The 228,327-nt window shown below is 62.5% G+C and carries 202 protein-coding genes, 1 tRNA gene and 1 riboswitch (1 of these 204 cut by a window edge); of the genes, 116 read left to right on the plus strand and 87 right to left on the minus strand.

Annotated elements, in window-relative coordinates; all coding sequences use genetic code 11:
- Together DOM58_RS09395 and DOM58_RS09400 are read right to left on the minus strand one after the other, a co-directional pair.
- Positions 1 to 1,594, minus strand: the 5' portion of a protein-coding gene (locus DOM58_RS09395) for a cbb3-type cytochrome c oxidase subunit I (protein WP_110692625.1). Its footprint begins 515 nt before the window's first position; the window shows 1,594 of its 2,109 coding nt (coding positions 1-1,594); the start codon lies at positions 1,592 to 1,594; its stop codon lies off the left edge, out of view.
- Entirely contained in the window at positions 1,591 to 2,610 is a 1,020-nt protein-coding gene (locus tag DOM58_RS09400) for a cytochrome ubiquinol oxidase subunit II family protein (protein ID WP_157957526.1), read from the minus strand. Before DOM58_RS09400 ends, DOM58_RS09395 begins: the two co-directional genes overlap by 4 nt.
- A gap of 595 nt (positions 2,611 to 3,205) precedes the next feature.
- Here DOM58_RS09400 and DOM58_RS09405 point away from each other — a divergent pair.
- Positions 3,206 to 4,669: a catalase gene (locus DOM58_RS09405; protein ID WP_075562859.1), complete on the plus strand. Its 1,464-nt coding sequence runs from the start codon at positions 3,206 to 3,208 to the stop codon at positions 4,667 to 4,669.
- Between the two features lie 182 nt (positions 4,670 to 4,851).
- Here DOM58_RS09405 and DOM58_RS09410 read toward each other — a convergent pair whose 3' ends face one another.
- From DOM58_RS09410 to DOM58_RS09420, 3 genes are all read right to left on the minus strand, one after another.
- The gene (locus DOM58_RS09410) at positions 4,852 to 5,895 is read right to left on the minus strand and encodes a nucleoid-associated protein (RefSeq protein WP_110692627.1); all 1,044 of its coding nucleotides are present in this window, start codon (positions 5,893 to 5,895) and stop codon (positions 4,852 to 4,854) included.
- Between the two features lie 105 nt (positions 5,896 to 6,000).
- Positions 6,001 to 6,762 carry an ABC transporter permease gene (locus DOM58_RS09415; protein ID WP_075562857.1) on the minus strand — a complete coding sequence of 254 codons (762 nt, stop codon included), beginning with the start codon at positions 6,760 to 6,762 and terminating at the stop codon, positions 6,001 to 6,003.
- On the minus strand, positions 6,759 to 7,796 hold the full coding sequence (locus tag DOM58_RS09420) for an ABC transporter ATP-binding protein (RefSeq protein ID WP_083627845.1): 1,038 nt from the start codon (positions 7,794 to 7,796) through the stop codon (positions 6,759 to 6,761). Before DOM58_RS09420 ends, DOM58_RS09415 begins: the two co-directional genes overlap by 4 nt.
- Before the next feature lie 290 nt (positions 7,797 to 8,086).
- On the opposite strand from DOM58_RS09420, the gene DOM58_RS09425 reads away from it, so the two are divergent.
- Complete coding sequence (locus tag DOM58_RS09425) at positions 8,087 to 8,677, plus strand: BPSL1445 family SYLF domain-containing lipoprotein (protein ID WP_110692628.1); 591 nt, start codon at positions 8,087 to 8,089, stop codon at positions 8,675 to 8,677.
- 95 nt (positions 8,678 to 8,772) lie between these two features.
- On the opposite strand, the gene DOM58_RS09430 is transcribed toward DOM58_RS09425, so the two are convergent.
- Complete coding sequence (locus tag DOM58_RS09430; protein ID WP_110692629.1) at positions 8,773 to 9,501, minus strand: YebC/PmpR family DNA-binding transcriptional regulator; 729 nt, start codon at positions 9,499 to 9,501, stop codon at positions 8,773 to 8,775.
- A 251-nt stretch (positions 9,502 to 9,752) separates the two neighbouring features.
- Between DOM58_RS09430 and dbpA the strand changes: the two genes are divergently transcribed.
- The 3 genes from dbpA to DOM58_RS09445 all read left to right on the plus strand — a co-directional run bounded on the left by dbpA (position 9,753) and on the right by DOM58_RS09445 (position 13,275).
- Positions 9,753 to 11,192: an ATP-dependent RNA helicase DbpA gene (gene dbpA, locus DOM58_RS09435; RefSeq protein WP_110692923.1), complete on the plus strand. Its 1,440-nt coding sequence runs from the start codon at positions 9,753 to 9,755 to the stop codon at positions 11,190 to 11,192.
- A 44-nt stretch (positions 11,193 to 11,236) separates the two neighbouring features.
- Complete coding sequence (locus tag DOM58_RS09440) at positions 11,237 to 12,094, plus strand: PA4780 family RIO1-like protein kinase (RefSeq protein WP_075562854.1); 858 nt, start codon at positions 11,237 to 11,239, stop codon at positions 12,092 to 12,094.
- A 173-nt stretch (positions 12,095 to 12,267) separates the two neighbouring features.
- Positions 12,268 to 13,275 carry a zinc-dependent alcohol dehydrogenase family protein gene (locus DOM58_RS09445; protein WP_110692630.1) on the plus strand — a complete coding sequence of 336 codons (1,008 nt, stop codon included), beginning with the start codon at positions 12,268 to 12,270 and terminating at the stop codon, positions 13,273 to 13,275.
- Between the two features lie 142 nt (positions 13,276 to 13,417).
- Here the strand turns inward: DOM58_RS09445 and DOM58_RS09450 are convergent, their stop codons facing one another.
- A complete protein-coding gene (locus tag DOM58_RS09450) occupies positions 13,418 to 14,179 on the minus strand; it encodes a transporter substrate-binding domain-containing protein (protein ID WP_110692924.1) in 762 nt (253 codons plus the stop codon).
- Between the two features lie 465 nt (positions 14,180 to 14,644).
- Here DOM58_RS09450 and DOM58_RS09460 point away from each other — a divergent pair, with 465 nt between their 5' ends.
- From DOM58_RS09460 to DOM58_RS09470, 3 genes are all read left to right on the plus strand, one after another.
- Positions 14,645 to 15,268 (plus strand): LemA family protein, encoded by a 624-nt coding sequence (locus DOM58_RS09460; RefSeq protein ID WP_075562891.1) that lies wholly within the window; start codon positions 14,645 to 14,647, stop codon positions 15,266 to 15,268.
- 8 nt (positions 15,269 to 15,276) lie between these two features.
- A complete protein-coding gene (locus DOM58_RS09465) occupies positions 15,277 to 16,083 on the plus strand; it encodes a TPM domain-containing protein (RefSeq protein WP_245392211.1) in 807 nt (268 codons plus the stop codon).
- A 105-nt stretch (positions 16,084 to 16,188) separates the two neighbouring features.
- Positions 16,189 to 16,824 carry a TPM domain-containing protein gene (locus DOM58_RS09470; protein ID WP_075562849.1) on the plus strand — a complete coding sequence of 212 codons (636 nt, stop codon included), beginning with the start codon at positions 16,189 to 16,191 and terminating at the stop codon, positions 16,822 to 16,824.
- Positions 16,825 to 16,932: 108 nt separating this feature from the next.
- On the opposite strand, the gene DOM58_RS09475 is transcribed toward DOM58_RS09470, so the two are convergent.
- Entirely contained in the window at positions 16,933 to 18,381 is a 1,449-nt protein-coding gene (locus DOM58_RS09475) for a DEAD/DEAH box helicase (RefSeq protein WP_110692632.1), read from the minus strand.
- Positions 18,382 to 18,761: 380 nt separating this feature from the next.
- On the opposite strand from DOM58_RS09475, the gene DOM58_RS09480 reads away from it, so the two are divergent.
- The 6 genes from DOM58_RS09480 to DOM58_RS09505 all read left to right on the plus strand — a co-directional run bounded on the left by DOM58_RS09480 (position 18,762) and on the right by DOM58_RS09505 (position 22,749).
- The gene (locus DOM58_RS09480; RefSeq protein ID WP_110692633.1) at positions 18,762 to 19,136 is read left to right on the plus strand and encodes a VOC family protein; all 375 of its coding nucleotides are present in this window, start codon (positions 18,762 to 18,764) and stop codon (positions 19,134 to 19,136) included.
- A gap of 78 nt (positions 19,137 to 19,214) precedes the next feature.
- Positions 19,215 to 20,381, plus strand: a complete 1,167-nt coding sequence (locus tag DOM58_RS09485) for a glycerophosphodiester phosphodiesterase (RefSeq protein WP_223162153.1) — start codon at positions 19,215 to 19,217, stop codon at positions 20,379 to 20,381.
- Between the two features lie 74 nt (positions 20,382 to 20,455).
- Entirely contained in the window at positions 20,456 to 20,746 is a 291-nt protein-coding gene (locus DOM58_RS09490; protein ID WP_075562845.1) for a cupin domain-containing protein, read from the plus strand.
- Between the two features lie 89 nt (positions 20,747 to 20,835).
- Positions 20,836 to 21,084, plus strand: a complete 249-nt coding sequence (locus DOM58_RS17820; RefSeq protein WP_110692635.1) for an SEC-C metal-binding domain-containing protein — start codon at positions 20,836 to 20,838, stop codon at positions 21,082 to 21,084.
- A 58-nt stretch (positions 21,085 to 21,142) separates the two neighbouring features.
- Complete coding sequence (locus tag DOM58_RS09500; protein ID WP_110692636.1) at positions 21,143 to 22,336, plus strand: M20 family metallopeptidase; 1,194 nt, start codon at positions 21,143 to 21,145, stop codon at positions 22,334 to 22,336.
- A gap of 8 nt (positions 22,337 to 22,344) precedes the next feature.
- Positions 22,345 to 22,749: a GFA family protein gene (locus DOM58_RS09505; protein ID WP_110692637.1), complete on the plus strand. Its 405-nt coding sequence runs from the start codon at positions 22,345 to 22,347 to the stop codon at positions 22,747 to 22,749.
- A gap of 20 nt (positions 22,750 to 22,769) precedes the next feature.
- Here the strand turns inward: DOM58_RS09505 and pip are convergent, their stop codons facing one another.
- Positions 22,770 to 23,726: a prolyl aminopeptidase gene (gene pip / locus DOM58_RS09510; protein WP_110692638.1), complete on the minus strand. Its 957-nt coding sequence runs from the start codon at positions 23,724 to 23,726 to the stop codon at positions 22,770 to 22,772.
- A 259-nt stretch (positions 23,727 to 23,985) separates the two neighbouring features.
- On the opposite strand from pip, the gene DOM58_RS09515 reads away from it, so the two are divergent.
- Complete coding sequence (locus DOM58_RS09515) at positions 23,986 to 24,363, plus strand: diacylglycerol kinase (protein WP_075562889.1); 378 nt, start codon at positions 23,986 to 23,988, stop codon at positions 24,361 to 24,363.
- Positions 24,364 to 24,402: 39 nt separating this feature from the next.
- On the opposite strand, the gene DOM58_RS09520 is transcribed toward DOM58_RS09515, so the two are convergent.
- The 4 genes from DOM58_RS09520 to nadC all read right to left on the minus strand — a co-directional run bounded on the left by DOM58_RS09520 (position 24,403) and on the right by nadC (position 28,207).
- A complete protein-coding gene (locus DOM58_RS09520) occupies positions 24,403 to 25,035 on the minus strand; it encodes a nucleotidyltransferase family protein (protein WP_110692639.1) in 633 nt (210 codons plus the stop codon).
- Positions 25,025 to 25,996 (minus strand): XdhC family protein, encoded by a 972-nt coding sequence (locus DOM58_RS09525; RefSeq protein ID WP_110692640.1) that lies wholly within the window; start codon positions 25,994 to 25,996, stop codon positions 25,025 to 25,027. Before DOM58_RS09525 ends, DOM58_RS09520 begins: the two co-directional genes overlap by 11 nt.
- A 149-nt stretch (positions 25,997 to 26,145) precedes the next feature.
- Entirely contained in the window at positions 26,146 to 27,300 is a 1,155-nt protein-coding gene (locus tag DOM58_RS09530) for an SIR2 family protein (protein WP_075562839.1), read from the minus strand.
- 4 nt (positions 27,301 to 27,304) lie between these two features.
- Positions 27,305 to 28,207: a carboxylating nicotinate-nucleotide diphosphorylase gene (nadC, locus tag DOM58_RS09535; protein ID WP_245392212.1), complete on the minus strand. Its 903-nt coding sequence runs from the start codon at positions 28,205 to 28,207 to the stop codon at positions 27,305 to 27,307.
- Positions 28,208 to 28,324: 117 nt separating this feature from the next.
- Between nadC and DOM58_RS09540 the strand changes: the two genes are divergently transcribed.
- Together DOM58_RS09540 and DOM58_RS09545 are read left to right on the plus strand one after the other, a co-directional pair.
- The gene (locus DOM58_RS09540) at positions 28,325 to 28,558 is read left to right on the plus strand and encodes a hypothetical protein (RefSeq protein ID WP_110692642.1); all 234 of its coding nucleotides are present in this window, start codon (positions 28,325 to 28,327) and stop codon (positions 28,556 to 28,558) included.
- 3 nt (positions 28,559 to 28,561) lie between these two features.
- Positions 28,562 to 30,076 carry a sodium:solute symporter family protein gene (locus DOM58_RS09545; protein ID WP_110692643.1) on the plus strand — a complete coding sequence of 505 codons (1,515 nt, stop codon included), beginning with the start codon at positions 28,562 to 28,564 and terminating at the stop codon, positions 30,074 to 30,076.
- Here the strand turns inward: DOM58_RS09545 and DOM58_RS09550 are convergent.
- Positions 30,003 to 31,181: an MFS transporter gene (locus tag DOM58_RS09550; RefSeq protein WP_245392213.1), complete on the minus strand. Its 1,179-nt coding sequence runs from the start codon at positions 31,179 to 31,181 to the stop codon at positions 30,003 to 30,005. The genes DOM58_RS09545 and DOM58_RS09550 overlap by 74 nt on opposite strands.
- A 313-nt stretch (positions 31,182 to 31,494) precedes the next feature.
- Between DOM58_RS09550 and DOM58_RS09555 the strand changes: the two genes are divergently transcribed.
- Positions 31,495 to 32,805, plus strand: coding sequence for a carbohydrate porin (locus DOM58_RS09555; RefSeq protein WP_110692644.1), 1,311 nt, complete (start codon positions 31,495 to 31,497; stop codon positions 32,803 to 32,805).
- A 113-nt stretch (positions 32,806 to 32,918) separates the two neighbouring features.
- Here DOM58_RS09555 and DOM58_RS09560 read toward each other — a convergent pair whose 3' ends face one another.
- The 3 genes from DOM58_RS09560 to DOM58_RS09570 all read right to left on the minus strand — a co-directional run bounded on the left by DOM58_RS09560 (position 32,919) and on the right by DOM58_RS09570 (position 36,064).
- Complete coding sequence (locus DOM58_RS09560) at positions 32,919 to 34,445, minus strand: tripartite tricarboxylate transporter permease (protein ID WP_110692645.1); 1,527 nt, start codon at positions 34,443 to 34,445, stop codon at positions 32,919 to 32,921.
- Positions 34,446 to 34,447: 2 nt separating this feature from the next.
- Positions 34,448 to 35,008 (minus strand): tripartite tricarboxylate transporter TctB family protein, encoded by a 561-nt coding sequence (locus DOM58_RS09565; protein ID WP_157957527.1) that lies wholly within the window; start codon positions 35,006 to 35,008, stop codon positions 34,448 to 34,450.
- Between the two features lie 75 nt (positions 35,009 to 35,083).
- Positions 35,084 to 36,064, minus strand: coding sequence for a Bug family tripartite tricarboxylate transporter substrate binding protein (locus tag DOM58_RS09570; protein WP_110692647.1), 981 nt, complete (start codon positions 36,062 to 36,064; stop codon positions 35,084 to 35,086).
- A gap of 271 nt (positions 36,065 to 36,335) precedes the next feature.
- Here DOM58_RS09570 and glnE point away from each other — a divergent pair, with 271 nt between their 5' ends.
- A complete protein-coding gene (gene glnE, locus DOM58_RS09575) occupies positions 36,336 to 39,299 on the plus strand; it encodes a bifunctional [glutamate--ammonia ligase]-adenylyl-L-tyrosine phosphorylase/[glutamate--ammonia-ligase] adenylyltransferase (RefSeq protein WP_110692648.1) in 2,964 nt (987 codons plus the stop codon).
- 68 nt (positions 39,300 to 39,367) lie between these two features.
- Entirely contained in the window at positions 39,368 to 39,985 is a 618-nt protein-coding gene (locus tag DOM58_RS09580; protein ID WP_110692649.1) for a YrbL family protein, read from the plus strand.
- A gap of 12 nt (positions 39,986 to 39,997) precedes the next feature.
- Here DOM58_RS09580 and trhO read toward each other — a convergent pair whose 3' ends face one another.
- The 6 genes from trhO to DOM58_RS09610 all read right to left on the minus strand — a co-directional run bounded on the left by trhO (position 39,998) and on the right by DOM58_RS09610 (position 44,367).
- A complete protein-coding gene (gene trhO / locus DOM58_RS09585) occupies positions 39,998 to 40,945 on the minus strand; it encodes an oxygen-dependent tRNA uridine(34) hydroxylase TrhO (RefSeq protein WP_110692650.1) in 948 nt (315 codons plus the stop codon).
- A gap of 159 nt (positions 40,946 to 41,104) precedes the next feature.
- On the minus strand, positions 41,105 to 42,031 hold the full coding sequence (locus DOM58_RS09590) for an ornithine cyclodeaminase family protein (RefSeq protein WP_110692651.1): 927 nt from the start codon (positions 42,029 to 42,031) through the stop codon (positions 41,105 to 41,107).
- A gap of 1 nt (position 42,032) precedes the next feature.
- Positions 42,033 to 42,512 (minus strand): OsmC family protein, encoded by a 480-nt coding sequence (locus DOM58_RS09595; RefSeq protein ID WP_110692652.1) that lies wholly within the window; start codon positions 42,510 to 42,512, stop codon positions 42,033 to 42,035.
- Positions 42,513 to 42,525: 13 nt separating this feature from the next.
- The gene (locus tag DOM58_RS09600; RefSeq protein WP_110692653.1) at positions 42,526 to 43,173 is read right to left on the minus strand and encodes an FMN-binding negative transcriptional regulator; all 648 of its coding nucleotides are present in this window, start codon (positions 43,171 to 43,173) and stop codon (positions 42,526 to 42,528) included.
- Between the two features lie 2 nt (positions 43,174 to 43,175).
- Positions 43,176 to 43,916 carry a GNAT family N-acetyltransferase gene (locus DOM58_RS09605; protein WP_110692654.1) on the minus strand — a complete coding sequence of 247 codons (741 nt, stop codon included), beginning with the start codon at positions 43,914 to 43,916 and terminating at the stop codon, positions 43,176 to 43,178.
- A 4-nt stretch (positions 43,917 to 43,920) separates the two neighbouring features.
- Positions 43,921 to 44,367: a GNAT family N-acetyltransferase gene (locus tag DOM58_RS09610; RefSeq protein ID WP_110692655.1), complete on the minus strand. Its 447-nt coding sequence runs from the start codon at positions 44,365 to 44,367 to the stop codon at positions 43,921 to 43,923.
- 154 nt (positions 44,368 to 44,521) lie between these two features.
- Here DOM58_RS09610 and pdxR point away from each other — a divergent pair, with 154 nt between their 5' ends.
- Positions 44,522 to 46,036 (plus strand): MocR-like pyridoxine biosynthesis transcription factor PdxR, encoded by a 1,515-nt coding sequence (gene pdxR / locus DOM58_RS09615; protein WP_110692656.1) that lies wholly within the window; start codon positions 44,522 to 44,524, stop codon positions 46,034 to 46,036.
- A 27-nt stretch (positions 46,037 to 46,063) separates the two neighbouring features.
- Here the strand turns inward: pdxR and DOM58_RS09620 are convergent, their stop codons facing one another.
- Positions 46,064 to 47,455, minus strand: coding sequence for a mechanosensitive ion channel family protein (locus DOM58_RS09620; RefSeq protein ID WP_110692657.1), 1,392 nt, complete (start codon positions 47,453 to 47,455; stop codon positions 46,064 to 46,066).
- Between the two features lie 165 nt (positions 47,456 to 47,620).
- Positions 47,621 to 48,139, minus strand: coding sequence for a YchJ family protein (locus DOM58_RS09625; RefSeq protein ID WP_110692658.1), 519 nt, complete (start codon positions 48,137 to 48,139; stop codon positions 47,621 to 47,623).
- Positions 48,140 to 48,292: 153 nt separating this feature from the next.
- On the opposite strand from DOM58_RS09625, the gene DOM58_RS09630 reads away from it, so the two are divergent.
- On the plus strand, positions 48,293 to 49,006 hold the full coding sequence (locus DOM58_RS09630) for a DUF3581 family protein (protein WP_110692659.1): 714 nt from the start codon (positions 48,293 to 48,295) through the stop codon (positions 49,004 to 49,006).
- A gap of 198 nt (positions 49,007 to 49,204) precedes the next feature.
- Positions 49,205 to 50,077, plus strand: a complete 873-nt coding sequence (locus DOM58_RS09635) for an ion transporter (protein ID WP_110692660.1) — start codon at positions 49,205 to 49,207, stop codon at positions 50,075 to 50,077.
- A gap of 370 nt (positions 50,078 to 50,447) precedes the next feature.
- Here the strand turns inward: DOM58_RS09635 and DOM58_RS09640 are convergent, their stop codons facing one another.
- The gene (locus DOM58_RS09640; protein ID WP_075562820.1) at positions 50,448 to 50,894 is read right to left on the minus strand and encodes a PAS domain-containing protein; all 447 of its coding nucleotides are present in this window, start codon (positions 50,892 to 50,894) and stop codon (positions 50,448 to 50,450) included.
- An 84-nt stretch (positions 50,895 to 50,978) separates the two neighbouring features.
- Positions 50,979 to 52,307: an MFS transporter gene (locus DOM58_RS09645; RefSeq protein ID WP_110692661.1), complete on the minus strand. Its 1,329-nt coding sequence runs from the start codon at positions 52,305 to 52,307 to the stop codon at positions 50,979 to 50,981.
- 231 nt (positions 52,308 to 52,538) lie between these two features.
- On the opposite strand from DOM58_RS09645, the gene DOM58_RS09650 reads away from it, so the two are divergent.
- Positions 52,539 to 52,817 (plus strand): Rdx family protein, encoded by a 279-nt coding sequence (locus DOM58_RS09650; RefSeq protein WP_110692662.1) that lies wholly within the window; start codon positions 52,539 to 52,541, stop codon positions 52,815 to 52,817.
- Between the two features lie 13 nt (positions 52,818 to 52,830).
- On the opposite strand, the gene DOM58_RS09655 is transcribed toward DOM58_RS09650, so the two are convergent.
- Positions 52,831 to 53,802, minus strand: coding sequence for a zinc transporter ZntB (locus DOM58_RS09655; protein ID WP_110692663.1), 972 nt, complete (start codon positions 53,800 to 53,802; stop codon positions 52,831 to 52,833).
- Between the two features lie 133 nt (positions 53,803 to 53,935).
- The gene (locus DOM58_RS09660) at positions 53,936 to 54,691 is read right to left on the minus strand and encodes an arylesterase (protein ID WP_110692664.1); all 756 of its coding nucleotides are present in this window, start codon (positions 54,689 to 54,691) and stop codon (positions 53,936 to 53,938) included.
- Between DOM58_RS09660 and DOM58_RS09665 the strand changes: the two genes are divergently transcribed.
- The 16 genes from DOM58_RS09665 to DOM58_RS09740 all read left to right on the plus strand — a co-directional run bounded on the left by DOM58_RS09665 (position 54,690) and on the right by DOM58_RS09740 (position 73,377).
- Entirely contained in the window at positions 54,690 to 55,412 is a 723-nt protein-coding gene (locus DOM58_RS09665; protein ID WP_110692665.1) for an ABC transporter ATP-binding protein, read from the plus strand. The genes DOM58_RS09660 and DOM58_RS09665 overlap by 2 nt on opposite strands.
- On the plus strand, positions 55,409 to 57,946 hold the full coding sequence (locus tag DOM58_RS09670; RefSeq protein WP_110692666.1) for an ABC transporter permease: 2,538 nt from the start codon (positions 55,409 to 55,411) through the stop codon (positions 57,944 to 57,946). The genes DOM58_RS09665 and DOM58_RS09670 overlap by 4 nt, the downstream gene beginning before the upstream one ends.
- Positions 57,947 to 58,365: 419 nt before the next feature.
- Positions 58,366 to 59,628 carry a serine hydroxymethyltransferase gene (glyA, locus tag DOM58_RS09675; RefSeq protein WP_110692667.1) on the plus strand — a complete coding sequence of 421 codons (1,263 nt, stop codon included), beginning with the start codon at positions 58,366 to 58,368 and terminating at the stop codon, positions 59,626 to 59,628.
- A 227-nt stretch (positions 59,629 to 59,855) separates the two neighbouring features.
- A complete protein-coding gene (locus DOM58_RS09680; RefSeq protein WP_245392215.1) occupies positions 59,856 to 60,653 on the plus strand; it encodes a FadR/GntR family transcriptional regulator in 798 nt (265 codons plus the stop codon).
- A gap of 3 nt (positions 60,654 to 60,656) precedes the next feature.
- Positions 60,657 to 61,805, plus strand: coding sequence for a galactonate dehydratase (gene dgoD, locus DOM58_RS09685; protein WP_110692669.1), 1,149 nt, complete (start codon positions 60,657 to 60,659; stop codon positions 61,803 to 61,805).
- Positions 61,806 to 61,815: 10 nt separating this feature from the next.
- Positions 61,816 to 62,502 carry a 2-dehydro-3-deoxy-6-phosphogalactonate aldolase gene (locus DOM58_RS09690; protein WP_110692670.1) on the plus strand — a complete coding sequence of 229 codons (687 nt, stop codon included), beginning with the start codon at positions 61,816 to 61,818 and terminating at the stop codon, positions 62,500 to 62,502.
- On the plus strand, positions 62,499 to 63,491 hold the full coding sequence (locus DOM58_RS09695) for a 2-dehydro-3-deoxygalactonokinase (RefSeq protein ID WP_110692671.1): 993 nt from the start codon (positions 62,499 to 62,501) through the stop codon (positions 63,489 to 63,491). The genes DOM58_RS09690 and DOM58_RS09695 overlap by 4 nt, the downstream gene beginning before the upstream one ends.
- Positions 63,492 to 63,856: 365 nt before the next feature.
- On the plus strand, positions 63,857 to 64,723 hold the full coding sequence (locus DOM58_RS09700) for an HAD-IIB family hydrolase (protein ID WP_110692672.1): 867 nt from the start codon (positions 63,857 to 63,859) through the stop codon (positions 64,721 to 64,723).
- A 192-nt stretch (positions 64,724 to 64,915) separates the two neighbouring features.
- Positions 64,916 to 66,136, plus strand: coding sequence for a glycosyltransferase family protein (locus tag DOM58_RS09705; RefSeq protein WP_075562809.1), 1,221 nt, complete (start codon positions 64,916 to 64,918; stop codon positions 66,134 to 66,136).
- A gap of 180 nt (positions 66,137 to 66,316) precedes the next feature.
- Positions 66,317 to 67,231, plus strand: a complete 915-nt coding sequence (locus tag DOM58_RS09710) for an MBL fold metallo-hydrolase (protein ID WP_110692673.1) — start codon at positions 66,317 to 66,319, stop codon at positions 67,229 to 67,231.
- A 58-nt stretch (positions 67,232 to 67,289) separates the two neighbouring features.
- Positions 67,290 to 68,576, plus strand: a complete 1,287-nt coding sequence (locus tag DOM58_RS09715) for an NAD(P)/FAD-dependent oxidoreductase (RefSeq protein ID WP_245392216.1) — start codon at positions 67,290 to 67,292, stop codon at positions 68,574 to 68,576.
- Between the two features lie 16 nt (positions 68,577 to 68,592).
- Positions 68,593 to 70,386, plus strand: coding sequence for a SulP family inorganic anion transporter (locus DOM58_RS09720; RefSeq protein ID WP_110692674.1), 1,794 nt, complete (start codon positions 68,593 to 68,595; stop codon positions 70,384 to 70,386).
- Between the two features lie 49 nt (positions 70,387 to 70,435).
- Positions 70,436 to 70,894 carry a YeeE/YedE family protein gene (locus DOM58_RS09725; protein WP_110692675.1) on the plus strand — a complete coding sequence of 153 codons (459 nt, stop codon included), beginning with the start codon at positions 70,436 to 70,438 and terminating at the stop codon, positions 70,892 to 70,894.
- Entirely contained in the window at positions 70,891 to 71,304 is a 414-nt protein-coding gene (locus tag DOM58_RS09730; protein WP_110692676.1) for a DUF6691 family protein, read from the plus strand. The genes DOM58_RS09725 and DOM58_RS09730 overlap by 4 nt, the downstream gene beginning before the upstream one ends.
- 76 nt (positions 71,305 to 71,380) lie before the next feature.
- Positions 71,381 to 72,076: a response regulator gene (locus DOM58_RS09735; RefSeq protein ID WP_110692677.1), complete on the plus strand. Its 696-nt coding sequence runs from the start codon at positions 71,381 to 71,383 to the stop codon at positions 72,074 to 72,076.
- Positions 72,073 to 73,377 carry an ATP-binding protein gene (locus tag DOM58_RS09740; RefSeq protein ID WP_110692678.1) on the plus strand — a complete coding sequence of 435 codons (1,305 nt, stop codon included), beginning with the start codon at positions 72,073 to 72,075 and terminating at the stop codon, positions 73,375 to 73,377. Before DOM58_RS09735 ends, DOM58_RS09740 begins: the two co-directional genes overlap by 4 nt.
- A 66-nt stretch (positions 73,378 to 73,443) precedes the next feature.
- Here the strand turns inward: DOM58_RS09740 and dsbG are convergent, their stop codons facing one another.
- From dsbG to dsbD, 3 genes are read right to left on the minus strand one after another with little or no spacing between them, the layout of a single operon-like run.
- Positions 73,444 to 74,226, minus strand: coding sequence for a thiol:disulfide interchange protein DsbG (dsbG, locus tag DOM58_RS09745; RefSeq protein WP_245392217.1), 783 nt, complete (start codon positions 74,224 to 74,226; stop codon positions 73,444 to 73,446).
- A gap of 25 nt (positions 74,227 to 74,251) precedes the next feature.
- Positions 74,252 to 75,085, minus strand: coding sequence for a prolipoprotein diacylglyceryl transferase family protein (locus DOM58_RS09750; protein ID WP_110692680.1), 834 nt, complete (start codon positions 75,083 to 75,085; stop codon positions 74,252 to 74,254).
- A 2-nt stretch (positions 75,086 to 75,087) separates the two neighbouring features.
- Complete coding sequence (dsbD, locus tag DOM58_RS09755) at positions 75,088 to 76,974, minus strand: protein-disulfide reductase DsbD (RefSeq protein ID WP_245392218.1); 1,887 nt, start codon at positions 76,972 to 76,974, stop codon at positions 75,088 to 75,090.
- Positions 76,975 to 77,170: 196 nt separating this feature from the next.
- Here dsbD and DOM58_RS09760 point away from each other — a divergent pair, with 196 nt between their 5' ends.
- On the plus strand, positions 77,171 to 77,707 hold the full coding sequence (locus DOM58_RS09760) for a DsrE family protein (protein WP_110692682.1): 537 nt from the start codon (positions 77,171 to 77,173) through the stop codon (positions 77,705 to 77,707).
- A gap of 181 nt (positions 77,708 to 77,888) precedes the next feature.
- Here DOM58_RS09760 and crcB read toward each other — a convergent pair whose 3' ends face one another.
- Positions 77,889 to 78,266: a fluoride efflux transporter CrcB gene (gene crcB / locus DOM58_RS09765; protein ID WP_075562798.1), complete on the minus strand. Its 378-nt coding sequence runs from the start codon at positions 78,264 to 78,266 to the stop codon at positions 77,889 to 77,891.
- Between the two features lie 96 nt (positions 78,267 to 78,362).
- Positions 78,363 to 78,447, minus strand: a riboswitch (Fluoride riboswitch).
- 73 nt (positions 78,448 to 78,520) lie between these two features.
- A complete protein-coding gene (locus tag DOM58_RS09770) occupies positions 78,521 to 80,323 on the minus strand; it encodes a sugar phosphorylase (protein ID WP_110692683.1) in 1,803 nt (600 codons plus the stop codon).
- A 283-nt stretch (positions 80,324 to 80,606) separates the two neighbouring features.
- Between DOM58_RS09770 and nrdR the strand changes: the two genes are divergently transcribed.
- From nrdR to DOM58_RS09820, 10 genes are all read left to right on the plus strand, one after another.
- On the plus strand, positions 80,607 to 81,095 hold the full coding sequence (gene nrdR / locus DOM58_RS09775; RefSeq protein WP_075562796.1) for a transcriptional regulator NrdR: 489 nt from the start codon (positions 80,607 to 80,609) through the stop codon (positions 81,093 to 81,095).
- Between the two features lie 63 nt (positions 81,096 to 81,158).
- Positions 81,159 to 82,325: a bifunctional diaminohydroxyphosphoribosylaminopyrimidine deaminase/5-amino-6-(5-phosphoribosylamino)uracil reductase RibD gene (gene ribD, locus DOM58_RS09780; RefSeq protein WP_425353392.1), complete on the plus strand. Its 1,167-nt coding sequence runs from the start codon at positions 81,159 to 81,161 to the stop codon at positions 82,323 to 82,325.
- 201 nt (positions 82,326 to 82,526) lie between these two features.
- On the plus strand, positions 82,527 to 83,660 hold the full coding sequence (ribBA, locus tag DOM58_RS09785; RefSeq protein WP_110692685.1) for a bifunctional 3,4-dihydroxy-2-butanone-4-phosphate synthase/GTP cyclohydrolase II: 1,134 nt from the start codon (positions 82,527 to 82,529) through the stop codon (positions 83,658 to 83,660).
- Positions 83,661 to 83,839: 179 nt separating this feature from the next.
- Entirely contained in the window at positions 83,840 to 84,322 is a 483-nt protein-coding gene (ribH, locus tag DOM58_RS09790; protein ID WP_075562793.1) for a 6,7-dimethyl-8-ribityllumazine synthase, read from the plus strand.
- Complete coding sequence (gene nusB, locus DOM58_RS09795) at positions 84,319 to 84,819, plus strand: transcription antitermination factor NusB (protein ID WP_075562792.1); 501 nt, start codon at positions 84,319 to 84,321, stop codon at positions 84,817 to 84,819. Before ribH ends, nusB begins: the two co-directional genes overlap by 4 nt.
- 1 nt (position 84,820) lies before the next feature.
- The gene (gene thiL, locus DOM58_RS09800; RefSeq protein ID WP_110692686.1) at positions 84,821 to 85,792 is read left to right on the plus strand and encodes a thiamine-phosphate kinase; all 972 of its coding nucleotides are present in this window, start codon (positions 84,821 to 84,823) and stop codon (positions 85,790 to 85,792) included.
- Complete coding sequence (locus tag DOM58_RS09805) at positions 85,789 to 86,262, plus strand: phosphatidylglycerophosphatase A family protein (protein ID WP_075562790.1); 474 nt, start codon at positions 85,789 to 85,791, stop codon at positions 86,260 to 86,262. The genes thiL and DOM58_RS09805 overlap by 4 nt, the downstream gene beginning before the upstream one ends.
- Positions 86,263 to 86,532: 270 nt before the next feature.
- Positions 86,533 to 87,864, plus strand: coding sequence for a DUF945 family protein (locus DOM58_RS09810; protein WP_110692687.1), 1,332 nt, complete (start codon positions 86,533 to 86,535; stop codon positions 87,862 to 87,864).
- Positions 87,865 to 88,028: 164 nt separating this feature from the next.
- A complete protein-coding gene (lon, locus tag DOM58_RS09815) occupies positions 88,029 to 90,458 on the plus strand; it encodes an endopeptidase La (RefSeq protein WP_110692929.1) in 2,430 nt (809 codons plus the stop codon).
- A 112-nt stretch (positions 90,459 to 90,570) separates the two neighbouring features.
- Positions 90,571 to 91,188, plus strand: coding sequence for a LysE family translocator (locus DOM58_RS09820; RefSeq protein ID WP_110692930.1), 618 nt, complete (start codon positions 90,571 to 90,573; stop codon positions 91,186 to 91,188).
- Between the two features lie 60 nt (positions 91,189 to 91,248).
- Here the strand turns inward: DOM58_RS09820 and DOM58_RS09825 are convergent, their stop codons facing one another.
- The 3 genes from DOM58_RS09825 to DOM58_RS09835 all read right to left on the minus strand — a co-directional run bounded on the left by DOM58_RS09825 (position 91,249) and on the right by DOM58_RS09835 (position 93,800).
- Positions 91,249 to 91,866: an epoxyqueuosine reductase QueH gene (locus DOM58_RS09825; RefSeq protein ID WP_245392219.1), complete on the minus strand. Its 618-nt coding sequence runs from the start codon at positions 91,864 to 91,866 to the stop codon at positions 91,249 to 91,251.
- An 88-nt stretch (positions 91,867 to 91,954) separates the two neighbouring features.
- Positions 91,955 to 92,872, minus strand: a complete 918-nt coding sequence (locus tag DOM58_RS09830) for a DMT family transporter (RefSeq protein WP_110692688.1) — start codon at positions 92,870 to 92,872, stop codon at positions 91,955 to 91,957.
- Positions 92,873 to 93,032: 160 nt separating this feature from the next.
- The gene (locus DOM58_RS09835; protein WP_110692689.1) at positions 93,033 to 93,800 is read right to left on the minus strand and encodes an SDR family NAD(P)-dependent oxidoreductase; all 768 of its coding nucleotides are present in this window, start codon (positions 93,798 to 93,800) and stop codon (positions 93,033 to 93,035) included.
- 452 nt (positions 93,801 to 94,252) lie between these two features.
- Here DOM58_RS09835 and DOM58_RS09840 point away from each other — a divergent pair, with 452 nt between their 5' ends.
- Entirely contained in the window at positions 94,253 to 95,512 is a 1,260-nt protein-coding gene (locus DOM58_RS09840; RefSeq protein WP_110692690.1) for an acyltransferase family protein, read from the plus strand.
- A 213-nt stretch (positions 95,513 to 95,725) separates the two neighbouring features.
- A complete protein-coding gene (locus DOM58_RS09845) occupies positions 95,726 to 96,775 on the plus strand; it encodes an oxidoreductase (RefSeq protein ID WP_110692691.1) in 1,050 nt (349 codons plus the stop codon).
- Positions 96,776 to 96,870: 95 nt separating this feature from the next.
- Here DOM58_RS09845 and DOM58_RS09850 read toward each other — a convergent pair whose 3' ends face one another.
- On the minus strand, positions 96,871 to 98,448 hold the full coding sequence (locus tag DOM58_RS09850) for a UxaA family hydrolase (protein ID WP_110692692.1): 1,578 nt from the start codon (positions 98,446 to 98,448) through the stop codon (positions 96,871 to 96,873).
- 271 nt (positions 98,449 to 98,719) lie between these two features.
- Here DOM58_RS09850 and DOM58_RS09855 point away from each other — a divergent pair, with 271 nt between their 5' ends.
- Together DOM58_RS09855 and DOM58_RS09860 are read left to right on the plus strand one after the other, a co-directional pair.
- On the plus strand, positions 98,720 to 99,616 hold the full coding sequence (locus tag DOM58_RS09855; protein WP_223162155.1) for a LysR family transcriptional regulator: 897 nt from the start codon (positions 98,720 to 98,722) through the stop codon (positions 99,614 to 99,616).
- Between the two features lie 174 nt (positions 99,617 to 99,790).
- Entirely contained in the window at positions 99,791 to 100,156 is a 366-nt protein-coding gene (locus DOM58_RS09860) for a hypothetical protein (protein ID WP_110692694.1), read from the plus strand.
- 213 nt (positions 100,157 to 100,369) lie between these two features.
- Here the strand turns inward: DOM58_RS09860 and nudE are convergent, their stop codons facing one another.
- Positions 100,370 to 100,963 (minus strand): ADP compounds hydrolase NudE, encoded by a 594-nt coding sequence (gene nudE, locus DOM58_RS09865; protein ID WP_075562781.1) that lies wholly within the window; start codon positions 100,961 to 100,963, stop codon positions 100,370 to 100,372.
- A 143-nt stretch (positions 100,964 to 101,106) separates the two neighbouring features.
- On the opposite strand from nudE, the gene DOM58_RS09870 reads away from it, so the two are divergent.
- The 8 genes from DOM58_RS09870 (at position 101,107) to rsd (ending at position 110,718) form a co-directional block, all read left to right on the plus strand.
- Complete coding sequence (locus DOM58_RS09870) at positions 101,107 to 101,766, plus strand: HAD-IA family hydrolase (protein ID WP_075562780.1); 660 nt, start codon at positions 101,107 to 101,109, stop codon at positions 101,764 to 101,766.
- A gap of 73 nt (positions 101,767 to 101,839) precedes the next feature.
- On the plus strand, positions 101,840 to 102,232 hold the full coding sequence (locus tag DOM58_RS09875; protein WP_075562779.1) for an RNA-binding S4 domain-containing protein: 393 nt from the start codon (positions 101,840 to 101,842) through the stop codon (positions 102,230 to 102,232).
- Between the two features lie 120 nt (positions 102,233 to 102,352).
- Positions 102,353 to 103,225 carry an Hsp33 family molecular chaperone HslO gene (gene hslO, locus DOM58_RS09880; RefSeq protein ID WP_110692695.1) on the plus strand — a complete coding sequence of 291 codons (873 nt, stop codon included), beginning with the start codon at positions 102,353 to 102,355 and terminating at the stop codon, positions 103,223 to 103,225.
- Positions 103,226 to 103,453: 228 nt separating this feature from the next.
- Complete coding sequence (locus tag DOM58_RS09885) at positions 103,454 to 105,037, plus strand: phosphoenolpyruvate carboxykinase (RefSeq protein WP_110692696.1); 1,584 nt, start codon at positions 103,454 to 103,456, stop codon at positions 105,035 to 105,037.
- A gap of 222 nt (positions 105,038 to 105,259) precedes the next feature.
- Positions 105,260 to 107,656 carry a Tex family protein gene (locus tag DOM58_RS09890; protein ID WP_110692697.1) on the plus strand — a complete coding sequence of 799 codons (2,397 nt, stop codon included), beginning with the start codon at positions 105,260 to 105,262 and terminating at the stop codon, positions 107,654 to 107,656.
- A gap of 209 nt (positions 107,657 to 107,865) precedes the next feature.
- Positions 107,866 to 109,443: a glutamate--cysteine ligase gene (gene gshA, locus DOM58_RS09895; RefSeq protein WP_223162167.1), complete on the plus strand. Its 1,578-nt coding sequence runs from the start codon at positions 107,866 to 107,868 to the stop codon at positions 109,441 to 109,443.
- 138 nt (positions 109,444 to 109,581) lie between these two features.
- Positions 109,582 to 110,136 carry a disulfide bond formation protein B gene (locus tag DOM58_RS09900; RefSeq protein ID WP_110692698.1) on the plus strand — a complete coding sequence of 185 codons (555 nt, stop codon included), beginning with the start codon at positions 109,582 to 109,584 and terminating at the stop codon, positions 110,134 to 110,136.
- Positions 110,137 to 110,202: 66 nt separating this feature from the next.
- On the plus strand, positions 110,203 to 110,718 hold the full coding sequence (gene rsd, locus DOM58_RS09905) for a sigma D regulator (protein ID WP_110692699.1): 516 nt from the start codon (positions 110,203 to 110,205) through the stop codon (positions 110,716 to 110,718).
- Between the two features lie 174 nt (positions 110,719 to 110,892).
- Here rsd and DOM58_RS09910 read toward each other — a convergent pair whose 3' ends face one another.
- Positions 110,893 to 111,549, minus strand: a complete 657-nt coding sequence (locus DOM58_RS09910) for a histidinol-phosphatase (protein WP_110692700.1) — start codon at positions 111,547 to 111,549, stop codon at positions 110,893 to 110,895.
- Positions 111,550 to 111,766: 217 nt separating this feature from the next.
- Here DOM58_RS09910 and DOM58_RS09915 point away from each other — a divergent pair, with 217 nt between their 5' ends.
- Together DOM58_RS09915 and ptsP are read left to right on the plus strand one after the other, a co-directional pair.
- Entirely contained in the window at positions 111,767 to 112,267 is a 501-nt protein-coding gene (locus DOM58_RS09915; protein WP_075562878.1) for an RNA pyrophosphohydrolase, read from the plus strand.
- A gap of 256 nt (positions 112,268 to 112,523) precedes the next feature.
- Positions 112,524 to 114,785, plus strand: coding sequence for a phosphoenolpyruvate--protein phosphotransferase (gene ptsP / locus DOM58_RS09920; protein ID WP_110692701.1), 2,262 nt, complete (start codon positions 112,524 to 112,526; stop codon positions 114,783 to 114,785).
- Here ptsP and DOM58_RS09925 read toward each other — a convergent pair.
- Positions 114,776 to 115,570 (minus strand): NRDE family protein, encoded by a 795-nt coding sequence (locus tag DOM58_RS09925; RefSeq protein ID WP_110692702.1) that lies wholly within the window; start codon positions 115,568 to 115,570, stop codon positions 114,776 to 114,778. The genes ptsP and DOM58_RS09925 overlap by 10 nt on opposite strands.
- Positions 115,571 to 115,838: 268 nt before the next feature.
- Between DOM58_RS09925 and DOM58_RS09930 the strand changes: the two genes are divergently transcribed.
- From DOM58_RS09930 to DOM58_RS09975, 10 genes are all read left to right on the plus strand, one after another.
- Entirely contained in the window at positions 115,839 to 116,630 is a 792-nt protein-coding gene (locus DOM58_RS09930; protein ID WP_110692703.1) for a sulfite exporter TauE/SafE family protein, read from the plus strand.
- A 38-nt stretch (positions 116,631 to 116,668) separates the two neighbouring features.
- Complete coding sequence (gene lgt / locus DOM58_RS09935) at positions 116,669 to 117,475, plus strand: prolipoprotein diacylglyceryl transferase (RefSeq protein WP_110692704.1); 807 nt, start codon at positions 116,669 to 116,671, stop codon at positions 117,473 to 117,475.
- Positions 117,476 to 117,593: 118 nt separating this feature from the next.
- Complete coding sequence (locus tag DOM58_RS09940) at positions 117,594 to 118,388, plus strand: thymidylate synthase (RefSeq protein ID WP_110692705.1); 795 nt, start codon at positions 117,594 to 117,596, stop codon at positions 118,386 to 118,388.
- Positions 118,385 to 118,942 (plus strand): dihydrofolate reductase, encoded by a 558-nt coding sequence (locus DOM58_RS09945; RefSeq protein WP_110692706.1) that lies wholly within the window; start codon positions 118,385 to 118,387, stop codon positions 118,940 to 118,942. Before DOM58_RS09940 ends, DOM58_RS09945 begins: the two co-directional genes overlap by 4 nt.
- A gap of 103 nt (positions 118,943 to 119,045) precedes the next feature.
- A complete protein-coding gene (locus DOM58_RS09950; RefSeq protein WP_245392220.1) occupies positions 119,046 to 120,014 on the plus strand; it encodes a ProQ/FINO family protein in 969 nt (322 codons plus the stop codon).
- A gap of 441 nt (positions 120,015 to 120,455) precedes the next feature.
- On the plus strand, positions 120,456 to 121,529 hold the full coding sequence (locus DOM58_RS09955; protein ID WP_110692707.1) for a porin: 1,074 nt from the start codon (positions 120,456 to 120,458) through the stop codon (positions 121,527 to 121,529).
- 437 nt (positions 121,530 to 121,966) lie between these two features.
- Positions 121,967 to 123,079 (plus strand): extracellular solute-binding protein, encoded by a 1,113-nt coding sequence (locus tag DOM58_RS09960; protein WP_110692708.1) that lies wholly within the window; start codon positions 121,967 to 121,969, stop codon positions 123,077 to 123,079.
- A gap of 97 nt (positions 123,080 to 123,176) precedes the next feature.
- Entirely contained in the window at positions 123,177 to 124,313 is a 1,137-nt protein-coding gene (locus tag DOM58_RS09965) for an ABC transporter ATP-binding protein (protein WP_110692709.1), read from the plus strand.
- A complete protein-coding gene (locus DOM58_RS09970; RefSeq protein WP_110692710.1) occupies positions 124,294 to 125,181 on the plus strand; it encodes an ABC transporter permease in 888 nt (295 codons plus the stop codon). Before DOM58_RS09965 ends, DOM58_RS09970 begins: the two co-directional genes overlap by 20 nt.
- Positions 125,182 to 125,207: 26 nt before the next feature.
- Positions 125,208 to 126,008, plus strand: coding sequence for an ABC transporter permease (locus DOM58_RS09975; RefSeq protein WP_110692711.1), 801 nt, complete (start codon positions 125,208 to 125,210; stop codon positions 126,006 to 126,008).
- Between the two features lie 39 nt (positions 126,009 to 126,047).
- Here the strand turns inward: DOM58_RS09975 and plsB are convergent, their stop codons facing one another.
- Complete coding sequence (plsB, locus tag DOM58_RS09980) at positions 126,048 to 128,468, minus strand: glycerol-3-phosphate 1-O-acyltransferase PlsB (protein WP_110692712.1); 2,421 nt, start codon at positions 128,466 to 128,468, stop codon at positions 126,048 to 126,050.
- 199 nt (positions 128,469 to 128,667) lie between these two features.
- Here plsB and DOM58_RS09985 point away from each other — a divergent pair, with 199 nt between their 5' ends.
- Positions 128,668 to 129,795: a phospholipase D-like domain-containing protein gene (locus DOM58_RS09985; RefSeq protein WP_110692713.1), complete on the plus strand. Its 1,128-nt coding sequence runs from the start codon at positions 128,668 to 128,670 to the stop codon at positions 129,793 to 129,795.
- A 127-nt stretch (positions 129,796 to 129,922) separates the two neighbouring features.
- Here DOM58_RS09985 and DOM58_RS09990 read toward each other — a convergent pair whose 3' ends face one another.
- On the minus strand, positions 129,923 to 130,648 hold the full coding sequence (locus tag DOM58_RS09990; protein ID WP_110692714.1) for a YecA/YgfB family protein: 726 nt from the start codon (positions 130,646 to 130,648) through the stop codon (positions 129,923 to 129,925).
- A gap of 58 nt (positions 130,649 to 130,706) precedes the next feature.
- Between DOM58_RS09990 and DOM58_RS09995 the strand changes: the two genes are divergently transcribed.
- The 3 genes from DOM58_RS09995 to DOM58_RS10005 all read left to right on the plus strand — a co-directional run bounded on the left by DOM58_RS09995 (position 130,707) and on the right by DOM58_RS10005 (position 134,582).
- Positions 130,707 to 131,309 carry a SprT family zinc-dependent metalloprotease gene (locus DOM58_RS09995; protein WP_245392221.1) on the plus strand — a complete coding sequence of 201 codons (603 nt, stop codon included), beginning with the start codon at positions 130,707 to 130,709 and terminating at the stop codon, positions 131,307 to 131,309.
- Between the two features lie 245 nt (positions 131,310 to 131,554).
- The gene (gene acs, locus DOM58_RS10000; RefSeq protein ID WP_110692715.1) at positions 131,555 to 133,507 is read left to right on the plus strand and encodes an acetate--CoA ligase; all 1,953 of its coding nucleotides are present in this window, start codon (positions 131,555 to 131,557) and stop codon (positions 133,505 to 133,507) included.
- 409 nt (positions 133,508 to 133,916) lie between these two features.
- The gene (locus DOM58_RS10005; protein ID WP_075562756.1) at positions 133,917 to 134,582 is read left to right on the plus strand and encodes a response regulator; all 666 of its coding nucleotides are present in this window, start codon (positions 133,917 to 133,919) and stop codon (positions 134,580 to 134,582) included.
- A 161-nt stretch (positions 134,583 to 134,743) separates the two neighbouring features.
- Here the strand turns inward: DOM58_RS10005 and DOM58_RS10010 are convergent, their stop codons facing one another.
- Positions 134,744 to 135,397, minus strand: a complete 654-nt coding sequence (locus tag DOM58_RS10010; protein WP_110692716.1) for a hypothetical protein — start codon at positions 135,395 to 135,397, stop codon at positions 134,744 to 134,746.
- A 91-nt stretch (positions 135,398 to 135,488) separates the two neighbouring features.
- Positions 135,489 to 135,992: a GlcG/HbpS family heme-binding protein gene (locus DOM58_RS10015; RefSeq protein ID WP_245392222.1), complete on the minus strand. Its 504-nt coding sequence runs from the start codon at positions 135,990 to 135,992 to the stop codon at positions 135,489 to 135,491.
- Between the two features lie 64 nt (positions 135,993 to 136,056).
- Here DOM58_RS10015 and DOM58_RS10020 point away from each other — a divergent pair, with 64 nt between their 5' ends.
- The 6 genes from DOM58_RS10020 (at position 136,057) to DOM58_RS10045 (ending at position 142,316) form a co-directional block, all read left to right on the plus strand.
- The gene (locus tag DOM58_RS10020; protein ID WP_110692718.1) at positions 136,057 to 136,731 is read left to right on the plus strand and encodes a GntR family transcriptional regulator; all 675 of its coding nucleotides are present in this window, start codon (positions 136,057 to 136,059) and stop codon (positions 136,729 to 136,731) included.
- A gap of 548 nt (positions 136,732 to 137,279) precedes the next feature.
- Positions 137,280 to 138,260 carry a TRAP transporter substrate-binding protein gene (locus tag DOM58_RS10025; protein WP_110692719.1) on the plus strand — a complete coding sequence of 327 codons (981 nt, stop codon included), beginning with the start codon at positions 137,280 to 137,282 and terminating at the stop codon, positions 138,258 to 138,260.
- A 62-nt stretch (positions 138,261 to 138,322) separates the two neighbouring features.
- Complete coding sequence (locus DOM58_RS10030) at positions 138,323 to 138,910, plus strand: TRAP transporter small permease (RefSeq protein WP_188113803.1); 588 nt, start codon at positions 138,323 to 138,325, stop codon at positions 138,908 to 138,910.
- Positions 138,907 to 140,193 (plus strand): TRAP transporter large permease, encoded by a 1,287-nt coding sequence (locus tag DOM58_RS10035; protein ID WP_075562750.1) that lies wholly within the window; start codon positions 138,907 to 138,909, stop codon positions 140,191 to 140,193. Before DOM58_RS10030 ends, DOM58_RS10035 begins: the two co-directional genes overlap by 4 nt.
- 70 nt (positions 140,194 to 140,263) lie before the next feature.
- On the plus strand, positions 140,264 to 141,052 hold the full coding sequence (locus tag DOM58_RS10040; RefSeq protein WP_110692720.1) for an enoyl-CoA hydratase/isomerase family protein: 789 nt from the start codon (positions 140,264 to 140,266) through the stop codon (positions 141,050 to 141,052).
- Between the two features lie 76 nt (positions 141,053 to 141,128).
- A complete protein-coding gene (locus DOM58_RS10045) occupies positions 141,129 to 142,316 on the plus strand; it encodes a CaiB/BaiF CoA transferase family protein (protein WP_075562748.1) in 1,188 nt (395 codons plus the stop codon).
- Position 142,317: 1 nt separating this feature from the next.
- On the opposite strand, the gene DOM58_RS10050 is transcribed toward DOM58_RS10045, so the two are convergent.
- Positions 142,318 to 143,262 carry a LysR substrate-binding domain-containing protein gene (locus tag DOM58_RS10050; RefSeq protein WP_075562747.1) on the minus strand — a complete coding sequence of 315 codons (945 nt, stop codon included), beginning with the start codon at positions 143,260 to 143,262 and terminating at the stop codon, positions 142,318 to 142,320.
- A 141-nt stretch (positions 143,263 to 143,403) separates the two neighbouring features.
- Between DOM58_RS10050 and DOM58_RS10055 the strand changes: the two genes are divergently transcribed.
- Both DOM58_RS10055 and DOM58_RS10060 read left to right on the plus strand, forming a co-directional pair.
- Positions 143,404 to 144,792, plus strand: coding sequence for an L-serine ammonia-lyase (locus tag DOM58_RS10055; RefSeq protein WP_110692721.1), 1,389 nt, complete (start codon positions 143,404 to 143,406; stop codon positions 144,790 to 144,792).
- Between the two features lie 109 nt (positions 144,793 to 144,901).
- Complete coding sequence (locus DOM58_RS10060) at positions 144,902 to 145,636, plus strand: Crp/Fnr family transcriptional regulator (RefSeq protein ID WP_110692722.1); 735 nt, start codon at positions 144,902 to 144,904, stop codon at positions 145,634 to 145,636.
- Positions 145,637 to 145,655: 19 nt separating this feature from the next.
- Here the strand turns inward: DOM58_RS10060 and DOM58_RS10065 are convergent, their stop codons facing one another.
- A complete protein-coding gene (locus DOM58_RS10065; RefSeq protein ID WP_075562744.1) occupies positions 145,656 to 146,564 on the minus strand; it encodes a LysR family transcriptional regulator in 909 nt (302 codons plus the stop codon).
- 182 nt (positions 146,565 to 146,746) lie between these two features.
- Here DOM58_RS10065 and DOM58_RS10070 point away from each other — a divergent pair, with 182 nt between their 5' ends.
- From DOM58_RS10070 to DOM58_RS10080, 3 genes are all read left to right on the plus strand, one after another.
- Entirely contained in the window at positions 146,747 to 147,856 is a 1,110-nt protein-coding gene (locus DOM58_RS10070; protein WP_110692723.1) for an S-(hydroxymethyl)glutathione dehydrogenase/class III alcohol dehydrogenase, read from the plus strand.
- Positions 147,857 to 148,037: 181 nt separating this feature from the next.
- Positions 148,038 to 148,895, plus strand: a complete 858-nt coding sequence (gene fghA / locus DOM58_RS10075; protein WP_110692724.1) for an S-formylglutathione hydrolase — start codon at positions 148,038 to 148,040, stop codon at positions 148,893 to 148,895.
- A gap of 339 nt (positions 148,896 to 149,234) precedes the next feature.
- The gene (locus DOM58_RS10080; protein WP_110692725.1) at positions 149,235 to 150,176 is read left to right on the plus strand and encodes an ABC transporter substrate-binding protein; all 942 of its coding nucleotides are present in this window, start codon (positions 149,235 to 149,237) and stop codon (positions 150,174 to 150,176) included.
- 49 nt (positions 150,177 to 150,225) lie between these two features.
- Here DOM58_RS10080 and DOM58_RS10085 read toward each other — a convergent pair whose 3' ends face one another.
- Positions 150,226 to 151,050 (minus strand): alpha/beta hydrolase fold domain-containing protein, encoded by an 825-nt coding sequence (locus DOM58_RS10085; protein ID WP_110692726.1) that lies wholly within the window; start codon positions 151,048 to 151,050, stop codon positions 150,226 to 150,228.
- Between the two features lie 223 nt (positions 151,051 to 151,273).
- On the opposite strand from DOM58_RS10085, the gene mtgA reads away from it, so the two are divergent.
- Positions 151,274 to 151,981, plus strand: a complete 708-nt coding sequence (gene mtgA, locus DOM58_RS10090; protein ID WP_110692727.1) for a monofunctional biosynthetic peptidoglycan transglycosylase — start codon at positions 151,274 to 151,276, stop codon at positions 151,979 to 151,981.
- A 14-nt stretch (positions 151,982 to 151,995) separates the two neighbouring features.
- On the opposite strand, the gene DOM58_RS10095 is transcribed toward mtgA, so the two are convergent.
- A complete protein-coding gene (locus DOM58_RS10095; RefSeq protein ID WP_110692728.1) occupies positions 151,996 to 152,697 on the minus strand; it encodes a GntR family transcriptional regulator in 702 nt (233 codons plus the stop codon).
- A 272-nt stretch (positions 152,698 to 152,969) separates the two neighbouring features.
- Between DOM58_RS10095 and DOM58_RS10100 the strand changes: the two genes are divergently transcribed.
- The 4 genes from DOM58_RS10100 to DOM58_RS10115 all read left to right on the plus strand — a co-directional run bounded on the left by DOM58_RS10100 (position 152,970) and on the right by DOM58_RS10115 (position 160,105).
- Positions 152,970 to 154,241, plus strand: coding sequence for a pyridoxal-phosphate-dependent aminotransferase family protein (locus tag DOM58_RS10100; RefSeq protein ID WP_110692729.1), 1,272 nt, complete (start codon positions 152,970 to 152,972; stop codon positions 154,239 to 154,241).
- 63 nt (positions 154,242 to 154,304) lie between these two features.
- Positions 154,305 to 157,295 carry an FAD-binding and (Fe-S)-binding domain-containing protein gene (locus tag DOM58_RS10105; protein ID WP_245392223.1) on the plus strand — a complete coding sequence of 997 codons (2,991 nt, stop codon included), beginning with the start codon at positions 154,305 to 154,307 and terminating at the stop codon, positions 157,293 to 157,295.
- Positions 157,296 to 157,571: 276 nt separating this feature from the next.
- Complete coding sequence (locus DOM58_RS10110; RefSeq protein WP_110692731.1) at positions 157,572 to 159,131, plus strand: sodium:solute symporter family transporter; 1,560 nt, start codon at positions 157,572 to 157,574, stop codon at positions 159,129 to 159,131.
- A 44-nt stretch (positions 159,132 to 159,175) separates the two neighbouring features.
- Positions 159,176 to 160,105: a Gfo/Idh/MocA family protein gene (locus tag DOM58_RS10115; protein ID WP_110692732.1), complete on the plus strand. Its 930-nt coding sequence runs from the start codon at positions 159,176 to 159,178 to the stop codon at positions 160,103 to 160,105.
- 191 nt (positions 160,106 to 160,296) lie between these two features.
- Here the strand turns inward: DOM58_RS10115 and DOM58_RS10125 are convergent, their stop codons facing one another.
- From DOM58_RS10125 to DOM58_RS10140, 4 genes are all read right to left on the minus strand, one after another.
- On the minus strand, positions 160,297 to 161,598 hold the full coding sequence (locus DOM58_RS10125; RefSeq protein ID WP_110692733.1) for a TRAP transporter large permease: 1,302 nt from the start codon (positions 161,596 to 161,598) through the stop codon (positions 160,297 to 160,299).
- Positions 161,599 to 161,788: 190 nt separating this feature from the next.
- Positions 161,789 to 162,352, minus strand: coding sequence for a TRAP transporter small permease (locus DOM58_RS10130; RefSeq protein ID WP_110692734.1), 564 nt, complete (start codon positions 162,350 to 162,352; stop codon positions 161,789 to 161,791).
- 74 nt (positions 162,353 to 162,426) lie between these two features.
- A complete protein-coding gene (locus DOM58_RS10135) occupies positions 162,427 to 163,425 on the minus strand; it encodes a TRAP transporter substrate-binding protein (protein WP_110692735.1) in 999 nt (332 codons plus the stop codon).
- Positions 163,426 to 163,512: 87 nt separating this feature from the next.
- Positions 163,513 to 164,469: a LysR family transcriptional regulator gene (locus DOM58_RS10140; protein WP_110692736.1), complete on the minus strand. Its 957-nt coding sequence runs from the start codon at positions 164,467 to 164,469 to the stop codon at positions 163,513 to 163,515.
- Positions 164,470 to 164,771: 302 nt separating this feature from the next.
- Here DOM58_RS10140 and DOM58_RS10145 point away from each other — a divergent pair, with 302 nt between their 5' ends.
- From DOM58_RS10145 to DOM58_RS10155, 3 genes are read left to right on the plus strand one after another with little or no spacing between them, the layout of a single operon-like run.
- A complete protein-coding gene (locus DOM58_RS10145) occupies positions 164,772 to 165,524 on the plus strand; it encodes a 5-oxoprolinase subunit PxpA (protein WP_110692935.1) in 753 nt (250 codons plus the stop codon).
- Positions 165,521 to 166,234 carry a 5-oxoprolinase subunit PxpB gene (pxpB, locus tag DOM58_RS10150; RefSeq protein ID WP_110692737.1) on the plus strand — a complete coding sequence of 238 codons (714 nt, stop codon included), beginning with the start codon at positions 165,521 to 165,523 and terminating at the stop codon, positions 166,232 to 166,234. Before DOM58_RS10145 ends, pxpB begins: the two co-directional genes overlap by 4 nt.
- A complete protein-coding gene (locus DOM58_RS10155; protein WP_110692738.1) occupies positions 166,234 to 167,214 on the plus strand; it encodes a 5-oxoprolinase subunit C family protein in 981 nt (326 codons plus the stop codon). Before pxpB ends, DOM58_RS10155 begins: the two co-directional genes overlap by 1 nt.
- A gap of 84 nt (positions 167,215 to 167,298) precedes the next feature.
- Here DOM58_RS10155 and DOM58_RS10160 read toward each other — a convergent pair whose 3' ends face one another.
- Positions 167,299 to 167,772, minus strand: coding sequence for a DUF4174 domain-containing protein (locus tag DOM58_RS10160; RefSeq protein ID WP_245392224.1), 474 nt, complete (start codon positions 167,770 to 167,772; stop codon positions 167,299 to 167,301).
- A gap of 190 nt (positions 167,773 to 167,962) precedes the next feature.
- Between DOM58_RS10160 and DOM58_RS10165 the strand changes: the two genes are divergently transcribed.
- The 3 genes from DOM58_RS10165 (at position 167,963) to DOM58_RS10175 (ending at position 170,820) form a co-directional block, all read left to right on the plus strand.
- The gene (locus DOM58_RS10165) at positions 167,963 to 168,880 is read left to right on the plus strand and encodes a MurR/RpiR family transcriptional regulator (protein ID WP_110692739.1); all 918 of its coding nucleotides are present in this window, start codon (positions 167,963 to 167,965) and stop codon (positions 168,878 to 168,880) included.
- A gap of 58 nt (positions 168,881 to 168,938) precedes the next feature.
- Positions 168,939 to 170,234, plus strand: coding sequence for a pyridoxal phosphate-dependent aminotransferase (locus DOM58_RS10170; protein WP_110692740.1), 1,296 nt, complete (start codon positions 168,939 to 168,941; stop codon positions 170,232 to 170,234).
- A gap of 184 nt (positions 170,235 to 170,418) precedes the next feature.
- Positions 170,419 to 170,820 carry a DUF4168 domain-containing protein gene (locus DOM58_RS10175; RefSeq protein WP_425353393.1) on the plus strand — a complete coding sequence of 134 codons (402 nt, stop codon included), beginning with the start codon at positions 170,419 to 170,421 and terminating at the stop codon, positions 170,818 to 170,820.
- A 124-nt stretch (positions 170,821 to 170,944) separates the two neighbouring features.
- On the opposite strand, the gene DOM58_RS10180 is transcribed toward DOM58_RS10175, so the two are convergent.
- The 3 genes from DOM58_RS10180 to DOM58_RS10190 all read right to left on the minus strand — a co-directional run bounded on the left by DOM58_RS10180 (position 170,945) and on the right by DOM58_RS10190 (position 173,640).
- Positions 170,945 to 171,487: a PRC-barrel domain containing protein gene (locus DOM58_RS10180; RefSeq protein ID WP_110692741.1), complete on the minus strand. Its 543-nt coding sequence runs from the start codon at positions 171,485 to 171,487 to the stop codon at positions 170,945 to 170,947.
- A gap of 120 nt (positions 171,488 to 171,607) precedes the next feature.
- The gene (locus tag DOM58_RS10185) at positions 171,608 to 172,483 is read right to left on the minus strand and encodes an AEC family transporter (RefSeq protein WP_075562725.1); all 876 of its coding nucleotides are present in this window, start codon (positions 172,481 to 172,483) and stop codon (positions 171,608 to 171,610) included.
- 137 nt (positions 172,484 to 172,620) lie between these two features.
- Entirely contained in the window at positions 172,621 to 173,640 is a 1,020-nt protein-coding gene (locus tag DOM58_RS10190; RefSeq protein ID WP_075562724.1) for a zinc-dependent alcohol dehydrogenase family protein, read from the minus strand.
- A 182-nt stretch (positions 173,641 to 173,822) separates the two neighbouring features.
- Here DOM58_RS10190 and DOM58_RS10195 point away from each other — a divergent pair, with 182 nt between their 5' ends.
- Both DOM58_RS10195 and DOM58_RS10200 read left to right on the plus strand, forming a co-directional pair.
- Positions 173,823 to 174,734, plus strand: a complete 912-nt coding sequence (locus DOM58_RS10195) for a LysR family transcriptional regulator (RefSeq protein WP_110692742.1) — start codon at positions 173,823 to 173,825, stop codon at positions 174,732 to 174,734.
- Positions 174,735 to 174,983: 249 nt separating this feature from the next.
- Positions 174,984 to 176,645 (plus strand): multidrug ABC transporter permease/ATP-binding protein, encoded by a 1,662-nt coding sequence (locus DOM58_RS10200; protein WP_110692743.1) that lies wholly within the window; start codon positions 174,984 to 174,986, stop codon positions 176,643 to 176,645.
- Positions 176,646 to 176,664: 19 nt separating this feature from the next.
- Here the strand turns inward: DOM58_RS10200 and DOM58_RS10205 are convergent, their stop codons facing one another.
- The 5 genes from DOM58_RS10205 to DOM58_RS10225 all read right to left on the minus strand — a co-directional run bounded on the left by DOM58_RS10205 (position 176,665) and on the right by DOM58_RS10225 (position 183,814).
- Positions 176,665 to 177,594 carry a TIGR03915 family putative DNA repair protein gene (locus DOM58_RS10205; RefSeq protein ID WP_223162156.1) on the minus strand — a complete coding sequence of 310 codons (930 nt, stop codon included), beginning with the start codon at positions 177,592 to 177,594 and terminating at the stop codon, positions 176,665 to 176,667.
- A 45-nt stretch (positions 177,595 to 177,639) separates the two neighbouring features.
- Positions 177,640 to 178,899: a putative DNA modification/repair radical SAM protein gene (locus DOM58_RS10210; protein ID WP_110692745.1), complete on the minus strand. Its 1,260-nt coding sequence runs from the start codon at positions 178,897 to 178,899 to the stop codon at positions 177,640 to 177,642.
- A gap of 123 nt (positions 178,900 to 179,022) precedes the next feature.
- Positions 179,023 to 181,125 carry a RecQ family ATP-dependent DNA helicase gene (locus DOM58_RS10215; protein ID WP_245392225.1) on the minus strand — a complete coding sequence of 701 codons (2,103 nt, stop codon included), beginning with the start codon at positions 181,123 to 181,125 and terminating at the stop codon, positions 179,023 to 179,025.
- Complete coding sequence (locus tag DOM58_RS10220) at positions 181,122 to 182,888, minus strand: MFS transporter (RefSeq protein WP_110692746.1); 1,767 nt, start codon at positions 182,886 to 182,888, stop codon at positions 181,122 to 181,124. Before DOM58_RS10220 ends, DOM58_RS10215 begins: the two co-directional genes overlap by 4 nt.
- Positions 182,889 to 183,046: 158 nt before the next feature.
- Positions 183,047 to 183,814, minus strand: coding sequence for an ATP-binding cassette domain-containing protein (locus DOM58_RS10225; protein ID WP_075562717.1), 768 nt, complete (start codon positions 183,812 to 183,814; stop codon positions 183,047 to 183,049).
- A gap of 169 nt (positions 183,815 to 183,983) precedes the next feature.
- Here DOM58_RS10225 and DOM58_RS10230 point away from each other — a divergent pair, with 169 nt between their 5' ends.
- Both DOM58_RS10230 and DOM58_RS10235 read left to right on the plus strand, forming a co-directional pair.
- Positions 183,984 to 185,243 (plus strand): hypothetical protein, encoded by a 1,260-nt coding sequence (locus DOM58_RS10230; protein ID WP_188113804.1) that lies wholly within the window; start codon positions 183,984 to 183,986, stop codon positions 185,241 to 185,243.
- Positions 185,240 to 185,701, plus strand: a complete 462-nt coding sequence (locus DOM58_RS10235) for a GNAT family N-acetyltransferase (protein ID WP_110692747.1) — start codon at positions 185,240 to 185,242, stop codon at positions 185,699 to 185,701. The genes DOM58_RS10230 and DOM58_RS10235 overlap by 4 nt, the downstream gene beginning before the upstream one ends.
- Here the strand turns inward: DOM58_RS10235 and DOM58_RS10240 are convergent.
- The 8 genes from DOM58_RS10240 to DOM58_RS10280 all read right to left on the minus strand — a co-directional run bounded on the left by DOM58_RS10240 (position 185,698) and on the right by DOM58_RS10280 (position 196,880).
- Positions 185,698 to 186,216, minus strand: a complete 519-nt coding sequence (locus DOM58_RS10240) for an RNA polymerase sigma factor (protein WP_075562872.1) — start codon at positions 186,214 to 186,216, stop codon at positions 185,698 to 185,700. The two genes, DOM58_RS10235 and DOM58_RS10240, sit on opposite strands and share 4 nt — an antisense overlap.
- A 144-nt stretch (positions 186,217 to 186,360) precedes the next feature.
- Complete coding sequence (locus tag DOM58_RS10245; RefSeq protein ID WP_110692938.1) at positions 186,361 to 188,913, minus strand: GNAT family N-acetyltransferase; 2,553 nt, start codon at positions 188,911 to 188,913, stop codon at positions 186,361 to 186,363.
- Between the two features lie 65 nt (positions 188,914 to 188,978).
- A complete protein-coding gene (locus DOM58_RS10250) occupies positions 188,979 to 190,301 on the minus strand; it encodes a lysine N(6)-hydroxylase/L-ornithine N(5)-oxygenase family protein (RefSeq protein ID WP_110692748.1) in 1,323 nt (440 codons plus the stop codon).
- A complete protein-coding gene (locus tag DOM58_RS10255; protein WP_280951130.1) occupies positions 190,295 to 191,863 on the minus strand; it encodes a pyridoxal phosphate-dependent decarboxylase family protein in 1,569 nt (522 codons plus the stop codon). The genes DOM58_RS10250 and DOM58_RS10255 overlap by 7 nt, the downstream gene beginning before the upstream one ends.
- Before the next feature lie 239 nt (positions 191,864 to 192,102).
- On the minus strand, positions 192,103 to 194,247 hold the full coding sequence (locus tag DOM58_RS10260) for a TonB-dependent siderophore receptor (RefSeq protein ID WP_110692749.1): 2,145 nt from the start codon (positions 194,245 to 194,247) through the stop codon (positions 192,103 to 192,105).
- Positions 194,248 to 194,548: 301 nt separating this feature from the next.
- Positions 194,549 to 195,445 carry a lipid A hydroxylase LpxO gene (lpxO, locus tag DOM58_RS10270; protein WP_110692750.1) on the minus strand — a complete coding sequence of 299 codons (897 nt, stop codon included), beginning with the start codon at positions 195,443 to 195,445 and terminating at the stop codon, positions 194,549 to 194,551.
- A gap of 79 nt (positions 195,446 to 195,524) precedes the next feature.
- Positions 195,525 to 196,268, minus strand: a complete 744-nt coding sequence (locus DOM58_RS10275) for a 4'-phosphopantetheinyl transferase family protein (protein WP_110692751.1) — start codon at positions 196,266 to 196,268, stop codon at positions 195,525 to 195,527.
- A gap of 3 nt (positions 196,269 to 196,271) precedes the next feature.
- Positions 196,272 to 196,880, minus strand: a complete 609-nt coding sequence (locus DOM58_RS10280) for a hypothetical protein (protein ID WP_245392226.1) — start codon at positions 196,878 to 196,880, stop codon at positions 196,272 to 196,274.
- 84 nt (positions 196,881 to 196,964) lie between these two features.
- On the opposite strand from DOM58_RS10280, the gene DOM58_RS10285 reads away from it, so the two are divergent.
- Positions 196,965 to 197,041: transfer RNA gene (locus DOM58_RS10285), tRNA-Ile, on the plus strand.
- A 49-nt stretch (positions 197,042 to 197,090) separates the two neighbouring features.
- Here the strand turns inward: DOM58_RS10285 and DOM58_RS17725 are convergent.
- Positions 197,091 to 197,303, minus strand: a complete 213-nt coding sequence (locus tag DOM58_RS17725; protein WP_245392244.1) for a tyrosine-type recombinase/integrase — start codon at positions 197,301 to 197,303, stop codon at positions 197,091 to 197,093.
- Here DOM58_RS17725 and DOM58_RS17730 point away from each other — a divergent pair.
- From DOM58_RS17730 to DOM58_RS10305, 3 genes are all read left to right on the plus strand, one after another.
- The gene (locus DOM58_RS17730; protein ID WP_245392248.1) at positions 197,202 to 197,666 is read left to right on the plus strand and encodes a hypothetical protein; all 465 of its coding nucleotides are present in this window, start codon (positions 197,202 to 197,204) and stop codon (positions 197,664 to 197,666) included. The genes DOM58_RS17725 and DOM58_RS17730 overlap by 102 nt on opposite strands.
- Positions 197,667 to 198,926: 1,260 nt before the next feature.
- Positions 198,927 to 199,223 carry a helix-turn-helix domain-containing protein gene (locus tag DOM58_RS10300; protein ID WP_110692752.1) on the plus strand — a complete coding sequence of 99 codons (297 nt, stop codon included), beginning with the start codon at positions 198,927 to 198,929 and terminating at the stop codon, positions 199,221 to 199,223.
- A gap of 107 nt (positions 199,224 to 199,330) precedes the next feature.
- Positions 199,331 to 200,893 (plus strand): hypothetical protein, encoded by a 1,563-nt coding sequence (locus tag DOM58_RS10305; RefSeq protein ID WP_157957529.1) that lies wholly within the window; start codon positions 199,331 to 199,333, stop codon positions 200,891 to 200,893.
- Between the two features lie 713 nt (positions 200,894 to 201,606).
- Here the strand turns inward: DOM58_RS10305 and DOM58_RS17615 are convergent.
- Complete coding sequence (locus DOM58_RS17615; RefSeq protein ID WP_223162157.1) at positions 201,607 to 201,768, minus strand: TetR/AcrR family transcriptional regulator; 162 nt, start codon at positions 201,766 to 201,768, stop codon at positions 201,607 to 201,609.
- Positions 201,769 to 201,972: 204 nt separating this feature from the next.
- Complete coding sequence (locus DOM58_RS10315) at positions 201,973 to 203,019, minus strand: AraC family transcriptional regulator (RefSeq protein ID WP_245392227.1); 1,047 nt, start codon at positions 203,017 to 203,019, stop codon at positions 201,973 to 201,975.
- A gap of 21 nt (positions 203,020 to 203,040) precedes the next feature.
- Here DOM58_RS10315 and DOM58_RS10320 point away from each other — a divergent pair, with 21 nt between their 5' ends.
- Positions 203,041 to 203,889, plus strand: a complete 849-nt coding sequence (locus tag DOM58_RS10320; RefSeq protein ID WP_075562701.1) for an oxidoreductase — start codon at positions 203,041 to 203,043, stop codon at positions 203,887 to 203,889.
- 90 nt (positions 203,890 to 203,979) lie between these two features.
- Here the strand turns inward: DOM58_RS10320 and DOM58_RS10325 are convergent, their stop codons facing one another.
- Genes DOM58_RS10325 through DOM58_RS10335 form a run of 3 tightly spaced genes read right to left on the minus strand, consistent with a single transcriptional unit; the run spans position 203,980 to position 209,851 of the window.
- Positions 203,980 to 205,491, minus strand: coding sequence for an MFS transporter (locus DOM58_RS10325; protein WP_110692755.1), 1,512 nt, complete (start codon positions 205,489 to 205,491; stop codon positions 203,980 to 203,982).
- Positions 205,492 to 205,524: 33 nt separating this feature from the next.
- Positions 205,525 to 208,656 carry a multidrug efflux RND transporter permease subunit gene (locus DOM58_RS10330; protein ID WP_110692756.1) on the minus strand — a complete coding sequence of 1,044 codons (3,132 nt, stop codon included), beginning with the start codon at positions 208,654 to 208,656 and terminating at the stop codon, positions 205,525 to 205,527.
- 16 nt (positions 208,657 to 208,672) lie between these two features.
- Positions 208,673 to 209,851 carry an efflux RND transporter periplasmic adaptor subunit gene (locus DOM58_RS10335; protein ID WP_110692757.1) on the minus strand — a complete coding sequence of 393 codons (1,179 nt, stop codon included), beginning with the start codon at positions 209,849 to 209,851 and terminating at the stop codon, positions 208,673 to 208,675.
- 157 nt (positions 209,852 to 210,008) lie between these two features.
- On the opposite strand from DOM58_RS10335, the gene DOM58_RS10340 reads away from it, so the two are divergent.
- Together DOM58_RS10340 and DOM58_RS10345 are read left to right on the plus strand one after the other, a co-directional pair.
- Positions 210,009 to 210,743 carry a response regulator gene (locus DOM58_RS10340; protein ID WP_110692758.1) on the plus strand — a complete coding sequence of 245 codons (735 nt, stop codon included), beginning with the start codon at positions 210,009 to 210,011 and terminating at the stop codon, positions 210,741 to 210,743.
- Positions 210,740 to 211,798: an ATP-binding protein gene (locus tag DOM58_RS10345; protein WP_110692759.1), complete on the plus strand. Its 1,059-nt coding sequence runs from the start codon at positions 210,740 to 210,742 to the stop codon at positions 211,796 to 211,798. Before DOM58_RS10340 ends, DOM58_RS10345 begins: the two co-directional genes overlap by 4 nt.
- 64 nt (positions 211,799 to 211,862) lie before the next feature.
- Here DOM58_RS10345 and DOM58_RS10350 read toward each other — a convergent pair whose 3' ends face one another.
- From DOM58_RS10350 to DOM58_RS10395, 9 genes are all read right to left on the minus strand, one after another.
- Positions 211,863 to 212,450 (minus strand): anti-sigma factor family protein, encoded by a 588-nt coding sequence (locus DOM58_RS10350; protein ID WP_110692760.1) that lies wholly within the window; start codon positions 212,448 to 212,450, stop codon positions 211,863 to 211,865.
- 415 nt (positions 212,451 to 212,865) lie between these two features.
- Positions 212,866 to 213,417 carry a hypothetical protein gene (locus tag DOM58_RS10360; protein WP_110692761.1) on the minus strand — a complete coding sequence of 184 codons (552 nt, stop codon included), beginning with the start codon at positions 213,415 to 213,417 and terminating at the stop codon, positions 212,866 to 212,868.
- 133 nt (positions 213,418 to 213,550) lie between these two features.
- Positions 213,551 to 214,258 carry a phosphatase PAP2 family protein gene (locus DOM58_RS10365; RefSeq protein WP_245392228.1) on the minus strand — a complete coding sequence of 236 codons (708 nt, stop codon included), beginning with the start codon at positions 214,256 to 214,258 and terminating at the stop codon, positions 213,551 to 213,553.
- 230 nt (positions 214,259 to 214,488) lie between these two features.
- The gene (locus tag DOM58_RS10370) at positions 214,489 to 217,335 is read right to left on the minus strand and encodes a valine--tRNA ligase (RefSeq protein WP_110692762.1); all 2,847 of its coding nucleotides are present in this window, start codon (positions 217,333 to 217,335) and stop codon (positions 214,489 to 214,491) included.
- Positions 217,336 to 217,681: 346 nt separating this feature from the next.
- Positions 217,682 to 218,107 carry a DNA polymerase III subunit chi gene (locus DOM58_RS10375; protein ID WP_075562688.1) on the minus strand — a complete coding sequence of 142 codons (426 nt, stop codon included), beginning with the start codon at positions 218,105 to 218,107 and terminating at the stop codon, positions 217,682 to 217,684.
- Between the two features lie 342 nt (positions 218,108 to 218,449).
- Positions 218,450 to 219,190 carry an SDR family oxidoreductase gene (locus tag DOM58_RS10380; protein ID WP_110692763.1) on the minus strand — a complete coding sequence of 247 codons (741 nt, stop codon included), beginning with the start codon at positions 219,188 to 219,190 and terminating at the stop codon, positions 218,450 to 218,452.
- A gap of 53 nt (positions 219,191 to 219,243) precedes the next feature.
- Positions 219,244 to 219,642 carry a VOC family protein gene (locus DOM58_RS10385; RefSeq protein WP_075562686.1) on the minus strand — a complete coding sequence of 133 codons (399 nt, stop codon included), beginning with the start codon at positions 219,640 to 219,642 and terminating at the stop codon, positions 219,244 to 219,246.
- Positions 219,643 to 219,743: 101 nt separating this feature from the next.
- Positions 219,744 to 220,844 carry a branched-chain amino acid aminotransferase gene (locus DOM58_RS10390; RefSeq protein ID WP_075562685.1) on the minus strand — a complete coding sequence of 367 codons (1,101 nt, stop codon included), beginning with the start codon at positions 220,842 to 220,844 and terminating at the stop codon, positions 219,744 to 219,746.
- A 275-nt stretch (positions 220,845 to 221,119) separates the two neighbouring features.
- Entirely contained in the window at positions 221,120 to 222,634 is a 1,515-nt protein-coding gene (locus DOM58_RS10395; protein ID WP_110692765.1) for a leucyl aminopeptidase, read from the minus strand.
- A gap of 334 nt (positions 222,635 to 222,968) precedes the next feature.
- Between DOM58_RS10395 and lptF the strand changes: the two genes are divergently transcribed.
- The 4 genes from lptF (at position 222,969) to bfr (ending at position 226,477) form a co-directional block, all read left to right on the plus strand.
- The gene (gene lptF / locus DOM58_RS10400; RefSeq protein ID WP_110692766.1) at positions 222,969 to 224,048 is read left to right on the plus strand and encodes an LPS export ABC transporter permease LptF; all 1,080 of its coding nucleotides are present in this window, start codon (positions 222,969 to 222,971) and stop codon (positions 224,046 to 224,048) included.
- Positions 224,048 to 225,112 (plus strand): LPS export ABC transporter permease LptG, encoded by a 1,065-nt coding sequence (gene lptG, locus DOM58_RS10405; RefSeq protein ID WP_110692767.1) that lies wholly within the window; start codon positions 224,048 to 224,050, stop codon positions 225,110 to 225,112. The genes lptF and lptG overlap by 1 nt, the downstream gene beginning before the upstream one ends.
- A gap of 367 nt (positions 225,113 to 225,479) precedes the next feature.
- Positions 225,480 to 225,683, plus strand: a complete 204-nt coding sequence (locus tag DOM58_RS10410) for a (2Fe-2S)-binding protein (RefSeq protein WP_110692768.1) — start codon at positions 225,480 to 225,482, stop codon at positions 225,681 to 225,683.
- A 311-nt stretch (positions 225,684 to 225,994) separates the two neighbouring features.
- Positions 225,995 to 226,477: a bacterioferritin gene (gene bfr, locus DOM58_RS10415; RefSeq protein WP_075562680.1), complete on the plus strand. Its 483-nt coding sequence runs from the start codon at positions 225,995 to 225,997 to the stop codon at positions 226,475 to 226,477.
- Between the two features lie 151 nt (positions 226,478 to 226,628).
- On the opposite strand, the gene DOM58_RS10420 is transcribed toward bfr, so the two are convergent.
- Together DOM58_RS10420 and purE are read right to left on the minus strand one after the other, a co-directional pair.
- On the minus strand, positions 226,629 to 227,720 hold the full coding sequence (locus DOM58_RS10420) for a 5-(carboxyamino)imidazole ribonucleotide synthase (protein WP_110692769.1): 1,092 nt from the start codon (positions 227,718 to 227,720) through the stop codon (positions 226,629 to 226,631).
- Positions 227,721 to 227,722: 2 nt separating this feature from the next.
- Positions 227,723 to 228,223, minus strand: a complete 501-nt coding sequence (purE, locus tag DOM58_RS10425) for a 5-(carboxyamino)imidazole ribonucleotide mutase (protein WP_075562678.1) — start codon at positions 228,221 to 228,223, stop codon at positions 227,723 to 227,725.
- Positions 228,224 to 228,327 lie beyond the last annotated feature (104 nt).

The following is a 228,327-nucleotide window of genomic DNA, read 5'->3' on the forward strand; positions in this document are numbered from 1 at the left end:
TCAGCAACAGCAGCATGGCCAGCAGAATGATCAGCGCGCCGACAGCGGCGGCCAATGTCCACGGCAGGTAAGCCGGTTCGAAAAAGGCCGCCGATCGCCGAGGCATGCCCAGTACGCCGAGGGCGTAAAGCGGGAAGAACGCCAGCATGAACCCGACGATCCAACACAGCGCCGCGCGCCGACCCCAGCGCTCCTCCAGGCGGAAGCCGAAGGCCTTGGGAAACCAGAAGTTGGTGCCGCCCAGCATCCCGAACAGCAGTCCGGGAATGAGCATGTTGTGGAAGTGTGCGACCAGAAACAGCGAGTTGTGGATCTGATAGTCCACGCTCGGCACCGCCAGGATGATCCCGGTCAGCCCGCCGATCGCAAACAGAATGATGAAGCCGACCGCGTAGATCATCGGTACCGCAAAGCGGATACGGCCGCGGAACATCGTCAGCATCCAGTCGTACACTTTGACCCCGGTGGGAATGCCGATCAGCATCGTGGCGATACCGAAGATCGCGTTGATATGCGCGCTCTGACCCATGGTGAAAAAGTGGTGGAGCCAGACCGTGAACGAAAGAACGGCGATGGCCATCGTGGCGATCACCAAGGCGCCGTAGCCGTAGAGTTTCTTGCCGGAAAAGGTCGAGAAGATTTCCGAGAAGATGCCGAATGCCGGCAGGATCAGGATATAGACTTCCGGATGGCCGAACGCCCAGAACAGATTGACGTAATTCATCATGTTGCCGCCGAGATCGGCGGTGAAGAAGTGAAAGTCGAGATAGCGGTCCAGCGCCAGCAGCGCCGTCGCCACGGTCAGCGGCGGCATGCCGAAGATCATCAGGATCGCCGTGCACAGCGCCGTCCAGGTAAACAGCGGCAGGCGGAACCAGCTCATGCCCGGTGCGCGTTTCTTGTAGATGGTCACGGCGAAATTGATGCCGGTGAGCGTCGACGACAGCGTCGACAGGGTCACCGCCCAGATCCAGTAGTCGACGCCGGCGCCGGGGTTGGCCGCGCTTTCGGTAAACGAGGGATAGCCGCTCCAGCCGCCGGTGGAAAACGGCGCCAGAATCAATGACACCATGACGAGTGCCGCACCGGCTGCGGTCAGGCCCAGGCTGACCGAGTTCATCACCGGAAACGACAGATCCCGGGTGCCGATCTGCAGCGGCATCACGTAGTTGATGATGCCGGTCAGAAACGGCATCGCCATGAAGAACACCATGATGGTGCCGTGGGTCGTGAAGAGCTGCCCGAAGTGCTCGGCGGTGAGGAATCCGCCTCCCAGCCCTACGGCCTGCTGCAGGCGCATGAACACCGCCTCGATCACCGCGCGCGCCAGCATCACCAGCGCGATGACGATGAACATGATGCCGATCTTCTTGTGATCGGGGCTGGTCAACCACTCGGACCACAGCCAGCGCCAGCGGCGGGTCCAGGTCAGCACGCCGATGGCGATCAGGCCGCCGAGAATCACCATGGCGCCGGCGCCGCTGGCGATGATCGCGTTGACGATGTTCTTGGTCGTCGGATCGACGATGGCGTCCCAGAACGGCAACGCGCTCCAGTCCAGTCGACCCAATAGCCACTCGGCCCAATGATTCATGGTCGAGCCTCCTGCGAAGACGAGGCATCGTTCGCCTTCCCGGTCGACGCGACCGGAATCGATGCCCAGTCGGGCGATACATGGCCGACAATATCGTTGAACAGGTCGTCGGGCAGGTGGCCGAAACGAAGTCGTCCGGCGTCGTCGCCCCGGCCTTTACCGTCACCATCGTTGTTGCTGCCGACATCGGCGCGGGCGAGAGACTGCGCCAGCGTCTTGCCAGTGTTCTGCGCCATCAGTCGATCGAACATCCGGGCATCCAGCGTCATGCCGCCTTCACCCGTGTGAGCGACGAAGTTGTGGAATGTCTGCTCATCGACGACGCGAGTCACGAAGCGTTGATGCGAGAATCCCTTGCCGTTGTACTGCATGTTCTTGCCCGGGAACTCGCCGGTATGGTCCGCTTCCAGATGCAGCTGGGTCACCATGCGGTTCATGACATCGATCTGACTGCCGAGCGCCGGAATGAAGAATCCTTGCATGACGCTGGCGGAGGTCAGCTCCAGTGCCAGAGGGCGGTGAGCGGGAACGACCAGCTCGTTGACGGTCGCGATGCCCTGATCGGGGTAGATGAACAGCCATTTCCAGTCGAAGCCGACCACCTGCACCCGCAAGGGTTCGGTCTTCTGATCGCCTTGAATGGGGCGGTACGGATCCAGTGCCAGGGTGCTACGCCAGGCGACCGTGGCGAGCACCACGACGACGAGGAAAGGAATACCCCAGATGGCGATATCGGCGAGCTTGGAAAAGCCCCAGCGAGGGCGATAAGCCGACTGGGCGCCGTAGCGATAGCGGATCACGATCCAAGGGGTCAGGATCAGCACCGGCAAAACCACGATCGATGTCAGCGCGATGATCAAGCCGAACTGGTGGCGTTGGGCGGTGGCAACGGGCCCTTGAGGATCGAGAAACGAGATGGGGGTTTGACTGCATCCGGTAAGCAGGATCGATAGCAGTCCGGCCAAGAATGCGCGATAGCGACAGGCCGTTTGAGCGGTGACAGGGGGATGGGACACGATAACCTCGGTGAAACGTCCTTGTTACGAAACTTACCGGCCAATGACCGATACCGTTAGCTCATTAACTATAGAAATGTTTGGCGATGACGCCACTGGCAGCGGTGCTATCGAGCGGTGCGAATCAGTGTGATGACCATGAAATTTGCCCATGGGCGGTATTGTTCGCGACTATCAGACCCGGGTCGCTGATAAGGCAGGGTCTATCACGCAGCCCTTGCGGCATCTGGCGCTGCCCGTTTTGGCTGTCGGGATGAAGCGTGGGCGTGTCCTACATTCGGCGTGACGTTGCCCTAAAGTCGGTTTTCCACGGTTGGACAGTGTCCAGGGTTCACTCTATAAGTTGTGGTGCGCCCGTATGGGGTAGCCGTCCTGCTCGGCTGGGTCTATGCACCTGAGCCGAGGACGGCTTAGACGGGCAGAATTCAGGCGATCGTGTCGCAGACCTGACATCCGAGTCTCCATGGCCATGTGGCAGTAGACTCGTTGCGACCATCCCTATTAGTAGGTAGTAGGACATCTAGTAGGGCATCGCCAAGAGGTTTCAGTGCAAGGCGATCATCGTCTTGCGGCGTTGAATTAGGGAGAGATCATCGTGACCAGCGACAACCGCAAACCGACGACGACGGATGCCGGCATTCCGGTAGCGAGCGAAGAAAATTCGCTTTCCGTAGGCCCTGACGGCCCGATCGTGCTTCACGATCACTACCTGATGGAGCAGATGGCGGCGTTCAACCGTGAGATGATTCCGGATCGTCAGCCGCACGCCAAGGGCGGCGGTGCCTTCGGCCACTTCGAGGTGACCCACGACGTCAGCCGATATACCAAGGCGAAATTTCTCCAGCCGGGCAAGACGACCGAAATGGTTGCGCGCTTCTCGACCGTCGCCGGCGAAGGCGGCAGCCCGGACACCTGGCGCGATCCGCGTGGTTTCGCGCTCAAGTTCTATACCGAGGAAGGCAACTTCGACATGGTGGGTAACAATACCCCCGTGTTCTTCGTCCGCGATCCGATGAAGTTCCAGCACTTCATCCACTCCCAGAAGCGCCGTGCCGACAACGGTCTGCGCGATCACGACATGCAGTGGGATTTCTGGACCATGGCGCCGGAATCGGCCCACCAGGTGACCTGGCTGATGGGCGACCGCGGCGTGCCGGCAAGCTGGCGGCACATGAATGGATACTCCAGCCACACTTACATGTGGGTGAACGAGCAGAGTGAGCGTTTCTGGGTCAAGTATCACTTCAAGACCGACCAGGGCATCAAGTGCATGACCCAGGAGCAGGCCGACGAGATGGCCGGTAGCGATGCCGACTATCACCGCCGCGACCTGTTCAATGCGATCAAGCGCGGTGACTACCCGACCTGGACACTGCAGGTTCAGATCATGCCGTTCGAGGATGCCAAGACCTACCGCATCAATCCGTTCGATCTGACCAAGGTCTGGCCGCACGACGACTATCCGTTGATGGAAGTCGGCAAGATGAAGCTGGATCGCAACCCGGAAGACTTCCACACCCAGATCGAACAGGCTGCCTTCGAACCCAATAACATGGTTCCCGGAACTGGACTGTCGCCGGACAAGATGCTGCTGGCACGTTCCATCTCCTATGCCGATGCGCACCGCGCGCGGCTCGGGGTGAACTACAAGCACATTCCGGTCAACACGCCCAAGGCGCCGGTCAACAGCTACAGCAAGGGCGGCGCGATGCGCATGCATAACGCCAGCGATCCGGTCTACGCACCGAACAGCAAGGGGGGCTCCAAGGCCGATCCCGAGCGTTATCCGGAAGATGCGGTGTGGCAGGCCGACGGCGAGTTCGTCCGCGCTGCCTACACGTTGCGACCGGCGGACGACGACTACAGCCAGGCCAATGACCTCGTCAACAAGGTGATGGATGACGCGGCCCGCGACCGGCTGGTCAACAACGTGGTTGGTCACGTCTCTGGTGGCGTCGAGGAGCCGGTGCTTTCTCGCGTGTTCGAGTACTGGCGCAACATTGATGCGACCATCGGCCGGCGCATCGAGGAAGGCGTCAAGGCCAATCGCGGCCAGTAAGTCGTTCAGCGCCTGAATGGCGGTAAAAAGACGGCCCACTCCTCGCAAGAGGAGTGGGCCGTTGTCGTTGTGAACGCCGTTATGAGCGTCGTTCTGAGCCCGTTGAGTATCGTTTTGAGCTTCGCGATGAGCGCAGTCGCGCGTGTCGCTACCGGCCTCGATTCCGAGACAGCGTCAGCGTCTCAGCCCTTGCGCTCCTTGATTTGATCCTTCAACTGCCCGGGCACCTGCTTGATGATCAGGCGGTCGCGCTCGTCGTCGTATTCGATGCTGTTGCCGAGCAGGTGGGAGTCGAAGCTGATCGACACGCCGCTGGCGCGCCCGGCAAAGCGCTTGAACTGCTGCAGGGTACGCTTGTCCGGCGGAATCTCGGCGGCGAGGCCATAGTCCTGATTGCGGATATAGTCGTAGAACGCCTTGGGATGCTGCTCATCGACCAGCTCCGAGAGCTCGTCCAGCGTGATCGGTTCGCCGCGCTTGGCCTGCGCGTTGGCATAGTCGATCAATGTCCCGGTCTTCTCGCGGCTGGCTTCCTCGGGGAGGTCCTCGCTCTCGACATAATCGCTGAACGCCTTGAGTAGCGTGCGGGTTTCCGCGCCCGCGTTGATGCCCTCCTGACAGCCCAGCCACAGCCTGAAATCTTCCACCAGTTTTTTGTTGCCGCGGTCCTGAACGTAGGCGATGTACTGGCGAGAGCCGCCGTTCTGCCACTGGGTCAGGTCGATACGCGCGGCCAGCATCAACTGGCCCAGGTTGAGCTGCTGCACGGGCACGAGGTTGAGCTCGGCATCGAAGCCATAGCCGTCACGCTGATGCAGCAGGGCCAGCGTCAGGTACTCCGCTTCGCCCTGGCGATAGTGAATAAACCACCAGTGGCCGCCGACCGACAGATGCTGGTCGATCAGCGGCAACAGACTCTGGGTGGCTTCGCGGGTGAAATCGGTGAAGTTCGACTCTCCACTCCGATAGCGTTCCAGCTCGAAGGCGAATCGAGACGACGACGCGGGGCCGGCGTCATTATTCTCCGCGTTATCGGTGTCCTCCTCCCCGCCACTTCCACCGAAGTGGCCCCAGGCCTTGGGTTTGCCGTGAAAGCTCGAGTTGAAACTCGCCAGCAGCGACTCCGCCGTCGCGGTATCGACCATGGATTCGCCGCTGGCCATGGTGGCCGGCTGGTCATCAGCGTGCTTGTCGACGCGGTGCGCGCAGGTTTGCAGTATCGGCATGACGTGACTCGTGAAGCGTGAAAGGGCGGGTAGCCATTCGGCGACCCGCGAAGAACGGGGAGGGCGGCTTTGGTTTCCGCCTTCCGGTCCGGACCTGGCTATACGTCAGGGGCGTAGCCGATAACCGGTGCGGAAGATCCAACTGATGACGCCCAGGCTCACTGCCAGGAAGACGCCGATCATGACCAGACTGGCAACGACGCTGACATCGCTGATGCCATAAAAGCTCCAGCGGAAACCGCTGACCAGATAGACCACCGGGTTGGCCAGCGTCACCCCCTGCCAGAACGACGGCAGCATATCGATGGAATAGAAGCTGCCGCCGAGGAAGGTCAGGGGCGTGATGATCAGCAACGGCACCAGCTGCAGCTTCTCGAAGCTGTCCGCCCAGATTCCGATGATGAATCCGAGCAGGCTGAAGGTGAGCGCGGTCAGCAACAGAAACAGCATCATCATGAACGGATGCTGGATATGCAGATCGACGAAGAAGTTGGCCGTGCCCAGAATCACCAGCCCCAGAATGGCGGACTTCGATGCCGCCGCGCCGACATAGCCGAGCACGATCTCGAAGTACGAGATCGGTGCCGACAGCAGTTCGTAGATGGTGCCGGTGAACTTGGGGAAGAAGATCCCGAACGAGGCATTCGAGACGCTCTGTGTCAGCAGCATCAGCATGATCAGGCCGGGCACGATGAACGCCCCGTAGCTGACGCCTTCGACTTCCTGAATGCGCGAGCCGATAGCGGCGCCGAAAACGACGAAGTAGAGCGACGTCGAGATCACCGGCGAAATCAGGCTCTGCAGCAGCGTGCGTCCGGCGCGAGCCATTTCGAAGACATAGATGGAGCGAACGGCTTGCAGGTTCATGGGCGCTCTCTGACCAGGTTGACGAAGATATCTTCCAGCGAACTCTGCTTGGTGTGCAGATCCTTGAAGCGAATGCCGGCGGCCTCGATCTCGTTGATCAGCGCGCTGATGCTGACGTGCTCGCTGTCCCCGGCCTCGCTGGCGTCGTAGGTATAGACCAGCACGCTGCCTTCCTCGGCCAGCGTCAGCGGGTGGTGGGCCAGCGCGGGGGGCACGCTTGCCAACGGCGTCAGCAGATGCAGCGTCAACTGCTTGCTGCCGAGCTGTCGCATCAGTGCCGCCTTCTCCCGTACCAGCACGATCTCGCCGCCGTTGATGACCCCGATGCGATCGGCCATCTCCTCGGCTTCCTCGATGTAGTGCGTGGTCAGAATGATGGTCACGCCACTGTTACGAAGCTCTCTCACGACTTCCCACATGTCGCGACGCAGTTCGACGTCTACCCCGGCGGTGGGCTCGTCGAGAAACAGGATCTCGGGTTCATGGCCCAGCGCCTTGGCGATCAGCACGCGTCGTTTCATGCCGCCGGAGAGCGTAATCAGCTTGTTGTTGCGCTTGTCCCACAGCGACAGCGACTTCAGCACGCGCTCGAGATGGGCATCGTTGGGGGCCTTGCCGAACAGCCCGCGGCTGAAGCGCACCGTGTTCCAGACGGTCTCGAAGGCGTCACTGGTCAGCTCCTGAGGGACCAGGCCGATCTTGGCGCGCGCGGCGCGGTAGTCGGTGACGCTGTCGTGACCGTCGACCACAACGCTCCCGGAGCTGGCGTTGACCAGTCCGCAGATGATGCTGATCAAGGTGGTCTTGCCGGCCCCGTTGGGGCCGAGCAGGGCGAATATCTCGCCGCGCTGGATCTCCAGGTCGATCTGCTTCAGCGCTTCGAAACCGGAGTCGTAACGTTTGGAGAGACCGGTAATGGCAATCACCGGCGCAGGTTGAGCGCCAGGATTTTCGGACTGCGCGTCGACCGGCGTGTCGACGGTGGCATCGCTGGATGCCGCGCGCTCGGGCGCTAGGGGCGTCTCGTGACTCATGAAGGCGATACATCGTGACGTGAAGGGCCACTATTGTAGGCGAAAAACACCGGCAGGCGAAAAACATAAGCAGGTTAAGAACATCGGCAGGCAAAAATTGAGCTGGCTGTAGCCGGGAGTAGTCGTCATCGCATTGATCGCTCAAACCGGACCGAGAACAGCGACTGACGATCGCCGTGAAACGGGCGCAATGGCGCAGAGTTGTCTATAACGAATAGGCAACATCAAAAATCAGACAGGCAGGATCGGTGTTGAAACGACGCCGAGTTTTTCAAGCAAGGAGGCCATTCATGGCACGCTTTTCATCGATCAACCGTACCGCCGTCATGCTACTCGTCGCGGTTCTGGGCAGTACAGCATTGACCGCCTGTACCACCACCTCGTCTTCGGATCGCGAAAGCCGTCTCTCTCAGCGTGCACAGCTGGATCAGGACGTCCAGCAGACGCTGGATCGGCTCTATCGCTCGGTGCCCGACGCTCGATCGCTGGCGCAGCAGGCCGAGGGCGTACTGGTGTTTCCCGGGGTACTGGGCGCCAGCTTTATCGTCGGCGCCAGTCATGGTGACGGCTCGCTGCTGATGGACGGCGCCAAGGCCGGCTACTACACCACCACCAGTGGTTCGATCGGTTTCCAGGCGGGGGCGCAGTCGCAGGCCATCGTCTACCTGCTGATGACCGAGAAAGCGCTCAATCGCGTGCGTAGCGACAATGGATGGTCGGTGGGGGCCAGCGCCGGAGTGGCAGTCGCCGATATCGGTGCCAACGGCCAGATCACCAACGCTACGGCCGACAAGGAGGTCATCGCGTTCGTGATGAACAATCAGGGCATCCAGGGCGGTGTCTCGTTGAACGGCGCCAAGATATCCAAGGTCAGCCCTTGATCCTGTCTTTTCCGGATTGATCCCCCCAGACGCAGGAAACCCACCGCAAGGTGGGTTTCCTATTGATGCCAGCAATCCGTGACGGATCAATCGTGTCAGGCGCTCTCGGGCAGCTCGGCATTGTGATAGACGTTCTGTACGTCGTCGAGGTCGTTCAACATGTCGATGAACTTCTCAAACATCGCCACGTCGTCGCCCTCAAGCGGCGTATGGGTCTGGGGCAGGAACTGAATTTCGTCGGCTTCGAATTCGAGCTCGCCGAAGGTGTCGAGCAGCGCCTGCTTGGCCTTGGCATAGTCGGTATGCGGCGCGAACACGGTGATGCGACCGTCTTCGCTTTCGATGTCGGTGACATCGACATCGGCTTCCATCAGCACTTCCAGCACGGCTTCCTCATCCTCGCCGGCAAAGGCGAAGATCGCGCAGTGGTCGAACATATGGCTGACCGACCCCTGGGTGCCGATCTTGCTCTTGGTCTTGGTGAAGCAGCCGCGCACGTCACCGAAGGTGCGGTTCGGGTTGTCGGTCAGACACTCGACGATCACCATGCAGTTGCCCGGGCCGAAACCTTCGTAGCGTGCCGCCGAGAAATCCTCGCCGCCGCTGCCCTTGGCCTTGTCGAGCGCCTTGTCGATCACGTGCGACGGCACCTGATCCTTCTTGGCCTTGTCGATCAGCCCGCGAAGCGTCAGGTTGCCGGAAGGATCGGTACCACCGGACTTGGCGCAGACGTAGATTTCACGGCCGTACTTGCTGTAGACCTTGGTCTTGGCATCGGCCGTCTTGGCCATGGATTCCTTGCGGTTCTGGAAGGCCCTTCCCATTGTCACACCCTATCGGTTGTCAACGACGAGCGGGATTTTACGCAACATTGCGCGGATGTTGCAGGTTTATTTGGCCTTTCTCGCACCAATTGCCTAGCTCGCACGACGAGACGGCGTCAATCTTCGCGCGCTCTGGTATTCTGCCGCGCCTGAGCATGACATGGTGAGACCGAGTCGTCCGCCGGTTGACTGCATCGACCTTTTCATCTCGACCAGGAGCGCGTGCCGTGCCCGACACTCATCACTCGAAGATTCCGCATTCGGAGCTCCCGAACTCGGAGGCCGATCCCTCCGCGACGGGTCAGCCCGAGGCGTTCTCCTCGTTACCGTTACCCACGGCGCTTGTGGATAATCTCGAATCGCTGGGCTATCTGGCGATGACGCCGATTCAGGCCGCCAGCCTGCCGCCGATCCTGAGCGGTCAGGACGTGATCGGGCAGGGCAAGACGGGGTCCGGCAAGACGGCGGCGTTCGGTCTGGGCCTGCTGTCGGCGCTCGATGTCTCGCGCTTCCAGGTCCAGGCCCTGGTGCTGTGCCCCACCCGCGAGCTGGCGGACCAGGTCGCCGAAGAGCTGCGTCGGCTGGCGCGAATGCTGGCCAACGTCAAGATCCTCGCGCTGTGCGGGGGAACGCCGCTGGGTCCGCAGCTGAGTTCGCTGTCCCACGGCGCGCATGTGATCGTCGGCACGCCGGGCCGCATCGAGGAGCATCTACGCAAGGGCTCGCTGGATCTTTCGTCGCTTTCGGTGCTGGTGCTGGATGAAGCCGATCGCATGCTCGACATGGGCTTCCAGGCGGCGCTGGACACGATCGTCGCGGCGACCCCGAAAGCACGCCAGACGCTACTGTTCAGCGCCACCTACGGCGACAGCGTTCGCCCGGTCGCCGAGCGTATGCTGCGTGAGCCGGTAATGGTGGAAGTGGATTCGTCCCATGATGACGAGAGCATTCGCCAGCATTTTCACCGGGTTGCCGACGAGCCGGCCCGCCTGGCCGCGCTCAGCCAGCTGCTGCTGCACTACCGGCCGGAATCCAGCGTGGTGTTCTGCAACACGCGCCGTGAAACCCAGGAGGTCGCGGACCAACTGCTGGCGGCCGGATTCAGCGCCGAGGCGTTGCATGGCGATCTGGAACAGCGCGATCGCGATCAGACCCTGATCCGTTTCGCCAACAAGAGTCTGTCGGTGCTCGTTGCGACCGATGTCGCGGCGCGTGGGCTGGATATCGACGCGCTGGATGCGGTATTCAACTACCAGATCGCCCGCGAGCTCGAAGTGCATGTCCATCGCATCGGCCGGACGGGGCGCGCAGGCGCAAGTGGCGTCGCCTGTACCATATTGACCGAGAAGGAAGCCTATCGCCTCGAGCGACTCGAAGCGTTTCTGGGCGAGACGCTGACCATCGAGCCGCTGCCCGGCCGCGGCTCGGCATCCCAGGCGCCGTTTCAGCCGCGCATGGCGACGCTACAGATCGATGCCGGCAAGAAGCAGAAAATTCGCCCGGGCGACGTGCTGGGCGCGCTCACCAACGGTGACGACGCGATCGGCGGCGATCAGGTCGGCAAGATCAAGGTGCTCGATCGCAGCGCCTACGTTGCGGTCGAACGCTCGATCGCCAAACAGGCGCTGGCGACGTTGAGCGCCGGCAAATTGAAAGGGCGCAGCTGTCGGGTGCGCCGAATCGGACGCTGAAGATAGCGGGGACATGTGAGGATACATGTGAGGATAGCGAAAGCATGAAGGTACCCAAGCGATTGCAGCCGTTGGTCGAAGACGGGCTGGTGGACGAAGTCGTCAGCCAGTTGATGAGTGGCAAGGAGGCGCAGGTTTTCGTGGTTCGTTGCGGCGACGAACTGCGCTGCGCCAAGGTGTTCAAGGAGGCCAAGCAGCGCAGCTTCAAGCAGGCGGTCGCCTACCAGGAAGGGCGCAAGGTGCGTAACACGCGTCGCGCCCGGGCGATGTCGAAGAAGACCCGCTACGGCCAGCGTGAGCAGGAGTCGGCGTGGCTGAATGCCGAAGTCGATGCGCTCTATCGGCTGGCCGAGGCGGGCGTGCGGGTGCCCACTCCGCATGGCTTCGTCGATGGCGTACTGCTGATGGAGATGATCGTCGATGCCGACGGCGACGTGGCCCCACGCCTCGATGACGTCGAGTTGACGCCGGAACTGGCGCTCGAGTATCACCAGCGCCTGATTGGTGAAGTGGTGCAGATGCTGTGCGCCGGTCTGATTCATGGAGATCTGTCCGAGTTCAATATTCTTGTGGGCGCCGAGGGGCCGGTGATCATCGATCTGCCTCAGGCGGTCGACGCGGCCGGCAACAACAATGCGCCTTGGATGCTGGTGCGCGACGTCGACAACCTGCGCGGCTATTTCGGCCGCTTCGCCCCGGCCCTGTTGAAGACGGACTATGGCAAGGAGATCTGGGCGCTTTACGAGGCCGGGGAACTCCACCCCGAGACGCCATTGACCGGGCGTTTCGAACCGGACGCGTCGCTCGTCGACGTCAGCGATGTCATGCAGGTCATCGATGCCGCTCGCGAGGAAGCCGCGGAGCGCCAGGCACGGGAACAGGATGACGACGAGGACGATTGACAGGAGCGCAGGGAAAGCGACCGACGAATGGCACCGGCAGGAGGCCGCTGCCTGTCAGCCGGGCAAAAAATATAGGTTCGACCGGCTGGCTTGATCACCACCGGAGGAGACCGTCTACACTTCGGGCACCCGTTAAACGATTCCATGGGATCGTTTCGTTCAAGGAGTGCACCATGCAAGTCGTCAATCTGAAGTCTCCCGGCGGTCTGGACCAGCTCAATCTTCACGAGGTCGAAGGCCCCGGCGAACCCGGCCCCGGAGAAATCCGGGTTCGCGTTCATGCCAACTCGCTCAACTTTCATGACTATGTCGTCGCCAGCGGGAAGTCGCCGACGGAGGAAGGGCGGATTCCCATGGCCGATGGCGCCGGCGTCGTCGAGGCGGTGGGCAAAGGCGTTACCGAATTCGCGGTCGGCGATTCCGTGGTTTCCACGTTTTTCCCGCACTGGCTCGACGGGCCGGCGCGCGTCTCCGACTTCAAGACGGTGCCGGGTGACGGTGTCGACGGTTACGCCCGCGAACAAGTCGTTCGTCCTGCGCAATGGTTCACCCATGCGCCCAAGGGCTATACCCATGCCGAAGCCGCGACGCTAACCACGGCAGGCCTTACGGCGTGGCGCGCGCTGGTCGTCGACGGTGGTCTCAAGCCGGGCGATACCGTGCTGACGCTGGGCACCGGTGGGGTATCGATCTTCGCGCTGCAGCTGGCCAAGGCCATGGGCGCCACCGTCATCTCGACCTCGTCGTCCGCGGACAAAATCACGCGGCTCAAGGCGCTGGGTGCCGATCACACGATCAACTACCGCGAAGAGTCGGAGTGGGGCAAGAGAGTGCAGGAGTTGACCCACGGCCACGGCGCCGATCACGTTATCGAAGTCGGCGGCCCGGGCACCTTGCCGCAGTCCATCGATGCCGTTGCCATTGGCGGGCATATTTCGCTGATCGGCGTGCTGACCGGACGCGGCGGCGATATTCCGACCTCCAAACTGATGGCGAAGCAGGCCCGGCTGCAGGGTTTGATCGTGGGTAGCCGCCGGCACCAGATCGAGATGATCCGCGCGCTCGAAACGACCGGGATCAAGCCGGTCATCGACTGCTCGTTCGCCCTGGACCAGATCGGCGACGCCTTCCGCCATCAGGAATCCGGCAAGCACTTCGGCAAGATCTGCCTGGAGTTTTAAGCCTCCCGTATTGCAGCTAGTGAAACACCCAGGCGAGTAGCGCCAAACCCGAAGCGCCGCTGGAAGACTCCAGCGGCGCTTTTCATTGAGCGGCGCTTTTCATCGAGCGTCTAATGGAACGACGGCATTTCCCGTAATGTCGCTACTTGCGGGAGGCGGGACGCAGATCGTAGTCGAAATACTGGTGCATCAGGGTTTCGAAGGTGCCGTCCGCATAGACGCTATCCAGCGCCTGATTGAAGGTCTCGGCCAGATCCTTGTCGCGCGGGCGCACCGCGATCGCGTTGCCCTTGCCGAAGATCGACTCCGGGCTATCGATACGCGGCCCGACTTGCACGAAATCGCTGTCGGCGCTGCCGATTTCCAGCGCGTCCAGTGCCACCGGATAGTTGAGGAACGCCATATCCAGGCGCTGCGATTCCAGATCCAGCGCGACATCCGCCGCCGTGGCGTAACGCTGAACGTCGAGCTTGTCGCCATACTGCTGGGTGATGTAGCTATCCTGCGTCGTCCCTCGCTGCACGCCCACCGATAACCCCTTCAACGATGCCGGATCATCGAGAGAGATATCGCTGCCGCGTCGTGCCACCCAGACCTTGGGCGACATCGCATAGGATCGCGTAAACAGCACCTGGCGCTCCCGTGCCGGGGTGATCCGCATCGACGACATGATGGCGTCGTACTTGCGTGAGAGCAGGCCGGGGATGATCCCGTCCCAGCCCTGTACCACCCATTCGCAGTCGAGCTTGGCGCGCTCGCACAGCGTGTTGCCCAGGTCGATCTCGAAACCTTCCAGCTCGCCATCGGCATTGCGATATTCGAACGGCGGATAGGGCACGTCGACGGCGATACGAACGTGCTGTGGCGCGGCAGCCTGAGTGGTGGAAGCCAGACCGAGTCCCATCGCCAGGGCGACGAGGGGAAGGGTGAATTGCTGGTTGAGGCGTAGTGTCACGCGGAAGATCCTTATTGGAATGGCCCTTTGTCTGGAGACCTTTTGTTGGGAAGGCTTTATCGATAGCCCTTGAGACGACCCTTTGTGCTCATCGATGGTGATGTCACAAATGAAGATCGTTTCCATATGTTGGCGCAGCCGTCGGCGGATGACCAGTGCGACGAGAGCCGGCGGGCAGGCGACACCCACCGTCGGCGCCGGCCACTCCGCGTTGCTCCGGAAGCGCACTCGGCGCCGGGGATTCACCTCCCTATGGTGCCGGGGATTCACCTCCCTATGGTGCCGGGGATTCACCTTCCCATGGCGCCGGCCAACCTGTAACTTGGCGTCATCGTCGTCTTGCCATCCTCGAACCCGCGTGACGCGTTCGAGCTATCGAGACGACACGCCATGATTTCTCATCAGGAACCCTTCATGCAGACACCCGTGACCGCTCTCTCCATCGCCACCCGTCAACCTTGGCGATGGATGTTGCTGCTGGTACTGATGCTGTCGCTGTCAGGCTGCGGCATCAACAACATCCCGACGCTGGACGAGAAGGTGAAGTCGTCCTGGTCTCAGGTCGAGAACCAGTATCAGCGCCGCGCGGATCTCGTTCCCAATCTGGTCCAGACGGTAAAAGGATTCGCCAGCCAGGAGCGGGAAACGCTGACGGCCGTTACCGAGGCGCGGTCCAAGGCGACCTCGATCCAGGTCGATGCCGACAGTCTGAACGATCCTCAGAAGCTGAAGCAGTTCCAGCAGGCCCAGAGCCAGCTGACCGGCGCGCTGAGTCGGCTGATGGCGGTTTCCGAGCGCTATCCCGATCTGAAGTCGAACCAGAACTTCCTGGCGCTGCAGTCGCAGCTGGAAGGGACCGAGAATCGCATCGCGGTGGCGCGTCGCGATTTCATTCAGGCGGTCGAGGCCTACAACACCGAGATCCGGACGTTCCCCGGCAAGATCTGGCATAGCGTGTTCTACAGCGACATGCCGGTTCGCGAGAACTTCGAAGCCACGGCGGAAGATGCGGATCAGGCACCCAAGGTGGAGTTCTGATGCCGGTCATGATGCAACAACTGTTTCGACGAACGGTCCCGCGGGCCATCTCGCTGACATTGGGCCTGTGGTTGCTGGCGTTTACCGCGATCGCCCAGGCGGCGCCGGATTTCCCCGAACTGACCGGCCGTGTCGTCGATAACGCCGATCTGCTCGACGATTCGACGCAGTCCCAGTTGACCGACATGCTGGCGGCTCACGAAGACGCTACCGACGAGCAGGTGGTCGTCGTGACGGTGCCGAATCTGCAGGGCGAAGCCATCGAGGATTACGGCTATCAGCTCGGCCGCGAGTGGGGCATCGGCCAGAAGGGCGAGGATAACGGTGCCCTGCTGATCGTGGCGGTGGACGAACGCGCGGTGCGGATCGAGGTCGGTTATGGCCTCGAGGGCCGACTGACCGACGCCCAGTCTTCGAGAATCATCAATCAGATCATCACTCCGGCGTTTCGCGACGGCGACTTCGCCGGCGGGATTACTCGCGGGGCCGAGGCGATGGTCAAGGTGCTGGGGGGCGATCCCTTGGCGGAAGCGCCGCCACAGCAACAGCCCGATCGGCAAGAATCGCGGCATATCGGCGGCGCGGGATTCTGGTTCTTCGCGCTGTTCATGATCGTGATGCTGATCGTCCGCAGCGGCGGGGGCGGCGGCGGTCGTGGTGGTAAACGACGTCGGCGCGGTGGCTTCATGGGTGGCGTGCTGATGGGCGGCGCTCTCGGCGGGTCCGGTGGCTTCGGCGGCGGGGGTTTCGGCGGTGGCGGCTTCGGCGGCGGTGGCGGCGGTTTTGGCGGCGGCGGTGCCTCCGGTGGCTGGTAGGGAAACGCTGAATAAATCGACGAGCAGGATGAAGCGCAACGCGGCGGCGATTCGCCTGCGTAGCCATTCGGGCAGTGTTCCCGTAGACGACAGGATAATGACAGCATGGCCTTATTGAGTGAAAGCGAACAACGGCAGGTCGGCGATGCGATCACCCGGATCGAGCGCGACACCGACGCCGAAGTCGTCACCGTCCTGGCGCGCCAAGCCGACGATTACACCTATATCCCGCTGCTGTGGGCGGGGCTGACGGCGCTCATCGTTCCCGGCGCCCTGGCCGTGATCGCCAGCTGGCTGAGCGGGCTGGACAGCATCAGCGCCTGGTATCTGCTGCTGGTGCAGTGGCTGGTCTTCATCGTCCTGGCGGTGGTTTTCCGGCTGCCCACGGTCCTCACGCGCCTGATCCCGCGTCATGTGCGGTTCTGGCGCGCTTCCAATCTGGCCCGGCGGCAGTTCCTGGACCAGAACCTGCACCACACCGATGCTGGTACCGGCATGCTGATCTTCGTCTCGGAGGCCGAGCGTTACGTCGAGATTCTCGTCGACCGGGGAATTTCGGATCGACTGGACGATGACACCTGGCAGTCGATCGTGGTCAGCTTCACGGCCAAGGTGAAAGCCGGAGAAACCTTGCAGGGTTTCCTCGACTGCATCGATAGTTGCGGCGAGCTGTTGAAGACCCATGTTCCGGCGACCCACGAGCGCAACGAGTTGCCGAACCGGCTCGTCGTGCTCGATTAGGCTTCACGTGCCGGCACTTGGCCGGCATCCGGATACGACAACGCCACCGNNGTGGCGTTGTCGTTGATACGAGCTGAAGCCGTTGATACGAGCGGCAACGTCTAACTTTCAGACGTTGCCGTTGGGCGTGCCGCCGCCGCTGCGACGCTGGCCACCACCCGAGCGCTGGCGACGTTGCGCCGGGGCCTCGCTGTTGCGATTGGCGCCGTCCCGGTTGCCGTTGGCATCGCCGCGCTGGCCTGAGGAGGAACCGCGCCCGCCGCCATTGCCGCGTCCGCCCGTATTACCGCGGCCACCGGCGTTGCTGGTGCGTCCGCCACCGTTGCTGCGTCGCTGACCGTTGCCGCCATCGCCGCGACGCTGGCCACCGCGAGGTTGGCGGTCATCGTTCTCGTCGACCTTGGGGCCGCCGCCGGGCGTCGGTTCGAAACCTTCCACCGTCTGGCTGTTCAAACGCTGACTGATCAGCCGCTCGATGCCGGCCAGCTCCTTCTTCTCATCCAGGCTGACCAGCGATACGGCCTGACCGCTGGCGCCGGCGCGGCCGGTACGACCGATACGGTGAACGTAGTCTTCCGCCACGTTGGGCAGCTCGAAGTTGACGACCTGCGGCAGCTGGTCGATATCCAGCCCGCGGGCGGCAATATCGGTAGCGATCAGCGCACGAATACCGCCGCTCTTGAAGGAGGCCAGCGCCTGGGTCCGCGCGTTCTGGCTCTTGTTGCCGTGAATCGCCGCAGCCTCGATACCCTGACCCTCGAGATACTTGGTCAGGCGATTGGCGCCGTGCTTGGTGCGGGTGAAGACCAGCACCTGCTGCCACTGATGGGTCTGGATCAGGTGCGACAGCAAGGCCGGCTTGCGGCTCTTGTCCACCGGATGAACCCACTGGGTCACCGTGGCGGCAGCGGCGTTGCGCGGCGTGACCGACAGCTCGACCGGATCGTTGACCATGCCCTTGGCAAGGTTGCGGATCTCGTTGGAGAACGTCGCCGAGAACAGCAGGTTCTGACGCTGCTTGGGCAGCACCGCCAGAATCTTGCGGATATCGTGGATGAAGCCCATGTCGAGCATGCGATCCGCTTCATCGAGCACCAGCACTTCGAGCTTGTCGAAGCGAACCATTTTCTGCTGATAGAGATCGAGCAGGCGGCCAGGCGTGGCAACGAGAATGTCGACGCCCTGGCGCAGGGTAGCGATCTGCGGGTTGATCTTGACCCCGCCAAAGACCACGGCGCTTTTCAGTGACAGATGTTTGCCATAGGTCGCCACGCTCTCGCCGACCTGAGCAGCGAGCTCTCGGGTCGGGGTCAGAATCAGGGCACGGACCGGAATCTGTGAACCGCCCTGGGGGCGTTCACCTTGAGACAGACGGTGCAGGATCGGCAGGGTGAAACCTGCCGTCTTGCCGGTACCCGTCTGTGCGGCCGCCATGACATCTCTTCCCTCGAGGACGGCGGGAATCGCCTGTGACTGAATCGGGGAAGGGGTGTCGTAGCCTTGTTCGGCAACGACTTTCAGCAACGGGGCACTAAGGCCCAGTGAGGCAAAACTCATTCGGAATTCTCTAGGTCGCGGCGATTGGCGAAGCGAAGCGGCTACGCTCTACCGGGGAATGCCAGTGCTGGCTGATGCGCCTGGAGGCGACAAAAAGGAGGGTCGTCGACTTTTTCAGCTTCGCGTGACGACGGTCAGACAGATAACGGCAATGGGCACGCAGCTTAACGCATGTGCGGGCCCGCCGCCATCCGATACTGCGACTATCGTAGAATGGCGTTCGCCATCGGTTTCATGGCGACTCAGATTATTGCAGCGCCTGCCCGCTAGCCTCCAGCCGAAGTAAGGACTGACTGGGGTGGTGGGATGTCGCCCCGTTCAGCGCGGGCTATGCTGGATAGCGCGCCATCTGGATTTTCAGCACGAACAGGAGAGCGACCATGCACAGGAGTCGTCTGGCGGCACTGGTCATCGATAGCCAGCGCGAAGAGAAATCGTCGGCCATCGATTTCTGGGCCGGGGCACTGGGTTGGCCCGGCCACGAGACCGACGAGAAATACGGCAAGCTGGCCACGCCGTCCGATCAACCTGATGTACTGATCCAGCAGGTCGATCATCCCAGCCGCGTTCACCTGGATATCGAAACCGACGATATCGATGCCGAAGTGGCCAGACTGGAGAAGCTGGGGGCGACGGTCGTAGAGCGTCTGGAGCGCTGGACTGTCATGGAAGCCCCCACCGGCCATCGGTTCTGCGTCGTCCATCCGCAGCGGTCGGATTTCGACGTGGCCGACAGCGTCAACGTCTGGCCCTGACTTGGTCGCCAGCGGGTTATGGGGTAGCGTCGACGTTGGATTCGGTCGATAAACCCGATAATGAACAAGGAGATAATGATGACCACCTCGACGCGTCGCTGGCTTCTGGCCTGCGGTGTCAGCCTGTTGCTGCCGGTCAGCGTGACTCAGGCCGCCGATTCAGCGCCGGCCAGTAGCGGCGAACCCCAGGGCTCGACGCTGTGCACCAAGATTCCGATTCCCTGTGACGCGGTCATCGCCCATCGGGGGGCTTCCTACCAGGCGCCGGAATCGACCCGGCCCGCCTATCTTCTGGCGCGGGACCTGGGGGTCGATTATCTCGAGCTGGATCTGCAGCGAACGAAAGATGGCGTGCTGGTGGCCGTCCATGACAATACCCTGGGGCGCAATACCAACGTCGCCGAGGTGTTCCCTGACCGGGCCGATGCGCCGGTGTCGAGTTTCACGCTCGACGAACTCAAGCAGCTCGATGCCGGCAGCTGGTTCAACGCGAGCTATCCTGACCGTGCTCGCGACAGTTATTCGGGTCTCGAAATATTGACGCTGGATGAGGTGATCGACATCGCCGAAGGCGGCGACAACCATCCCGGACTCTATATCGAGACCAAGGTGCCCGAGCAGTTTCCGGGCATCGAGGAGGACCTGCGCAAGAAGCTTCAGTCGCGGGGCTGGTTGGGAGATGAAGCGAAATCCCGTCCGGCGGCGAAGAAGGGAGCCGTCAACGTGGGTGACACGCCGGGTCGTGTGGTAATGCAGACCTTTTCCAAGGCAAGCCTGAAAGCGTTGGAAACGTCCATGCCGGATGTGCCTCGCGTGTTGCTGCTGTGGCTAGGCAAGGGCGGTATCGAGGCCGCACCAGGCAAGCCGCAGGGTGACGACGAGAGCACGGCCGATTACTACGCCCGTCAGCAGGTCGCTTCACCTGAGGCGTATCGATCCTGGCTCGACTTCGCCAAGGATCATGGCGCGATCGGACTCGGTCCGTCGGCCGTGCAGTCGGAGCACGACGGCAATTTCAGCAGCCAGTTCAGCTATATGGACCTGGCCGAACCCTGGATGATCGGCATGGCCCACGATGATGGCATGCTGGTACACCTCTACACGGTCGACGAACCGGCGGACTTCGAACGCTATCAGCAGCGCGGCGTCGATGGTTTCTTCACCAACCGGGCCGAACGGCTGCTGGAATTTTACGGTCACCCGACTCAGGACCAGGACGCCATTCTGAAGCGTCACGGCTACTGAGCCAGTTTTGGCAGCGTGTGTCGGCGTAGCATCGGCGCCGGACATCTCTATTTATCGATTGAAGGATTGGAATCATGAGCTCCTCGCGCCCACAGGCCCAGCCCAGCGTCCAGGTGGACAATGACCGGGTCCGGGTCACCGAATGGCGATTTTCTCCCGGCGCCGAAACCGGCTGGCACGCGCATGACTGCGACTATGTGGTGGTGCCGCAGACCACCGGCAAGCTCGAACTCGAGACGCTGGACGGCCATACGTTCTCGACCTTGGAAGCCGGCGTTTCCTACTATCGAGACAAGGGCGCCGAGCACAACGTGGTCAACGCCAACGATTTCGAATTCGTCTTCGTCGAGATCGAGATCAAGTAGCTCGCTCATGTCGCCAGACAATGGCGCTGCCTCGATCCGTGGAGGATAATTGCGGGTCGGTTATCCTCCATTCATTACGGTATCGCGTTATGACTCAGCCCCACGTCCACGGCCCGGACTGCCAGCACGATCACGATCACGATCACAGCCACGATCATAGCCACGACCACAGCCACGTTCATGATCAGGATGGCTCTGGTCACGTTCATGGCCCGCACTGCCAGCATCATCACCACGAAGCGCAAGCGCCGGTGCGCAATGCGATGAAGGACATCGGCCGCAATGACCCTTGCCCCTGCGGCAGCGGCAAGAAGTTCAAGAAGTGCCATGCCGGCTAGCAAGAATTACCCCATAGGTTCTCCATCGATATAAATCCAAAACGATCCGGGAGATAGCATGAGTACAGTGACGTGCTCGAACGAGCGATATGACATCACCTGCGACTGGCTGGCCGGGCAGCAGTCGCAGATGGTTGAGTCCCTGAAGACGCTGGTGAACATCGACTCCAACAGTTACGACAAGGCCGGCACCGATGCGGTGGCGGATGTCATCGTCGAGTGGCTGGAGGCTGACGGGATTGCCGTGACGCGGACGCCGCGGCCGGACGCCGGCGATATTCTCGAGGCGTGGCTGGAGGGGGATGGCAGCGATGCGAGCGCCGGTCATGTGCTGATGATGGGGCATCGCGATACGGTGTTTCCGACCGGCACGGTCGCCGAGCGTGGCTACACCCGGCAGGGCGATACCGCGTTCGGCCCCGGCGTTGCCGACATGAAATCGGGGCTGGTGCTCAATATCTTCGTGCTGCGGGCGCTCAAGCGCCTGTCGCCGTTGCCCTTCCCGGTGCGTGCACTATTCACCGCAGACGAGGAAATCGGCTCCCGCGACGGTACCGCCTTCATTCGCGAAGCGGCCAGTGGTGCACGGGCCGTGCTCAACGCCGAACCGGGCCGTATCAGCGGCAACGTGGTCACCGGCCGCAAGGGCGGAGCAGCCTTTCTGATCGAAGTGACCGGCAAGGCGGCGCACTCCGGTGTCAGTCATGCGGATGGCGCCAGCGCCATCGAAGCGCTGGCGCGCAAGATCGTCAAGCTGCATGCGCTGACCGATTACGAGAGCGGTGTGACCACCAACGTCGGCCTGATCGAAGGCGGTGTATCGCGCAATACCGTCGCGCCTGCGGCAACGGCACAGCTGGATACGCGCTTCGTCACCAACGAGCAACGCGCCAATCTGCTGGCGGCGATCGAGACGATCATCGCCGAGGAGGAGGTGCCGGGGACTCAGGCGACGATTCGCCAGACCTCCGGCTTCCTGCCGATGGAGCCCGCCATGAGCGAGGCCCTGTTTGCGCGTTATCGGGTCCAGGCCGAGAAGCTGGGCTTCAGCGTCGGCGGCGAATTCACCGGCGGCTGTTCGGATGCCGGTACCACGGCAAGCCTGGGCATCCCCACGCTCTGCGGCACCGGCCCGGTCGGCGCCAAGATGCACACCGACGACGAATATTGTCGGCTCGAAACGTTCGTGCCGCGGGCCCAGGCGGTGGCGGCGACGATTCTGGATCTAGCGGCAGAAGCCTCTCCGAAATGACTAGGGCCATGAAGCCTTCAGCCAGTCGGCAGGCGAGCTGTGCCTGCGGTCAGTTGACGCTCGAGGCCAGCGGCGAACCGATTCGGATCTCGGTTTGCCACTGTCAGGCGTGTCAACGTCGCAGCGGGGCGCCGTTCGCGGCTCAGGCGCGCTATTGCCGGGCCAGGGTGTGGCTCGACGGAGAGTACAAGACGTTCGTCCGCGTCGCCGATAGCGGCAATGAGGTGACGGCGCATTTCTGCCCGCACTGTGGTTCGACGCTCTGCTATTGGCTAGCCGTCGATCCAGACGTCCTGGCCGTCGCCATCGGGGCGTTCGGAGACTCCGACTTTCCGCCGCCGAACTTTTCGATGCACGACGATCAGCGCTACGCCTGGATCGATCTGCCCGCCTCGACCCAGCGTCAGAACTAGCCCACCGATGTGGCCCAAGCTCAGTGACGATCAGCGAAGCGATCGGTCGCTCGCACCAGCGCCGCCAGAGTCTCGGGTTCGCTGAAGGCGTGGCCGGCGGCCTCGATGATCTCGAGCGTCGCGTCGGGCCACGCCTTTGCCAGATCCCAGGCGTTTTGAAGCGGGCAGACCATGTCGTAGCGGCCGTGGATGATGACGCCGGGGATGCCCGCGAGGCGATCGGCCTGTGCCAATAGCTGATCGTCGAATTCGAAGAAGCCCTGGTTGATGAAGTAGTGGTTCTCGATCCGCGCGAAGGCCAGCGCAAAGTGATCGGCCGCGTGGGATTCGGTAGCATCTACGGGAATCAGTTTCGAGGTCTCGCCTTCCCACACGCTCCAGCGCCGGGCCGCCTCGAGCTGGCGTTCGATGTCATCGCCCATGAGTCGTTCGTGGAAGGCGGGAATGATATCGCCACGCTGGTCTTCGGGCAGGATTTCCACCAGACGCGCCCACTTCTCGGGGAACACGTTGCGTGCGCCGTTCTTGTAGAACCAGTCGAGCTCCTGCTGGCGCATGGTGAAGATCCCGCGCAACACCAGTTCGCTGACCCGCGACGGATACTGTTCGGCATAGGCCAGCGCCAGCGTCGAGCCCCATGACCCGCCAAACACCTGCCACTGTTCGGCGCCGATCATCTGGCGCAGGCGCTCGATGTCCTCGATCAGGTGCCAGGTGGTGTTGTTGTCAAGGCCGGCGTGCGGCGTCGAACGCCCGCAGCCGCGCTGGTCGAACAGCACGATGTCGTAGCGTTCGGGATCGAAAAGCTGGCGGTGGATCGGCTTGCAGCCGCCGCCGGGGCCGCCATGCAGGAAGACCACCGGCTTGCCATTCGGGTTGCCACAGCGCTCCCAGTAGACCTGATGGCCGTCGCCGGTCTCCAGATGACCGGTGGCATGAGGTTCGAGGGGCGGATAAAGAGGATTGGATTCGGACATGATTGACCTTGTTGGAAACGTGAGGCTATCACTGCGTTGAAGACGACCCAGCATAAAGGCCGCGTGAAACAGGGGCCAGGAACGACGACCGATGGCCTGGGTCTGAAATCTGCAGAAGCTATCGCGACTTCGATGATGTCATCATGTGCCTCTGCTACCATCGTCGCCATTCAATTGGCTTCGGCGCGCCGAGATCGGTGCCGAGCTATCGTTTCGTTGCCGAGGGGGCGATCGCCAGCGCGGTCGAATCAGAGAGTCCATGAAATCACGTTCCGGCGATACCGGTTTTCGCCACCTGTTTCACTCCACGGGCTACTCGTTGAAGGGGCTGGTTGCCGCCTTCCGCAACGAGGCTGCCTTTCGCCAGGAGGTGGCGCTCTGCGTCATCCTGGTGCCGTTGGCCTACTGGATCGGCAAGAATCCCGTCGAATGGCTGGTGCTGGTCGGCAGTTGCGTCTTCGTGCTGATCGTCGAACTGCTCAACAGTGCCGTGGAGACGGTCGTCGACCGAATCGGTCCCGAACACCACGAGCTTTCCGGTCGCGCCAAGGATATTGGCTCGGCTGCGGTCATGCTGGCGTTGGGGATGGCGGCGGTGACTTGGGGCCTGCTGGCGTACCAGAAGTTTTTCGGTTGATGTCGCCCAGCCCGTTATCCGCTGGCGAGTGAACAACGTCTAGCCTTCGGTGATCTCCGAGCCCTCCAGATCCTGCGGGGTGTCGACATCCCGCCAGATGCCGGGGTCATCGACATCGACGAGGTGAACAGCTTCGCGATTCGCCCTCACGATGGCTCTCGCGCCGTCGCCTTCCTTCAGCTTTGCCAGCGCCGGCCAGAAGTCTCGCCCGAACAGCACCGGGTGGCCGCGCTTCCCCTTGTGACAGGGCACGACGATACGCTCGGCACGGGCGTGTCGATTGAGTTGTGCACAGGTGGTGGCTTTCAACCACGGCATGTCTGCCAGTACCACGGCGACAGCGACTGCGGGCTCGTCTTGCGCGATCAAATGGCGGAATGCGTCCCCGAGACTGCCGCCCAGTCCGGCGCCCGCGTGTTCTGCCTCCCACCGTCGAAGCTCGCTCTGCTCGGAGAAAGCGTTCAACGCCAACTCGATATCGTCGTCCCGACGCGTGATCAGTCGACACCGTAAATAGACCTGCAAAACCGTTGCCAGCGTCGTTTCCAGCAGGGTCCGCCCGTCAGGCAGCTCGACCCGACGCTTGTCGCTACCGAAGCGGCGGGAGACGCCGGCCGCCATGACCAGGGCAACGACATCGGGCTCTTGATGATGTGGAGACCTAGAGCTCATCCCGCCCCTTGCCGCGCCGCACGCGAAGTACGTCGGCGACCACGGCCAGCGCGATCTCCGCGGGCGTCTTGCTGTCAAGATGGAGCCCGATCGGCATGTGGATTCGCGAAATGCCCTCATCGTCCAGGCCGCCGGAGCGCTTCAGCCGCTCGGCGCGCTTCTCGGACGTGCGTTTCGAACCCATCACGCCGATATAGAACGCCGGCGTGCGTACCGCCTCGATCATTGCCAGGTCGTCGATGCGTGGATCGTGGGTCAGGGCGACGATAGCGGTAGCGGCGTGGGTGGCGCCGGAACCGATGAACAGTGACGGCAACACCGACTGCACCTCGACGCCCTCGACCTGGAAATCGCGGCGGGCGTCTTCTCTGGGGTCGCAGACGATCACCTCGAAGCCCAGCGTGCGCGCGAATTCGGCGCAGAAACGCGACACCGGTGAAATGCCGGCGATGATCAGACGTAGCGCCGGACCGACGCGAAGCTGGATGATTTGGCCGTCGCGCTCGACGCGCGGACCATTCTCGCCTGCCTCGACGAAGCGCTTGCGGCCGCTCTCCAGATCGATCCGCCGTACCAGCGAGCGCTGGCCCAGCAAGGTGGCGTGAAGCACTTCCAGGTGCGTCAGCGTCTCGGCATCCGGCGTCAGTCGCTCCACCAGCACGTCGAGAATTCCGCCGCAGGGCAGCGACACCTGCGGCGATTCGTCGGCGCCCTCGCCGTAACGCACGACCGATAGCGCAGCGTCGAAATGGCCTTCGGCGATCCTGCCGAGAAAATCCTCTTCGATGCAGCCGCCGGAAAGCGAGCCGACATGGCTGCCATCCGCTTTCGCGACCAGCATCGAGCCCGGCTCGCGCGGCGACGAGCCGAACGTCGCCAGCACGCTGCAGAGCCAGATCGGTTCGCCGGCATTGGCCCATTCGAGGGCGGCATCGATGACTTGAAGGTCGAGATGTTGCATGGGCGTCATCTGTTGGGGTCAGTGAAATATCCTGACGCGGTAGTGAATCGATGCTGTGTAGAGTAATCGATACCGACGACAGGAAGAGAGAGGTTCGCGACTACCATGACCGTTTCGTAGGATCGGGCAAGCATTCCGCAGATTCTGGTTCATGCGGCCATGACTTTTTCACAGAAGTCCTCGAAGCGGCCGCTGTAATAGTGCTCGCGGGGCCAGCCGGTGCGCGGCAGATAGAAGAACATCTCCTCGAGCCGTGACTTGATGGTCGAATGATTCTTGGTGTCGATGACGAACACGTGCTTGCCCTTGGCATCGTTGGGACTCTCCGCCAGCTGGCGCAGGATGAACCGTACCAGCGAGTCCTCCTGAGGCATGCTGTAGCCGACGATTACCAGCACGTCGGTTTCTCGCAGCAGGCGCACGGCCTTGGGAAAGACCTGGTGGAAATAGGATTCGTCGTAGTCCTGAACCTGAGATGGCAGGATCAGCAGCGGCGGCTCCTGCCGGATCTCGGTATCACTGCGGCGGCGATACTCGAAGTCGAAACCCTGAGCCGTTGGCAGGATCTCGAACCCGCCGTTGATCTTGATCACGTTGCGATCGACGGTGCGCGGCAGGTGCTCCCAGATCGAGCCGCCGCAGATCCGCTGTGGCGTGATGCCGCGATACAGGCGCCCGAACACCGGTGCCTGCTGGCGGTAGACGTGCTCGAGGATGGTTTCGATGGTGAAGTCGTAATTGGTGGTCAGGAAATGGTAGAGCGGCCAGTTCTCGTCGAGGCCGGCGCGTTCCGCGCGATCTTCCAGCGAGGCGAAGAACTGCGTGATCGCGCGCTGGCCGTCGCTGTCGTAGGGCGAGGTGAAGCGTAACGTGGTGTCGTCGACGTTGTGAATGTCGCAGGCGGCGCTGAAGCGACGCATCACCAGCGTCCGCAACTCGTGAATGCTCAGGCGCAGGTTCTGATCGTCGAAGTAGCGATTGCGGATATCGGGGTAGCGCACCTGCATGTCGAGCACGTAACGCAGGTTCTTGAAGCGCTCGAAGTCCAGGTGGCGATAATGCTCCCAGCCAATCACGTGCATCACATGCTGAAGGTTGGGAAAGTCGCGAATGTCGTCGAGATCGATGGCGAATAGTTCGCCATCGGTGGGCGAGCGCGGATCCCACGCCTTGGAGAAGCCCGCGCCGCACCAGAAAGTGACGACGGGCGGCTTGCGCAGCCCGAAATCCTGCGCCAGCAGGCCCGACATGAGCGTATCGAACGCCTCGACGGTGGCGGCGTTGCTGATCTCGGTGGATGACATCGAATTACGCCTCCCGGGTCGGTGGCACATCCACGGCGTCATCCAGGCCAATATCGACCGCGGGTGCCGATTGGGTGATCCGCCCGACCGAGATGAAGTCGACGCCGGTTTCGGCGATGGCGCGTATCGTCTCCAGACGCACGCCGCCGGACGCTTCCAGCGGCACGCGGCCGCCCACCAGCTCGACGGCGCTGCGCATCGTCTCCACCGACATGTTGTCGAGCATGATCATGTCTGCGCCGGCGGCGAGCGCTTCCTCCACCTGATCCAGCCGGTCGCACTCCACTTCGATACGCGTCAGCACCGGCACTCGTGATCGAGCCCGTGCCACGGCCTCTGCGATACCGCCGCAGACCGCGATGTGGTTGTCTTTCAGCATCACGCCACTGTCGAGACCGAGCCGATGGTTGCGACCGCCGCCGCAGGCCACGGCGTGTTTTTCCAGCGCGCGCAGGCCGGGCGTCGTCTTGCGGGTATCGACCAGCTGGGCGCCGGTGCCGGCGATCCGTTCGACGTATTGCGCCGTGAGGGTCGCGATGCCCGACAGATGCTGGATCAGATTCAACGCGGTGCGCTCTACCGTCAGCAGGCTACGAGCCGGACCTTGCAGCCGCATCAGCGTGATGCCTTCGGAGACCGTCTGGCCGTCCACGGCCAACCGCTCGATCTCGATACGCGCGTCGTAGAGCGAGAACACGCGGGCAGCGACCGCAAGCCCGGCGATCGTCATTGGCTCTCTTGCGCGCATCTCGAACTGGCCGGTCGACGCTTCGTCGATCATCAGGGTCGCGGTCAGATCCACGTGACCGATATCTTCGGCCAGGAACTCGCGCAGGCGTGCGTCGAGTGCCATGGGGTCCATCTGCCACACGGTCGAAACGTCAGAGACTAGGGAGGTTGCGGTCATCGAAAATTCCGTGGCGGTTTCATCGTCTTCGAGACTATCGCGTTATCATGGGCGCTGCAGTGATGCGCTTACTGTAAATGACAAAATGTCCAAAAAGCACAAGGTGAGGAATTGCCAATGAGCGCTCGGCGTTGGATATGGGGCGTCTGGATACTGGTCCTTTCGTGTTACGTCGTGCCGTATGGTCTGCTTGGTCAGGTCCAGGCCTGGTACGGCAGCTTCCTGTTCTGGTGCGTGGTCGGCGTGCTGGTCATTGTCGCCAATATCATGATTACTCGATCTTTCCAGACCCTCGATTCTTCAGACGCCCCTTCTCGAAACCATGAATCGCCTGACGACAGGGAGACCTAGACGATGACCATCGGACTGATCTGGAGCGCGGTCATCATCTACCTGATCGTGGGCCTGGGCGTTGCCTTCCTCTCCCGCGGCAAGACCACCAACGGGGCCGGTGTCGACATGTCCGGGTATTTTCTCGGCAACCGCCAGATGAACGGCTTCGTCTCGGCGCTGAGTTACAGCGCGACGACCTACAGTGCCTTCATGATGGTGGGGTTGGCGGGGCTGACCTACGCCGGCGGCGTCGGCGCGTTCGGGTTCGAGATCGTCTATTTCGCCGGCGTGTCGCTGGTGGCGATCTTCGGGCCCAAGTTCTGGGCGGTGGGTAAGCGCTTCGGTTACGTGACCCCCAGCGAGATGCTCGGCCATCGATACGGCGATCGAAAAGTCGCCGTGGCGACCGCCATCGCCAGCTGCCTGTTTCTGATCCCCTATGCGGCGGTGCAGCTGGCCGGCGTGGGTTATCTGCTGGCGGGGATGAGCGGCGGCGCGATCTCGTTCACCACTGGCGTGGTCGTGGCGACGGTGCTGGCGATCCTGTTTTCCTATATCGCCGGGATTCGTTCGGTGATGTGGACTGACTCGCTGCAGGCGCTGTTCATGATCGTCGCGTCGACACTGGTGGCACTGCTGGTGGTGCACTCGCTTGGCGGCTTTGCCGAGCTGTTCGACACGCTCGCCACGGAGCATCCCGCTTCTCTTACGGTCCCTGGGCCGGGGCTTTTCAGTTTCACGACTTTCCTGGGGCTGACGATTCCATGGTTCTTCTTCAGTCTCTCCAACCCCCAGGTCAGCCAGCGGCTGTTCATGCCGGCGTCGCTGAAGTCGATGCGCCAGATGCTGATCGGCTTTCTGATCTTCGGTTTCCTCTACACCGTTGTCTCGGTGCTGTGGGGCTTCTCGGCGCTGGTGGCGTTCCCCGATCTGGCCCAGTCGGATCTGGCGACGCCGACACTGCTGGCCTCCGAACACGTGCCGCCGGTGCTGGGCGTGATCGTGATGGTGGGGATTCTGGCGGCGGCGGTGTCGACCATCGATTCGATCATGCTGACGCTGTCGTCGATGCTGTCGCGGGACGTGTACGCCAACATCGCCACCGGTGCCAGCGAGGCGACACAGCTCAAGGTAGGCAAATGGGTGCTGCCGGTCATCGCGATTCTCGCCTTCCTGTTCGCGGAGCTGCAGCTCAGTCTGATCGCGGTGCTGTCAGTGGCGGCTTCCACCGGTCTGGTCGTCGTCGTTCCGGCAATCATCGGCGCCTTCTACTGGAAACGCGGCACGGCAGCCGGTGCGCTGGTCAGCATCGTCATCGGCGGTCTGGTCGTCATCGCGCTCTACCTGAGCGGCGCCAAACCGCTGGGGCTGCCGGCAGGTATCTGGGCGCTGCCGGTTGCCGTGGCGCTGTTCGTGATCGTGAGTCTACTGACCCGGCCGAACCCTGAACTGGCCAGGAAATTCATGAAGACCGCCGGGACAGCGCCAGCAACACAAGCCACATCACGGCGATCAGAGGAATCAGCGTCACGTTGAGCGTCTGCCAGCCGAGCCAGGCGTTCAGCGGTCCGGCGAGTAGCGCCGAAAGAGTCGTCAGCGAAAACACCGCGCAGTCATTGAGGGCCTGCACTCGTGGGCCTTCGCCGGCCCGATAGGTGGTGGTCAGCCACGCGCTGGCGGGCAGAAAGGTGAAGTTCCAACCCAGTCCCAGCAGAAAGAGGCCGATAGCGAACGTCCAGAAGGAGGCGGGCAGCAGGGCGTAGAGCAGGCTGGCCAGTAGACTCAACGACCCCACGACAATCATCCGCTGATGGCCGAAGCGCCGCGTCAGGTCGCCGGTGATGAACGAGGGGGCGAACATCGCCAGGATATGCCACTGGATCACGTTGGTGACGTCGCCAAAGCCGTGCCCGGCGTGTGTCATCGCCAGCGGCGTTGCGGTCATCGCCAGGTTCATGGTGGCGTAGCTCAAGGTGGCGATCGCGATAGCCGCCAGCAGCCGGGGTTCGCGCAGCAGGATGCCGCGTCGGCGGGCCGGCTCGTGACTGGCGGCGCTCTGGGGCAACGGAAGTTCCAGCCGCGACAGCAACAGCAGCGCCAGTGTGTAAAGCCCGGCGAGACCCACGAAGCAGCCCAGAAACGGTGTCTCGAAAGTGTGCTGCGACGAACGGGCCAGCCAGGGGCCGAGAAAGGCGGCAATGACGCCGCCGGCCATCACCAGGCTCAGCGCTCGGTCACGTTGGGCGGGACTGGCCGCGTCGATGGCCGCGAAGCGATAGAGCATGCCGGCACCGATGCTCATGCCGATGGCGAATGTTCCCAGATTGAACAGTGCAAAGGCGGAAGTCTGCAGCGCCAGCAGGCAGATCGCGATGCCGGTTAGCCCGAACCCGTTGCCGATCACGAAAGTGCGTTTTCGCCCCAGCCTCGCGGTCAGCCAACCGGAAGGCAGGGTCGCCGCTGTCAGCCCCAGCAGCTGGGCGGCCACGGGCAGCGTGCTCCAGTCGGCATTCGCGGATAGTTGATTACCCACCAGCGGCGAGACCGCAATCAGCAGGATATTGCCACTGACCAGCAGCGCCTGACATAGCGCCAGGCCCCAGACGGTGAGTGGCAGGCGCGGAGTCACGACAGTCGTCATGAGACCTCTCTCGGCTCGAGGTTGAAGAGGGCATGGCCGCGATGGGCGCGTAGGCGATAGGCACCAGGTGTTCGACCGCAGCGGCATCGAGGTGTGACGTGGGAATTCGAGCAGTTTGCGGTCAGCGCGCCGTGCCGGCAATCGCAAGCGTTCAACGACATTCCTCACGCTGGCGATATTCCGATGTTTTGCTCTTATCCTTTAGTCGAGCATGGCGCTCTGAGCCGGCTCGAACGCTGTTCGCTCTCCCTGATAAGGACTACCATTTTCTGCGTATTGGTAACGTGCTAACTATATTTCGGGAGGCCAGGTCATGGCAGAGGTCACATCACGGGTTATCGGAATCGGCCGCATATCGGCGATTCTATTGGGTGGTTTCGGGGTGATGGGGACGGCGCAGGCTTATTCGGCATTCTCTCCGGATTCCCCCACTATGTTCGGAGACTGGGGCGGCGAGCGTACCGCGCTGGAGGACGCCGGGGTGTCCTTCAATTTCGGCTATGTGGGGGAAGCGGCGACGATTCTCGATGGGGGCTATCGCGACAGCCACGTGAGCAAATACGCGGACCAGTTCGCGGTGGGTGCCAACTTCGATCTCGATCGACTGCTGAGCATTCCCGATGCGGAATTCCAGGTCACCGTCACCAACCGTAATGGCCATAGCGTCAACGACAGGTTGAGCGATCCGGGTGCGACCGTTGGCGGCTCGTCGGTGCAGGAAGTTCAGGGTCGCGGGCCCGTCACCCGCCTGACTCAGTTCTGGTACCGCCAGCGCTTCTTCGACGATGCGCTGGCGATCAAGCTGGGTCGGATTCCGTTCGGCGATGACTTCGCCACCATCGATAGCAACTTCCAGAACCTGGCCTTCGGCGGGGCGCAGCCGGGCAATTGGGGCAACAATATCTACAACTGGCCGATCGCCCAGTGGGCGGCAGTGATCCGCGCCAATATCACTCCCGATTGGTACGCCCAGGTCGGCGCTTTCAACATCAATGACAGCAATCTGGAGAACGATAACGGCTTCGATCTGCGCACCAGCGGTACCGAGGGCACCCTGTTCCCGATGGAACTGGGTTATACGCCGAAACTGAACGGCCTGGCGGGCGCCTACAAGCTCGGGTTCTACACCCAGAATGTCGATAACCGGGCCTATGGCGATGGCCCCGCGGATCGCACCAGCGATACCAATACCGGGCTTTATTACGTGGTCCAGCAGCAGGTGACGACCCGCGATGGCAACCCTGATCGGGGGCTGACGCTGTTCAGCATGGGTAACACCAATCACGGCGATACCGCGGGTATCGATCGCTACGTCTCGGTCGGGGCGACCTACGACGGGCCGTTCGATGCACGCCCGCAGGATGATGCCGGCATCGGTCTGGCGTATCTCCACGTCAACGATGACGTCAACGACTACGTCAATTATCACAACGCCACACCGGCCGGTTCGCTGTCGCCGCTGCCGCGCCAGGGCCACGAATACGACGCCGAGGTCTACTACAGCTTCAACCTGACTGGTTACCTGACGCTGCGGCCCAATCTGCAGTACGTGGTCAACCCGTCGGCGGTGGACTCGGTCGACAACGCCTGGGTGGCCGGTACCACCATTAAGGCGAGCTTCTGAGCAAGTTTCTAAGCAAGGCGAGCTTCTAGCCTCATCCGCGATCTTTAGAAGGAGAAACGGCTGCCCTTGGGCAGCCGTTCGCGTGGTGACGCTTCGAAGAAGACTCAGGCTCCCTACGCCGGTCGTGTTCCCAGCCCGTTATCCCTGGGCTTGCGGATCACCATGAAGTAGAAGAACACCGCGGTGAGGGCGATGAAGAACAGGCTATCCGGGCTGGTGAAGAAGATCATCGGATTGCCGTCATTGATCGAAAGCGCCCGACGGCAGTACTCCTCGAGGCTCGGGCCGAGCACGAAGCCGAGCAGCAGGCAGACGGTGGGGTATTTCTGCTTGCGCAGGAAGTAGGCCAGCACGCCGAACACCAGCGCCAGTGCCATCTGGAAGGTCGAGTAGGTAGCCACGTAGCTGCCCACCAGCGCCACGATGGCGATACTGGAATAAAGCACGTCGCGGCGGATCGAGACGATCTTGAGAAAGTAGGGGCCGAGCAGATAGAGCGTCAGCGGAATCAGGATCAGGGCGCTAACGAACAGCGAGGCGAACATCGGCGCGATCAGATCGAGCTGCTGGGTCATGAACTGCGGGCCGGGCTGGAGACCGTTGATGACCAGCACGCCGAGTACGATCGCCGTGGTCGGATCGCCGGGGATGCCGAACGTCAGCATCGGGACGAAAGCGCCGCCGCACATCGAGTTGTTGGCGCACTCAGCGGCCGCGATGCCTTCGGGATTGCCCTTGCCGTAGCGCTCGGGATGTTTGGAAGAGCGCATCGACTCCGCATAGGACACGAAAGCGGCCATCGAGCCGCCGGCGCCGGGCAGAATGCCGACCGCGTAGCCGATGGCGGCGCTCTTCAGATAGCGCAGCGCGCCGATCTCGCGAACTTCCGACAGCGGCGGGATGAAATCGCGACGACGCACCTTGGCCGCCTTGATCATGCCAGGGTCGACGGTTCGGCTGTTGCGGCTGTCGGCCTGCACCAACAGCTCGCTGATGGCGAAGGTGCCGATGATCAGCGGCATCATGTCGATGCCCTGGACCAGCGCGCTGGTGCCGAAGGTGAAGCGAGCCAACGGCTGCACCACGTCGATGCCGATGGTGGCGATCATGACGCCGAACAGGGTCGCGATCATGCCCTTGGTGATCGACCCTCGCTGGGAAATGATGATCACGATCAGCGCGAAGGCGATCAGCGAGAACTTGCCCGGCGTGCGGATCAGCAGGGCGACGTCGGCCGCCAGCGGTGCCATCACCATCAGCAGTAGTGCACCCAGCGAGCCGCCGATCATCGAACCCAGTGCGGCGTGACCTAGCGCCTTGGCGCCCTCGCCACGTTGCTGCATCGGGTAGCCTTCCAGCGCGGTCATCATCGATGACGGCGCGCCGGGGATATTGATGGTGGTGGCGGTGATGCTGCCGCTGCACATCCCGGCCATGAAGATGCTGGCGCAAGCGACCAGCGCCGTGGTCACGTCGAGACTGTAGGTCAGCGGCAACAGCAGGGCGATGGCCAGTACCGAGGTGAGACCCGGAACCGCGCCGAAAAAAGTACCGACCAGAAAACCGCCGATCATGTAGAGCAGGGTTTCGGGATTGGCGAGGGCGGCGAAGCCACCCAGCAGCCCGGAGATCGCGTCCATGATCATTGACTCCAGAGAGTGGGCAGGCGGACCTGGAAGACGACCTCGAACAGCAGGTAGCCCGCCAGGGTGATGGCGACGGCGGCGATCAGCTTGGTCGGCCATTTATCGCGGAAGCCGCCGCCGAACAGACAGCAAAGCAGCAATACGTAGACGAACGTCGCGACGAAATAGCCGATCAGATCGAATGCCAGCAGATAGCCTGCCGTCAGCACGATGACGCCGATCGCTCCGAGCGTTAGCCCGAGGTACTGCCTACTGGCGGATTCGCCATCGGTGCTGTCGGCATCGGTGGTGGGCTCTGTCGCCGGCGCTTTGGCCTTGCCGCGTAGGGCATGAACCATGGCGCAGATCAGCGCGACCAGCATCAGGATGGCGGTCGCGATGGGAAAGAACGAGGCGGTCATGTTGCCCGCCTTCATCGGCGGACCGAGCTGGATCGCTGAGATCAGATAGACCAGGGTGATGAGTGCAAGCACCGCCGGCACGAAGAATTCACCGCCCAGGGTAGGGCGTCGGGACGACGGGTGAGACGAGGGTTTGAATGACCGTTCAGAAGACATGGAGACCTCTGGATTGACGACACTGCGCCATGCGTAAAGCATGGCGCAGAGTGAGTGGAATCGAATGAGGGTGGCTTATTTCTCCAGCACGCCCTGGTCGACCAGATCGTCCATGGTGCTGAACAGCTGCTGCTGGGTGTCATTTGCCCACTGGGTCACGTCGTCGGCTCCCAGCCAAGCGGGCGTCACGCCGATCTTTTTCAGCCATTGCTGGAATTCGTCGCTCTCGTAAGCCTTGTGATAGGTCGTTTCCAGCTTTTCGATCACGTCGTCCGGCGTACGCGCCGGAGCCACCATGATGATGAAACTGCCCATCTGCAGATCCAGGCCGGTATCGGTTTCGGTGACCGGCGGAACGTTGGGGAAGCCCTCGTTCTGGGTATCCGAGAACTCGACCAGACCGCGGGCCTGACCGGATTCGATCAACGGTGCCAGATCGCCCAGGCTGGTGACGACGGCATCGACTTCGCCGTTGAGCAGGGCTTCCTTCTGGGAGGCGGCGCTATTGTCGTAGGAGACGATCTTGAACTTGGCGCCGGTCTGCTGCTGGAGCTGCAGCAGTGTCAGGTGGGTTCTGGCGCCCATGTTCTGGATGCCGACACGAACGCTGTTGGGCTTCTCCTTGGCAGTGGCGATCAGGTCGTCCAGCGTCTTGTAGGGAGAGTTTTCCGGCACGGTGATGGCGTCGGCTTCGCTGGTGATGCGGGCAATCATGCGCATCTTGTCCATGTTGAAGCCGGGCAGCATGTTCTTCCACGGGATCGTAATGATGCTGTCGTAGGTGATCGCGGCGACGGTCTGGCCGTCCGGGCGCGCTTTCATCAGCTGTAGAAGACCCGTTGCCGTCATTCCGCCCTCGACGTTCTCGACGTACATCGAGACGGGAAGCGATTCTTCGGCAATGTTGGAAATCTTGCGGACGATGGCATCGGTGCCGCCGCCGGCCGCCGCTGGTACGATGACGCGGACATCCCGGCTGGGGTAGTCGGCGTTGGCGGCTCCGGCCGCCAGCGAGGCGAGGCAGGCGATTCCCAGTAGTGTCTTCTTGAATTTCATGACGTATCCCTTGCTTGGTGGTGCGCTTCGGAGATGGATCCACAGGAGCCGTGCTCTTGGCGAGCGAACGACTCTGGTCCTGACGAATGGGCTGGGACCTTTTTAGCGGTTTTATTCGTACGATGTAATACAACCTTGGTGTGACGCCGTCGCCAGAGTGCTCGTCGCCAGGGTTTTCGTCGCTTGGATGTTCGTCGCTTGGGTCTGGGGCAATGCTTTCGCTATGCTGGCCGGGCCAGCCCAAAGCCGAGAACCCGCCTGGAGCCTCCCGATGCCGTTACCCGAGTCCTGGTTTGCCGAGATCGATATTCCTGCTGCGCTGGAAAGTACCTGGCGTGAGGCCCGGGTTCGGCTCGACGAAGGACTCGAATCCTCCGCCGGTGATGGGTCGATCCTCGATTCCTGGCTGTCGCTGGAGCCGACACGGCGCGAGGAGCTGGCCCGAGTGGTGGTGCTGTCGGACTTAGCGCTGGATGCCCTGGCTACCCGGCCCGCGCTGCTGCCCGTCTTGCTCGACAGCGGTGAGCTGGAAACGGCGCCGGGTCGGGCGCAGATCGAGGAGACGCTGCGCGAGAGACTGGCCGAGGCCGACAGCGAGGAGACGCTCCACCGGGCGTTGCGTCGCTTTCGCCAGGCGCGGATGCTCGGGATCGTGTGGCGAGATCTCAACGGGGCGGATATGTGGGAGACCGCGGGCAAGGTTTCCGAGCTCGCCGAAGTCTGTCTCGATGGCGCGCTGGGATGGCTCGAGACCCATCTGGCACTGCGCTGGGGCATGCCGGCCCCGCGCGCAGACGGAACGGCCCAGCGTCTGATCGTGCTGGGGATGGGCAAGCTCGGCGCCGGCGAGCTCAATCTCTCGTCGGATATCGACCTGATCTTCGCCTTTGCGGAGAAGGGCACCACCCAGGGCGGCGAGCGTGAATACGAGCATCAGCAGTACTTCACCAAGCTGGGGCAGAAACTGATCGCCGCGCTGGATGCGATCACGGCCGACGGTTTCGTGTTCCGGGTCGACATGCGTCTGCGCCCCATGGGTGACGGCGGGCCGCTGGTGGGCAACTTCAATGCCCTGACCGGGTATTACCAGGATCAGGGGCGTGAATGGGAACGCTTCGCCATGCTCAAGGCGCGTCCCGTGGCCGGCGATCTGAACGCCGGGCGGCAACTGCTGGCTCTGCTCAGCCCCTTCATCTATCGCAAGTATCTGGATTTCGGCGCGATCGAATCGCTGCGCGAAATGAAGGCGATGATTCACCGCGAGGTCAAACGGCTCGGCCGGGACGATAATATCAAGCTGGGCCGCGGCGGGATTCGCGAGGTCGAGTTCGTGGTCCAGGCCTTTCAATTGATTCGCGGCGGTCGGGATACCGAACTCCAGATTCCCTCGCTGCGCGATGCCATGGGACAGCTGGTGAGTCTCGAACTGCTGCCCCAGCCGGTGGTCGACGAGCTGCGTGGCGATTACGAGTTTCTGCGCAATCTCGAGCATGCGCTGCAGGCCCAGCAGGACCGTCAGACCCAGCAGCTGCCGAGTGATTCCGAGAATCAGGCGAGGTTGGCGATGGCGATGCGGATGCCGGACTGGACGTCTCTGAGAGAAGCGCTGCACCAGTGTCGGGAGCGGATTCGAGGCCATTTCGATGCGGTTGTCGCCGACCCGGATGACGAATCGCAAACAGCCGACGACGAGTCGAGCGAGGGCGATGCGGTCTGGCATCAGCTTTGGCACGGGGAGATGGACGACGCCGAAGCCGAGCGCGTGATGGCGGCGGCGGGTTACGATCTGCCCGAGGCGCTGCGTCGGCTCAAGGCCTTTCGCGACTCTCGCGGCGTGCAGGCGATGCAGCGCATCGGCTACGAGCGCCTCGAAGCGGTCATGCCGATGTTGCTGCAGGCCGCCGCCGATAGCGAGACCCCGACGACGGCGCTGGAACGGGTATTGCCGCTGATCGAGGCGGTCCTGCGCCGCACCGCCTATCTCTCGCTACTACGCGAAAACCCGCAGGTACTGCCTTCGCTGATCCGGCTTTGCGCGGCGAGCCCGTGGATCGCCGAACAGCTGGCGCGTCATCCGATTCTTCTCGATGAGCTGCTGACGCCCGCAACGCTCTATTCCCCGGCCGACAAGCAGCGGCTGGCGGACGAGCTGCGCCAGACCCTGGCACGAATCCCCGAAGACGACGAGGAGGGCTGGCTGGAAGCGATGCGGGTGTTCAAGCAGACCCAGGTACTTCGTGTCGCCGCTTCCGATATTGCCGGCGGTCGCGTGCTGATGAAGGTCAGCGATTATCTGACCGCGATCGCAGAGGTGGTGCTGGACAGTGTGCTGCAGATGGCCTGGCGCTCGCTGACGGCAAGGTTCGGTCAACCGAAACCGCGAGACGGTAGCGATGAGGCCGCCTTCCTGGTCGTCGGTTACGGCAAGCTGGGCGGCATCGAGCTGGGCTACGGCTCCGATCTCGATCTCGTATTCCTCTACGATGCGGCGCCCCGCGGCGTCACCGACGGTGCCAAGTCGATCGATAACCTGATGTTCTTCACCCGGCTGGGACAGCGCATCATTCATCTGCTCAGCGTCACCACGCCCAGTGGAACGCTGTATGAGGTCGACATGCGACTGCGACCCTCGGGTAACGCCGGGTTGCTGGTCTCCTCGTTACAGGCCTTTGCCGAGTACCAGCGCAAAGACGCCTGGATCTGGGAACATCAGGCGCTGGTTCGCGCCCGGGCCGTGGCGGGAGACAGGGCGCTGGGAGAGCGCTTCGAGGCCGTTCGTCGGGAGGTGCTGGGGCGGGAGCGCGAGTGTGACGAACTGCGTCGTGAAGTCGTCAGGATGCGGCTGAAAATGCGCGAACATCTCGGTAGCGGTGGCGATGCGCGCGAGGCAGGGCAGTTCCATCTCAAGCAGGATGCCGGCGGCCTGGTCGATATCGAATTCATGAATCAGTACGCGGTGCTGGCGCTGTCGGCACGGACGCCCGAACTGCTCAAGGTCACCGACAACATGCGGCTGATGGATGCGCTGGCCGAGAGCGGAACGCTTTCCGAGCAGGACGCCCGCGACCTGCAGGCCGCCTATCTGGCTTACCGCGATGCCAGCCACCGCGCTTCGCTGGCCAAGCGTGGCAGCCTGGTATCGTCGGAAGGGTTTGCCGGTCATCGCGAGCATATCCTGGCGCTATGGCAGCGCTGGATGGACCCGGAAGCGGAATCCGAGACAAACGATCAATGAAAACAGCGTTTGCTTACGCTAATATTAACGGGTCATGACGTCTTAATGACGGTTGGGAGTGGCCCGCAATGTATCGACTCGCCTGTAACGACGAAATCGCCCACGGCAACGACCGGGCGATCTACCGGCATCCGGATCATCCCGAGCGCTGTATCAAGGTGGCGCGCTTTCCCGAGCGTGGCAGCCATCAGAACGAGCGCGAAAAGGGCTACTTCGACATTTTGAAGCAGCGTGGCGTGGACGATTGGCGTTACGTCCCGGAATATTTCGGAACGCTGGAAACGGATATGGGCGAGGGTCTGGTCTTCGACCTGATCACCGACGCCGATGGCGAAATCTCTGCCACGATTCGACAGTATCGTCAGCGCGAGGACATGGCCTGGCTCGAGTCCCAGGCGTTCCGGGATGAGCTTCAGCGGCTCTATCGTTACCTGCGTGACAACTGGATCGTGCCCTCCGATATCAATGACCGCAATATCGTATGTCAGCGCCGGGCAGACGGTACCCGGCGGCTGTGGCTGATCGACGGCGTATCCAATCCCGATTTCATGCCCCTGGCCAATGTGTGGCCGTGGTTCGCGCGCCAGAAGATCGATCGACGCATGAAGCGGTTCTTCGCCAAGCTGGCCCGCATCGGCCTTCTGCCCGAGTCCGATAGGGAGGAACTGGCCCGCAGCGCGCAGTGATCTTCGGCGGAATCATTTCTCCGTGGTCTCGCGCGGATTGCGACCGAGCGGATGCGGCTGATTGCGCGCCCTGGCCAGCTCGATCTGTTTTTGGCGCTCGCGGGCACCGGCACGCGTCTTCTCCGGCAGCGAATCCCAGCAGTGGGGGCAACTGATTCCCGGCGAGTATCGCTCTGAGGCCTGGTCTTCGGTGGAGATCGGCATTCGGCAAGCGTGGCACTGCTCGAATTCACCCTCGCTCAGGTCATGGCGAACGGTGACCCGGTTATCGAACACGAAGCAGTCGCCACGCCAGCGCGTCTCGGCTTCCGGCACCTTTTCCAGATAGCTCAGGATGCCGCCCTTGAGGTGAAAGACTTCCTCGAAACCCTCGTTGAGCATGAAGCTCGAGGCTTTCTCGCAACGAATCCCCCCGGTGCAGAACATCGCCACTTTCTTGTGACGACTGGGATCGTAGTGCGCTCTGACGTATTCCGGAAACTCGCGGAACGATTTGGTTCTGGGATCGACGGCGCCCTCGAAGCTACCGATTGCCACCTCGTAGTCGTTACGCGTGTCGATCACCAGCACTTCGGGGTCATCGATCAAATCGTTCCACTGTTCCGGTTCGACGTAGGTGCCGACTCGCCGATTGGGGTCGATGCCGTCGACGCCGAGCGTGACGATCTCGCGCTTGAGTTTGACCTTGGTGCGATAGAACGGATGCGCTTCGCAGCAGGACTCCTTGTGCTCGAGCGCCGCCAAGCGCGGGTCACGCTTGAGCCAGTCGAGCAGCGCATCGATATCCGCCCGCGTGCCGGAAACCGTACCGTTGATACCTTCAAAGGCGAGCAGCAGCGTGCCCTTGACGTCGAGACGTTTCATCTCGTTCAGCAGCGGCTCGCGCAGGGCTTCGAAATCGTCCAGCGTGACGAATTGATACAACGCCGCGACGACGATCGGTTGATCGTGTGATGACATGCAGGACTCCTGGTAGTCGCCCTCGCAAAGGGCGGACCGGGTTGATAAAAAGGGCGCGGTCACGGGCGCCTTGGTAACTGAACGGCTGCATTTTACGCCCCTGACTGAGGGCATTCCAGTGGCGCCCGTCTTCAGGAGCGTAAGGTAACGCCGCAGCCGTTAGCGCATCGTCTCGGCGATATAACGCGCGATCATCAGGTCGAGATGCGCGCCGCCGCCATTCTTGAATACCGTGATGTCGCTCGCCTCCTGGCGGCCGGCCTGGCCGCCGAGCAGATCGTAGAAATCGCCGAGAACGTCTCGTTCGGAGATGGCGCCACTGGCCAGAGGAATCTTCAGTTCCCCGATATGGCCCATCGTCGTCGCGCGGCTATCCACAAACAGTCGACCCTTTTGCAGCAGGGCATCGTCCGCCTCGCGCATGTCGGCCTTGAACGCCCCGATCAGATCGACATGGGTTCCGGGTCGTATCCACTCGCCCAGAATCAGGGGGGCACGCGCCATGGTCGCGCTGGAGATGATATCTGCCGATCGGGCGGCGGTGTCCAGATCGGTCACCGCAGTGACGTGCAGGTCACGATGAATGCAGGTTTCGGCGAGTGCCACGGCTTTGTCATGAGTGCGATTCCACACGCTGATGCGCTCGAGCTCGGGAAACAGCGCGGTGTAGGCGTCGATCAGGCTCGCCGCGACCCTACCCGCGCCGCAAATCAGCAGATGACGGCTGTCCGGTCGGGCAAGCGAAAGCGCCCCAAGCACGGAATCGCTGGCCGTCTTGATCTCGGTGACCAGCCGGCTTTCGATGATCGCCTTCAACTGGCCGTCATCGGGCGCGAAATAGAGCATGGCGCCTTGCACGGTATCCAGACCGCGAGCGGCATTGCCGTCGAAGACGGTGACTGCCTTGACGCCGTAGCCAAAACCGGGGATGAAACACGAACGGTTGAGCAGCGTCTTGTCGCCGGGGCCGAGAAAAGCGTCGGCGATCTCTGGCCGGGCGGCGTGATGGCCCTGTTGGAGGGCATCGACAGCCTCGGCCCAACTAAGGTGCTCGCGGGCTTCAAGGTAAGTGATGATTCGGGTCATTTCAGATATCCCAAGGCTCGACGATCTCGGTGATGACCTCGGTCTTCACCGAGTTGGCGATGAAGCAGTCGCGATGGGCCTGGTGATGCATCGTCTCGAGCTGCTTGCGGGCCGGAAGGCGCTCACCGGAAAACGTTACGGCCGGGCGCAACGTCACTCGCGTAATGGAGAGTTTGCCTTCCGCATTTTTCTCCATCACGCCCACGGCTCGATCTTTGTAACGGTCCACGGCAAAGCGTCGCTTGGCGGCAATGCCCAGAAACACCAACATGTGACAGCTGGCCAGCGAGGCGACGAAAGCCTCCTCCGGATCGACGTGGGACTCGATGGAGTAGGGCAGCGGCACCACATGGGGCGATGACGATGCCGGTAGGCTGACACCGCCGTCAAAGCGCCACTCATGGCCACGGCTGTAGCGGCTGTCGGTGAACGTTTCGTCGGGTTGTCGCTGCCAGTGGATACTGGCGCGGTATTCGGACATGGCCGTTTCTCCTCTAGTCGATGCCGCTCAAACAGCGCGAGTCTGCGTCATCGTAGCCGTATTCGTCGCGCAATCCTCGCCGGATCGCTTCGCGCTCCTCCAGCGGTTTGTGCTGGCTCGCCTTGCGCTTGCCTTCCAGTCGCTCGATCGTGAGTTCCGCGCCGAGGATGGCTCGGTGCATCTTGTCGATAAAATCCGCTGGTGCGTCATCGACCGCCCAGGGCGATTCGCGATCACGCTCGAAACGCGTGGTCAGTTCCGTGACCAGCGCTTTCAGCCACTCGGCATCGTCGACCAGTCGAAGCTGACAGTGGGCATGCACGACCTGGTAGTTCCACGTCGGCACGACCCTACCGTGCTCGCGTTTGGCCGGATACCAGCTCGGCGTGATGTACGCCTGCGGTCCGTGGAAGATGGCCAAGGCCGAACGCGTGTGCGAGGCGTTCTTCAATTCGTGGGCGAGCGGATTGCCCCGGGCGATATGTCCCAGCAGTTTGGCTGGCGTCGACTCGTCGCTGGCCGGCTCGAACAACAGAGGAAGATGGTCGGCGGTCAGTTTGCCGTCATGACTCTGGGTCACCAGCGTCGCGAACGGCGCCTCGTCGATGGCCACCCGCAATGCTTCACCATCGTCGAGGCGGAACTGACTTGGCTGGTGCATGCTCAGCGCTCCGCCCGTGTCAGTTCGGCGGTCATGTTCGAAAGCGACCGGCGCTGGCGGCCGTCGATATCGAAATTCTCCGCTGACAGCCACTGTTCGTGACAGCGCCGAATTGCCGGCCACTCTTCGTCGATGATCGAGAACCAGGCCGTATCGCGATTGCGACCGTTGACCACGCGATGCTGGCGAAATAGGCCCTCGAAGCGGAAACCCAGGCGTTCGGCGGCGCGCCGCGAGGGTGCGTTCAAGGCGTCGCATTTCCACTCCACGCGGCGGTAGCCGAGCTCGAAGGCGTAACGGATCATCAGCATCAACGCTTCGCTGGAGATCGGCGTGCGCGCCATACGCGGCGAGAAACTGAGATGGCCGATCTCGACGCTACCGTCGGTCGGCACGATGCGCAGATAGGTCGCCATGCCGACGGCCCGATCATCCGCCGGATCGATAATGGCGTAGCAGCGTGGGTCATTGCCTGCGGTCATCGTCTCCAGCCAGCGTCGACAGCCGGCTTCGTCGTCGAACCTGCGGCCGCCGAGATAGGTCCAGCGCGCCTTGGCCTCGTGATCGTTGGCGATAGCAGGATCCGGCATTTGCCACGCCTGCCACAGCGCTGGCGCATGAAGTGCGGGATCCAACGGTTCCAGGCGGCAGAAGCGGCCTTGCAGCGCGACGGCATTTGGCAGCGAAGGGGGCCGCCAGTTTTCGATATCCGCGCCGACGGGTTGGCCATAGTCGTTGGTCATGACATCAAACGCTCAATAGATAGGTATGGAACGACTCGTCGCGCTGCCAGCCGAGCGCCTGATATCGAGACTGGGCGGCGACGTTGTCGGTCTGTGTGCGCAGCATCAGCTGCGCCACGCCATGTTCCGCCGCTAGATTTCTGGCGGCCTGCAGCAGCGCGCTGCCGGTGCCGGCTCGACGGGCCTCGGGGACGACGAAGAGATCGTTGAGTATCCAGCGTGAACCGAGTGAGGTGGTCGACGGCACGGGGAACAGCTGAACGAAACCGACGGCCGAGCCGCCGTCATCCAGCGCGATCAGTAGCTGCGCGTCTTGCCGTTCGAAGCGCTGGAGCAGAAAGCGCCTTGCGCCTTCCGGGTCGCTGGGTTGTCGGTAGAACTGAAGATAGCCGTCGACCAGCGGCGCGAGGTCGTCGATATCTTCGGGCTTGGCGACACGAATGGTGTGCATATCGGGCTCTTTTGGCAGTGACGTGACGTAAAATCAGTCTGGCACCATACTGGTTCCTCGGTAAGGTCCAGTTGGCGCGGTAATATGGGAACCAGTAGTGAAGTAGCCCGCGGAGAGGAAACCCGTGGCCAGTCACCCAGTGATCAGTCAATCAATGAAGATAGAGCCAGCAACACCATCTCATGCCCATCGACTCTGGATCATCGACGCGCTGTCGATGCAACTCGCCTCGCCGTCGACGCGGACCTTGAGCCAGCGGCTCTATCAATCGCTGCGAGAGTGGATTCAGCAAGGTCAGCTCGGCGCCGGCAGCGCACTGCCTTCTTCGCGCCAGTTGGCCCGCGAGCTCGGACTCGGGCGTAACACCGTGCTGGCCGCCGTCGACCGGCTCACGGCCGAGGGCTTCGTGGAAACCCGCCAGGGCGCGGGGGTCTTCGTCGCCGCGTGGCAATCGGAAAGCGGCGCTGAGGCAATACCGGCGTCCAGTGCTGTCGCCGTCACTCAAGAACTCTCCGATCGGGGTCAGCGCATTCTCGATTTCAGCGGCGTGTTGAGCAATCGCCATACCGCCTTCGCACCGGGTGTGCCGGCGCTGGACCAGTTTCCGCGCGAGCGCTGGCAGCGCTTGCTGCGTCGGCACTACCAGCGAGCACCGATCGAATGGCACGACTACCAGCACCAGGGCGGCGTCCCGGCGTTACGCGAAGCGCTGTGTGACTATCTGCGGCTGTCGCGCTCGGTTCGTTGCCGGCCCCAACAGATTCTGATCACCCAGGGCGCCCAGCAGGGCTTCGAACTGATCGCCCGACTGCTTGCCGATGCCGGCGACACGGTGTGGGTGGAAGAGCCCGGCTACGGCGGTGCGCAGTCCTGCTTCGTGGCGGCCGGTCTGAATCCCATACCGCTGGCGGTGGACGAGGACGGCGCGAACGTGAATCGCGTACCGGACGGGACGCCAGCGCCGCGGTTGATCTACGTCACGCCTTCGCATCAATACCCCAGCGGGGTAACGCTGACCTTGCCGCGGCGGATGGCGTTGCTCGAAGCCGCTTTCCGCCACGGGGCCTGGATTATCGAGGATGACTACGACAGCGAGTTTCGCTACGCCAGTGCGCCGATCGCGTCGCTGCAGGGTCTCGTCGACAACGCGCCGGTGATCTACGTCGGCACGTTCAGCAAGGTGCTGTATCCGGGGTTGCGGCTCGGCTATCTGGTACTGCCCGACGCGCTGGTCGAGCCGTTCACGCGCGCCAATGCGCGACTTCACCGGGAAGGTCAGTACGTGGCGCAGGCGGCACTGGCGGCCTTCATCGCCGAGGGGCACTTCGTGCGTCACGTTTCGCGAATGCGTGAACTCTACCGCTGGCGGCAGGCGAAGTTACGCGAGGCGCTGGCTCCGGCCGTCGCACGCGGGCTCGTGCTGTCGGCAGGGCAGGCGGGGATGCATCTGGTCGCCGAGCTGGAGAGTGTCGAGCTCGAAACCGCACTGGTCGCACGGGGACGGGAAGCCGGGATTCTGCTCTCGCCGCTCTCGCGTTATTACCTGAAACCACCCGCGAAAGCAGGTCTGGTACTGGGTTATGCCGGCGCCACGGATGCCGAGATCGCTACGGCCGGGCACTGGCTATGCAGCGCCTGGCGCGAACTGGGCGCCCCGGACAGAGATTGATCCGGGGCTTGTCGGCGGGAACCGGCGTCAGGCGTCGCCTTCTCCGCCCCCATCGGTATCGCTGGGGCCAGGGGCGGTTCGGCGGTTGCCTTCCTGAGATTGTCGAGCCGTGCGTGACGACGCGCCCTGGCGATTGCGCCGCCGTTCGCTCTCGTTTTCGGCGTCCTGACGCTCGACGTTTTCACGTTCGACGTCGTCACGCCTGGCGCTGTCGTTGCGGGAGTCGTCTTGCCCGGCGCGGTCTTTTTCACTCTCCTCTTTTTCAGCGCTCTCCTTTTCAACACGCTCTTTCTCTAAACTCCCTTGTTCAACGCCTTCGGGTAAATAGATGCGGGAGGCCGGGATAGCCAGTTCCGCGCCCCGTTCATCGATGATGTCGCGGATCTTCAAGAGGATTCCCTGCTTGATCTCGTGAAAGCGTTGCCAATCCGTCTCGTGGGTGAAGGCGTAGACAATGATATCCAGCGAGTACTGGCCGAAGGTAGCGAAGTTGACCGTGATCAGCTCGTCCTGATCGATTTCCTCGTGCTTCAGCAGCATGTTGCGGATATCCCGGGCGACGTTCTCGACGGCGCCGATATCCTGGTAGCGGAGGCTGATGGTTTCCCATAGGCGACGGCTGACCATTCGCGTTGGCGTTTCCACCGAAATCTGACTGAACCAGGCGTTGGGCACGTAGAGCGGTGGCCCGGCGAAGGTCCGGACGGTGGTGAGGCGCCAGCCGATATCTTCGACGATGCCCTCAATCTGGCGTTCGGGGGAGCGGATCCAGTCGCCGACCACGAACGGCTTGTCCAGATGAACCACCATGCCGCCGAAGAAATTGGCGATGACGTCCCGCGCGGCAAAGCCGATCACCAGGCCGCCGAAGCCGCCCATGGCCAGAATGCTCGACATCGATACGCCCAGAATCTGCAGCCCGATCAATAGCAGCGTGACGATCATCACGGCGCCGACGATCTTGGTCAGGGCCGACGCTGAGGTGGGGTCGACCGGCTTGGCGTGACAGTTGCCCGGCGGAAACACCAGCCGCTGTTCGAGACGCCGGAAAAGTCGGATGCCGCCCCAGGCAACCAGCAATAGCGTGATCAGAGCGCCAAGCCTGGAGAGTACGGTGTTGACGCGCTCGATCCCGAAATGGTCACCAACCACACCTAGACTGACCATCAGTGCGGTGACCCAGACCCACCAACGCAGCGGAAGGCGCAATCCGTGCAGGATGGGGTCATCCCAGCGACGCGGCGAATCTCGCAGACGGCGCTCCATCCGGTTGAGCACGAAATGCAGTGCGATATCGATGATGACCGCCGCCAGCATTATCAGGGTCGGGAATACGATCCAGCCGGGGATATGGAGCCACTGACCCAGTTCGGTCTGAAGGCTGGAAAGAAGGTTCGTGGCGCTATCGGAAATGTTCATGCACCTGCTTTTGATGTCGGGGGATTGGCGCGCGGCGGCGCGGCAGTAGGGCTGAATGACTCACCGTATCGAGTGGCTGGCGAGGCTTCGGTTCGGGAAAAGCGTAGCGGGCCATCAACATGTGTTCCATAGCGATGCGCGTTTCGTCGCGTTGGCGAAACGGGATCAACGCAGGCAGCAGCGTTTGGCCTTTTTGCCGCTGCCACAAGGGCAGGGCGCATTGCGTGAAACGGGGGCGCCGTCGGCCGGCGGATCAATGATGCCGTCGAGGTAACGCCAGAGCCCCCGGTGCCGACGGAAACGCGAGCGCTCGTGAAGCACCTGAGGCGCGGCGAGCGCCGCTGCCGTGACCGGACGGAAGCGCGCCTTGAACTCGACCATGCCCTGGGCGCCATGCGCCTGAGCCTCGATGATCTCGAGCCCCAGCCAATGGCTGTCTCGTACATCGAGCTGCGCCTCCGTCAACGCCGGGTCGCGAGTGCGAGGATCCCAGGTGGCGAGGAGATAGGCGCCCAGGCCGCCGAGCGCAAAAGCGCTGTAGCGGGAGCGCATCAGGGCCTCCGGCGTCGGCGCGGCGGCTTCTCCGAGATGATAGATCGCGCAACAGTGAGCGTAGCCGAGCGCGCTGCCGCAGGGGCATGAGCGGGAACTATCGCTTTCCGGGGCTGTGGTTGGAACCTTCATTTAAGTAAACTACGCTATCGTTTGTCGCTAAATGTTAATGGTACGCTGTGCTTTGCTCGGACATGTGGTAAAAGAGCGGCGCCTAGAATATCAATGAATACCGACGCCAAGCCATTTCATCGCCAAGTCATTCGACATGTGGGTCGACCACCTATGTTTCTCGACGAGTTTCACTCTACCGCCGCCGACGGTTTCTGTATCACGGCAGCGCAGGCCAGTCAGTTCGCGCGCCGGATCGCGGGAGATTACAACCCGATCCATGATCCCTGCGCGCGCCGGTTCTGCGTACCCGGGGATCTACTGTTCGCCCTGGTGCTGTCTCGCTACGGTCTGTCCCAGCACATGACGTTCCATTTCTGCGGGATGGTGGGTGATAGCGTGTCATTGCAGTTCGTCGAGGACGATGCCGGTACCGTCAGCGTCGTCGATCAGGTCGGCAAGCAGTACCTGAGCGTCAAGCGCAGCGGCTGGACGATCCGCGATCCGGCGACCGTCGAGACGTTCACACGGCGTTACGTGGCGTTCTCCGGGCGCAATTTTCCGCACTACCTGCAGCCACTTCTGGAAGAGAAGGGCGTCATGTTCAACCCTCGGCGGCCGCTGGTGATCTACGACAGCATGGGCTTTTCGTTGAAGGACCATGACCCCTGTGATCTTGACCTGGATTTCGCCGGGGCCAATCTGGACGTCAAGGGCAAGCGTGGCGAGGCCCATCTCGAATTTCGCATGAGCTGCAATGGGCGCGATGTGGGGATCGGCTCCAAGAAGCTGGTCATCAGCGGCCTGCAGGAGTACGACGCGGAGAAGATGGATACGTTCGTGACCAACTTCGCCCAGATGAAGGCCGCCAACCCCTGCTCGGCATGAGCCGCGGCTGGGCTATGCTTCCCGCTCGTCATCGTGACTCGCGAAGCGGGGTGTGAAGGCTCAGCTCAGCGATCTCGCCTGACGATCCAGTGCCGGAATAACGAGCTCGCGATTCGCGCCCGGGCGTTCCTTCCGCTGATAATGCCATTCTCGTCCGATGGCCATCAGGCCTTGTCGTTTACGTGAATGGGGCAGGCCATGAAGCAACACGTTACCCCTTTTCAGTTCTTCAATCTGGCACTTTCCTTCTACGTGCTGGGTGCGATGCTGGCCGAGATATTTCTCGATCTGCCGGCGGATATGCTCCAGCTGTTCGATTATCTGGACTATGTCGTCTGTTTTTTCTTCTTTATCGACTTCTGCCAGCGGTTCTATCGCGCACCCAGCAAATGGCGCTACATGCGCTGGGGGTGGTTGGATCTACTGGCGTGTATCCCCGCCGGATGGTTTCAGGCAGCGCGTCTGGCGCGCATGGTTCAGATCATTCGTGTGCTGCGAGCCCTGCGTTCCCTGGAACTGATCTGGCAACTGCTGTTTCGCAATCGAGCCGAGGGCGTTCTGGCATCGGTGGCAACGGCGACCGTTTTGCTGGTGGTGTTGGCGGCGATGACGGTGCTGATGGTGGAAACCCCCAATCCGGCAAGTCCCATCAATACCGCCGAAGAAGCGCTTTGGTGGGCGGTGGTGACGGTCACCACCGTCGGTTATGGAGACTACTATCCGATTACGACGATGGGCCGGATCGTCGCCGTACTGCTGATGGTCTGCGGGGTGGGGCTGTTCGGTAGCTTCGCAGCGTACGTCAGTTCGTTGTTCGTCGAAGATCAGGGCGAATCGGAGTCGCGGCAGCACAAGGCGAACCGGCGCATGATGCGACACATGATCGAGCAGGTGAGCGAGCTACAGGTCGAGATCGAGTCGCTGCGCCGGGAGCTGCAGGATCATCGGCGGGAATTGGCCGATCGCCATCCACGTGCCGAGCCCGAAGAGGATGAAGGGACCACGGCTGGAAGCCGGAGCGCCGAGGATGAGAAACCCGATCGGCGAGGAGGGGAACCAGAACAGCGATAGAGTTCCGCGATGCGATGGAGCCCGGCGGTGGATGATAGAGTTAGGCGGTGGATGATAGGGCCAGGCGGTGGATGATAGAGCCGCGCGATGGAGATGATCGTTAAATTGCATTGCCGGAAAAACATGAGGGTGCTAATCTGTATTCATCGAATGGATAGCTTCTGTAGCAGTCGTTCGAGTCGCGTCTTAGATGTATCTCCTAGTAACACCCCGCCTCGCCCGCGCATCCCCCCTCTTGCGCGGGCTTTTTTTGCTCCTCTCCCCGAATGAAGACGTCTGCCTGGCCCGGTTCATGCTGCCGTAGCCCGATCGATTCCGTCAGAATCTGTCGCCGCTGCATCACGGCGACGGGGTACGAGGGTGGGAATCCTTAAGCGGTGTCGCGCTCTGTCTTCAGGAGTTCGAGCTCCTGCAAGGCATCGATAAGACCCGAGACGTCTTTCTGCACCCCGACAAAATAGGTGAGCTCGTCTTCATCGTCGTAAACCGGGGTGATCGACAACTCGTTCCAGAACGCACTGCCATCCTTGCGGTAATTGCGCAGGACCTCACGGCACGGTTTACCCTCCCGCAGCGCAGCGCGAACCCGGTCAATACCCGGTTGGTCACGATCGCCGTTCTGGAGGAAGCGGCAATCGCGGTAGAGAATCTCGTCGACGCTGTAACCTGTCAGCCTTTCGAAGCCTTCATTGGCGTAGATCAGAATGTTTTCGTCGCCTTCCTGCTCGGCCACCACGATGCCGTCATCCGAGGCATTGACGATGCGCTCCAATAGCGCCGGGTTGATCAGGGGTGCGTGTTTATGAGTACTGGCCATCCTTGCCTCCAGGCTGGGCATTCGACGGATTATAGAGACGCTACGTCGGATAATGATGCCACGACGACGCGGTATTACAACGCATTAGCCGGCGCTTGTCTCTTCTACCTCCGCCAGGGCGTGAGAGCTCAGTGCGGCGGTGATCGCAAGCGCGGCGAGCAGCAACAATAGGCCGGCGCTGCCCAGCCACTGAGCGAGCGCGCCCAGCATCAGCCCGACCGCCAGCATCAGCACGCCGGTGAACGTATTGGAGAACGCCACGTAGAGCGCCCGCGTATCGCTGTCGGCCAGATCGATGACGTAGGTCTTGCGGCCCAGCCGAATTCCCGCGTGGGCGATCATCATCAGCCCGTAGACCAGGGCGTAGGGCCATACGCTGGCTCGCATCGTTTCCGGAAGCCATGCACAGGCGGCCCCGGCCAGGCAGCAAACCGCCGCGCCGATGGCGCTGTTACGCATGACTCGCCGGCTGGAGCGGTCGGCCAGGCGGCCCCAGATCGGCCCGGCGATCATGCTGGCGACACCGGAAGTAACGATCAGAATGCCGAGGCTTGCCAGATCGGTGCCGCTGTTCTGTTGGCCCAGCAACGCCAGATACGGCAAGGCGAGCGCACTCGACAGCAACAGGGCGCGGGAGAGATTGAAATGCAGGAAGCGGCGGTCACGCTGCATCAGCGAGAACCCCTGCCTGACGCTCTGCCAGGCGTTGGCGCCGCCTGCGGTAGCCCCGGGTGCCTCACGGATCGCGGCGGCGCACAGCGCGTTCAGTATCCAGCCAAGGGCGGCGGCGAACAGCAACACGGCCAATGCGGAGTGTCCGGGCTGATCGCCAAGCAGTATCAGGGTGGCGCCGACCAGCAGCGTCAGGGCGCCAGCAGCGCTGGCGCTCCAGCCCATCAGGGTACCGCGACGCTGTTTGGCGATGGTCTTGCCGAGGACGTCCTTGGTCGCGACCGACGATAGCCCCCGACCCAGCGCCAGTCCGGTCAGCGCGATCAGTACCAGCGCGCCACCCCAGCTACCGTGACCGAACAGCGCCAGCAGCCCGAGAATCGCGGCGCCGAGGGCTTGAGCGACACCGCCTGCGACCCATACCCACTTGCGGATGGGACGGAGTCGGATGTAGCCGGCGATCAGTAGCTGTGGCAGCAGGGCGCCGGCTTCGCGAATCGGCACCAGCAGCCCGACCATCCATACCGGAGCGCCGATGGCGCCCATCAGCCACGGCAGGATCAAACGTGCGTTGGAGAGCTCATCCGCGAGCTTGTTGCCGAGAGCGGCTAGCAGATGCCGAAAGAAATTGCCGGGCTGTTGCTGACAGGCATCATCGGAGATATCGCGACACAGTCGGCTGTCTTCGTCGCCGGTGACGCGTTCGAAGAGGCGAGTGAGGCTGGTGTCTGTGGCTGGCATGAAAAACGGTCCCTGTTTCCCTGACGATTCCCGCTCGGTTCCGAGCCGTTGGCTGTGGCCCTGATTTTTGGTGCTACCGGGCCGGGTGATATCGAATCCAATCGCTTACGCCGCGCGATCGGCTCGAGTCGGCGGCCTGAGTTGACGCCTCGTGGTAGCGGCTTGAATTAGCGGCTTGAGTTAACCCTTGGCGCCGTCGCATCATGCGTTCAAACGTTCGAGGAGAGACCCATGGCCCGCATCCGGATTCACTATTGTACCCAATGCCAGTGGTTGCTGCGTGCGAGCTGGTACGCGCAGGAGCTGCTGCAGACTTTCGGTGAAGACCTCGAGCAGGTGGCGCTGGCCCCCAGCCACGGCGGGCATTTCGAAGTGCTCTACGACGACGAGACGCTCTGGGAGCGCAAGCGTGATGGCGGCTTCCCCGATATCAAGGAGCTGAAACGCCGGGTGCGTGATCGTCTCGATCCCGAGCGCGATCTGGGGCACACCGATCGCGCCTCGTCATGATCGAGCGACGGCTTTACCACCAGTGCTTGCGCTTGAGCAGCCACATGACCCAGCCGCCGACCAGCGCGGTGATGGTCACGAAGATCACGAAGCCGTAGGGGCTATCGGCACCGGGAATGCCGCCGACGTTGATGCCCAGTAGCCCGGTCAGGAAACTCAGCGGCAGGAACACGGTGGTGACGATCGCCAGCATATACATGCGCTGGTTGAGCCGCTCGTTGTGTTCGCTGAAGAGCTGTTCCTGCAGAATCAGGGCCCGCTCCTGCATGGCATGGAAATCTTCCACGTAACGGGACAGCTGGTTGGCGCTCTCGCGAACCGACACCTTGGTATCTTCGTCCAGCCATTCGGAGCCCTGGGCAATCTGATCCAGACAGTCGCGTTGCGGGCCCATGAAACGTCTCAGCGTGATCAGCGAACGTCGCAGTCGCGAAAGATCGTCTGGGTCGACCTCCCGATCGCTCAGTTGATCCTCTTCGAGCTCGCCCAGACGGTCGTCGAGTTGATGAGCGACGTCACCGACCTTGTCCACCAGGGTTTCGGTCAGCCATGCCAGCAGGTCCGGGATCGAGAGCGCACCGTCGCCGTTGTCGATGCGTTCACGCACGTCGCTGACCGATTTCAACGGCCGACGGCGCAGGGTGATCATCCGGTGAGGTGCGCACCAGATACGTAGCGAGATGAGATCTTCCGGTGCGGCACCGGGATTGAGGTTGATACCGCGCAGGGTGGTGACGGCGCCGTTGCGGAACTTGGCCACGCGGGGGCGGGTATCCTCCTCGAGCAGCGCCTCGATCGGTGCTTCGTCGAGGCCGGCGATCTCCTCGAGGTAGGTGTGGACGTCCTCGTGACGAAAATCCAGATGCATCCACAGCGGGCGCGTAGGATCGGCCCACGCCTCCCGCAGCTGGCGCACGCTGAGAAGTCTGCCGCCGCCCTGTCCATCCAGTTCATACGCGGCGACCAGTGCCGTTTCGCTCTCCATCGTCAGCCTCCCTGCCGAACCGTCTTTCGACGCGATATGTCGCGAGTCTTTTCAAGGTGTTGACGATAGCACGTCAGTCGCGAGCCGCCAGCGACCGACACCGGAACCGGCCGCTTCGCAGGCCATGAATCACTTATTCGTCGGCATTGGCGGCTGCGTCGTTGGTGGCGCTGTCGTTAGCGTTGCTGTCGTTAGCGGTACTTTCGTTAGGGGCGTTGTCGTTGGCCGGCGACGTCAGCAGCGGTTTCAGCTTGGGCCAGACGTTGTCGAGAATGATCGGTTGGGCTTCGGCGGTGGGGTGAATGCCATCGCTTTGAAGCATGGTCTCCAGATCGACCCCCTCCAACAGAAAGGGCAGCAATGGCACTTCGTACTCGTCGGCCAGCTGGGTAAAGACACCGCGGAACGCATCGCTATAGGCGGGGCCGTAGTTGGGCGGGACCTCGATGCCCAGCAGCAGGACCTTGGCGTCTTGCTGTTGGCTGCGTTCGATCATTTTCGCCAGGTTGACCTGCATCTGCTGCGGGGAGAGTCCGCGTAAACCATCGTTGCCGCCGAGCTCCAGCAGAACGATGTCGGGATGATATTGTCGGAGCATATCGAGTAGCCGAGCCGAACCACCGGAAGTCGTTTCTCCGCTGATGCTGGCGTTGACGACGTCGTGCTCGTCCCCCAGTCGCTGTTTCAACAGATTGACCCAACCTTGTTGCGGGTCGATGCCGTAGGCTGCGCTCAGGCTGTCGCCCATGACCAGGATGGTATCGGCGCGGGCGGTGCCCGGGGTCAGCGAGAGCAGCGAAAGACCCAGCAATAGCGCGCCACCTGCACAGCGTCTCGCCATTCCGGCGACAGGCCATTTGATACCCAGTACAGGGAAACCACGCAACATGACTTACTCCTCTGACGAGCGGAAAACGCGGATTCTATACGCCAACGAACTCGGCAAACGGGTGATGAGCGGTGAACGAGAGCTGGTCATTCTCGAATCGTTGGCGTTGAACGTCGATCGCGGTGAGAGTGTCGCCATCGTGGGAAGTTCCGGTGCGGGCAAGTCCACGTTGCTGGGCCTGCTGGCGGGGCTGGATTCGCCCAGCTCGGGTGAACTCGAGATGTTCGGCCACTCGCTGAGCACCCTTGACGAGGATGGCCGCGCTGCGCTGCGTGCAGGCCGCGTCGGCTTCGTTTTTCAGAACTTCCAGCTATTACCCACTCTGACGGCAATCGAAAACGTTATGTTGCCGTTGGAACTGTCTCCTCGGCAAGACGTGGCGGTCAAAAGTCGCCAATGTCTGGAACGTGTCGGCCTGGGCGCCCGGCTGGACCACCTGCCGAAGCAGCTCTCCGGCGGTGAGCAGCAACGGGTGGCGGTGGCGCGAGCCTTCGTGACCGAGCCCGATCTGGTCTTCGCCGACGAGCCTACCGGCAATCTCGACGAGACCACCGGCAAGCGCATCATCGATCTGCTGTTCGATCTCAATCGCGAGTCCGGTACGACGCTGATTCTGGTGACGCACGACATGGCCCTTGCCAGACGTTGCGATCGCTGTCTGCAGCTCGAAGGCGGCAGGCTGCAGGCGGTCGAGCGTCAGCCGCATGGGGTCGAAGCATGAATCTGATCGCACTGTCGCTGAAGGGGCTCCGGCGCGATCTGCGGGCGTCCGACGTACGCGCGCTGTTCGTGGCGTTGGCGCTGGCGGTGGCGGCGACCACCATGATCGGCTTCTTTCTCGACCGGCTCGACCGGGGGCTGACGCGGCAGGCGGGTCAGCTGCTGGGCGGCGATCTGGTGCTCGAACAGGGCCAGCCCTTTGACGACGGTTTGCGCCAGGAGCTGCGTCAGGCCGGCCTGACGTTGAGCGATCAGGTCGATCTGGTGTCGATGGTCAGTCAGGCAGATGCCTTCCAGCCGGCGGGGCTGAAAGTCGTCGATGACCACTATCCGCTCTACGGTCAGGTTCGCGTGGATCGTGGTGACGGCATCGAGAAACTCGCTCATGGTCCGCCACCGGGCAGTGCCTGGATCGCGCCGCGACTGGCCCAGTTGCTGGATGCCAAGGTCGGGGACAGCGTCCAGGTCGGCTCTCTGGCGCTGACCATCACCGGACTGATCGATCGCGAGCCCGACCAGCAGGCCGGTTTCGCCGGTCTGACGCCGCGCATCATGCTCAATATCCAGGATCTCGATGCCACGGGTCTGATCAGGCCGGGGTCGCGCATCGAGTACGAACTGCTGGCCGCCGGCCCGCCGGCCGCCGTCGACAGTCTCGGCAGTCGTCTCGATACGCTGCGCGAGGCCGGCGTCGAGATTCGCGATGTGCGCGTGGACCGTCCCAGTCTCGGCCGCTCGCTGGACCGGGCCCAGAAATACCTGAGCCTGGCCGGGCTGGCAGCGGTGCTGCTGGCGGGTGTTGCCGTCGCCATGGCGACGCGCCGTTACGTCGATCGCCATCTGGATACGGCCGCGCTGCTGCGCTGTTTCGGCGCGTCGCAACGGCAGCTGGGTCAGCTGTTCGCCTGGCAGCTGGCTTGGCTGGGGCTGGCGGCGTCAGTGGTCGGCGCGCTGCTGGGACTCGCCGGTCAGGCGGTACTGCTGTCGTTGCTGACCCGCTTTCTGCCGCTGGAGTTGCCTGCCCCCGGCGGTATGCCGTGGCTGATGGGCGTGCTGACGGCACTGGCGGTGCTGGTGGGTTTTGCCGGCCCCACGCTGCTGAGGCTCAAGCGCGTCAGTGCGCTCAAGGTGCTGCGCCGCGAGCTCGACCCGATCCCGCCGTCCGGATGGCTGGTGGTGACGTTCGCCAGCCTCGTCTTCGGCGCGCTGCTGTGGCTCTATTCCGGCGATCCGATATTGGCAGCAGGCATTCTGCTGGGCGGCCTGGTGGCGCTGGTCGTGCTATGGGGTATCGGCCAGATGCTGATGAACCTGCTGCTGGCGGTGCTGGCTCGGCTGCCGCAAAGGAGCCAGAACGGCCGTGCCTGGCAACTGGGTGGCCGCCAGCTGGCGCGACGGCGTCAGGCAAGCCTCGGCCAGCTGCTGGCGTTCTCGGTCACCTTTGCCGCCATGGCGATCATCGCTCTGGTCCGGGGCGATCTGCTGACCACATGGCAGGCACAGCTGCCCACGGATACGCCCAATTACTTCGCGATCAACATCCAGCCGCAGGAGCGCGACGGCGTCGAGTCGTTGATCGACAGCGCCGCCGACAGCGGCAGCGGTCTCTATCCCATGGTTCGGGGCCGACTGACGGCCATCGATGGCAAGCCCCCGAAGCAGCAGGTGCCGGAAGATCACCAGACAGACGGCGCGCTGCGGCGTGACCTCAATCTCACCTGGCGCGCGGCGCTGCCCGAGGGCAACCGAATCACCGCCGGCGAGTGGTTCGGCGCCGATACCGATACTGACACCGGGTCCGAGGCGGCGAGCGACGGATCAGTGCCGATATCGGTCGAGGAGGAGCTGGCAGGGCGCCTCGGGCTTTCGCTGGGCGACGAGCTGACGTTCACCATCGGCAGCGACAGCGTCACCGGCCGAATCACCAGTTTGCGTCATCTCGACTGGGAGAGCTTTCAGCCCAACTTCTTCATCATCTTTCCGCCAGGCGCCTTGGACGACTTCGGCCACAGCTATATCACCTCGTTCCATCTCGCCGAGGGCGACAACGACATGCTGGCCGAGATGGTGCGGCAGTATCCCGGCGTGTCGGTGCTCAACGTCGAGGCGTTGCTGGAGCAGGTGCGCGGGATTCTCGGCCAGGTCACGCGAGCCATCGAATTCGTGCTCGGCTTCGTGCTGCTGGCGGGGGTCAGCGTGCTCTACGCCGCGCTCACCGCCAGCCGGCCGGCGCGGGCTCACGAGGGGGCGTTACTGCGGGTGTTCGGCGCCGGCAATCGCATCCTGGCGCGGATGCAGTGGGCCGAATTCGCGCTGCTCGGTTTCGCCAGCGGGCTGCTGGGCGCGGCACTGGCCGAGGCGGCCGCGCTGGGTATCTACGGCTGGCTGGGGCTTGCGCCTCGCATGCACTGGCTGATGTGGATCGTGATGCCGGTTCTGGGCGCGGCGGTCGTCGGTGGCATCGGGTTCGTGCTGTCGCGGGGCGCCCGACGACAGGCGCCGATGGAGAGTCTGCGATTGTTGGGAGAGACCTGAAGAAGCGTTGAATAATTGTCTGCGCGAACTCGGCGTCCCCGGAGAATCACTGTGTTGTGCGGTGCCGGGGCGCCGGTCCGATCGGAATCCTCACCTATACCCCATAGGCTCCGGTTCCTGTGCTCCGTACGCCGTGTGCTTCATCCGCTCGCCGATTTATTCAGCACTTCTTTGATGATCGCGAACGAGAGCGAGAATCCCGTTCGTGTCGGCGGCGGGATAGCCAATGCCGCCCCGGAGTACGCTTTACCGACGCTAAAGCCGACGTGAGAAATTATGCGCCAGCGCATGACGGACTTTCATAGGAAAGGCCGTCAGCGCTGGGGTATCATTGCCGCCCATCATTTGAGATCGAGCCACCGGATGCCGGACTTTCGCCGGTGGCAGTCGAACCATCCCCGAGCCGAGGATACCCGTCGATGTTCACCCGAGAGATGCAGGTTGCCGGATTCGATGACGCCCTCTGGGACGCGATGCAGCAGGAAGTCGCGCGCCAGGAAGCCCACATCGAGCTGATCGCCTCCGAGAACTATGCCAGCCCGCGCGTGATGCAGGCCCAGGGCACGCAGCTGACCAACAAGTACGCGGAAGGCTACCCCGGCAAGCGCTACTACGGTGGCTGTGAGCACGTCGACGTGGTCGAGCAGCTGGCGATCGATTATGCCAAGGAACTGTTCGGCGCTACCTACGCCAACGTCCAGCCGCACTCCGGCTCCCAGGCCAACGGCGCGGTATTCCAGGCGCTGGTCAAGCCGGGCGACACCGTGCTGGGCATGAGCCTGGATGCCGGCGGGCACCTGACCCACGGCGCCAAGCCGAGCTTCTCGGGCAAGCACTACAACGCGGTTCAGTACGGCATCGATGACAGCGGCCGGATCGATTACGCGGAAGTCGCCAAGCTGGCGCGCGAGCACCAGCCGAAGATGATCATCGCCGGTTTCTCCGCCTACTCCCAGATCATCGACTGGGCCGAATTCCGCAAGATCGCCGACGAAGTGGGCGCCTATCTGCTGGTCGACATGGCGCATGTCGCCGGCCTGGTCGCGGCTGGCGTCTATCCCAGCCCGATGGCGCACGCGCACGTGGTCACCACGACCACCCACAAGACCCTGCGCGGCCCGCGAGGCGGCCTGATCCTGTCCGCCGAGAACGATGCCGACATCGAGAAGAAGCTGCAGTCGGCGGTCTTCCCGGGCGGTCAGGGCGGTCCGCTGATGCACGTCATCGCGGCCAAGGCGATCTGCTTCAAGGAGGCGATGGACCCCGAGTTCAAGACCTACCAGCAGCAGGTGGTCAAGAATGCCCAGGCAATGGCCGGCGTGTTCATCGAACGCGGCTACGAGGTCGTATCCGGCGGTACCGAAGATCATCTGTTCCTGCTGTCGCTGGTCAAGCAGGGCCTGACCGGCAAGGACGCCGACGCCGCGCTGGGTCGTGCTCACATCACCGTCAACAAGAACGCCGTGCCCGGCGACCCGCAGAGCCCGTTCGTGACCTCCGGCCTGCGGATCGGCACGCCGGCGGTGACCACGCGCGGTTTCGGTGAGACCGAATGCCGCGATCTGGCCGGCTGGATCTGCGACATTCTCGATGCCATGCAGGCAGGAGACTCCAGTCAGGTGGAAGGCGAGGTCAAGGCCAACGTCGAGACCGTCTGCACGCGGCTGCCGGTCTATCGCTGATTTATCGGACTTGCCGTTCGTCCTGAAAGCCGCCATTTTCTGAATAGGGAAAGTGGCGCTACCACGGCGCCCCTCCTGGCACTTGGCAGGAGGGGCGCAGTCGTTTCCGGCGTGTGAAAAGTCGGCTCTTTGACCATGGTCTAAAGGCAGCCGCCCGTAACTTGCTAGAAGCTATGTCGGACATAAGCGTCAGTGAGTTGAACATCGCGATGCCCAGAGAATCGTCAGTGACCGATGCCGCCGGCGTCCCCCGCGGGGATATCGCCGAGACGCTTGCCGAAGCCGTGTTCAGCGGCCGCTACGCCATCGGCGATACCATTCCGCGGGAAGTCGACCTGTGCGAACGCTTCGGCGTCAGTCGCAGCACGGTCCGCAGTGCGCTGCAGAAGCTGGTCAACGCCGGCTTGCTGGTCCGGGTCTCAGGACAGGGCACGCGAGTCTGCGAGCTTTCCGCCTGGCATCTGCTCGATCCGCAGGTCAGCGCGTGGATGGCGCACTACGCCCAGCCAAACCCGCATCTGCAGCGTGAGGTTTTCGCCTTTCGCGTGGGGGTTGAACCTTTCGTGGCGAGTCTGGCCGCGACTCATGCCACCGCTTCGGACCTGCTCGCCATCGAGAACGCCTTCGAAGGCATGTTGCGCACGCTCGAATGCGAAGATCTTCACTGGCAGGGCCAGAGCTACAACGCCTACGACGTGGCGTTTCACGAGGCCATTTTCGCCGCCTCCCACAATCTGATCTGGGCGCAGATCAGCCACGTGCTCAAACCGGCCATCGCCCTGATCGTCGAGCGCTCCAACCAGAGTGCTACGCTGCATAGCGCCAAGGATCTCGATGACAGCATGGCGCGGCACCGCCGGGTCATGGAGGCGATCCGCCTGCGCCAGCCGCAGGAGGCCGCCGAGGCGGCGCTGTCGGTGCTCAAGCGTACCGGGCGGGACCTCGGGATGGAGGACCTGGTCAAAAATCCGCCCGCGATCGTCATGCCGCTACCGATGACCGAACTTAATGAAGAGAACAGGTGAACCATGAAAATTACCCGCTTGAAGACCTGGCAGGTCCCGCCGCGCTGGCTGTTTCTGAAAATCGAGACCGACGAGGGCTGCTATGGCTGGGGCGAACCGGTGGTCGAAGGCCGCGCGGCTACGGTCGAGGCCGCGGTACATGAGCTTGCCGACTACCTGATCGGCCAGGACCCACACCGTATCGAGCATCTGTGGAACATCATGTACCGCGCCGGTTTCTATCGCGGCGGTCCGATCCTGATGAGTGCCATTGCCGGCATCGATCAGGCGCTGTGGGATCTCAAGGGGCGCGATCTGGGGGTGCCGGTGCATCAACTGCTGGGCGGTGCCTGTCGCGACAAGATGCGCATGTACGCCTGGACTGGCGGCGACAAGCCCAGCGACGTCGGCGCCGGGGCCAAGGCGCTGGTCGAGCGAGGCTTCACCGCTTTCAAGATGAACGGCACCGCCGAGATGGCGATCGTCGACTCTCACGCCAAGGTCGACGAAGCGGTGGCGCGTGTCGCCGAGGCCCGCGATGCGGTGGGTCCGGATGTCGGCATCGGCATCGATTTCCACGGTCGCGTGCATCGACCGATGGCCAAGGCGTTGCTGCGGGAACTCGAGCCGTATCACCCGATGTTCGTCGAAGAGCCGGTGCTGCCGGAGCATCTGCCGAGCCTCAAGCACATCGCCGGCGGCCTGGGTTATCCCATCGCCACCGGCGAGCGACTGCACACGCGTTATCAGTTCCGCGATCTGCTGGTCGAAGGGATGGTCGATATCGTCCAACCCGATCTGTCCCACTGCGGCGGTATCAGCGAGGGCATGAAGATCGCCACCTTGGCGTCGTGCTTCGACGTGGCGCTGGCACCGCACTGCCCGCTGGGGCCGTTGACGCTGGCCGCGTCGCTGCACGTCGATGCGGTTAATCACAACGCCTTCATCCAGGAGCAGAGCATGGGGATCCACTACAATCGGGACAATGACGTGCTCGATTATCTGGTGGACAAGAACGCGCTGGCGATCGAGGACGGTTTCTGTGCGATTCCCCAGGGGCCAGGGCTGGGCGTGGAGATCGACGAAGCGTTCGTCGAGGAGCGCTCCAAGGTCGGGCATCGCTGGCGCAATCCCGTCTGGACACATGAGGATGGTTCAGTAGCCGAGTGGTGAGGAGAGAAACATGAACGAGACACGCAAATTCGCACTCGAGGCAGCGCTGCGCGAGCGGCCGCTGGTGGCCATTCTGCGCGGTATCACCCCGCAAGAGATCGATGCGGTATTCGACGCGCTGGTGGCGGCGGGTTTCAAGCTGATCGAGATTCCGCTCAACTCACCAAGGGCCTGGGACAGCATCGCGGCCATCGCCAAGCGCTGCCCGGATGACGTGGTGATCGGCGCCGGCACGGTACTCGATCCGGCGCACGCCGAGCGCCTGGCGGGCCTCGATGCGCCGCTGTTGATCACGCCCAATACCGACCCGGAAGTGATTCGCGCCGGCGTCGAGCACGGTCTGGCGCCGATGATCGGCTGCATGACCCCGAGCGAGGCGCTGGCGGCGGCCAGAGCCGGCGCGACGGCGCTCAAGCTGTTCCCAGCGGCTCGCTTGGGCACCGGCTATTTTAAAGATATCAGCGCGATTCTGCCCAAGGGCTTGCCGGTGTTGGCGGTCGGCGGTATCGATCAGAGCAACATGAGCGAGTGGCATGCCCATGGCGTGGCTGGCTTCGGGTTCGGCAGCAATCTCTACAAGCCCGGCCGGAAAGCCGAAGAGGTCGGCGAGATCGCGGCGCAACTGGTCGCCGAGTGGCGGCGGCTGACCGAAGTCGCCCATCAGGCGGAGCAGCTCGAACGCGAGGCCGATGCATGAGCGGGGAGCAGCAAAACGGCGCCGCCGAACGCCTGATCGTCATCGACTGGGGCACCAGCAACTTCCGGGCGTTTCTTGTCGACACGATCAGCGGCGAGGTGCTCGACAGCCGCCGTTCGGCCTCCGGCCTGCGCGCGTTGAGCCACAGCGAATTCCCCCATTACTGTGCCTCGCAGACCGATGACTGGCGGAATGGCGATAGTGCAGCTTCGGGTGCTGACGGCGCGGCTTCGGGCGTTGACGGCGCGGCTTCGGGCGCTAAAAAAGTCCCGGTTTATCTCGCCGGCATGGTGGGCTCGGCGCGGGGCTGGTTCGAGGCGCCGCAGCTCGAGTTGCCGGTAACCGCTGCCGATCTCGCGGACAATGTCGTCGCGGCACCCGGGCTCGACAACGTCTGGATCGTACCGGGGGTCAAGCAGGTGACGCCCGAACACGTCGACGTGATGCGCGGCGAAGAGGTTCAGGCGTTCGGTGCGTTGGCGCTGGCTGGCGTCGACAGCGGCGATTGCTGCCTGCCGGGCACCCACAGCAAGTGGGCACGTCTCGATGCTGGCCGCATGGTCGAATTCACCACCGTCATGACCGGCGAGCTCTATCACGCCGTGCGCTTTCATACCCTGCCGGGGGAGCCGGCCCGCGACGAGGCTCCGTTCGACGAGGCAGCATTCCGGCTGGGCGTTTCCCGTGCCGGCTGCCCGGGCGGTGTGATGCATGCGCTGTTCGAGGCCCGCAGCCGGCATCTTTACGCGGGGCTCGAAGCGGGGCAGGTGGGCAGCTTCCTCTCCGGCGTACTGATCGGCGAAGAGGTGCATGCCATGCGCCAGGCACGTCCCGGACTCGAGGTCGTACGTCTGATCGGCGCGGAGTCGTTGCGCGAAAGCTATACCATCGCGCTGGAAGCCGCCGGACTCCGCGTCGAGGCCATCGACAGTGATCGGGCGACGCTGGCCGGCGTCGGCGCCATTGCGGCGAAACACGCCCGGCGCTGACCCTCGGCGTCACCGCTCGTGTCGACAATGCATCTAAAGCAATGCACCTCAAACAATGCATCTAAAACAATGCACCTTAAACAATGCATCCAAGACAATGCCCCTATGACGATGCACCTCAATAGTGCACCGCAGGGTATGCAGCATCCACGTCGAGGGTTTGATCAGCGAATGTTTGATCGGCGAAGGTTCGATCAGCACAGGTCCGATTAGCGCTGTTGACGGCCCGTGGTCAGGACAAATGGCCCGGGCCGTCGTGTTTGGCATGATCCGTGCTACCTTCATCCATGGAACTGTCCTATAGAACTGCCGACACGCAGCCGCCCGCGTACGACATGACGAGGTGAAGCGATGCAGGTGAACCCATGACGCAGCCGGCCTTGAACAAACCGTCCCTGATGGTATTTACCGATCTCGATGGGTCGCTGCTGGATCACGATACCTACGACTGGCAGCCGGCGTCGGCCTGGCTTTCGCGCCTCGAGCGGCAGTCGATTCCGGTCATTCCCACCACCAGCAAGACTCGTAGCGAACTGCTGGCGTTGCGCCAGGAACTGGGGCTCGAGGAAACGCCGTTCATCGCCGAGAACGGCGCCGTCATTGGCCTACCGCCCTCATGGCAGCATGCGCGCCTGGACCGCGATCCCGCCTCGCCGGACGGTCTGGTGGTCAAGACCCCTAGCATGGATGTGGACTTCATCCGGCGGCGCCTGGACGTGGTGCGTGAACGTCACGGTCTGCGCTTTCGACGCATGGGCGAGATGGACGTTGCCGAGGTTCGCGAGTTGACCGGACTCAGCGAGTCCGGCGCCGCACAGGCCATGGATCGGGAGGGCAGCGAGCCGCTGATGTGGGAAGACGACGACATCAAACTGCAGACATTACATGAGACGCTCCAGGTCGATGGCCTGCGGCTGACTCGCGGCGGTCGTTTCTGGCACGTGATGGGCGCCGTCGACAAGGGCCAGGCATCGGACTGGCTGGTGGCTCGGTTCGAGGCGCTGCGTGGCTATCGTCCGCAGACGATCGGCCTGGGTGACGGGCCCAATGATCTGACGCTGCTGGCGGCCACCGATATGGCCGTCGTCATCGCCGCCAAGCATGGTCAACCAATGCCGCTGGAAAACCCGCGGGTCTACCGAACCGAAGCGCAGGGACCCGCCGGTTGGTCGGAAGGGGTATCGCACTGGCTGGTCAGCGAACTGGGGTGGGACACGAACGAATCGTCCTGAAGAGGATGACGCGGAAGGGATGAGGCCGAACGGACGGGATTGAGTGGTTGAGGTTGGATGACTGAGGTTGAACGACTGAGGTTGAACGGCTGGGTTTGGATGGCTGGATTTGGATGACCGATATTGGATAGACAGTCCCGATAACCGGCGTCAGGGAACGACGCCAGGAAGACAATATGACGAGGGCGCTTCATGAGTGATTTTTATCAGAACGGTATCGTTACCAATTTTCACAACCTCACGCGTCGCTCGGTGGAAGCACTGGAAAACGACCTCAAGCAGTTCTCCCGCAGCCGCCCGATGGGATTGATCCTGCCGTCGCTGTATTCCGAGCTGGAAGGGCCGGCGCTTTCGCATATCGTCGACGAGCTGTGCAAGGTGCCCTATCTCAGCGAGATCGTCATCGGCCTGGATCGCGCCGATCGCGAGCAGTTTTTGAAAGCGCGCGAATTCTTCTCCCGTCTGCCGCAGCATCACCGCATTCTCTGGAACGACGGGCCCCGGCTCCAGGCCCTGCAGCAGGAACTGGCGAAGGAAAATCTGGCGCCGCTGGAGCCCGGCAAGGGCTGCAACGTCTGGTACTGCTCCGGTTACGTGCGCGCGTCCGGCAAGGCCGAGGCGATAGCGCTGCATGACTGCGATATCGTCACCTACGACCGCGGCCTGCTGGCTCGGCTGATCTACCCGGTCGCCAATCCGCGGTTCCACTACGAGTTCTGCAAGGGCTACTACTCGCGTATCGCCTCCGGCAAGCTCAATGGGCGTGTGGCGCGGTTGATGGTCACGCCGCTGATTCGTGCCTTCAAGATGATCTACGGCCCGCTGCCCTATCTCGACTATCTCGACAGTTTCCGCTATCCGCTCTCCGGCGAGTTCTCGATGCGCGCCGACGTGCTCGACGGCATCCGTATTCCCAGCGACTGGGGGCTCGAGATCGGCGTGCTTTCCGAGGTGCACCGCAACTTTTCGACCAAACGCCTGTGTCAGGTCGATATCGCCGATGCCTACGATCACAAGCACCAGCCGGTCTCGGAGGAAGATCCGTCGGGCGGTCTGAACCGCATGAGCATGGACATCGCCAAGGCGATGTATCGCAAGCTGGCGACGCTCGGCGTCGAGATGAGCGTCGAGAGCTTCCGTACCGTCAAGGCGACTTACTACCGCGTGGCGCTGGATCTGATCGAAGCCTACGACCATGATGCCGCGATGAACGGGCTCAAGCTCGACCGTCACAGCGAGGAAGCGGCGGTGGAACTGTTCGCCGACAACATCATGCAGGCCGGTGCGGCGTTCTTCGAATCGCCGCGCGACAAGCCGTTCATCCCCAGCTGGAATCGGGTTCAGGCGGCGATTCCGGATCTCCAGGATCGGCTCTACGAAGCCGTGGAGCTGGATAACAGCGGCGATGTCTGACGCCGTCGCTCAACATGTCGGAAACCGCGCTTCGGCGCGGTTTTTTTTATGGGGTTTGGAAAGATCGATATGCCTATTGAATCTATGAAAAGCAGATCACGAAACTTTATATAAAAAATAGTTCTAACGTTAGAACTAATTTGGCGCTACTCTAGGGGCATGCATTCCTAAGGAGCCGTCATGAACACCTTTGCTCTCTCTCGAGGCGACAGAAATAAAGGCCGACCCGATGTCGCCGGTTTCTTCGACCCTCGCACGTTCAGTATCCAGTACATCGTCAGCGATCCCGCCACGCGTCGCTGCGCGATCATCGATCCAGTGCTCGATTACGATGAGAAGGCCGGGGCGACGGCCACCCTGCAGGCCGACGAGCTGCTGGCCTACGTCGAGCGTGAAGAGCTCGTGGTCGAGTGGATTCTCGATACCCATCCGCACGCGGATCACTTTTCCGCCGCGCGCTATCTGCATGACAGGACCGGCGCGCCCACCGCCATCGGCCGGCCGGTGACGCAGGTGCAGGCATTGTGGAAGGAGATCTACCACTGGCCGGACCTGAAGGACGACGGCAGCCAGTGGGATCATCTGTTCGGTGATGGGGATACCTTCACGCTGGGCGAGATCGAGTGCCGCGTGATGCACTCGCCGGGCCATACGCTGGCCTCGGTCACCTACGTCATCGGCGATGCCGCCTTCGTTCACGACACCCTGTTTCAGCCCGACTTCGGTACCGCTCGTGCCGACTTTCCCGGCGGCAGTGCGCACCAGCTGTGGCATTCGATCCAGTCGATCCTCGCGCTGCCCGACCAGACGCGCCTGTTCACCGGTCACGACTACATGCCCGACGGCCGCGAGCCGCAGTGGGAAAGCACCGTGCGCGAGCAGCGCGAGACCAACAAGCATCGCCTGGGCGACAGCAGCGAGGCCGAGTTTGTTGCGCTGCGTGAGAAGCGCGATAGCGAACTGCCGATGCCGAAGCTGATCCTGCACGCGCTGCAGGTCAACATTCTCGGCGGCCGCCTCCCCGAACCGGAGAGCAACGGCAAGCGCTATCTGAAATTGCCGCTCGACGCCCTGGAAGGTGCCGCGTGGGAGTGAGAAGGCGTCGTCGCCAAACCTTATCGCGCCGCGCCGAATCGACCAACGGGAGCCAGTCATGAACGAATCGACAGTCATGAACGAATCGACAGACACGAATCAGTCGACAGCCGCGAACGAAAAGTACCATCACATCGTCATCATCGGCGGTGGGGCGGGGGGCATCGCGGTCGCCGCGAGTCTTCACAAACGTCGTGCGGATCTCGATATCGCCATCGTCGAGCCCGCACAGGATCACTTCTACCAGCCCGGCTGGACGCTGGTCGGCGGTGGCGTATTCACTGCTGAACAGACCCGGCGTTCGATGCACTCGGTGATGCCGAGCTTCGTCACCTGGTATCAGGCCGCGGCGGAACAGCTGCTGCCGGAATCCCGCCAGGTCGTGCTGGGCAACGGGACGACGCTTGGCTACCGGGCTCTGGTGGTTGCGCCAGGTCTCGAGATCGACTGGCAGGCGATCGATGGTCTCGAGGAGACGCTGGGCAAGAATGGCGTGACGTCGAACTACCGTTTCGATCTGGCGCCCTACACCTGGTCGCTGGTTCAGGCAATGCGAGGCGGCAAGGCGCTGTTTACCCAGCCGCCAATGCCGATCAAGTGCGCCGGGGCGCCACAGAAGGCGATGTATCTCTCCTGTCACGAGTGGGAGAAGCAGGGCGTCCTGAACGGCATCGATGTCCATTTCCACAATGCCGGCGGTGTGATGTTCGGTGTCTCGGACTTCGTGCCGGCACTGGACGAATACGTTCAGCGTTACGGCATCCACAAGCAGTTCCAACAGAACCTCATCGCTGTGGACGGCCCGGCCCAGAAGGCGCGTTTTCGCGTCACGAGCGAGGATAGCAGCGAAGAGATCGAGACCGATTTCGACATGCTTCACGTCGTGCCGCCTCAGCGCGCCCCACGGCTGGTGCGCGAATCGTCACTGGCCAACGAGGGTGGCTGGCTCGATCTCGATGCCGACACTCTCCAGCACAACCACTTCAGTGATGTCTTCGGTCTCGGCGACGCCAGCGGTACCGGCAACGCCAAGACGGCCGCCGCCGTGCGCAAGCAGGCACCGGTAGTGGCGAACAACCTGCTGGCTGTGCTCGATGGCAAGCCGATGCCCTCCGGCTATGCGGGATATGGCGCCTGTCCGTTGACGGTCGAACGAGGCCGCGTGGTGCTGGCGGAGTTCGGTTACGGCGGCAAGTTGCAGCCGACGTTCCCTTCCTGGATTAATCAGGCCACACGGCCGACCCGGCTCGGCTGGAACATCAAGGCGCAGCAGCTCCCCTTCATTTACTGGAATCTGATGCTCAAGGGGCACGAATGGCTGGCCAAGCCGCAGGCGCGCACTTGATCGAGGCCGGCAGATCATGAATCAGCCGCAAAAAGCCGGATTGGCACGCTGGCTCCCGATCCTGGATTGGGGGCGGCGTTACAACGGCGGGTTGCTGGGCGAGGATCTGCTGGCGGCCATCATCGTGGCGCTGATGCTGATCCCGCAGGCGCTGGCCTACGCCATGCTGGCGGGACTCCCGCCGGTGGTGGGGTTGTACGCGAGCCTGGTGCCGCTGGTCGTCTACACCCTGCTGGGGAGTAGCGCGACGCTCTCCGTCGGCCCGATGGCGGTGGTGTCTCTGATGACGGCATCGGCGCTTTCACAGGTTGCCGAGTCGGGATCGCCGAACTACATCGCCGCAGCCCTGGTGCTGGCACTGCTCTCCGGGGCCATTCTGCTGATCATGGGGCTATGTCGGCTGGGCTTCCTGGTCAACTTTCTGAGCCACCCGGTGATGACCGGCTTCGTCAGCGCCTCGGGCGTGCTGATCGCGGCAAGCCAGCTCAAACAGCTGCTCGGTATCGATCTCTCCGGTTCCACGCTGCCGGCACTGTTATCCCGGCTACCCTCGGCGCTGGACAGCGTCAGCCTGCCGACCGTGATCATTGGGATTGGGTCGCTGCTGCTACTGGGGCTGATACGGGGGTGGGGCAAGTCCGCGCTGGAACGCTGTCACGTACCGGCCCGTGTGGCTGCCGTGCTGGTCAAGCTGGCGCCCATCGTCACCATCGTGTTGGCGGCGCTGGTCGCCGGCGCGGCGGGATGGCTGGGCCGCGACGTGGCCGTCATCGGCGAGATCCCCGCCGGGCTGCCACCGCTGACCCTGCCCGATTGGGAGCCGGAGCTGTGGCGATCGCTGATCGGTTCGGCGGTGCTGATCAGCATCGTCGGCTACGTGGAGTCGGTCTCGGTGGCCCAGGCGCTGGCGGTGCGCCGCGGTGAGCGCGTCGATCCGGACCAGGAACTGATCGGGCTCGGCGGGGCCAATCTGGCGGCGGCGTTCACCGGCGGCATGCCGATCACCGGCGGCTTCTCCCGCTCCGTGGTCAATTTCGACGCCGGCGCTCGCACCCCGGCGTCCAGCGCGTTCACCGCCGTGGGTATCGCGTTGGCCATGCTGTTTCTGTCGCCCTGGCTGCGGGAACTACCGATGGCGACGCTGGCGGCGACCATCGTCATCGCCACCGTCTCGCTGATCGATCTGGCGGCGTTCAGGCGCGTCTGGCGCTATGCCCGCGGCGAAGGCATCGCCATGTCGGCGACCGCACTGGCAACGCTGATGCTGGGCGTCGACGTGGGCATTCTGGTCGGTGTCGCCATGTCGCTGGCGCTGCACCTCTATGGCACCAGCCGGCCTCATAGTGCGGAAGTCGGCCGCATTCCCGGCACCGAGCATTTTCGCAACGTCCGCCGCCACGCCGTGGAAACCGACGCCGGGGTCGCCATTCTGCGCGTCGACGAGAGCCTCTACTTCGCCAACGTCCGCCACCTGGAAGACCTGGTCACGGCAGTGGTTTCTCGCGATCCGTCGCCGCGGGATCTGGTATTGGCCTGTCAGGCGATCAACGTCATCGATGCCACGGCGCTGGAGAGTCTCGAGGCGCTCAATCGGCGTCTTCGAGACCGGCAGATCGGGCTGCATCTCGCCGAAGTGAAAGGCCCGGTGATGGATCGGCTGAGTCGCACTGAACTGCTCGAAACGCTCAATGGCCGCGTTTTCCTGAGCACCTTCGATGCCTGGTGCGAGCTGCACGGCCGTGGCTCTGCGCCGCTGAGCCATCCCTGTATCGAATCACCAATACCCGGTCATTCGGTGACTGCCGGCTGATGACGATAGTGGTAGAGATAGTGGTGGAGATAGTGGCAAAAGGAGCGAGATGGAAACGTTGAGTGCGTTGCAGGGGTTGCTGGGCGGGGTTCTGATCGGACTTTCCGCCACTCTGCTCATGGGGTTGCTGGGACGGATCGCCGGTATCAGCGGGATCCTCTCCGGGGTGGTTTTCGAGCGCGGCGTGGATAGGCCCTGGCGCTTCGCGTTTCTGCTAGGCCTCGTCTCCGGACCGGCCTTACTGATCCTGGCTGGTCTGGACTGGGGCAATGTGGCAAGCGATAGCGAGGCGATGATCGGTGCTCCGAGGAGGGGGCTGACGACGATGTTGATCGCCGGCCTGCTGGTCGGATTGGGCACCGGTCTGGGTAGCGGCTGCACCAGCGGGCACGGGGTCTGCGGCTTGGCGCGTCTGTCGCGCCGGTCGATGGCCGCAACGCTCGTCTTCGTGCTGGTTGCCATGCTGACCGTGTTCGTGTCGCGTCACTGGCTGGGAGGCGCATCATGAAAGCACTGGCAGGCTATCTGGCAGGGCTCACGTTCGGGCTCGGCCTGGCGATCAGCGGCATGACCGATCCGGCGCGGGTCATCGGTTTTCTCGATGTCGCCGGCGCCTGGGATCCGACCCTGATCTTCGTGCTGGGCGGAGCGGTCATCACCACGTTCATCGGTTATCGCCTCGTCTGGCGACGCCAGATGCCGCTGTTCGAATCCCGGTTCCAGCTGCCCACCCGCCGTAACCTCGATACCCGACTGCTGGGTGGTGCCGCACTTTTCGGTATCGGGTGGGGGCTTTCAGGGTATTGCCCGGGACCGGCGGTCGCCTCGCTGGCGGGGCTGAGCTGGCCGCTGGCGGCATTCATCATGACCCTGCTGCTGGGTTGGTGGCTGGCCCGTCGGCTCTCTCCCGCTCACTGATCGGCGAGCTCATTCCGACATCATCGCCGTCCGCCAGACTGTGGCATGAATGGATCGGATCGCAAACGGGGAAAACATGCGCGTACTACTCATCGAGGACGATGCACCGGTGGCGGCAGGCATCGAAGCGGGACTGGCGCTGAGCGACTTCGTCGTCGATATCGTGACCACGGTGGACGGTGCACGCGGGGCGTTGTCCGCGATCGACTACGATGCCGCGGTGCTCGATCGCCGTTTGCCCGACGGCGAGGGTCTGACGCTGTTGCAACAGTGGCGTCGTGCGGGTATTGCCATGCCAGTACTGATGCTGACGGCGAGAGACGCCGTTGCCAGTCGTGTCGAAGGGCTTCAGGGCGGAGCCGACGATTATCTGGTCAAACCGTTCGATCTGGATGAGTTGACGGCAAGGCTGCAGGCGCTGTTGCGCCGCAGCGCCGGGCAGGTCGACCGCTCCCTTCGCTACGGGCGCCTGGCGCTGGACCCCGTCGCTCGCAGCGTAACGTTGGATGGCGCACCGGTGGTGTTGGTGCGTCGCGAGCTGATGCTGCTGGAGGCGCTGATGCGCGCGCGTGGGCGGATCCTGAGCGCCGACCAGTTGAAGGATCGCCTTTACGGCATCGATGACGAGATCGAGAGCAACGCCCTCAACGTGCATATCTACCAGTTGCGTCGCAAGCTGGGACGCGAAGTGATCGAGACGGTCCGGGGCGTCGGCTACCGTCTCGGCGCGCTTCCCGCCGACGAGCGACTTCATGGCGATACGCCCTCATGAGCCTGCGGCTGCGTCTCGTCGCCACGCTCGGGATCACGCTGATGCTGCTGTGGGGGCTGACGGCGGCGTGGTCGATGCGCGATCTCTCGACCCAGCTCGAGCGTTCGCTGGATCAGCGTCTGGCTCAGTCGGCGCGAATGGTGGCCGGCCTGCTCGATCGCGTGCCGGCGGCGGCCTGGGATGGAGAAGTGGGCGAGACGTCGACCATCCCTGCGCTCGAGGGCGTCGCCTGCCGCGTGTCGTCGCTGCGCGGGCAGGTGGTGGCGGGTACGCACCCTGAAATGAACGATGTTCTCGCAGTCGATGACGAAGGCTACAGCTACCGCGATCACAACGGCCAGCGCTGGCGCGTCTATACCCTGGTCGACGACGACAAGCGCATCACCGTGGCGGATCGCCTGCGGGAGCGGGAGTCGTTGCTGGCCCAAGTACGCCGTGCGGCGTTCTATCCCTTTCTACTCGCTTCGATCGGCAGCCTGATCGCGCTTTGGTGGGGCGTGACCCGGGGTCTGTCGCCACTTTCGAGGCTGCAGCGGCGCCTGATGTCACGCGATCACGACGATCTCTCGGCACTGCCGATCCGCGGTTTGCCGGGGGAAATTCGTCCGCTGATCGATGGATTCAACACCCTGCTTGCGCGCACCCGGCGCATGCTGGAGTTGGAGCAGCGCTTTACCGACGATGCCGCGCATGAGCTGCGCACGCCGCTGACCGCGATTCGGACCCATCTTCAGATCGCGCGACGCGTCGACGGCGATCCCCACCAACAGGCGATGCAGCAGGCGGAGGCGGGCGTGGCGCGGCTGACGAAGACGCTCGACCAGTTGCTGTTGTTGGCACGCATGGAAAGCGAGGAGGTCGCGCAGGGGAGTGTCGACCCCACGCGGCTGGGAGAGGCCCTGGAGGCCGCGATGGTGGAGACCGGCAGTCGTGAACGGTGCCACTGGCGCGCATCAGTCGACCGACTTCATGTCGCGCTATCCGGGGAGTTGCTGGTGATTGCGCTGCGCAATCTGCTCGAGAATGCCATGCGGCACGGTTTGCCTGACACCCCGATCGAGATTGAAGCGCAGCGGATGAACGGCTTGGCCGTGATCGACATCGTCAGCCAGGGCGAGACCATCCCGCCCGAGCAGATCGCCCGCCTGACGGAGCGTTTTCATCGCGGCAATCATCCGCAGGGCAGCGGCCTGGGGTTATCCATCGTCGAGTCGATCGCCACCCGGGCCGGCGGCAGCCTGCGGCTCGCCTCCGGCGACGGTATCGGGCTGCGAGTCACCCTCTCGCTGCCCCTGGCCTGATTCGCCCGGGCGGATGAGTAAGGACGGGTGAGCAGGAGGTGGATAAGCAGGGGGGGACAGGAAAGCTCAGGGCGAGTCGCTACCCATGATGGTGTTCAGCTTGTTTGGCGAGGGAGCGCCCATGACCTTGTGCACCTCGCCATCGTCGTCCTGATAGAAAATCACCGGTGTGGCATAGAGCTGGGCGTCGCGCATCACTTGCGTATTGTCGGCGACCCTCTGCTCGCTCTGATCGGTTCCCTCGCTGTCCGGCATGGCGCCGGTGCGATAGTGTTCGGCGATCGCGGCGCTGGGATCGTCTGCAGCTAGAATCGCGGCGGCTTTCTCGGGGCTGTCCGCTTTCAGAATCCCCACCATCAGGTGACGAATTTGGACATCACCGTTTTCGACCCAAGGCTGAGCGTCCTGCCAGAACTTGCGGCAGTAGGGGCAATTGGGATCGCTGAAGGTGTAGACCACTCGCGATGCATCGGTATCGCCCTCGCGAACCCAATGGTGGTCCGCCATTGCCTTCCATAGCTCGGCATTCTTGGGCCCATCGACGAGCTGTTCCAGCGGCTCGGCGGAGACGTCCCGGCCCTGGGCGTCGATCAGCGTGCCGACGACGGCATGCTCGCCATCCGGCGTCAGATAGGCGGCCACACTCTGTCCTCGAATGCTGGCGCCGTAGCCCCTGAGTCCGCCGGGAGCATCGAATTCACCGTGAATGGTGAGGCCCTGCTGCTCGAGTGTCTGAATCGGCGCCGGCCAGTCGTCGGCGGCGGCGGGCAGGCTTGCCGCCAGGGCAATACCGGCGGCCAAGGGCAGCGCGAGCCGTAGTGGCATTATTCGGGGGGCGTGATTTTGCATCGGTGTCGTCTCCGGTTGTTAATGTCTAGCGGGAAGGTCGAGTGAAGCGCTCGAGACTGCGATCGAGCGTGGCACGGGAAAGCTCACCGAAGTGGGTATCGACGAGCTGACCGTCGGCGTCGTAGTAGAGGGTGGTCGGCATGGCCATCGCCCCCACTTCCCGACCGAAGGTCATGTCCGGATCGCGATAGAGATGATCGAGCGAGAGGGACTCCCGTTGCAGAAACGTCTCGATGGCGTCGACGCTCTCGCCCTGATTGACGAACACGAACGACACGTCGTCCCGTGCCTGCTGGGCCTGTTCCAGTATCGGCATCTCGCGACGACAGGGCGGACACCAGCTTGCCCAGAGATTGACCACCATGGGCCGATCGGCTTCCTGCAGCACGGTGAGCAGGGCCACCGACGAGCCATCGAGATCTGCCAGCGGGATCGAAGGCAGGCTCGCCCCGCGGGGCGCCATCAGCGTCAGGGCGCCAGCAGTCATCGACCACGCCAAAGCACCCGAGAGAACCGCTGCACCCAACGGGCGGCGCATGGCCGGCTGCCGCCAGAAACGCCAGGCCAGATAGGCGAAAGCGATCGCCAGCCCGGCCAGCGGCTCGAACCCGCGATCCCGGATGTCTAGCCAGGACCAGAACGTGTCGTAGCTCTGCCAGTAGCGGGCCACGAACACGATGCGTGCGCCGATGACGCCGATCAGCAACGCATTGAACAGAACATCGCCGACGCTGACCTGTCGACGACGGCCTATCCAGGCACCCACGATCAGGGCGACGACCATGGCCAGGGCCAGCAGAAGCTGACCCAGACTCACGCCCAGCGGTCCCAGGGCGATACTGCGATCGAGCGGATTCATGGTCAGCCCTCCGTGGACTCGTTGGCGCGCTGTCTGGCCTGCGTATAGCGGTCGAGAAAGGCTTCGGCATCCAGTTCACCGATGATGCGGGCGCTGCGCTGCTCCCGACCGTCAGGGCCGAACCACATCAGGGTCGGCGGACCGACGATGCCGAAGTGCTGCATGATCGCCTGACCCTCGTTGTCGTAATCCGTGACGTCGATACTCAGTCGCTGCACGTCCTGGAGCGCCTCCTTGACGGTCGGGTCGCTGAACACTTCCTGTTCGATGACTTCGCAGGAGACACACCAGTCGGCGGTGAATTCGACCAGTGTCATCTGGCCGCTGTTGGCGGTTGCCTGGACGCGGCGTTCGAGCGTGGCCAGATCCTTCACGTCTTCGAACGCGATAGGCCCGGACTCGCTGGCGTCTTTGGAGGCCGTTGCCACACCGCTCGGGACGTAGACCGACAGTGGCCGCCACGGATCCTTGGCGCCACCGGCGGCACCGATCAGGATCAACGCGCTCCACAGACCGATGATGGCGGCACTGGCGATGGCGAACTGGGGCAGAATGCCACCCGTGCCGTTGCCCCGCGCCATGGCGACGAGAGAGATCGCTACCCCCAGGCCCAGTGCGCCCCACAGGCCAAGAACGAGGGCATCCGAGAGGATTCGGGCGACGAACCAGATCGCCATGCCCAGCAGCACGAAGCCGAATAGCGCCTTGACGCGGGTCATCCACGCGCCAGGCCTGGGCAGCAACTGGTTGCCGAGCGTGCCGATCAGCACCAGCGGGGCGCCCATGCCGAGACCCAGCGCGAGCAGTGCCGCACCGCCCAACCACGGATTGCCGGTTTCAGCGATGAAGAGTAGAGCGCCGGCGAGTGGGGCGGTCATGCAGGGGCCGACCAGCAGGGCGGAGAGCACCCCCATGACGGCGACGCCCTTGAATCGGCCGCCGCGCTGTCTCGACAGTCCCGAATCCAGGCGTTGACGCAGCGCTCGCGGCAGTTCGAGCTCGAAGGCACCGAACATGGCGAGCGCCAGTACCACGAACAGCACCGAGAAAATGCCGATGAACCAGACATTCTGGAACAGCATCTGCAGATTGGCGCCGGCCGTGGCCGCGGCCACGCCCAGTATCGCGTAGGTCGCGGCCATGGGGAGAACGTAGGCGAGCGAGAGCACGAAGCCGGCGGCACGCGGATTCTCCCCGCTGCGACGTTGGCCGACGATCAGGCTGGAAAGAATGGGGATCATCGGCAGCACGCAAGGCGTGAACGTCAACAGCAGCCCCATGCCGAAGAACGCTGCCAGCGTCCACAGCCAGTCGCCACCGGCGAGCTGCGCCGCCAGCTGCTGATCTTCCGCCATCGCCGCGTCTGTCCGGGGCTTAGGCTGAGTGGTGGAGCCTGGCGCGATAGATGGTGATGTCGCGGATGACGCATTAGGCGCATCGGCCGAGGCATCCGTTCCCAGCGCGTTCGCGTCGGTGGTGCTGCTCCCCGAGGCATCTGCGATGGACTCCAGATCGAAGGTTCGCTGCTGGGGGGGATAGCAGAGGCCGGCATCGGCGCAACCCTGCCAACGCAGGGTAAGGGTATCGGCTTCCCCGGGCTGCGCGGTCATGCTCAACGCATGACGGTAGATTTCGGAGCGACCGAAGTACTCGTCCTCGATGGTCTTCCCCTCGGGGATATCGAGCGACAGTTCGCGCTCATCGGCTTGAGCAGAGAAGCTGTGGCGATAGAGGTAGTAACCGGGCTCGATCTGCCAGTCGATTTCCACCTCGTCGCCGTCTTGTATCAGCGTCGGTTCGAAGGCCTGATCCGGCGGCAGGAAGTCGCTCTGTTGCCCGAACGGATCCTGCGCCATGGACAGCGTGGCGACACCGAGCAATGCCAGCATCATGATCCACCGGAATCGCCTTGACCGCATTGACTTCCCCCTCGCTCCTGCCCGCATCGGTTGCGCTCCTGATTCGATGGCGACAGATTGGCCCATGGGGATGAGCTGAAAATGAACCCTTGCTATCGCTGCCGGTAGCGTATATTCATTTATTGAATATCGTTATTCTTTTTATGAGATCTAAGCGGAGGTCAAAATGGACAATTACCCCTCATCGCAGTGGTTCGACTCTTTGGGGCTGATTCGAGGCAAACCCGGTAATGCCGAACTGGCGATCCCCGGTTCACCGCTGCCCGTGGGGCAGGCGGTCGATCAGTGGCTTCCCGCGCCCGGCGAGACCTGTCATGGGCTCTTTCAGATTTCCAGTGCGGCCGATGCGACGGATCGAGTGCATGGCGGTGTCATGCGGCTGGTACGAACGCTCAATCTGATGGCTCAGGCCGAGGTGGCATGCCGGGCCGTGGTCGTCGTTGCCGGGCCGGCGACGCCATGCGTGTTGAAATCTGCAGCCTATCGCGAGCGGATTGCCGAGCCGTCGCTCGAGGAAAACCCCAACGCGCCCTGGTGGAGCGCTCTGCGCCAGCAAGGTGTACCGGTGCTGGTCTGCCTGCAGGCGCTGGCCGCTCAAGGGCTATCGCTCGAGGAGGTCGAAGCCGGTATCGAGCCCGTTCAGTCAGGCTTGAGCGCAGCGTTGGCACTAGGACGGCATGGGTTCGTCACGCTGTCTCTCTGATTCCGGCCCGGCGAAGATATCTCACTGGCGCTGGATCCTGCTGCCAGCGAAATGGTCGAGGGCGACCTCTACGCTACTACCGCTACTGCCGGAGCGGACGAGCGTGCCTGAGCCGCTGGTCTGATGCCGTCGATCTGGCGCCGCCGGTCTGATTCCTCAGGTCTGACGCTGCCGGTCCATGTCAGTGCCTCAGCCAGCCGTAGCAGGCGATGCCGAGCATGGTCATCGCGAACGAGCCGATGACGTGTACCAGGGTGCCGGTCAGCGCCCAGGCCCAACGACCGTTCTGGATGGCGCCGACCATTTCGGCCGAAAAGGTGGAGAAGGTCGTCAAAGCGCCCAACAGGCCGGTGATCGCGAATAGCTTCCACTCCACGCTGAGCGAGGAATCCTGAAAGAAGCTGAGCGCGACGCCGATCAGCCAGGCGCCAGCCAGATTGGCGATCAGCGTGCCGGGGGGGATGTGCAGGAAGTAGCCGTTGTACTGGGCACCAAGCCACCAGCGAAGATTGGCACCGATCGCGGCGCCGGCGCTGATGGCCAGAATGGGGATCCACATGCTGTTGAATTCCTCGTCAGAAGCTCGTTGGCAGAGCGGTGTCCCGGGGCGAGGAGTGCTATCGATGTTCACGCCTGCACAGGACACACCTCGGGTGTGTTGGCAGGCATCATCAGCGCGAGGCGGTTTGCCGGGGCTCTGGGCGCGCCGCGGCGGGAGGAATGCCATCTCCCGCTGCTACTTTAGTCAGACCTCGGTCTCCCGGCAAGAGTGATCGTCCCGCGGTGGCTTTCCGGAGGAGCGGCCAGTGCTGCTCAGGGTTGCACCAGCCACAGGCTTCGATAGGGCCGCAGGATGTCGCGTTCGTCGGGATGCGGACTCCAGTTTTTGCCGTCCTTGAGTACGTCGTACCACTCGCCGTCGTTCAATTCATCGATCGCCAGCGGCTGGCGCGTATCGCTGATGTTGTAGATCGCCAGCAGGCGACGGCCATTGGCGAGCGGCCCGCGCTCGATGGCGAAGATGCCCGGAGGCGTGTCGAGCACGCGCTGTGCCGCCTCGGGATGAAAACACGGCTCGTTGGCACGGATGTTGAGGCGTCTTTTCAATGAGGTGAACGCCTCACGGGTCGGCGTGCTGCGGCTGTCGATGAGTTCGTCCAGCTCTTCCTTGGGCCAGCGACGTCGGTTGATCGAGCGCAACTTGCCGCTGCGCTCGACGCCGCCATGGTCGTTGAGCGTCGCGGTCAATGTGTGGAAGTAGACCCCCGGGATACCCTGCAGCGCCAGCATCAGGTTCTGACTGCACAGGAAGCGTTCCACTTGCCAGGCGTCCGCGCCCCGGCGCGTGCCCTTGAGAGCGTCGTAGTAGGTGATGTTGATCTCGTAGGGAGAATCGCTGCCATCGGCGTTGGTCTTCATGCTGACGTAGCCGCCGAAGCGGTGCATCAGCTCGAGCATGACCTCGACCTCGTGGGGCGGCAGCAGTCCTTCGAGTGCTCTGACCCCGATTCCGTCATGGCTGGCGGTGAAGTTGAAATAGGTGCAGCCCGGCGGCAGCGCCGGCAGGCTTCGCGCCCACTCGCTCAGGGTGGTGGCATCGCCGCTGGTCAGCGTGTGCACCAGCAGCGGCGGCAGCGTGAACTGATAGATCATGTGCGCTTCGTCGGGCATCGACTGGGGCGGCAGAGCCTCGCTGCCAGTCTCGCCTGGAGCCAGCCGTTCCAGCCCAAAGTAACTCATGTTCTCGTGATGCGGCACGTTGGTTTCGGTGATCAACAGCGTACCCGGCGCCATGAAATCCAGAATGGCCCGCAGCAGACGCACGATGGCATGGGTCTGGGGCAGGTGAACGCAGGAGGTGCCGACCTCCTTCCACAGATAGGTGATCGCATCGAGTCGAATGAGGCGCGCACCCTGCTGGACGTAGTAGAGCAGGATGCCGATGAATTCGAGCAGGACGTCCGGGTTGGCGAAATTGAGGTCGATCTGGTCCTCGGAGAAGGTCGCCCATAGATGCCGAGTGCCTCGGCGCGTCGAGACCGGCACCAGCAGCGGCGAGTTGCGCGGCCGCGTGACCATGGAGAGATCCGTGTCCGGATCCATCTCGATGAAATAGTCGCGGCCCGGTTGCGTTCCGGAGAGGTAGTCGATGAACCAGAGTGAATCGCGGGAGACGTGGTTGATGACCAGATCGACCATCAGATCGACTCGGGAGGCGAGTCGACGCACGTCCTGCCAGTCACCGAGTTTGGGGTTCACCTCGCGGTAATGAATCACCGAGAAGCCGTCGTCGCTGCTCCAGGGAAAGAACGGCAGGATATGCAGGCCGCTGAACGTGCCGTTGAGCCGCGTGGCGAGGAAGTCGTCCAGCACCTCGAGCGGAGGACGCTCGCCATCGATGATGGTGTCGCCGTAAGTGATCAGAATCTGGTCGCGTTCGCTCCACATCGGACGGGGCGCCGTGTCCAATGCACTTCGCTGGTGCATCAGCAAGGTCATCAGTCGTCGCATGACCTCGTCACGGCGAGGGCCGTAGACCTCTTCCAGACGCGCGGCGGCGCACTCGATGAAGGCTTCTTCGGAAAGCGCATGATAGTTCGCGGCACGGCTGGGCATGGGAGCGATTCCTGATCATCGGATGGCGTACGCGGCGCACGGGTCGGAACGCCGATGTGGCGGTTGGTTACGGTATCCTTGCAGAAGACGGGCCAACATGAAAATTGACGGGGACTTTCAGTGTATTTCCGCTAGATTGGTCAAACCGTTACACTCTCTATCATTCATTCGACACCGTTCTCGCGTTTGCTTGACAGGTTATCTCGTTTACTCGGCAAGTATCATCTCGTTCAACAACAGTGGCGGTTCCCGAGTCGCCCAAGCCCACAGGTAGATTCCGACGATGCATTGCCCGTTCTGTGGTACGCACGATACCAAGGTGACCGACTCCCGCCTGGTGGCCGAGGGCGATCAGGTGCGTCGCCGCCGTCAGTGCGCCGCATGCGGGGAGCGCTTCACGACCTACGAGACCGCCGAGCTGGTGATGCCCCGCGTGGTCAAGTCCGACGGCTCCCGCGAAAGCTTCGACGAGCAGAAGATGCGTGCCGGCATGGCGCTCTCCCTCGAAAAGCGCCCGGTCAGCGTGGAGTCCTTCGAAGCCGCCGTCGAGCGTATCCGTCAGCGGCTGCGGGCTCGCGGTGATCGCGAAGTCGAGGCCCGCGAGGTCGGGGAGGAAGTGATGGAGACGCTCAAGCGTCTCGACCACGTCGCCTACATTCGTTTTGCCTCTGTCTACCGCCGCTTCCAGGATCTCGACGAGTTCCGGGCCGAGATCGATCGGCTGTCCCAGGAACCGAACCATTCCTCGAGTGACGACGACAACCCGCGCTGAATCGGCACTGTTTCCATTCGGCAGCTCGACCCTCCAAGCTGCCGTCTTCTCGAGCGAGCCGCCATGTCTGACCCTTTGTCCATGTCTCCGTCCAGATCTTCCGTTGCAGCCACCGGCACTCCTCATGCCAGCATGAGTCGGGCCATTCAGCTTGCCTGGCGGGGGCAATACACCTGTGACCCCAATCCGCGCGTCGGCTGCGTGCTGGTCAAGGATGGCCAGGTCGTCGGCGAGGGTTTCCATGCGCGTGCCGGCGAAGCGCATGCCGAGATCAACGCGCTGCGAATGGCCGGTGAGGCCGCGCGCGGGGCGACGGCGTTCGTCACACTCGAGCCCTGCTCGCATACCGGGCGCACCGGCCCCTGCAGCCAGGCATTGATCGAGGCCGGCGTCGCGAGGGTGGTGGCGGCGATGGAGGATCCCAATCCGCAGGTTTCGGGACGTGGTTTCGCGATGCTGCGCGAGGCAGGTATCGACGTCGAAGTGGGGCTGCTGGAGGAGGACGCGCACCAGCTCAATCCCGGATTCATCCGCCGCATGCGCGACGGCATGCCGCGTGTCACCTTGAAGATGGCGATGAGTCTCGATGGCCGTACGGCGATGGCCGACGGAGAATCCCAGTGGATCACCGGGCCCGTCGCGCGGCAGCAGGTTCAGCGACTGCGCGCCGCCTCGAGCGCCATACTGGCGGGCGTGGAATCGATCATTTTCGACGATTCCCGGTTGACGGTGCGCGCCGAGCAGTTGGGGCTGGAAAATGGCGCCGAGATCGCCCAGCGCCAGCCGCTACGAGTGATCCTCGATAGTAGTCTGCGTCTGCCGTTGGCCGCGGCTTGTCTAAGCGAACCCGGGCGTACGCTGGTCTTCACGCTGCAGGATGAAACCGATCCGCGCTGGAGCAAGCTGGCGGCCGCCGGTGCTGAACTGGTCTCGATGCCCGCCAACGCCGAAGGGCGTGTCGAGTTCGACGCCGTGCTGCGCTATCTGGCGACTCGGGAGGCTTGCAACGAGGTCCTCGTCGAGACCGGCGCCACGCTGGCCGGTGCGCTGCTGGAGGCGGACTGCGTCGACCGGCTGGAGCTGTTCATGGCGGCGACGCTGCTGGGCAGCGAAGCTCGGCCGCTGTTCGCGTTGCCGGGGCTGGCCAAGATGAGCCAGCAGCGGCGATTGAAAATCGAGGATATCCGCGCGCTGGGAGACGACTGGCGCATATCCGCGCGTCCGGTCTGATCTGATGTTCCGGGACCTGATCTCCGGGTCCTGATATTCGATGGCCCGATACCCGCGAGGCGCTGGCCATGCCTGCCGGCAATTCCGGGGCTACGGGCGTCGCCATCACCCGACAGTGGCGTCCGTGTCTCGCGACAGGTAGGCTGTGCCGCATCGAGCCTTCGTGCTTTCGAGATCGTGAATTCCGTGGACGAATCAGCAATGACGACAGCGCAACCGAGCCAGCTGGCCCGCATCGAGGTCCTGATCGAAGAGATTCGGCAGGGCAGGATGGTCATCCTGATGGATGACGAGGATCGCGAAAACGAAGGCGATATCATCATGGCGGCCGAGTGCGTCGAGGCCGAGCATATCAATTTCATGGCGCGGCACGCCCGCGGGCTGATCTGCCAGCCAATGTCGAAGGCGCGCTGCCAGCAGTTGAAGCTGCCGTTGATGGTCAGTGACAACGGTTCCGGCTACGGCACCAAGTTCACCGTTTCCATCGAGGCTGCCAACGGCGTCTCCACGGGTATCTCCGCTGCCGATCGCGCGCTCACCGTGCGTGCGGCGGCGGCGCGTGGCGCCAGGCCGGAAGATATCGTTCAGCCGGGTCATATCTTCCCGCTGATGGCGGAGCCGGGTGGCGTGCTGCGTCGGGCCGGCCATACCGAAGCAGCCTGCGATCTGGCGACCATGGCCGGGTTCGAGGCGACCGGCGTGATCTGCGAGATCATGAACGACGACGGCAGCATGGCGCGGCGTCCGGAACTCGAGCACTTCGCCGCCGAGCACGACATCAAGATCGGCACCATTGCCGATCTGATCCACTATCGCATGCTCAACGAGCGCACCGTCGACGCGGTGGAGCAGACCCCTGTGACGACCGCCTTCGGCGAGATGATGCTGCACGTGTTCCACGACACCATTCAGGACAAGCATCACCTGGCGCTAGTGAAGGGCAAACCCGAGCGCGACTCGGCGACGACGGTGCGCGTGCATGGCGGGGATACGCTTCGTGACCTGCTGGCGCTATGCCGGGGGGACAGCCACTGGACGGCTCATACCGCGTTGGCCGAGATCGCTCGGGCGGAAGCCGGCGTGTTCGTGCTGCTCGACGATGCCCGTCCCGAGGGCGACTTCAAACAGCAGCTCGATGTGCTGTTGGGGCGGCGCGCTTCACCGCGTTCCAGCGCCTCCGACGGCTCGGGGAATTTCCTGTCGATCGGCACCGGCGCGCAAATCCTGCGTCAGCTCGGCGTCGGCAAGATGCGGCTTTTGAGTTCGCCGTGGCGCTTCTCCGCGCTGTCCGGTTTCGATCTGGAAGTGGTCGAGCTGGTCAGCGGCGACGCCTGAGCGAAGCAAGAGTCGAGATCTCGCAATCCTGGTGAGGATAGCCAGGCCGCGCGGCCATGGTAAGATGGCCGGCTTCGCGCGCCGAGCGCCAGCGTCTGGCGCCGGCCAATCAGACTGTTTTATCGTGTGTCAGGTTCGAATGCGTGATGAACCTGGCGCAGTGTATCCGGAAACCGACAATGCAACCGATCGCTCAACTGGAAGGTCAGTTCACCGATGTCGATGGCCGCTACGCCATCGTCGTGGGACGCTTCAATCACCACGTCGTCGATAGCCTCGTCGAAGGTGCCGTCGACAGCCTGACGCGCCATGGCGTCAGTGAAGAGAACATCGAGCTGATTCATGTTCCGGGCGCCTGGGAACTGCCGCTGGCGGTCAAGCGCGTGCTGCAGGTTTCTCGACCCGACGCCGTGGTGGCGCTGGGGGCGGTGATTCGTGGCGGCACACCGCACTTCGAATATGTGGCGGGCAACTGCAATGCTTCGCTCAGCAGCTTGCAACTCGAGTTCGGAACCCCGATCGCCAACGGCGTGTTGACGGTCAATTCGATCGATCAGGCGATCGAGCGCGCTGGCACCAAGGCCGGCAACAAGGGCACCGAAGCGGCGATGGCGGCAATGGAAATGGTATCTCTGTTCAAGCGACTGGGAGGCGAGGCATGAGTACACCGTCACGGCAGCCGTCACCGGCTCAGGAATCGCGCCGCGCCGCCCGCGAACTGGCCGTTCAGGGTCTTTATCAGTGGCAGATGACCGGCAAGTCGATCACCGCCGTCGAGGCCGAATTTCGCGCTCAGGTCGGCGATGACGATCTCGAGGATCACGAAAACTGGCACAAGGTGATGCAGATCGCCGACCAGGCGCTGTTCCATGACCTGCTGCACAATACCGCCAACCAGAAAGCCGAGCTGGACGCGGCCATCGCGCCGCTGCTCGACCGCCGGCTGGAAGACCTCGACCGGATCGAACTCGCCATTCTGCGCCTCGGCGCCTACGAGCTGAAGCATCGTCCCGAAGTTCCCTACCGCGCGGTGATCAACGAAGGGGTCGAGCTGGCCAAGATCTTTGGCGCGACCGATGGTCACAAATACGTCAACGGCACTCTCGACAAGCTCGCCTCGCGACTTCGGGGCGCCGAGGTCGCTGCTCGCCGTCGTTGATATGAATCGCGCTTCGTCGAGCGAATTCGAGCTGATCGCACGCTACCTGTCGCGCCCCGCGGCGCCGGAGCGTAGCGACGTCGTCGTCGGAAACGGCGACGACTGCGCCGTGCTGACGCCGTCTCCCGGGCATCAGCTGGCGATCAGCGTCGATACGTCCGTGGTCGATGTCCACTTTCCCCAAGACGCCCCGCCGGCGGCCATCGGTCATCGGGCCCTGGCCGTTGCCTTGAGCGATCTTGCGGCGATGGGCGCGAAGGCGCGTTGGTGCTGCATGGCGCTGACGCTGCCCGCGGCCGATGCCGAATGGCTGGCGGCGTTCGCCGAGGGCTTTCGTGAACTGGCCGACCGCAGCGGTTGCGAACTGATCGGCGGCGACGTCACGCGAGGTCCGCTGACGATCGGCGTGACAGTGCATGGCGAGCTTCCGTCCGGCACGGCATTGCGGCGTAGCGGCGCGCGGGAGGGCGATCTGATCGCGGTGACCGGCTATCCCGGTCGTGCCGCCGCCGGGCTCGAGCGTTGGCAGCGCGGCGAGCAGGAGTCCGATCACCCGTTGCTCGAGGCCTATCTACGCCCAGAGCCACGCCTGGCGGCCGGTGAAGCGTTGCGGGGGCTGGCCAGCAGCGCGATCGACGTTTCCGATGGCCTGCTGGCGGATCTGGGGCACGTGCTGGCGGCGTCCGGTGTCGGCGCTCGGCTCGACGTCGAGGCCTTGCCGCTGGCGACGCCGCTGCGGGCGATTCTTGAGCTGGACGATGTCCGCGAGCGGGTCCTCAATGGCGGCGACGACTACGAACTGCTGGTAACGCTTTCGGCCGCCGATCTGGCCGAGGCCCAGCGCCGGCTCGCGCCTTTGCATCTGCCGTTGACGCCCATCGGCCGAGTCGTTGCCGGTGAAGGCATCGAGGGAGTTGCGCCGCATTATCTGGCGCACCGCGGCTGGGACCACTTCCCGGAGGTCGTCTCATGAATCGGGCTCCTTCGAGCGTCTGGCGCCGTCCGACACATTTCCTGGCCTTTGGGCTGGGCAGCGGCGCGGTGCCGTTCGCGCCCGGAACCTTCGGCACCCTGGCCGCGATTCCGTTCTACTGGCTGCTCTCGGGTCTGCCGTTGACGATCTATCTGGGCTTGATGGGCATCGCGACGCTGGTCGGCATCTGGCTTTGCGAGACCACCTCTCGCGACCTCGGCGTTCACGATCATTCCGGCATCGTCTGGGACGAGTTCGTCGGTTACTGGCTGACCATGGCGGCGGTGCCGTTCTCCTGGGAGGCCGCGTTGTGGGGTTTCGTGGTGTTCCGCGTGTTCGACATTCTCAAGCCCTGGCCGATCCGCTGGGTCGATCGTCGCGTTGCGGGAGGGATCGGCATCATGTTCGATGACATCCTGGCCGGCGTCTACGCCTGGAGCACGATGCATCTGTGGTTCTGGCTGCACTGAGTCAGGAGTCAGGAGCCAGGAGCCACGAGCGAAACAAGACGACGCCCCATGCAGGCCGAGTCAGTGTGGATCTAAGGAAACGCTGAATAAATTGCTGAAGGCGATGAAGGGCAAGGCGCACGGTCCGCAGAGAACGAGACATGACATGGGGTTAGGCGAGTTCCGATCGGACCGGCGCACCGGTACCGTGCAACGCAGCCATTCGCGCGTGCAGGCATTTATGCAGTGGTTCCCTAACAGCGTTTCTATCGTCAACGTCCGGAGCAGTGCATGCGTAAATGGATGATCGCAGGAGCGGTCGTGATCGTGTTGGCCGGCGGCGGCTACCTGGGGGCGCAGGCCTATTCCAGCCAGCGTTTCGATAGCGAGATCGACAAGCTGGTCGCGAGACTCGACGCCCGGCCCGGTTGGCAGGTGTCGCGCGACGATATCGACAGCGGCTGGTTTCACTCCAGCGGTCGGATCGAGGCACGCTATATGGCGTCGACCGATGCCGATCCGGTCCTGGTCGAAGTGCCGTACGAGGCTGGCCATGGCCTGCTGGAAACGACTCTTGATGGCGAAGCTCAGGTGAGGGGCAGCGACGGCGAGACGCTATTCGGTGACGTGCTCAAGAGCGAGGGGCCGTTGACCTGGCACGGACGCTTTCTGACCCGCGACCAGAAACTGGAGGCGCACTTCACGTTACCCGGCTTCTCGCAGACCGTCAGCGTACCGGCAAGTGAAGTGCCTGGTGAAGTGCCTGGAGAGGGCGGCGCCGGGGAGACCACCGCGCCCCGCGACATGCAGCTCGAGTTCGACGGGTTCGAGATGGACATCGAGCAGGCGGGCGACAAGGTTACCCTGAACGGCCAGGCACCGAGTCTGCGACTGGCCGACGATCGGAGCGATATTCTGATCGAGAACACCACGCTATCCGGCACGTTCGCAGGCGACGAGCAGGCGTTCCAGCAGTCGGTGACGCTTGCCATCGCCGCCGCCACGGTCACGCCCGCCGGCGGTCCGAGCGTGGTCAGCAAGGATCTCGGCTATACGCTGGATGCCAAGCTCGACCCGCAGCAGTTGACGCTGCATGTGCAGGCGGATGTCGGCGATACCCGGATGCGGGACCAGTCGATGTTCAACGGTGGCCTCGAGCTGACCCTGGATCATGTCGATGGCGATGGTTACCGCGGGCTGGCAGCGGCACTCGACGACAACCTGCCCCGGATTCAGGCGGCCATCGACGCCGACGACGATCAGGCGCTCGAGTCCGCAATGGCGCCGCTGCGACCGTCGATGAAAAAGTTGCTGGCAGGATCGCCCCGTCTTTCGCTGGATCGCCTTACCGCCAACAGCCCGATGCTGGGGATGAAGATGCGTGGCCAGGGCGAGCTGGGTATCGATGGCAACGGCATCGAAAGCTGGAATTTCGATACGATGGGCGACGAGGCAATGGGACGCGAACTGACCCGGCGGCTCGATGGGCAACTGACGCTCGATGGCGCACCGGCAATACTGCTGATGTACCTCGGTCTGCCGATGAGCAGCGATCCGTTGCAGATAAAACTCGCAGACGGCGTACTCGAAATCAACGGCCAGCAGATGCCGCTGTTGCCGTAGCTCGTTTCGCTGAATCGACGGAAATGGAGTTTCAGACAGGCCGGGCCCTCGAGTCCGGCCTGTCTATTTATGCCCTAATCCCGTGCCTTTACCTTGAACTCCTGCCTCGCTGCCCGCATCCCTTGATCATTCGGCCAGAACTGGCCACGAACTCAGGGTGAATGATGAGCGAACATAATCGGGATTCCGCGGACACTTTCGATACCAGCCAGGAGTCGATCGATGCCGATGGGGAGGCGCAGCACTCGCCTCGCGGTGCTATCGTACCGTCCGGCGACTCCCTGCCGGAGCGGATCTATCTCCTCCCCATTCACAATCGTCCGTTCTTTCCCGCCCAGGTGCAGCCGCTGATCATTCAGCGCCAGCGCTGGGAAGAGACCATGAAGCGAGTCGGCAACACGCCCCATCACATGGTGGGGGTGGCGTTCGTGGGCGACGTGGGCATGGACGAGCTGGGGCCGGGAAGCTTTCCCGAGATCGGCACGGCGGTGAAGGTCCACCGCAACCAGAACGAAGAACACCAGATCCAGTTCATTGCCCAGGGTGTGCGGCGCTTTCGCATTCATCGCTGGCTCTCCAAGACGCCGCCGTATCTGGTCGAGGTTTCCTATCCCCGGGAGCCGGTCGATGCCGAAGCCGAGGAAGCCCGCGCCTACGCGATGTCGCTGATCAACGGCATCAAGGAGCTGCTGCCGATCAATCCGCTCTACGGGGAAGAGCTGAAGAGCTATCTCAACCGCTTCAGCCCCCACGAGCCCGGGCCTTTGACCGATTTTGCCGCCGCCATCACCTCGGCCAAAGGGCGCGAGCTGCAGAGCGTGCTCGAGACGCTGCCGATCATGGATCGGATGCAGAAGGTACTGCCGCTGCTGCGCAAGGAGATCGAGGTCGCCCAGCTGCAGAATCAGATCAGCGAGCAGGTCAACTCGCAGATGCAGGAGCGCCAGCGCGAATTCTTCCTGCGCGAGCAGCTCAAGGTGATCCAGAAAGAGCTGGGCATCTCCAAGGACGATCGCGAGAGCGACGTCGACACCTTCCGCGACCGACTCGAGGCGCTGCAGGTGCCCGAGCGGGTGCAGACGCGCATCGACGACGAGCTCAACAAGCTGTCGGTACTGGAGACCGGCTCGCCGGAGTACGGCACCACCCGCAACTATCTCGACTGGCTGACCTCGCTGCCGTGGGGCATCACCTCGCAGGATCAGCTCGATCTCAAGCGCGCGCGTGGCGTGCTCGATCGCGATCATGACGGGCTCAGCGACGTCAAGGAACGGATCATCGAGTTCCTGGCCGAAGGCTCGTTCAAGGGTGACGTCGGCGGCTCGATCGTGCTGCTCGTCGGCCCGCCCGGCGTCGGCAAGACATCCGTCGGTCGCTCGATCGCCGATGCCTTGGGTCGCAAGTTCTACCGTTTCTCGGTGGGGGGCATGCGCGACGAGGCCGAGATCAAGGGCCACCGGCGCACGTACATCGGCGCGATGCCGGGCAAGCTGGTGCAGGCACTCAAGGAGGTCGAGGTCGAGAACCCGGTGATCATGCTCGACGAAATCGACAAGATGGGGCAGTCGTTTCAGGGCGACCCGGCTTCGGCGCTGCTCGAGGTGCTCGACCCGGAGCAGAACGTCGATTTCCTCGATCACTATCTCGACGTGCGCCTGGATCTCTCCAAGGTGCTGTTCGTGTGCACCGCCAACCAGCTCGATACCATTCCGGCGGCGCTGCTCGATCGAATGGAGCAGATCCGGCTATCCGGCTATATCGCCGAAGAGAAAGTGGCGATCGCCAAGCATCATCTGTGGCCGAAGCTGCTGAAGCGGGACCGGATTCCGAAAAAGCGCATCAACCTGACCGATACCGCGCTCAGGCAGGTGATCGAAGGCTACGCGCGTGAAGCGGGCGTACGTCAGTTGGAGAAGCAGCTGCACCGGATCGTGCGCAAGGCGGCGGTCAAGATGCTCGAGCAGGACCAGGAGACGGTCAAGGTCTCGGTCAATAACCTGGAAGAGTTCCTCGGCGCGCCGCTGTTCCGCAAGGAGAAGGTACTCAAGGGCGTGGGCGTGGTGACTGGCCTGGCCTGGACCTCGATGGGCGGGGCAACGCTGCCCATCGAGGCCACCAAGGTGCACGCCCTGACGCGTGGCTTCAAGCTGACCGGCAAGCTGGGCGAGGTGATGCAGGAGTCGGCCAACATCGCCTACAGCTACACGCTGGGACACCTGGGCGAATACGGCGCCGATGCCGGCTTCTTCAACGAGGCCTTCATCCACCTGCACGTGCCCGAGGGCGCGACGCCCAAGGATGGTCCATCCGCCGGTGTGACCATGACCACGGCGCTGATGTCGCTGGCCCGCAATCAGAGCATCGACCGGCCGCTGGCGATGACCGGCGAGCTGACGCTGACCGGGCAGGTGCTGCCGGTCGGAGGTATCCGCGAGAAGGTCATCGCTGCGCGTCGTAGCGACATCTTCGAGTTGATTCTGCCGGAGGCCAACAAGCGCGACTACGATGAGTTGCCGGATTATCTCAAGGCGGGAATGACCGTGCATTTCGCCAAGGTCTACCCGGACGTGGCCAAGATCGTGTTCGGCCGCTGAAGCGTCGACAACCGGCGGTATCTAGTAGGGGCTTTAAAGGGGCAGCGCACTTGCGCTGCCCCTTTTTCGAAGTAGACAATCAGCGCTCATCGATATCGGATTGCTGAACGCCATGACCATCGAGAGCGCCACCACCTACCTGCTGGCCATCTTCCTGTTTGCCATCACCCCCGGGCCGGGCGTGTTCGCCTTGATCGCCACGGGTGTGAATGCCGGCTTTCGCCGGTGCCTGCCGATGGCGGTGGGGATGACGATCAGCGACGTGCTCTATCTGCTGCTCGCGACGTTCGGCCTGGCGACAATCGCCGAACACTGGGGCGAGTTCTTTGGCGTGATCCGAATCCTGGGCGCGCTGTATCTGTTCTATCTCGGCTGGAAGCTATGGAGAGCGCCGGTGCAGAACGCCGAGGTGTTATCGCCCGGTAAATCTGGCGGCAATCTGGCCGGCGTGGCGCAGGGAGTCCTGATCTCCGCTTCCAACCCCAAGGTGATTCTGTTCTATATCGCCTTTCTTCCCACGTTCGTCGATCTGGAGCGGCTCGGCGGCTCCTCTCTGGCGCTGTTGGTCGTGCTGACGGTCGCGGGTCTGATGGCGGGGCTCTGTCTGGTCGCTGCCGGTGCCGCCAGGGCTAGGAGAGCCCTGCGTTCGCCACGGGCGCAGCGCCGATTGAACCGGGGCGCCGGTTCGCTGATGATCGGCGCTGGTGCGCTATTGATAGCGAAAAGCTGATGGGGAGGGCGAGCGGCCCTCGTCACTCGTCTTCGCCGTAGTACTGCACGCCGAGCTGGATCAGGTCGCGGCCCTGCGCCTTGCGGTGGAGGTGGAGTCGCGTAGCGAATAGACGCAGCCGCAATACTCCTGCTGATAAAAGCGCTCGCGCTTGCTGATCTCGATCATGCGTTTCGATCCGCCTTTCTTGCGCCAGTTGTAATCCCAGTACTCGATTCCTTCGTAAGGCGCCGCGGCGCGGTGACCACAGTCGTTGATCTGGTTCATGTCCTTCCAGCGCGAGATGCCCAGCGAGCTGGAAATCAACGTGTAGCCGTTCTCCTTGGCGTAAAGCGCCGTACGTTCGAAACGCATGTCGAAGCACATGGTGCAACGAATGCCGCGTTCCGGCTCGAACTCCATCCCCTTGGCGCGGGCGAACCAGTTGTCGGTATCGTAATCGGCGTCGATGAATTCAATGCCGTGCTGCTCGGCGAAGCGAATGTTCTCTTCCTTGCGCAGCAGATACTCCTTCTTGGGATGGATATTCGGGTTGTAGAAGAAAATCGCGTAGTCGATACCCGACGCGTGCAGCGCTTCCATGACCTCTCCGGAGCAGGGAGCGCAGCAGGAGTGAAGTAGCAGCTTGGCGTGCCCTTCGGGCAGGCGGAGCGCTTGGCGCTCGTCGGCAGTGGACATGATGGGATCGGCCTGATGGTTAAGCAATTTCTCAATCATCGCTCATGTTGGGTCGGGAGCCTTGTGTCGTCAACGTCGAGTGTCTGCTTCAGCGGCGTTGAGGTGGGCTACTGACCAGGGCGACGCCCGCGGCGGCGATGGCCATGCCCAGCCAGGCGATCGGCGGCATCGGTTCGTCGATCAGCCACCACGAGAACAGGGCAGCGCAGGGCGGCACCAGATAGAACAGCGCCGAGACCCGCGAGGCTTCGCCACGCCGGATCATCGCCAGCAGCAGCGAGATGGCGATCAGCGAGTTCCCGATGACCAGATAGGCCAGGGATCCGACGAGTGCGCCATCCCACTCGAGCGTGAAGTGACCGAACAATACGATTAGTGGCAGGGTCGTGATCAGCCCGGTGAAGTATTGGATGAGATTGGCACTGACCGGGTGCAGCGGCTGGCCGTAGCGCTTTTCGTAGAGCGTCGCGCCGCTCATCCCCATCAGGGCCGCGATCGCCAGCAACAGCCCGCCGGTGGTGATGCCTTCCACCGTCGAGCGCCCCAGAATGACCACCACGGCGCCGATCAGGCCCAGTGCGAAACCGATCCAGCGTCGCGTGCCGATGGTTTCCCCGACCATCGCCGGGGCGGCGAGGGCGACCAGTACCGGCTGCAGTGACACGATCAGCGCTACGACGCCGGCGGAGCTGCCCAGTGCGAAAGCGCTGTAGCAGCAGCCGAAGTAGACGGTCTGGATCAGAAATCCGACCACTGCCTGATGGCCCCAGGCGCTGAGTCGGGTCGGCATGGGTGGACGCAGCCACAGCCAGACGGGCAACATGATCAGCAGCACGAGAACGAATCGCAGCCCCAGAAACAGCAGCGGATCGACGTGCTGCGTGCCGATCTTGGCGACCGGAAATCCCAGAGACCACAACAACAGGAACAGCCCGGGGGCCGCGGTGAGCCATAGCGGTTGCCGTTCGCGAGCGGACGATGCCGCTGCAGGGGAAGATTCAGTCATGTCGATCCGTGATTACGATTGCGTTGTCGTTGTTGATATCCGCTTTGCGCGACGCCGCGCGACGCATGAGGCTCTGCGTGACGGAGCATCATGCGGCGCGTGCCGACGGATTTCCAGCACTGTCTAGGCGGGTCTATTCGGCATCCCTGGTATTCGTCCGTCAGTCCCGGTTGACGGCGAGACCGCCCCACGACTGGCACACCGGCATCAGCTCGAGACGGTTGATGTTGAGATGCGGCGGTAAGGTCGCGGCGAGAAAAACCTGCTCGGCTACGTCTTCCGGCTGGATCGGCTCGACGCCGCCGTAGAGCTTGTCATGGGCGCTCTGATCGCCCTTCATCCGCACCAGGGTGAATTCGGTTTCCGATATGCCCGGCGCGATGTCGGTGACGCGAACCCCGGTTCCCTTGAGATCGCAGCGCAGGTTGTAGGAGAACTGATTGACGAACGCCTTGGATGCGCCATAGACGTGGCTACCCGGATAGGGCCACAGCGCGGCCGTAGAACTGATATTGATGATCGCCGCACCGCGGCCGACATCGATCAATGTCGGCAGCAGCGTGCGCGTGACGTTGACCAGTCCGGTGATATTGGTGTCGATGACGGTCTGCCAGTCGTCCAGGTTGGCCTCCTGGGCAGGTCCGGCACCCAGCGCCAGCCCCGCATTGTTGACCAGAACCTTGACCGCCTTGAACGCCGCCGGCAGTTCCTCCACCACCTTGGCAACGCCGTCACGCTCGCGGACATCCAGCGTTGCGATATGCACCGGGACCTGATCCTGCAGCTGCTGCTTGACCGCTTCCAACCGGTCCTGGCGGCGACCGGTCAGCACCAGGGCCCAGCCGGCCTCGGCAAACCGGTGGGCGCAGGCGCGGCCAAAGCCTGACGTGGCGCCGGTGATGAAAGCGATGGGGGGATGCTGACTCATGGTGACTCCTGGCGATGGATAGCATGCGAGTAAAGGGCATTCGGGCAGCCAGCATATTCGATTGGCTGCCATGACGAACCGCTTGGTCCCAGATTAGCGCATCCCGGCGCATCCCGGCGCGTCCCGGTGCATGGCACGCGACGATGATATTGTGTCGGTCGTCGGCGACAGTCGTCGAGATTTATGTAAATCTCGGTGATTCCCGGTGTCGAAAGAGGATTTTCGTTGCCGTTCGATTACACTTTGCTTGCAGTGGTGGCATCATTCGCGCGGCTAAAAATAGGGTCCTGCATCGGTATTTCAACTCTCTTCAGTATGCCTTCGAGTCGGTCTCGGCGCTTCGATGGCAGTCGTCCTGGCCGCGCCATTCATATCGACAGGGCTGATTTTCTCGCCTTGTCTTGCAGATCGGGTTGCTGCCGTTCGCGGTGACGCCGAAAGGAGGTCGCATCATGGCCACGAGCAAGCGGCAGCGTTATTACGGTCTCGAGTGGCTGCGGTTTTTAATGGCGCTGTGGATGGTGGCCTACCATTTCGGCGGCATCTACGACGGCATGCCCGATATGCTGAGAAGTTTCATCGGCATGGGTTTCTTCGCGACCAGCACGTTCTTCATGCTGTCGGGCTTTCTGCTCGCTCATGTGGCGCTGGACGACGCCGGCGAGATGAAGATGCGTGGCCCGGCCTTTGTCGCCAAACGGCTTTGCAATCTTTATCCGATCCATGTCATCACCATGCTGTTGGCGATCGGTCTGCTGCTGCTTCAATATCCCATCCGCCCCGAAGGGGTCTATGTCTACTTCAATACGCACCCCTACTATCCGCTGAGTGACGAAGCGCAGGCGGCGTTTTCGGAGCGCCTCTCCTGGCCCGGGGCGCTCAAGCACATCGCCTTGCAGTTGACGCTACTGCAGGCCTGGGAGCCGCGCTTTTTGTGGCTCAACGGCGCCTCCTGGTCGATCTCGGCGTTACTCTTCTTCTATGCCTGTTTCCCCTGGCTGGCCCCCCGGCTCATGCGTGTTCAGCGTTGGGGGCTGGTACTGGTCGCCATCTGGGGACTCTATGCGCTGGGACCGCTGTTGGCGACCCTGGCGGGGGCGTTCGACTACGTCACGGTCGGCGTTCTTCATCGTAATCCCCTGTTCCGGCTGCCCGAATTCCTGGCGGGGATCGTCCTCTATCGTGCCTGGCAGTCTGACCGCGTGAGCGATCTGATCCGCCGTTTCCGCTATCCGGTGCTGGCGCTGGGTCTGTGCGGGGTACCGATCGGGGTGTGGCTGCTCAAGCTGGATGGATTGCACCTCTACTATCTGACCCACAACGGCTTCCTGTTGCCATTCCAGGCGCTGGTGTTGCTGAGTGCGAGTGCGTTCGCGACACCGAACAGCGCAACGGTAAGAGCCTGGGCGCAGCGGCTGGGTGAGTCGGCGCTGTGCATCTTTGCGTTGCACACGCCGCTGATCGGGCCAACGGCCAGAGCCACGCGCTGGCTGCTCCAGCGGTGGCACGAGGGCTGGGTCGTGGATAGCGGCAACGCGGCGCTGAAATTCGCGATCCCGCTCTGGACCATGGTTTTTCATCTGGCGCTGATCGTCGTGCTGGCGCTATTGATGCAGCGCTTCGTGGTGGCGCCCATGCGCCATTGGCTGGAGGCGAGGCTGCCGGTTGCGTGGCAGCAGAGGCGGCAGAGACTGGCTGTCGCCAAGGCTTGAGATGGCAAGCGGAGCCGGTGGTGAAAGACGGTGCCGGTATCGCCGCGTAGATCACCGAGCCTGCAGTGGGTATCGGCCCCACCGTTTTGGGGAGATCATTGCTCGAAAAGTTGCGATACCCTAAGCGATTACGTGCTTCGCCGGGTTTGACTCAAAAGCTGGCTGTAGAACCGCCCGCGAAGCGATCGCGAATTCATCTTAAGGGACCTCTGCATGAAGGGAACCATCGGTGTGGGGCTGGTTGGCTACGGTATGGCCGGCAAACGCTTCCACGCGCCCTTGATCTCCGCCCAGGACGGGCTTGCTCTGGTCGCCGTGGCGAGCCGAGACGCCGACAAGGTCCACGCCGACTGGCCGAGCGTGCCGGTGGAGCCGACACCCCAGGCGCTGTTCGCTCGCGACGATATCGATCTGGTCGTCATTCCCACGCCGAATGCCACGCACTACCCGCTGGTCAGCGAGGCGCTGGCGGCGGGCAAGCATGTCGTTGTCGACAAGCCGTTTACGGTGACGGCGGACGAGGCGCGCAAGCTGTGCGCTCAGGCCGAAAAGGCCGAGCGTCTATTGTCTGTCTTTCACAATCGGCGCTGGGATGCCGATTTCCTGACGGTGCGCGATCTCATCGACAGTCATTCGCTGGGTAAGATCGTGCATTTCGAATCGCATTTCGATCGCTTCCGGCCGGATGTCGTCCAGCGCTGGCGCGAGGACCCCGCGCCCGGCGCCGGTGCCTGGTTCGATCTCGGCTCCCATTTGCTCGACCAGAGCCTGGTGCTGTTCGGCACGCCGGAGTCGATCTCGCTCGATCTGGCCTGCCAGCGCGAAGGTGCCAAGGTCGACGACTATTTTCATGCGGTGCTGCGCTACGGCGAATCTCGAGTGGTCCTGCATGGCGGCACGCTGGTGCCGGCCCCCGGGGCCCGCTTTACCGTTCACGGAACCCGGGCGAGCTACATTAAGCACGGCCTCGACCCGCAGGAAGACATGCTCAAGCGTGGCGACCGGCTGCCCTCGCCACAATGGGGTGAGGACTGGCGCCACGGCATGATGACGATCGGCCAGGTGCGCGAGGGCGGTCAGCCAGAGCTGCATGAGATTGCGACCCTGGCGGGTGACTATCTGGCTTACTACGCCGGTGTCCGCGACGCCATCCAGGGCGTCGCTCCGCTCCCGGTGACGGCGCAAGAGGCGCTCGAAGTCATGCGCATGCTGGAAGCCGGTGTTCAAAGCGCAGAAACCGGGCAGGTCGTCAGGCTGTCCTGACCCGAGCAGCGATCTCCGCGTTGAACGTGAACGCCTCGAGCCAGNNCTGGCTCGAGGCGTTTTGCGTCAGGCACTGAATGTTGGCGCGTCGACGTTCAGGTGATGACACCGATCTGCCAGGGCACGAACTCCTGCTGGCCGTAGCCGTGACGTTCGCTGCGGCTGCGTTCGCCGGAAGCCAGGGTCAGAAAGCGCTGGAAGATCTGTTCGCCGAGCTGCTCGAACTCGATGTCGCCGTCGAGCAGGGCGCCGCAGTTGATATCCATGTCGTCCGACTGGTGATGCCATAGGGCGCTGTTGGTCGAGAGCTTCATCGAAGGGACCGGGGCACAGCCAAACGCGCTGCCACGGCCGGTCGTGAAGGCGATCAGATTGCAGCCGCTGGCGACCTGACCGGTGACGGAGACGGGATCGAATCCGGGGGAGTCCATGAACGCCAGACCTCGTTCGCGCATCGGCTCGGCATATTCGAGAACTTCGACCAGCGGCGTGGTGCCCGCTTTGGCGACGGCTCCCAGCGATTTCTCGAGAATCGTGGTCAATCCGCCGGCCTTGTTGCCGGCCGAGGGGTTGTTGTCGAGCGAGGCCCCGCGAACCCGGCAGAACTCCTCCCACCAGTGAATGCGTGCGATCAGCTTGTGAGCAACCGCAGGGCTGACTGCTCGTCGTGTCAGCAGGTGTTCGGCGCCATAGACTTCCGGTGTTTCGGCGAGCACGGCACTACCGCCGTGGGCGATCAGTCGATCGACGGCGGCGCCCAGAGCCGGGTTGGCGGTGATGCCGGAGTAACCATCGGATCCGCCGCACTGCAGAGCGACGCGAAGATGTTCCACCGAACACGGCGTGCGTTCGATCTCGTTGGCCTCTCTCAGCAGCTGCTTGATGTGATGGATGCCCTCGGCGATGGCCTTGGTAGTGCCGCCGATCTGCTGGATGGTGAAGGGGTGCAGCTTGGGTCCCGGTTTTAGACCCTGGGATTCGATCAGCGCATCGATCTGATTGGTCTCGCAGCCCAGTCCGATCACCAGGACGGCGGCGAAATTGGCGTGGCGCGCGTAGCCGGCGAGCGTACGGCGCAGCATCTCCAGCGCTTCGCCATCCGCGGCCACCGCACAGCCGACGCCATGAGTCAGGGCAACCACGCCATCCACGTTAGGGTAGGGCGCCAACGCCTCGGGATGGACGTCGCGGCGGAAATGGTCGGCGATGGCATGAGCCACCGTGGCGGAGCAGTTGACCGAAGTGAGAATGCCGATGTAATTGCGGGTCGCGACGCGCCCGTCCGCTCGCGGAATACCCATGAAAGTGGCGGCGGGGGCGACTGGCTCGACCGGATTGATTTCGGTGCCGATGGCATAGTCCTTCGAATAGCCCTGCTCGTGGCCGGTGCCTTCCAGATCGCCGATGCCGAGATTGTGGACGTGAACATGATCGCCGGCGGCGATGGGTCGAGTAGCACGACCGATGATCTGGCCGTAGCGGCGAATCATGTCCCCCGTTTGAAGCGAGCGCAGCGCGATCTTGTGGGCGGCCGGCACGGCGCTCGTCAGAATGACGCCCGGCATCACCTCGGTGTCTTTGGGTAACGGCACACGGGCGATGACGACATCGTCGCGCTCATGCAATCGGATGACCGAGGCGGGCGCCTCGGTGGTATGTTCGATCAGTGCCATGGCTTGGCTCCTCGGCTACGGCTGCCACTTTGGTCTATGCGACTTTTGGTTTAAATTCTTTTTTAATCAGATATTTATCATGATTTTTGCGGCTGGCGACACGGTATCCTTTCGACGTGCTTTCCACTACTGAGAGTTGCTGATCGAGTGATAACGTGCATGCATTCCTCTAAAGTCTTGATCCATCGAAAGTCTTGATTCATCGAAAGCCTTGACCACTCGGCCCCGCCATAAAGGGATTTCATCGATGCCCCCGACGTTGGAAACGTTGATGTCGCGCCTCCGTCTGCGCCAGCTGCGGCTGTTGATGGCGCTCGACGAATGTGGATCCATCCACAAGGCGGCCGAGCAGGTAGGCATTTCCCAACCTGGTGCGACGCGAGCGCTCAACGAGATCGAATCGACTCTGGGCGGGGCGCTGTTCGCACGGAGTGCACGCGGACTGGAGACCAACGATCTGGGACGCTGCGTGGTGCGCTATGCCAGGCTGATCCAGACCGATGTGGCGCATCTGCGCGAGGAGATGATCGGCATTCAGCAGGGTTACGGAGGGCATCTGGCGGTCGGCGGCACCATGGGCGCCATCGCGACGATCGTCGAAGCCATCGTCAAGGTGCGTGCCGAACAGCCTTCGCTATCGCTGCAGGTCATCGAGGACACCAGCATAGGGCTGCTGCGTCTGCTCGATCAGGGCCGTATCGATGTCGCGCTATGCCGTTCCAACTTCGGTCGCCGCCCCGGTGACTACCATAGTCATGGCAATTTCCCCGAACCGCTGTGGGTCGTGGCCAATCCGCATCATGCGCTAGCCGCGATCGAAGAGCCGGATTTCACCACGCTGGCCCGGCAGGCCTGGATCGTCTACCCCGTGAGCATGCCGCGGATGCTGGAGCAGGAGTTCGTCGCTGCCGGCCTGTCGCAGTCGGTGCATTCGATCGAAATTTCATCGACCTACGCCATCCTGGCAATGCTGGAACGTGACTCCGGCGTACTGGCACTGCTGCCTGAGGGAATCGCTCGAGAACAGGTGGGGCGAGGGCGGGTGGCACGAGTGAATTACCGGTTTCGCACGCCCAATCCTGCCTTCGAATTGCTGTGGCGGCGGGACAGGGAGTTGTCGCCGGCGGCGCGTCGCTTCATCGAATGTTATGACGCCGAGAAGCGATAAAACGAAATTTGCCAAGTCGCGGTTTTATGACTAAGTTTTGTATAACTTGTTTCGGCAAGGCAGTACCAGCAGCACTAGCAGTCGTCAGTAGTGCAAGCGTGTGGATCAGCGGGTTACTACCCACATCCAGTCGCTGGACGGGCACTACTTCAGGATGAATTACGGAGGATTCTCATGAAAAAGCTCAACGCAGCCATTTTTGCCGCACTGATCGCACTGCCGACCGCGGGTGCATTTGCCCAGGATCAGGCGCCCGACGTCAGCCCCGAGACCGGGTCTGCCAACACACAGTCCGGTGGCTCTGCGCCGACCAAGGCTGAAGGTGCCACGGCAGCCGGTGAAAGCACGGGCTCATTGCCGTCCGAGAATAGCCTGCCGGATACTGACAATGCGCAGACCGGTTCTGCCAATACCCAGCCGGGCAGCCTCAAGGCCGACGGCCCGACGGCTCAGGACAAGTCCGCCGCCAAGGGCAAGATGCAGGACGATATGGAAAACAACCACGGCGTCGATTCCGCGCAGGACGTCGATCCCAACTGATCGTCTAGCGCTGATGATCAAGCGCTGTTGACTAGGTAATGCTCGCAGCAGTTCCCTAGTTTACTGTTCACGAACGCCCCGCTAAGCGGGGCGTTCGTCGTTATAGGGACTGTAACCAGAAGGGCTGTGACAAGAAGGGCAGTGACAGGAAGGGCAGTGACAGGAAGGGCGGTGACAGGAAGGGCGGTGACAAGATGAGTGGAGACGAGCGCCTTACCACCAGCTCTCGGATTCTCGCTCCCCACGCAGTTTCTCGCGAGCAATGAACAGGGCGGCAATGGCGCGGCCTTCGTGAAAGTCGTCGCGAGCCAGCAGCCCGGTGATATCGTCGATGGCGTGGGTTTCGACGATCAACGGCTCGGGTTCGTCCCCTTCGAGACGCTTTTCGTAGAGGTCGCTGGCCAACATCACCTGGATGCGGTGATTCATGTAGTTGGGAGCCAGCGACAGCTCGACCAGCGGCTCGATGCGATGGGCGCCGAAGCCGCACTCCTCCATCAGTTCGCGATTGGCTGCCGTGACGATGTCTTCGCCCGGATCGACCAGTCCCTTGGGAAGCGTCAACGTATATTCATCGAAACCGGCAGCATACTCGCGGATCAGCAGGACATGATCCGGATCCGGCATCGCCACCAGCATCACCGCTCCCCGCCCTTTGCCTTTCAAGCGTTCGAAAGTGCGCTCCGCGCCATTGGCAAAGCGCAGATCGAGCGACTCGATGGCGAAGAGTTCGCTCTGGGCGACGTTGCGCCGCTCGAGAATCGACGGCTTGATCGAGGGGGGCGAGGAAGAGTCTGTCGGCGCCATGCGGCCTCCGTGCATCGGGCGGGTTGCTTTAGGTACAATAATCGACGCTTGCTCGTGTGGGAAATACCCATTCAACGCCCGGAAGGCGAGGGTGGCGTCCCTGCGGGACGTTTTATCCCGCCCGATTGCCGAGATGTCGCCTGATGATCGACTGGAACACTATCGACACCGTTTTCCTGGATATGGACGGTACGCTGCTCGATCTCCACTTCGACAGCCACTTCTGGCTTGAGCACCTGCCGCGTCGCTACGTGGAACTGCACCGCCTCGACGACTCGCATCGTACCGCGCTGGAGGCACGCATCCTCGATGCCCGCGGGACGCTGGATTGGTACAGTCTGGCGCACTGGAGCCGAGAGCTTTCGGTGGATATCGTGGCGCTCAAGCGCGAAGTCGCGCACCTGATCGGGTGGCGCGCCGACGCGCTGGCATTCATGGAATGGCTCGCGGCGGCGCCGGTCGAAGTCGTGCTCGCGACCAACGCCGACCGCGAGAGCCTCGGGCTCAAGCTCCCGCTGACCGGCCTGGACCGCTATGTCGATCGCATCGTGTCGTCGGCGGACGTCGGGGCGCCCAAGGAGCAGCCTGCCTTTTGGGAGGCGATGCAGACGCTGCACCCGTTCGACCCGGCCCGTAGTCTGTTCATCGATGACAATACCGATGTGCTGGAGTGCGCTCGACACTACGGCATGGGCCATTTGCTGGGCATTCTCAAGCCGGATAGCCAGAAGGCCGACAGACCGCATCCGACGTTTACCGTTGTCGATCGTTTCGCCTCACTGTTGCCCGGCGCATCGAGTTGAAGCGCGGGTTGAAGCAGCGGCCAGCGGCCCCCATCTAGAGCGGTCGAGGTGACAGAACCATGATGATAAGCCCATGAGTGAAACGGTACGTATCGATAAATGGCTATGGGCGGCGCGATTCTTCAAGACGCGTCAACTGGCCAAGAAAGCCATCGAAGGCGGCAAGGTTCGTTACAACGGCAGCCGCGTCAAGACCAGCCGCAACGTCGAGATCGGCGCCCTGATCGAAGTGCCCCAGGGTTGGGACAATGCGACCGTCGAGGTCGTCGCGCTATCGGGACAACGACGCGGTGCGCCGGAAGCTCAGCAGCTCTATGCCGAGACGCCGGAGAGTATCGATCGCCGCGAACGTGAAGCCCACCAGCGCAAGCTGGCCAATCAGATGATGCAGCCACCGATCAAACGCCCGGACAAGCGCCAGCGTCGCGACATTCATCGCTTTCAGCGCCAGCCTACCGACGACTGACCGTCGGGTTCGCGAATTGCGTCAGCGCCGCCGGCCTACCTGCCATCGCTGGTTCCGTATTGATGAGACGCGTCGTTGACGCAATATCGTCCGGACCCAGCGTCTGAAGAGATATGAGTCATGAACGACGAAATCCAACGCTTTCTATTCGATGACACCAATGTGCGCGGCGAGATCGTGCAACTGGAGACGGCCTACCGCGAAGTTCTCGAGCGTCAGGCGTACCCCGAGCCCATTCGCCAGCAGCTGGGCGAGCTGTTGAGCGCGGTCGCGCTGCTGACCGAAACCGTCAAGCTCGACGGCACCGTGAGCGTGGAAGTCCGGGGCAAGCAGGGCGTCGACGTGTTGATGGCCGAGTCCAGCCCGGGCGGGCAGCTGCGGGCCATTGCGCGTTACGACGATGAGCAGGTCTTCGCCGACAATGCCACGCTGCGCCAACTGGTCGGCGACGGTCAGATCGTGATCACGCTCGACCCCGCCGAGGGCAATCGCTACCAGGGGATCGTGGCGCTGGAACACGACCAGCTCGCGGCGTGTCTGGAAGCGTACTTTGCCCAGTCCGAGCAGTTAGCCACGCGGCTGTGGCTGAGCGCCGACGGTCAACGCAGTGCCGGGCTGCTGTTGCAGCAGCTGCCGGACGATCACTCGAACAAGGACCCGGATGCCTGGGATCGGGTCGTGCACCTGGCGGCGACGATCACCGACGAGGAAATGCTGACGCTGCCGGCGCAGGACGTGCTGCATCGGCTGTTTCACGAAGAGACCACGCGTGTCTTTACGCCCAAGGGGCTGGCATTCGGTTGCACCTGCTCCCGCGAGCGGATCGCCAACGCCCTGCACACCTTCGGCGCCGATGAGCTGCGCGAGATACTCGATGAACAGAAGGCCATCGATACCCAGTGCCATTTTTGTCATACCCAGTACCATTTTAGTGCGGCCGAAATCGAAGCGATCATCGACTCGCCTCAGGCGCCATCGCCGACCGTACACTAGGGCGTGCGCCGCGCTCGGCTTCTTTGCCGGGCAGCGCTTTGATCAAAGCCGAATTGACATCGGGCGGCCAGCGTTTGCGCGCTGGTCGCTTTTTGCCATAATGGCGATCCTTTTTCGCCCGCCAGGTGTCGAAGTCACCGGTTCCACCAGAGCGGTGGCATCGGGGTGGCGGGTCTATAACGCTGTGAAACGACACGGAACAGAGGCCCTCGAGCCCAGGACTGGACAATGACCACCTCTCAAGCCACCGCCCCGGCTGCTGGCGATTCCCGCCCCGCGAAAGCGCACACCAATTTGACCACGGCCGAGCTGGTCGAATATGCCCTCGCGCGAGGTGAAGGCGTGCTGTCTGCCAACGGTGCACTGGTGGTCGAGACGGGGGAGCGTACCGGGCGCTCTACGCTGGATCGCTTCATCGTCGAGGAGCCCTCGACGTCGGATCTGATCGACTGGGGGCAGGTCAACCGACCGATCGAACCCAGCGTGTTCGATGCGCTTTGGGAGCGAGTGGAAGATTATCTGGTCGGTGGTGACACTTTCGTCTCCGAGCTGCATGTCGGCGCAGATCCGGAGTACTACCTGCCAATTCGCGTGGTCACGGAACAGGCCTGGCATAGCCTCTACGGGCGTAATCTTTTCGTGCGTCCCGATAACTGGAATCCGAAGGACAAGAGCGAATGGACGGTGCTGAGCGCACCCAAGTTCGTCTGCGATCCGCAGCGTGACGGCACCCGCTCGGAGAGCACCGTGATGATCAATTTCGCCCGTCGCCGGGTGCTGCTGGCCGGCATGCGCTACGCGGGTGAGATGAAGAAGGCGATGTTCTCGGTACAGAACTTCCTGTTGCCGGAGAAGGACGTGCTGCCGATGCACTGCAGCGCCAACGTCGGCGAAGACGGCGAGACCACGCTATTCTTCGGGCTTTCCGGTACCGGCAAGACGACCCTGTCGGCAGATCCGGACCGTTACCTCATCGGCGACGACGAGCACGGTTGGGGCGAGGGTACGGTCTTCAACTTCGAAGGCGGGTGCTACGCCAAGACCATTGATCTGTCGCGCAAGAACGAGCCGATCATCTGGGACGCGATTCGTTTCGGAACCGTGCTGGAAAACGTGGTGCTGGATAAAGCTCGGGTTCCCGATTTCACCGACGATAGCCTGACCCAGAACGGTCGCGCCGGCTATCCACTGGAGTTCGTCGAGAAGCGCATCGAGGATAACCGTAGCGGCGAGCCGAGCGCGATCATCTTCCTCACCTGTGACATGAGCGGCGTACTGCCGCCGGTATCGCTGCTTTCCAAGGAAGCGGCGGCCTACCATTTTCTGTCCGGCTATACGGCCAAGGTCGGCTCCACCGAAATGGGGTCTACCAGCGGCCTGGAAGCGACGTTCTCGACTTGCTTCGGCGCGCCGTTCTTCCCTCGCCCGGCGCACGAGTATGCCGAGCTGTTGATCAAGCGTATCGAGGCGTTCGAATCCCGGGTCTATCTGGTCAACACCGGCTGGAGCGGTGGTGCCTACGGCAAGGGCGGCAGCCGTTTCAGCATCCCCACGACCCGTGCCATCGTCCGTGCCATCCAGGAGGGCGATCTGAAGAACGTCGAAACGCGTCATATCGAGGGGCTCAACCTCGACGTTCCGGTTGCGGTGGGCGGGGTCGACGCCAAGCTGCTCGACCCGCGCGAGGCGTGGGGCGATCGGGACGCCTACCGTGAGCAGATGAACGCGTTGATTACCAAGTTCACCGGCAACTTCGCCAAGTTCGACGATATTGACGCGGAGATCCTGGCGGCCGGCCCGCAGGTGCTCTAGCGCCTGAAGAAGCGCGCTGGCGAGTACTGCCTCACCCTGGCCCTCGCTGAAAAGAGCCGTGCGGCGCTTTATCGACAATCCCGGCGCTGAACGTCGCCCGCGCATGACGGGGATGGCTATGGCCATCCCCGTTTGCTTTCCGACACTTCACCGTCTTCGATGTGTGAGCCGCTCTCGGCTGTGTGCTAACGTGGCGCGATCCTACCCATCGCGATGGTTTTCATGTCCAACACCCAAACCGCAATCATTGCGCTGATCGCCGACGAGCTCGGCGTCCGCGCCAATCAGATCGCTGCCGCTGTCGAGCTGCTGGATGGCGGCGCCACCGTTCCCTTCGTCGCCCGCTACCGCAAGGAAGTCACCGGCGGCCTGGACGATACCCAGTTGCGCACGCTGGAAGAGCGCCTCGGCTATCTGCGCGAGATGGAAGAGCGCCGTGAAGCGATCGTGCAAGCGATCGAAGAGCAGGGCCAGATGACGCCTGCGCTGCGCGCCGATCTCGACAAGGCAACGACCAAGCAGCGGCTGGAAGATCTCTACCTGCCCTATCGCAAGAAGCGTCGCACCAAGGCGCAGATCGCTCGGGAAGCGGGGCTCGAGCCGTTGGCGGATCGCGTGCTGGCCGACCCGAGCCTAGACCCTGAGCGCGAGGCGGCTGCATTCATCGACAGTGCCACCGGCGAGAGTCGTGGCGTCGAGGATGCCAAGGCTGCGCTGGACGGTGCCAAGCAGATCCTGATGGAACGCTTCAGCGAAGAAGCCGAGCTGGTCGGCCGTCTGCGTGAACGACTGTGGGAAGACGGCCAGCTTCGCGCCCGTGTGGTCAAGGGCAAGGAGGCCGAAGGTGCCAAGTTCTCCGATTACTTCGAGCATGACGAGGGCCTGGCCAAGACCCCGTCTCACCGGGCGCTGGCGATGTTTCGTGGACGCAAGGAGGGCGTGCTGTCGCTGGCGCTGGCCATGGCCGGGGAAGACGACGCCCCGATTCATCCGGCCGAGGTGGCGATCGCGCGCCACGTGGGCATCGATCTCGGCGCCGAACAGCCGGCCTCTCGCTGGCTGAAAGAGGTGGTTCGCTGGAGCTGGCGGGTGAAGCTCTACACCCATCTGGAGACCGAGCTGATGGGGCGGCTCCGTGAGCGTGCCGAGCAGGAGGCGATCGACGTCTTTGCTGCCAATCTCAAGGACCTGTTGCTGGCGGCGCCGGCCGGGCCGCAAGCGACACTGGGGCTCGATCCCGGCTTGCGCACCGGCTGCAAGGTCGCCGTGGTCGATGCGACCGGGCGTTTTCTCGAGCACGCGACGATTTACCCGCACGCGCCACAGAAGCGCTGGGACGAGGCGCTGGCCACGCTGGTCAAGCTGGTCGAGCGGCACGAGGTGACGCTGGTGGCGATCGGCAACGGCACGGCCAGCCGTGAAACCGACAGGCTCGCCGCCGAGTTGGTCAAGCGGGTGGCGCCACGTCAGCTCGCCAAGGTGATGGTCAGCGAGGCCGGCGCCTCGGTCTACTCCGCATCCGCGCTGGCAGCCAGGGAATTTCCCGATCTCGACGTCTCGATTCGCGGGGCAGTATCGATCGCCCGGCGCCTGCAGGACCCGCAGGCCGAACTGGTCAAGATCGACCCCAAGTCGATCGGCGTGGGTCAGTACCAGCACGATGTCTCCCAGGTGAATCTATCCCGCAGTCTCGAAGCCGTGGTCGAGGATTGCGTCAACGCCGTGGGCGTGGATCTCAACACGGCCTCCAGCGCGTTGCTGGCTCGGGTCTCCGGCCTGAGCACGATGCTGGCCGACAATATCGTCGCGCGGCGGGATCGCGAAGGACCCTTTCGGACTCGCAAGGAGCTGCTCGATGTCGACCGGCTGGGGCCCAAGACCTTCGAGCAGTGCGCCGGCTTCCTGCGCATCATGAACGGCGCAAATCCGCTCGATGCCAGCGCCGTGCACCCGGAGGCCTATCCGCTGGTGGCGCGCATCGCCGAGCGCAACGGCCGCGAACTGCGCGGGCTGATCGGGGACAGCCGCTATCTCAAGTCGCTCAAGCCGTCGGACTATGTCGATGACGCGCCAGAGGGTGACAAGGCGTTCGGGTTGCCGACGGTGATCGATATTCTGGCCGAGCTCGACAAGCCGGGACGTGATCCGCGCCCCGAATTTAAGGCGGCGACGTTCCGCGAGGGCGTCGAGAAAATCGGCGACCTGGAACCCGGCATGCTGCTGGAGGGCGCAGTCACCAACGTGACCCATTTCGGCGCCTTCGTCGATATTGGCGTGCATCAGGATGGACTCGTGCATATTTCCGCGCTGGCCGACAAGTTCGTCGATGACCCTCGCCAGGTGGTCAAGGCGGGCGACATCGTCAAGGTCAAGGTGATGGAAATCGATGTGCCGCGTCAGCGCATCGGCTTGACGATGCGACTCGGCGACACGCCCGACGAGAAGAAGGGCGCTGATGACAGAAAGGGCGCTGGCGAGCGTCGCACCGACGGGGGAAAATCCCGTCACGGCAACGCGAATCGCGGGCATCAGCCCTCGCGCCAGGGCGGTGACCGTCAGGCCGCGCCGCCCTCGGGAGCGATGGCCGAGGCGTTACGCAAGGCGCAGCGGCGAACCTGAAAACGAGCGGGAGTTGAGGCTCGTCGAAATCGTTAGCCTTGAAAGCGTCGGCATCGACTCCATAATGGAGGTTGGCCCGAGGCGGGGCCGGCGGAAAATGACTTCTGCTGGCGCCGTCGACGCACGGACAAAACGGGAGAGCGTAACTCTCCCCATGAGATAAGGTGTTGAGCGTGTCTGATCAACTCGCCAAGAATGTCGGCCATCTGATGGCGCCGGCCCAGAAGGGATTGCTTGGCCGTCTGCGGCGAGGCATCGAGAAGGAGGGGCTGCGTGTCGACCCGAAGGGCGCCATCGTGCAGACCGCCCATCCGCACGCCCTGGGCTCCAAGCTGACCCATCCGCATATCACGACCGATTACTCCGAAGCGTTGCTCGAGTACATCACGCCGGTCTACTGTCGTCCCGGCGATGCGCTCTCGTTTCTCGGAGACCTGGTTCGTTTCACCTATCGCCAGCTCGACGGAAAGGACGAGTGGCTGTGGCCGGCCAGCATGCCGGCGCGCCTCGACGGCAACGACAGCATCCCCCTTGCCGACTACGGCACCTCCAACGTCGGCACCATGAAGCACGTCTACCGCAAGGGACTCGATGCGCGTTACGGCCGGATCATGCAGTCGATTGCGGGGATTCACTACAACGTGTCGCTGCCGGATGATATCTGGCCGCTGCTGCAGGAGCTGGAGGGACGCCAGGACGAATCGCTGCAGGGCTATCGCTCGACACGCTACTTCGACCTGATCCGCAATTTCCGCCGCAACAGTTGGTTGCTGCTTTATCTGTTCGGGGCGTCGCCGGCGCTGGATCGCAGTTTTCTGGGCAAGGACGGTGGCGACAATCGCTGCGACAAGCTCCAGTCTCTGGGCAAGGAAACGCTTTACGCGCCCTACGCGACCAGTCTGCGCATGTCCGATCTGGGCTATCAGAACAAGGTGCAGGAGCAGTTGAAGATATGCTTCAACTCGCTCTCCAACTACGTGGGCACCCTGCGCCATGCGATTTCCGCCGAGTGGCCCGATTATCGTCGCATCGGCGTCGAGGTCGACGGCGACTGGCGTCAGCTGAGTGCCAATATTCTGCAGATCGAGAACGAATACTACAGCGACATCCGGCCCAAGCGTGTGGCGCGTTCCGGCGAGACGCCGACGCAGGCCCTCGAGGCGCGCGGCGTCGAATATATCGAGGTGCGCTGTCTCGATCTGAACCCGTTTTTGCCGCTGGGCATCGATGAGCCGCAGATGCGTTTCATGGATACCTTCCTGCTGTGGTGCCTGCTCTCCGAGAGCCCGTGGATTCCGGATGAAGAGTGCGATCGCCTCGACGACAATCGTCGGCTGGTGGTCGAGCGGGGGCGCGATCCGGAACTCGAGCTCCAGATCGGTGAACGTCGTGTGCCACTGCGCACCCGCGGGCACGAGATCATCGACGGCCTGCGCCAGGTCGCCGAGCTGCTCGATGCGATCGAAGGCGATGACCTCCATGTCGCCGCCATCACCGCGATCGCCCCGCGTCTGGATGATCCCGAGCTGACACCATCTGCCCAGATGCTGCGGGCGCTGGAAGCGCATGGCGGTGAATGGGCCGATCTGATGACCGATCTGGCCAAGTCGCAGGGCGAGGAGTGGCGCTCGACGCCGATGGACGAGGCGCGCGCCTCGCTGTTTGCGCAGCTGGTCGAGACGTCGCATCAACAGCAGCATGATATCGAGGCCGAGGATCACCTCTCGTTCGCGCAGTTCATCGCCGACTATTTCCAGCGGGCGAGGGAACCTCGTTCCGCAGCGTGAGTCTGTGAACCCGTAAGTCAGTGAACTCATCGCGCTCGACGGCAGTCGTCAAGCCCGGCGTCGAGCTCGGTATTCGAGGCCGGCTGCTGCGGAGTGAGCCGTCAACGTCGAGCCATTCGGCATGGATTGGGGTAGGACATGAAAATCGAGCATTGGGTGGCGCAGGCTAGCACTCGCCGATGGTGCGTGCTGGGCCTGTTGATGTGCTGTTTCATGATGGCCGTCGCGCTCTTCCTGCAATACGGCATCGGCCTCGAGCCGTGCCCGCTATGCATCTTTCAGCGCGTCGCCGTGATATCGGCGGGCATCGTCTTCCTGATCGGCGCGATCCACAATTCCGGGCGCGGTGGCGGCCTGGTCTACGCCGTGCTCTCGATGATCGCGGTTCTCGGCGGCATCGTCGTCGCTGGCCGGCATGTGTGGTTGCAGACCCTACCTCCGGATAGTGTGCCTAGCTGCGGGCCTGGCCTAGACTACATGATGGACATGCTGCCGCTGTGGGACGTGATGGCCCGCGTACTGCACGGTTCCGGCGAGTGCGCGGCCGTGGAGGGCGTGTTCTGGGGTGTTACGCTGCCGCAGTGGACGCTGCTGGGCTTCGTCGTCATGGCCATCATTCCGGTGATGATGATCGTGTCCCGAGTGCGCTACAGTGGCAAAACGGTTCGCGAACCGATGGGGCAGGCGTCCTGAAACAGGGTCGGCGTTGTGCCGGACGGCCGGCGACGAGTTTCACGCGGGAGCAGGGAGAGGCTGATCATGCTGGAAGATTGCAAGACCGCGCAGGAGCGCTGGGGAGGCGTCCACGCGCTGATCGATCGCTGGCTGGAACAGCGCTACGACATGCTGGTGACGCTGGTCGACCTTCGCGAGTTCTGCGATGCCGATGTCACGGCGGTGTCCAAACCCCGGATCGACGCGTTCAGTGAAGCGCTGATGGACTACATCAGCGCCGGACACTTCGAGATCTATCCCCAGCTTCGCGAAGAAGCCAAGGCGTTCGAGGACCGCGAGGCGCTGACGGTGGCCGACAAGCTGCTGGCGCGAGTCGACGCCTCGACGCAGCTGGTGCTGGATTTCGATGCCGAATATGCCACGCCATCACGCTGCCAGCGCTACACCGATCGTCTTCCCGGCTGGCTCGAAAAGCTGGGTGCGACGATGACGGAACGATTCCTTCTCGAGGATCAGCTGATCAGTCGTCTGCATGCGGTACACGCGCCGACCGTGTCGGCACGCCAGGCGGCGGACGACCAGTCCGTCCGGACCGACTGAGCGGAACATCTGAGCGGACCGACTGAGCGGATCTTTCTGCTCGCCGTTATCGACCCGCTTTCGTTCTGCTGCTTTCTTTTCCCGCTCTCGAATCGCTATGAAGCCCCGGCCATTGCCGGGGCTTCATGCGTTCTGGCCTGCCGCTGGAGCGCCCGGCGTGGATGATACCGATGTCTAGCGCAGGGACAGCACCTGCCAGCCATGCTCCTGGGCCAGCGCTCTGAGTTGGTCATCGGGGTCGACCGCCACCGGCGTGGCGACTTCCTCGAGCAGATAACGGTCATTGATCGAGTCACTGTAGAACCAGGCGTCGTCCAGGTTCAGCGTGGGTCGGGACTCGAGCCACTCCCGAACGCGGGTGACCTTGCCTTCACGGTAGCTGGGAATGCCCTCGACTCGACCGGTATAGCGGCCGCCTTCACGTTCCACCTCGATCGCGATGAGATCGTCGACCCCCAGGCGCCGGGCGATCGGGCCGGTGACGAAGCGGTTGGTGGCGGTGACGATCAACAGGAAATCGCCACGTTGGCGATGCCATTCCAGCAGCGCTTCGCCTTTTGCCAGGATGTGGGGTTCGATCTTGCTGGCCATGAATTGTCGGTGCCAGGCGTCGAGCTGTTCTTCGCTGTGCTCGCTCAGCGGTTTCAGCGCCATCGACAGGTACGCCATGATGTCCAGCTGGCCGTCCTGATAGTCGCGAAGATACTGATCGTTGGCGCGCCGATAGGCGTCCTCGTCCACGGCGCCCTGTTCTATCAGGAATTCGCCCCAGGCATGATCGCTGTCGCAGCTCAGCAGGGTGTTGTCGAGATCGAAGATCGCCAGGCTCAAGAGGGACTCCCGTTTTCGTGTGTCAGGGGTGGTAGCGGCGGCCGGGCCGTGCGAAAGAGTATCGCCAGTATCGCAAACTCCTCTCACGTTGCCCATGTCGCTGCTCGCTAACGATGTTATTTCAAGGTTTTACGGCTGGTGGGCTTAAGGTGTATTGATGCCCTTTCTCGCTTTGTGGAAGAATGATCCCAACGACGATTGAGCTAAGGTGAACGCTGTGATAGACGCCGATGGCTTTCGGCCGAACGTTGGCATCATCATTGCCAACTGTGACGGCCAGCTGCTTTGGGCGCGTCGGGCGGGTCAGGAAGCGTGGCAATTTCCACAGGGAGGCATCAATGCCTGCGAAACACCCCATCAGGCTCTCTTCCGTGAACTCGAGGAAGAAATTGGGCTGACATCCCAGGATGTCGATGTGGTGGCCTGTACGCGAGGATGGCTACGTTACCGTCTCCCCCGGCGCATGGTCCGGATGCATTCGAAACCGCTGTGTATCGGCCAGAAGCAGAAGTGGTTTTTACTGAAAATTCGCTGCCACGACAGTCGGGTTTGTGTCGATAGTACGCCCAAGCCGGAATTCGATGGCTGGCGGTGGGTGAGTTACTGGTATCCTCTGGGGCAGGTCGTCTCGTTCAAGCGCGAGGTCTATCGGCGCGCGTTGCGAGAGTTGGCGCCCGATTTTCATCGTCTTTCGCTGGAGGAAATGGCGCGGTTGTGAATCGCCGGAGGAGCCTCCCGGTTTCGAACCCGTTCTGGAGAGTCGGTCTTCAAAGAGTCGGTCTTCAATAAAAAAGGCCGGGCTGTAGGGTCGCCAACTGGAAGGGTCAGCAGTTGAAGGATCGCAAACTGAAGGGTCGCCAATAAACGCGGGCTTTGCCGCCTGATCCGACACCGGCCCATGGGCCGGTGTCGGGTCGGCCCGGCCACCCAATCGATGCCATCACGAGGATCTCCTCGCCCACAAGAAAAGGCTCATGCTCGATACCCTTCGCCGCATCGTCCAGGAAGTCAACGGCGCTCGCAGTCTGGACGCCGCTCTGGCCACCATGGTTCGCCGCATCCGCAAAGCGATGCGCACCGATGTCTGCTCCATCTACCTGTTCGATCGCGAGCGCGACCGGCTGGTACTGATGGATACCATCGGCCTGCGCACTCAGGCGGTGGGTGTGGTGACCCTGCGTCTCGGCGAGGGGTTGGTCGGGCTCGTCGGGCAGCGCGAGGAAGCGCTGAACCTCGAGGATGCTCCCTCCCATCCGCAGTTCCGCTATTTCGTCGAGACCGGGGAGGAGCGGTTTTCCAGTTTCCTGGGCGTGCCGATCATCCATCAGCGGCGCATGCTCGGGGTGCTGGTGGTTCAACAGCAGGAGAAGCGCCGCTTCGACGAAGGCGACGAGGCGTTTCTGGTCACCATGGCGGCGCAACTGGCCGGCGTGCTGGCCCATGCACTGGTCTCCGGCACGCTCAACCGCCGCGCTCAGCCCGACGGCCAGGCGATGTTTTCCGGAGTGGCGGCTTCGCCCGGAATGGCCATCGGTGAGATCGTGGTGATCGCGCCCCCGGCGGATCTGGATAGTGTTCCCGACCTCATTCCGACCGACCCGGACGCCGAGGTCACACGCCTGCATGCCGCGCTGGCCCACGTCCGTGAAGACATTCGCAAGGCGGGGGCGCGTCTCGCCAGCCGGATTTCCACCCAGGAGCTGGCGCTCTTCGATGTCTACCAGCAGATGCTGGGGGACGCGGCCCTGGGTAACGAGGTCGAGAAACGCATTCGCGAAGGGCAGTGGGCGCCGGGGGCGCTCGCCGACGTGGTACGCCGGCACACGCAGTATCTGGAGCGGGTCGACGACGGCTATCTTCGCGAGCGTGCCACCGACATTCGCGATCTGGGGCGTCGAGTGCTGGCGCACTTGCAGGAAGGCAACGAGATGACGCCTTCGACCTATCCCGATAACGCCATTCTGGTGGGGGACGAGATCAGCGCGGCAACCCTGGGTGAACTGCCCAGGGGGCGGCTCGCCGCCCTGGTGTCGATCCGGGGCTCCAGCAATTCGCATGTCGCCATTCTGGCGCGGGCGATGGGGATCCCGACCGTGCTGGGCATGGTCGATCTGCCGCTGCCGCGGATCAACGGTGCCAAGGCGATTCTCGACGGTCACCGCGGACGCCTGTTCGTACGTCCCGATGCTCAGCTGGCCAAGCGCTATGAAAGACTGATCAAGGAGGAGCTGGCGCTGGCAGAGGTGCTGGAGCACGAGCAGCACTTGCCGAGCGAGACCTCCGATGGCCACAACATGCCGTTGATGGTCAATACGGGGTTGGCGGTGGATGCCGTGGCGCAGCTCAAGCCGCGTGTCAGCGGCGTGGGGCTGTATCGCACCGAAGTTCCGTTCATGATGAACGAGCGCTTCCCCAGCGAGCAGGAGCAGACCCGGCTCTACCACGAGCAGCTTGCCAGTTTCGCGCCCTTGCCAGTCGTCATGCGCACGCTCGATATCGGCGGTGACAAGGATCTACCGTATTTCCCGATCAACGAAGCCAATCCGTTTCTCGGCTGGCGCGGAATTCGGGTCACTCTCGATCACCCCGAAGTACTGATGGTTCAGATGCGTGCCATGCTGATGGCGTCTCGCGAACTGGACAATCTGCGTATCCTGTTGCCGATGATCACCAGTGTCGACGAAGTGGACACGGCGCTTCGTCTGCTGGCGCGAGCCCGCCAGGAACTCGCCGAGATCGGTATCGAAGTCGCCTCGCCCAAGGTCGGGGTGATGATCGAAGTGCCGGCGACGCTCTACCAGCTCGCGGCGCTGGCGGATCGCGTCGACTTCTTCTCGGTAGGCAGCAACGATCTGACCCAGTATCTGCTGGCGGTCGATCGCAACAACGCGCGGGTATCCGGCCTCTACGATGCCTGCCACCCGGCGGTGCTCAATGCCCTGGCGCGCCTCGCCGAGGAGAGTCGGCAACTGGGCGTGCCGGCCTCTGTCTGCGGCGAGCTGGCCGGTGACCCTTCCGGCGCGCTGCTGTTGATGGGCATGGGCTTCGATGCGCTGTCGATGAACGCGCCCAGCCTGCCACGGGTGCGAGCGGCGATTCGGCGGGTCAGCATTGGGGATGCGCGTTCGCTGGTGTCGGAAACGCTCTCGCTACCCACCACGGCTGCCGTCAGAGCCCACCTGCGCCAGCGGCTGAACGACTGGCAAATCGGGCACCTGCTGCCGCCTCAGGATTGATTCGCGGCGTTCGCCCTCAGCCGGACGATATTGCCGTTGGGCACGCCGCCGGGGGCGAATTGCTGCTCTTCCAGCGCGGTGTTCCCGGCCGAGACCGTGACCAGCGTGGTCGCGCGGGTACCGTACTCCTCTCCCTCGATGAACAGGGGCGAAAGAAACCGCTCTCGATCGCGACCGATACCGGTGTCGGGTAGTTCGCTGTCCGGCGCGGGCCGGGTATCGCGCAGCGATCTCCACATCTCGGCTCGCCAATCCTGCGTGCTCAATGCTTGCTGCATCGCATCGCGGGCCCGGAGGAGCTTGGGCCAGGGCGTATCCAGGCTGGCGTTGGAGAGTCCGTGGAGGCCGGGATCCAGGCGTCGGCAGACTGTCTCACGGCGGCTGTGATGCAGCGCCCAGAGCCGGCCGCCCGCCATCACCAGCAGGTTGAAGCCGGCGTATTGCCGGGCGCCTTGCGCGGCCAGGTTTTTCAGCCAGCGGGCCGGATCGTCGACCGTCAGCGCCTGGCGCACCAGCTCGCCGCGGCTGGGCGCGCCTGCCGGCGTTTTGGTCAGACCCTCTCGAACGTTGGCCTGGTTTTCTCGAACGTTAGTCAGTGCCGCCACGCGTGACGCTGTCGCCGCGAGCCAGGTTCCGCCTGCCAGCAGGTCACGCCCGCCGATCAGGTCGGCGTCTGACCAGCGGTGCAGTGCCCGTGTCGGTCGTTGGTGGAACTCGTCGCGGTTGGCGGCGAGGCGCAGGGACACCTCGGCGTCCGGCTGCCAGTCGAATACGATCAGGCACATGTGACGATCTCCAGTGGAAGAGGCAAGGGGGAGAGGCAAGGCGAAGGGTGTCGCCGTCATGACACGACCCCGGTGGCAGCGTAACATGAGCACGCTAGCGGCTCGCGTCGACTCGCACCCTAAGCTCGCGCTCTGGCTCGCCCCTCATGTCTTGCTCTCTACAGGACCGCTTCATGCCCGCTCCCCGCCCCCCGGCCGTTGCAGTGTCGACGGTAACTGTCTCGATTCGCTCGCTCGATTGCTTCCACGCGAGGATGGAGGGCGTTCGATGCTGACGGCGGTCGTGATCTATCTGGTGGTTGGCGCCGCCGCCGGTTTGATGGCCGGGGTGTTTGGTATCGGTGGCGGCATCGTCATCGTTCCCGCTCTGGTCTTCACCTTCGTCGCACAGGGTTTCGATCCCGCCGTTGTCGCGCATCTGGCGGTGGGTACGTCGCTGGCGACCATCGTGGTCACCGGCGCTTCGTCGGCCTGGGGGCATTGGCGCCGCGGTAGCGTGCGTCAGGACTGGCTGCGGTTGATGATTCCAGGGCTGCTGGTGGGCGGCATTCTCGGCGTGCTGCTCGCATCGGCGCTACCCGGGCATGCGCTGACTCGGCTGTTTGGCGTCTTCGCGGTGCTGATGGCGCTGAAAATGCTGTTGACGCGGCCGCCCGCGACTCAGGGGCAAGTGCCGCGGCGCTGGCCAATGACACTGGCCGGTGCGGTCATCGGCGGTGTCTCGACGCTGTTCGGTGTCGGCGGTGGCGTGATGTCGGTGCCCTGGCTTTCGCGTTTCACCAGTCGCATGACGGAAGCGGTAGGTACGTCGTCGGCGATTGGCCTGCCGATCGCGCTGATCGGCACCGTGACCAACGTCATCGTGGGCTGGGGTGAGATAACACTGCCCGCCGGGGCCACCGGTTACGTGATGTGGCCAGCCTTCCTCGGTCTCATGGTGACCAGCGTGCCGATGGCCCGGGTAGGCGTCAAATTGGCTCATGCATTGCCTGCCAGGACGCTGCGACGTATCTTTGCCCTCCTGCTGATCGTGGTGGGAATCAAGCTGATCATTGGCTGACCCGGCGATCTGGACTACCCCGTAGCCAAGGAGAAAGCATGCTGGCTTACCCCGAGATCGATCCGGTGGCCGTGTCGTTGGGCCCGCTCAAGGTGCACTGGTACGGATTGATGTATGTCATCGGCTTCGTGGGAGCCTGGTGGTTGGGACGACGACGTGCCGATCGCCTGGGACTCAAGCCCGATGATATCGGCGATATGCTGTTCTACGGCGCGCTGGGTGTCGTGCTCGGCGGGCGAATCGGTTATGCGCTGTTCTACGGTTTCGATCGCTTTCTGGACAATCCGCTGTGGATCTTCCAGGTCTGGGATGGCGGCATGAGCTTCCATGGTGGTCTGCTGGGCGTACTGCTGGCGGCGCTGCTGTTCGCGCGCAAGCATCGTCTGGCGTTTTTCCAGCTGACGGATTTCATCGCGCCGCTGGTCCCGATCGGGCTGGGTGCCGGGCGCATCGGCAATTTTATCAATCACGAGTTGCCGGGGCGGGTCACGGATGTGCCCTGGGCATTGGTCTTTCCGGGAATGGGCGGGCAGGGGCGCCATCCGTCCTCGCTCTACCAGTTCTTTCTGGAAGGCGTCGTGCTGTTCGGGGTGCTGTGGACGGCATCACTGAAGCCGCGCCAGCGTGGCTTCATCTCGGGTCTCTTTCTGGTCTGCTACGGCGCTTTTCGTTTCCTCTCGGAATTTTTCCGTCGCCCGGACCCGCAGCTGGGCTTCATCGCCTTCGACTGGCTGACCATGGGTCAGTTGCTGTCGCTGCCAATGATCCTTGCCGGTATCGCACTGATCGTCTGGTCGCGGCACAATGGCGTCGACGACGCTCGCGCCTCACAGGCCGCGCACTAATATCCCTTCCGCTCACGGCGGATGTCCGGCGCGGCGGGTGTTTCCGCCGCGCGGGGTAGAATAGACTTCGACTGGCTCGTTTTTCTGGACGAGCGACATAATTGAAAGGAACGTGCCCATGCGGCCCTATCTCGACTTGATGCAACGCGTGCTCGACAGCGGCGTTGAAAAAGCCGATCGCACCGGCGTCGGTACGCTCAGCGTGTTCGGTCATCAGATGCGCTTCGATCTGCGCGAAGGGTTCCCTCTGGTCACCACCAAGAAACTGCATCTGCGCTCGATCATTCATGAACTGCTGTGGTTTCTGCGGGGCGACACCAATATCGCCTATCTGCACGAGCACAACGTCTCGATCTGGGACGAGTGGGCAGACGCCAACGGCGATCTGGGGCCGGTCTACGGCTATCAGTGGCGCAGCTGGCCGACCCCCGAGGGCGAGCATATCGACCAGATCGCCAAACTCGTCGAGCAGATCCGGCGCAATCCGGACTCTCGCCGACATATCGTTTCGGCCTGGAATCCCGCGTTGGTCGACGAGATGGCGCTTCCCCCGTGCCATGCGCTGTTCCAGTTCTACGTCGCCAACGGCAGCCTGTCCTGCCAGCTCTATCAGCGCAGCGCCGATATCTTTCTCGGTGTGCCGTTCAACATCGCAAGCTATGCGTTGTTGACCCATATGATCGCGCAGGTCTGCGGTCTCGAGCCCGGCGAATTCGTCCACACGCTCGGCGACGCGCATCTCTATCTCAATCATCTCGAGCAGGCGCGGTTGCAGCTGTCGCGCGAGCCGTTGCCGTTGCCGACGCTGAAGCTGAATCCGGCGATCGATGATCTGTTCGATTTCCGCTTCGACGACATCGCCATCGAGGGGTATGAGTCCCATCCCGCCATCAAGGCGCCGATCGCCGTATGACCAACATGACGCCTTCTTCGCCGCTGGAAACGCCGGTCGCCATGATTGCGGCAATGTCACGTAATCGCGTGATCGGCGTGGGCAATCGCCTGCCGTGGTATCTGCCGGAAGATCTCAAGCGTTTCAAAGCCATCACGTTGGGCAAGCCGCTGGTGATGGGTCGCAAGACGTTCGAATCGATCGGCCGGCCGCTACCGGGACGGCTCAATATCGTGATCACACGCGATGTGCATTATTTTCACAAACGCCATCATGAGGGTATTCGGGTCTGCCACTCGTTGGACGAGGCGCTGCAACTCGCCGATCATCAGGCGTTGATCGACGCCGCCGATGAGATCATGGTAATGGGCGGGGGAGAGATTTATCGGCAGGCACTGGCCGGGGCCGCGAGGCTTCATCTCACCGAGGTCGATGTCCAGATCGAAGGCGACGCTTACTTTCCGGCGTTCGAACGCTCGCAGTGGGACGAAGTGGAACGCGTCACGATGGCGTCGCAGCCGGACCAGCCGAGCTACGCTTTCGTCGAGTATCGTCGATCGCGCGAGTCTGGCTGAGTTGGCGAAGAATGGTGCGTCTGAGCGGGATCGAGCGGCTGACGCCAGGATAAGCGCCAGCATGTCCCGGTGTTGATTGAGAGGACTTGAGAGGAGTTGTGCCGTGTTGACGGATCGAACACAGGCGCTCCTGGCTGCCATCGAGCACCAGGTCGAAGCGGGTCAAGCCGCTTTGGAAGCCGAGAAAGAGCGGTACAAGGCATTGGAGGCCGAGAATCGAGCCCTCAAGGAGCGACTGCTTGCACTGGCGGAGCTGGATCCTTTGATGGTCAAGGGCCAGGACCATAACGAGGACCCCGATGGAGGCACACGTGCTCGGGGGCTGGGCAATCTGGCGTTCAGGCGGCCCCGACCGAAGCCGGATGGCGCCCCCGATGCGCAGCCGAGTCGTCAGGCACAGGCCGTCTCCCCGTTACAGCGACTGACCTCCGCCTCGCCCCACGATAAGGCCTCCGCGTTTGCCGTATCGTCCCAGCCTGAAAAGGACTTGGCGAAAGACTCGCCACCAACGCATACCGACGATGTGGACCAATCCCCGGCGATTCATGACGAAGGGGACAGTCCGGCTACCGCTGTTCCAGACGGTGCTGCCTCTGATAAGACGGTATCCGAGTCGATTCCTGGCGACACCACGGCGAACGACGAACCTCCGCAGAGTTCACTGGCGTTCGGTGCCGAGCACGACGCACCGTCTCCGCACACGCTGCTCGCGCAGTGGTACAAGCGTTATCCCAAGGCCTTTTTCAAGGGGCATACGCGGCCGCTAAAAACCGGCATTCACCTGGACCTTTGCGATCTGGAGCCCTGGCCGGAAAAGCTGGTTCGGCGGGCATTGGCCTGTTATGTGCATTTGCCGCGCTATATGAAATCGGTTCGGGAAGGGGCGCGGCGGGTCGATCTGGCGGGAGAGGACTGCGAAGTCGTCACAGACGAAGAAGCCAAGCACGCCAAGCGACAGTTGGAGGCGCTGCAGAAGAAACAGAAGATGCGTGAGACCCAGCAGCGCTCGGAGAAACTGGATCGCAAGATTGGGGCGCTACTCGCCAAGCACGGTCAGAATCCTCCGGAGTGAGGGCCGTGATGTCGGCACTCACAGGGCCAGAAGACAGGTAGGCGCGTTGAACTTTGGTCTTGGGTGGAAGAAACGGGATGGCCGACGGGCGTTCGCTTTTGTGCGTTCTCTCGCGTCTTTCAGGTAGGACATTTCAGCCGTATCGCCCACGACGCGGCTGTTTGCGCGGGATTGCTGCGTTTGAAAGGCGCTTCGGGTGGCGACTGGCAAGGGCGGAGGAGAAGAAATGGATGGTTCACGCAGGCAACGAAAACAGTGTTTTTTCTTGTTGCGTTCCACCAAAGCCCAGTATAAGGTTTGCCTTGCGAGCATTGGACAATAACAAGGCTTTCGAGTTCCGCAGCCGTCATTCGTTCGCATGACGATGCTGGTTGAAGGTGCCGAAGCCGACTGCATCTGCAGACACGATCGAACAGTAAGCTAGTTAAGGAACCTATCGCGATGAAAAAGACGCTCTTAGCGACTGCTATTGCTGGTGCCCTGGGCGCCTCCGCCGCTGCCCAGGCAGCGACTGTCTACAACCAGGACGGCACGCAGCTCGACATCTACGGCAACATCCAGATCGCTTACAAATCTGTCAACGACTCTGATGGCAATGCCAAAGACGAAGTTTTTGATAACGGTTCTACCGTCGGTTTCTCTGGCCAGCACATCATCAACCCGGGCCTGACCGGCTACTTCAAGGCCGAGTTCGAGCACCAGGCCGACGAAGAGAAGAAAGGTAACGGTCTTGGCAACGGCGACCAAGCTTACCTGGGTATGAAAGGTAACTTCGGTGACGCACGTCTGGGTTCCTGGGATCCGCTGATCGACGACTGGGTCCAGGATCCGATCTCGAACAACGAATACTTCGACGTCAGCGACTCCAGCGGTGCGGCTCTTGACCCGTTCAATGGCGACGACGACATCTACGGCACTGACGACCGTGAAGGCGACAAGTTCCAGTACATGTCTCCGGTCTGGGCCGGTCTGCAGTTCGCCGTGGGTACTCAGTACAAGGGTGATGGCGAGTCTGACGATGGCGATATCCGTCAGGACAGCAACGCTTCCTTCTTCGGTGGTCTGAAGTACGCCGTTGGCGCCTTCTCTGTCGCAGCCGTCTATGACGACCTCGACAACTACGACGGTCAATACGCTAACGGTGACAACTACGAGTCCGGCGACCAGTACGGTCTGACCGCGCAGTACACCATCGACACGCTGCGTGTTGCTGCCAAGGCTGAGCGTTTCGACAGCGAGCAGGGCGATGCCGATGCCGATTTCTACGCCCTCGGCGCGCGTTACGGCTACGCACTGTCTGATAACTTCGCTGGCGACATCTACGGCGCTTATCAGTACATCAAGGCCGACGACGGCTCTGACTTCCTCAATGGCGATGACACTGCCAATGAAGTCGTCGGTGGTGTGACATACAACATCTCTCCGGCCATGTATACCTTCATCGAAGGTGCGCTGCGTGACCGTAGCCAGGACGAAGGCGACGGCGTTGCTGTCGGTGCCGTCTACAGCTTCTAAGCTGATACCGATGTGAGCGGCTTGCCGCTCACTCGAGCGAAGCCGGCCCTTTGGGGCCGGCTTTTTAATGCCTGGGATTTATCTTCGTCAAGAAGGCGTGCTGCCCTCGCCGCCTTGCTAGGTTGTTCTCATCTCATCTCATCTCATCTCATCTCATTCCTTTCAATCTAATCCCGTGTGACTTTCCAATCCCGACATTCCAATCGCGACATTCGGCCCTGGGCTCGCCTTGGTCTAGGTGTCATAAGCATGACGGGCTGGTAATCTCCTGTTGAGCGGGCGTTCAATAATCCGAGGGTTGGTGAAACAGATCACCAGCACCGATCCTCAATGAATGACGTCACGCTGCGGTAACAGGTCTGTCGTATAACAACACTTTCCGCCGATCGGGATATCTCAATCCAGACGGGGAATCGACAAACAACAGGAGACCTTCGATGACCTTTTCCCGTCGTCGTTTCTTGCAGGGCGCTGCGGCCATCGGTGCCGCCGCTTCGGTACCGTTTTATATCAATCGTGCCTGGGCTCAGGATCAGACATTGCGTATTTATGCCTGGGCGGGTTATTTCAGCGATGAAATGCTGGCGGACTTCACTGCCAAGACCGGGATCAAGGCGACCTTCACCCCTTATGGCACCAACGACGAGCTGATGAATTCGCTGCGGGCCACCGATGGTTCAGGCTTCGATGTCATCATGCCCACCGTGGATCGGGTGCCCGGCTACCTCGATTATCAACTGATTCAGCCGCTGGATACGTCGCGGATTCACTGGGATGGCTGCCTGGAAACTGCGATGAAGGGCTCGGAAACCGGTGGCGTCATCGACGACAAGCGTTATTTCGCGCCCTCCGACTGGGGCACTGAGGCGATCGCCTACAACACCCGCTATACCGACATCGATCGTTCCCAGCTGAGCTACGCCGATTTGTGGAATCCCGATATCGGCGCCGGCGTCACGGTACGTGCCCACTCTGCGCTGGTGGGCATCGGATTGTGGTTGGAGTCCCAGGGCAAGCTACCGCGACCCTTGCTGGAATCGTTCAAGACTGAGGAGGCCATGCGCGCCAACTTCGATGTCATTCTGGCCGAGGCGCTCAAGCACAAGGACATGGTCATCCAGTTCTGGTCGACCGAAAACGAGGCTCAGGGCGCCTTCCGCACCAACGGCGCGCTGATCGGCCAGACCTGGGACAGCACCGCCTTCCGGCTGCAGAGCGAGGACGAACCGATCGCTTTCGGCGCCCCCAAGGAAGGGGCCCTGGCGTGGATGGAAGGTTTCGTGATCCCGCAGAATGCGCGCAACGTCGATGCGGTTTACGAGCTGATCAACTGGTACTACACCCCGGAGGCCGGGGCGATGTTCGTCAAGTCCACCGGCTACAACTCTACGGCGGTCGGCGCCGAAGACCTGCTGCCGGAAGCGAGCCGGCAGTTCTTCAAGGATTCCTACACCCAGCAGGATCTGGACAACCTGTGGTGGTGGCCGGTGCAGGATCCCTGGTACGTCGCACTGCGCAACGAGTATCAGGATCGTTACCTGTCGGCATGATCGTGGCTCTCGCCGAGCGATACCCCGTGTTCGATGACGCGGGGTTTTTCCGAGGGTCAGTCGATACCCGCTATCGACAACATTCGAAGAGGACGTCATGGACGGTCGCGTATCCCTGAGCCAGGTCGCCATGCGATTTGGCGACTTCACGGCGATTCAGCCGACCTCGCTGGATATCGAGTCCGGCGAGTTCTTCAGCTTTCTCGGTCCTTCCGGTTGCGGCAAAACCACGCTGCTGAACATGATCAGCGGTTTTCTGACTCCCAGCGAGGGTAGCGTTGCCATTGGCGGGAGCGACATGACCCGGGTGCCGGTCAATCGTCGGCCCACCGCAATGATCTTCCAGAATCTGGCGCTTTTCCCGCTAATGAGCGTTTACCAGAACATCGAGTTCGGGCTTGAGGTGCGGGGTATCGATCGGCAAAAGCGTCGTAAGAGCGCCGATGAGCTGCTCGAACTGGTGGCGTTGACCGGCAGTGGCGACAAACCGGTTGCCGAGCTATCCGGCGGCCAGAAGCAGCGCATCGCCATTGCGCGCGCGCTGGCGGTAGAGCCGCGAGTGCTGCTGCTGGACGAACCGCTGTCGGCGCTGGATCTCAAGCTGCGCCAGCACATGCGGATCGAACTCAAGGCGATACAGCGCAAGACCGGCATTACCTTCATCTACATCACGCACGACCAAGGCGAAGCGCTGACCATGTCCGACCGGGTCGCCGTGATGTCGGAAGGACGAATCCAGCAGGTTGCCGATCCGATGACGCTGTATCGCCAGCCGCAGACCGATTTCGTGGCCAGTTTCGTGGGCGAGAACAATCGCTTTCCGGGCCGGGTCATGGCGGTGGAGGGCGAGCTGGTGACGCTGGATGCCGGGCTACCGGCACCATTATATGGGCGTTCCACGGTGCCGCTCGAGCCCGGCGATCCGGCGACGCTCTACATTCGCCCGGAGCAGTGGCGCGTGGGGCCGGCCGCCGATCGGCACCTGCCGCTGGGCGGCGTAATCCTGAGCGAGCATTTCGAAGGTGCGTGGCTGACGCTGGAGATCGCTCTGGACCGGGGACCGACCATTCGGGCGCAGGTGCCCCATCTGACGCCCGGTGCGGATGTCGAGGTGCCGCTTGTCGTTGGCGGTGCCTGCCGTCTGGACTATTCGCCACGGGAGGCGGTCGTCCTGGCGGGTGCGGTGCACGAGCCGACGAATGAGGAGGGGGTCGATGTGGCAGCAACTGCGTAGACGCTTCGGCGTGCCGCTGGCCGTGGCCATCATTTCACTGCTGGGGATCTGGCTGATCGCCATGGTGCTGCTGCCGCAGTGGCAGATGATCGATTATTCGTTTCATCCCTCGCTGCTGCCGTCCGAGCGCGGGGGCGTGAAGGATGTCTGGTCGCTGACCAACTACGCCACCTTTTTCCATAACGATATTCATCTCGCGATCTTCCTCAAGACGATCTGGTCGAGCGTGCTGGTCACCGGGCTGACGCTGATTGTCAGCTATCCGCTGGCCTACTACCTGGCCAAGGTGGCAACGCCGGGTCAGGCGGCGTTGTGTCTGCTGCTGTTGATCATCCCGTTCTGGATCAACGAGATTCTGCGCACCTTCGCCTGGTACATCATCTTCGCGTTCAAGGGGCCACTGAATGAGCTGCTGCTCGCCCTGGGCTGGATCGATCGACCCATTCGCTTTCTCAACGGCGACACCGGCGTGCTGGTCGGCATGGTCTACGCCTATATCCTGTTCATGGTGTTTCCGCTCTACAACGCCATCGAGAGTCTCGATACCAATCAGATCCGGGCCGCGCGGGATCTCGGTGCGGGCTGGGGTCGCACCCATCGGCGTATCGTCATTCCCCACGCCAAGCCGGGTATCGCGACGGGCTGCATCATGACTTTCATGCTGGCGGCGGGCAGTTACGCCGTGCCGGCGCTACTCGGCTCGCCGGGCAGCCGCTGGTTCACGCAGATCATCTACAACTGGTTCTTCGAAGGCGGGGACTGGAATCAGGGGGCGGCCTATGCCTTCCTGCTGCTGGTCCTGTGCATCGTCTTCGTCACCGTCATCATGCGAGTTTTCAAGGTCGGTCTCGGCGACATCGCTAAATAGACCATGCCAAACAGGAACAGCGCTTCATGAGTTCTTCGCGATTCTTCTCCTGGGCGCTCAAGGCCTACCTGCTGGTGTTCTTCGTCTATCTGTTTCTGCCGTTGGTGATCATGGCGGCTGCCACCTTCAACGAGAGCCGCTTCCCCACCATCACGCCCTGGACCGGCACGACACTGCAGTGGTTTTCGGCGCTGTGGGCCGATAGCGGCATGTGGAGCTCGCTGGTCAACAGCCTGATGGTGGCGGTCGGCGTGCTGTGCCTGGCACTGCCGATCGGCATCGCCAGCGCGCTTTTCCTGACCACGGTCGACGGCCGGGGGAAATCCTTCATCTATGCTCTGATCCTGTCGCCGCTGCTGACCCCGGGAGTGATCATCGGCATCTCCACGCTGATCTTCTGGCGCGGCTGGGGTCTGAACGGGGGGATCGCGCTGACCGTCATCGCGCAGAGCGCCTTTATCGCCGCCTACGTCATGCTGATGGTCGCGGCACGGCTACAGCGCTTCGATCGCACGCTGGAGCAGGCGGCGCTCGATCTTGGCGCCAGTCAATGGCAGGTTTTTCGGCGAGTGTTGCTGCCCTATCTCAAGCCCGCGATTCTGTCGGCCGCAGTGCTGGCGTTCCTGCAGTCGCTGGAGAATTACAATACCACCCTGTTCGTGGCCGGCTATGACACCACGCTGACGATCTATATTGCCTCCAAGGTCCGCACCGGCTTGACGCCAGCGGTCAATGCGCTGGCGTTGCTGATGATTCTGTTCACGGTCGGGCTGGCGATGATCTATGAGTTCAAGCGACGACGCGAAGCTGCCAGTCGCCCCGGCTGATACCCGTCGCGTTCGGTGTAGCGGCTGCTAAGAAGTGACCTACTGTCGCGTCAACCGGACCAGCCGATGCCGCAGTTCGGGGTCGAACAGGGCACGGCTGCGCCTCTGCAGGCGGATCAGGGATTCATCGTAGACGAGGTGTTCATCCTCGACGCGTAACCACGACTGCTGCTCCAGCGTATCCAGCAGTCCACTGAATAGCCGTTTGTCGAAGAATTCCGGCGCGTTGAGTCCGGACAGCAGCGTCAAACGTTCGGCAAGCTGACGGCTGTGCTCTTCCAGGCCTTCCCGAGTCAGTTCTCCACTGGGGTAGCGCAGTAACGAGGCCAGCAGCAGATAGGCGCGCTCCAGCGTGGGCTGTGCCGGTTGCCCCAGCAGTCGCAGATGTTCGCTCGATTCCAGATGCCCCGGCTGCCGACGCCAGCCGTTGTCAGTTGCCTGCAGCAGGCCTTCCTCGGTCAGCACGGCCAGAGTGTCTACCAAGCGTTGACGCGGTTCGTCGGGCGGGGCGAAGTAGAGTTCGTGGGCCAGCAACGGCCAGGCCGGCGACAGCAGCGTATCGAGATCGTCGAGAGAAAAGGCGGCATTGTTGCGAAAGGCGAACGCCACCAGCCCCAGATGCATGAATAGATGCAGCACGTTGTTGCGATACCAGGTCAGCAGCGTTGCCTGCTCCGGGCTTGCGCTGATTAATTCGCCCAGGGCCTGAGGCTGGCGGTTGACGAAGCCGAGGGTCACCGCGTGATCGATCCAGTCGACCGGCTCTCCGCTTGGCAGCTGGCAGCGTTGGCTGCCGGGCAGGTTGCGCTGCAGCCTGACCAGCAGGCCGACATGGTTGACCAGCAGATCGGATTCGATGGTGTGGTGGGGCGTCGCCAGCAGCGTTATCGCCACCAGCGAGACCGCATTGAGGCTAGCGGCGTCGTTGATCCGACGGGCCAGGGTTTGCCCGAGCCTGGGTACGGCTCGATTGAGCCACTCCGGTCGCGCCGACACGGGTTCGTCTTGCCACTCGGGTACCGTTTCATTCAGAAATTGCGCCAGCGACAGGGGCTCTCCCACGCTGACCGTGACGCGGCCATGGGGCTCGCGCAGGTGCTTCAGAATGCGCAGCAGGTCGAGAGGCGATTCTTTCTTCTTCTTGCCACCGCGCAGTTCCCGCAGGTAGCTGTTGCTCTCGAGTACTCGTTCGTAGCCGACGTAGACGGGCACGAAGGCGACGTCACGAATCGCGTCCCGCGCGAACGATCGCAGCGTCATCGCCAGCATGCCGGGGCGGGGCGACAGCATCCTTCCGGTTCGCGAGCGGCCACCCTCGATGAAATATTCCACCGGATGACCGCGGGCAATCAGGCGGTGCAGGTACTCGTTGAAGACGGTGGCGTAGAGGCGGTTGTCCTTGAAACTGCGACGCAGGAAGAAGGCGCCGCCGCGACGCATCATTGCGCCGATCACCGGCATGTCGAGATTGCGGCCGGCGGCGATATGCGGCGGCATCAACCCTTCCCGATAGAGCACGTAGGAGAGCAGCAGATAGTCGATATGGCTGCGATGGCAGGGGACGTAGATCAGCGTACGCTCGCCGGCGATCGCCTTGACCGCGTCGAGGCCGTGGACGTCGACGCCATCGTAGAGACGATTCCACAGCCGCTTGAGCAGTTCATAGAAGAAGCGCAGCGCCGGATACGACATGTTGGAGGCGATTTCCCGGGCGTAGCGTTCCGCACGCTGACGTTCGCGCGCCGGCGTGCTGCGATTGGCCTCGACCGCTTCGAGCACGGCCTCACGCACCGGCCGGCTGTCGACCACGCCGCGCATCAGCGTGCGATGGTGGGAGATGTCCGGTCCCAGCACCCGGGCGCGAATGCGCCGAAAATGAACGCGCAGCACCCGGGCAACCTTGCGCTGATTCAGCGTAACGGCAGGGTCATCGATCAGCGGTCTCAGCCGAACCGGCGCGCCGAAGTGCGCTTCCAGATGGCGACCGTTGACAGCCACCGACAGCAGCCGGCGTAGTCTTCCGCTCCAGGCCCAGTCGTCCGCCGCCAGCATCTTCCAGAAGCCGAAGTCCTTGCCCGGCGCGCGGCTCCAGAACACGCTGACCGGCACCAGCTGCGCGTCGAGCGTGTCGTTGCGCTCGAGCGCCTCCATCAGTTGCTCCAGATGAGTCGAGTGCTGACCTCGAATCTCGCCGCGATGGCGGCGCAAGCGCGGCAGGGCAAAGCAGGCGGGCAGATCGAGCTGCCCGATCGAGTGCCGCCCATCAGCGCCGGGGAGATCGAGATCGCGACTCAGGCGTTCGACGGCAATTTCGTCGGTCAACGACGGGTGGGCGATGACGTAGAACGTCGGCAGCGTGGCGTCGAGCTCGAAGGGCTCCGGCTCGATCAGACGAAACGCCAGCCAGCGATCGAGTACGCGGCTGACGAGGCGATGCCACAGTCGTTGAGGTTCGATCATCGGCGTTGAATTCCAATCACGATCGTGGGAGCTCCATCAGTGCCAGCATCGAGGCGTCTCCCGCAAACGCCCGAGTATAGCCATATCAACGGCCGACAGCGATGGCCCCCGCAATGGCGTCCTCGGCGCCCGATCGGACAGGCTTTCCTTGGGACCGTAAACGTGCGTCAATCGGGAGCGATCAAGGAGACGGCGGTTCATGCAAGCAACATGGAAAGATGGCAACCGGTTCGAGCTGCTGCCGGAGGGCAAGCGGTTCTGGCCGGCGATGCGCGAAGCCATCGATGGTGCCCAGCGGCATCTGTGGATCGAATTCTATCTGATGGAGTCAGGCGAGCTGGCCGATCGCTTTATCGGAGTGCTGACAGCGGCGGCCTCTCGCGGGGTCGAGGTCAAGCTGATGCTCGACGGCGTGGGCAGCATGGGGCTATCGCGCGGCGATCGCCAGCGGCTGCGAGAGGGTGGCGTCGAGTTGCGGTTCTTCAATCCGTTATCGGTGACGCGGCTCGGCGGCAATCTGATGCGTGATCACCGCAAGCTCGTGCTCGTCGACGGTACGATGGCCTTTACCGGCGGTTTCGGTATCGTCGACGAGTTCGTCGACGCCTGGTACGAAGTGGCGGTACGCGTTCAGGGCCCCGTGGTCGAAGACTGGAGGCGACTGTTCGCCCAGGTCTGGAATTCCCCCCTAACGCGGGGTGGACGGACGAGAACGCGCCTGTCGACAGAGCTACCCGATCGACATTCGCCGCCCGAAACGGTCGCCGGCGGCATGCGCGGCAGGGCCATCTGGGGGCGGGGACATCGCTATCAGGCAATTCGGGTGTCGCTGCAGGGCCGTATCAACACGGCCGATCGCCGGCTCTGGCTATGCACGCCCTATTTCGTACCGACGTTGAGCCTGCGTCGGGCGCTGGCGCGCGCCGCGCGCCGCGGCATCGATGTACGTCTGCTGCTGGCGGGCGGTCATCACGACCATCCCGGGGTCCGCTATGCCGGGCAGCGGTTCTACAACCGGTTGCTCAAGGCCGGCGTCAAGATCTACGAGTTTCAGCCCACGTTCATCCATGCCAAGTTCAGTGTCGTCGACGACTGGGTCTCGCTGGGGTCGTGCAACTTTGATCACTGGAGTCTGCAGTGGAACCTGGAAGCCAATCAGGAGATCGACGACGCCGGCTTCGCTGCCGAGGTCGCCCAGCTGTTCGAGCGTAACTTCGCCGCCAGCCAGCGTATCGATGCCGCCAGCTGGGCGCAGCGAGCGTGGTGGCGACGCGCGCGCGAGTGGCTGTTCGGCACGCTCAATGCCTGGGTGACACGTCTCAAATAGCCCGGAATGAAAAGTGCCCGGAGTGAAAAGTGGCCCGATGTGACAAGTGGCCCGGAATGACAAGTAGCCCGGTGTGGCAAATCACGCGATGTGATTTGTCGGCAACTCGTCCGGGGCGGGTGACGTTTCAGCGCGAACCGCGCTGCCGACCCGCCATGGCGTTCTTGGACTTGGGCTTGCCACTGCTTTTACCGGTTCCCTTGGTTTTACCTTTGCCCGGGTTCGCCGGGGGTTCGGCCGGGACCCGAAAATGCAGGTAGAGATCCAGAGTCAGTTCCGGGAGCTGGCCCGCCAGCGCGGTAAACTGGCTATCCTCGGCGACCATTTCCTCGATCTCCGGCTCGTCGTCGAACAGCCCCGACAATGCCATGAAGGGGAGCAGCAGGGCGGCGACATGGGTTTCGTTTTGGGAGAACCAGGCCGCTTCGTCGAGGAACACGCCCTGCATGAAGCCGGCGCACCAATCCTCGATGGCCGCGGCCATATCGCCGCTCTCGTCGAGCTCGGTGTCGAAAGGCAGCTCGACCCAGTTTCCGCGTTCCAGAATGCTGCCGGCGTTATCCTTGAGGCTTTCCAGCAGACCCAGAATTTCGTCGCGTTCGGCGTCACTCTCGAACGGCGGCTCGTCTTCGAACAGGTCGGCGATCCAATGCTGCAGAGCGATCTCCCGCGGGGAAACCGCCAGGGCAACCAGAAAGCCGTGGGTACCGATCAGGTCAGGGGCATCTTCACCGAGGCGCTCCGAGGCGAAGTAATCATCGAGACGCGCCAGTGCTTCGTCGGCCAACGGTGGCTGACTCTCGATCGCGTCATCGGGGCGTTCGGACGAGAGTTCAGGCTCGAGTTCAGACATAGGGCTCTCCGGATGGCCAGTGGGAATCGATGGCAGACGCCAGTGGGCTGGACGCCCGATGATGGTGTCGGCATTCTATCATCCCATGACCAATCTGCGTTCTTCCCCTTTATCCCCCACGCTCGGCGAGAGCGATGCCCGGACGCTGGACGCGCTCGACGAGGTGGCCCTCGAAGGCCAGCTCAGGCAGCGAGCCGAGGCGGCCTGGCAGCTCGCGCGGGACGTGCATCCGGATTTGCCTCGCCCCGCGATCTGGTTCGACCTGCGCGGTCGTAGCGCGGGGCAGGCGCACTACCAGCGCGGCGGGCTTCGCTTCAACTGGACCCTGTTACGCGAAAATCGTCAGGCCTTCATGGACGAGATCGTGCCCCATGAAATGGCCCATTGGCTGGTCTTTCACCTCGAGGAGGGGGCTCGAGCCCGGCCCCACGGGCGCGAATGGCAGACGGTAATGCGGCAGCTCTATGGGTTGAAACCGACCGTCACTCACCGCTTCGACATCGCTCGCGCCAGCCCCTCACCGTATCTCTACCGCTGCCGCTGCGAAGTGCTGCATCGGTTTACCGGTCGCCGTCATTCCCAGGCCATGAAGGGCTCCCGTTACCTGTGTCGTCACTGTCGGGCGACCTTGACGTTCGCCTATCGCGAAGTGGCCGAATAGCGGCGCGCGTCGTCAGGCGTACAGTCGCCACCGGTGCTGTCAGATACCCATGAGCCTCACTCCAGGTTACCCGGCATCAAGCTGAGACGAAGGTCTAATAGGGTGTGGCGGGGGCCACCGTTATATGCTGACTGACTGAACGGTCGGTGGTCTATCGCCTTGAGTCGGCTAGGCTTTCACGAACCGACGAATCATCGCCGAGTGGATGGCGACGATTGGAACACGACCCCTAGGGAGCCTGGAGCATGAGCGAACAGCAGCGCGTATATCCCGTCGATGAGCGCTTGGCAGCCAATGCCTGGATCGATCGCGATCGGTACGAATCGCTCTATCGCCAGTCCGTCGAAGATCCCGACAGTTTCTGGCGCGAACAGGCCGAGAGTCTGAGCTGGAGCAAGAAACCCGCGACCATCAAGAACACGTCGTTCGCTTCCGACAATGTCGATATTCGCTGGTTCGAAGACGGCGAGCTCAATGTCGCCCACAACTGTCTCGATCGTCACCTGGACTCGCGCGGCGACCAGGCCGCCATCATCTGGGAAGGTGACGACCCCGACGACCACAAGATCATCACTTATCGCGAGCTGCATCAACGAGTATCGCAGCTCGCCAACGGCCTCAAGTCCCTGGGCATCGGCAAGGGCGACACGGTGACGCTGTACATGCCGATGGTGCCGGAGGCGGCGATGGCGATGCTTGCCTGCGCGCGTATCGGCGCGGTCCATTCGGTCGTCTTCGGCGGATTTTCGCCGGACGCGCTGGCGGGGCGCATCGTCGACTCGCAGTCGCGCATCGTGATCACTGCCGACGAGTCGGTTCGGGGCGGCAAGCAGGTGCCGCTCAAGGACAATGTCGACGCCGCGTTGACTCGCCAGGGGACCGATGTGGTCGAGTCGGTGCTGGTGGTCAAGCGCACCGGTGGCGATATCGAGTGGCATGAAGGGCGGGATCGCTGGTTCGACGAGGTCGTCGATTCGCAGTCTACCGACTGCCCTGCCGAGACCATGAACGCCGAGGATCCGCTGTTCATTCTCTACACGTCAGGTTCGACGGGAACGCCCAAGGGGCTGAAACACACCTCCGGCGGTTATCTGCTCTATGCTGCGCTGACGCATCGCACGGTCTTCGATTATCACGAAGGCGAGGTCTACTGGTGTGCGGCCGATGTCGGCTGGATCACGGGTCACAGCTACATTGTCTATGGCCCCCTGGCCAACGGCGCCACCACGCTGATGTTCGAAGGCGTGCCGACCTACCCGACCCATGGGCGTATGGGGCAGATCATCGACAAGCACGAAGTCGCGATCCTTTATACCTCACCGACGGCCATCCGTTCGCTGATGGCGCACGGCGAGCACATCATGGATGACAGCCAGCGCTCGTCGCTGCGTATTCTCGGCTCTGTCGGCGAGCCCATCAATCCCGAAGCCTGGGACTGGTTCCATCGGGTCGTGGGCAATTCGCGCTGCCCGATCGTCGACACCTGGTGGCAGACCGAGACCGGCGGTCACATGATCACACCGTTACCCGGGGCAACGGCACTGAAACCAGGCTGTGCCACTCAACCCTTCTTCGGGGTGCGGCCGGCGCTACTCGACAACGACGGCAAGCGACTGGAAGGCGCTGCCGATGGCAACCTGGTGATTCTGGATTCCTGGCCGGGGCAGGCGCGTTCGATCTGGAACAATCACGAACGTTTCGTTCAGACCTACTTTTCTACCTATGAAGGGGTCTACTTTACCGGTGACGGTTGCCGCCGCGATGCCGACGGTGATTATTGGATCACCGGCCGAATCGATGATGTTCTGAATGTTTCCGGGCATCGAATGGGCACCGCCGAGATCGAATCGTCCCTGGTCGCGCACCAATCCGTAGCGGAAGCGGCGGTAGTGGGGTATCCGCACGACATTAAAGGGCAGGGCATTTATGTCTATGTGACCCTCAACGACGATGTCGAATCCAGCGACGAGTTGAAGCAGGAACTCAAGCAATGGGTGCGCAAGGATATCGGCCCAATCGCGACGCCCGACGTGATCCAATGGGCGCCGGGATTGCCGAAGACCCGCTCGGGTAAAATCATGCGACGTATTCTTCGCAAGATCGCCGCCGACGAGTGTGATGGTCTGGGCGATACGTCGACGCTGGCCGATCCCGGTGTCGTGGAGGACCTGATCGAAAACCGCCATTTACGCTCATGAACTCACGTTTTCAATGGTTCGAATCGAACGCAGAGTAGAGGTTAATGTAACAACTATATGACTGGTTGATGTAAATTATCATTAGCTTCATTGCGGTCGATGGTTATCGTTCGGCTATCCTGAAAGAGGCTTTCCTCCCGGTACTTTTCGTGCCGCTCCAAAGGGAGGGAAGCACGCCAGCTTTCCGGGATGGCCGAACTTTTTTTGTGTTTAACCCAACAGTTTGAGTTCTCCTGTGCGGGTTTATCCATCAATTCTTACTGGATTTACAGTCGGTTGACTTGAGGCTTGGGATTCCACGATCGCATGGGGTAACATGCCGTTAACCATTAGTAGAAACATCTTGTCTGAATGGCGATAGTAGACCGACTTATTCGTCATCTATTCCGATAGCGCCGGAGGAGAATCAATGGCTTTTGCCCAGAAATTCATCGTAGCCGATGACCACCCACTCTTCCGGGCGGCTCTCAATCAAGCGCTACGACAGGTCTCGCCTCAGGCGGAGATCGTCGAGGCCGACAGCATGGAGGCCACGGCGGAAGTAGTGACGCGCCATCCCGATGCCGACCTGATTCTGCTCGACCTTCATATGCCGGGGGCGCACGGCTTCTCCGGATTGATCCAGCTTCGCGGACAGATGCCGGATATTCCCGTGACGGTCGTGTCCGGCAGCGAAGAAGTGGATGTCGTTCGCCGCGCCATCGATTACGGCGCCTCGGGGTTCATTCCCAAGTCCGCCTCGCTCGATACCATTGCCGAGGCAATCGGCGAGGTGCTCAAGGGAGAAGTCTGGCTGCCACAGTACCTGGCCGATGCCATGGGCGAGGGCAGCCCCGAAGACGCCCGGTTTGCGGAAGCGATCGCCTCGCTGACGCCACAGCAGTTCCGCGTGCTCAACATGTTGACGGAAGGGCTGCTCAACAAGCAGATTGCCTACGAACTCAATGTCTCGGAAGCGACCATCAAGGCCCACGTGACGGCCATCCTGCGCAAGTTGGGGGTTCATTCCCGTACCCAGGCTGTCATTGCCGCGCAGAAACTCGAGATCGAGCCGCCCAAGGTGACCAACGACTGACCGTTTCGAGAACCTGTAGTTAGAGAGTCCGGTTGGAGCCCAGGGGCTAAAGTCTCAAGCTTGAAGTACTGAGCTTGGAGTTCTGAGTTTAGAGTCCTGATACCGGGAGCCGCCGTTTTCCATCGTGGAAACGGCGGCTCTTGCGTTGGTACGTCACCATCTCAATCCGCCGTGGTGACGACTTTGGCCCGACTGAGCCGGCGCGCCATCAGCAGCAGTTCGAGACTGGCGAACAGCAACAGGCTATAGCCGGTCAGCTCGGTGATTTCCTCTGCCGCATCCTTGATGATCCGCAAGTAATGCTCCCCCATCAGTGCATGCCACAGCTCGCTGCGTCCATAGAGGCGGGAACACACGTAGGTGACGAGAAAGCCGGCTGCGAAGAGTCCGAATCCCAGGCTATTGGCCATCTGGGTGAACTCTTCCAGAAATTGGCGGCGGCCGCGAATCACGACGGCGAGAGTCGGCAGCGCGATCAGGGTGACCAGACATTCCCACGCGCCATCGAAAACGTAGCTATCCAGCCAGAGATCGTTCTCGCGCACCAATGACATCGCGAAGAAGGCGCTCAATAACAGGCTCAAGGTGCGCAGTACCTTGAAATGCTGACGAATGATCAGCATTGAGGTCGTGCAGAGGAGCAGCAGCACGGATTGGGTGATTTCGGTCAACGACGTTTCACTGAAATTGGGGGCGCCAATGTGTCTGACGTCCACCGTCAGCACCATCTGCATGAGAGCTGCCAGGAACAGGATATACACGACGGCCCGGAAGGAAACCGCACGAAAGGTCAGAGGAAAAAAAGTAGGAGGCATGATCGGATCCGGCCAGCAATTAATAGCTGGCTAAGATTATCAGCCTTAAGTTCCTTAAGAAACGCTGTTTCGATTGTTTTTTAAGATAGCCTTAATTTTCTGGCGCTATTCCCGCCCGGAGTTTGGCCGTCTCGATGCCGACGATCGCGGCGCGCTCATCGTTGGCGGAGCTGTCGCCGCTGACGCCCACCGCGCCGATAACCTGCTCCCGTTCGTCCAGGATCAGTATGCCGCCGGCGACAGGGATGAATTCTCCCTCGGCAGCCGAGGCGACTGCCGAGAGGAAGGCGGGGCGGTCGTGGTTGCGTTCACCCACCGTTCCGCTGGAGACGCCATATCCCAGGGCGGCCTTGGCCTTGCCGTGCGAGACGGCTGAACGCAGGGCCGCGCAGCCGTCTGCCCGGTCACTGCTGATCGGGCATCCGCTGATGTCCATGACGGTGACGGCGAGGGGGTTCAGTTCGTGCTCGTCAGCATGAGCCAGTGCCGAATCGATGATGGTACGAGCTTGTTTCAGCGATAGTGTCCGGTAAGTCAGGTAGACATTACGAGTCATGGCGGTGTTCCTTGAGCTATTTTTGTATTCATAATTCATTTTGGGTGGCGCTATCCATGCGCCATTGGGAGAATGGAAACATCGAAACAGTTATGAGTGCCCAATGATCAAGATTCAGCAGAACACTCTCTATGGTGAAGCGGCTGCCCGCATCCGAGACATGATCAACGAGGGCAGTCTGCTCCCCGGCGTCCGAATTCCGGAAAAGCAGCTGTGCGAGCAGTTCGGGATTTCCCGGACGCCGCTGCGGGAAGCGCTCAAGGTATTGGCATTCGAGGGAATGGTCGAACTCCTGCCAAACCGCGGTGCACGCGTCATGCGCTTGACGCGCCAGATGCTGGAGGAAACCTACAATGTGATGGGCGCGCTGGAAGGCCTTTCCGGCGAGTTGGCATGCCGCCATGTCACCGAACAGGAGGTTGCCGACATTCAGGCGCTCCACTATCAGATGATGGCGCATTACAAACGCGGAGAGATTCGGCCCTACTTCGAGCTCAACCAGCGTATTCACGATGCGATCATGCTCGCCGCCCGCAACGATACGCTGCGGGAAACGTATAGCAGTCTGAACTACCGCATTCAGCGGGTCCGCTACTCCACCCACATGATCGACGAATACTGGGATCAGGCCGTCGCCGATCATGAAGCGATGATCGAGTGCCTGCTGGCTCGCGATGGTGAACGCCTGGGCGCCATACTTCGCGAGCACTTGCGACACAAGCTCGTCGTCGCCGCCGCGAGCGGTGTGATCGACGAAGACCAGCCTACCGCCGTCTAACCCCATCGGCCGGTCTCTCGCGGGTTCGCCGGCCTCCGTCGGCCGCCCGCGCCTTTCTCTAAGCCAGCCACTGGCTCTTCGTTGTCTCAGCCCGCTTGCCTGTATCAACCCCGGCATAGTCTGTATCAGCCCCGGCATCGCCTGTATCGCCTCTGGTATCGCTCCTTCCTTGCGAGGACACCACTCGGCGTGACCGACCGTTTTGGCCTTCCCGATCCGCTATCGATCTGAAGTTGGCCGGAGCTTGCGCCGGTAGAGCGGCTGCACGTTGCAAAAGGCGCAAAATTTAAAATGAATTCATTGTGTTGGCACCTTTCGGTATCGCTGTTTCTCGATAACTGGCTAATTACCAAAGCATAGTGATGAGACTTTACGCCAATAGACAAATGGCGGATTGGTTTCGATTGAATTATGAATTCATAATTCATTGGCAAGATCCCAAGGTGCTCGCACTGCGGGGTATCGACCGGAGCGTGGCAATAATCCCGACGGCCTTCCCGGTCCATCGTTCAGGCGAGCCAATATAAAAAGACGGAAGGACGCCAGTGATGAAAAGTCTCAAAGCAGGCCTGTTGGCACTAGCGCTGATGGCCGGTGCCAACCATGCCAATGCCCAGGAAGTTCAGGTCAAGTTTGCCCATGTCGGTGAGCCGGGCTCGCTGTTCGCCAAGGTGTCCGAGGAGTTCGCCAAGCGCGCCAACGAGAAGCTCGCCGGTGAAGCCAAGGTGGTCGTCTACGGGTCGAGCCAGCTGGGCGGCGATTCCGAACTGCTGAAGAAGCTCAAGCTGGGCACCGTCGATCTGGCGCTGCCTTCGACCGTCATGAGCAGTGTCGCCCCGCAGTTCGCCCTGTTCGAGATGCCGTATCTGATCGCCGATCGTGATCACATGGCCAAGGTGCGCGACGAGGTGGTGAGACCTCAGCTCTATCCGGTCGCCGAGAGCCGGGGGTATCACATCATCGGCGTGTGGGAAAACGGATTCCGTCAAATCACCAACAACGAGCGGCCGATCACCACGCCGGCCGATCTTTCCGGTATCAAGCTGCGTGTGCCGCAGGGCGTCTGGCGCGTCGAGATGTTCAAGAGCTACGGTGCCAATCCCTCGCCCATGGCGCTGTCCGAGGTGTTCGTCGCCCTGCAGACGGGCGCCATGGACGGTCAGGAAAATCCGCTGGTCCAGACCTACGCCTCGCGCCTGCAGGAAGTGCAGAAGTACCTCTCGCTCTCCGATCACATCTATACCCCGGCCTTCGTCACCGCGGGCCTGAGCTGGAACCGGCTGCCCGAACACGTGCGCGACGTGCTCAAGCAGACGGCCGAAGAGATGGAGCCCTATGCGTTGGAGCAGGGCGCCAAGCTCGACGAGGAGACGCTCGTCAAGATGCGCGACGCCGGTCTGCAGATCAACAAGGTCGATCGTCAGGCCTTTATCGATGCCTCCAAGCCGGTCTACGACAAGTTCATCAAGGACGTCGATGGCGGTCAGGCGATGCTCGACAAGGTGCGTGAACTGCAACCCTCCAGTTAACCGCTGTGCGCGGTCGAGCTCGACGACTCGGGCTCGACCGGCTGTGGACGAAGGAACCGCCTATGAAAACCCTGAGTACGCTTCGCGATGGTTTCAATCGCCTGCTCGAGATCATCGTGGTCATCAACATGCTGGTGTTGGCGGGCATCGTCATCGTCGGCTTCCTTTCGCGCCTGGTGGGGTCGCCCTTTACCTGGTATGACGAAGCGGCTTCGATCAGCCTGGCCTGGCTGACCTATTACGGGGCTGCGCTGGCTGCCGCCAAGGGCGCGCATATCGCCTGTCCCAGCATCGTTAACGCGTTCACGCCGCGGATACGGTTGCCCATCGCCCTGCTGGGCGAGGCGGTGACGATCGCGTTCTTCGTGTTGCTCACCCTGACCGGCTGGCAGGTGGTCCAGATTCTGGCGGGCTCGACCATGATCAGTCTGACCAGTGTGTCACTGCAGTTTACCCAGTCGGCGCTGCCGATCGCCTCGGTCCTGTTCATCATCGCGGAGCTGCTGCGATTGCCTGAGGTGATTCGCCAGGCGCGCGGTGAAGGTTTCGTCGATCACGAACTCGAAGAAATCGGCTTGAGCCCGAACATGGCCAGTCAGAGCGATGCCGCACCCGACGTGCGGTCTAGCGCAGGAGGTACGGCACGATGATTCTCATGCTGATGTTCATCGGGCTGCTGGTGTTGATCGTGCTCAACGTGCCGATCGCCATCGCCCTGGGCCTGGTGGGCGCCGTTGCCGTCTACTCCAGCTACGGGGTCTACGCGCTACCCAATATCGGACTGACGATGTTCGAGGGGGCCACCAACTTTCCGCTGATCGCCATTCCGCTGTTCATTCTGGCCGGTGCGATCATGAACGCCTCGAGTATCTCGCGACGTCTGATCGACTTCGCTTCTTCGCTAGTCGGCTTCGTCAAGGGCGGGCTGGCGATGGTGACGATCGGTTCCTCGATCTTCTTCGCCGAAATCTCGGGTTCGGCCGTGGCCGGTGTCTCGGCGCTGGGCAGCCTGCTGATTCCGGCGATGAAGAGCCGCGGCTACTCCAAGGAGTTCGCCGCCGCGATCTCGTCATCTGCTGCCAGTCTGGCGATCATCCTGCCGCCGTCGATTCCGATGATTCTGTATGCGGTGATGTCGGGGGAATCGGTGGTCAAGATGTTCGTCGCCGGCATCTTCCCGGGGCTGCTGGGTGCCCTGGGCCTGGCCATCGCCTGCTATTTTCTGGCGCGCAAGCACAACTTCCCTTCCGAGGGGCGTTTTCAGGCCAGCCGGGTGTGGAAATCCTTCAAGGAGGCGATCTGGGCGCTGATGATCCCGGTGATCATCCTCGGCGGCATCTTCGGCGGTATCGTCACTGCTACCGAAGGCGCGGCGCTGGCTGTCGTGGTGGCGATCTTCATCAGTGCGGTGATCTATCGGGAATTCACGCTGAAGACACTGTGGAAATCGTGTCTGGATGCCGGTATCCAGACCGCCGTGGTGATGCTGCTGGTGGCGAGTTCGGCGCTGGTCGGGCTCTACCTCACCGAGTCCCAGCTGCCGCAGCAACTGGCCAATTCGATCAGCGGTCTGACCGACAACAAGTACGTCATTCTCGCGTTGCTCAACATCATCTTCCTGATTCTCGGTGTGTTTCTGCACTCGGCGGCGGCGATCATTCTGGTGGTGCCGATCGTACTGCCGCTGATCATCCAGGTGGGTATCGATCCTCTGCACTTCGGTCTGATCGTAACGCTCAATCTGGCCATCGGTCAGCAGACGCCACCGGTGGCCAGCGTCCTGATCGCCTCGTGCTCGATCGCCAAGGCGGACATTTGGCGCACCTCGAAAACCAATCTCTGGTTCCTGGGAGTGCTGTTCATCGTGTTGATCTTCAACACCTACGTGCCCGATTTCGCACTGCTGCTGGTGCACCTGATTTACGGCAGTTGAAGTACGCCAGCCGAGGCGCGCAGCTGAAGCGCCTCGACGCCTCACCGATACCGACCATGAGAGCGACACCATGATTCAGGATGACGAAATCCGCTGTTATCAGGAGGGCACGATCGGTTGGATTCGCTTCAACCGCCCGGAAGCCCGTAATGCCATGACCTGGCACATGTACGAGGCCATGGCAAAGGCTTGCCAGCAGTTCGACGAGAATCAGGAAATCCAGCTGATCGCCTTCCGTGGCGAGGGCGCGGAGGCTTTCGTCGCGGGGACCGATATCAAGCAGTTTGTTGAATTTACTGCTCCCCGCGATGGGATCGACTACGAGCGCCGGATCGATGCGGTGATCGGCGGCATCGAGCGGGTGACGACGCCGACGGTGGCGCTGATCGACGGCTACTGCGTCGGCGGTGGTGCGGCCATCGCCATGGCCTGCGACTTCCGCTACGCCAATAGTGCCTTCAAGTTCGGGATTCCCATCGCCAGGACCGTGGGCAACTGCATGTCGATCACCAACGTGTCGAGACTGGTCGACCTGCTCGGTATCGCGCGAACCAAGCGCGTACTGATGCTGGCGAAGATGATCGAGATCGACGAGGCGGTGACGGTCGGGCTGATCGACGCCGTCGTCGAAAGCGAAGGGCTCGACGAGACTGCCAGGGCCCTCGCCGAGAAGCTGGCGGGTCACGCGCCGCTGACGATGCGGGCGACGAAAGTCCTGATCAATCGAATCCTCGATCAGCGGCGGCCCGATCCTGAAGCCGGCGATGACCTAATCGAGCTTTGTTACACCAGTGAAGATTTCCGGGGCGCCGTCAGGCGATTCATCGACAAGACGCCATACACCTGGCAGGGCCGCTAGACCCGAAGGGACAGGCGCGTCATTCGTCAGCGCCGTTGACGCTTTCGTCATTGACAGGTTGGCAGGGAGAATCGCCATGTTACCGCTGGAAGGCATGAAGGTACTCGACATCTCGCAGATCATGGCGGGCCCGTACTGCACCATGGTGCTGGGCGACATGGGGGCGGACGTGATCAAGGTCGAGAAGACCAATGGCGGCGACGACAGCCGCCAGATGGGGCCTTACGTCAACGAGGAATCCACCTGCTTCGCGCAGATCAATCGCAACAAGCGCAGTATCTCGATCAACCTCAAGGAGCCCGACGGGCTGGAGCTTTTCTATCAGCTGGCGCGGGAAGTGGATGTCGTGGTCGAGAACTATCGACCCGGCGTGACCCAGTCGCTGAAGATCGATTACGACACTCTCAAGGAGATCAATCCCGGGCTGGTCTACTGTTCGATATCCGGTTACGGCCAGACGGGGCCGTATCGACGCAAGGGCGGGTTCGACCTGGTCGCCCAGGGCATGACCGGACTGATGTCGATGACCGGCGAGCCCGGTCGGCGGCCGTTGAAGACCGGCGTTGCCGTCTACGATATCGGCGCCGGGATCACCGCGATCTATTCGATACTGGCAGCCTACATTCACAAGCAGAAGACAGGCGAGGGCCAACTGGTGGATGTGGCGATTGCCGAGTGCGGCCTGCCCTGGTTCACCTGGGAGGCGGCAGCCTACTTCGCCGAGGGGCGCGTTCCGCAGCCGACCGGCTGGCGGCATCGGGTTTCCGCGCCGTATCAGGCAGTCAAGGTTCGCGATGGCTTCATCATGCTGGGGTGCGCGAACCAGCGTACCTGGGAGCGGTTCTGCAATGACGTGCTGGCGCGCCCCGAGTTGACTCAGGATCCCCGCTTCGTCACCAACAGCGACCGAGGGCAGAACGTCGACGCGCTGGAGGCCTTGCTGGAAACGTTGATGGGTGCGATGGACATGCAGGAATGGCTGACCCGGTGCGACGAAGCCGGCGTACCGGCCGGGCCGATCAATGATTTCGCCCAGGCGATGGATGATCCGCATTATCGCGAGCGAGGCATGGTTCAGGAGCTCGATCATCCGGTGATCGGACGCATGAAGACCATCGGTTTTGCCAGCAAGCTGTCGGGAACACCGCCCCAGATTCGACGCCCGGCGCCGATTTTCGCCCAGCATACCGATGAAGTGCTGGCGACGCTGGGTATCGAAGGCGATCGTCTGGCGGGACTGCGCGAGCGGGGCGTCGTTCGCTAGTTCAATCGGCGTTCTCTGGCGCGGCGATTTCCTGCGACCGCCGCGCTTCCTCTTCCAGCCAGTCGTGAACCGCGCGTACTCGGCGATCGTCCAGCGCTCCCTGCTGGTAGACCAGCCCGTAACGTTTGCCGGTCGCCACCGAGCCGGCAAACGGTGCGATCAGGCGTCCACTGGCGAGCTCGTCGCCGATCAGAGTCCTCCGGGCGATCGCCACGCCCATGCCGGCGATCGCCGCTTCCACCGTCAGTTGATTGCGATTGAAGGTGTAGCCCCGACGCACGTTGACGCGCTGGCCGCCGATCGCCTGCAGGTAATGCTCCCATTCGGCGTAATCGTGGCTGCCCCGCCATGCCGTCACGTCATGCAGCAGCGGGTAGTAGCCCAGCGCCTCGGGGGCGGTGAGCGGAGGACGACGCCTGAGTAGCTGCGGCGAGCAGACGGCAAAGATCCGTTCATCGATCAGCGGCGTGGTCTGCAGTCCGGGGTAGTGGCCGTCGTTGAGATCGATGGCCAGGTCGTAGCCGCCATCGAGCAGCGACAGGTTGCTGTCCTCGGCGCTGAGATGAAGATCGATATCGGGAAAGCGCGCCTGCAGCCTCGGCAATCTCGGCATCAGCCACTTGGCCAGGAACGACGGCAGGCAGCGTAGCCGCAATACGCCGCTCATGACCCCGCCACGCAGCCGGTCGACCTCCAGCCCGACGGCGTCGTAAGCCTGGGCGACCACGCGGGCCAGGCGTTCTCCTTCTTCCGTCAGCGCCAGTTGACGTGGCAGACGCCGGAACAGACGAAAGCCCAGACGCTCCTCGAGCTGCTTGATCTGCTGGCTGACCGCGCCGGTGGTGACATGGAGTTCTTCTGCCGCCCGTGTGAACGACAGATGGCGAGCGCTGATGGCGAAGACCTTCAACCAGGCGTGGGTCTGGGCATTGAGCGATGGGAACATGATTTAGCCAGGCTATAGGTTTTGGCAGTTTTTATCGATTGTGTCTGCAATATACGGCGAGCACACTGAAGTCAAACTATATCGTATGCCTGTTCCGAGAACGACGGTTCATGGCGTCGGACCGACATCAGAGGTGGCCGCATGACTTTCAGTGTGTTTGATCTGTTCAAGATCGGTATCGGGCCCTCGAGCTCGCATACGGTCGGGCCCATGCAGGCGGCCCATGATTTCGTCATGACGCTGCGCCAACGCGAGCTGCTGGGAGCCGTCACCCGAGTCTCGATCACCCTCTACGGATCGTTGTCCGCCACGGGGCGAGGACACAATACGGATAGCGCCGTGTTGGGAGGGCTGATGGGGGAGCGCCCGCTCAGCGTGGACCCGGACGACCTGGCACTTCGGCTGGCGGCAACGGCGCGTGACGGCGAGCTCAAGCTGGCGGGCGTTCACAACGTCGCGTTCGATGCGGCTCGGGATATCGCGTGGTGCGACGAGATTCTCGACTATCACACCAACGCGCTTAAGCTGAGCGCCCAGGATCGAGATGGGGTGGTCTACGCCAATACCTACTATTCCATCGGCGGCGGTTTCGTGGTCGATGCCGAGCAGGCCGACCGCGCTGCCCGCAGCGATGCGCTAACGCCTGCGGTCACATTGCCTTATCCGTTCAGGAACGCCGTCGAGCTATTGAACATCTGTCGCCGAGAGGGGCTTTCCATCAGCGACGTGATGCTGGCCAACGAGCAGGTCTGGCGCAGCGAATCGGACATTCGCGACGGCCTGTGGCGTATCTGGCTGGCGATGAAGGCATGCGTCGACAGTGGCCTGGATCAGCAGGGCGTTCTGCCGGGCGGGCTCAACGTCAGACGGCGGGCGCCGGCATTACATCGTCGTCTGATCGCGCTGGAGGGCGAGAAGAGTCTGATCGCCAGCACCTTCTCGGCGATGGACTGGGTCAACCTGTTCGCGCTGGCCGTCAACGAAGAGAACGCCGCCGGGCGGCGTATGGTCACCGCGCCGACCAATGGCGCGGCCGGAATCGTGCCGGCGGTGTTGCACTACTACATGAAATTCCAGCCGGGCGCCTGCGAGAAGGACGTCGTGCGGTTTCTGCTGACGGCCGGTGCGATCGGCATTCTGTGCAAGACCAACGCCTCGATCTCCGGCGCCGAGGTCGGCTGCCAAGGCGAGGTCGGCTCGGCCTGCGCGATGGCCGCCGCCGGTCTGGCTGAGCTGATGGGAGGCACGCCGGCCCAGGTCGAAAATGCCGCCGAAATCGGCCTCGAACACAATCTGGGGCTGACCTGCGATCCCATCGCCGGGCTGGTCCAGGTGCCCTGCATCGAGCGCAATGCCATCGCCTCGGTCAAGGCGATCAACGCCGCGCAGATGGCGCTGTGCGGCGATGGCGAGCATTTCGTTTCCCTCGACAAGGTCATTCGCACCATGCGCGACACCGGACGTGACATGCAGGATAAATACAAGGAGACGTCGCGGGGCGGATTGGCCGTCAATACCATCGAATGCTGAGCGCCGTACTCGGGCCCGCAATAACGACAATTGCGGCTGGCTGTGTCAATATCGGCTTCCTCGAGAAAGTGTGACGCGGTCGCTAAAAGTACGAATAAGGGCACGGGTAATGAGCCAAGTCAGTTGCATTGTTTGTCATTTCAAACACTACGGTGAGCTGTCCAAGAATGACGAGACTCTGCTGGCCGATCTCGAGCAAAGCCCGACGGAGGTCGCTGCCGACCAGATCCTGTGGCAGGAAGGGGATTCCGCACGCGAGTTCTGTACCCTGAGCAGGGGTTGGGCCTACTCCTTTCGCCATATGGAGGACGGTTCGAGACAGATTCTGGAAATCTATCTGCCCGGCGACATCATTGGCCTGAGAGAGTTCGCCTTCAAGGAGCGCCTCACCGGTGTTGCCATGCTGGAAGATGGCGTCGTCTGCCACTTTCCCCATCGGCGGCTGATCAACGTTTTTCGCGAATCGTTGACCCTATCGACGATTTTTTTCGCCATCTCTTCCCATCAGCAGGCATTGCTGACAGAGCGCTTGGTCAATCTGGCGCGGCGCAGCGCGCGTCAACGTCTGGCTCATCTGATCTACGAGATGTACGTGCGCCTGGATCGCACCAAGGCGCGTCAGGGCAACAGCATTCGTCTGCCGCTATCCCAGCAGCACCTGGGCGATGCCCTGGGGCTGTCATCGGTCCATGTCAGCCGCACGCTGACCGCGTTCCGTGAGGAGGGGCTGTTGCTTCGTTCGCGTCAGCGCATCGAGTTGCCCGATCCGGGCGCGCTGGCTCGCGAAGCCGAGTTCGGCGATGCCTATCTCAATGACGGGATCGATCACTTCTTCAATCACTGACACGACGCTGTCAGTGAACCTAGGATGCTGGCCGGGCATGATCGCCCCCGGCAATCTCTCCCGGCAGGCGCGCCGACAGGAAATCGATCAGCAAACGGATCTTGGAAGAGAGCTGGCGGTGGCGTGGATAGACCGCCCAGACCGCCGTGTCGGTGAACTGATAGCGATCGAGCACGGCCGTCAGCTCTCCCTGCTGGATCGCCGCTTCCACGTAGTAATCCGGTAGCTGAGCTAGCCCGATCCCCTTGCAGGCGGCGTCCAGCAGTGCCGGCCCCGAATTGCCGCGCCAATTCCCCGATACGCGAATTTCTCGCCGTTGCCCTTCGACCTGGAACAGCCAGCTGTCGCGCGATCCGACCAGACAGTTGTGATGGGCAAGCTCGGACAGACTGTGCGGTGTCGGCAGTCGCTGGAAGTAGTCGCGGGAGCCGACCACATACTCGCGGCGCTGGCACAGGCGCCTGGCCAGTAAGCTCGAATCCTTGAGCACGCCCATGCGGATGGCGATATCGAAGCCCTCGTCGATCAGTTCCACCGGGCGATTGGTGAAGTGCAGGCGTACGTCGAGCTGTGGATGGCGGCAGTGAAAGTCATTGACCAGCGGGGCAATGTAGCGCTCGCCGAATGTCGTCGCGCAGCTGATGGCCAGGCGGCCCCGCGGCTGCGACTGCAGTTCGTTGAGCGCGGCCTCGGCCTCCTGAAAACCATCGAGCAGCGATCGGCAATGTTCGTAGTAGACCGCGCCGCCATCGGTGAGCCGTATCTGGCGCGTTGTTCGATAGAGAAGCGGCGAGCCCAGCGTCTGTTCCAGCTGGCTGACCAGTCGGCTGACGTGGGAATTGGACACCTTCAGTGACCGGGCGGCGCGGGAGAACGTGCCCAGCCGCACCACGGCGACGAACGCCTCGATTCCCTCCCATCGTGACATGTTGGCCCCCTGGCTGTTCGTTATCCATATTGTTGTCATACAGCAATAATCATGTGTTGAATGCCGGGTTTATTGCTGAGCGGTGAGCGCCTAGACTGAATCAAAACCGCTCGTCCTGTCATCCATCGAACGACGAGCGAGCCGCAGAGTCCAAGCTTTCAAGCTCAACCGGAGACAAACTGATGAAATCTCGTGCCGCAATCGCCTGGGAAGCAGGCAAGCCGCTCTCGCTGGAAGAGATCGACGTCGAGGGCCCCAAGGCGGGCGAAGTCATGGTGCGCATTGTCGCCACCAGTGTCTGCCATACCGACGCCTACACGCTGTCCGGCAAGGACCCCGAGGGGCTGTTTCCCTCGGTGCTCGGCCATGAAGGCGCGGGCATCGTCGAGGAAGTGGGCGAGGGCGTCACCGACCTGAAACCCGGCGATCACGTCATCCCGCTCTATACCGCCGAGTGCGGTAAGTGCAAATTCTGCCTGTCCGGCAAGACCAACCTGTGCAGCGCCGTCCGCGCGACCCAGGGTAAGGGCCTGATGCCGGATGGCACCACGCGCTTCTCGAAAGACGGCACCTCGCTGCATCACTACATGGGCACCTCGACCTTCTCCGAATACACCGTGCTGCCGGAAGTGTCGCTGGCCAAGGTGTCGAAGGAAGCGCCGCTGCACAAGATCTGCCTGCTCGGCTGCGGCGTGACCACCGGGATCGGTGCCGTATTGAATACGGCCAAGGTGGAGCCGGGCGCGACCGTCGCCGTGTTCGGACTGGGGGCGATCGGCCTGGCGGTGATTCAGGGCGCGCAGATGGCCAAGGCCGGCCGCATCATTGCCATCGACGTCAATGCAGACAAGTTCGAATTGGCGCGTCAGTTCGGTGCCACCGAGTTCGTCAATCCCAAGGATTACAGCGATCCGATCCAGCAGGTGATCGTCGATCTGACCGATGGCGGCGTCGATTACTCGTTCGAGTGCATCGGCAACGTCAACGTCATGCGCTCGGCGCTGGAGTGCTGCCACAAGGGCTGGGGCGAGTCGATCATCATCGGTGTCGCCGGCGCCGGCGAAGAGATCTCCACACGCCCGTTCCAGCTGGTCACCGGTCGGGTCTGGAAAGGCTCCGCCTTCGGTGGCGTCAAGGGCCGCACCGAGCTGCCGGGCTACGTTCAGCGTTACATGGATGGCGAGATCAAGATCGACGAGTTCGTCACCCACGACGTGCCTTTCGATCAGATCAACGAGGCGTTCGATCTGCTGCACGCGGGCAAGAGTATTCGCACCGTTCTGCACTTTTGATACGCGCCCGAAGCCGCGCGCAGGGCTCTTGATCGCGCCCCGGGCTACGCGAAGAGCATATGATTTATCGCGCCCGAAGCCGCGCGAAGAGCTCTTGATCGCGCCCGAAGCCGCTCGAACCGTGTCCGACACGCGTCCAATCCACCGGCGGTGATACCGCCGGTGCTGCAAGGAGAAAACCATGTCGATGAGCGAACAGCTGGAGCTGGTCTCGGCCACCAAGAGTTTCGGTGGCTGGGTCAAGCGCTACAAGCATTACTCCCGGGCGCTGGATTGCGACATGATCTTCGCGATCTATCTGCCGCCCCAGGCTGAGGAGGATCGCGTGCCGCTGATGTGGTGGCTGTCGGGTCTGACCTGCACCGACGAGAATTTCATGCAGAAGGCCGGGGCGCTCGAGACCGCGGCCGAGCTGGGTATCGCGATCATCTGCCCGGACACCAGCCCGCGCGGACTGGACCTGCCCGGTGAGCACGACAGCTATGATTTCGGTTCCGGCGCGGGTTTCTACCTCAACGCCAAGCGCGAACCGTGGTCGAAGCATTATCGGATGTACGACTATGTCACCGAGGAACTCCCCTCGGTAGTGCGGCTGCACTTTCCGGTCAACGGTCGTGAATCGATCAGCGGTCACTCCATGGGTGGCCACGGTGCGCTGGTGCTGGCGTTGCGTCAGCCGGGGCGTTACGCCGCGGTATCGGCGTTCGCGCCGATCGTCAACCCGACCCAGGTGCCGTGGGGCCAGAAGGCGTTCGAGAACTATCTGGGCGAGGATATCGGCCTGCGCACTCAGTACGACGCCTGCGAACTGGTCGCCAAGGGGTCGTCGCGTCAGCCACTGTTCATCGACCAGGGCGAGGCTGACAACTTCCTCGAAGAACAGCTCAAGCCCGAGCGGCTGGAAGCGGTTTGCGAAGAGCACGATCATCCGCTGACCCTGCGCCGCCATCCCGGCTACGACCATAGCTATTTCTTCGTCGCCAGCTTCATCGACGAGCACCTGCGTTATCACGCTGAAAGGCTGCACGCCAAGCGCTGAGAACGCATCTGACGCGATAGGTCCGATGACGTTGACTCGCCTGAGTCCACACTTTCAGGCGAGTCGTCTTTCTTCCCCATGGAGTCGGCGACCGGTAATGCCCGGTGAGGCCGTTATCCGCCTATCTCTACTCTGTCTCTCCTGTCTCTCCCGCTTATCCGCTCCACCTGTCTGTTCTGCTTATCCGTTTCTCCCATCCATTCCTTCAATCTATGCTTGCTATCGATCGCCGATGGCGGTTGATGCATAGCATCCGTCGCTTACGGTCAAATCATTGCGTCTTAACTCGTCAGAGTAGAGGAGGAGTTCCATTCGATAACAAATCAAGGGAGACGCTTCATGAGTCATTCGAACATAAAACGCCACGTCCTCACCGCGGCGTTGCCGCTGACTCTCTTCGCTGCAGGCTCGGCGCAGGCCGATCTCGATACCGTGCGCTTCGGTGTGCCGCCGTGGCCGGGCGTGACGGTGAAGTCGGAAGTGGCAACGCAGATTCTCGAGGCCATGGGCTACCAGACCCAGCAGAACGAGCTGGCCGTCGGCGTCATTCTCAACGGGCTGGCCAACGACGACCTGGATGTTTATCTGGGCGGCTGGTATCCGATCGAGCAGGAGATGATCGATCCGCTGGTCGCCGACGGCAAGGTCGACAAGGTCGCCAAGAACATCAGCAACGCCAACTCGGGGCTGGTCGTTCCGGAATACGTTCATGAAGCGGGCGTCGACAGCGTCGCCGATCTCGACCGTTACAAGGATCGTTTCGACGGCGAGATCCAGGGCATCGAAGCGGGTACCGGCATCAATGACGCCATTCTCGGCGCGATCGACAAGGATGCGGCGGGGCTGGGCGACTGGCAGCTGCGGGAAAGTTCAACGGCCGCCATGCTGGCCTATGCCGATCAGAAAATCAGCGACAAGCAGTGGGTGACGTTCGTCGGCTGGGAACCGCACTGGATGAACGTCAGCTACGATCTTTACTATCTGAAGGATTCCGACGACAGCGGCACGGCGGATATTCTCAGCACGGTCTGGACCGTGGTCCCGTCTAGCCTCGAGGCGGAGGATGCCAATCTCTATCGTTTCCTCTCCCAATATCAGGTCGATATCGAGGCTCAGAACGACTGGGTCTACCAGTACAGTCATGAAGAGCGATCCGCCGACGAGGTCGCCAGCGAGTGGATTCGCGATCACTACGATATCGTGGCCCAGTGGCTGGACGGGGTGACGACAAAGGATGGCAAACCGGCCATCGATGCCGTCAAGGCGCAGCTGGATAGCTAATGACGGATGAATAGTCGAAGGCGGGCTGAAAGTTGAACCCGACCCGCATCTACGCTTCGCTGCCGAGCCGTCGTGCCAGCGCCTGGCAGAAATCCTGCCAGGCGGTCTGCATTGCCGGCAGTTCGGCGTGGCCATGCAGCGCGCCGTGTACCATGCCGGGCGCACGGCGGTAACCGACCGCAGCCCCCGCCTCTCGCCAGGCCAGAACGGCGCGCTCCAGCGGGAGGGTCAGCGGGTCGCGCTCGGCGGATAGCGCCTCGATGGCCAGGGTCGGAGGCCGCTCGGCTGGCACGTCTGGCAGGTGCGGTGTGGTCATCGTCCACAGCGACAGGACATCGGCGCGTGACAGCAGTGGCGCATCCTCACCCAGATTATCGAGCGTCGGCGTCCCCACCACCGGATAGATCAGGCCGAGCAGTCCTTTCCACTCGCTGGTATGGGCGACATCGATCGCCAGCCGTCCGCCGGCGCTGTCGCCAATCACCGCCACGGGCACCAGCGATTCGACCACGCTGCGGCAATCCGCCAGCGCCTCGATGTAGTTCGCTTCGGGCAGCAGCCGATAGTCGACGCTCACCACCTCGCGCCGCAGGCGTTCGGCCAGATCTGCGGTAATGCCGTGATGGCTATTCACCGAGCCCAGATTCCAGCCGCCACCGTGCAGGAAGACCACGCTACCCTCGGCGCGGCTAACCGGGAGGAAGCGTCGTACAGCGACACCGGCCAGACGCTCGTCGACGACCTGCATACCGGCCGGATCGGCGACTCGACGCCGTGCATGCAGCGCCTCGTACGCCTGACGTCTTGCCGACAGCGATTCATCGCCACTTTTGTCGGCCGGGCTGAATTCCCGGATGAAGTCTTCGATAGGCATGGAGCTTTCCTTGTCGATGTATCTTGGAGATAGACCTTTGAGATGGACCTGGCTATGGACCTTGGAAATGGACCTGGGAAAGGGTCCCGGGAAAGGGTCCCGGGAAATGGGCTTTAGAAAGGCCTTGGCGACAGTCTCTCCCACCGCGCTCCGCCGATAGGCCCAATCCCGTCATGCCCTTGTTATACTAGCCCCCCGTTCTCTCGACCATGAGCTCTCGTCCATGCCTTCCGGTTGGCTGCGCACGTCCCTACGCTACTTGCTGATCGCCATGGGCGCTTTCGTGGGGTTATCAATACTCCTGGTGCTGGTATTTCGCTTCGTGCCGGTATTCGGCTCGATGGTGATGCTCGAGCGCAAAGTCAGCTCATGGTTTGACGGCGACAATCTGGCCATCGAACAGCAGTGGGAGCCGTGGTCCAGACTTTCCGACAATGCCAAGGTGGCGGTGATGGCGGGGGAGGATCAGCGCTTCCCGGATCATTGGGGCTTCGATGTGTCGCAGATCAAGCGCTCGATCACGAGCTGGTCGGACGGTGGCGACTTGCGTGGCGCCAGCACCCTGAGCCAGCAGACCGCCCGGAATCTCTTTCTGTGGACGGGGCGCAGCTGGATTCGCAAGGGGTTGGAAGCGTGGTTCACGCTGCTGCTCGAAGCGCTATGGCCGAAGCAGCGCATTCTCGAGGTCTATCTCAACATCGCCGAGTGGGATACGGGCGTGTTCGGGCTGGAGGCCGCTGCGCAGCACTATTTCGGCACCTCTGCCGCCAATCTCAGCGTCTCCCAGGCCAGCCGGCTCGCGGCGATACTGCCCAACCCGCGGGGCTGGAGCGCTTCTCGGCCTTCCGCGCACGTCCAGCAGCGGTCGGCATGGATCCAGCGTCAGATGCGCAATCTCGGCGGTACCGATTTTCTTCAGCGGCTCGACTGATTCCATCGGCTGGCTCAATCATCTGCCCGGTCGGCCAGCACCGCGTCGCGTTTCTCCAGCAGGTGGCGCTCCATGAGGGCGCCGAGCACAGATCCATCACGCGCTTCCAGCGCGGCCATCATCTCGCGGTGTTCTTCCACCGCTCTGCGCCATTTGGCTTCCGAGCGATTGGAGGAGAGTCGCAGCGGGTGAAGGCGCCGATTGAGCGATAGATAGGTCTGGCGCAGGGCCTCGTTACGGGCGGCGCGATTGATCAGATCGTGAATGCGCTGGTTGGCACGGTAATATGCAGGCAGGTCGTGGCGCTGCCAGTATCCCAGCATCGTCTCGTGGGCATCGCGAACGTCGGCCAGCTCCTCCTCGGTGATGCGCAAGCATGCCAGCTCGCCCGAAAAACGCTCCAGCGCGCTCATCAACTCGAAGGTGTCGTGAATTTCCTGGTGCGTCATGCGGGTCACGAAGGTGCCGTAGTTGGGCGAGATCGTCACCAGTTTCTCGGCCGCCAGCACACGCAGCGCCTCTCTGAGTGGCGTGCGCGACACCGCCAGCCGATCGGCCAGCTCGCGCTCGTTGATGCGCTCGCCGGGTTTGAGATCACCTTCGGTAATCAGATCGTGCAGCCGCTCCACGATCTTGTCGTGAAGCGCAGCGCGCTGAATGCGCATCGGACGCACTGCCGTCTCGAGCGTGGTGTCATCGTCATTGAATGTCTGCATGCATTGAACCCTGATCGGTCTTCTCTACTTTCTATCGCAAGCGTTCGGCCCTGACTACTGCTCCATCGCAATCCATCGGCAGGAACTGGCGCCAGCGCCCTGTCGTATGACGGCCTTCGACCTATGTCGAGGTTTGTCGGCGGGCAATTATTCGGCATATTGCGTAATGAATGCAAAAAACCATTTGGGTGACAAACCACTTGGGTGACAGAAACCACTTGGGTGCTAAAACAACGTGAGGCGGCTCCCGCTTCACTCCTGGAGATGCCGCCATGCTCAATCTCGACCAACACCCCTCGGGCCGCCATTTTCTGCAGATACCCGGGCCGTCGCCGGTGCCGGATCGCATTCTTCGGGCGATGAGCCTGCCGACCATCGATCACCGCGGCCCCGAGTTCAGTGAGTTGGGTCTGAAGGTCATCGGTGGCATTCAGAAAATCTTCAAGACCGAACATCCGGTCATCATCTATCCCGCATCGGGCACCGGCGCCTGGGAAGCGGCGCTTTCCAATACCTTGAGTCCGGGGGACGCGGTATTGATGTTCGAGACCGGCCACTTCGCCTCGCTGTGGAAGCAGATGGCGCTGCGCCTCGGACTCGAGCCGGAATTCCTATCATTGCCGGCGTCGCAGAGCTGGCGCTACGGAGTGCAGCCGCAGCTCATCGAAGAGCGATTGCGCGAGGATCGCGAGCATCGGATCAAGGCGGTGTGCGTCGTGCACAACGAGACATCCACCGGCGTCACCAGCGACATCGCCGCCGTCCGCCGGGCCATCGATGCCGCCGGTCATCCGGCGCTGCTGGTGGTCGATACCATTTCGGGGCTGGCCAGTGCCGACTATCGCCACGACGAGTGGGGCGTCGATGTCACCGTTTCCGGCTCGCAGAAGGGGTTGATGCTGCCGCCGGGTATCAGCTTCAACGCGCTATCGCCCAAGGCGATCGAAGCCAGCCAGCGCTCCCTCATGCCCAAGAGCTTCTGGGCGTGGGACGAGATTCTCGCCGGCAACACCAACGGCTACTGGCCCTACACGCCGAGCACCAATCTGCTCTACGGTCTCAACGAGGCGCTGGACATGCTGCTGGAGGAGGGGCTGGACCAGGTCTTCGCCCGCCACGAGCGGTGGGGCGAGGGCGTCCGGCGCGCGGTCAATGCCTGGGGGTTGGAAATCCAGTGCCAGGAGCCCGCGCTCTACTCGCCGGTGCTGACGGGCGTGGTGATGCCGGAAGAGATCGACGCCGACGAGGTTCGTCGGACCATCTACGACCGGTTCGATCTGTCACTGGGGACGGGACTCGGCAAGGCCAAGGGGAAGATGTTCCGCATCGGCCATCTCGGCGACTGCAACGACCTGACCCTGATCGCCACTCTTGGCGGTTGCGAAGCCGGGCTCAAGCTCTGTGGCGTCGAGCTGTTCGGCAGCGGCGTACAGGCCGCGCTGGATTTCTTCGCCGACAATCCGGCGCCCGGCACGCCGGCGGCGCGCAAACTGGCGACGGCTGAATCGAAGGGTCACTCACAGGCCGGTGCCGTCCGCGCCTGACAGGAGATCGCCATGAGCGTGATGCCGAAAAGTCCGGTCGTGAGGCGGCCCAGACAAGCTGCCATGAGTGAGTTCGAGAGCCGGCTGCGTCGTGAGATCCAGGGCGAGGTGGCGTTCGACGCCGGATCGCGGGGACGCTATGCCACCGACGCCTCGATCTATCAGATCATGCCGCTGGGCGTGGTGGTGCCGAGAGACCAGCAGGACCTGACCCTCGCTCTGGATATCGCCCGGGACTTCGGCGCGCCGGTGCTGCCGCGAGGCGGTGGCACCAGTCAGTGCGGACAGACGGTCAACGAAGCGCTGGTGATCGACACCAGTCGCTGGTTGACCGGCATCGGCGAGCTCGACGTCGAGGCACGCACCGTCACGGTCGAGCCCGGCGTGGTGCTCGACCATCTCAACGCCTGGCTCAAGCCCTACGGGCTGTGGTTCCCGGTGGATGTTTCCACCTCGGCGCAGTGCACGCTCGGCGGGATGGCCGGCAACAACTCCTGCGGTTCGCGCTCGATCCGCTACGGCAACATGGTTCACAACGTGCTGGGCCTCGAGGCGACGCTGGCGGATGGCCGCGAGACGGTTTTCGGCCGCTTCGACGAGATCGCGCCCGGCTCGGCGCTGGCAGGGCTTGCCGGTTCGGTGTCGGCCATTATCCAGCGCGAGGCTGCGGCGATCCGTGAGCACTATCCCCAGGTGCTTCGGCGGGTCGGCGGCTACAATCTGGACCTGTTCGATTGCCGCAACCCGATTCCCTACGACGCTGAAAATCGAGCCAATTTCGCCCATCTGCTGATCGGCTCGGAAGGTACGCTGGCGTTCACCCGCCGGCTGACGCTCAAGCTGTCGCCGCTACCGGTGCACAAGGTGCTCGGCGTGGTCAATTTCCCGACCTTCTACCAGGCGATGGACATGACCCAGCACATCGTCGAGCTGGGCCCCGCCGCGGTGGAACTGGTCGATCGCACCATGATCGAGCTGGCGCTGGAGAATCCGGCCTTCCGACCGACGGTGGAGAAGTCGTTGATCGGTCGTCCTGATGCGCTGTTGCTGGTGGAGTTCGCCGGTGAGGATCAGGAATCGCAGCGCCGTCAGTTGAAAGCGCTCGAGACGCTGATGGGCGATCTGGGGCTGCCGGGTAGCGTGGTCGGGCTGGAATCGGGGAGCGAGCAGTCGGCGCTGTGGAACGTGCGCAAGGCCGGGCTCAACATCATGATGAGCATGAAGGGCGACGGCAAGCCGGTGTCGTTCATCGAGGACTGCGCCGTGCCGCTCGAGCATCTGGCCGAATACACCGAGCAGTTGACCGAGGTCTTTCATCGCCACGGCACCGAGGGTACCTGGTACGCCCACGCCAGTGTCGGCACGCTGCACGTACGCCCGATTCTCGACATGCGCCGCGGCGGTGCCGCCAAGATGCGCGCCATCGCCGAGGAGGCGTCCGCCCTGGTCCGGCGCTACAAAGGCGCCTACTCGGGAGAGCACGGCGACGGCATCTGCCGTGGCGAATGGGTCGCTTGGCAGTTCGGCGCCGAACTCAACGCCGCCTTCGGCGAGATCAAGCGGCTGTTCGATCCGGATAATCGCTTCAACCCCAACAAGATCGTCGACACGCCGAAGATGGACGACGCGCGGCTGTTCCGCTTTCCCGCCGACCACCAGATCATTCCTATAGCGACCGAGCTCGACTGGTCGGCCTGGAATGTGACCCGCGATCCGCTGAGTGGCGCTCTGGGCCAACCCGGTAGCGGCGGCGACCCCGCCCACGGCCTCGCCAAGGCCGTGGAGATGTGCAACAACAACGGCCACTGTCGCAAGTTCGACGCCGGTACCATGTGCCCCAGCTATCGGATCAGCCGCGACGAGCGACACCTGACGCGGGGGCGCGCCAATACTCTGCGGCTGGTGCTGGCGGGCAAGATCGGCGATCGGGGGCTGGCCAGCGACGAGGTGAGTGACGCGCTGGATCTGTGCGTCTCCTGCAAGGGCTGCAAGCGCGACTGTCCGACCGGCGTCGACATGGCCAAGTTCAAGATCGAAGCGCGTGCTGCGCGGGTGAAGGAGCACGGTTTGAGCTGGCGCGACAAGCTGGTATCCGAACTGCCGCGCTACGCGCCCTGGATGCGTCATATCGGCAAGTTGGCCGCACGTCTCGAACGCGTTTCCTGGCTGGGCGGGCGTGGCAAGCGCTGGCTGGGTTTCGCCGAGATGCGTTCGCTTCCGGTTTTCAGCGGAGATTATCTGAGGACGGCTAGCGCTGAGACTCATCACCCGGCAGCAAACCCAACGGGTGAGGTGCTGCTGTTCGTCGATACCTTCAACAACTACTTCGAGGCGGACAACGCGCGGGCCGCACGGCGCGTGCTGGAAGCGGCCGGCTATCGGGTGCATTTCAATGTTCGCGACGGCCAGAGGCCGCTCTGTTGCGGGCGCACCTATCTAGCCGCGGGGCGCGTCGATCGGGCCAAGGAAGAAGCACGCCGCACCCTCGAGACCCTGATGCCCTATGTCGAACGCGGCGTCAAAATCGTCGGGCTCGAACCCTCGTGTCTGCTCACGCTGCGCGACGAGTTTCTGCACTTTGGTTTTGGTAAGGAGGGTTTTGGTAAGGAGAGTTTCGGTGAAGACGCCACTCGGCTGGCGGGGGCTTCCATGCTGTTCGAGGAGTTCCTGGTGGCGGAAAAACAGGCCGGGCGACTGAACCTGGCACTCAAGCCGCTGACGGTTTCTCGAGCCAAGGTTCACGGCCACTGTCATCAGAAGGCGTTCGATGCCTTCACCCCGGTGATGACCGTACTGAACTGGATCCCCGAGCTCGACGTCGAGGCGATCGTTTCGTCCTGCTGCGGGATGGCCGGGAGTTTCGGTTACGAGGCGGAGCATGTCGAGGCATCTCGCCAGATGGCCGAGCTTTCGCTATTGCCGGCGGTGCGCGAGGCCGGGGAAGACGCCTGGATCGTGGCCGACGGCACCAGCTGCCGTCATCAGATTCTCGACGGGGCCGGGCGGGAAGCCTTGCACGTGGCGAAGGTGCTGGAGGCCGCGCTCGTCTCGTAGGTCCTGAGCTTTCAGCTCCCGGGCGCTATGCTGGCTCGTTGCCGGTAAACAGATGGAGTTAGCTCCTTTCGAGGCCTGACGAGAAATCTCGTCAGGCCTTTTTTGCTGGTGGCAACCCGCTGTCCGGGAATGGAATTTCGCCGAGGTGATGACTAACCTCGGAATATTGAACACCCAACCGTGCGTCGTCGCGACGGCTGGCCATTGGTGTCATCACGTCGCTATCGCTCGCCATCATGCTTGCCACAACAACTACAGCTCAAAGCGAACGAACTCATGGAAGACCTACAATTCTGGGATTTTGCCGTCATCGCGGCCTATTTCGTGATCGTCACCTTCATCGGTTACAAGACTGCGCGAGGCAAGACGACGCCGGAAGAGCTGTTCCTGGCGGGAAGGAGTCTGGGCCCGATGGCGATCGGCTTCTCGCTGTTCGCCTCCAATATCTCCTCGGATACGCTGATCGGTCTGCCGGGCGCCGCCTACCAGCACGGAATCTCCGCCGCCAACTACGAATGGATGGCGGGCGTGGTGCTGATGTTCACGGCGATCTTCGTGCTGCCGGTGCTGATGCGAGCCCGGGTCACCACGATGCCGGAACTGATGGAGCGACGCTTCGATTCGCGGCTGCGCAAGTATCTTTCCGTCATCACGCTGTTCCTGTCGATCATCCTCGATACCGCCGGCACGCTCTATGCCGGCGGGCTGATCGTGACCACGTTCATCCCCGGCACCAATCTGTGGGAAGTCTGTGCGCTGCTGGCGCTGTTCACCAGCATCTACACGGCCTTCGGCGGGCTGCGCGCGGTGGTCTACACGGACGTGATGCAGGCTTGCGTGCTGATCGGCGGGTCGGCGGCGATGACCTGGATCATTTTCGGTCATTTCGATCACAGCTGGGCCAACGTCAAGGAGGCGGTCAGCCCGGAAAGGCTATCGCTGATTCGACCGCTGGACGACCCCAGCGTCCCGTGGCTGGGGTTGATCACCGGGGTGCCGATCGTCGGTTTCTACTACTGGTCGATGAATCAGTACGTGGTCCAGCGTCTGCTCGGCGCGCGCAACATCCAGGCCGCGGGGCGGGCCTCGGTATTCGCCGCCGCGCTGAAGCTATTGCCGATTTTCATCATGACGATCCCCGGCGCGATGGTGATACCGCTGTTGCCGGGGCTGGATCATCCCGATCAGGTCTATCCAAAGATGGTGCAGGAGTTCACGCCCACCGGGCTCACGGGCCTGATTCTGGCGGGCCTGATCGCGGCGCTGATGTCGACGCTCTCCTCGACGCTCAACTCCTCCGCGACGCTGCTGACGCTGGATTTCATCAAGCCGGCCAAGCCGAATCTGACCGATGCCCAGCTGGCCAAATGGGGGCGTATCTGCACCTTCATTCTGGCGGCGATCGCGGCATCCTGGGGGCCAATGATCCAGTACTTTTCCGGCCTCTGGGCGTACCTGCAGCAGGTGTTCGCGTTCGTCGCCTCGCCATTGGTGGCGACCTTCCTGATGGGGCTGTGGGTCAAGTCGCTGGGCTCGTCGGCGGCGCTGCGTGGTCTGGCCAGTGGTCATATTCTCAGCGCGATACTGTTCGTGCTGGTGGAGACCGGCGTGCTGCCGATTCACTTCACCATCATCGGCGGCATCCTGTTCGCGGCGACCGCGCTATTCACCTGGCTCTGGATGGTCCGGCTTGGCAGCAGCGATCGGCCGGATAGCAAGGATGCGAAGATCGCCGTCATGGCCAAAGAGGGATTGGAGCGGGTGCCGCGCGATGTCATGATCGGCATCGCCATCGTCTCGCTGCTTACCGCGATCATCGTCTATCTGCTGCGATGAGCAAGCCGCTCTCATCTCAAGGCTGTTTTTCACAAGGACCTGTCATGGATACCCTTCGTCTCGCGATCGTGGGTTACGGCAAGATCGCCAACGCTCAGCATCATCCGGCCATCGACAACGACGCCGGCTGCCGGTTGGTCGCGGTCGCGAGTCCCAACGCCTCTGTTCCCGAGGTCGCGAACTTCGATAGCCTCGAAGCGCTGCTCGATCGGGGGCCCGAGATCGATGCGGTCTCGCTGTGCACTCCCGCCGGCGTGCGCTCGTCGCAGGCGCGACTGGCCATGGCCCATGGCAAGCACGTGATGCTCGAGAAACCGCCCGGCGCGACGCTGGCGGAGATCGAAACCCTGCGCGAAGACGCCGAGCGCCACGGCGTCACGCTGTTCGCATCCTGGCACTCCCGGCATGCCCACTGTGTCGATTCGGCACGACAGTGGCTGGCGGAACGCGAGATCCGGCGTGTCGACATCGAGTGGAAGGAAGACGTTCGCGTCTGGCATCCGGGGCAGGCCTGGATCTGGCAACCGGGCGGCATGGGGGTGTTCGATCCGGGTATCAACGCGCTGTCGATCGTGACCGAGATCCTGCCGCGTCCGTTCCACCTGACCGATGCCCAGCTGCAGGTGCCCGGCAATTGCCAGACGCCGATCGCGGCATCGCTGGATTTCGTCGACGGCGACGACGTGCCGATCCATGCCGAGTTCGATTTTCGACAGCAGGGCACGCCGCCGATCTGGAATATTCACGTCGAGACAGACGAAGGGCGCTTGACCCTGGAAGCGGGCGGCAGCCGGTTGCTGATCGACGGCGAGCTGCGCGAAGAAGGCCCTGATGCGGAGTACGCCGGCCTCTACCAGCGCTTTGCCACGTTGATCGCCGAGGGCCGTTCCGATGTCGATGTCAGCCCGTTCCGCCATGTCGCCGACGCGCTGATGCTGGGCTATCGACACACCGTCGAGGACTTCGTCGAGTAGATGCCAGCTACGAGATACGAGCTGAGAGCTACGAGCCGAAACTCCGAACCAAAACGCTAGCGTTATCGCGCTGGCATTTTGCGTATTGAGGCCGGCATTCTGCTTTTCGAAGCTCGAAGCTCGAAGCTCGAAGCTCGAAGCTCGAAGCTCGCAGCTCGCAGCTCGCAGCTCGCAGCTCGCGGCTCGCAGCTTCAGCCGGTCATTGCTTGGGGCAGATACAGCACGATCTCCGGGAACGCCCGCATCACCACGATCGCGAACAGCATCAGCAGGAAGAACGGCAGCGTGGCCTTGGCAATGGTGAAGATATTCTTGCCGGTGAGCCCCTGGATCACGAACAGGTTGAAGCCCACCGGGGGGGTGATCTGCGAGATCTCCACCACGATCACCAGGTAGATGCCGAACCAGATTGGGTCGATGCCGGCGGCGTTGATCAGCGGCATGATGATCGAGGTCACCAGCAGAATCAGCGAGATCCCGTCGAGGAAGCAGCCCAGCACCAGCAGGAACAGCGTCAGCATCACCAGCAGCACGTTGGGCGAGAGCCCCATGGCGGCGATGGCGCTGGCCAGTTGCGTCGGCAACTGGGTGAAGCTCATGGCGGACGACAGGAACGAGGCGCCGGCGATGATGAAGGCGATCATGCATGAGGTGCGCAGCCCGGCGAACATCGACTCCAGGAAGATCGACTTGTCGAAATGGCCGTTGAAACGCGCGATCACCATCGACAGCACCACGCCCACCGCGGCCGCCTCGGTGGGGGAGGCAACGCCGCCGTAGATACTGCCGAGAATGCCACCGATCAGCACCAGCAGCGGAATCAGGCGCCAGCTGTTTCTGACCTTGTCGAGAAACGGCATCGGCGTTTCGGCATGACCCGCGCCGCCATTCCTGCCGGCGGTCAGTGACCAGATCACCAGGTAGATCATGAACAGCGCCAGCAGCAGCAGGCCGGGGCCGACGCCCGCCATGAACAGGCGCGAGATCGACTGCTCGGTGACCACGCCATAGACGATCATCATGATCGACGGCGGGATCAGCAGGCCCAGGGTGGAGGCGCTGGCCAGCGTGCCGATCGCCAGTGTTTCGCTGTAGCCTCGACGCTCGAGTTCGGGCAGCGTCATCTTGCCGACGGTGGCACAGGTTGCGGCAGAGGAGCCGCAGACGGCTGCGAACAGTCCACTTCCGATGATATTGGAGTGCAGCAGCCGACCGGGCAGACGGTTGAGCCAGGGCGACAGCGCGCGGAACATGTTGTCGGCGAGCCCGGAGCGGAACAGGATTTCGCCCATCCACACGAACATCGGCAGAGCGGTCAGATCCCAGCCATAGCTGGCGCCCCAGAAGTCGGAGGCGAGAATGGGGCCGACCTCGAAGCTCGTAAAAAAGGTCAGCGCGATCCAGCCGGTGCCGAGCAGGGCGAAGGCGATCCACACGCCGCCGCCGAGCAGAATCGCCAGGGTAAAGAGCGTTGCAAGACTGAGCGTGAGCACGAGTCGAATCCTCGGTTCAGGGAAGCACCGTATAAATGTCTGCGCGGGCGAAGTGCTGCGTTACGCGGTGCTGGAAGACTCGCCTAACCCTAAGTTATGTCTCGTCTTCTGCGCTCCGTGCGCCTTGCTCTTCATCCCGCTCGCCGATTTATTCAGCGCTTCCTCGCTGTTTGGTTGTTGGAGCGAAACGTTACTCGCCGCCGAAGCTGTCGTTGTCGCCGGGAGCCACGTAGCGCGACGGCGCCGTCACGGCCTGTCTCAGCGTGCTCGCCAGCGCTTCCAGAATGGCCAGACACAGCAGCGCGAGGCCGACGACCAGGACGGTCTGGGGGATCCATAGCGGAATCGCCATCAGTCCCGAGGAGACGTCACCGTAATCGAGGCTTTCGCGAATCAGCCCGATCACCTGCCAGCTGAGCAACGCGCTGAGCGCCAGGGCGATCGCCAGACACGCCACTTCGCACCAGACTCGGATCGCCGCCGGCAGGCGGGCGATGACCAGCGTGACGCGAATGTGGGCGTAGTGGGTGAAGGTGTAGGCGAGGCTCAGGAAGGTGGCGCCGACCAGCAGGTAGGAAGCGATCTCCGAGAGGCCGCTGATCTCGTAACCGAGACGGCCGGCCCCGACCAGCACCAGTACCGCATCGAGGCAGCGCAGCAGTACCTGGAAAGTGACCATGGCACAGATGGCGAGCATGCAGGCGGCGGCGCCCCAGGCGCCCAGCCGGTAGAGCGGATCGAGTTTGAAGGTCATGAAGACTCACCGGGTGTGAGTGAAGGAACCCCGACAGCCGAATGACCCGCGCCGGGCGGGCCATTCGAACGGTGTCACTGGCTCTGCTGGGACTGCAGCTTGCGGTAGCGGTCGACCAGCTGCTTGGCCTGATCGCCGGCACGTGACTGCCAGTCCTCGAACAGCTTCTGGCCGGCGGCTTTCAGCTGCTGCTGGAGGGCATCACTGGGCTCGCTCACGGTTACCCCATGGGATTCGAGGGCCTTGGCGCTCTCCGCGGCGTCTTCCTTGCTCAGTTGCCAGCCACGCTGTTCGGCCTTGGCGGCGGCATCGAGAATCGCTTTCTGGGTGGCCTCGTCGAGGCGGTCGAAAGCGCGCTTGTTGACGAAGACGATGTTCTTCGGCAACCACAGGTTGGCATCGCTGTAGTTCGACACGTAATCCCACGCCGACATCGACTTGCCGGTGGAAACCGAGGTGATCATGGCGTCAACGCGGCCGGTACTGAACGCGGTGGGGATATCCGCTTCTTCGGTCTGGGTCGGGATGCCGTCCAGGTTCTCGACGAAGCGCTGGGTATTGATGTTCGGCGCGCGAACGCGCAGGCCCTCGAACTGGGAAGCATCGGTCAGCTCGAAGTCGGTGTAGATGCCCTGCGCCGGCCACGGCACGGCGTACAGCGGCATCAGCCCCTCCTTGGCGAAGAGTTCGGTGATGATCGGCTTGGAGGCCTGCCACAGATCGTAGGCATCGGCGTAGCTGCCGGCCAGACCGGGCAGGGTATCGACTTCGTAGATCGGCGATTCGTTGGAGAGCGTGGAGAGAAAGATCTCCCCGGCCTGAACGGTGCCGCGACGCACGGATGGCTTGATCTCGGCGTGGCTGATCAGCGAGCCGCCGCTGTGCACGGTGATGGTCAGCTCGCCATCGGTCGCTTCGCCGACATCCTTGGCGAACTGCTTAGTGTTCTGGGTGTGGAAGCTGGCATCGCCGTAGGGAGAGGCGAGATTCCACTGGTCGGCGAGTGCCGGGGTGGCGGCGGTGAGCGAACCCGCCATGGCGATCGTCAACAAGGAAAGATGGGAAGTGCGCATCGTGGGATTCCGTTTGTTATTGAGAAGGTCATGCACGCTGCTGGTTATCCTGCATTCTTCAAGTAGGCCGGCGATGCGGTCAAATCGTTAATTCTTATCCGAACTATCGGGCCAGACTTTCACCTCCCCCTGGGGCTCGTCATCGGCATGATCCCTGGCATAGCGAGCGGCACAGTCCTGGGCGAGCTGAGTAACGCCCCGACAGAAGTTCGGATAGCTGCTGGTTCGCCAGATCGCGTCGTAGTACATCGCCGGCAGCGGGGTAGGCAATGCCAGCCGCAACAGCTCGCCTCGCTGGCACGCATCCGACACCGTGGAGACGGGAAGCGAGCCGACCCCCACACCGTCGATGGTCATGCGGGCGATGGTCATCAACGTCGTGGCGCAGTGGATCTTGGGGTCGTCGATACCCAGCTCGGCGAGGTAGGTTACGAGTTCGCCATAGGGGCGAGCCAGCTTGCTGAACGAGACGAACGGAAGGCGGGATAGCGCGGCCGTGCCGCCGTGGTGCAACCGCTCGGCATGTTGCGGCGCCACGAACAAACCCATCTCGTAGGTCGCCAGCGGCAGCTGCGTCACCGACAGCCCCGGCGCAACGCCATCCATGGCGAAGATCATGTCGAGATCGTTGTTCGCCAGGCGCTGTTGAAGCGCCGGCGAGATGTCCACGGTGAGCTCGATGGTCAACTGCGGATGCCGCTCGGCCAGCTGGGTCAGGAAGGTACTGAACCAGCTGTGGGCGATGGTCTCGATCACGCCGAGGCGTAGCGTGCCGGAGAAATCCTCCTGGTTCTGAAATAGCTGCAACGCTTCCTCGCGACTGTCCAGCAGGCGTTCGGCGTGGGCGTAGAACTCGCGACCGCGCAGCGTGGGCTGCACAGGCCGTGCGCTGCGGTCGAGCAACGACTCCCCGACCACGGCCTCCAGCCGGGTGATGCGATCCGAGATCGAGGGCTGGGTCAGATGCAGCCGCGCTGCCACCTTGCGAAACGAACCCAGCCTGACGATCCAGACGAACGCTTCGAGCTCCTTGAAATCGAACATCTCGGATTCTCGCTATGCAGTCGACAGGGGATAGACGATTCTTCGGCGCGGCGACGTGGACGTCAACTCTTCAGAGAGTGCCGGCTGGCGTCAAAGTCCGCAGAATGAAAGATTGCGCCGATACTGCGCATCGTGAAAAACGATTGGACCCTGTCGCTGGCGGTTTCTTACAGTGCCTTCAGGCTTTACTGCGGCACTGCTTTCTACGACAGCGATACGAGCTGCGACAACGATACGAGCTACGACAACGATACGAGCTACGACAACGATACGAGCAACAACAACGATACGAGGTAATGCGAATGCGCGTGCCCCTGCTCAACTGCGACATGGGTGAGAGTTTCGGCAACTGGGCGCTGGGTCTCGACGATCAGGCGATGCCTTTCGTCGACTGCGCCAATATCGCCTGCGGCTTTCACGCCTCCGATCCCGATGTGATGCGCAAGACCGTGGCGATGGCGGTTGCCAACGGGGTGCGTATCGGTGCGCATCCCGGCTACCCCGATCTGATGGGGTTCGGCCGTCGCTCGATGGCCTGCTCGGCGCAGGAAGTCGAAAACCTGATGCTCTATCAGATCGGTGCGCTGGAAGCGTTCTGCCGCGCCGAAGGCACCCGGATCAGCTACGTCAAGCCGCACGGGGCGCTCTACAACGATATGGCCAGCGACTTCGACCTGCTGCGAGCGGCAATGCAGGCGGTGGTCAAATACGATCGCGACCTGCCGCTGCTGGTGATGTCGACCGCCAATCCCGAGCCGGTACGCGAGCTCGCCTCGGCCATGGGCGTGACGCTGTGGTTCGAGACCTTCGCCGACCGCGCCTACGATGCCCAAGGCCACCTGATGTCGCGGCGTCTGCCGGGGGCGGTGCATCACGATCGCGGTGCCATCGTCGATCAGGCCGTGGCGCTGGCCAAGGGCGAGGCGTTGACCGCGAGTGACGGCAGCAAGCTGCATCTGCCGGCGGATACGCTCTGCGTTCATGGAGACAACGCCGAGTCGGTAGCGGCAGTCAAGGCCATTCGCGAAGCCTTTCAGCAGTTGAGCGACGCATGAGCCAGTCGCTATCTCCCCGGCTCGAAACGGTGGGCATGGACGCGCTGATGGTGAGACTGTTCGACGCCATCGACGAGGCGCACATGCCGTGGATACTGGCGGCCGATAGCGCGCTACGTGAGCGCCTCGGCGAGGCCCTGATCGACCTGGTGCCGTCCTATACCACGCTGCTCGTTCATTACGACGTCGCCCTGCTCTCCCAGATCGAGGCCAGGAAGCTGATTCAGGACGCCTTGCAAGGCTTGAAGCCGGCGTCGAACGAGGCCGGGCGGGAGCACCGTATTCCGGTGTGGTACGACGACAGCGTCGGTCCGGAGCTCTCCCGCATTGCCGAGCGCCTGGGTGTCGATACGGATGATGTCGTGCGTCGGCATACGGGGCGCGACTACTGTGCCTTCGCGCTCGGTTTCGCCCCCGGCTATGCCTTCATGGGTCTGGTCGAGGAAGCGCTGGGGACGCCGCGATTGAAAACGCCGCGTCAGCGAGTTCCCGCCGGCAGCGTCGGCATTGCCGAGCGTCAGACCGCCATCTATCCGATGCGCTCGCCGGGCGGCTGGAACATCCTCGGTCGTACCGCCATCAAGCTGTTCGATCGCGAGCGCGACGAGATCAGCCTGTTCCGCCCCGGCGATCGCGTGCGTTTCGAGCCGATCAGTCGCGAAGCCTTTATCGAACAGGGCGGCGATACCACGCCGCTGGAGGAGCGCTGATGGCGACGCGGACAAGTACGCAGAACGTCACGACCACCGTGGCGCAGAACGCTGGGCAAACCAGGCCGACGTCACTGGTCGTCGAGCGTACGGGGCCGCTGGCCCTGGTCGAGGACGCGGGTCGCTTCGGCTGCCGCCATCTGGGAGTGACGCAGGGCGGAGCGCTGGATTGGATCTCGTTGGGCTGGGCCAACTGGCTGCTGGGCAATGCGCCCGATGCTGCCGGCATCGAGATCGCCATCGGCGGCCTGGCGCTGAAAGCGGAGCAGACGATTCGGTTGGCCATCGCGGGTGCCGATCTGGGCGCCACGCGGGACGGCGAGCCGCTGGATGCCAACGTCAGCTTCACGCTCGAACAGGGCCAGGTGCTCGCTTTCGATCAGCCGAGGGCGGGCCTGCGTGCTTATCTGGCGCTGCCGGGCGGGATCGACGCCGAGCCTTTCATGGGTAGCCTGTCGACGGTGGCCCGCGAGCAGCTGGGCGGGCTGGATGGCCGGGGCGGGGGGCTTCAGATCGGTGATCGACTATCGGCCGCCGGCCATGCCGCAGAGATTCGTGACATGCCTTCGGTGCCGCCCATGCCGCGGGACGAGGCCGTGCTGGAGCTGGTAACCGGCGCGCAGATCGCGCATTTCGAGGGTGCCAGTCTGTTCGCCGCCTTCAACCAGGCCTGGCAGGTGGATAGCCGCGCCGACCGCATGGGCGTTCGGCTGACCGGCCCGGAACTGCGATGCCAGCTGGGGGGAATGATATCCGAAGGCATCCCGCTCGGTGCCGTTCAGGTGCCGCCGGACGGGCAGCCGATCATCCTGCTGAACGATCGCCAGACCATCGGCGGCTACCCGCGGCTGGGGGCGCTGTCGCCGATCGCCTGCGCGCAACTGGGGCAGTGCGCCCCCGGCACCACGATCAGGCTCTCGCCGGTAACGCCCCATCAGGCACGAACGCGCTATCTGCGCCAGCTCGCGCTGTGGCGTTAGCCGCGAATCAGCGCAAGCCGGTTCGGCCTGGCGCCGGAGGACGCTCGCCCTGGCGAGCGTTGGGCGGTTCGCCGCTCCCGGCGATCAGTCATCGCCAGCCTGACGCATCGGCATCCGGTCGATGGTGGCGTAGATCGACTGCAGATCGACATCGCCTCGTTGCTGAACCTTCTTGCCGCCGTCCTTGCCCACCAGAATCGTCGTCACGCCCTGATCGGGACTGACGCCCAGCGCCTCGAGCAGCGCCCGGGTCTCGTAGGGCGTCATCGGCTGGCCGTGGCGATTGCCGCTGTCGCCTTCGACCGTGTAGAGCAGCATGTCACGGTCGGCGAACTGATCCTGCGTCGCCTCGAGCTGCTGGCGCAGATGCCGATAAGCCGGTTGCTCGGCATCCGGCGTCACCACGATCAGCGGGCGGAAGTTCCACTTGTCGGTGATCAGCGGATTGGCGGCATCCTTGCCGCCGGCTGACTGGGCCTCGGCCGCTGTCGCAAACACGGCGCTCGCCGTGAAGAAGGCTCCCGCCACTAGTGCACCGGTCATCAACCAACGTTTCATGAGCGTCTCCAGAGTGTCGTTTACGCGTACTGTAGACCCTGTGATCCATGAAGGGGAGAAGGATTCATGGCGGGCCGGCGGGTCTGAAGGCGCCAATGTAAAAAGGAAATAAAATATCCTCATTGAAAATTAATTTGCCGTCAGTGAAGCATAGGCATAATCTCAATCATCCGAAGCAGAGGGATAGGTCATGGCCGATCACGAAGGTTTCGACACTCCCCCGACGTCAGTTGCCGCCTTGCAGGCGATGGCAATCGCCGCAAGGCGGGGAGAGGCACAGGCACCCAGGCTGACCCCCGGTGGGCTCAAGCTACTGGAGCAATTGCTGGCCGCACCGGAGCTGGCGGCGACGCTCAGCATCTCGGCGCTGGCGGATGAGCATGGCGTCAATGCTTCCAGCCTGACACGCCTGGCGCACGCCCTGGGGCTGGCCGGGTTCAAGACGTTTCAGGCGCTGTTTCGTGCCGATGCCACCAGTGGGGCGTTCTACTCGACCCGCGCCGAACGCCTGCTCGACTTGGGCCAGATTCCCAAGGATGGCCAGCATCCGATCCAGCAGCAGGCGCTTTGGCAGGAGGAAATGGGCAACCTCTCGCGAACTGCCGAAGGGCTCGACGAGGCAATGCTCGCGGGTGCCGCCCGCGCCCTGATCGAGGCACGCCGAGTTCACGTGGTCGGCCAGCGTGCCTGCTTCGCGGGGGCGCACTATCTCTCCTACTACTTGAGCTATCTGCGCAGCGACGTGCGGTTGATCGATTCGGTGGGTGGTATCAATCTCGAGGCCGCGCGCGAGCTGGGGCCGGGTGATCTGGTGGTGGGCGTCAGCTATCGGCCGGAAACCCGAGTCAGTGTCGATTACTGCCAGCAGGCACTCGAACAGGGCGCGCAGCTGCTCGCATTGACCAATCATCCCGCCGCTCGTCTCGCCACCATGACCGAGATGACGCTGCTGGCGTCCGCCGAAGGCCCGTTCTTCTTCAATCCCATGAGCAGCCTGTTCGTGGTGATCGAAATGCTGTTGTCCCACATGGCCCACGACATGGGCGGCGACGCCGTCTCGTCGATCCGTCGCCGTGAAGCCTTGATCGCTCGTTGGCAGATCGAATGACCGAGCTGCCTTGATACGCCGACCACAATACGCCCACTACACCAGGAATCCCGCTGACATGACCGCTCGCTTGGGGCTCGCCACCGCCCTGTTGAATCACGCCTACGCCGACGACATCAACGCCACGCCGGCTTCCGATACCCTGTTGATCAACGAACAGTCGAGATGGCTGGAATCTCGCGGTGAGCGAGTCATCAAGTTCGGCTTCGGCCAGTCGCCGTTTCCGGTCTACGGCCCGGCGGTCGAGGCGCTCGCCGCTCATGCCGATCACAAAGCCTATCTACCCGTACAGGGCTTGCCCGCGTTGCGGGAGCGAGTCGCCACTTTCCATAGTGAAATGGACGGCATTGCATGGAATGCCTCGCGGGTATTGATCGGCCCCGGTAGCAAGCTGCTGCTGTTCGCCCTGATCAAGGCGCTGCCGGCGGCAGAAATTCTGATTCCTGCACCGGCCTGGGTCTCCTATGCACCTCAGGCGCGTCTGGCAGGACAGACGCCGATCAAGCTGGCGGCGGACTTCGACACACGCTGGCAGATCACGCCGGAGCAGTTGGAGGCGCACTGCCTTGAAGGCGGCGATAGCACGCGGCTGTTGATACTCAATGCGCCCGGCAATCCCACTGGTTTATCGCCCGATGCCGAGACGCAGCGGGCGCTGGCAGAGGTGGCGCGGCGTCACGGCGTGATCGTGCTGGCCGACGAGATCTACGGCCCGTTGGACCATAGTGGTGCCCACCGCGCCTTCGCGCGCGACTACCCCGAGGGCACGGTGACGACCAGCGGGCTGTCGAAATGGTGCGGCGCCGGCGGGTGGCGGCTGGGGGTGATGCACGCGCCCGAGGCGCTGGGAGACGAGATCTTCGCGCGGCTGCTGGGGATCGCCTCGGAGACCTGGTCGAGCGTAACCAGCCCCGTTCAGGAAGCGGCTTGCGTGGCCTATCGGGTCACGCCCAAGTTGACCGAATATCTCGATCGCCAGCGGGCATGGCTTAGCCTGATTGGTCACTGGTGTGCGACCCAGCTGCAGTCGGCGGATATCCGCGTGCACCTTCCCGACGGGGGCTTCTATCTGTTCCCCGATTTCGACGCGTATCGAGAGACGCTAGCTCGGCGCGGTATCACCACCAGCGCCGAGCTGACCGCGCGGTTGCTGGCGGAAACCGGCGTGGCATTGCTACCGGGTAGCGCGTTCGGGTGTGATCCGGCTCAGCTCACGGCTCGTCTGGCCTATGTCGATTTCGATGGCCAGGCGCTGTTGCCGCATCCGCCGCAGCGTCACGAGCAGCCGATGGCGCTACCGGCGCTGGAGCGAGTGCGTCTCGGCATACGATCGATCATCGACTGGCTGGGCTAAGTTTCAAAAGGGCTGAGCTTCAAAAGGGCTGAGCTTCAAGGGGCTGGCTCGAGGCTGAATTCGTGGGCATTTTTGATTGTGCGCTTTTCTTAAGGCAACATTAAATTGCCAGGTGATACATTTTTCCGGGAACTCCCCGCGCTACGGGGTATCACAACTGGGCACACGCAAAAATCGAGAACACTTGGAGGTATTCATGCAAAGGATCACTGCAATCATCGCGGCAGCTCTGATGACGACAGGTATGGCCAGTACTGCGGCTATGGCACAGGACAACGCGAACAGTGCTCCGCAGTCTCAGTCTCAGGCGGCCGCCAAGAATTTTTCTGATGAAGAGTTGCAGCAGTTCGCTGACGCTTCTCAGGAAATCGCTTCGATTTCCCAGAATTATACCCAGAAGCTGCAGAATGCATCCGATGAGGGCGATCAGCAGGAGATTCGCCAGCAGGCCAACGACGAGATGGTCGAGGCGGTCAAGGATAGCGGTATGGATGTGGAGAAGTTCAACTCCATCGGTCAGGCCGTTCAGCAGGATCCGCAGCTGATGCAACGCGTGAAGGGCATGGTTCAGCAGCCCCAGCAGTAAACGCGCCATGATGGCGGCCCTGGACGTTTGATCATGTAATTCTCAGTGCCCGGGCCGCCCAAACAAAAACCGCCGACATCGAGTCGGCGGTTTTTTTATGCCACTACTTCAATGTACTACGTGATCAGTTGTTATCGATCGCGTCGCTGGCATCGTCCAGAAGGTTGGACGTGGCAGATTTGGTGTCGTGCCAAGCGCTGGATGCACCCTGCTTGGTGTTTTCCCATGCGTCGGCAGCCTGCTTCCTGGCCTGATTCCACCAGTCATTGTCGTACTCGGGCTGCTGCTTCAGCTCGTCCTTGTCCATGTCGACCACGACACGATATTCGATATCGTCGAGGTCGTCGTTATGCTGGGTTTCGACCGTGAAGTCACCTTTCTTGACCACGAAATCCTTGTCGCCCATGTCGAGGACGCCACCGGCTTCGACGACCAGCGCCTGCACGCTCATGTCTTCGCCGAGCAGGATGTCTTCGACATCACCGACATCGTCGTCTTTCTGACCGGAGAGATAGACATCTGCATCCATCAGTTCATCGGCGGAGTAGAGACCTTGGCGGCTCTGCGAATCCTGATCGTCCTGAGCCATAGCGGCCTGGGACATCATTACGCTGCTGGCTGCCAGCGTGACCACGCCGAGTGTCTGCTTCCATGACAGGTTTTGCATCGAAATCTCCTTGCCTTGCGGCTTTTGCGTACAACTCTCTGTAATCTCATGAATTTCTAAAGATTACACATTTGTAATGTAGTTGTTCGCTCGGCTTTTGCAAGCGGCCATGACGAGCCGCTACAGCATGAAGGCCAGTTCCAGCGGCAGGTAGATGAAGGCCAGTAATGTCGAGCAAAAGACCAAGCTCGCGACATATTCGGGTTCGCGGCGGGAGCGTTGGGCGAAGAGATAGTTGTAGACGGCGACCGGCATGCTCATCTGAAGTGCCACTGCGCTGGCCGCCACTGGCGGCAACCCCAGCCAGTAAGCGATGCCGAAGGAGAGGCCCAGGGCGATGGGCACGCGACACAGCGTGAACAGGAAGCCGGAAGAGAGATTGCGCGCCTGCATGCTCGCCAGCGATACGCCGAGCGTGATCAGCATCAGCGGAATCGTCAGGCCGGACAGCAGATGCACGGTGTTGCCGAGCCACATCGGCAGGTGAATGCCGGACAGCAGCAGCGTCAACGCGATGGCGATACTGTACAGCGTGGGATTGCGTACCAGCGCCTTCCAGGGATTGCCGCGCGTGGCCATCATCATGCCGACGGTGAATTGAATCAGGGCGTTGGCGACCCAGGCCGTCATGGCGTAGGTGAAGCCGATATGGCCAAACGCGTAGAGCGACACGGGAAGCCCCATGTTGCCGGCGTTGGGATACATCATCGGCGAGATGATGACTTGCCAGGGCTTGCCTAGCAGTCTGGCAACGCCGAAGCTCGCCAGCGCCATGCCGGCGAGCACCAGAAACGTGGTGGCGAGCGTGCGTCCGAAGATATCGGGGTCGACCTCGGCGTTGGCCAGAGAAGCCAGCACCAGCGCCGGGGTACCGATGTTGAACACCAGTTTGGTGACGAATTCGGTGGGGTAGCTGAATCCTAGTCGGATCCACCCGAATCCGATGCTTGCCCCGACCAGCACTGGAGCCATGACCGCGAACAGTTGAGCAAGCATTGCGAGTCCTTGAACCCAAGGGCGATGGAATAGTGAGCGGCAACCGCGGGAAGCGGTATTGTCGTCAATCCATCAACCGGCTGGCAATGCTCGATTATCGATCCGTTCGATCCGTTCGATCCGTCAGCGTCCGGCCATCAGGTCATCTCGACCACGATTCGACCATGGTGGTTGGCGCAGGTCTCCAGATAGCGATGCGCCTCGGCGATCTCTTCGAACGGGAAACGGTAGTCGATCTGGGGCTTGAGTTCTCCGGCGCGTGTCATCCGCCCGACGTCGGCGACGGCGCGATCCAGCGCCTCGCGATTCTGGGGTATTCCCAGTTCGGGCTTGCCACTGAAGTTGGAGAGACAATGGACATGGAACTGGATGTTCTTGCGAAACGCCGCCTGAGCCGGGAAAGTGGTCTGGTTGCCACCCATCAGCCCGTAGAGGATCAGCCGGCCGCGAGTGGCCAGCACGTCGCCAAGCAGATTCATCTGCGGACCGCCAAGGGCATCGAGCACGACATCGACGCCATGATGATCGGTCAGCTTGCCGATCCGGGAGACCAGATCCTGACTTTCGGTATGAATGACGGCGGCGGCACCCAGCGACTTCAAATAGTCGACTGCCGACTCGTGGGGCGTCGCCGCGATGACACGGGCGCCCAGTGCCCGAGCGATCTGCACGGCGTACGGACCGCCGATATGGCAGGCACCCGTGATCAGGACCGTTTCGCCGGGGCGGAGATCGGCGACCTCGCGAAATCCGAGCCAGCTGATCAATGACGAGACATAATGGACGCTGGCTTCGGCGGGCGTCAGGCAGGTCGGATAGGCGATGAGCGCCTCGACCGGCAGCAGAACGCGCTCGGCATGCGCGCCGTAGTGATTGGGGTCGAACGCCGGAATCGAGGCAACCCGGTCGCCCGGTGAAAAGGCGGTCACTCCCGGGCCAACGGCGATCACTGTGCCGGCCATTTCAGTTCCCGAAGCGGCCGGCAGTCTGGCTTCGGTCGGGGCCATGTTGCGGCGCCACATGATGTCGTACCAGTTGATACCGAGCGCCTCTGCCGCAACCAGTACTTCTCCGGCGGCGGGTTGCGGATTGTCGCGCTCAATGATCTCCAGTACGTCGGCATCGCCGAATCGCTGAAATTGTATCGTACGTGACATTGTGCACCTCAATGTATCCAGGTCTTGCCATCGACTCTATCGACGATGGCCGGTAAACACTATGCTCGGGGATCGATAGTGGTTATAACCCTGATCGATACGACGACTGAAAGCACAAGTGCGGTCGCCAGATTCAGGAAGGGGCGAGTGGAAGGTTGCAACTCGCCGAAGGGAGGGCGTGCATGAATCGCAGTGACCTGCGTGGAGTGGATTTCAAACTGCTGGTCGTGTTCGAGACACTGATGCAGGAACGCAGCGTGTCGCGTGCCGCGGAGAGGCTATTCATCGGTCAGCCGGCGACCAGCGCGGCATTGGCGCGACTCAGGGACGTCTTCGGCGATCCACTGCTGGTGCGTACCGGGCGCCAGATGGTTCCCACCGCGCGCGCGCAGCAGATCTACGAACAGCTGCAACCCGCACTCGATGCCATCTCCAACGTGCTCAGCCGGACCAGCGACTTCGACCCGGCGACCAGCGAAGCCGTGTTTCGGGTCGGGCTCACCGACGACATCGAGTTTGCCTTGCTGCCGGCGCTGCTCAAGCGGCTGCGAACAGAAGCGCCGGGTATCGTGCTGGTCGTGCGACGCGCCGATTTCCACTTGATGCCGCAGTTGCTCAATACCGGCGAAGTCACCGTGGCCGCCGGCTACGCGCGGGAGCTGCCGGCCAACGCCAAGCAGAAGATCCTGCGTCACAGTCGCGGCATGATATTGCGGGCGGACAGTCGCCCCGGGGCATTGACGCTGGACGAGTACTGCGAGCGGCCGCATGCGCTGGTGTCCTTTGACGGCAACCTCGACGGCTACGTCGATGAACTGCTGGCCGAGCAAGGCCGCAAGCGGCGGATCGTGCTTGCCGTCCCGCAGTTCAACAGTCTCGCCTCGCTGCTGCGGGATACCGACATGGTTGCCACCGTGCCGGACTATGCCGCCGACGTTCTGGCTTCCCAGGGCGGGCTACGGGTAGACGAGATGCCGCTGGAGCGGGCGCCGTCGCCGCTGAGCATGGTGTGGCAGAGCGTCTACGACAACGATCCCGCCGAGCGCTGGCTGCGCTCGCGAATCCAGATGATGTTTGCCGATAGCGACGAGTGAGTGGCCGGGGATAATCAGAAACGGCATTCAGCCGCGGCTCTTGACCGGTAGACGGGCTCCCGCGTGACTTGACTTCGTCAGTGAAGATCAGAATCATTCGCGCCTGCGGTCGGCCGTCGATCACTCGGCACTGCCCCTCATGCTCGATGCTTGGCACGCACTTCTGACCTCTCCGCCGCCACGACAGATCGCGTCAGGAGAGGCTTGGCGCCGCCACCAGCGAGCCCAATCGCCGGCTACGGAATCCGAATGGAACTACTGCGCGTCGTCTTTCGTCATTATCGCTGGCCGTTCATCGGCGTCATGCTGCTCAGTCTGTTGAGCGCGGCGCTGGGGATCGGCGTCATCGCCTTCATCAATCACTACCTGATTGTGACCGACGGCTCCGCGATGGCCGCACTGGTGCCGTTCATCGCATTGGTCGCGCTGCTGCTGGCTGTGACGCTGGGCTCTCAGCTGGCGCTGACGACTCTGGGCCATCACTTCGTCTATCAACTGCGCGGTCGGTTGATCAAGCGCATTCTCGACACCGATATCGAACGTCTCGAGCAGCTCGGCAGCGCGCATCTGCTGTCGTGTCTTTCCAGTGATATTCGCAACGTCACCATCGCCTTCGTGCGTCTGCCGGAACTGGTCCAGGGCGTCGTGATCACGCTGGCTTCCGTGGCTTATTTGCTCTGGCTCTCGCCACCGCTGCTGATGGTCACGGCGGTCTGGATCGCCGTGACCATGCTGATCGGCTGGTGGCTGGTGTCGAAGGTCTACCACCACATTCGCATTACCCGCGCCACCGATAGCCGGCTCTACCAGGACTACGAGACGATCCTCCACGGACGCAAGGAGCTGGCGCTCAATCGCGATCGCGCCCGGCATTTGCTGGAAGAGGTCTACGAGGCCGACGCGCGAATCTATCGCGATCACATCATCCGCGCCGACACTTACCACCTTAGCGCGGGCAACTGGACCAACATCATGATGTTGGGCGCCATCGGCGTGGTGTTTTTCCTCGCCAACGGCCTGGGCTGGTCGAATACGGCGGTGGCGGCGACGTTCTCGCTGACACTGCTGTTTCTACGCTCGCCGCTGATCCAGGCGGTGGGCGCGACGCCCACGCTGATCACCGCTCAGGTCTCGTTCGACAAGCTGCGGGAACTGTCACTGGCCGAATACCGCACCGATTTCGATCTGGTCGAGATCCACAGCGAGTGGCAGTCGCTGGAAATGCGCGACATCACCTATCGCTATCCGGCCAAAGCGGGGCGCGAAGGATTTTCGGTTGGGCCGCTCAACCTGCGCCTCGAGCGCGGCGAGCAGGTCTACCTGATCGGCGGTAACGGCAGCGGCAAGTCGACCCTGGCCAAGCTTCTGACCGGACTCTATCGACCCCACGCGGGCGAGATCCGCATCGACGACGAGATCGTCGGCGAGTCGGACTGGCACCGTTACCGTCAACGGTTCTCGGCGGTCTATACCGATTTTCATCAGTTCGATCGGCTGATGGGCCCACGCGGTGGCGCGGCCGATCCCGCGCTGCTGGACAACTGGCTGCAGACGCTGGAACTGGCCAGAAAGCTGCAGCTCGACGAGGGCAAGGTGCTCGATACCGAGCTTTCCCAGGGCCAGCGCAAGCGTCTGGCACTGCTGATGGCACTGGTCGAGCAGCGTCAGATTCTGCTGCTGGACGAGTGGGCCGCGGATCAGGACCCGCAGTTCCGTCGCGCTTTCTATCGCGAGCTGATGCCGCGCTTTCGCGAGCTCGGCATCACGGTCTTCGCGATCAGCCATGACGACCACTATTTCGCCCACGCCGATAGGCTTCTGGAAATGCGAGACGGCCAGCTGCGCGAACTGACCGGCGACGAGCGGGCGCTGGCCAGCCGGGATGCGGTGGCCCGAATCGATACGCCCTGAAGGAGAGCGAAGCGACTGGCTAGTCGTCACTGGCCGGTGGCGGCCTGTGGGATGCGAGCCTGCCTGGCGGTAGCGCCTTGCCCTTACGCTGGCCCACGCTGCTCTCCTGAGCCAGACGCTGACCGCCATGGCGGGCCTTGGCTTCCATGGAGGGAATTAGATCCCCTTCGCTGAGATGACGCCAGAAGCGCTGCGGCATGTGTTGAGTCATCACCTTGTGGTTGAGCCGAGCCGGATTGAAGGTGCTGACGAAATAGGTTCGCCAGAGCGCATGGTCCTCATCGGCATTGGCGCGCTCGGCGGCTGTCCGCGCCTCGGTCGTCCAGGCGGCGGGGCAGGGGAAGCGATAGTCGAGCGTCGAGCCGTTCCAGTGCACGCCGCCTTCCGGCGTGGCAATCAACCAGGGCGAGCCGCCCATGCGGTCGGCGAAATGTTCTGCGCCCAGGTCGAGCACGTCATGCGCGGGCTCGAACCAGGCGACGTAGCGTTCACCCAGCGCGTCATCGCGCCGATGGAATCGCAGAAAGGCATGCATGTGATGGGCTTCCCGCTTCACCGCATGCCAGCGCTGATGCAGAACGCGGCCGTCCGCGTCGGCGGGGTGAGTCGCCGCCGCATCGCCCTGGACCCATCGCCAAAGAACCCGATACAGCAACGGCCAGCGTGCCTGCTCCCCCTTACCCGATCGATAGCGGGCGGCGTTGCGCAGTAGCGCCAATTGCTCGCGCCCGATTCGGATCGATGTGGAAGACGGTTCCCGAGAGGAGGGCGGTTTTACCGATGCTGGCGGCGAGGAGAACAGGTCGTCGTGGCTGTCATCGCCGTCCCGCCAGGTCACGTTCGGGGGCGGCACGCCAGCCATCAACAGTCGACGCGCCCGTTCGCGCCACTCGTCGAAATCGCGAGCGTGAGCGATACGTGGCGCCATTGACGATGAATCAGGATTCATGGCAAAAGCTCCGGCTGATGGCTCGCGCGCTTGCGGTGCACGGATCTACCACAGCGCCATCTGGGCAGGCTGAGGTGCGGTCAGGCTCTGGCGCAGGCGGGTGCTGTCCAGGTTGGCGTCGGCGGGGCGGTAGTCCTGGGTGATGACGAACGGACGCATGGTGTCGAGCCGGCAGCGCAGTGCCACCAGATCCTGATAGCGGATGCGCCGGAGGCGTCGCAGATCGATCAGCCGCTGCACGCTGCGCAGGCCGATGCCCGGGACGCGGGCGATCATCGCCGGTTCGGCGCGATTGAGATCGACCGGGAAGTCGTTGCGGTGGGCCAGCGCCCAGGCCAGCTTGGGGTCGATCTCCAGATCCAGGTTGCCCGGCGCGTTCAGCAGCTCTTCGGCCTGAAAACCGTAACTGCGGATCAGGAAATCGGCCTGATACAGTCGATGTTCCCGCAGCAGCGGTGGCGCCGCCTGGGGTAATCCGGCCGGGCGCTCGGGAATCGGGCTGAACGCCGAGTAATAGACGCGCTTGAGACGAAAATCCCGATAGAGATGCTGCGCGGATTGCAGAATCGTACGGTCATCGGTGGCGTCCGCACCGACGATCATCTGCGTACTCTGACCGCCGGGCGCATAGCGCGGCGCCTGTCGTTTGGGATTGTTGCTGCGAACCGGATGGCGGGCATCCTGACGGGCGTCGTCGTTGGCGGCATCGATTCGCTGACGCATGTGGCCCATGGCGGAATGAATGGTACCCAGCTCTTTCTCCGGCGCCAGCGTCTTCAGGCTGGTCAACGTCGGCAGTTCGATGTTCGCACTCAGCCGGTCGGCGTAACGTCCGGCTTCCTCGAGCAGCTTGGGATCCGCTTCCGGGATCGCCTTGAGATGGATGTAGCCGCGGAATTGATGCGTCTCCCGGAGTGACCTTGCCACCTGAATCATCTGCTCCATGGTGTAGTCGCTGGAGCGAATGATGCCGGAGCTCAGGAACAGTCCGCTGATGGTATTGCGGCGATAAAACGATAGCGTCAAGCGAACGACTTCTTCCGGCGTGAAACGCGCGCGGGGCACGTTGCTCGAGCGGCGATTGACGCAGTATTGGCAGTCGAACAGGCAGAAATTGGTCAGCAGCACCTTGAGCAGGGAGACGCAACGTCCGTCCGGCGTGAAGCTATGGCAGATCCCCATGCCGTCAGAGGATCCGAGCCCGGCCTTACCACGGGAAGAGCGCTTGGGCGCGCCGCTGCTGGCGCATGAAGCGTCGTATTTGGCGGCATCGGCGAGGATGGAGAGCTTGTCGATCAGTTCCATGCAGTGATCCTGTGGCGCGCCTCGAAAACTGGATTTATATACAGTATTCGAGAATCACGAGATCGACAAGGTCGATGATTCGATTTCGGAGCTGACATCTACGCCGTGCCCGTCAGTGGCGTTTCATCCCGCAGCGGCCATCTCCCGCTCGACCCAAGCGCGAACGTCGGGGTAGGGGCGCTGGTCGTAGACGCCGAAACCCGCCAGCTGGCGCGCCTTGAGTGGCGTGAAGATCGGCATGGCAAGCCCACACAGAAAGTGGGCGACGCGCTGCGCGCCGGGCACCGAGCCGAGCTGTTCCTGATGGCGCTGGATCAGCGGTCGGGCGTGGCGTTCGAAATCGTGGCGGGTCAATTCCGGGAGTGCCGGCGCTGCGGGCAAACGAGCGACGTGACCCTGGCAGACCGAACAGTGGCCGCAGTTTCGGGCGGCTTGAACAGGCTGGCCGCAGTCTCGGGCGGCTTGAACAGGCTGGCCGACGCCGTCGTGAGCGATGGGATTGCCGCCCTGGAATGAATCGTCACCGAAGTAATCGCCGAGGCGGCGTGCCAGGCAGGTGTCCGATTCGAACAGCGCCAGCATGGCTTGCAGCCGTTCGATCTCCGAGGCTTCTCTGGCGTGGCTCTCGGCGAGCAGACGGTCGGTCGGGGCGTCGACGTCGATCTCCGATTGGCGCACTTCGTAGACGTCGGTCATGCGCTTGCCCTCCAGCACCACCCAGCCCTTGTCCTGAAAGTACTCGAGCGCGGTGATCACCCGCGAGCGCGAGGCATCGATCTGAGCATCGACGCCGGCTTGGTAGAGACGTTCGAAATCCAACGTGCCCCAGGTTTTTGCCATGGCGATGTTGTCCACCAGCAGGCGCACGAAGTCGGCGCGTTCGCCCTGGAATCGGGCGATCAAGTTGGCTGGCTCTTCGAGATAGCGCAGCCGGTACTCCGCCAGATAGGCAAAGCGGGGCGCGATCACCCCGTGCATCTCGAGCCGGACCAGCAGGGTCTTCAACGGCAACAGACGGACGTTGCTGTCGCGGGATAGCGTGTTGAGCAGCACCGGCCATTGGCGCTCCGGCCGTTGGCCGGCATCGGCAATTTCGCTCAGCACGTGGCGAATGCCCTCGCGTTCCGGGGTATCGCCGTAGACGAAGTTTTCCAGCACCCGCAGGCCGTCGCGGCCGGCCAGCATCAGGCAGCGCGAGGGGTTGCCGTCGCGTCCGGCGCGACCGATCTCCTGGCTGTAGTTCTCGATCGACTTGGGCAGGTCGTAGTGAATGACGTTGCGGATATCGCCCTTGTCGATGCCCATGCCGAAGGCGATGGTGGCAACGATGCAGGGGATCTCGCCGCTCATGAAACCGCGCTGGATCTGGTCTCGGGTCTCGCTATCGAGCCCGGCATGATAGGCGCGCACCGAGAAACCCTGCTTCGCCAATGCCGCGGCCACCGATTCGGCGGTCTGCTGGAGAGTGACGTAGATGATGGTCGGCGCTTGCGATCCCGGTTCCGATGTTGGCGCCTGTCGTGGCGATAGCCATTCGACCAGCGCCGGCAGGCGGGTTTCGGTTTCCACCGGATGGACCAGCAGTTCCAGGTTGCTGCGATAGAAGCCGGTGACGATGACGTCATCTGCGGCGATGTCGAACTTGGCGCGCATGTCGTCGATCACCGCCGGTGTCGCGGTAGCGGTCAGCAGCAGCGCCTGGGGGATGCCGAATTCGCGCTGGTAATCCGGCAGCTTGAGATAGTCCGGGCGGAAATTGTGGCCCCACTCGGAAATACAGTGCGCTTCGTCGATCACCAGCAGCGAAATCGCGATCTGACGCAGGAAATGACGAAAGCGCTCGTTCTTCAGTCGCTCCACCGAGACCATCAGAATCTTCAGCTCGCCGCTGCGGGCGCGGTCCATGATCGCGCGGGCGGTATCCCGATCCTGGGTCGAGTCGAGGCTCGCCGCCGCCACGCCGTGACGCTGGAGGAACGCCAACTGGTCCTGCATCAGGGCGAGCAGCGGCGAGACCACCAGCGTGAGATGGGGCAAATGCAGCGCCGGCAGTTGATAGCAGAGCGACTTGCCGGCGCCGGTGGCGAAGATCGCCGCCGTCGAGCGCCCGCCGATGACGCTTTCGATCACGGCTTCCTGGCTACCGCGAAAGGCGGGAAAGCCGAACACCTCGAGCAGGGTATCGCGGGGGCTTTTCGTCTCCTGAGCCATATTCTCCTGGGTCATGTTCTCTCCTGGGGCCAGGGTGCGGTCGTATCGGGTTTGGACGTGTCGGACGAGGCGGAATCAGCCGAAGACTCGGCGGGTGGCTGGGTCTGGTTCGGCGTCAATGCCGGTTGGGCATACCGCGACGAGCGATAGCTGACGCCGTAGCGTAGATGCGGCGCTGCCGGACCGCTGTGGAGTGCCGTGACCCGATCGATAATGGCGCGGTCGGCCAGCGTCAGCCGGTCGAGCATGCGCAGATGCTGCAGCCAGTTGGGGACCAGAAAGACCTCCTGCCACAGATCGCGATCGACGGTGTCGCGGTAGAGCGACCAGCGTTTGGCGCCGTTGCGCAGCCGCAGTTTTCGTAGCGGACGCACGGCGCGAGCGAATTCACGCAGATGTTCGCTGTCGATGCGGTATTCGACCGTCACCATCACCGACCCGCGGGCCGGATTGAAGTCGAAATCGGGCCTGCTGGTGTGCGCTTCGGGCGCCTCGACAAGATCGTTGGCATCCAGCTCCGGGAGCTTGGAAGGGAGCAGCAATAGCGCCGAGACGATCAGCAGCGCGCCGGCCAGCATCAACGCCATCTGTACGCCCAACCCTTCGGCCAGCTGCCCCCACAGCAGCGAGCCCAGCGTAAGGCCGCCGTAGAGCGCGGTCTGATACAGCGCCAGGGCGCGAGCCTTGACCCAGTCCGGCACCAGTATCTGGACCGAGGAGTTGTAGGAGGCCACGGCCGCGATCCAGCAGCTGCCGCCGACGATGAGCGCCGGGAACAGCACCCACAAGGTGTCGAGGCCGCCGAGTGCCAGCATCACCACGCCCAGCGTCATCGCGGCGAAGCTGATCAGTCGGCTGCTGCCGACCCGCTGTCGAGCCCGGTTGACCAGCGTGCTGCCGGCGATCGCCCCGATGCCCAGGCCGCCGAGCATGTAGCCGTAGAGCGAGGCGCTGCCGCTGGGATGCTGGTGGGCCAGTAGCGGCAGCAGCGCCCAGAGTGCGCTGGCGGAGATGCCGAAGATGAACGAGCGCATCATCACCAGCCGGGTGACGCTGGAGTACTGCACAAAATGCAGGGCCGCCTTGACGCCTTCCCAGATGCGCTCCGGGGGCAGGGATTTGGGCAGCACGGCACGCTTCCAGCGCCACAGTGCCGCGATCAGCCCGCAGAAACAGAACACGTTGAGCAGGAAGATCCACGACGGCCCCACTGCCGCTAGCAGCAACCCGCCGATGGCAGGGCCGATGGCGCGGGCGGCGTTGTAGTTGACGCTGTTGAGCAGCACGGCGCTCGAGACCAGATTGCGCGGCACCTGCTCGTTGACCGCGGCCTGCCAGGCCGGCGTGGTAATCGCGCCACCGATCGAGACGCAGAGGATCGAGACGATCAGCAAGGTCGGCGACAGCAGATTCAGAAACGCGATCAGGGTGACGAACACGCCGCCCAGCACCTCGATACCCAGGCCGAACAGCATCACCTTGCGGCGATCGTAGTTGTCGGCGATCACCCCGGTGACGATCGACATCAGCACCAGCGGCAGCGCTGCCGCGACCTGGATCATCGCCACCGCCACCGCGCCGCCGTCGTTGGACGTCACCACCCAGGCCGCCGCCACCGACTGTGCCCACACGCCGAGGTTGGCGAACAGGTTGGCGATCCAGATCATCCGGAACGCGGGCACTCCCAATGGGGCGAAGGTGCTGACATTCGCCGGGCGTGGCGGCGTCTGCTCGGACTCGAGGGTCAGATCACTCTGGCGGGAAACGGGTTGCAGCATGACGAGCTCGCAGACAGGAGGCGAATCGGAAGGCACGACCGGGCGAGCGGACAAGGCCCAGCGCTAAAGGTTAGCATCCTGTCTATGGTAGCGAGCGTCCAGTGCTATCGCTTACCGGCAAGCCATATGTCGATCAGGGATAGGTGTCGGCGTTGCGGTTACTGCAGCACCGCGATGGGGCAAGCGTCGGCGGGGTGGGTCATCACCCGCATGGGAATGCCGTAGATGGCTTCGAGATTGATATCGTTCATCATGCTGGCCGGTGCGCCCTCGGCGAGGAGCTTGCCGCTGTGCAGCGCGACCAGATGATCGCAGTAGCGCGCCGCCATATTGACGTCGTGAAGCACGATGACGACGCCGAGGCCCAGCTCGCGGCACAGCTTGCGTACCAACGCCAACACTTCGACCTGATGGGCGATATCGAGTGCGGCCAGCGGCTCATCGAGAAGCAGATAGCGGCTACCCTGAGCCAGCAACATCGCCAGCCACACCCGCTGGCGCTCGCCGCCGGAGAGCGTATCGACCAGGCGGTCGGCGAAGGGTTCGGTGTGGGTCAGGGCGATAGCGCGTTCGATCTGCTGGTGATCGTGGCGGTTGAGGCGCCCGAGCAGGCCGTGCCAGGGGTAGCGGCCGAAGCCGATCAGCTCGCGGCAGGTCAGATTCTCGGCGCTGGGTAGATGTTGTGGCAGATAGGCGACATGGCGGGCAAACTCGCGCGGTTTCCATTGCGATAGCGGCCGGCCATCGAGCTGGATGCCACCGTGGCTGACCGCCTGCTGCTGCGCGAGCAGCTTGAGCAGCGTCGACTTGCCGGAACCGTTGTGACCGATCAGGCCGTAAATCTGGCCTTCACCGAAGGTAAAATCGATAGACGAGAGCAGCGTCTTGCCCGCGATCTCGAAGCTCGCCGATTGGACTTCGAACATGGCTGGGGCAACCTCGCGATGAGTGATAGGTCACAGATGGAAGGCAATCCTAATTCAAATACGAACGGTTATCAAAGACAGTTGTCGTCGTTTATCGTCTGGCAGTGTCCGTTGACTGCCGAATATCCCTGTCCCTGGAGCGCGAACCCATGATAAGGAGCGCGAACCCATGAAAGTCTGGTTGTCGATATTGCTGTTCGCGCTCGTCGCCGGGGGCGTGCTGACCGCCGTCGCTTCGCATGAACCGTTCGAGCCGCGGATGGTGCGACTGGAAACCCAGCGCGCGCTGCCGTCGCTGGCGGACGGGTTGGCCGAGGAATCACCCGCCATCAACGCGCTCTTCCTGAACTACGCCGATGATCCGGCGCTCTGGACGAGTGCCTGGTTGGCGATCCGCAATCATGGTGACCTGGCCCGCGAAGCGTTGCTCGATTATGGACTCGATCCGGAATTTCAAAAGGTACTGGTGCGATTCGGCGCGGACGCGGTGTTGCCGGTGATCTATTACCGCGATCACGACATCGCCACGCTGCGCGCTCAGCACTGGCTGGGAACCCGCTATCGTCAGGCCAGCGAGCAGCTCGACCGCTGGTGGGGCGAGGACGATGAATCCGACGAGGCTGGCGATTCCCGTGGCGCGGCCGACCCGACCGAGAACTTGACTGAGAACCCGGCCGAGAACCCGACTCAGGCGGAAACCGGAAAGGGCTCGGCGTCGACGACGTTGACACCTACCCGCCGCGGCCAGGTCGCCATCGCGATTCTCGCCGCCAAAGGTCACGCCTTTCTGCAGCAATTCGTGGTGACGCCGGATAACGACGTGAGCTGGCTGCAGGGCGAGCGCGTGGTCAGCGACATCGGCGATTTCTTTACCAGTGGCTTGCGCGATCTGGAGAGCCAGTGGCGCCGCGGCGAAGCGATCGGCGTTGCGGATATCGGCTGGGCCGGTGTCGACCTGCTGGTGATGACCAGTGCGATCAAGGTGCTGCGGGCCGGCCGGGCGGTGCGAGCCGGCGCCGCTGTGGAGGGGCAGGGCGCGCGGGCCGCCGGACGCGGCGTACTGGCCGGGGGCGGTCGCTTCGTCAGCCTGTCGCGGGCGGCCAAGATCGCCGCGGTCACCGGCACGGCTTACGTGGTCGTGCGTCATCCCAGCCTCGTCAGCGCGCTGGGGGCCAACGCCGCGCGGTGGCTGGGCTGGCCGGTGTGGCTGAGTCAGTTCCTGATCTGGGTCGTGGTGCTATTGCCGCTGTTGATCGTCGTCCGTTTCGTCTATCGCTGGGTGCTGGCACCGCTGCTGTGGCTGTTGGTACCGTTGCTGAAGGCGAGCTCGAGAACGCCTCGCTGGTTGATGAAAAGGCAGCGGTCGCGGCGTGATGGCACGCTGACCGCTCGACCGCAAAATGACTTCCGAACGGATCCCACGCTATGAAAGACGCCTGTCATGATGACAACGCTTATCGGCTGATTTTCGAGCCGCCAACGACCGACACCTACATGCGGCTGCGCCGCGAGGCCGGCATGAACCCGCGCAGTGCCGCCGGTGCCGCGCTGGGTTTACCCAAGAGCCTGTTTGCCGTGCAGGTCGTTCACGTGGGCGAGAATGAAGGCGAGCACGAGAGCGAAACGGTAGGCATGGGGCGCGTCGTCGGTGACGGCGGCTGCTTCTATCAGGTGGTGGATATCGCCGTGCAGCCGGCCCATCAGGGGCGCGGTCTGGGCAAGCGGATCATGGGCGAGATTCGCGCCTATATTCTGCGCGAGGCGCCGGAAAACGCCTTCGTCAGCCTGCTGGCGGATGGCGAAGCGCATCGGCTGTACGCTCAGTTCGATTTCAAGCCAACGAATGCCGTCGGTATGGCCTGGTATCCTCAGCCGAGCAACGATTAAACGTCAGGCCACGAGGCGATATTCAGACTGTCGAGCTCAGCCTGACAACGCGTCATTGCCTGAGCGATATAGCGCCCGGCCATGCGTTCGGAAACACCGAGCCGCTGGCCGATCTCGCGCTGGGTCATGCCTTCCAGTCGGTGCCAGATCAGCGCCTGACGCAGCCGTTCCGGCAGTTCGCCCAGCGTTCGCGTGAGTTGATGGACGCACTGCTGCTGGCAGGCGTCGGTTTCCGGGCAGGCGCGCGGACAGACCAGAACCGGTTCCAGCGCCTCGATGGCGATCAGATCGGGCATCTGGCGACGGCGATGATCGATCAGCAGGTTGCGGGCGATACGAAACAGATAGGCTCGTGGATTGTCGAGCGCGCTTCGCGAGGGAGCGTTGAGCAGGCGAAGATAGACCTCGTGGCACAGGTCGGCGGCCTGATCGCGGGAATCCAGCTGGCGGCTGAGGAAGCCCAATAGCTCGCGATGATGCTGACGGTAGAGAGATTCGAACATTGCTTCGCGCATGTCGGCGGCCCTGGGGGCGAAACGAAAAAGTGCCGCGATCATGGCAAAAATGAGAATCATTAGCAATAAGTCATGCCTGCAACAAGTCGCAGGCCGGGCGCCTCTTGGGCGCCCGGTGGTGAAGTTTTTCGCGTAGCGGCTGGCTCAGTTCGTCGTCGTCAGCGTCCCGGTCTTTCCCGCCTCCTGATTTTCACCGCCCTGGTTTTCACCGCCCTTCGTCGGCCGATAGGCGGTGATGGGGTTGGCAAGCGAACCGGCGAACTGCAGGTTCTTGGACGGATCGGCGAGATCGATCATCTGGCGGTTGTCGCGCAGTTGAAGGCGATTGAGGCACGACAGCGTGAACTCGGGCGCGAACAGGTCGAAGCGCGCGAACTTATCGTCGAATTGCGGATGCCGCTGCTGGTAATCGATCACGCAGGACGCGACCAGCTGCCAGAAATCGTCCTCCTGGAGCTGGTTCGACGCCACCAGGATCTCGGCCAGGAAGCGGAAGAAACAGTCAAACAGGTCGGTGAAGATCGACAGGATCTTCAGGTGCTCCGGCACCTCGACCGCAATGCGCCGGGCCGCTTCCGGCAGGGACTGGCCGTTGTCGAAGATGCCGGTTTCCTCGCCGATATCCTTGAGGATTGCGCCGACCGGCACATGGTCTTCCAGCTGCAGGATCAGGTTCTCGCCGTGGGGCATGAACACCAGATCGTGGGCGAAGAAGCAGTGCAGCAGCGGCGTCATATAGGCCGCCAGATAGCGCTCGATCCAGGCTCGGGCGCCAATGCCCGAGGCGTCGATCAGCGCCGGCAGCAGCGCATCGCCATCGGCGTCCCGATGCAGCAGCGCGGCCATGGTCATCAGCCGCCGATTGGGTGCAATACGGGTGTAGGGGCTCTCCCGCCACAGGCACGCCAGCATCTTCTGGTACGGATGCTGTTTGTCCGTGGCCGCCTCGAAACCGGCGTGGTGATAGCCCAGCGTGGCGACTTCACGCAGCACGCTGAACCCCTGGGCCTGGAGTTCGGCGTCATTGCTGACCAGGTTTTCGACCCAGGCATTGATGGCCGGGGTACCCTTCATGTAGTGCGGCGACAGCCCGCGCATGAAGCCCATGTTGAGGATCGACAGCGCGAACTTGACGTAGCGGCGCCGGGGCTGCGAAACGTTGAACCAGGTGCGGATCGACTGCTGGGCGCGGTAGTCGTCGTCCGCTTCGCCGAGCAGTACCAGGCGCTGCTCGGCGACCTCCCCGGCAAAGGTGATCGCCAGCTTGTGGCGCCACTGCCACGGGTGAACCGGCATCAAGAAGTAGTCCACCGGATCGAGATCGAGCGCGCTAAGTCGAGCCTCGAAGCGCTGGCGAACCGGGGCGTCCAGCTCGTCGTCGATCAGCGTTTCGACATCGAGGCCCTCGATGGCGCTGTACTCCGTGCAGTGGCGCGCGGCGGCCAGCCACAGCGGCCGAATCGCGGCGCCGGCTTCCGGCGCGTAGCGGTGATAGTCATCGACATCGAAGCCGATCCTGCCACTATTGGCGACGAAACAGGGGTGGCCCTCGCTCATCGCCGTCTCGAGGGTCTGGAAGTCGGCCAGCGCGAGTTCGGCGGCCGGTGGTACGTCACGGCCGAACTTGTAAGCCATGCCGGCCAAGGTGCTGGCGATCTCTTCCAGATAGGTCGGCAGATTGTCGCCGGCGATGTTCAGCCGCTCCCGGCATTCGAGCAGAAACTGCGCCACGTCCAGCGCTTGAGGTGCGCCGTCGCGGGTCTTGATCAGTGACGCCCTGTCGATCCACCAGTGATCCAGCGCCATCCGGCGCGCGCGGAAACGGTAGCGGACGGCATCGCTATCGGTGGCGAGGCCGTAATCAGCCCAGCCGTTGGCGTCGATGTCGGTTTCTGCTGTCGGCTGCAGCAGTCGTTCATGGGCGAACTCGCTGATCGCTTTGCCCAGCAGGTCGCGATTGGCGCGCTGCCAACGATCGGGCCTTAGATGGGCGCTGGCTTCGCCCGTTGCCGTGTCGCGGCGCCGCGAGGCGTGCAGCGACTCGAAGCGCTCGCGAGTGCAGAACCCTAGATGGGCGGTCTTCTCGCCCAACGAAATCTCGCGCTCGTAGACGAAGCCGGCACGACGATTGAGCGGGTGGATCCTGTCGTTGGTGACGTCCGGCTCGACGACGATGCGGCGTGTCCCTGGATCGCTGAACAGGAAGGCGACGACGGTGTCGATTACCGCCTGGCTGAAACCGTGAATCGACGGGCTGGCGGGGTTCTTCGGCGCGACCAGGAAATGCATGCCGCGGTCGCCGGGCTGGACGGCGTATTGCTCGCCGACCGGATCCTGGCGGGGGTCGTAGAACTCGACCAGGAACGCCGGCTGGCCGTCGTGGAGGCCGATGAACGCCTGGGCGCCGTCGCTCTGATCCATTTCGCGATAGAACGCCACGACCTGATCGCGGGTATCGCGGCTCATGCCCCAGAAGCGGGCGGTTTCCCGACTGACCCATTCGAAGACGAGGTCGATATCGCGGCCGAGGTCGAGGGGACGCAGGGCGAGGGTGCCGATGCCCGGCCAGTGGCGACGGAAACGTTCATCGGGCGAATAGAGGCTGCTGGACGACGTGGCCTGCGTCTCGAGATCAGTCACGCTACCTATCGCGTTGGTGATCCTTTCGGCGGGCAGCCGACTCTGAGGGTGATTCATGAGTCTCTCCTGGCGGAAATCGGAATTGGAAATCACGCATGTCGAATCGAGGCGCACGGTGGCGGTCATGCCGTTGCCCGCTGCGGCTGGAATACGCGCTCGTCGGGGGCGCCGAAGTCCTGGAAGGTGAAGCCGCGCTCCACGGGATAGACCTCGCGCCCGGCGAGCTCACGGATGATGCAGGCGTTGCGGTAGCACGCCATGCCAAGATCCGGCGCGACCAGGCCATGGGTATGCAACTCGGCGTTCTGGACGAAGATGTCGTCCTCGGCCGTGATGCTGTAGTAGCGGCCGACCGCGTAGCGCCCGGCGGCGTCGCGCTGGATCCGCTCCTCGATCGGGGCGAGGAAGGCGGGTGTCTGCGCCGCGTAGCCGGTGGCCAGGATCACCCCCTCCGTCTGGTGTTCGAAGCGCTGGTCCTGCTCGGTGTGGGTGAAAGTCAGGTCGAAGCGTCGATGGGCGGCATCGAAGCGGCAGCTCTCGAGCTGGGCGCAGGTCAGCAGGTGGGTATCCACGCGGCCCCGCAGGCTCTTGGTGTAGAGACGGTCGTAAATGGTGTTGATCAGCTCGAGGTTAATGCCCTTGTAGAGCCCTTTCTGTTGGCGCATCAGCTCGTTGCGCGTCGACTCGGGCAGGGCATGGAAGTAGTCGATGTAGTCCGGCGAGGTCATCTCGAGGGTCAGCTTGCCGTACTCCAGCGGAAAGAAGCGTGGCGAGCGGGTGACCCAGCTCAGGGTGTAGTCGTGGGTGTCGATCTCCTCGAGCAGGTCGAGATAGATCTCCGCCGCGCTCTGCCCGCTGCCGACGATAGTGATCGCCGACTTCGCCTGTAGCGCCGCCTTGTTGTCGAGATAGCGCGAGGAGTGCACTACGCGCTCGGCCACCGGCTGGCAGCATTCCGGAATCGTCGGCTCGTTGCCGGTGCCCAGCACCAGCCGGCGGGCGCGATAGATGCGATTCTCGTTCTTGCGAGTATCCCGGCAGCGGATGCGATAGCACTGCTCGGCGTCGTCGTAGGTGATGCTCTGGACATCGCGGTTGAAGCGCAGCGACTCGAGCTGCGTGGTGACCCATTGGCAGTACTGGTTGTACTCGCTGCGCAGCAGGAAGAAGTCCTCGCGGATGTAGAAATTGTAGAGCCGGCCCTGGGATTTCAGATAGTTGAGAAAGCTGAAGCGGCTGGTGGGGTCGGCCAGCGTGACCAGATCGGCCATGAACGGCGTCTGCAGTGTGGCGTCCTCGAGCAGCAGCCCGGGGTGCCAGTCGAAGCTCGAGCGACGCTCGAGAAACAGGCCGTCGAGGTCCTCGACGGGATCGGTCAGGCAGGCAAGGCCGAGATTGAACGGCCCCAGGCCGACGGCGATGAAGTCGTAGATGCGGCTCAGCATGATGGCGTGCTCCAGACGATTGGCGGACGCAACGACGAGACCAGGGCTTCACCGACCTGGACGATGTCCGAGACCAGGGCCATCAGATCCTCGACCCGGGTCATGGGGTTGAGCAGTGTGAACTTGAGATGGAAGCGGCCGTCGACCCGCGTGCCGGCGACGACTGCCTCGCCGCGTCGCGACAGCGTCTGACGGATTTGCTGATTGAGCGTGTCGAGATCCCCTTCGTCGTCCACGCCGTCCGGGCGGTAACGAAACACCAGCGTGCTCAGCGCCGGCGCCATCAGCACGTCGATATCGTCGATGTCGCGCATGGATCGATAGGTGGCGCGCGCCACTTCGATGACGTCGTCGAGATAGCCGCCCAGGCGATCGGCTCCCATCGTGCGAAGGGTCATCCACAGCTTCAGAGCGTCGAAGCGCCGGGTCGTCTGCAAGCTCTTGTTGACCAGATCCGGCGTGCCGTCCTCCGCCTGATCGCGGGGGTTGAGATAGTCGGCGTGGTAGGTGACGTGTCGCAGCTGGCGGCGATCGCGAACCAGGCAGGCGCTGCAGCTCACCGGCTGGAAGAAGGTCTTGTGGTAATCGATGCTGACCGAGTCCGCCTGCTCGATCCCGGCGAGCCAGTGACGGTGTCGGCGCGACAGCAGCAGCCCGCCGCCATAGGCGGCGTCCACGTGGAGCCAGATGCCACGCTGGTGGCAGAGCTCGGCGATCGTCGGGATCGGGTCGATGCTGCCGAAGTCGGTGGTGCCCGCGGTGGCGACGATCGCGAACGGGATCAGGCCTTTGTCGTCGCACTCTTTCAGGGTGGCCTGAAGCGCGTCGATATCCATGCGTTTGTCGTTATCGCTGGGCACGGCGATCACGGCATCGTAGCCGAGCCCCAATAATGCGGCTGCCTTCTGCACGCTGAAGTGGCTGACCTCGGAGGTGAGGATGCGCAGCTGGCGATAGTTCTCCGGAAGGCCGTGATGGCGGTTGCCGGCGTGGCCGGGCATCGCTTCGCAGGCGCTGTCGCGAGCGATGCTAAGAGCCATCAGATTGGACTGGGTGCCGCCGCTGGTGAACACGCCATCGGCATTCTCGCCGAGTCCGATACGCGCCGCGGTCCAGTCGATCAGCTTCTGCTCGATCAGCGTGGCGCCAGCGCTCTGGTCCCAGGTTTCCACCGCCGTGTTGAGCGGCGTGGTAATCGCCTCGGCCAGGATCGATGGCAGCGTGATCGGGCAGTTGAGGTGCGCGACATAGCGTGGATGGTGGAAGTACACGGCGTGATCGAGATAGAGCCGCTGGACCTCCTCGAGGCTGGCATCGAGATCGTTCAGGGGCCGGTCGAGATCGATCGCCTCGAACGCGGGCTGCAGTTCGTGCGGGGCAACGCCGCTGCAGGGGCCCTGCGCCCGGCTCAGCGTGCGCTGGACCCGCTCCATGCATTGCTGCATGCCGCTGCGGTAGGCCTCCAGCGACTGCTCGCCGAACAGATTCAGGGCTTCAGGCGAGCCTGGCGGACGGGACCGATGCAAGGGGATGGGCGTGGCGAATTCCATGTCATGTCGCATGACGTTTCTCCTGATTGCCTTACTGGCGCCTTTTTTGCGAACCGTTTTTTGCAGACAAAGGCGTAGCCGATGCGACGCCGGGAGCGCGCATAACGAGAGAGAGCGAAACGGTGAGTGATGCGGTGTCGATGAGTGCCGGCCGCTTCCTGCAGCCGGCGATCGATCAGCGCGGGACGTCCTAGAACGGCCCGTGCTGGAACGGGCTGTGTTAGAACGGGCTGTGCTGGAACGGATAAACGCTAGAACTGATAGGAAACGGTGGCGGTGACATTCCGCTCCGCCCCGAAGTAGCAGTACTCGAGCGAGTTACACGAGGCGACGTACTCCTTGTCGAGCAGGTTGCCCACGTTGACCCGGGCGTTGACGCCTTTTAGCCCGACCTGGTTCAGGTCGTAGCCCACGGCGGCATCCACCAGAGTGTAGTCGGGTACCTTCTCGGTGTTGGCGCGGTCGGCGTAGATATCGCCGTAGTACCGCACGCCGACGCCGGCATCCAGTCCGTCGAGAGCGCCGCGGTCAAAGGTATAGTGACCCCAGAGACTGGCCTGATGGCGCGGTGCATAGATGGCGTGGTTACCCTGCTCGCCGGGCACGTCGCTTTTCTCGTAGGTGATGTCGGTATAGCTGTAGCCTGCTTGCAACCGGAAGTTGTCGGTCAGGTAGGTGCGCGCCTGCAGCTCGACGCCCTGAGACTGGATCTCGCCCACGGAGCGATAGTCGTCGGTGGGCTGCTCCTTGGTCGCCACGTTTTCCTGATTGATCCGGAACAGCGACAAGGTGTAGAGATCGCGGCTTTCCGGCGGCTGATACTTGAGCCCGGTCTCCCACTGTTCGCCTTCCATCGGTTCCAGCAGATCGCCGTTACCATCGACGAAACTGGTCGGGGTGAAAGCGGTGTTGTAGCTCAGGTAGGGCGCGATCCCGTTATCGAAGCGATAGAGCACGCCGGCACGGCCGCTGAACTGGGTGTCATCGAGAGTGCTTTCGGTATCGTTCAGATGGTCGGTGTTCTTGATATCGACCCAGTCGTAGCGGCCGCCGAGGGTCAGACGCCAGCGATCGATCGCCATCTGGTCCTGCAGATAGATGCCGGTCTGGGTGAGTTCATGGCGCTCGTCGTTGGTGACTCCAATCTCTCCGATCGGATCGGCGCCGTAGCTGGGGTTGAAGGCGTCGATGCTGGGGAATGCGCCGGCGGTCCATTCCACGTCGTTCTTGCGCTTCTGATAGTCCACGCCGACCAGCACGGTGTGATCGATGAAGCCGCTCTTGAGCTTCGCCTCCACCTGGTTGTCGACGGTCCAGGCGTCGAGGGATTCGCGGCCGCCGGAGTAATAGCGGTTCAGTTCGTTGGAGTCCGGCGACACCCAGCCGTAGCCGTAGACCTGATTCAGTTCGACGTCCGAATTCAGATAGCGCAATTTCTGACGCCCGGTGACGTTGTCGCTGAAACGGTGCTCGAGGTCATAGCCGAACATGCGCTGGGTGCGCTCGAACTTGTCGTAGTCGTCTTCGCCGTCGAAGAAATCATTGCCGATGTGGCGGCCGTTATGGCTGCTGACGGCTCCCTCGTAGGGCACGCCGGAGTGGTAACCGCCTTCCGGGTCCTTCTGCAGGTAGGCCATGAAGGTGACGGACGTGTCATCGGTTGCGTCCCAGGTGATCGACGGCGCGATGGCGTAGCGCTCTTCCTCGATCGGCCCGAACTGGGTATCGCTCTTGCTGCCGATCCCGACCAGGCGATAGGCGACGCGGCTCTCGTCATCCAGCGGCCCGGAAAAGTCGAACGCGGCGCTTCGCTGGCTGTTGGTCCCGGTGCTGAAGCGCAGCTCGTTGCGACCCTCGAACAGCGGCTTCTTGCTAGTCAACGCCACCAGGCCGCCGGGTGACGAGCGGCCATAGAGCACCGACGCCGGCCCCTTGACGATCTCGACGTTATCCAGAAACCACGGATCGATCACCATCGAGCTATAGCCGTTGGCGTCACCCATCACCTTGAGCCCGTCGAGATAGGTGTTACTCAGGCTGCCGTCGGAGAAGCCCCGCATGACCAGATAGTCATAGCGGTTCGAGGCCCCGACCTGATTGGTGTAGACCCCGGGCGTGTACTGCGCGGCTTCACGCAGCGTACGAACGCCACGTTCGTCCATTTCCTCGCGGTCGACATTGGAGACGGTCTGCGGGGTTTCGACGACGGGTGTCTCTGTCTTAGTGGCGGCAGACTGTCCGGTCACCGTGACGGTATCGAGAGAGGTACTGCTGGCCGCCGTGCCGCCGGATGCCGAGGTGGATGCCGTATCGTCACCCGTCTGCTGGGCCCAGACCGGGAACGACAGGCAAGCGCAGGCCAGTGCACTTACCGGGTAACGCAGAACATGATGCATGAATGACAGACTCCCCTTGAATGAAACTCGTTCTTATCCATGGACGTTGCCCAGAAGAAGACGGAGAGGAGTCGAATTCCTGAACCGAAATGACAATTATTTTCAATAAACGGCGTCGGGCGGTACACAATCGGTCGAAGGGCGGCGATGATCCACCGAAGCGGGAAGCGGGAAGCGGGAAGCGGGAAGCGGGAAGCGGGAAGCGGGAAGCGGGAAGCGGGAAGCGGGAAGCGGGAGCGGAAGGCAGAGAGAGAAGAAGGAAATGGAAAGCGGCGGACCATGAGTGGCCCGCCGGATTCGTCTACCAGGCGATGATCGCAATAATGACCAACGCGAACAGCGCCCACTTGATCGCGTAGTAGAGCGGCTTGTTGCGTTTTTTCAGCGCCTTGCCCTGTCGGCGTACGGCATAGATGTACTTGAAGGCGCGGTTCAATCCGCCGGTGCGGTCGCTGTCGTCATTGGGCGAGCTGGCAGCGGCCATCACCGTGCGGCCGAAGAAATGGTTTAGGCTGCGCGCCCAGCCATACTTCATCGGCCGTTCGATGTCGCAGAACAGAATGATGCGATTCTGATCCGACCCGTTCTCGGCACGGTGTAGATAGGTCTCGTCGAACATCACCGCCTCGCCGTCGCGCCAGCTGTACTTCTCGCCATCGACATCGATATAGCAGCGGTCGTCGTTGGGCGTGATCAAGCCCAGATGATAGCGCAGCGAGCCGGCGTAGGGATCGCGGTGCAAGGTCAGATGGCTGCCTGCCGGCAGCTCGGCGAACATCGCCGCCTTGACGTTGGGAATGCCGGCCAGCAGCTGCGTGGTCCGCGGGCAGAGCTGCTCGGCCGAGGCATGACTTTCGCCGTACCACTTCAGATAGAAGCGCTTCCAGCCGCGGCGGAAGAACGAATTGAAACCGGCATCGTCGTAGCGTGAAGACGCCTTGATATGATCCTGCAGCGCCATCGCCTCGTCTCGGATCGTCTCCCAGTTACCGGTCAGTCGTTCGAGTTCCGGATAGCTCGCCAGATCGTGATAAGGGCGATCCCTGTCGCGGCCGAAGAGCGTCATCAGCGCGTTGATCGGGGCCATGAAAGTGGAATGGTCGGAGGCCTGGCGCAGCGGCTTGTGGCGTACGCGACCGCGGTAGTGTGTATAAAGCACACTAGCCAGAAAAAGCAGTATGAGAATCCATTTGATCATAGGGGGAGTGTTCCAGGGGCTAGCCAGTCGCGATCGCGGTTGATGCAATCGCATGTCGCGCAAATGATTTGTTGGCTTACTATTTTCCCTGAATCATGATCAGCGTCAACAGATACTCATCGATGGCCGTGACGTGCCCGGATAGACGACTGCCCGCCGGCCACTGTGACGACAACGTCTTGAGCAGTTCGATGGTGACCGAGCCCTCGCGAGCGTCCCAGGCGATCAGCCGGGCGTCCGGAAAGTAGAAGCGCCGACGCACCAGCGGATAGAGCGCCTTGAACAGGCTCTCCTTGAGCGAGAACACCAGCGTCACGAATTCCCCCTGACTCTCGACGCCTAGCCGTCCGAACCACTCCTGCTCCGATCCCACCAGAATCTGCGGCGCCAGGCGCCGGGCGCGCTCGTTGCTCATCACGACCTCGGCATCCAGCCCGACGCCGTGAAAGTCCGGGCGCCTGGCGACGACCGCTGCTGCCAGACCTCGACTATGGGTGATCGAGCCGACGGTATCGGCGGGCCAGTCGGGAAGCTGCTCGGCGTCCTGCGCAGGTGTCGATGGCGAGCCCGTCAGCGCACCGATGGCGTGCCGAGCGGCAAGGCGCCCACCCATGAACTCCGCCCGCCGTTTTGCGGCGGCGGTTTTCAGGCGCTCGGGCGTCGGGAGATCCCAGGCATCGAGATCGGTTTCACATAAGGCGTGGGTATCGAAGCGAAGGGCGCTAAAGCAGGCTTCGGGAAATGCGAGTTGCCAGGGCCACTCGCTCCTGGGCGAGTGGCAGCCGAATGGCAACGTTTCGATCAGTGGTCTGACTTCAGACATCGATCAACGATCGACCAGCACGGCGTTGAGCTCGACCGGCACGTCATCGCCGATCTGCTGGTAACCCATCAGCGACAGAATCGAACGCACGTTCTGATTCTTCATCAGTTCCTTGCCATCCAGCGAGACCGGCTCGGCATTGCGTACGCGCACCACATCAGCCGACTCGCGGGTGAAACGTACCGGCAATTTTTCCTGGCGCTGCTCGCCGTTGGAGTCCGTGCGCAGGGTCAGTATCTCGACCGTCGACTGACCGACCTTCAGCGAATTGATCCGCTCCGGCGGCAGTTGCGTGACCACCGTCACCAGGGTGGTGTTGGTCAACGATGACATCCACGGGGGCAGGTCGCCCAGCCGATCGAGCACGTCCGTCTGATTGAGTCGCACGGGCAGCTTCAGCGTACCGTCCGCGCTGATCTGGCCTTCCATGCGGCGCAGCGAGTGTTCGTGGGTAATCGACTCGCCGCCGCTGGTGATCTCGGTCACCGTGGCCGTCACCCGAGACTGATTGGGGTCGAGCTGCCATGCGGCCTGGGCCAGTCCGCAGAATGTCACCAGGCCCGCAGCCAAGCCGATACCGGCAATCCGGCGGATGATTGTGTTCGATGACATCGTGTCCTCCCTGGACGTTCATGACGTTCAACAGCGGCTGGCCTGTGCCGGCCGCTTTGGTTATCATACGGCTCCCGCGTTTCAGGGCCTATAGCTCAGTTGGTTAGAGCAGGGGACTCATAATCCCTTGGTCGTAGGTTCGAGTCCTACTGGGCCCACCATAAAATCAGTAGCTTACGTCAGTTTTCGACCCGTTTCAGGGTTCCATTTCTATGCCGTGTCCACACTTTGACCACACTCGAATTTCGGACCGTACTTGATGCTGTCCGCCAGATGATCGGGTGAGAGGTGGGCATAGCGCATAGTCATCTGAATCGTCTGGTGTCCGAGGATCTTCTGCAGCGCGAGCAAGTCACCGCCGTTTACGATGAAGTGGCTCGCGAACGTATGACGCAGAACGTGCGTTCGTTGGCCCTTAGGCAGCTCAATTCCCGTTCGGTTCATTGCCTCAGAGAAAGCCTGATAGGCGTCCTGGGCGAACAGACTGCCGCTTCATTTTCCGTGATTCTTCAAATTTTCATAAAGGTCGACACTGATCGGCACGGCTCGGTTGCGTCCGTTTTGGTTCATGCCAGCCTGGACAAGAAACCGAGAGTGGTCGGCCTGTTCCAGGAACACGCGAACGGGTTGCTTCTTCGCGGTGGTCATTGGGTGTTCCTCGTGTGGGTGGGTACTGCAGGTTTGTTGCGATGCGCATTCAGGAGTGAACGCGTAATCGCTTCAGGGAGAAAAAAGGCCCGTGACGCTGGGGAAGCCTGTCGGGCAGGGAAAGACGAGCAAGCGTAAGCGCCACGGACCAAGGGGAACGCGGTTGGGGCAAAAATCGGGGACAAAAAAACGGCCCGATAAGCGTCACTAGGGGAAGTGCCTAACTTATGGGCCGGAAAAGATCGCTTTCCTTGGAAGGCGACCATGAACGCGGTGAAGCCGGTGTGGATTAATGAACCCGAGCTCGGCTTGATGTAGAAAGTGTCTTCATTAAACGACGCCTAAGCAAAGAATATTTTGGTCTTGTTATAATTTTTTTCAATCCAAACGTAAATATTAGACCAAAGGCGAAAGATATCAGCGACAGCAAGTCGGCTAACGTCGGAAAAGAGTGAGCAGAAGATACAATTGGTATAAAAAACCCGCAACGGATGGAGGGCCTTATCGAGCCACACATCGTTGCGGGTGGGGGGTGCGTCAGCTGATCTTGTCAGGACGTCATTTGGTGTATAGGAGGTTCATGGTCGCTATGTTTCTGCGCAGTCCGGTAGCCGTTGGGCGCTACCCACCTATTAAGCGAGCAAACGCTAATTGCATACGCTGCATCTACCGATGCTACTCCTCGAAGGCGCACAGGAATAGTCGACGAAATGCGACACTGGCCAAAAGAAACCCGGTTATGGGAAACGTTCAGCAGGGAGCGTTTGCCATACCGGGTTGAAGCGGCCGCAGGGAAGCAACCCGAAACGTTTAACCGGTGTGCATCGCTAACGAAGCCCACAGTGGCGGGTGCTTCACTAGCGGCAGGTTGTTGGGGGAGGTCCTTCTCCGAGGGGTTGAGGTCATCAACCCTGCGTCCTATCGCACGGCTAATTATGATTAGTTGTGAATAGAAGTAAACAGCCCTAACGCAAGTTAAGTCGCAAAGATTTGTGCGAAAAAAGCGCTGTAAATCACTGATTGTGTGGTGATCTACACGAATGCTGGAGATATGGGGGACGACGTGATTAATGACCATTCCTCCGACTGGAGGCACTCAGTGGTCAGAAGGGCGATGTTGACCATGGGGCGACGGCCGATCTTGAACAGCGGAAGGTTGCCGAGCTGAAGCTGACCCTTGATGGCGCTATATGAGAGGCCGGTTAGCTCTGAGAATCGCTCGATGGTCATGACTGGCACGGTGGCCGGGACCTGGGGCGCGTTATTCTTTTCCATTGTCGTATCGGCTCGTTTTGGCTCGCTGTGGTATGTTTTGATTCCGTGAAATTTTCACGGGTAAACCAGCGGGTATCCTCAAAATATGGTACCCATGTAATCAGTATACTAAGAAGTTGGGTCATGTCTAGTGAGTTAGCCAAAAGAATGCGAGAAATTCGCGAAGCTGAGACGTCCGGACGTCACGAGTTTTCGCAACTCATTGGTGTGGCTAAGAAAACGGTGGAGAGCATCGAACAATCAGGAAGAGCGCCGAAAGGGGAGATGCTGGAAGCCATCTGCATCCAATGGCCGAAATACTCACTTTGGCTGATGACGGGGCAAGTCAACGAAGCAGCGGGGCAGGTGAGCCCGGAGATAGAACGGACCAGAGATCGGCTCAAGCCGACAGGAACGGATACCGGGTCGCGAGGCGAGTAGCCGAACGCTGGTACCAGGGAACAGGGAACGAGTGATGGGCGGGACAAGGGAAAGCTACAAATCAAACTCGATTGAAAATAAAAGCCTCATTCAGCGCAGAGGGTGATATGAAAGATCTCGGTAATTTAGGTGAATCAGTCCTACAAACAATGTGCTTTCAGGTAGGATTAACGGCCAATGTTTCTAAGGTTGATGCAAATGGATGGGACGCATTCGTCGAATTTCCCCTTGATGTAAATGCTGAAAAAACATTTGTTCATGATTCTCAAGCTGAATGTAAAGTCCAGGTTAAGGCAACCTCAAAAAATAAAAGAGGTTGGGACGTAAGTCTTTCCAATCTTAGGAAAATGGCGACCTACCCCGGGTTGGCTTTTTATTTATTCTTAAAAATTGATGATGATGCCAAGGTTGAAAAAGCTTACTTGGTTCATTTGGATAGAGATTTGATATGGAAGGTGCTACAGAGAGTAGACAGGGAAAAAGTCCAAGGGAATGGGGCTAAGTTAAATAAAAAAACGATGACGATTAAGTACGGCAAAAGCGAGCAGTTGTCTGAGGTTCACGGAAAATATTTCAAGCTGGCTGTAGAGCAAATAGTCGGTGGCGATTTCTCTCGATATGTTAGAACAAAAACTGAGTATTTAGAGAAAGCAGGATACGAACAAGGAGCGTATGAGCTTAATTTTGAAACGAGCAGTCCTGAAGGCTTGATTACCTTTCATGAAATGAGCTTGGGTGTTGATAAAGAATTAGAAGTTTCCAAAGCAGAAGCATTTGAAAAAAGGTTTGGATTGAAAAGACCAGGCTCAGTGTTCGGGGGGGCTGGAGTTATAAGGCTAGATAATGTTAAGCCGAAGGCCAAAGGGACAATTTTTTTCAAGGAAGCCAGGCATGCGCCGGGTTTGAAGTTCGATATAGAGCTTTATGCTTCTCCGTTATCGGAAATGCTTCCTAACGAAAAGAAATGCTTCAGAGTTAACTCAGAATTGTTTGAGCTTTTAGTATATCCATTCACAAGCAAAATCTCTTACAAGTTTAAGCTGGATTATAGGTCAAGGCATAAGCTTAAAGATTTGAAGGGAGTGCTTGAACTAGTAAAGTTCTTTTACTCTCAGAAAGGCCAAGGATATTGTAAAGTTGTTGTTTCTGGTAATAATGACATTGATTTTACTATACACAGAGAAGGAGGAGGGTTTGAACACGCAGATGATTTGCGCGGAGTGGAAAGCCTTGTTTCAATTGAGAGGTGCTATCATTTAGAAGAATGTCTATCCATAAGTTTGGAAGAGCTTAATGCTAGAGAGTCAAACATAAAGCACTTTGAAAATATGCTTTTCCGAGACAGTTTAGAAGTAAAGATGGAGCTGGATGAAGAGGTGAAGTGGGGAGCAGATGAGATTACCGGTATTGCATTTTTTCAAGGCGTGATAATAAGCAATTATCTTCTGGGTGTTTGTATTGTCATGGATGCATCTGGGGAGAAGGTAATAAATGGCAGGACGGTTTATGGAAGAATGCCGGTAACAATTCTAGACAAGGTTTGTTGTGATCCCGCAGATATTGCGGAAGATGAAATCATGAAATTGCTTGAAGACAAAGTTTCAGATTTGCCGGATGATGAAAAAATAATAATTCTAGATATGCGACCTAAAAACAGTCCTGAAAATTAAATATTTTATGTGCAATTTCACAACACCTTGACCACACAGCGTCCACCACCATTGGCCATAATGGTATGCAGCCAGACAAGCGCTTTTCCTAACCGATTGAATTTAAACGTAACCGGCCAGAGCGAACCGCTATGGACACATCTCATAATCCCTTTGTCGTAGGTTCAAGTCCTACTGGGCCCACCATCCTCGAAGTCTCCCCATTGATAAGCAGTCCTTCGGCCAGGTAGCTGCCAGCTTGATGTTAGCCGCTCGACATGATCCCGAACCTGTCGAACGCCTAGGTGACCTCAACAATGAGATGAAGGTGCATACCCACCATCAATCCGCATCCAATTGCGCCTCCAAGCCTCCAAGCCCGCAACGGCAGTGCGGGCCACGTTGAGTAGTCGGGCATCGTCCATGCCTTCTCGCGCACTGGCTGAAAGCCCGGACATCGTGCTGGCCACGAAGTCGGTCACCGCGGATGCGTGCTCCGGATGGGTGCGGGCGACGAACTCGCGAATTCGATCACGGCGCTGATTTGCCACCCGGCGTGCATGAATGACGCTGTCATCTCCGTCATTGCCTCGGGCGGCTTCGAGAACAAGGCACCCCCGCTGTACCGGATCTCGCGCATAGGTTCGTGCGGCGCTCTCCAGCAATTCTGCCAGTGCGTCGACCGGTGCCCGGCAGGGAAGCAGAATCTCGTCCAGCGCGAGGGCAGATCGCGCTTAGCGCTCGATGACCTGCTCGAAAAGCTCGGGTTTGCTACCAAACGCCTTGTAGAAACTGGGCGGTTTCACTCCCAGTGTGTCGGTCAGTGCTGCCAATCCCACTGCCTCGTAGCTACTGGCATGAAATAGTCGCTGGCCCATATCCAGTGCGGTTTCCATATCGAAGGCCCGGGGGCGGCCTCGGGGTCTCGGCGTTAATTTGGAATTTCTTGCCAATCCCTCGTGGCCGTGACGATAGGCGGATTTTGTTATTGGCTTTTCAAGGCTACCTACTAGTCGGAGGGCAATCACGCCATCTATTTCCTGATCTCGGCAATAGGGTTGTCCGTCAGCGAGCTGCGCCGCTCGGACTCCTGATCGATCTCAGTGCGACGAGACGTAATCCGATTTGGCGAAAGCTGGTGGTATTGCGAAATTCTCCCGCATGCGCTTCGTTTCAGCGGCCGGCGTCAATCCGAAAAGCCGTTTGAATTCCCGATTGAACTGCGAAGGGCTCGCATAACCCACGGCATGGCAGGCGGCCTCGGCGGTCATTCCCTGACGCACCATCAGCAAGCGCGCCTGGTGCAGCCGCGTGGATTTCACGTACTGCATCGGCGAGGTGTGGGTAATGGTCTTGAAGTGGTTGTGGAACGTGGGAACGCTCATGCCGGCTTCACCGGCGAGTTGCGCCAGATCGAGCGGCTGGGCGTAAGTCGCGTGAATACAGCGTAGCGCCTTGCCGATCTTTCCGAACTGCCCGCGCATGGCCAGCGCCGCTCGCATCGCATCGCCCTGTGCTCCGCTGAGCACGCGAAAATAGAGCTCTCGAACCAGCGCCGGGCCAAGAATCGACGCCTCGAGCGGCTGGTTCATCGCTTCGAGAAAGCGCACCAGAGATGCCCGTAACGCCGCGTCCATGGGGCTGGACATCAAACTCTGCGGCGCACTCGGCCGTGCTGTCCCGGCATCGCGCTCGATCTGGATCATCAGCTCGGCGGCGAGCTGGAAATCCAGGTGGATGTAGATGGCCAGCAGCGGGTGTTCCGGCGTCGCCTCGGTTTCCATCGTGAAGGGCACCGGCACCGAGACCGCCAGGTAGTGCTGCTCGTCGTACAGATACACCTGATCACCGAAGAACCCCTGTTTTCGCCCCTGACATACGAGCACGATGCCAGGATCGTACAGAACCGGAGTACGCGATAAGGGGCGATCCGAGCGCAGGATGCGCACGTCGGGCAGCGCGGTCAGATTGTAGCCCTCGTTCGGCGCCAGCGCCCGAAGCAACGCCACCATGTGCTGCTGTACAGCCGACGGTGGAGTAGGAATGGTCTTGTTCATCGTATCGCGTGAGATGATAAGAATAGGCAATAAAACTAGAACAATAAGCCTGAAAGGAAGGAAATCAAAGGCGTAATGTGCAGCTCTCACTGATTCATTGGAGCTATTGCCATGTCGTCCAGCAAATCGTCGTCCAACAACCTCATTCTCATCACCGGCGTCAGCAGCGGCTTCGGCCGGGCGCTGGCTCAGGAAGCGCTGGCTAGCGGTCACCGCGTCGTCGGCACGGTGCGCAACGAACAGGCCAGGCAAGCGTTCGAGCAGCTCGACCCGGCGAACGCGGTGGGCCGGGTGCTCGACGTGACCGACTTCGATGCCATCGACGGTGTCGTGGCCGACATCGAGGCGAGCGTCGGGCCGATCGACGTTCTCGTCAACAACGCCGGCTACGGCCACGAAGGGATCATGGAGGAGTCCACGCTGGCCGAGATGCGTCGCCAGTTCGAGGTGAACGTATTCGGTGCGGTTGCCGTGACGAAGGCCGTGTTGCCCTACATGCGTGCCCGCCGTTGCGGGCATATCCTCAACATCACCTCGATGGGCGGCTTCATCACCATGCCGGGCATTGCCTATTACTGCGGCAGCAAGTTTGCGCTGGAAGGGATCTCCGAGGTGCTCGGCAAGGAAGTGAAGCCGTTCAATATCCACGTCACCGCCGTGGCCCCCGGCTCGTTTCGTACCGACTGGGCCGGCCGTTCGATGTCTCGCACACCGCGCTCGATTCCCGATTACGACGCGCTGTTCGATCCGATCCGGCGTGCCCGCGAGGAGAAGAGCGGGCAGCAGCTTGGCGATCCGGCAAAGGCTGCCCGCGCCATGCTGGCCATCATCGCCAGCGAGACGCCGCCGGCGCATCTGCTGCTGGGCAGCGACGCGCTCGGACTGGTTCGCGATAAACTGTCAGCGATGAGCGACGAGATCCAGGCATGGGAAACGCTCACGCGTTCGACCGACGGCTGACGGCGAAGGGCTGAAGATAAGGGCCGAAGATGAGGGGCTGGGCTGGGCTGGGATGGGCAGAGCAGAGGCCCGGCGCATCTTCGCCTTGAGTCATTGCCGAGACGTTGAATGCTCTCTGAGCAAGTAGATTACCAGGATGGAAAGAGCTGCGAGCAGGGCGGCGGCGGTCATCAACAGGATCGAATGGCTGGAGGAGAATGCGGTTTTGCCTGCCGCGATCAGTGCTGTCGCCTGCGGCTCGGCGAGGTCCCGGGCGACCACATAGCTGTCACCGATGGAGCGCGCCGCGCGCTCGGCCTGAGAGGGGGTGATGTCGGGTGCCAGCAAGATGGTGCGACTGTACACGCTGGACAGGAACACACCGAACAGCGTGATTCCCAGTCCGCTGCCGAGTTCGTATGCCGTGGCTTCCAACGAACCCGCCGCTCCGCCCTGGCTGGACGCTACCGAACTCATGATGGCGATGGACGAGGCGGTCAGACCGATGCTGAGGGCCAGGCCAAGGAGCGCCAGCATCAGGGGTACCGTCAGCCCCGGATGCCCAAAGTCGGAACGGGCCAGGCATGCCAAAGCCGCTGCGGCAATCGCCAGTGACAGGCTGGCGACCAGGCGCAGGCCGAACAGGTTGGAAAGGTAGCCGGCGACCGGGCCACCGAGAGCGGCCGCGGCCATGATCGGGATCATGAAGATGCCGGCTTGCAGCGGCGTTCTATCCAAGACGTACTGCAGCTCCTGTGCCAGCGTCAGCTCGACGCCGGCCAGTGCGCCACTCGCGACCACGGCCATGATGATGCCGGCCAGGATTGGCGGGCGCGAGAATAGCGACAGGTCGAGCAAGGGCTCCGGTGCGCGCAACTGCAAACGTACGAAGACCAGCAGCAGGCCAAGGCCGGACAGCGCCACGGAGAGTGCCAAATACAACGGCTGTGTCGCACCGAAGGCCGCCTTGATGCCGTAGACCAGCGAGAGCATGCCGGCGATCAGCAACACGGCCTGCCAGGGCGTCCATTGACCCGATGTCGTTTCCTCGGTGCGTGGCAGCAAAAGATAGACCAGCGGCATGACGGCCAGCATGATCGGCACGTTGATCAGAAAGGCCGAGCCCCACCAGAAATGCTCCAGCAGGGCACCACCGATCAGTGGCCCCAGCGCCGCGCCGGCTGCGCCCACCGTACCCCAGAGGCCCAGCGCCATGGCGCGTTCTTTGTCATCCTCAAAGGTGCGGCGGATGATACCCAGCACGCACGGCATGATCATCGAACCGCCCAGGGCGAGCAGTGCCCGTGTCCCGATCAGCATGGCTGGCGTCGGGGCGAAGGCGGCCAGTAGCGAAGCCGTGCCGAAGATTCCCAGACCCGTCAGCAGGACGCGGCGATTGCCGATACGGTCGGCCAGCGTTCCCATGGGCACCAGCAGGCCTGCCATCAGCAGCGGGTAGATGTCGATGACCCACAATACCTCGGTGGCGGAGGCGTCCAACGCCAGGGTCAGCGAGGGCACGGCGATATGCAGGATCGTCATGTCGATGATCACCGGCAGGAAGGCCAGCATGACGGCGAGCAGGATCAACCAGCGGCGTGGAATAGCGGGAAACAGGAACATCGGCTCTCGTCCGGTATCGGGATGAAGACTATGTCAGGGTCTACGGCTGCGACGTTCGCCGCGCTGCGCACGCCAAGTGGCGAGGCGTTCCTGCGTGCCGATGACGAAGACGAAAAAGGCCGGCACGAAGAACACCGCCAGCACGGTGCCGCTGAGCATGCCGCCGAACACCCCGGTGCCAATGGCGTGCTGGGTCTCCGCGCTGGCGCCGGAGGCGAGCATCAGCGGCACGACGCCGAGGGTGAAGGCCAGCGAGGTCATCAGGATCGGCCGCAGGCGCAGCCTTGCGGCGGTCACCGCGGCCTCGACCAGAGGGCGCCCCTCGGTGCGCAACTGCCGGGCGAACTCGACGATGAGGATGGCATTCTTCGCCGACAGACCGATGAGGGTGATCATCCCTACCTTGAAGAAGATGTCGTTGGGTAGACCGCGCAGCATCACCGCGGCCACGGCGCCGAGCAGGCCCAGCGGCACCACCAGCATCACCGACAACGGAATCGACCAGCTCTCGTACAACGCAGCCAGCACCAGGAATACCACCAGCGCTGAGAGCAGCATGAGCACTGGCGCCTGCGCTGCCGACTGGCGCTCCTGCAGCGACTGCCCCGTCCACGCCACGGCGAAGCCTTGCGGCAACTGCGCTGCCAGGCGTTCCATCTCGGCCATCGCCGCGCCGCTGGAAACGCCCGGTGCGGCGCCCCCGGCGAGTCGCACGGCGGGGAAGCCCTGAAAGCGCATCATCTGCTGCGGCGACTCGCTCCACACCGGCGTCACCACCTCGCGCAGCGCCACCATGCCGCCATTGGCATTGCGTACGCGCAGGCCGAGCACGTCGTCCAGTTGCATGCGCGCCGAAGCATCGGCCTGCAGGATCACCTGCTGCATGCGTCCGGCATTGGGGAAGTCGTTGACATACAGCGAGCCCATCGCCGCCGACAACGTGCTGCTCACGGCAGTGAAGGAGAGGCCCATGGCCTCGGCCTTCTGCCGGTCGATTTCCAGGCGGATGCTCTCGCCGGGCGGCAGCCCATCCGCGTAGACATCGCTGACCACTCCGCTCTGCGCCGCCAGTTTCAGCAGTTGCGCCTGTGCAGCCAGCAACGCGGCCTCGCCGCGGTTGGCCCGATCCTGCAGGAACAGGGTGAAACCGGAGGAGGTGCCCAGCTCGTCGATGGCCGGTGGCATCATGCTCATCACCGTGCCTTCGACGTTATCGGCCATGGCCTGCTGCGCCAGCGCCGCCTCTTCGGCAGCCGTCGCTCCATCGCGCTGATCCCAGTCCTTGAGCATGGTGAAGGCCATGGCCGCATTGGGCCCGGAGCCGGCGAAGCTGAAGCCCAGTATCACCAGATTGGTGTCCAGCGCCGGGCGCGAGGCCACGTGTTTCTCGTAGGCCTTGACCACTTCCAGCGTGCGCTCGCTGGTGGCACCGGTGGGCAGTTGAATGGAAGTCATGAAGTAGCCCTGATCCTCCTCGGGCAGAAAGGAGGATGGCAACTGCCGGGCGGCGATGACCAGTACCACGCAGAGCACTGCGAACACCGCCATCATCCGCCCGCTGCGTCCGACCAGGCGCGCCACGCGCGCGCCGTAGCCTGCCGTGAGGCGCGCGAATCCTCGGTTGAAGGCGCCGAAGAATCCGCGCTTCTCATGATGCTCGGTACCGACCGGGCGCAGCAGCGTGGCGCACAGCGCCGGCGTCAGGGTCAGGGCGAGGAAGGCCGAGAACAGGATCGCCACCGCCATCGACAGGGTGAACTGCTGATAGATCACCCCCACCGAGCCGCTGCCGAAGGCCATGGGGATGAACACGGCGGTGAGCACCAGGGTGATCCCGATGATCGCCCCGGTGATCTCCCGCATCGCCCGCATGGTCGCTTCCTTCGGCGACAGCCCCTGGGTGGCCATCAGCCTTTCGACGTTCTCCACCACCACGATGGCGTCGTCGACGATGATGCCGATGGCCAGCACCATGCCGAACATGGTCAGCGAATTGATCGAGAAGCCGGCCAGCAGCATGACCGCGAAGGTGCCGAGCAGCGCGATGGGCGCGACGATGGCCGGGATCAGCGTGTAGCGCAGGTTCTGCAGGAACAGGAACATCACCAGGAATACCAGCGCCATGGCCTCGAACAGGGTATAGATCACCTTCTCGATGGACACCTTGACGAAGGGCGCGGTATCGAACGGCACCGAGTACGCCATGCCTGCGGGCAGGCTCGGCGCTAGCTCGGCTAGACGCTCCCGTACGGCGGCCGCGGTGCGCACCGCGTTGGCGCCGGGCGAGAGCTGGATGGCGGCACTGGTCGCCGCCACGCCGTTCTCGCGGTTGGAAAAGGCGTAGGACTCCGCGCCCAACTCGAGGCGCGCCACGTCCCCGAGCACCACCTTGCCCCCATCGGCATCCGCACGCAGCACGACCGCGGCGAACTGCTCCGGGCTTGTCAGTTGCCCTTGCACCGTCAGCGGCACGGTCAGGCGCTGGCCGGGCAGCGTCGGCTCGTCGCCGACCCGCCCCGGGGCGATCTGCGCATTCTGCTGCTCGATGGCCTGAGCCAGATCATTCATGGTCAGGCCATAGCCGCTGAGCTTGTTCGGATCGACCCAGACGCGCATGGCCTGCTCGGCGCCGAACAGCTGTACGCGCCCCACACCGTCGATGCGGCGCAATTCCTGGACGATATTGCGCGCGAAATAGTCGTTCAGTGCGACTTCATCGAACTGGCCGTTGGGCGATGTCATGCCGACCATCATCAGAAAGCCCGTGGCGGCGGACTCTACCTGCAGGCCGCTCTGTCGCACGGCCTGGGGCAGGCGGGACTCGACCGCCTTGATCCGGTTCTGCACGTCCACCTGGGCCAGCTCGGCGTCGGTGCCCGGCTTGAAAGTCGCGGTGATCTGCGCCGTGCCCGAGGTGTCGACCGAGGACTCGAAGTAGAGCAGATTCTTGACACCCGACAGTTCGCGCTCGACCAGGCTTACCACCGAGTCGTTGAGCGTCTGTGGCGTGGCGCCCGGATAGGTGGCATAGAGGGTCACCGAGGGCGGGGCCACCGACGGATAGCGGGCGATAGGCAGCTGCGGGATGGCGATGACGCCGGCCAGCACGATGAACAGGGCGATCACCCAGGCAAACACCGGGCGGTTGATGAAGAACTGCGGCATGACGGATTCTCCGGACTCAGCGCGCGGCGGCGCTGAACTGTTCGCGGGTGTCGGACGGTTCGCTGGCGCCGACGGGCTGCCAGGGGTGCGGTGTGACGCGCGCGTTCTCGCTCAGGCGCTCGATGCCTTCGATCACCACCTGCTGGCCGGCACTGAGCCCGGACACCACGCGATAACGGCGCGCCACCAACTCCCCGAGCTCGATCGCCACCGGCCGCGCCTGACCCTGGTCGCCTACCACCCACACGCTGGCCTGGCCGGCGGTGCGGGTCACCGCCTGTTGCGGCACGCTCAGGGCGGTGGGGTAATGCGCACGGGGGACCCTCGCCTGCACGTAGAGTCCGGGCAGCAAACGGCGCTGCGGGTTGTCCACCAGTACGCGCAGCAGCACGTCGCCGGTACCGGTATCCACCTGAGTGCCGGAGAATAGGATGCGGCCCTGCATGCCGAGAGGCTTGCCGTCGCTGCCCAGAATCTCCACGGTCAGCGCCGGCGTCGCCGCGCCGGTCTGGCGGCGCAACGTCTCCAGTGCCGAAGCGGACTGGCGCACATCGACATACACCTGGTCGATCTGCTGGATTCGCGCCATGGGCGTCGTATCGGTCGGCGAGACCAGCGCGCCTTCGCTGACCAGGGTCTGGTCGATGCGACCGTCAATCGGCGCCTCGACACTGGCGAACTGCAGATCCAGCTTGCGTCGCGCCAGAGTCGCCCTGGCCTGGGCCACGTCGGCGGTGGCCTGATCGCGGAGGGAAGCCGCATCGTCGTAGGTCTGGCGGCTGACGGCTTCGCTGCGTCTCAACGACCCCAGACGATCGGCCTTGATGCGAGCCTGGGCCAGCATCGCCTCGGCCCGTTGCAACGCCGCCGAGGCAATATCGACCTCGGCCTTGAAGGGGGCCGGATCGATCTGGAACAGCGTCTTGCCGGCCTCGACATCGCGGCCTTCCTCGAACAGGCGGCGTTTCACGATGCCGGTGACCTGCGCGCGCACTTCGGCAGTACGCACGGCCGATACGCGCCCAGGAAGATCCTCGGTGACCGAAAGGTCGGCGGCTTCCAGCGTCATCACCGAGACCGGAATCGGTAACGGCGCCTCGCTCGTGGCATCGGGTGGCGAGGGGTCGCAGCCTGCCAGCCCCAACACGGCAAACCCTGCGAGCAGAATGCTCCACTGCCGCTGTCTGATGCGCATACCACACTAACCTCGCTCAAGGGGTCGTCGCGCCAGGCGGCAACCGAAAAGGACCGAGGCCCAGTTTGGCTCGCTGCTATTGCGAATGATTCGAGGCTTTATGGAGAAAGCATGGAGGGCGCGATAAAATTCAGGACCATACTCATCGAGTCCGCTCATGTTCGATCGCCACGCGCGTGTCAGCCCTGCTTCTCCTGCTTCAGCACTGGTACTGATCGCCGAGGATGAAGCCGAGATTGCCGACATTCTCGGCGCCTATTTGCAGCGCAGCGGGTTACGCACCCAGCACGCCGCCGATGGCCTCGCAGCGCTGTCCATGCACCAATCGCTCAAGCCGGATCTGCTGCTGCTCGACGTGCAGATGCCTCGCGTCGACGGCTGGAAGGTGCTCAGTGAAATCCGCGCCCGTGGAGACACCCCCGTGATCATGCTCACCGCGCTCGATCAGGATCTCGACAAGCTAATGGGACTGCGTCTGGGCGCGGACGATTACGTGGTCAAGCCCTTCAATCCGGCCGAAGTGGTGGCGCGAGTTCAAGCGGTACTGCGGCGCACCCGGATGAGCGAGCCTGCCCCCACGCAGATGCTGCGCGTCGGCCCGTTCCAGATCGACTTGGAGAACCACGAGGCCAGCATCTGCAATGGTGATCAGCAACAGTTGCTGGATCTGACCCTGACGGAGTTCAAGCTGCTAGCCTGTCTGATGCGGGCGCCCAGGCGGGTGTTCAGCAGGGCGGAGCTACTGGAACATTGTCTGCCCGAGGGCGATACCCAGGAGCGTACGGTGGACAGCCACGTCAGCAAGCTGCGCAAGAAGCTCGAGGCCCTGGACATCCAAGGCGTGCCGGCCAGCGTCTGGGGCGTGGGCTATCGTTTCGGCAGCGAGCCATGAAACGCATGCCGGGTCTGCGTCGGCAGATTATCCAGTCCCTGGCGGTGATGGCGCTGGGCATCATCTTCATCGCGGTGTTCGGCTCCTACGTGTTCTACGCCATCGCCACGGCCTATTTGCCGGAGAGCATCTCCAACAGCTGGATGCCGTCACGGGTCGAACTGGCGTGGATCGTCTGCACTACGGTTGCCGCGCTGGGCATGGCGGTATTCGTTGCTATCCGTTTATCGCGACGTCTGCTCACCCCATTGAATTCGGTGGCACACAGTCTGCGCGAAGTGGCCCAGGGCAAGCTGACCGCGCGTGCGCGGACGGACGAAAGGGCCATGGGCGAGACGGCACAGCTGGTGCGCGATTTCAACGCCATGGCCGAGCGGCTGCAAAGCGTGACCCGGGAACGCGAGTTCTGGAACGCCGCCATCGCCCATGAGCTGCGCACGCCGGTGACCATTTTGCGCGGACGTCTGCAGGGCCTTTCGGAAGGCGTCTTCACGCCCAGCAGCGAGCTGTTCGATGGCTTGCTGCGCCAGGTGGAAGGTCTGAACCGGCTGATCGAGGATCTGCGGGTGTTGAGTCTCAATGACAGCGGCCATCTGGAGTTGCACCGGGTCGAGGTGGATCTCGCCCAGGAACTCGGCAGCGTTCTGCAGGCCTTCGCCGCGCCGCTGGCGGCAAAAGGGTTCCATCTGCACAGTGAACTCGAGGCTAATTTGAAGGTGAAGTGCGATCCGGTGCGTATGCGTCAGGCGCTGATGGCGTTACTGGAAAACGCCCAGCAGCATGCCGAGCCGGGCAGTCTGCGGGTTCGCCTCTATCAAGCGGGCGGTCACTGCCATCTCGTCGTCGAGGACGACGGTCCCGGCATCGATAGGGCGCTTGCCTCTGACCTGTTCGAGGCTTTTCACCGTGGCGATCCCTCGCGTTCACGCAAAAGCGGCGGCAGCGGCCTGGGGCTGGCTGTGGTCAAGGCCATTGCGGAGGCACACGGCGGCCAGGCGATTTGCCAGCCCACGGGGCGGGGAGGCAGTGCGTTCGTCATCATCTGGCCGCTTTGAGCGGCCGTGATGTCGTCATGCGTGCCGAGCAAAGCGCTACCGCGATGGGCCGCTCCGGCACGACTCAACTCTCCCGCAGCATCTCTTCGAGCATGGCGGCGTTGGGATCGTCCGGCTGGCTGACGACGGCATAGTTGTAATTGCCTTTCGACCAGTACTGCGCCATGAGCTTGCCGTCGATTCGCTTGCCCGGCTCCAGCATGTGATTGCCGGCACCCGGCGGGCGTATGTACATCATCATCTGACGCCCGGTCCGGTCACGATAGACCACCATCGCGGCAGGCTCTTGATCGGTGGCCAGCAGCCGCGCACCCGTCATCTCCAGGCCGGCGGCGCTAAGGTCGGGCGGCATGATCCCGTCGCTGAAATGGGCCTGAAACAATTCGACGATTCCCTCGCGACTGTTGGCGTCCGGTTCGGAGACGGCGGTATCGCTGGCGTTGACAATACCGTTCCCATCGATAGCAGTGTTGCCGTCGATGGCCGTGTTTCTATCGATAGTCATGTTCCCGTCGAACGAGACGCTGTCGGTGAACAGGCGATAGGCCTGAACGGCGTCGGCCATCGGCTGCGCCGAAATCGAGGGCGGGGTCATCATGTCGTGCACTTTCCAACCGCCGGTCATGCCGATGCCCAGGGCCATGACCAGCATGGTCGCCGTCGCCAGCCAGCGTTGGTGGCTGGCTCGTTGGCGACATAGGAAGAAACCCTGTCACTGTCGGCTGCAGGTAAGACGAATGACCGTGAGAATTATTCCACTGTTGATCGGGTCCGAGCGCGTAAACGGTGTGGTCACTGCCACGTGTGCCTCGGACGGAGCAATCATGGCACCCAATACGACCATGCAATCCTCGGGATGCCCAAGGCCGCATGCATCTTGGCCGAACGGCGCAGTGCGGTTCGGTTTCAAATTCATCGCGAGGGGGAGTCTGGTGTTCAAACGCAGGGGGAGTCGAGCTGGCAGCGTTTCATCTGCCTCGGTAGGGCGAACCTGACGCGTCGTAGGCGGTGCAGTAGCCGCACGCCCACTTGGTACTTCAATCTAAGCCCGAGCGATACAAGCCGGGTTAGGTTTGCTTGTTCAGGAAATCAGCAAGCCACGAAACTCTGCGCTGGAGCTCGTCGTCTGCCGAAGCCTGGTCATCCTCGCTGGTGCCTGCGAGATAGAGATCCATGATCCAGCCCGAGCATTGCTCGATGGTCAGGTGAGCGCGTTGGATCTCGAGCATGGGCGCGAAAGCCTGCTGGCTCATGAATTCATCGCCCAGCATCGCGCTGAGCAGGTTGCCGGCGAGTCGGTAGCAGTGGCTCTGGTCGGCGAAGAGGCTTCTGTCCTGGAAGAAGAATCCCAACGCGCACACGCTTGAATGACCGCCTTCGTCATCGCGCCAGGTCATCATCCTGGCAGTTTCGAAAGTGTTGCCGGGCTGATTGATTCGAGCGAGCGCGTCACGAATGCGGGGGAACTCGCGGACTTCCGGTATCGCGTCGATCTGCTTTGGATCATGCACGAGTCGTTGATACGGGTACGCTTCTCCGTTCTCACTGTCTTCCGCGCTGTACGGAATGTTGACGCTGCCGTCATCCAGGCTGAGGCGCAGTTCGACTCGGTTATCCATGTTTTCTCCAAACGTTGAAACCGCGCCAGATTATCAGGAAGTCCAGAAGCGATGTCACTGGACAGTGCTATGGTTTGGGCGTGAGCGTCATCCTCGTCAGCGAAGCGGAATCGGCGGCTTCGTGTGTTCGTGTTCAATGCGCCCGTGGCAGACGCGCCAGCCAACGCTGAACGAGGGCCGTCATGCCGCCCGCCACCGGCGTACACAGAATCCACGGCAGGGCGAGCAGGGCAATGCTGAGCGCACCCATGTAGACGTCGCTGAACCAGTGCGCGCCAACCATGATGCGGGGAGCGCTCAACAGCAGTACGAAGGCAACGCTCCAGCCGGCGGTACGCCGATCGGCGAAGCGCAGCATGAAGCCGGCAAAGATCATCAGCATCAAACCGTGATCGCCGGGAAAACTGTTCGATGCCGAGTCCTTAGTTGGAATCGAGACGATGTCGGTCAGATGGGCCGCGTGTGCGAAGAATCGCGTCGGACTGGGATGGCCGTAGGTAATCGCCTTGTTGGTCACCACAGCGATCACCCCGGCTGTCAGCAGCATGGTCACACCGATACCGAGCCAGCGCCGCCATCGATCAGGCCGCGGGTCTCGGCGCATGGCGATGGTGAACAACACGCCCATGACGCCGAACGAGGCGGCGTCGAAGAAACGCGTATTGAGCAGCGCCAGCAGATCGTCCCATAGACCGTTTTCCGGCGTGATCCAGTGGTTGAAGGTCCAGAAGATCCGATCGTCCAGATCGGTCCAGGGCAACCCATGGGGTAGCGCCCAACTCAGGAGCAGGACCAGCCCGGTCAGATTGAGCCCCAGCACGCGTTTCCACTGCATGTTCATGAGTCATGTCTCCCGCAAGAGGATTCGTCTGCGAGGATTATAATTTAAGATACACATAAGGAACAGTGTTCTAAAACTCATCGCCTGCCTTGCCGCCTGCCGTTCCGATGAGTCCGTCCGGCTTGACTGTCTTCCAACCTGGCTCGAAACGAAAAAGCCCCCGACGAATCGTCGAGGGCTCGAGGCGCGGTGGCAGCGACAGTGTCAGCCGTCGTGTTGAGCGAGTTGCTTTATAGAGCGGCGATCTTGTTGCGCTGTTCGACCAGCACCTGACGCGCCGCGAGATATTCCTTGAGCTTGCCGCGCTCCTTCTCGACCACCGCTTCCGGCGCCTTGGCGGTGAAGCTTTCGTTGCCGAGCTTCTTCTCGATACCGACGATCAGCTTGTCCTGCTTGTCGATCTCCTTGGCGAGGCGCGCAAGCTCGGCGTCCTTGTCGATCAGGTCGGCCATCGGCACCAGCACTTCCATATCGCCGACCAGTTGCGTCGCCGAGAGCGGTGCCTGCTCGGGATCGTCGAGCCAGGTCACGCTCTCGAGCTTGGCCAGTTTGGAGAGGAACAGGCGGTTGGCCTCGAGACGCTCGCGGTCGCCGGTGGCGCCCTTGGTCAGCAGGGCGTCCAGCGGCTTGCCGGGGGCGATATTCATTTCGGCGCGGATGTTACGGACTGCGACGATCACGCCCTTGAGCCACTCGATATCACGAATTGACTGCTCGTCGATGCGTGAGGCGTCCGCCTCCGGCCACGGCTGCGTCATCAGGCTGTCGTCATCCTTCGACCGGGTGCCGGCCAGCGGGGCGACGCGCTGCCAGATTTCTTCACTGATGAACGGCATCATCGGATGAGCCAGGCGGAGAATCACCTCGAGCACGCGGACCAGCGTGCGACGAGTGCCGCGCTTGGCCTCGACGGAGGCGTTCTCGTCCCACAGCACCGGCTTGGAAAGCTCCAGATACCAGTCGCAGTACTCGTTCCAGACGAAGTCGTAGAGCGCCTGAGAGGCGTGATCGAAACGGTACTCTTCCAGCGCCTTGGTGACCTGGGCTTCGGTCTGCTGCAGGCGAGAGATGATCCAGCGATCGGCCAATGACAGCTCGACGCTCTCGCCGGCGAGGCCAACATCCTGGTCTTCGGCGTTCATCAGCACGTAGCGCGAGGCGTTCCACAGCTTGTTGCAGAAGTTGCGATAGCCGTCGAGTCGGCCCATGTCGAACTTGACGTCGCGTCCGGTGGTGGCCAGCGACAGGAAGGTGTAGCGCAGCGCATCGGTACCGTGGGACTCGATGCCGTCCGGGAACTCGCTACGGGTCGCTTTCTCGATCGCGCGGGCCTTCTGCGGCTGCATCATGTTGCCGGTCCGTTTGGCGACCAGCGTTTCCAGGTCGATGCCGTCGATCAGGTCGATGGGATCGAGCACGTTGCCCTTGGACTTGGACATCTTCTGACCCTGGGCGTCGCGCACCAGGCCGTGGACGTAGACGGTCTTGAACGGCACCTCGCCGGTGAAGTGGCCGGTGAGCATGATCATCCGTGCGACCCAGAAGAAGATGATGTCGAACCCGGTGACCAGCACGCTGGTCGAGTGGAAGGTCTCGAGCTCAGGCGTCTTTTCCGGCCAGCCCAGGGTGCCGAAGGTCCACAGGCCCGAGCTGAACCAGGTGTCGAGCACGTCGTCGTCCTGGGTCAGCGTCACGTCGGCCGCGATCTCGTGTTTGTCGCGGGCTTCCTGTTCGGTGCGGGCGACGTAGACCTTACCCTCGGCGTCGTACCAGGCCGGAATGCGATGCCCCCACCACAGCTGGCGCGAGATGCACCAGTCCTGCAGATCGCGCATCCAGGCGAAGTACATGTTCTCGTAGTTCTTGGGTACGAACTCGATGTCGCCGTTTTCGACGGCCTCGATCGCCGGCTTGGCCAACTTCTCGACGGCAACGAACCATTGATCGGTCAGCAGCGGCTCGATCACGTCGCCGGAGCGGTCGCCGTAGGGCAGGGTGTTGGTGACCGTCTCGATCTGCTCGAGCAGACCGGCGGCGTCCATGTCGGCGACGATTCGCTCACGCGCAACGTAGCGATCCAGCCCGGTGTAGGCTGCCGGCAGGGTGGCGTCGACATCGGGCAGCGGGCGGCCCTGCAGGTCGAACACCTCGGCACGCTCGAGGACGGCGGCATCCTGCGAGAACACGTTGATCAGGGCGTGATCGTGACGCTTGCCGACTTCATAGTCGTTGAAGTCGTGGGCCGGGGTGATCTTGACGCAGCCCGAGCCTTTTTCCATATCGGCATGGTCGTCGGCGATGATCGGAATCCGACGGCCGACCAGCGGCAGCTCGATGAACTTGCCGATCAGCGAGGCGTAGCGCGGATCTTCCGGATTGACCGCCACGCCGGTATCGCCGAGCAGCGTTTCCGGGCGCGTGGTGGCAACGATCAGGTACTCCTTGCCGTCGGCGGTTTTGGCGCCATCGGCCAGCGGATACCGGAAGTGCCAGAACTGGCCCTGCTGTTCGCGGTTCTCGACTTCGAGATCGGAAATCGCGGTATGCAGCGTCGGGTCCCAGTTGACCAGGCGCTTGCCGCGGTAGATCAGGCCCTCGTCATGCAGGCGCACGAAGACTTCCTGCACCGCCTTGTAGAAGCCGTCATCCATGGTGAAGCGCTCGCGGCTCCAGTCGACGCTCGCACCCATGCGCCGCAGCTGGCGAGTAATGTGTCCGCCGGACTCTTCCTTCCACTCCCAGATCTTGTCGGTGAACGCCTCGCGACCCAGATCGTGACGGGTCTGGCCGGTCTCCGCTGCCAGCTTGCGCTCGACCAGCATCTGGGTGGCGATGCCGGCGTGATCCGTCCCGACCTGCCATAGCGTGTTGTTGCCGCGCATGCGCTTCCAGCGCACCAGCGTGTCCATGATCGTGTCCTGGAAGGCGTGGCCCATGTGCAGGCTGCCGGTCACGTTGGGCGGCGGAATCATGATCGAGAACGGCTCGCCTTCGCCGCTCGGGGCGAAACGGTTGTCGGCTTCCCAGCGTTCGTACCAGCGGGTTTCGATCTGATCGGGTTGGTAGGTCTTGTCCATGGCGGCTATCGGGCTCGAATCGGTGACGACGACACGCGGCACGGCGAAATGCCGCGTAGCGAAAAATGGCGGGGATTATACCCTTTGGCGGCATGCGGCGTCATGGCGGGAGGCCGCCGGACTCTATTTGGCGGCACCGTTGCGAAAAGTTGGCGAGCGCAGCCACTTTTGGTAGGAAACGCTGAATCAATCGACGAGCGGAGTAAAGCGCAAGGCGTACGGAGCACAGGAACCGGAGCCTATGGGGTATAGGTGAGGATTCCGATCGGACCGGCGCCCCGGCACCGCACAACGAAGCGATTTGCCGGGGACGCCGAGTTCGCGCAGACATTTATGCAGTGTTTTCCTAGAGCTTATGCGCCTCGACGCGATATCCCCGATCCTTATAGGTCTTCCAGCAGGCGCGCTTGGTGCGCAGCACGTCCTGATGCTGGTTGATGATCTCGGCCACCCGTTCCAGCCGGGAGAACCACTCGGGGATCTCGTCGTTCAGGTTGAGCATCGCCTGCACGCCGGGCTCGGGCACGGCTTCCCAGCCGATCGTCACCGGCGGCGCCGGGTCCATGGCGTCCCCCGCCACCCGGTGGGGGACGTAGCTGTCTTCCCGGAACGTCCACAGCAGCTCGTCCAGCTCTCGCGCCATCGATTCATCCTGGGTATGGATATGCAGCTGATAGCCCTTGCGATAGATCGTCTCCGCCAGACGGCAGGCGAAATTGAGCCGGGCTTCCAGCGTGGTATCGGGCAGGATGTAGAAATCGACTTTGGTCATGACATTCCGTTGATGACGAGCTACGAGCTACGAGCTACGAGCTACGAGCCAGGGGTGCGAGTTAGCAATGTTACCTGATCCGGCTTTTGATGGCCTAAGCCTCGAGGCCCGAGCGATTGTGCGAGCTAGCCTCAGGCAAGGCGAATCCAGCTAAGCGAGCGCAGTTGAGGGTTCTTCAATGCGCATCGCGAGGCTGGATTCAGCATCTCGTCATTGAGTCGGCGCCGAGCGAGATGAGTGGCTAGGCGCACGGCGCGTAAGGAACGAGACATAACAGGGGGTTAGGCGAGGCCCGCGCGCGCCGTGCAACAACGCCAATCGCTCGCGCAGGCCCGACCTTTCTTAAACGCCGCCGTCGATGTCGACCAGTGCGCCCGTCGTGAACCCGGCCTCGGCCAGCCACAGAATGCCGTTGGCGATCTCTTCGGGTTCGCCGATGCGACCCATGGGAATCACCGAGCCGGCCACGTCGGGCTTGTCCGGGTTGCCGCCGCTGGCGTGAATGGTGGTGCGGATAACGCCGGGGCGAATGGTGTTGACGCGAATGCCCTCGCCGGCGACTTCCTTCGACAGCCCCTCGGTCATGGTATCGATGGCGCCCTTGGAGGCGGCGTAGTCGACGTATTCACCCGAGCCGCCGAGGTGAGAGGCCGCCGAGCCGATATTGACGATGGCGCCGCCCTTGCCGCCGTGCTTGGTCGACATGCGCTTGATCGCCTCACGCGCACAGATGAACGGGCCGACGACGTTGATCTTCATCATGCGGTCGACGCGCTCGAAGCTCATCTCGTCGACGCGGCTGATCTGGTCGACGATGCCGGCGTTGTTGACCAGCACATCGACGCTTCCCAGCTCGCGGTCGACGGTCTCGAACATGGCGACGATCGCCGCTTCGTCGACGACGTCGGCCTGGATCGCGATCGCGCGGCCGCCGTCGGATTCGATCTCGGCCACCACCTTGTCGGCAGAGGCCTTGTCACTGCGATAGTTGACCGCCACGGCGTAGCCTTTCTGGGCGGCCATGATGGCCGTTGCTGCGCCGATACCGCGTCCGGCACCGGTAATGATCATCACGGGTTTCATCTGGCTCTCCTCTGGAGATGGGGTTTGATCGTCGGCCGGGAGCAAGGCCCGACTCAGTCGGCGCGCTCCATGCGGTAAACGGCGCAAAGCTTGTGGCCGTCGAGGTCGCGCACGTAGGCGAGAAACATGTCGCCCATGGCAGTGTGGCGAACGCCCGGCGCGTCCTCGACGGAGGTGCCACCTTGGGCGACGGCGGTATCGTGAAAACGCTCGGCCTGCTCGGCCGAGGAGCAGCGAAAGGCGAAGGTGCTGCCGTTGCCCACCGTGGCGGGCTGGCCGTCGATCGGTTCGGTGACGCCAAAGGCATTGCCGTCCTGACGGTAGAAGACTCGCTGGATCCCCTTGCGTTCGCCAAGCTGGCCTTCAGCGATATCCAGCGTGCCCAGAACGGCGTCGTAGAAGCGCTTGGCGCGGGCGATATCGTTGGTTCCGATCATGACGTGGCTGAACATGCGTCTCTCCTTGGTGAAGCGAAGGCTACAAGCACAATGACCGCCCAGGAGGCGGTCATTGTCGCTCGAGCCGGCGCTCGGGCATTCAGTGTAGGTCGGAATCAGGCCAGTCGCATCAGCCAGCCGCGAGTGTCTTCACTGCGGCCGTACTGGATATCCAGCAGACGCTTGCGCAGCTTGGCGCTGACCGCTTCGCCTTCGATCGGCGGCGTCACGATGCGATCGTTCTCGGTCACCAACTGGCCGATCTGAGTGATGACAGCCGCGGTGCCACAGGCGAAGACTTCGACGATTTCGCCGCTGGCCACGCCATCTCGCCATTCGTCGATGCTGATCGGCCGCTCTTCCGGCGTGAGGCCAGCGTCACGGGCCAGCTCCAGAATGGAATCACGGGTGACACCTTCCAGAATGGTCCCGGTCAGCGCCGGGGTGACCAGACGACCGTCACGGTAGACGAAGAACAGGTTCATGCCGCCCAGCTCTTCGATCCACTTGTTTTCCGCCGCGTCGAGAAACGCGACCTGATCGCAGCCATGGCTTTCGGCCTCGGCCTGGGCCAGCAGCGACGCGGCATAGTTGCCGCCACACTTGGCGAACCCAGTGCCACCGGGCGCAGCGCGGTTGTAGTGCTGGGAGAGCCAGATCGAGACCGGCTTGCCGCCGCCCTTGAAGTAGGCCGCTGCCGGCGAGGCGATCAGATAGTAGTCGACCTCGGCCGCCGGCTTGACGCCCAGCGACTTGCCGTTGCCGATCATGAACGGGCGCAGGTAGAGGCTGCACTCTTCGGCTTCGTTCTGCGGCGTCGGCACCCAGTCGGCGTCTTGCGCGACCAGGGTCTTGAGCGAGCCCAGGAAGGTCTCGTCATCGAGTTCCGGCAGGGCCAGACGACGCGCGGAAGCGCGGAAGCGGGCTGCGTTCTTCTCGGGACGGAAGGTCCAGACCGAGCCGTCGGCATGGCGGTAAGCCTTGATGCCTTCGAAGATCTCCTGACCGTAGTGCAGCACCGGCGATGCCGGGTCGATCAGCAGCGGCCCGTAGGGGCGAATCTCGCCGCGCTGCCAGCCACCGGTCTTGGTCCAGCGCACGTGTACCATGTGATCGGTGAAGTAGCGGCCGAAGCCCGGGTTGGCAAGAATCTCGTTGCGCAGAGTGGCATCGAGCGGATTGGAGGAAAGGCGGGCTTCGAAACCTGAAGTGGACACTGCGACTTCTCCTGACAGTCCATGATGCCTGACGACTCGTGGAGCGCCAGGCGGTCGGTGACTTCGGTTGGGAGCCGCCCGTCGCAGCGACGGGCAGCGGATCATTTAAATTAGCATGCAAAGCGTTGGCTGCGAAGAGGGCAGCGCAGTAGCTGTTCATGGCGCCCGACTCCGCGCCTGGATATCCAGGGCGTCCGATTCTGCGCCTGCTTATCCAGGGAGCCCGACTCCGCGCCTGCGCTTATTCAGGTCCAGAGCGGATCATGCCTCCTGCATCACTCCTGCGTCACTATCAGCTCGCTTTCGCGGTCGAGCAGATAACGCGTCAGCAGACCCACCGGGCGGCCGCTGGCGCCTTTCTGCTTGCCGCTGTCCCAGCCGGTGCCGGCGATATCGAGATGCGCCCACGGGTACTTGTCGGCGAAGCGTGACAGAAAGCACGCGGCGGTGATGGCACCCGCCGGGCGTCCGCCGATATTGGCGAGGTCAGCGAAGTTGGAATCCAGCTGCTGCTGATAGTCGTCCCACAGCGGCATGTGCCAGGCGCGGTCCCAGGACGCTTCGCCGGCTTCGAGCAGATCCAGCGCCAGATCGTCATCGTTGGAGAACAGCCCGCTGGCGTGATCGCCCAGCGCGATCATGCAGGCGCCGGTCAGGGTGGCGATATCGACGACGCTGGCCGGGTCGAAACGCTCGGCGTAGGTCAGCGCGTCACACAGCACCAGACGACCTTCGGCATCGGTATTGAGAATCTCGACCGTCAGCCCCTTGAGCGTGGTGACGATGTCGCCGGGCTTGATCGCGCGGCCATCCGGCATGTTCTCGGCGCTGGCGACGATCGCCACCACGTTGAGCTTCGGTTTCAGGGCGATGAGACTCTTCATGGTGCCGAACACGCTGGCGGCGCCGCACATGTCGAATTTCATCTCGTCCATGCCGGCGCCCGCCTTGAGCGAGATCCCGCCGGTGTCGAAGGTGATGCCCTTGCCGACCAGAACGTGAGGGGATTCTTCGGCATCGTCGGCGCCCTGATACTTCATGACGATCAGCTTGGACGGCTCGGCGCTGCCACGACCCACGGCCAGCAGCGAGTGCGCGCCCAGCGATTCCAGTTCGGCCTCGTCGAGAATCTCGACTTCCAGCGAGCCGGCGGATTCCCCGGCCAGCGTCTCGGCCTGATTGGCGAGATAGGTCGGCGTGCAGATATTGCCGGGCAGGTTGCCCAGCGTGCGGGCGAGATTGACGCCGTCACCCAAGGCGGCGCCGATGCGGGCGCCGGCCTTGGCGTTGTCCGCCTGATTGGCATCGCCCACCAGCAGTTCAATCCTGTCGAGCAGGGGCGCCGCCGGTGAGGTCGACTTGCACTGGGTAAAGCGATAAACCGCGCGGGTTGCCGACTCTAGCGTCATCTGCGCTTTCCAGGCGGTATCGCGATCCTCGACCTCGGCATCGTCGAAGGCCACGGCAGCGCTGTCGACCGGCAGCTTGGCCAGCGCGGTAAAGGCGGCGTCGAGCGATTTACGCAGAGCGCCTTCGTTGAACGTCTCGCGGTTGCCGAGACCGACCAGCAACAGCCGCTCGGCGGCAAGACCCGGCGCGAACGGAATCAGCTGAACATTGGCCAGCTCCGGGGTGAAGTCGCCGCGTTCGACGAGTTGCGCGATCAAGCGTTCGCTGGCGTCATCCAGCTTGGCGGCGGCGGACAGCAGGTCGCCATCCTGAAACAGCGGCACGACTAGGCAGGCTGTTTCGACCTTGGCCGGATTGACGGTCAGTACGGAAAATTCCATGTCGTCTCCAATGAACGATTGAGCGGACAAGCCTGTCGGTAACGAGACAAGCGAGTGGTGATTCAGGATAATGGCGCCGAAATAGATTCGCGCGGCAATGACGATGGGCGCCTGAGTCGATATTGAGATTGCGCTCGAAGGCCCGAGCTCGCTGCCGCCGATGAAAGGCCATCGATTCGGCCAGTTTACGCAAAGCTGAAGCGCGTTGCACAAGCCGCTTCGACAGCGGGAATCCTTGGACGCAACGACGAAGCGGTTTCGGTTGCCCGGGGCGGCCGTCGAAGCAGACCGCGGCAGGAAGCCAATCAGCTGTGGATGTTGCCAGGAGTTGAGATTGATCGTATTCCGCTATTTGACCCGCGAGATCCTGCTGACGATGTCGGCGGTGGCCGGCGTGCTGCTGCTGGTGATCATGGGCAGCCGTTTTATCCGCTACTTCACCGATGCGGCCCAGGGCGAACTGCCGCTCAGTGCGCTGGGCACGCTGATGCTGTTCCACATGCCCAGCTTTCTCGAGCTGGTGCTGCCGCTGTCGTTCTTTCTGGCGATCCTGCTGGCCTACGGTCAGCTCTATCTCAACAGCGAGATTACGGTGCTGGTCGCCTGCGGTATCAGCCCCAACCGGCTGCTGAAGGTCACTCTGCTGCCGGCCGCTTTCATCGCCGTGCTGGTCGGGCTTTGCAGCCTGTGGCTGACGCCGACCGGGGCGGCTCACAACGAACGCCTGATCGACGAGCAGAAGAGCCGGCTCGACTTTTCGCTGCTCTCGCCCGGACGTTTTCAGGATTTTGGCAACGACCGTACCGCCTACACGCGGTCGCTCAGCGATGACGGCTCCCGCATGGAGGGCGTGTTCATCAGCGAGCACCAGGGCGGCGGTGATGGCTCGCCGAAGCAGGTCGTGACCCGCGCTGAGAGCGGCTATCAAACCACCGATCCCGAGACCGGCAGCCGCTATCTGGTACTCGGAAACGGCGAGCGTTACAGCATCGATCCCGGCAGACCGGTGGCCGAGAAACTGGAATTCGGCAGCTACGGCGTGCGTCTGGCCACCGACGAGACGACCGAAACCGACCAGGATAGCGAGCTGATGACCACGCCCGCGCTGATCGCCGACGGTGACGACGAGGCCATGGCGCAACTGCAGTGGCGACTTTCGATGCCATTGATGATCCCCATTCTGACGCTGCTGGCGCTGCCGCTGTCGCGGGTCAACCCGCGCCAGGGCCGCTTCGCCAAGCTGTTGCCGGCGATCTTTCTGCATGTCAGTTATCTCAGTCTGCTGCTGGCGGCGCAGGATGCGATCGGGCGGGGTAGCCTGCCGGCGACCATCGGCATGTGGCCCATTCACGCGGTCTATCTGGTGCTCGGTCTGTTGCTGCTGCGCCGCGACCAGAAGCGGGGAGGCCGCTGATGCTGATCGATCGTCTCGACCGTTACATCGCCCGCAGCGTGCTGGGGGCAATGCTCGTCGTCCAGGTCATGGTGCTGGGGCTGGATCTGGTGATCTCCTACATCAACGATCTGGGCGATGTCTCCGGCGATTACACCGCACTGGACGTGCTGATCTACCTGATCATGCGGCTGCCGTGGAGATTCTACGAATACGCGCCGGTGGCGGTTCTGATCGGCGCGCTAGTGGGGCTGGGGTCGATGGCCTCCAGCAACGAGCTGACGGTGATGCGCGCCGCCGGGCGCTCGCTGGGCCGGATTCTGCTGGGCGTGCTCAAACCGTTGGTGCTGGTGATCCTGATCACCATGGCGATCGGGGAGTTCGTCGGCCCGGCCACCGAGCAGCAGGCGGAGGCGTGGCGGCTGGAGCAGTCCGAAGGCTCGGAGGCCGTGCTATCGCATCGCGGCGGCTGGCAGCGCGAGGGCGACGACTTCTATCGCTTTGGCACGATTCGCGCCGACGACACGCTGATCAACGTCACCTGGTATCACTTCGATGGCCAGAATCTGATCGACGCCACCCAGGCGGCGCGCGCGGTGTGGGATGGCGACAGCTGGACGCTGGAAGATGTGGAGGTCACCCATTTCGAGGATGGTGGCACACGTGCCGAAACGCTGGCGACCGAGAGTTGGGACACCGCACTGACCCCGGCGCAGCTCAATCGACTGCTGCGGCCGCTGGATAGCCAGCCGATGACCAGCCTGTGGCGCTACGCCGACTATCTGGAGGCTCAAGGGCAGGAAGCGACCCAGCCGCTGCTCTATTTCTGGCAGAAGAGCCTGCTGCCGGTCACGCTCGCCGGGCTGGTGCTGCTGGCCGCCTCGTTCGTGTTCGGCCCGCTGCGTACGGTGGCGGCCGGGACCCGTATTTTCTACGGCGTGATCGTCGGGCTGACCTTCAAGTATCTGCAGGATCTGCTGGCACCGGCATCCGTGCTGTTCGGTTTCTCGCCCGCGCTGGCGGTGGTGGTGCCGACCGCTGCCTGTTATCTGCTGGGTATCTGGTTGTTGCGCCGTACCGGCTAAAAACCTGTCTACGATCTGCTGCGCGTCGGCCAAACATTGTTGAAAACACTTTCGGAATGCTCATTTAACCCCATGTAAACTCGTGCGCGAGCCCGGTCCTTTCCTCAAGCGTTGTCGCCTCGTTTGGCTTTAGCTCGCTAGATCGTAAAACAGATTCCGACAGACATCGTTAGCAGGATGGACCACAGGACGCCGCGACCCGAAAGGGCGCGGCGTTTTGGTGTCCGGGCGTCAAAGGTCTCCGACGTGTGTTCAGGTTCCGTTAAGCCACTGGCGAATACTTTAGGCGAGATGATTCTGATTCCGGGTTGAAATTGCCTATGCGAATCATTTACATTTGCTATCTCGTTACCAGTGAGGCTCTCCCGTGTACGTCTGTCTCTGTGTAGGGGTCACCGACCGCGATATCGAAAATGCCGTCTCCGACGGCGCCCGCAGCTGGCGCGAAGTTCGCGAGACAACCGGCTGTGCCGGCCAGTGCGGCAAGTGCGCCTGCACCGGCAAGAGCGTCATGCGCGAGGCGATCAGTCAGGAAATGGCGATGGATCTCGATCTGGCCTACGCCGTTTGAGTTCGACTCTCCTTTCTGGCGGAGACGTTTCCCTTTGATTCTGCAGCGATTCATCCTCTGTGCCTGCCGACCGACGCCTTCTCGCTAGCGCGATTCGTTATCAACCGTGTTCCCATCTGCCAATCGCTTGCAGATGCGATCTTGTCGTAACCTACTGTAATAGTTGTAATTTATTCTCCTCTTGAGGGATACTGCCGCTACCGGATCGACACTGCCAATTGTGGTAGCGTGATTCACGCGGGAGTGCGTGGCCAAGCGTGCCTCCCCATCGCCAGATACTGGTTATTCGATGCATTGAGGAGAACACGACAATGAAAGGCGACGCCAAGGTCATTTCCTATCTCAACACCGTGCTCGGCAACGAGCTGGTCGCGATCAACCAGTACTTTCTGCACAGCAAGATGTACAAGGACTGGGGCTTCAGCGTGCTGGCGAAGTGGGAGTACGAAGAGTCGATCGAAGAGATGCAGCACGCCGACCGCCTGATCGAGCGCATCCTGTTCCTGGAAGGCATTCCCAACCTGCAGGATCTGGGCAAGCTCAACATCGGCGAGAACTGCCAGGAGATGCTGCAGAGCGATCTCAAGATCGAGCACAAGGCTCGCGCCGATCTGCAGGAAGCGATTCCCTACTGTGAATCCGTCCGTGATTACGTCAGCCGCGATCTGTTCATCAAGATCCTCGACGACGAAGAAGAGCACATCGACAAGCTCGAAGCGGAGCTGGGCCTGATCGACAAGGTCGGCATCCAGAACTATCTGCAGAAGCACATGTTTACGACAGAAAAAGAGTAATCCGCTAGATTCCCTCTAGCGGTCGGCGACTGCGCAACCGCTCTTGCCGTCAATGAAAAGCCCCGATGTCGGTTCACCGATATCGGGGCTTTCGCTTGTCTGTGGCTATGTCTTGAAGACTGGAAGTCTCGACCGTCTCGAAATCTCTGACTTAGCCCAGATCGTTCTTGAGCAGCAGCGCGACCGCATCGATGCGCGCCTTCAGCGTTTCGTCATCGGCGGCCAGCACGGTGATATGACCGATCTTGCGGCCGGGGCGGGGCGCCTTGCCATAGTCGTGCCAGCGGGTGCCGGGCAGCGCCAGCACGGCATCGCGTTCCGGGAAGGCGCCGATCACGTTGAGCATCGCGCACGGTGCCAGACGGTCGGTCTCGCCCAGCGGCAGGCCGGCAATCGCTCGCACGTGATTCTCGAACTGGCTGGTCACCGCGCCCTCGATGCTCCAGTGGCCGGAGTTGTGCACCCGCGGGGCGATCTCGTTGGCGAGCAGGCCGGCGGCAGTGACGAAGAATTCGAACGCCATCACCCCGACGTAGTCGAGCTCGTTCATGACCCGGCTGGCATAGTCTTCCGCCTGCGCCTGCAGCGGGTGAGACACCTGCGGCACCGAGCAGTGCAGGATGCCCTGACGATGCTCGTTGCGCACCACCGGCCAGTGGCGGATCTCGCCGTCGCGGCTGCGCACGGCAATCACCGAGATCTCGTGGTCGAAGTCGATGAAGCCTTCGAGAATCAGCGGCACGCCGCCCAGTTCGTCGAACGTGCCGGCGACGTCCTCGGGCTCGCGCAGCACTTTCTGGCCCTTGCCGTCGTAGCCCATGGTGCGCGTCTTGATCACCACCGGCAGGCCGATCTCGCTCACCGCGGTGTCGATATCGGCCTGGCTATCGATCCGGGCGATCGGCGGCACGTCGATATCCAGCGATCGGAACAGCGACTTCTCGAGCCAGCGATCCCGCGCCGTGGCGAGCGCCTGGGCCGGCGGATAAGCCGGGCGCTGTTCGGCCAGGCGTTCGACCGCTTCGGCCGGCACGTTCTCGAATTCGAAGGTGATCGCGTCGCAGGTCGCGGTCAGCGTGTTCAGCGCCTCCGGATCCTGCCAGTCGGCCTGCAGATGCTGGCCGTGGGCGGCGGCACACGGCTCGCTGCCGGGATCGAGAAAGGTAAATCGCAGGTCCAGCGGTGCGCCGGCCTGGGCGAGCATGCGGCCGAGCTGGCCGCCACCGACGATGCCGATTCGCATGGTCACTCCTGGTCTTCGGGTCGAGGATCGGGGTTGTCGAGCACCTTGCGCGTCTGCTCGGCGCGGTAGGCTTCCAGCGCTTCACGGATTCGCTCATCGTGATTCGCCAGCATGGCGGCGGCGAGCAGGGCGGCGTTGATCGCCCCGGCGCGGCCGATCGCCAGCGTCGCGGTGGGGATGCCGGCCGGCATCTGAACGATGGAAAGCAGCGAATCGACGCCGGAAAGCGTGCTCGATTTCACCGGCACGCCGAGCACCGGCAGCCGCGTCTTGGCGGCGCACATGCCCGGAAGATGGGCGGCACCGCCGGCACCGGCGATGATCACTTCCAGCCCACGGTCGGCAGCGGTCTCGGCATACTCGAACAGCAGATCCGGCGTGCGGTGAGCGGAGACCACCTTGGTTTCATGCTCGATACCCAGCTTTTCCAGGGTCTCGACGGTATGGCAGAGAGTCGACCAGTCCGACTTCGAGCCCATGATCACGCCGACGCGTACGCTCATGCTTCCTCCCGGGGAAATGATTCGCCGGCCCTGATGGAGATATCACCGTGTAGGTTGTGGCTACTACCGTGTGGATTGCCGGGCCGTCGTTTGGAAAGCAGCGC

Source organism: Salinicola halophyticus, assembly GCF_003206695.1.
GTDB lineage: Bacteria > Pseudomonadota > Gammaproteobacteria > Pseudomonadales > Halomonadaceae > Salinicola > Salinicola halophyticus.

Bases quoted from the DNA above. Each gene is read 5' to 3' on its own strand.
- DOM58_RS09410 (WP_110692627.1), bottom strand. From the start codon at position 5,895: ATGCCGATACTGCAAACCTGCGCGCACCGCGTCGACAAGCACGCTGAT.
- DOM58_RS09415 (WP_075562857.1), bottom strand. From the start codon at position 6,762: ATGAACCTGCAAGCCGTTCGCTCCATCTATGTCTTCGAAATGGCTCGC.
- DOM58_RS09420 (WP_083627845.1), bottom strand. From the start codon at position 7,796: ATGAGTCACGAGACGCCCCTAGCGCCCGAGCGCGCGGCATCCAGCGAT.
- DOM58_RS09425 (WP_110692628.1), top strand. From the start codon at position 8,087: ATGGCACGCTTTTCATCGATCAACCGTACCGCCGTCATGCTACTCGTC.
- DOM58_RS09430 (WP_110692629.1), bottom strand. From the start codon at position 9,501: ATGGGAAGGGCCTTCCAGAACCGCAAGGAATCCATGGCCAAGACGGCC.
- DOM58_RS09440 (WP_075562854.1), top strand. From the start codon at position 11,237: ATGAAGGTACCCAAGCGATTGCAGCCGTTGGTCGAAGACGGGCTGGTG.
- DOM58_RS09445 (WP_110692630.1), top strand. From the start codon at position 12,268: ATGCAAGTCGTCAATCTGAAGTCTCCCGGCGGTCTGGACCAGCTCAAT.
- DOM58_RS09450 (WP_110692924.1), bottom strand. From the start codon at position 14,179: ATGGGACTCGGTCTGGCTTCCACCACTCAGGCTGCCGCGCCACAGCAC.
- DOM58_RS09460 (WP_075562891.1), top strand. From the start codon at position 14,645: ATGCAGACACCCGTGACCGCTCTCTCCATCGCCACCCGTCAACCTTGG.
- DOM58_RS09465 (WP_245392211.1), top strand. From the start codon at position 15,277: ATGATGCAACAACTGTTTCGACGAACGGTCCCGCGGGCCATCTCGCTG.
- DOM58_RS09470 (WP_075562849.1), top strand. From the start codon at position 16,189: ATGGCCTTATTGAGTGAAAGCGAACAACGGCAGGTCGGCGATGCGATC.
- DOM58_RS09475 (WP_110692632.1), bottom strand. From the start codon at position 18,381: ATGAGTTTTGCCTCACTGGGCCTTAGTGCCCCGTTGCTGAAAGTCGTT.
- DOM58_RS09480 (WP_110692633.1), top strand. From the start codon at position 18,762: ATGCACAGGAGTCGTCTGGCGGCACTGGTCATCGATAGCCAGCGCGAA.
- DOM58_RS09485 (WP_223162153.1), top strand. From the start codon at position 19,215: ATGACCACCTCGACGCGTCGCTGGCTTCTGGCCTGCGGTGTCAGCCTG.
- DOM58_RS09490 (WP_075562845.1), top strand. From the start codon at position 20,456: ATGAGCTCCTCGCGCCCACAGGCCCAGCCCAGCGTCCAGGTGGACAAT.
- DOM58_RS17820 (WP_110692635.1), top strand. From the start codon at position 20,836: ATGACTCAGCCCCACGTCCACGGCCCGGACTGCCAGCACGATCACGAT.
- DOM58_RS09500 (WP_110692636.1), top strand. From the start codon at position 21,143: ATGAGTACAGTGACGTGCTCGAACGAGCGATATGACATCACCTGCGAC.
- DOM58_RS09505 (WP_110692637.1), top strand. From the start codon at position 22,345: ATGAAGCCTTCAGCCAGTCGGCAGGCGAGCTGTGCCTGCGGTCAGTTG.
- pip (WP_110692638.1), bottom strand. From the start codon at position 23,726: ATGTCCGAATCCAATCCTCTTTATCCGCCCCTCGAACCTCATGCCACC.
- DOM58_RS09515 (WP_075562889.1), top strand. From the start codon at position 23,986: ATGAAATCACGTTCCGGCGATACCGGTTTTCGCCACCTGTTTCACTCC.
- DOM58_RS09520 (WP_110692639.1), bottom strand. From the start codon at position 25,035: ATGAGCTCTAGGTCTCCACATCATCAAGAGCCCGATGTCGTTGCCCTG.
- DOM58_RS09525 (WP_110692640.1), bottom strand. From the start codon at position 25,996: ATGCAACATCTCGACCTTCAAGTCATCGATGCCGCCCTCGAATGGGCC.
- DOM58_RS09530 (WP_075562839.1), bottom strand. From the start codon at position 27,300: ATGTCATCCACCGAGATCAGCAACGCCGCCACCGTCGAGGCGTTCGAT.
- nadC (WP_245392212.1), bottom strand. From the start codon at position 28,207: ATGACCGCAACCTCCCTAGTCTCTGACGTTTCGACCGTGTGGCAGATG.
- DOM58_RS09540 (WP_110692642.1), top strand. From the start codon at position 28,325: ATGAGCGCTCGGCGTTGGATATGGGGCGTCTGGATACTGGTCCTTTCG.
- DOM58_RS09545 (WP_110692643.1), top strand. From the start codon at position 28,562: ATGACCATCGGACTGATCTGGAGCGCGGTCATCATCTACCTGATCGTG.
- DOM58_RS09550 (WP_245392213.1), bottom strand. From the start codon at position 31,181: ATGACGACTGTCGTGACTCCGCGCCTGCCACTCACCGTCTGGGGCCTG.
- DOM58_RS09555 (WP_110692644.1), top strand. From the start codon at position 31,495: ATGGCAGAGGTCACATCACGGGTTATCGGAATCGGCCGCATATCGGCG.
- DOM58_RS09560 (WP_110692645.1), bottom strand. From the start codon at position 34,445: ATGGACGCGATCTCCGGGCTGCTGGGTGGCTTCGCCGCCCTCGCCAAT.
- DOM58_RS09565 (WP_157957527.1), bottom strand. From the start codon at position 35,008: ATGTCTTCTGAACGGTCATTCAAACCCTCGTCTCACCCGTCGTCCCGA.
- DOM58_RS09570 (WP_110692647.1), bottom strand. From the start codon at position 36,064: ATGAAATTCAAGAAGACACTACTGGGAATCGCCTGCCTCGCCTCGCTG.
- glnE (WP_110692648.1), top strand. From the start codon at position 36,336: ATGCCGTTACCCGAGTCCTGGTTTGCCGAGATCGATATTCCTGCTGCG.
- DOM58_RS09580 (WP_110692649.1), top strand. From the start codon at position 39,368: ATGTATCGACTCGCCTGTAACGACGAAATCGCCCACGGCAACGACCGG.
- trhO (WP_110692650.1), bottom strand. From the start codon at position 40,945: ATGTCATCACACGATCAACCGATCGTCGTCGCGGCGTTGTATCAATTC.
- DOM58_RS09590 (WP_110692651.1), bottom strand. From the start codon at position 42,031: ATGACCCGAATCATCACTTACCTTGAAGCCCGCGAGCACCTTAGTTGG.
- DOM58_RS09595 (WP_110692652.1), bottom strand. From the start codon at position 42,512: ATGTCCGAATACCGCGCCAGTATCCACTGGCAGCGACAACCCGACGAA.
- DOM58_RS09600 (WP_110692653.1), bottom strand. From the start codon at position 43,173: ATGCACCAGCCAAGTCAGTTCCGCCTCGACGATGGTGAAGCATTGCGG.
- DOM58_RS09605 (WP_110692654.1), bottom strand. From the start codon at position 43,916: ATGACCAACGACTATGGCCAACCCGTCGGCGCGGATATCGAAAACTGG.
- DOM58_RS09610 (WP_110692655.1), bottom strand. From the start codon at position 44,367: ATGCACACCATTCGTGTCGCCAAGCCCGAAGATATCGACGACCTCGCG.
- pdxR (WP_110692656.1), top strand. From the start codon at position 44,522: ATGAAGATAGAGCCAGCAACACCATCTCATGCCCATCGACTCTGGATC.
- DOM58_RS09620 (WP_110692657.1), bottom strand. From the start codon at position 47,455: ATGAACATTTCCGATAGCGCCACGAACCTTCTTTCCAGCCTTCAGACC.
- DOM58_RS09625 (WP_110692658.1), bottom strand. From the start codon at position 48,139: ATGAAGGTTCCAACCACAGCCCCGGAAAGCGATAGTTCCCGCTCATGC.
- DOM58_RS09630 (WP_110692659.1), top strand. From the start codon at position 48,293: ATGTTTCTCGACGAGTTTCACTCTACCGCCGCCGACGGTTTCTGTATC.
- DOM58_RS09635 (WP_110692660.1), top strand. From the start codon at position 49,205: ATGAAGCAACACGTTACCCCTTTTCAGTTCTTCAATCTGGCACTTTCC.
- DOM58_RS09640 (WP_075562820.1), bottom strand. From the start codon at position 50,894: ATGGCCAGTACTCATAAACACGCACCCCTGATCAACCCGGCGCTATTG.
- DOM58_RS09645 (WP_110692661.1), bottom strand. From the start codon at position 52,307: ATGCCAGCCACAGACACCAGCCTCACTCGCCTCTTCGAACGCGTCACC.
- DOM58_RS09650 (WP_110692662.1), top strand. From the start codon at position 52,539: ATGGCCCGCATCCGGATTCACTATTGTACCCAATGCCAGTGGTTGCTG.
- DOM58_RS09655 (WP_110692663.1), bottom strand. From the start codon at position 53,802: ATGGAGAGCGAAACGGCACTGGTCGCCGCGTATGAACTGGATGGACAG.
- DOM58_RS09665 (WP_110692665.1), top strand. From the start codon at position 54,690: ATGACTTACTCCTCTGACGAGCGGAAAACGCGGATTCTATACGCCAAC.
- DOM58_RS09660 (WP_110692664.1), bottom strand. From the start codon at position 54,691: ATGTTGCGTGGTTTCCCTGTACTGGGTATCAAATGGCCTGTCGCCGGA.
- DOM58_RS09670 (WP_110692666.1), top strand. From the start codon at position 55,409: ATGAATCTGATCGCACTGTCGCTGAAGGGGCTCCGGCGCGATCTGCGG.
- glyA (WP_110692667.1), top strand. From the start codon at position 58,366: ATGTTCACCCGAGAGATGCAGGTTGCCGGATTCGATGACGCCCTCTGG.
- dgoD (WP_110692669.1), top strand. From the start codon at position 60,657: ATGAAAATTACCCGCTTGAAGACCTGGCAGGTCCCGCCGCGCTGGCTG.
- DOM58_RS09690 (WP_110692670.1), top strand. From the start codon at position 61,816: ATGAACGAGACACGCAAATTCGCACTCGAGGCAGCGCTGCGCGAGCGG.
- DOM58_RS09695 (WP_110692671.1), top strand. From the start codon at position 62,499: ATGAGCGGGGAGCAGCAAAACGGCGCCGCCGAACGCCTGATCGTCATC.
- DOM58_RS09700 (WP_110692672.1), top strand. From the start codon at position 63,857: ATGACGCAGCCGGCCTTGAACAAACCGTCCCTGATGGTATTTACCGAT.
- DOM58_RS09705 (WP_075562809.1), top strand. From the start codon at position 64,916: ATGAGTGATTTTTATCAGAACGGTATCGTTACCAATTTTCACAACCTC.
- DOM58_RS09710 (WP_110692673.1), top strand. From the start codon at position 66,317: ATGAACACCTTTGCTCTCTCTCGAGGCGACAGAAATAAAGGCCGACCC.
- DOM58_RS09715 (WP_245392216.1), top strand. From the start codon at position 67,290: ATGAACGAATCGACAGTCATGAACGAATCGACAGACACGAATCAGTCG.
- DOM58_RS09720 (WP_110692674.1), top strand. From the start codon at position 68,593: ATGAATCAGCCGCAAAAAGCCGGATTGGCACGCTGGCTCCCGATCCTG.
- DOM58_RS09725 (WP_110692675.1), top strand. From the start codon at position 70,436: ATGGAAACGTTGAGTGCGTTGCAGGGGTTGCTGGGCGGGGTTCTGATC.
- DOM58_RS09730 (WP_110692676.1), top strand. From the start codon at position 70,891: ATGAAAGCACTGGCAGGCTATCTGGCAGGGCTCACGTTCGGGCTCGGC.
- DOM58_RS09735 (WP_110692677.1), top strand. From the start codon at position 71,381: ATGCGCGTACTACTCATCGAGGACGATGCACCGGTGGCGGCAGGCATC.
- DOM58_RS09740 (WP_110692678.1), top strand. From the start codon at position 72,073: ATGAGCCTGCGGCTGCGTCTCGTCGCCACGCTCGGGATCACGCTGATG.
- dsbG (WP_245392217.1), bottom strand. From the start codon at position 74,226: ATGCAAAATCACGCCCCCCGAATAATGCCACTACGGCTCGCGCTGCCC.
- DOM58_RS09750 (WP_110692680.1), bottom strand. From the start codon at position 75,085: ATGAATCCGCTCGATCGCAGTATCGCCCTGGGACCGCTGGGCGTGAGT.
- dsbD (WP_245392218.1), bottom strand. From the start codon at position 76,974: ATGCTGGCATTGCTCGGTGTCGCCACGCTGTCCATGGCGCAGGATCCG.
- DOM58_RS09760 (WP_110692682.1), top strand. From the start codon at position 77,171: ATGGACAATTACCCCTCATCGCAGTGGTTCGACTCTTTGGGGCTGATT.
- crcB (WP_075562798.1), bottom strand. From the start codon at position 78,266: ATGTGGATCCCCATTCTGGCCATCAGCGCCGGCGCCGCGATCGGTGCC.
- DOM58_RS09770 (WP_110692683.1), bottom strand. From the start codon at position 80,323: ATGCCCAGCCGTGCCGCGAACTATCATGCGCTTTCCGAAGAAGCCTTC.
- nrdR (WP_075562796.1), top strand. From the start codon at position 80,607: ATGCATTGCCCGTTCTGTGGTACGCACGATACCAAGGTGACCGACTCC.
- ribD (WP_425353392.1), top strand. From the start codon at position 81,159: ATGTCTGACCCTTTGTCCATGTCTCCGTCCAGATCTTCCGTTGCAGCC.
- ribBA (WP_110692685.1), top strand. From the start codon at position 82,527: ATGACGACAGCGCAACCGAGCCAGCTGGCCCGCATCGAGGTCCTGATC.
- ribH (WP_075562793.1), top strand. From the start codon at position 83,840: ATGCAACCGATCGCTCAACTGGAAGGTCAGTTCACCGATGTCGATGGC.
- nusB (WP_075562792.1), top strand. From the start codon at position 84,319: ATGAGTACACCGTCACGGCAGCCGTCACCGGCTCAGGAATCGCGCCGC.
- thiL (WP_110692686.1), top strand. From the start codon at position 84,821: ATGAATCGCGCTTCGTCGAGCGAATTCGAGCTGATCGCACGCTACCTG.
- DOM58_RS09805 (WP_075562790.1), top strand. From the start codon at position 85,789: ATGAATCGGGCTCCTTCGAGCGTCTGGCGCCGTCCGACACATTTCCTG.
- DOM58_RS09810 (WP_110692687.1), top strand. From the start codon at position 86,533: ATGCGTAAATGGATGATCGCAGGAGCGGTCGTGATCGTGTTGGCCGGC.
- lon (WP_110692929.1), top strand. From the start codon at position 88,029: ATGAGCGAACATAATCGGGATTCCGCGGACACTTTCGATACCAGCCAG.
- DOM58_RS09820 (WP_110692930.1), top strand. From the start codon at position 90,571: ATGACCATCGAGAGCGCCACCACCTACCTGCTGGCCATCTTCCTGTTT.
- DOM58_RS09825 (WP_245392219.1), bottom strand. From the start codon at position 91,866: ATGTCCACTGCCGACGAGCGCCAAGCGCTCCGCCTGCCCGAAGGGCAC.
- DOM58_RS09830 (WP_110692688.1), bottom strand. From the start codon at position 92,872: ATGACTGAATCTTCCCCTGCAGCGGCATCGTCCGCTCGCGAACGGCAA.
- DOM58_RS09835 (WP_110692689.1), bottom strand. From the start codon at position 93,800: ATGAGTCAGCATCCCCCCATCGCTTTCATCACCGGCGCCACGTCAGGC.
- DOM58_RS09840 (WP_110692690.1), top strand. From the start codon at position 94,253: ATGGCCACGAGCAAGCGGCAGCGTTATTACGGTCTCGAGTGGCTGCGG.
- DOM58_RS09845 (WP_110692691.1), top strand. From the start codon at position 95,726: ATGAAGGGAACCATCGGTGTGGGGCTGGTTGGCTACGGTATGGCCGGC.
- DOM58_RS09850 (WP_110692692.1), bottom strand. From the start codon at position 98,448: ATGGCACTGATCGAACATACCACCGAGGCGCCCGCCTCGGTCATCCGA.
- DOM58_RS09855 (WP_223162155.1), top strand. From the start codon at position 98,720: ATGTCGCGCCTCCGTCTGCGCCAGCTGCGGCTGTTGATGGCGCTCGAC.
- DOM58_RS09860 (WP_110692694.1), top strand. From the start codon at position 99,791: ATGAAAAAGCTCAACGCAGCCATTTTTGCCGCACTGATCGCACTGCCG.
- nudE (WP_075562781.1), bottom strand. From the start codon at position 100,963: ATGGCGCCGACAGACTCTTCCTCGCCCCCCTCGATCAAGCCGTCGATT.
- DOM58_RS09870 (WP_075562780.1), top strand. From the start codon at position 101,107: ATGATCGACTGGAACACTATCGACACCGTTTTCCTGGATATGGACGGT.
- DOM58_RS09875 (WP_075562779.1), top strand. From the start codon at position 101,840: ATGAGTGAAACGGTACGTATCGATAAATGGCTATGGGCGGCGCGATTC.
- hslO (WP_110692695.1), top strand. From the start codon at position 102,353: ATGAACGACGAAATCCAACGCTTTCTATTCGATGACACCAATGTGCGC.
- DOM58_RS09885 (WP_110692696.1), top strand. From the start codon at position 103,454: ATGACCACCTCTCAAGCCACCGCCCCGGCTGCTGGCGATTCCCGCCCC.
- DOM58_RS09890 (WP_110692697.1), top strand. From the start codon at position 105,260: ATGTCCAACACCCAAACCGCAATCATTGCGCTGATCGCCGACGAGCTC.
- gshA (WP_223162167.1), top strand. From the start codon at position 107,866: ATGGCGCCGGCCCAGAAGGGATTGCTTGGCCGTCTGCGGCGAGGCATC.
- DOM58_RS09900 (WP_110692698.1), top strand. From the start codon at position 109,582: ATGAAAATCGAGCATTGGGTGGCGCAGGCTAGCACTCGCCGATGGTGC.
- rsd (WP_110692699.1), top strand. From the start codon at position 110,203: ATGCTGGAAGATTGCAAGACCGCGCAGGAGCGCTGGGGAGGCGTCCAC.
- ptsP (WP_110692701.1), top strand. From the start codon at position 112,524: ATGCTCGATACCCTTCGCCGCATCGTCCAGGAAGTCAACGGCGCTCGC.
- DOM58_RS09925 (WP_110692702.1), bottom strand. From the start codon at position 115,570: ATGTGCCTGATCGTATTCGACTGGCAGCCGGACGCCGAGGTGTCCCTG.
- DOM58_RS09930 (WP_110692703.1), top strand. From the start codon at position 115,839: ATGCTGACGGCGGTCGTGATCTATCTGGTGGTTGGCGCCGCCGCCGGT.
- lgt (WP_110692704.1), top strand. From the start codon at position 116,669: ATGCTGGCTTACCCCGAGATCGATCCGGTGGCCGTGTCGTTGGGCCCG.
- DOM58_RS09940 (WP_110692705.1), top strand. From the start codon at position 117,594: ATGCGGCCCTATCTCGACTTGATGCAACGCGTGCTCGACAGCGGCGTT.
- DOM58_RS09945 (WP_110692706.1), top strand. From the start codon at position 118,385: ATGACCAACATGACGCCTTCTTCGCCGCTGGAAACGCCGGTCGCCATG.
- DOM58_RS09955 (WP_110692707.1), top strand. From the start codon at position 120,456: ATGAAAAAGACGCTCTTAGCGACTGCTATTGCTGGTGCCCTGGGCGCC.
- DOM58_RS09960 (WP_110692708.1), top strand. From the start codon at position 121,967: ATGACCTTTTCCCGTCGTCGTTTCTTGCAGGGCGCTGCGGCCATCGGT.
- DOM58_RS09965 (WP_110692709.1), top strand. From the start codon at position 123,177: ATGGACGGTCGCGTATCCCTGAGCCAGGTCGCCATGCGATTTGGCGAC.
- DOM58_RS09970 (WP_110692710.1), top strand. From the start codon at position 124,294: ATGTGGCAGCAACTGCGTAGACGCTTCGGCGTGCCGCTGGCCGTGGCC.
- DOM58_RS09975 (WP_110692711.1), top strand. From the start codon at position 125,208: ATGAGTTCTTCGCGATTCTTCTCCTGGGCGCTCAAGGCCTACCTGCTG.
- plsB (WP_110692712.1), bottom strand. From the start codon at position 128,468: ATGATCGAACCTCAACGACTGTGGCATCGCCTCGTCAGCCGCGTACTC.
- DOM58_RS09985 (WP_110692713.1), top strand. From the start codon at position 128,668: ATGCAAGCAACATGGAAAGATGGCAACCGGTTCGAGCTGCTGCCGGAG.
- DOM58_RS09990 (WP_110692714.1), bottom strand. From the start codon at position 130,648: ATGTCTGAACTCGAGCCTGAACTCTCGTCCGAACGCCCCGATGACGCG.
- DOM58_RS09995 (WP_245392221.1), top strand. From the start codon at position 130,707: ATGATGGTGTCGGCATTCTATCATCCCATGACCAATCTGCGTTCTTCC.
- acs (WP_110692715.1), top strand. From the start codon at position 131,555: ATGAGCGAACAGCAGCGCGTATATCCCGTCGATGAGCGCTTGGCAGCC.
- DOM58_RS10005 (WP_075562756.1), top strand. From the start codon at position 133,917: ATGGCTTTTGCCCAGAAATTCATCGTAGCCGATGACCACCCACTCTTC.
- DOM58_RS10010 (WP_110692716.1), bottom strand. From the start codon at position 135,397: ATGCCTCCTACTTTTTTTCCTCTGACCTTTCGTGCGGTTTCCTTCCGG.
- DOM58_RS10015 (WP_245392222.1), bottom strand. From the start codon at position 135,992: ATGAATTATGAATACAAAAATAGCTCAAGGAACACCGCCATGACTCGT.
- DOM58_RS10020 (WP_110692718.1), top strand. From the start codon at position 136,057: ATGATCAAGATTCAGCAGAACACTCTCTATGGTGAAGCGGCTGCCCGC.
- DOM58_RS10025 (WP_110692719.1), top strand. From the start codon at position 137,280: ATGAAAAGTCTCAAAGCAGGCCTGTTGGCACTAGCGCTGATGGCCGGT.
- DOM58_RS10030 (WP_188113803.1), top strand. From the start codon at position 138,323: ATGAAAACCCTGAGTACGCTTCGCGATGGTTTCAATCGCCTGCTCGAG.
- DOM58_RS10035 (WP_075562750.1), top strand. From the start codon at position 138,907: ATGATTCTCATGCTGATGTTCATCGGGCTGCTGGTGTTGATCGTGCTC.
- DOM58_RS10040 (WP_110692720.1), top strand. From the start codon at position 140,264: ATGATTCAGGATGACGAAATCCGCTGTTATCAGGAGGGCACGATCGGT.
- DOM58_RS10045 (WP_075562748.1), top strand. From the start codon at position 141,129: ATGTTACCGCTGGAAGGCATGAAGGTACTCGACATCTCGCAGATCATG.
- DOM58_RS10050 (WP_075562747.1), bottom strand. From the start codon at position 143,262: ATGTTCCCATCGCTCAATGCCCAGACCCACGCCTGGTTGAAGGTCTTC.
- DOM58_RS10055 (WP_110692721.1), top strand. From the start codon at position 143,404: ATGACTTTCAGTGTGTTTGATCTGTTCAAGATCGGTATCGGGCCCTCG.
- DOM58_RS10060 (WP_110692722.1), top strand. From the start codon at position 144,902: ATGAGCCAAGTCAGTTGCATTGTTTGTCATTTCAAACACTACGGTGAG.
- DOM58_RS10065 (WP_075562744.1), bottom strand. From the start codon at position 146,564: ATGTCACGATGGGAGGGAATCGAGGCGTTCGTCGCCGTGGTGCGGCTG.
- DOM58_RS10070 (WP_110692723.1), top strand. From the start codon at position 146,747: ATGAAATCTCGTGCCGCAATCGCCTGGGAAGCAGGCAAGCCGCTCTCG.
- fghA (WP_110692724.1), top strand. From the start codon at position 148,038: ATGTCGATGAGCGAACAGCTGGAGCTGGTCTCGGCCACCAAGAGTTTC.
- DOM58_RS10080 (WP_110692725.1), top strand. From the start codon at position 149,235: ATGAGTCATTCGAACATAAAACGCCACGTCCTCACCGCGGCGTTGCCG.
- DOM58_RS10085 (WP_110692726.1), bottom strand. From the start codon at position 151,050: ATGCCTATCGAAGACTTCATCCGGGAATTCAGCCCGGCCGACAAAAGT.
- mtgA (WP_110692727.1), top strand. From the start codon at position 151,274: ATGCCTTCCGGTTGGCTGCGCACGTCCCTACGCTACTTGCTGATCGCC.
- DOM58_RS10095 (WP_110692728.1), bottom strand. From the start codon at position 152,697: ATGCAGACATTCAATGACGATGACACCACGCTCGAGACGGCAGTGCGT.
- DOM58_RS10100 (WP_110692729.1), top strand. From the start codon at position 152,970: ATGCTCAATCTCGACCAACACCCCTCGGGCCGCCATTTTCTGCAGATA.
- DOM58_RS10105 (WP_245392223.1), top strand. From the start codon at position 154,305: ATGAGTGAGTTCGAGAGCCGGCTGCGTCGTGAGATCCAGGGCGAGGTG.
- DOM58_RS10110 (WP_110692731.1), top strand. From the start codon at position 157,572: ATGGAAGACCTACAATTCTGGGATTTTGCCGTCATCGCGGCCTATTTC.
- DOM58_RS10115 (WP_110692732.1), top strand. From the start codon at position 159,176: ATGGATACCCTTCGTCTCGCGATCGTGGGTTACGGCAAGATCGCCAAC.
- DOM58_RS10130 (WP_110692734.1), bottom strand. From the start codon at position 162,352: ATGACCTTCAAACTCGATCCGCTCTACCGGCTGGGCGCCTGGGGCGCC.
- DOM58_RS10135 (WP_110692735.1), bottom strand. From the start codon at position 163,425: ATGCGCACTTCCCATCTTTCCTTGTTGACGATCGCCATGGCGGGTTCG.
- DOM58_RS10140 (WP_110692736.1), bottom strand. From the start codon at position 164,469: ATGTTCGATTTCAAGGAGCTCGAAGCGTTCGTCTGGATCGTCAGGCTG.
- DOM58_RS10145 (WP_110692935.1), top strand. From the start codon at position 164,772: ATGCGCGTGCCCCTGCTCAACTGCGACATGGGTGAGAGTTTCGGCAAC.
- pxpB (WP_110692737.1), top strand. From the start codon at position 165,521: ATGAGCCAGTCGCTATCTCCCCGGCTCGAAACGGTGGGCATGGACGCG.
- DOM58_RS10155 (WP_110692738.1), top strand. From the start codon at position 166,234: ATGGCGACGCGGACAAGTACGCAGAACGTCACGACCACCGTGGCGCAG.
- DOM58_RS10160 (WP_245392224.1), bottom strand. From the start codon at position 167,772: ATGAAACGTTGGTTGATGACCGGTGCACTAGTGGCGGGAGCCTTCTTC.
- DOM58_RS10165 (WP_110692739.1), top strand. From the start codon at position 167,963: ATGGCCGATCACGAAGGTTTCGACACTCCCCCGACGTCAGTTGCCGCC.
- DOM58_RS10170 (WP_110692740.1), top strand. From the start codon at position 168,939: ATGACCGCTCGCTTGGGGCTCGCCACCGCCCTGTTGAATCACGCCTAC.
- DOM58_RS10180 (WP_110692741.1), bottom strand. From the start codon at position 171,487: ATGCAAAACCTGTCATGGAAGCAGACACTCGGCGTGGTCACGCTGGCA.
- DOM58_RS10185 (WP_075562725.1), bottom strand. From the start codon at position 172,483: ATGCTTGCTCAACTGTTCGCGGTCATGGCTCCAGTGCTGGTCGGGGCA.
- DOM58_RS10190 (WP_075562724.1), bottom strand. From the start codon at position 173,640: ATGTCACGTACGATACAATTTCAGCGATTCGGCGATGCCGACGTACTG.
- DOM58_RS10195 (WP_110692742.1), top strand. From the start codon at position 173,823: ATGAATCGCAGTGACCTGCGTGGAGTGGATTTCAAACTGCTGGTCGTG.
- DOM58_RS10200 (WP_110692743.1), top strand. From the start codon at position 174,984: ATGGAACTACTGCGCGTCGTCTTTCGTCATTATCGCTGGCCGTTCATC.
- DOM58_RS10205 (WP_223162156.1), bottom strand. From the start codon at position 177,594: ATGAATCCTGATTCATCGTCAATGGCGCCACGTATCGCTCACGCTCGC.
- DOM58_RS10210 (WP_110692745.1), bottom strand. From the start codon at position 178,899: ATGGAACTGATCGACAAGCTCTCCATCCTCGCCGATGCCGCCAAATAC.
- DOM58_RS10215 (WP_245392225.1), bottom strand. From the start codon at position 181,125: ATGACCCAGGAGAATATGGCTCAGGAGACGAAAAGCCCCCGCGATACC.
- DOM58_RS10220 (WP_110692746.1), bottom strand. From the start codon at position 182,888: ATGCTGCAACCCGTTTCCCGCCAGAGTGATCTGACCCTCGAGTCCGAG.
- DOM58_RS10225 (WP_075562717.1), bottom strand. From the start codon at position 183,814: ATGTTCGAAGTCCAATCGGCGAGCTTCGAGATCGCGGGCAAGACGCTG.
- DOM58_RS10230 (WP_188113804.1), top strand. From the start codon at position 183,984: ATGAAAGTCTGGTTGTCGATATTGCTGTTCGCGCTCGTCGCCGGGGGC.
- DOM58_RS10235 (WP_110692747.1), top strand. From the start codon at position 185,240: ATGAAAGACGCCTGTCATGATGACAACGCTTATCGGCTGATTTTCGAG.
- DOM58_RS10240 (WP_075562872.1), bottom strand. From the start codon at position 186,216: ATGCGCGAAGCAATGTTCGAATCTCTCTACCGTCAGCATCATCGCGAG.
- DOM58_RS10245 (WP_110692938.1), bottom strand. From the start codon at position 188,913: ATGAATCACCCTCAGAGTCGGCTGCCCGCCGAAAGGATCACCAACGCG.
- DOM58_RS10250 (WP_110692748.1), bottom strand. From the start codon at position 190,301: ATGCTGAGCCGCATCTACGACTTCATCGCCGTCGGCCTGGGGCCGTTC.
- DOM58_RS10255 (WP_280951130.1), bottom strand. From the start codon at position 191,863: ATGCGACATGACATGGAATTCGCCACGCCCATCCCCTTGCATCGGTCC.
- DOM58_RS10260 (WP_110692749.1), bottom strand. From the start codon at position 194,247: ATGCATCATGTTCTGCGTTACCCGGTAAGTGCACTGGCCTGCGCTTGC.
- lpxO (WP_110692750.1), bottom strand. From the start codon at position 195,445: ATGATCAAATGGATTCTCATACTGCTTTTTCTGGCTAGTGTGCTTTAT.
- DOM58_RS10275 (WP_110692751.1), bottom strand. From the start codon at position 196,268: ATGTCTGAAGTCAGACCACTGATCGAAACGTTGCCATTCGGCTGCCAC.
- DOM58_RS10280 (WP_245392226.1), bottom strand. From the start codon at position 196,880: ATGTCATCGAACACAATCATCCGCCGGATTGCCGGTATCGGCTTGGCT.
- DOM58_RS10300 (WP_110692752.1), top strand. From the start codon at position 198,927: ATGTCTAGTGAGTTAGCCAAAAGAATGCGAGAAATTCGCGAAGCTGAG.
- DOM58_RS10305 (WP_157957529.1), top strand. From the start codon at position 199,331: ATGAAAGATCTCGGTAATTTAGGTGAATCAGTCCTACAAACAATGTGC.
- DOM58_RS17615 (WP_223162157.1), bottom strand. From the start codon at position 201,768: ATGGAAACCGCACTGGATATGGGCCAGCGACTATTTCATGCCAGTAGC.
- DOM58_RS10320 (WP_075562701.1), top strand. From the start codon at position 203,041: ATGTCGTCCAGCAAATCGTCGTCCAACAACCTCATTCTCATCACCGGC.
- DOM58_RS10325 (WP_110692755.1), bottom strand. From the start codon at position 205,491: ATGTTCCTGTTTCCCGCTATTCCACGCCGCTGGTTGATCCTGCTCGCC.
- DOM58_RS10330 (WP_110692756.1), bottom strand. From the start codon at position 208,656: ATGCCGCAGTTCTTCATCAACCGCCCGGTGTTTGCCTGGGTGATCGCC.
- DOM58_RS10335 (WP_110692757.1), bottom strand. From the start codon at position 209,851: ATGCGCATCAGACAGCGGCAGTGGAGCATTCTGCTCGCAGGGTTTGCC.
- DOM58_RS10340 (WP_110692758.1), top strand. From the start codon at position 210,009: ATGTTCGATCGCCACGCGCGTGTCAGCCCTGCTTCTCCTGCTTCAGCA.
- DOM58_RS10345 (WP_110692759.1), top strand. From the start codon at position 210,740: ATGAAACGCATGCCGGGTCTGCGTCGGCAGATTATCCAGTCCCTGGCG.
- DOM58_RS10350 (WP_110692760.1), bottom strand. From the start codon at position 212,450: ATGCTGGTCATGGCCCTGGGCATCGGCATGACCGGCGGTTGGAAAGTG.
- DOM58_RS10360 (WP_110692761.1), bottom strand. From the start codon at position 213,417: ATGGATAACCGAGTCGAACTGCGCCTCAGCCTGGATGACGGCAGCGTC.
- DOM58_RS10365 (WP_245392228.1), bottom strand. From the start codon at position 214,258: ATGAACATGCAGTGGAAACGCGTGCTGGGGCTCAATCTGACCGGGCTG.
- DOM58_RS10370 (WP_110692762.1), bottom strand. From the start codon at position 217,335: ATGGACAAGACCTACCAACCCGATCAGATCGAAACCCGCTGGTACGAA.
- DOM58_RS10375 (WP_075562688.1), bottom strand. From the start codon at position 218,107: ATGACCAAAGTCGATTTCTACATCCTGCCCGATACCACGCTGGAAGCC.
- DOM58_RS10380 (WP_110692763.1), bottom strand. From the start codon at position 219,190: ATGAAACCCGTGATGATCATTACCGGTGCCGGACGCGGTATCGGCGCA.
- DOM58_RS10385 (WP_075562686.1), bottom strand. From the start codon at position 219,642: ATGTTCAGCCACGTCATGATCGGAACCAACGATATCGCCCGCGCCAAG.
- DOM58_RS10395 (WP_110692765.1), bottom strand. From the start codon at position 222,634: ATGGAATTTTCCGTACTGACCGTCAATCCGGCCAAGGTCGAAACAGCC.
- lptG (WP_110692767.1), top strand. From the start codon at position 224,048: ATGCTGATCGATCGTCTCGACCGTTACATCGCCCGCAGCGTGCTGGGG.
- bfr (WP_075562680.1), top strand. From the start codon at position 225,995: ATGAAAGGCGACGCCAAGGTCATTTCCTATCTCAACACCGTGCTCGGC.
- DOM58_RS10420 (WP_110692769.1), bottom strand. From the start codon at position 227,720: ATGCGAATCGGCATCGTCGGTGGCGGCCAGCTCGGCCGCATGCTCGCC.
- purE (WP_075562678.1), bottom strand. From the start codon at position 228,223: ATGAGCGTACGCGTCGGCGTGATCATGGGCTCGAAGTCGGACTGGTCG.